Below are 230686 nucleotides of genomic sequence, written 5' to 3'. Positions count from 1 at the left end.
CGGGCCCGAACGGTCGAGGGCTCGCCTCGGTGCGCATCGGCTTCAGTGCGCGCCGATCCGAGCGAGCAGGACATGCCGCCGGGTCGTCACGGCGCGGGCGGGATCCGTCGTCCGGGGACCTCGACCGTGACAGATGTTGCGCGCTCGACGGTCAGCCCAGCGCGAAGCCGGTCCGGGGACCTCGACCGTGACAGATGTTGCGCGCTCGACGGCCGGCCCAGCGCGAAGCCGGTCCGGGGACCTCGACCGTGACAGATGTTGCGCGCTCGACGGCCGGCCCAGCGAGGAGCCGGCCGGGGAGCAGCCGGTCCGGGGGAGGAAGCCGGCCCGGAGAGGCGGCAGCGCCTAGGCGGCGCCGCCCTCGGCGTACGGACCGATCTTGCCCGTGCGCATGATGCGCTCGAGCAGCTGGTCGAAGTTCTTCGCCATCTCCTGCGCCGACTCGCCGGGCCACACGTGCAGGGGCTTCGCCGCGCCCTGCGCCTGCTGCAGCGACGTGCGCTCCGGCAGCTGCGGCGAGAGCACGAGCGGGCCGAACATGTCCCGGAGTTCCTTGATGCGGAACTGGTGCTCGAGCGACTGCACGCGCGCCCGGTTCACGATGATGCCGAGCGGCTGCAGGCGGGGGGAGAGCCCGCGGCGGATCTCCTCGATCGCACGGAGCGCGCGGTCCGCGGCGGCGACGGAGAACAGGCCCGGCTCGGTGACCACGGTCACGCGGTCCGAGGCAGCCCAGGCGGTGCGGGTCAGGGCGTTGAGCGACGGGGCGCAGTCGATGAGGACCAGCTCGTAGTCCTGCTCGACGTTCGCCAGCGCCTCCTCCAGCTTCCAGATGTCCCGGATGGAGGGGTGGGGGCCGTCGAAGTTGATGGCGGACGGCGACCCGACGAGCACGTCGACCTTGCCCTGCGAGCCCTTCGTCCACCCGGACGGGGCGATCGCCTGGCGGACGATCTTCTCCTTCGGGTTCTCGAGGACGTCGGCGACGTTGAGGTGGCCGGAGATGTCGATGTCGAGGCCGGTCGAGACGTCGGACTGCGGGTCGAGGTCCACCACCAGCGTGCGCAGTCCCTTGGCGAACGCGGCCGATGTCAGGCCGAGCGTCACCGTCGTCTTGCCGACACCACCCTTGAGGGAGCTCACGCTGAGTACATGCACGGTGAGCCACGTTACCGCCAGTAAGGTTGTGACACCTCAACCCGGGCTGAAAGGGACGTCGTGTTCAGCAAGATCCTCGTGGCGAACCGTGGCGAGATCGCCATCCGCGCGTTCCGTGCCGCGTACGAGCTGGGGGCCCGGACGGTGGCCGTCTACCCGTACGAGGACCGAGGATCCCTGCACCGGCTGAAGGCCGACGAGGCCTACGTGATCGGCGAGCCGGGTCACCCGGTCCGTGCCTACCTGGACGTCTCCGAGATCATCCGTGTCGCCCGCGAGTCGGGTGCCGACGCGATCTACCCGGGGTACGGCTTCCTCTCCGAGAACCCGGAGCTGGCCGCCGCTGCCTCCGCTGCGGGGATCACGTTCATCGGGCCGGGCGAGCACGTCCTCGAGATGGCCGGCAACAAGGTCACCGCGAAGGAGCACGCGATCGCCGCCGGTGTCCCGGTCCTCGCGAGCACCCCACCGAGCCGCGACGTCGACGAGTTGCTCGCGGGCGCCGACGCCGTCGGGTTCCCGGTCTTCGCGAAGGCGGTCGCCGGCGGCGGTGGGCGCGGGATGCGCCGCGTGGAGACGAAGGCCGAGCTCCGCGAGGCGCTCGAGGCCGCGATGCGCGAGGCCGACAGCGCGTTCGGCGACCCGACGATGTTCCTCGAGCAGGCCGTCCTGCGTCCGCGGCACATCGAGGTGCAGATCCTCGCGGACGCCACGGGCACGGACGCCGGCACGATCCACCTCTTCGAGCGCGACTGCTCCGTACAGCGCCGCCACCAGAAGGTGGTGGAGATCGCACCGGCGCCCGACCTCGATCCGGCGATCGCCGCCGCGCTCCACCGTGACGCCGTCGCCTTCGCCCGGTCGATCGGCTACGTCAACGCCGGCACCGTCGAGTTCCTCCTCGACACCGAGGGCGAGCGTGCCGGCCAGCACGTCTTCATCGAGATGAACCCGCGCATCCAGGTCGAGCACACCGTGACGGAGGAGGTGACGGACGTCGACCTCGTGCAGTCGCAGATGCGCATCGCCGCGGGGGAGACCCTCGCCGACCTCGGGCTCGCGCAGGACACCGTCGCCGTGCACGGTGCGGCGCTGCAGACCCGCATCACGACCGAGGACCCGACGCAGGGCTTCCGTCCGGACACCGGACGCATCACGACCTACCGCAGCCCGGGTGGCGCGGGGGTCCGGCTCGACGGCGGCACGGTCGCGACGGGTGCGCAGATCAGCCCGCACTTCGACTCGATGCTCGCGAAGATGACCTGTCGTGGGCGGGACTTCCCGGCGGCCGTCGCCCGGGCGAAGCGTGCCCTGGCCGAGTTCCGCATCCGCGGCGTGAGCACGAACATCCCGTTCCTGCAGGCCGTGCTCGACGACCCGGACTTCGCCCGTGGTGACGTCTCGACGCAGTTCATCGAGGAGCGCCCGCAGCTCTTCGGCGGCCACGTGTCGAAGGACCGCGGCACGAAGGTGCTCGGGTGGCTCGCCGACGTGACGGTGAACAAGCCGAACGGCGAGCGTCGCCCGCAGACCGTCGAACCGGTCGAGAAGCTCCCGGCCGTCGACCTGTCCGCCGCGCCGCCGTCCGGGCAGCGCGACCTGCTGCTGCAGGTCGGCCCCGCCGAGTGGGCGCGACGGCTCCGCGCCCAGACCGCGCTCGCGGTCACCGAGACGACGATGCGTGACGCCCACCAGTCGCTGCTCGCCACGCGCGTCCGGACGAAGGACCTGGTCGCCGTGGCGCCGCACGTGGCCCGGCTCACCCCGCAGCTGCTGAGCGTCGAGGCCTGGGGCGGAGCGACCTACGACGTCGCCCTGCGCTTCCTCGGCGAGGACCCGTGGGAGCGCCTGGCGGCACTCCGCGGGGCGATCCCGAACATCCCGGTGCAGATGCTGCTGCGCGGGCGCAACACGGTCGGCTACACCCCGTACCCGACCGAGGTCACCGACGCCTTCGTCGCCGAGGCCGCCGCGAGCGGCGTCGACGTCTTCCGTGTGTTCGACGCGCTGAACGACGTCAGCCAGCTGCGTCCCGCCCTGGAGGCCGTGCTCGCGACCGGCACGGCCGTCGCCGAGGCGGCGCTCTGCTACTCCGGCGACCTCCTCGACCCGGCAGAGGACCTCTACACGCTCGACTACTACCTGCGGCTCGCCGAGCAGATGGTGGAGGCCGGCGCGCACGTCATCGGCATCAAGGACATGGCCGGTCTGCTCCGTGCGGGAGCGGCCGAGCGGCTCGTGGGCGCGCTGCGCGAGCGGTTCGACCAGCCCGTGCACGTGCACACGCACGACACCGCCGGCGGGCAGCTCGCGACGCTCCTGGCGGCCAGCCGGGCCGGCGCCGACGCGGTCGACGTCGCGGCGGCGCCGATGGCCGGGACGACGAGCCAGCCGAGCATGTCCGCGCTCGTGGCGGCGCTGGCGCACACCGAGCGCGACACCGGCCTCGACCTGACCGCGGTCGGCGCGCTCGAGCCCTACTGGGAGGCGGTCCGTCGCGCGTACGCCCCGTTCGAGTCCGGCCTGCCCGGTCCGACCGGCCGCGTGTACCAGCACGAGATCCCCGGCGGGCAGTTGTCGAACCTCCGGCAGCAGGCCATCGCCCTGGGACTCGGCGACCGCTTCGAGCAGGTCGAGGACTGGTACGCCGCGGCGAACCGCATCCTCGGCCGCCCGACCAAGGTCACGCCGTCCTCGAAGGTCGTCGGCGACCTGGCGCTGCAGCTGGCCGCGGTCGGCGCCGACCCCGACGACTTCGAGCAGAACCCGCAGCAGTACGACATCCCCGACTCGGTGATCGGCTTCATGGCCGGCGAGCTCGGCGACCTGCCCGGCGGGTGGCCGGAGCCGTTCCGGTCGAAGGTGCTCGAGGGCCGCGAGGTGCACGTCGGGACGACCCCCGTGCCGGAGTCGGAGCGCGCCGCGCTCGCGACCGCCGGACCCGAGCGGCAGCAGGCCCTCAACCGACTGCTCTTCCCGCAGCCGACCCGGCAGTTCGCCGCGGTGCGGGAGCAGTACGGCGACCTCTCGGTGCTGCCGACCCTCGACTACCTCTACGGTCTGCGTCCCGGGCAGGAGCACGTCGTACCGCTCGGGCGCGGCGTGGAGCTGCTCGTCGGGCTCGAGGCGATCGGCGAGGTCGACGAGCGGGGCATGCGCACGGTCATGACGACGCTGAACGGGCAGCTCCGCCCGGTCGCCGTCCGTGACCGCTCGGTCGAGGTCGCGACGAAGGTCGCCGAGCAGGCGGACCCGTCCGACCCGAAGCACGTCGCCGCACCGTTCTCCGGTGTGGTGACGCTCAAGGTCGCCGTCGGTGACGTCGTCCGGGCTGGTCAGCCCGTGGCGAGCATCGAGGCGATGAAGATGGAAGCGGCCATCACGGCGCCCGTGTCGGGCACCGTCGGCCGTCTCGCGATCCCGGTGACCCAGCAGGTGGACGCCGGCGACCTCCTGGTGGTGCTGCAGTAACGTGACCGTCCGTCCCATCCGCCTGTTCGGCGACCCCGTCCTCCGTTCCCCCGCGGACCCGATCGCACCGGACTCCCTCGGTTCGCCGGGCGTGCGCGACCTCGTGCATGACCTCCTGGACACCGTGCGCGAGCCCGGTCGTGCCGGCGTGGCCGCTCCGCAGATCGGTGTCGGCCTGCGCGCGTTCTCGTACAACGTCGACGGCGAGGTCGGGTACGTGCTCAACCCCGAGGTCGTCGAGGTGCGCGGCGAGGTCGAGCTCATGGACGAGGGCTGCCTGTCCGTCCCCGGGCTCTCCTACCCGACCCCGCGCCACCCGTGGGCCAGGGTCCGCGGCGTCGACGTCGACGGCGCCGAGGTCGTCCTCGAGGGCACCGGGCTGATGGCGGAGGCGCTGCAGCACGAGGTCGACCACCTCGACGGCACCGTCTACGTGATGACCCTCGCCCCGGAGGTCCGTCGCGCCGCACTGCGTGACGTCCGCGCCCAGTCCTGGTTCCACTGACCGCGTCCCGAGCACGCGGGCGACGGCGCCCCGGCCGCTCCCGCGACCGGCGGCGCACGCGGACGGGCCGCTTCCGGCGACCAGGGCGTGACACCCCTTCGCGGGATTGTCCGAACGTCCCGGTCGCGAGGTACCGTGTCCGCGTCGGCTTCCCACCGACACGGCTCCCACACCCTCAGGACACCCAGCATGACCGTTCAGAACGACGAGCTCAGCTCGCACCGCACCCGCACCAACCGCCGCCCCGACCCCGCGCCGACGACGTCGTCGGTCGCCGTCCTCGACGCGCCGGAGGTGCAGGCCCCGGAGGCCTGATCCGGAAGCGCGTCCGCGGACCCGGCGACGGGTCGCGCCCCGCGCGCAGACGACACACGGGAGGCCCGGTGTCGGTCCGTCGGACCGGCACCGGGCCTCCCGTCCGTCGTCCCTACGCGCGGCCCCGTCGTCGGGACGCGACCACGGGGGTGGCCGTGGTCTGGACCTTCGACCCCGAGTAGATGTGCTCGACGTCCGCGGCGAAGTCCCGCAGCACGACGGCGCGCTTGATCGTCAGCTTCGGGGTGAGGTGGCCGGAGGCCTCCGTCAGCTCGGTGTCGACGATGGTGAAGGACCGCACGGACTCGGCCCGGGACACCCGCTGGTTCGCGGTGTCCACGGCCTCCTGTACGGCGACGTGCACGCGCTCGTCGTAGGCGGCCTCGCGCGGCGTGAGCGCGGGGGTGATGCCGCGGGCCTCGCACCAGCCGGGGAGCATCTCCCGGTCGAGCGTGACGAGCGCGGCGACGAAGGGCTTGCCCTCGCCGACGACCACCACCTGCCCGACCAGCGGGTGCTCGCGGATGCCGTCCTCGAGCGGCGCCGGCGCGACGTTCTTGCCGCTCGCGGTGACGATCAGCTCCTTCGCCCGACCGGTCACCGTGAGCACCCCGTCGGCGTCGAGCCGCCCGAGGTCGCCCGTGCGGAACCAGCCGTCGCTGAAGGCCTTCGCGGTCGCCTCGTCGTTGTGCCAGTAGCGGTCGAACACGTCGACGCCGCGGATCAGGATCTCGCCGTCGTCGGCGATCCGCACCTCGACGCCCGGGAGTGCTCGACCGACCGTGCCGATGCGGAGCTCGCGCGCCCGGTTCACGGTCGCGGGCGCGGTCGTCTCGGTCAGGCCGTAGCCCTCGAGGATGTGCACGCCGATCGAGCGGAAGAAGTGCGACAAGCGGGGGGAGAGCGGAGCGGAGCCGCTGATCGCGTACTGCACGCGTCCACCGATCGCGTCGCGCAGCTTGGCGTAGACCAGCTTGTCGAACAGCGCGAACCGCAGCTTCAGGCCGAGGGGCACCCGTCCCGCGGCCACCGCCTCGGAGTGCGCGACCGCGACGTCGGCCGCGGCACGGAAGATCCGACCCTTGCCGCCGAGGTCGGCCTTCTGCTCGGCCGAGTTGTAGATCTTCTCGAAGACGCGGGGCACCGCCAGCAGGAAGGTCGGCTTGAACGTCGACACGGCCCGCATGAGGTCGCGGGTGTCCGGCTCGTGGCCGACGAGCACCCCGGTCGAGATCGACATCACCGCGATGAAGCGGGCGAAGACGTGGGCCATCGGGATGAACAGCAGCGTGGAGGACCCGTCGGCGACGACCTCGGGCATCGCCTCGGTGGCGCCCTCGACCGTCCCGGTGAAGTTGTCGTGCCGCAGGACGCACCCCTTCGGGCGTCCGGTGGTGCCCGACGTGTAGATGATCGTCGCGTCGTCGTGCCCGTGCACGTCCGCCGTGCGGGCGTCGAGCTCGGCGTCGGTGACCGTCTCGCCGAGGCGGACCAGGTCGTCGAGACCGCCGCCGTCGATCGTCCAGTGCTGTCCGAGGTGCGGCAGGTCCGGGGCGATCGACGCCACCCGGCGTGCGTGCTCCTCCTGCTCGACCACGATCGCCACGGTCTCCGAGTCGGAGAGGATCCAGCGCACCTGGTCGGGGGAGCTCGTCTCGTAGACCGGCACGGACACGAGCCCCGCGGTCCAGACGGCGAAGTCGACGAGCGTCCACTCCATGCGGGTGCGGGACAGGATCGCGACGTGCGCACCCGGTTCGAGCCCGGCGGCGACGAAGCCCTTCGCGATCCCGCGGACGCGCGCGAGGGTGTCCGCGGCGCTGACGGTCGTCCAGGTGTCGCCGTGCCGCTGGGCGAGGATCGGCCGGTCGGGCGTCCGACGCGCCCGGTCGGAGAGCAGTCGGGCGGCGGAGCCGTGGTCGGGTGCGGAGTTGGGTGCGGGCTGCCGCTGATCGTTCACGGTTGACTCCCTTGTCGGCCGGTGCGATACGAGGACGCCTCGACGATGAGACGTCACCGCCAGCATACGGGCGGAGCGGCACCGGACGGACGGGCTCCGGTGCGGTTCGCAGCACCTCGTCAGCCGTCGGGCGTCGTCGGTCGGCGCCGTGCGGGCAAGCGGTGCCCGGCGCCCACCTCGGTCGCGTTGCCGGCGTTCGGCGTCACCACGCGGAGACGGTAGGCTCGACCCTCGTGCATGCCATCGGAATCGACATCGGGGGCACCAAGATCGCGGGAGCGGTCGTCTCGGAGCTCGGCGAGATCCTCGCCGAGGACCGCGTCGCCACCAACGCGGCGGACCCGGACGCCATGCTCGACGACGTCGTGACGATGGTCACCCGTCTGCGAGCCGCCCACGACGTGGGAGCGGTCGGTGTCGCGGCACCGGGCTTCATCGACGCGTCGCAGTCGATCGTCTACTACACGCCGAACATCCGCTGGCGGAACGAGCCCCTCCGGCAGAAGCTCCAGGAGCGCCTCGGCGACCTGCACATCACCGTCGACAACGACGCGAACGCCGCCGGCTGGGCGGAGTTCCGCTTCGGTGCCGGTCGCCTCGTGTCCGACATGACGATGCTCACGATCGGGACCGGTGTCGGTGGCGCGATCGTGACCGAGGACCGGCTCTTCCGCGGCGGCTTCGGCACCGGCGGCGAGATCGGTCACCTGCGGATCGTCCCGAACGGCCTGCCCTGCGGCTGCGGCGCCCGCGGCTGCATCGAGCAGTACGGCTCCGGCCGTGCCCTGCAGCGCATGGCGAACGACGTCGCCGACGCCGGCGGCATCGGTTCGGCACTCGCCGACGCGCGCGAGCAGAACGGCGGGCAGCTCGACGGCGCGATCGTCGGCGACCTGATCCTGGCCGACGACCCGGGCGCCCTCGCCGCGCTCCGTCGCCTCGGTCGCCACCTCGGCGAGGCCTGTGCGTCGCTGTCCGCGGTGCTCGACCCGCAGCTGTTCGTCTTCGGCGGCGGTGTCGCGAGCGCCGGCGACCGTCTGCTCGAGCCGATCAAGCAGGCCTACCTCAACAACCTGCCGGCGCGCGGGTACCACCCGGAGCCCGACTTCGTGATCGCCGAGCTCGTGAACGACGCCGGCGTCGTCGGCGCGGCCGACCTCGCCCGCATCCACGCCCGCACGGCGTAGGGTCACCCCGACGGTACGCGCGTCCCGAACTGGAGTCGACGATGACCTACTGGCTGCTCAAGAACTTCCTGCTCGGCCCGCTCATCCTGACGCTCTTCCGACCCTGGGTCGTCGGCCGTGAGCACGTGCCCGCGAAGGGCCCGGTGATCTTCGCGTCGAACCACATCTCGTTCATCGACTCGGTGATCCTGCCGGCGGTGCTCGACCGGCGGATCTCCTTCCTGGCGAAGAGCGACTACTTCACCGGTCGGGGCCTCAAGGGCTGGGCGACGAAGACCTTCTTCAACGCCATCGGGCAGCTGCCCATCGACCGCTCCGGCGGCAAGGCGTCCGAGGCGTCGCTCCACACCGGGCTCCAGGTCCTGGCACGCGGCGAGCAGCTCGGCATCTACCCCGAGGGCACCCGCAGCCCGGACGGCAAGCTCTACCGCGGCCGCACCGGCATCGCCCGGATGATCCTCGAGGGCCGGGTGACCGTCGTTCCGGTCGCGATGGTCGGCACGCGCGAGGTGCAGCAGATCGGCCAGAAGTTCCCCAAGTTCAAGCGCGTCGGCGTCGTCTTCGGCAGGCCGCTCGACTTCTCGCGCTTCGAGGGCTTCGAGACCGACCGGTTCATCCTGCGCAGCGTCACCGACGAGGTCATGCACGAACTCGCCGGACTGAGCCGCCAGGAGTACGTCGACGTGTACGCGACGAGCGTCAAGGAGCGTGCCAGCAGCGCTCGTGAGCAGGTCATGAAGGACCGCCGCACGCCGACCGCCTGACGGGCGACCGCCGTCGTCGCCCCCGCGTCACGCGGGAGCGGCGGGTCGGGCGCGGACGGTAGGATCTGAGGACTCCGGCCCCGGCCGGACCGGCCTGCGCGCAGGCCTCCCGCTCCCGCCCGACCCAGAACACCGAGGTACCGCCTTGATCGAGTCGACCGACGTCGTCGCCCTGCAGGATCCGGACGTGATCGAGGGTCTCGACCACTGGCGCACCCTGCCGATCAAGCAGCAGCCGACCTGGCCCGACCGCGCCGCGGCCGAGGCGGCGTCGGCCGAGATCGCGACGCTGCCGCCGCTCGTCTTCGCGGGCGAGGTCGACAAGCTCCGTGACCGGCTCGCCGCAGCGGCGCAGGGCAGGGCGTTCCTGCTGCAGGGCGGCGACTGCGCCGAGACCTTCGCCGGAGCCACGGCGGACTCGATCCGTGACCGTGTGAAGACCATCCTCCAGATGGCCGTCGTGCTCACCTACGGTGCCTCGACACCGGTGATCAAGATGGGACGCATGGCGGGGCAGTTCGCCAAGCCGCGGTCGAGCGACTTCGAGACGCGCGGCGACGTGACGCTGCCGGCGTACCGCGGCGACATCGTGAACGGCTACGACTTCACCCCGGAGAGCCGGCAGGCCGACCCCCGCCGTCTGGTGCAGGGCTACCACACGGCCGCGTCGACGCTGAACCTGGTCCGTGCCTTCACGCAGGGCGGGTTCGCCGACCTGCGGCAGGTGCACTCGTGGAACAAGGGCTTCGCGTCGAACCCGGCGAACGCCCGCTACGAGCACCTCGCGAAGGAGATCGACCGCGCGATCCGTTTCATGGACGCCTGCGGAGCCGACTTCGAGGCGCTGAAGCACACCGAGTTCTACGCCTCGCACGAGGGGCTCCTCATGGACTACGAGCGGCCGATGACCCGCATCGACTCGCGCTCCGGTCTCGCCTACGACACCTCCGGCCACTTCATCTGGATCGGCGAGCGGACCCGCGACCTCGACGGCGCCCACGTCGACTTCCTGTCCCGCGTGCGGAACCCGATCGGTGTGAAGCTCGGCCCGACGACGACCGTGGACGACATGAAGGCCCTGGTCGACACGCTCGACCCGGAGCGCGAGCCCGGTCGTCTGACGTTCATCACCCGGATGGGTGCGGGCAGGATCCGCGACGAGCTGCCGAAGCTGCTCGAGGCGATCAAGGGCATGGACGCGAACCCGCTCTGGGTGACCGACCCGATGCACGGCAACGGCCTGACGACCCCGACGGGCTACAAGACCCGTCGCTTCGACGACGTCGTGGACGAGGTCCTCGGCTTCTTCGAGGCGCACCGTCAGGTCGGCACCTACCCGGGCGGCATGCACGTCGAGCTCACCGGTGACGACGTCACCGAGTGCCTGGGCGGCTCCGAGCAGATCGACGAGGCGACCCTGGCGACGCGCTACGAGTCGCTGTGCGACCCGCGGCTCAACCACATGCAGTCGCTCGAGCTCGCCTTCCTGGTGGCGGAGGAGCTGAGCGCCCACCCCTACCAGCGGCCGTAGTCGCGACCGCACGCCGGACGGGAGGCGCGGTGCCAGCCCGGCACCGCGCCTCCCGTCCGTCCGCTCGTCTCCCGCCCGTCCTGCCCGGCCTGTCCTGCCCGGCTCCGGTCGCCCGTCCTGCCCGGTTCCGGTCGCACGACCTGCCGCTCACGTTCCGCGCGGACGGCACGTCGTGCGACCGCAGCGTTCGCCGACGGCACGTCGTGCGACCGGAACCGGCGAGCGGTCGAGCAGCCGAGCGGCCGCCTGGCGGCTACTGCTCGTAGGAGAGCGTGATCGTGTCGCCGCGGTACACCGTGGAACCCTGGACCGGGTCCGTCGCGGTGACCGGGAGCGCCGACTTCCAGTCGTAGAAGCGGCAGAGCACGTTCGTGCAGTCGGGCACCTTCACGTCGAGGCCGAGGTTCTCGAGCGTGGAGGTCGCCTCGTCGATGGTCTTGCCGGCGACGTCGGGCAGCGTGATCGGCGTCGGGCCCTTCGAGAGCACGAGGTCGACGGCAGAGCCCTGCACGGCGGGGGAGTCCTCGACGCTGGACGAGATGACCTGCCCCTTCGGCACGTCGTCGCTGTAGCGCTCCTGCTGGGCCCCGACGACCAGACCGACGGCGTCGAGCGCGGCGGTCGCGCCGTCGAGGGTCTTCCCCGTGACGTCCGGGACGGCGCCGAGCGAGACCGTGAGCGTGACCGGCCCGCGTTCGGCGTACTCGCCGACGGAGGACAGGTCGACCGTCTGCCCGTCGGTGCCCAGGCCCTTCGCCGCGATCACGGTGTCCTCCGGAGCGTCGGCCGAGAACTCGTACTGGTCGTCCTGCAGCTGGAAGTCGTCGTCCAGTGCGGCCGTCACGGTCGACAGCGGTTGCCCGACGATCGCGGGCAGGGCGATCATCCGCGGGCCGTCCGACACGACGATCCGCACCGGGGTGCCCTTGCGGACCTCGCGTTCGGCCGCCGGCTTGGTCGTCGACACCTGCCCCTTCGCCACGACGGCGTCGTACCGGCTGTCGGTCTCGGCGGTGGGCTGGAGCCCCTGTGCCTGGAGCAGCTGCCGGGCCTGTGCCACGGACTTCCCGGCGACCTCGGGGATGCGGACGTTGCCCCAGGGCCCCGGACCGAGGGCCCAGCCGACGACGCCGGCGATGATCGCGAGGACCACGACGACCGCGAGCAGGATCCACCCGCGCTTCCGACGCTTGACGGACTTGTCGGCGAGGCGTTGCGCCGCCGGGGAGAGCGTCCCGGGCTGGGCTCCCGTGCGTCGGGGGCCGGGCGCACCGCGGCGGGCCGGAGCAGCGGGCGCACCGCCCGTCGAGTCGGCGATCACCCGGGTGGCGTCGTCCTGCTCGGGGCCGTCCCACCGTCCGGACGCATCGGCCGAGGAGGGCGACGCGCTGCCGGCCGGCAGGATCGCGGTGGCGTTCTCCGGACGCAGCACCGCGGTGCGGTACTGGCCGGTCGCGCGCTGCTGGTTGCCCGACATGTGGTCGAGCATCTCGCGGGCGTCGCGCGGACGGTCTGCGGGGTCGCGGGCGGTGGCCCAGGCGACCAGGTCGTCGAGCTCCGGCGGGACGCCCGGCTCCGCGGCGCTCGGCACCGGGACCGTGTCGTTGGCGTGCTGGTAGGCGATCTGCATCGGCTGGTCGCCCTTGTAGGGCTGCTCGCCGGTGAGCATCTCGTAGAGCATGATGCCGAGTGCGTAGATGTCGCTGCGCGAGTCGGCGGCGCCGCGCGTCACGAGCTCGGGGGACAGGTACGCGATCGTGCCGAGCAGGGCTGCTCCGGTGGCCGTGTTCGCCGTGGTCGCCCGCGCCAGGCCGAAGTCGCCGAGCTTGATGCGCCCGTCGTCGGCGAGCAGGACGTTCTCGGGCTTGAGGTCGCGGTGCACGATGCCGGCACGGTGCGCCGACGCGAGGCCGGCGAGCACGGCGCGCAGGATGTCGGTGGCCTGCTCCGGGGTGAGTGCCCGGTGCTCCTGCAGCAGGTCGCGCAGGGTGATGCCCGGGATGTACTCCATGACGATGTACGCCGTGTCGTCCTCGGCACCCTGGTCGTACACGCCGACGAGGTTCGGGTGGGAGAGCCGGGCGGCCGAGCGGGCCTCCTGGATGAAGCGCTCACGGAAGGCCTGGTCGTCGGCCAGGTGCCCGTGCATGATCTTGATCGCGACGCGACGCTCGAGCCGGACGTCGGTGGCGAGGTACACCGTCGCCATGCCCCCGCGCGCGATGCGCGAGCGCACGCGGTACCGCTGGTCGATCATGCGACCGATCATCGGGTCCGTTGCGGCGTTCGTGGTCATCGGCGGCATTCTACGAAGGGCTGCCGGTACGGTCCGACCTGACGCACCGACCGTGACCCAATCTCGATCTCGAGGATGAGTCGGCTGTCCGGCCGACCAGACGGGCGGGACCTCAGAGCGAGGCCAGCAGGGCGCGCGCGGTCTGCTCCCACTTCGCGTACTCGTTCGGGTACGCGGAGACCTGGACCGCCTGGGCGGCGTCGGTCAGGGCCATCGACGACCACCCACGCACGCCGAGCAGGCCGCGGGTCTTGCCGGGGTTTCCCACGAAGAACAGTTCGGCGGCGGTGGCCGGGTCCTGCAGTGCTGCCGACGTGCCCCAGCCCTGGCTCGGACGCTGCTGGAACAGGCCGACGGAGTCGCGGTCGCCGTGCGACAGGTTGCGCAGGCTCGACTCCTGCAGAGCCGCTGCGAGGGCGATCACGATGCCGCGGTCGGGGACGCCGAGGGTCCGGCCGACGCTGACGATGGTGGCCGCGTTGCGCCGCTGCTCACCGGTCAGCTCGACGCCGTTGACGCTGCCGACGGCCGTGGTCACGGCACCCCCGGTCGGCGTGGTCGTCGGCTTCGAGGTCGCAGCGGGCAGCACGAGGGTCTTCCCCGCGTAGATCGTGCTCGTGTAGCTGAGGCCGTTCGCCGCGAGGAGTGCCTTCACCGACACCCCGTGCTTCGCCGCGATCGCCCCGATGGTGTCGCCGGCGACGATCTTCACGCTCGACGCCCGGGCAGGTGCGGCCGGCGCGGTGCTCACGGTAGGCGCCGGCTTCGCGGCGGGTGCCGTCCCGGCGCGGGGGATGGTCAGGGTCTGGCCCGGGTAGATCAGCGAGCGCTGCGAGAGGTTGTTCGCGGCGAGGATCGCCGAGGTCGACACGCCGACGCGGGCGGCGATGCCGGACACGGTGTCGCCCGACTTCACGTGGTAGCTGCCGCTCGTGCTCGACGTCGCGGGTGCTGCTGCGGGGGCGGCGGGTGTCGAGGACAGGTGCAGCGTCTGCCCGGGGTGGATGATCGTGTTCCAGCCGAGGCCGTTGCGGACCAGGACCTCCTGCGCCGAGAGCCCGAAGCGCGCGGCGATGCCCGAGACGGTGTCGCCCTGACGCACCGTGTAGGTGGTGGGGGCCTTCGACACCGCGGCGACCGTGGTGACGGTGGTGGTCGACGGGCGGGCGACGGCGGTGCCGAACACCGGGCGCTGGCCCACGTTCCGGTCCTCGTCCACGTGCCGCTTCTTCGCGGCGTCGTCGTGCCGGGGCTCGGCGTGCGCCACCGGGCCGGTGAGGCCGGCGGTCACGGCGATCGTGCCCGCGAGGACGATGGGCATGGTGGCGAACCGGGCGGATCGAGCGCGCCGGGCGGCGTCGTCTGCAGCGTTGTCCACGGGTTGTCTCCTGTCCTGGGTGAGCCGTGCGCGGGAGCGGGTACTCACAGGTGGCTCCACGCTGACATGGCGTGATTCCCAAGTCAACCAGAGAGCCGCGTGTTGCGCGTGTGACTCGTGTGATCAGCGTGACGGCACGACGCAGGCCGGTGCTCTGGCAACATGGGGCGGGTGAGTGATGGACCCACCGACGACACGACCCTCTCCGAGCGCTGGCTGACGGTGCCCGACCTCGTGGACCTGCTCGGGGTGAGCCCCGGGCGCATCCACCGCCTGTTCGAGCAGAAGACGCTGCTGGCTGCCCGCGTGGGCGGCGTGCTGCGGGTGCCGAGCGAGTTCCTCGACGGCTCCGAGCCGATGCCGGAGCTGCGCGGCACGCTGATCGTCCTCGGTGACAACGGGTTCTCCGACGACGAGGCGGTCCGCTGGATGCTCTCCGAGGAGCCCGCACTCCGCACCTCGCCGATCGCCGCGCTGCGCGCCGGCCGCAAGGCCGAGGTGCGCCGCGTCGCACAGTCCCTGCTCTGAGCCCGGGAGCCGACCCGGCGCCCTGGACCGGAGACCCGTCCCGGCGGGCTGGCTCGCGCAGCAGGAGCCGCCCCGGTGAGGACGATCTGGTGACGGACGGGAGGCCCGTGGCGGTGTCGCCACGGGCCTCCCGTCCGTCGTCGTGGTCGGCGTCTAGGCGACGCGGGTGCTGACCGTGTCGGCCAGCGACAGCAGCTGGTCGCGCGCCGACGGCGTCAACGGCGCGGCCTCGAGCGCTGCCTTCGCGCGCTGCACGTGCCGGTCGATCGAGCGCTCGACGGCGGCGACCGCCCCGGACTCGGTGAGCGTGGCGCGCAGCATCTGCACCTGCTCCTCGTCGAGGTCGGGGTCGCCGAGCAGCTCGTCGAGCAGTTGCCTCGGGCCGGGCGGGAGCGCCTTGCGGGCCGAGGCGATGAGGACGGTGCGCTTGCCCTCGCGGAGGTCGTCGCCGGCGGGCTTGCCGGTGACCTCGGGGTCGCCGAACACACCGAGCACGTCGTCGCGGAGCTGGTACGCGACGCCGAGCGGCAGGCCGAAGGACCGCAGGCCCTCGAGCTGCGCCTCCGAGGCGCCGGCGACCAGGGCTCCGATGACGAGCGGCGCCTCGATCGAGTACTTCGCCGACTTGAAGACGATGACCCGCTGTGCCCGCACCAGGTGCTCGGTCTCGTCGATCGTCGGCCAGGCCGTCTCCTCGTGCACGTCGAGGTACTGCCCCGCGGTCACGTCGAGCCGCATCGTGTGGAACTCCTGGCGGACGATGCGTGCGCGCGCCGGGTCGAGGAGCGCGAGCCCCTCGTCGAAGACGGAGTCGCTCAACGAGAGCAGGACGTCCCCGAGCAGCAGCGCCGAGTTCGTGCCGTACAGCGAGCGGTCGCCGACCCAGCCGGACTCCTCGTGCAGGGACTCGAAGCGCCGGTGCGCGGCGGGACGACCACGACGGGTGTCCGAGCGGTCCATGATGTCGTCGTGCACCAGGGCGGCGGCGTGGAAGATCTCGAGCGCGGCGGCCACCGTGACGACGGCCTCGGCCGTGGTCTGGCGGGAGCCCTCGGCGAGGGGGTCGAAGGACCCCGAGCGGCCCGCCACGGACTGCCATCCCCAGTAGCAGAACAGCGCTCGGAAGCGCTTGCCGCCGGACAGTAGGTCACGGGCGTACCGGTCGAACGGCGCGAGGTCCGGGCTGATCGCGAGGAGCCGATCACGCTGCTCGTCGAGTGCCCGTCCGACCCGTGCCGAAACGAGGTCCACTAATCGCGTACTCTCAGCCACGACTCCTACCCTAGTGGAGCGGTCGAGTCATAGAATCGGTCCACTTCAGCGATGCCACAACCCGGCGGCAGCGCGGCACACCAGCTGTCGTCAGACAGCATCCCCAGGAACAAGAGGGAAACGAGATGCCACTCTCGGAGCAAGAGCAGCGACTCCTCGAAGAGATGGAGCGGAGCCTCTACCAGAACGACTCCGACTTCGTGGCGCGTGTCACGCGCCGCCAGGGACGCGCGAGTTACACGTCCATCACGATCGGTGTGCTCGGTGCCCTCGTGGGGATCGCCATCGTCATCGTGGCGCTCGTCGTGAAGCAGCCGTGGCTCGGGCTGCCGGGCTTCGTGGTGATGCTCGCCGGCGTGCTCTACGCACTGCGCCCGGGGATGCGGATGTCGAAGTCCGGGGCGAAGGCGCCGCGGGCGAAGGGGCAGTCCGCGGGTCGGCCGTCGCGCCCGTCCTCCTCCGGTGGCTCCTTCATGGACCGCATGAACGAGCGCTGGGACAAGCGCAACGACCCGGGGCAGCAGTAGCCGCACCGCACGCCCGCCACACGCCTCCACGGGGCCGGTCCTTCGGGACCGGCCCCGTCGTCGTGTCCGGGGTCGCGGTCGTGCTCGTGGCCGCTGCTCCGCGCCGTCCGCCCGCCAGTGACACCCGCCCGTGGCACCCGTGCCCGCCCTCGCACCCCGTGCTCCTGCCGCTGTCCCTGGCGAATCCGGGCGTGCCTGGTCGAACCGGGCGTAGTGGGTGGAACCGGGCGTAGTGGGTGGAATCGGGCGTAGCGGGTGGAACCGGGGGTAGCGGGTGGAACCGGGCGTACCGGGTCGAACGGAACCATCAGGTACGCCCGGTTCCGCCTGCCATCGCGGGTGTGATGGGAAGGAACGGGCGCGACGGCGCGACGGGCGCGACGGCGCGACGGCGCGACGCGCGCGACGGCGCGACGGCGCGACGGCGCGAGGGGCGCGAGGGGCGCGACGTGCGCCACGGGCGCGATGGGGCGATGGGCGTGAGCACGCATCGGACGGGAGGCGCGGGGCGGTCGTGCGCCGAGCCTCCCGTCCGGCGCGCCCTCGGCTGCTCCCGAGCCTGCGAATGTCCTCCACTTCCCTCCACCCCCTCCACTCCGCTCCACGTCCGCGTGCTTCCGGGGAAGTGACTCGCAGAGAGGCGAGCTACGAGCTCCGGTTACCACTCCAGATCGGGGGATCGGGGCAGATTCGGGAGCGCCGACCGTTCCGCGGGGAGCGAAGTGGAGTAAAGTGGGGATCACGACGGTCCGGTGGAGCGGAGGGGAGGCCCCGACGTGCTGCTCGGTACCCATGCCCCGAAGCTGGACGAGAAGGGTCGCGTGATCCTCCCCGCCAAGTTCCGGGACGAACTGTCCGGCGGACTCGTGATGACCCGTGGGCAGGAGCGCTGCGTCGTCGTCTTCAGTGCGGACACGTTCGAGCAACTGCACGAACGGATCCGGACGGCTCCGATGACGTCGAAGCGCACCCGGGACTACATGCGCCTGTTCCTCTCCGGAGCGAGCGCGGAGACCCCGGACAAGCAGAACCGCGTGACGATCCCGCAGAACCTCCGTGAGTACGCGGGGCTCGAACGGGACCTCACGGTCATCGGCAGCGGTGACCGTGCCGAGATCTGGTCGACCCCCGCGTGGGAGGCCTACTACGCCGAGGTCGAAGAGGGCTTCGCCGACAACGACGAGGAGGTGATCCCGGGGATCTTCTGATCCGCGGATCGGGACTCCCAGCCGTGGTGCCCTGACACACCTTCCCCGGTGTCAGGTCGCATGGATGGGGATCCGGGTGCGTGGCCCAGACGGTCACAGGGGCTGCACATGGCCGAAGACCAGCCGAAGTTCCCGCACACGCCGGTGATGCTCCAGCGCATCGTCGACCTGTTCGTCCCGGCCCTCGACGGCCCGGGCAAGGTCGTCGTCGACGCGACCCTCGGCATGGGCGGCCACTCCGAGGCGCTGCTCGAACGGTTCCCGGAGCTCACGCTCATCGGGCTCGACCGGGACACCGACGCCCTCGGCATCGCGGGGGAGCGGCTCGCTCGCTTCGGCGACCGCGTGCGCCTCGTCCACACCGTGTACGACGGGATCGTCGACGCGGTCGAGGGCGAGGGCTTCCGTCAGGTCGACGGCGTGCTGTTCGACCTCGGCGTCAGCTCGCTGCAGCTCGACCGTGCCGAGCGCGGGTTCGCCTACAGCCAGGACGCCCCGCTCGACATGCGGATGGACCGGACCGAGGGGCAGACCGCCGCCGACGTCCTCGCGACCTACGACGAGGGCGAGCTGCGCCGGATCTTCCAGCGGTACGGCGAGGAGAAGCTCGCCGGCCGGTACGCCCGCGCGATCGTCGAGCGTCGCACCGAGCGCCCGTTCGAGATGTCGGGTGACCTCGTCCAGGTGCTGCACGACGCGACACCCGTGGCCGTGCAGCGGCAGGGGCACCCGGCCAAGCGCGTGTTCCAGGCGCTCCGCATCGAGGTCAACGCCGAGCTCGCCGTGCTCGAGCGGGCGATCCCCGCCGCGCTCGACGTGATCGCGGTCGGTGGTCGGATCGTCGTCGAGTCGTACCAGTCGCTCGAGGACCGCCTCGTGAAGCGGGCACTGGTCGAGCGCACGACCTCGAGCGCCCCGGCAGGACTACCCGTCGAGCTGCCGGAGCACGCTCCCACCTACTCCCTCGTCGTCAAGGGCGCGGAACTGGCCGACGAGGCCGAACGCGCCGCCAACCCCCGAGCCATCCCCGTGCGCCTGCGCGCGGCCGAGCGGATCCGGAAGTGACATGAGCACGAACCTCGCACTCGTCGACCCCGTCGGCGCACCGACCCGTGCCCCGCACCCACCGCGCCGGGAGCGACCCGAGCTCGTCGAGGTCGCGCCGTCCAGGGCGCAGCGCCGAGCACGGCCGAAGATCGCCTACGCGGTGGTCGGCGTCGTGTCGCTCGGTGTGCTGCTCCTCGCGCAGCTCGGCATCAGCATGGTGCTGAGCCAGGGGGCGTACACGCTGGACTCGCTCGGCGCCGAGCAGACGGGGCTCTCCCGGACGCAGCAGTCGCTCTCCGAGGAGCTCCGGGTGCTCGACTCGCCGCAGAACCTGGCGCGCAACGCGAAGGCGCTGGGGATGATCGCGAACTCCACCCCGGTGTACCTCGACCCGAAGACCGGCCACGTGTACGGCACGCCGACCCCGGCGGCCCCCGACGAGGCGACCGCGAGCGGCGACAACCAGGTGCCGAACGCGCTCCTCGACCCGGTCCCGCTCGCCGCCGGCCCGGACGCGTCCGCCGGCGGGGCGAGCACGACCGACGGTGCCGCCGGCACCGGTGCGACCCCGGCCGACGGCACCACGAGCACGACCGGCGGCAGCACGGACACCAGCGCGGGCGGGACGTCGGCGACCGGTGCCCAGCAGGCTGCTGCGACGGCCGACACTGAGAAGAGCGCAGGCACCAGCGAGTCGGGACGGACCGGCTCGACCACCGACGTAGAGTCCGACGCGAACCCGCTCCAGGCACCCACCACCCGGTGACCTGCGGGCGGGATCAGACTGCCGCACCACCCGGGAAGGACCGCACCGCGTGACGAAGACGATCCGCAACCCTCGACTGCGCTACAGCGTGGTCATCATCGCCGTGATCGCCCTCGTGGCGGTCTTCGTGATCCGACTGGTCGACATCCAGGTGGTGCAGGCAGCGGCGCTGAACGAGGCGTCGAAGGCGAAGCGGAGCATCCCGGTCACCATCTACGGCAACCGCGGTGCGATCGTCGACCGCAACGGCACCGAACTCGCGGAGAGCGTCAACCGCTACAACATCGTCACCTCGCCACGACTCGTCGCGGGCTTCGACGGCAAGCTCGGCGGCGAGCGCACGAAGAAGGTCTCGGTGGACGACGCCCTGCAGGCGTTGGCGAAGGCGTCCGGCGGTGACGTGCAGGCGATGCAGAAGGCGATCGCGGCCGACCCGAAGTCGGACTTCGCCTACCTGGTCAAGGGGCTCGACGTGAAGCACTACGAGGCGGTCGTCGCCCTCGGCATCCCGTGGGTCTACAAGGAGCAGCAGTCCGCCCGCGTCTACCCGATGGGTGCCACCGGCGGTGCGCTGACCGGGTTCATGGGCACCGACGGCGCCCAGGCCGGCCTCGAGTACTCGTACGACCAGTGCCTCGCGGGCAAGAACGGCTCGGAGACGTACGAGCGCGGCGAGGACGGCGTGCAGCTCCCCGGGAGCACCCGGACGACGGAGCAGGCCAAGGACGGCGGCACGCTCGAGACCACCATCGACAGTGACCTGCAGTACATGGCGCAGCAGACGATCGCGTCGGCGGCGCAGTCGCTGCAGGCGGAGTCCGCGACCGCGACCGTCGTCGACGTCAAGACCGGTGAGCTCCTCGCCGTCGCCGACTGGCCCACCGTGGACCCGAACGACGTCGACGCGACCACGGACAAGGGTGCGTACGGCTCGCGTGCGCTGACCTCGACCTACGAGCCCGGTTCGACCATCAAGGCGGCGATCGCGGCCGCGCTCATCGACCAGGGCAAGTCGAGCCCGACCGACCGAGCGGTGGTGCCGTACTCGCGGTCCTTCCCGTGGGGCGGCAAGATCCAGGACTCCGAGCTCCACCCGACCGAGAACCTGACGCTGACCGGCATCCTGCAGAACTCCTCGAACGTCGGCATCACCGAGCTCGGCGAGCGGCTGTCGACCCAGCAGCGGTACGACTACATGAAGAAGTTCGGCCTGTTCGAGCCCGAGTCGGCGATCCAGTACCCCGGCCAGCCGGGCATGCAGTACGGCGCGAGCCCGGACTGGGACCAGCAGACGAACATCAACTCGATGTTCGGGCAGGGCATCTCGACGACCGCCGTCCAGGTCGCGAGCGTGTTCCAGACCCTCGCCAACCAGGGTGTCCGGATCCCGCTCCACATGGTGAAGGGCTGCAAGACCTCGGACGGAAAGATGATCGACGCGCCCGACGTGGAGGGCACGCGCGTCGTGTCCGCTGCGGCAGCCGACCAGACCGTCAAGATGCTGCAGAGCGTGGTCACGGGCGGCACGCTCGTCGGGATGAAGCCGATCTCCGGCTACAACATCGCGGCGAAGACCGGTACCGCCGAGGTCGCCGAGGGCGGGAAGGGCTACGGCGGCCAGCGCATCACCTCGGTGGCCGGAATGGCACCCGCCGAGGACCCCCAGTATGTTGTCACGGTGACGTTCACGAAGCCGCAGACCAACAAGTGGTCCAGCGGAGCGGCTCCGGCGTTCCGCACTCTCATGTCCCAGGTGCTCGAGAAGTACCGAGTAGCCCCCTCCACGGCCGAGGCGCAGCTGTACCCGTCCACGTGGTGAGGAAGAAGGAGCACTTGTCCGCACGGATCCCCCCGGTCCTCCGACCGGAACACCCGACCCCGAGGAGCGTCGCCGAACTCGCGAACGCGTTCGGCATGCGCGTGGTCGGCTCCGTCGACGCCGTCGAGACGACGGGCGTCACGCTGAGCGCTGCCGAGGTGCAGCCGGGTGACCTGTTCGTCGGCGTGCACGGCGCGAACCGACACGGCGCCCAGTTCGCGACCGAGGCCGCCGAGCGCGGTGCCGTCGCGGTGCTGACCGACGCCGACGGCGTCGCACTCGCCGAGCCCTCCGGCCTGCCGGTGCTGGTGGTCGAGGACCCGCGCGCCGCGCTCGGCGACGTCTCGGCGTGGGTCTACCGCACCCACCCGGACGAGGCCACCGACCTGCCGCAGCTCTTCGCGACGACGGGCACGAACGGCAAGACCAGCACGTCGTACATCCTCGAGGGCATCCTCAAGCAGCTCGGCCTGGTCACCGGCCTCAGCTCGACCGCGGAGCGCCACATCGGCTCGCTCAGCGTGACGAGCCGCCTGACCACCCCCGAGGCGAGCGAGATGCACGCGCTCCTGGCCCGCATGCGCGAGTCCGAGGTCCGCGCCGTCGCCGTCGAGGTCAGCGCCCAGGCCCTGAGCCGCCATCGCGTCGACGGCATCGTGTTCGACGTCGCCGGGTTCACGAACCTGTCCCACGACCACCTCGACGACTACGCCGACATGGAGGAGTACTACCAGGCGAAGCTCCCGCTGTTCCAGCCCGAGCACGCCCGTCGCGGCGTCGTCTCGCTGGACACCGACTGGGGCCACCGCGTGGTGCAGGACTCCCGCATCCCCGTCACGACGATCACGGTGCACCCCGAGGTCGAGGCCGAGTGGCACGTCGACATCGTCGAGGCGCACGCCGCCTACACCGAGTTCCGCCTCACCGGGCCCGAGGGGCGTGAGCTCACGACCCGTGTGCCGCTCATCGGCTGGCACATGGCGGCCAACGCGGCGCTCGCGATCGTGATGCTCGTCGAGGGCGGGTTCGAGCTCGGCGCCATCGCGCACGCCCTCGGCTCGAACCACCGGCACTACGCGGACGAGACCGACGAGCAGCCGGTCAGCGCCATCGAGTGCTACCTGCCCGGTCGGACCGAGCGGGTGTCGGGGGACGCCGGCCCGAGCGTCTACGTCGACTTCGGTCACAGCGCCGACGCCTTCGAGAACACGCTGGCGGCCGTCCGGCAGTTCACGCCGGGCAGGGTCCTCATGCTCTTCGGCGCCGACGGCGACCGCGACACGACGAAGCGCGGCGACATGGCGCGCGTCGCCGCCGCGGGGAGCGACATCCTCGTCGTCACGGACCACCACCCTCGCTTCGAGGACGCCGCGTCCATCCGGAAGACCCTGGTCGACGCCGCGCGCGAGGCCTACCCGGACCACGAGACGTACGAGGTCAGCCCGCCGGAGGCGGCGATCCGCACGGCCGTGAGCCTGGTCGGCGACGGGGACTCGATCCTCTGGGCCGGCCCCGGCCACCAGGACTACCGCGACATCGCGGGCGTCCGGACGCCCTACTCGGCGCGTGACGAGGCCCGGCAGGCACTGCGCGAGGCCGGCTGGGAGCCGAACTCCGGCCCGGCGGAGGAGACCCGATGATCGCCCTGACCCTCGCCGAGATCGCCGCCGCGATCGGCGGCGAGCTCGTCAGCGGTGCCCCGGAGCAGGTCGTCGACGGCAGCGTCGAGACCGACTCGCGCCTCGTCGACACCGGCAGCGTGTTCTTCGCGCTGCTCGGGGAGGAGACCGACGGCCACCGCTTCGTGCCGAACGCGGTCGAGGCCGGTGCGGCCCTGGTCGTGACCGAGCGCGCCGTCGACCTGCCCGACGGCGCCGGCACCGCGCAGGTCGTCGTGTCCGACGGCTACGCCGCCCTCGCCGCCCTCGCGCACGAGGTCGTGGCGCGGGTCCGCGCCTCGAGCGCCCACCGCGTCGACGAGCAGGGACTGCCGGCGCCGCTGCGCGTCGTCGGGATCACCGGCTCGAACGGCAAGACGAGCACCAAGAACATGCTCCGCACGATCCTCGAGCAGCACGGTGCGACCGTGGCGCCGCAGGGATCGTTCAACAACCACGTCGGCGCCCCCGTCTCGATGCTCCGCATCACCCACGACACGCGGTTCCTCGTCGTGGAGATGGGTGCCAGCGGCCAGGGGCACATCGCCAAGCTCGTCGCGATCGCCGAGCCGGACGTCGGCGTCGTCCTGAAGGTCGGGCTCGCACACGCCGGCGAGTTCGGCGGGATCGAGGCGACCCAGCGCGCGAAGTCGGAGATGGTCACCGACCTGCCCGCCACCGCGACCGCACTGCTCAACGTGGACGACGACCGCGTCGCGTCCATGCGTGCCCTCACCGACGCGACCGTCGTCGGCTTCGGCACGTCCGCCGGCGCGGACTACCGCGTCTCCGGCATCGAGACGGACCGCAGCGGTACGCGCTTCACGCTCACCGCGCCTCCCGTCCCGGCCGAGGCCGCCGCGGACCGTCCTGGAGGCACGTCCCCGGTCCCGCAGACCGTCGACGTCCGCCTCGCCATCCTCGGCGAGCACCACGCGATGAACGCGTCGGCCGCCCTCACCGTCGCCCACCTGTGGGGCGTCCCGCTCGCCGCCGGCGCCGAGGCGCTCGCGTCGATGACGCGGGCCGAGCGCTGGCGCATGGAGCTGCTCCAGGGCGGACCGGAGGGCGTGACCGTCATCAACGACGCCTACAACGCGTCGCCGGACTCGACGGCCGCGGCGCTCCGCACCCTGGCGCAGGTCGTGCGTCCGGGGGAGCGCTCCGTCGCCGTGCTCGGCGAGATGGCGGAGCTCGGGGAGTTCTCGACGGAGGAGCACGACCGCATCGGTCGGCTCGTCGTCCGTCTCGGCATCGGACAGCTCGTGGTCGTCGGACCCGGCGCCGCGCCGATCCACCAGGCCGCCACCCTCGAGGGATCGTGGGACGGCGAGTCCGTGTACATCGAGGACGTCGACGCAGCCGTCCACGCCCTGCAGGAGATGGTCCGCCCCGGCGACGTCGTCCTCGTCAAGTCCTCGAAGTCCGCCGAACTGCGATTCCTCGGCGACCGCCTCGGAGGTGTCACCGAATGATCGCGCTCCTCGTCGCCGGCGCCGTGGCGCTGGTGTTCACACTGCTGCTCACACCGCTCTTCATCAAGCTGTTCCACCGCCTCGGCTGGGGACAGTTCATCCGTGACGACGGCCCGCAGTCACACCACACGAAGCGCGGTACCGCCACCATGGGCGGCATCGTCCTGATCATCGGCGCGGTGCTCGGCTACTTCGTCGGACACCTGGTGGGCCGCGACTCGGTCACGCTGTCCGGACTGCTCGTGCTCTTCCTCATGGTCGGGCTCGGGTTCGTCGGGTTCATCGACGACTTCCTCAAGGTCCGTCGGCAGCGGAGCCTCGGGCTCGGCGGCTGGGCGAAGGTCCTGGGGCAGGTCATCGTCGGCGTCGTGTTCGCGACGATCGCCCTCGTCGTGCCGACCGGCAACGGCAAGCCCCCGGCATCGACGATGATCTCCGCGATCCGCGACGTCCCGTGGTTGGACTTCATGGTCCTCGGAACCGTCATCGGGACGATCCTGTACCTCGCGTGGATCGTGCTGCTGACGGTGTCCACGTCGAACGGCGTGAACGTCGCCGACGGGCTGGACGGCCTCGCCACCGGCTCGAGCATCCTGGCGATCGGGTCGTACGTCATCATCGGCTTCTGGCAGTCGAACCAGATCTGCGGCGGCGTCCGACTCGACGAGAGCACCGCGCACGCCTGCTACAGCACGTCCGACCCGCTCGACCTCGCGGTCGTCGCGGCCGCGGTCTGCGGTGGCCTGATCGGGTTCCTCTGGTACAACACCTCGCCGGCGCAGATCTTCCTCGGCGACACCGGTTCGCTCGGCCTCGGCGGAGCGCTGGCCGGCCTGGCGATCCTCAGCCGCACCGAGCTGCTGCTGATCCTCATCGGTGGCCTGTTCTTCATCGTGACCGGCTCGGTCATCCTGCAGCGCGCCTACTTCAAGATCACCCACGGCAAGCGCATCTTCCGGATGAGCCCGCTGCACCACCACTTCGAGCTGAAGGGGTGGGCCGAGGTGACCGTCGTCGTCCGGTTCTGGATCATCGCGGGGCTCTGCGTCGCGGCCGGTGTCGGGCTCTTCTACCTGGAGTGGATCGCCCGTGTCGGCTGACGCCCGCCTCGAAGGACTCGACAGCTGGTACGCCGAGGGCTGGAAGGGGCTGCGGGTCGCCGTGCTCGGCCTCGGCTCGACCGGCTTCTCCGTCGCCGACACGCTCGTGGAGCTCGGCAGCGACGTGGTCGTCCTCGCGCCGGACGGACCCGCCGACACCGTGGAGCTGCTCGACGTGATCGGCGCCCGGTTCGAGCGCACGTCGCTCGACACCGTGCCGGCCGCCCTCGTGGCCCAGGCCCCGGACGTCGTCGTCGTGTCGCCCGGTCTGCCGCCACACAACGCCACGGTCCGCTGGGCGGTCGAGCACAGCACCGTGTGGGGGGACATCGAGCTCGCCTGGCGCGTGCGCGACAAGGTCGTCCGTGGCCCGATCGCCGCACCGTGGGTGACCATCACGGGGACGAACGGCAAGACCACGACGACGCAGCTGACGACCGCGATGTTCGCGGCCGCCGGGCTCCGCGCGGTCGCCTGCGGGAACATCGGCGTACCGGTGCTCGACGTCGTCCGTGACCCGGAGGGCTTCGACGTGCTGGTCGTCGAGCTCTCGAGCCACCAGCTGCACTACATGCCCACCTCGGGCGACGGTGCCGTCGTGCCGCTCGCGAGCACCTGCCTCAACATCGCGGACGACCACCTCGAGTGGCACGGGTCGGCGGAGGCGTACCGCGCGGCGAAGGCCAAGGTCTACGAGCGCACCGTGTCGGCCTGCGTCTACAACACCTCGGACGAGGCGACCCGTCGCATGGTCGAGGGCGCCGACGTGGTCGAGGGGTGCCGTGCCGTGGGCTTCACGCCCGGGGTCCCCGCGCCGGGCGACGTCGGGATCGTGGACGACGTGCTCTGCGACCGCGCCTTCACCGAAGACCGGCGCAACAGCGCGCTCGAGTTCGCCACCGTGGCGGACCTCGAGCAGGCCGGGCTCGCCAGTCCGCACATGACCATGAACGTCCTCGCCGCGGCCGCCCTCGCGCGTGCTGCCGCCGTCGAGCCCGCGCACATCCGCGCTGCCGTGCAGGGCTTCCGCGCCGACCACCACCGGACCGAGCACGTCGCGACGGCGGACGGCGTCGCCTGGGTCGACGACTCGAAGGCGACCAACCCGCACGCCGCCACGGCATCGCTGGCATCGTTCGAGACCGTCGTCTGGATCGTCGGCGGGCAGTTCAAGGGCGTCGACATCGACGGCCTCGTCGAGCGCTTCGGCCCCACGGCCCGAGCGGTCGTCGTCATCGGGACGGACCGCACACCGGTGCTCGAGGCATTCGCGCGACACGCGCCGACGGTCCCGGTCCTGCAGGTCGAGGCGACGGACACTGATCACGTCATGCCCGAGGCGGTCCGGCATGCCGCATCGGTCGCACGACCGGGCGACACGGTCCTCCTCGCCCCCGCGGCGGCGTCGTTCGACCAGTTCGGTTCGTACGCGGACCGGGGGCGCCGGTTCGCGGCGGCGGTCCACGAACACCTGGGAGGCACAGCCGATGGCGACCACGGATCTCCCGAGCGGCCGTAGCGGCGGCCGCACGACGGGCAGCACCGGACACACGGGAACCGCGTCCGCGGGCGGCGAGCACGCCGGTCCGCAGCGCCGTGCGCGGGGCGCCGTCGTCGCGGTCAAGAACGTCTTCGTCGCCGAGTCGAGCACCTTCTACACGATCCTGGGCGTCACGCTCTTCCTCGTCGTGTTCGGCGTCGTGATGGTGCTGTCGTCGTCGAGCGTCGAGCAGTACGCCGCCACCCACGACTTCTTCGGCGCAGCGTCCAAGCAGGGGCTGTACGCCGTGCTCGGCGTCCCGCTCATGCTCGTCGCGAGCCGCGTCCCCGCGCGTCTCTGGCGGAAGTGGGCGATGCGGATCCTCGCCGCGGCGCTGGTCCTGCAGCTGCTCGTCTACACGCCGCTCGGCATCGAGATCCAGGGCAACCGGAACTGGATCAAGCTCGGCTCGTTCAGCGCCCAGCCGTCCGAGGCCGTCAAGCTCGGCATCGCCCTGGCCGTCGGCGCGATCATCTACGTGAAGCGTGACCGGCTGCGGGAGTGGAAGGAACTGTTCGTGCCGGTCGGCATCGCGACGGTGCTGCCGCTCGGGATGGTGCTGCTCGGCGGTGACCAGGGAACCGCGATGATCATGCTGGTCCTGCTGCTCGGTGCGCTCTTCATCGGGGGCGCGCGGGCGAAGCACCTGCTCGTCATCCTCGGGGCGGTCGCCGTCGTGCTGCCGTTCGTCACGATGGCGTCGGCCTCGCGGCAGTACCGCATCAACGCGTGGCTCTCCGGCTGCACCGACTCGAACCAGTACCAGGACCTCTGCTGGCAGCCCGTGCACGGCATGTGGGCCCTGGCGTCCGGTGGCGTGTTCGGCGTCGGCCTGGGCAACTCGAAGGCGAAGTGGTCGTGGCTGCCCGAGGCGGACAACGACTACATCTTCGCGATCATCGGCGAGGAACTCGGGCTCATCGGCGCCGTGGTCGTGCTGGCGCTGTTCATCGTCCTCGCGGTCAGCATGATCAAGGTCATCCGCCAGTCGGACGACCCGTTCGTCCGGACGGTCACGGGCGCGATCCTCGCCTGGATCATCGGGCAGGCGCTCGTCAACATCGCGGTGGTGCTCGGCCTGCTGCCGGTCCTCGGCGTGCCGCTGCCGCTCATCTCGGCCGGTGGATCGGCCCTCATCATGACCCTCGTGGCGATCGGCGTCGTGCTGTCCTTCGCCCGCGAACTGCCCGGCAAGGGCCGGACCGCGGCACCGCGCGCCGGCTCCGCACCACAGAACGGAGTGCTCCGGTGAGCACCTACCTCTTCGCCGGCGGTGGCACCGCCGGACACGTCAACCCGCTGCTCGCGGTCGCCGACCGGCTGACCGAACAGGACCCGGACGCCCGCGTGCTCGTCCTCGGCACCGCCGAGGGGCTCGAGTCGCGACTCGTGCCGATGCGCGGTTACGAGCTGTTGACGATCCCGCGCCTGCCCTTCCCGCGCCGGCTCGACGCCCGGGCGCTCCGGTTCCCCGGCGGCTTCCTCGGTGCGGTCCGACGCACCGAGCGCTTCATCCGCGAGCACGACGTCGAGGTCGTCCTGGGCGTCGGCGGCTACGCGGCGGCGCCGGCGTACATCGCTGCGAAGCGGACCGGGACGCCGATCGTCGTGCACGAGCAGAACGCCAAGCCCGGGCTCGCGAACCGGCTCGCCGCCCTGCTGACCCGGCACGTGGGCCTGACGTTCTCGAACACCCACCTGCGCCACGGACGCGTGGTCGGGATGCCGCTCCGCAGGGAGGTCGAGACGCTCGACCGCCGTGCCGCGCGGGCCGAGGGCCTGGCCGAGTTCGGCCTCGACGCGGAGCGCCCGGTGCTGCTCGTCACGGGCGGCTCGTCCGGTGCGCGGAGCATCAACACGACGGTGAACCGCTCGGCGACGGCGATCGTCGACGCCGGGTGGCAGGTCCTGCACGTCGTCGGCGGCAAGTCCGACATCGGACCGAGCGACCTCGACGGCTACCACGTCCTGCCGTACTGCGACCGCATGGACCTGGCCTACGCCGCGTCCGACTTCGTCGTGTCCCGCTCGGGCGCCGGCATGGTGTGCGAGCTGACGGCCGTCGGGTTGCCGAGCGTGCTCGTGCCGTACCCGGTCGGCAACGGCGAGCAGCGGCACAACGCGGCGGACGTCGTCGGCGCCGGGGGAGCGGTGCTCGTCGACGACGCGGCGTTCACGGACGAGTGGGTGACGTTCCAGCTGCTGCCGATCCTGCGTGACCGTGCGCGGATCGCCGACATGGCCGTCCGAGCCGGCAGCGTCGGACACCGCGACGGGGCGGACCGGATGACGGCCCTCGTGCGCGAGGCCGCGCAGCGCACCAGCACCAGCACCACGGAGGAACGATGACCATCAAGCCGGACCTGACCCAGCCGATCCCGGACGACCTCGGCACGGTCCACTTCGTCGGCATCGGCGGCTCTGGGATGAGCGGCATCGCGCGGATGTTCCTGGCCGCCGGGCACCGGGTCACGGGCAGCGACTCCCGCGAGACCGCGACGACCGGCACGATGCGCGACCTCGGTGCCGAGGTGCACATCGGCCACGACGCCGCGAACCTCGCCGACGCCGACACCGTGGTGGTCACGAGCGCGCTGTGGCCGGACAACCCCGAGCTCCTCGAGGCGCAGCGTCGCGGGCTCCCGGTGCTGCACCGGTCCCAGGCCCTCGCCGCGCTGATCGCCGAGCACCGCCTCGTCGCGGTCGCGGGCGCGCACGGCAAGACCACCTCGACGGGCATGATCGTGACCGCCATGGTCGAGCTCGGTCTCGACCCGAGCTTCGTCAACGGCGGCGTCATCCAGTCGCTCGGCACGAGTTCGGCCCCCGGCGCCGGCGACCTCTTCGTCGTCGAGGCGGACGAGTCCGACGGGTCGTTCCTGCTCTACGACGTCGCGGTCGCGCTCATCACGAACGTGGACGCCGACCACCTCGACCACTACGGCAGCGAGCAGGCCTTCATCGACGCCTTCGTCGAGTTCGCCGCGAAGGCGAGCGAGCGCATCGTCGTGTCGAGCGACGACGCGGGCGCGAAGCGCGTCACCGAGGGCGTGCGGGCACGCGAGCACGCACCCGAGGTCGTCACCTTCGGCGAGGCCGCCGACGCCGACGTCCGCATCGAGCGCATCGTCGAGGCGGCGAGCGTCGAGGTCGACCTGCGCGCCGGCGGGGAACACCACCACATGACGCTCCGGGTGCCCGGCCGCCACAACGCCGTCAACGCGGTGGGCGCCTTCGCGGTGCTCACCGGGCTGGGTGTCGCGCCCGCCGACGCGATCCGGGGGATCGAGGCGTTCGGCGGCACCGAGCGTCGCTTCGAGCTGCACGGTGTCGAGCGCGGGGTCTCGGTGTACGACGACTACGCGCACCACCCCACGGAGGTCGCGGCCGCGCTCCGCGCTGCACGCAACGTCGTCGGCGACGGTCGGATCATCGCGATCCACCAGCCGCACCTGTACTCGCGCACGCGGCTCATGGCCGGCGACTTCGCCCGCGTCTACGAGGAGCTGGCTGACCACACGGTCGTGCTCGACGTCTACGGCGCCCGCGAGGACCCGGAGCCCGGCGTCACGGGTGCCCTCGTGCAGGAGCGCTTCGTGGACCAGTCCAGGGTCGAGTTCCTGCCGGACTGGGACGACGCCGCTGCCCGCGCGGCCGAGGTCGCCCGCGACGGTGACATCGTCATGACGCTCAGCTGCGGCGACGTCTACCGGATCATCCCGCAGGTGCTCGGCGCGCTGCGGCACGACGGCGACGGGGACCGCGCGCAGTGAAGCGTCCCGAGGGCTTCGACGGGCGTCCGGAGGAACCGGAGGCCCCGGCCGACGGTGCCCGCGCCCCGCGGCAGCGCCGTGGTCCCCTGACGTCGCGTCGACCGGCACGCGGCGCGGCGGCGGACGGCCGGGAGGCGCGACCCACCACCGCCCCGCCGGCCCCCGTCGACGAGCCGGTCGTCCCCACCGCCGCGCCAGGTCCCGACGAGCACCGCGCGACGCCGAGATCCTCGTCGAAGCCGCCGTCTGCGCAGGGTCAGCGCGAGCGTGCGGGCGCCCTCGCCGGCGCCGCCGGCCGCCGCCTCGGTGCCGGCTGGTCGACCGTGGCCGAGCGCCTGCGCGAGTACACCCCGGACGAGGACCACGCGGGCAGGACGTCCGCCGCTGCCCGTGACGGCGGCGCCGCGTCGCGCCCCGGTGCGGACACCGCGCCCCGCGGTGCGGGCGCGACCACGGCCGACCCGACGACGGAGGAGCCCACCCCGGACGACGCGACCGGTGCGGCCACCGTCACCGACGTGATCGACGCGCCCGGTGCTGCCCGCCCGGCGGCCGACGACGAGCACGGGTCCCCGATCGGTGCCGGCGTCCGCGCTGCCGAGACCGCGCGCGAGGCACGGGTGGCGAGACGTCGCCGTCGGCTGCTCGAGCGGGCCGAGGTCCGGCGTTTCACCCGGCGTGCACGACACCGCCGTGCTGCCTGGATCACCGCGGGCACCGTCGTGGTGGTCTTCGGCGCGTCGATCCTGGTCGCCGTCTACTCGCCGCTGATGGCCCTGCGCACGATCGAGGTCCGCGGCACCGAGCGCGTCGACGCGACCGCGCTCCGCCGGGCGCTCTCCGACCAGGTGGGCACCCCGCTGGCCCGCATCGACTTCGGCGAGGTCAAGCGCGACATCGCCGGCTTCCCGCTGATCGAGAGCTACGTCACCGAGGAGGTCCCGCCGCACACCCTCGTCGTGACCGTCACGGAGCGGACACCCGTCGTCGCCGTCCGCTCGGGGGACTCGTTCGACCTGGTCGACCCGGCGGGCATCGTGGTGCAGTCGTCGCCGGACCGTCCGGAGGGCGTGCCGGTCGCCGACGTGCAGCGCGCCGAGCTCGGCTCGCCGGTGTTCCGGACGATGACCGAGGTCGTGCTGTCGCTGCCGTCGACGGTCCGTCGGCAGGTCACGGACGTCCGGGCGACCACCGCCGACGACGTCACGCTCACGCTCGACGACGGGTCGACCGTGGTCTGGGGCAGCCCGGACGCCTCCGACGCGAAGGCGTCGCTGCTCGCGGCCCTCGTCGCGGACCACGCGTCGCGCGATCCCGACACCGAGGTCGAGTTCGACGTCTCGGCACCGGACAACGGCATCGTCCGACCGGCGCAGTGACGAGCGGCGGGTCCGACGACCACCGCCGAGCCGCTCGCGGCGGGAATCTCGGCGACGCGATCCGCGACACGCGGCGTGGCGGGGCGACAGCCCGCGGAGCGCACCCGTAGCGTCGTGGAAGCACCGCAACTACCAGCATTGCCCCTGAACTTCAAGTAGAGGTTGAGGGTTCGACCGGAGGCCCGACTGACGTGACCACGAACCACAACTACCTCGCCGTCATCAAGGTCGTCGGTGTCGGCGGCGGCGGCGTGAACGCCGTGAACCGCATGATCGAGCTGGGCCTCCGTGGGGTCGAGTTCATCGCGATCAACACCGACGCGCAGGCGCTGCTGCTCAGCGACGCCGACGTCAAGCTCGACGTCGGTCGTGAGATCACCCGGGGCCTCGGCGCCGGCGCGGACCCCGAGGTCGGCCGTCGTGCCGCCGAGGACCACGCCGAGGAGATCGAGGAGGCCCTCGCGGGCGCCGACATGGTCTTCGTCACCGCGGGTGAGGGCGGCGGTACCGGCACCGGCGGTGCGCCCGTCGTCGCACGGATCGCGAAGTCGATCGGTGCGCTCACCATCGGCGTCGTCACGAAGCCGTTCAGCTTCGAGGGCAAGCGTCGGCAGTCCCAGGCCGAGAACGGCGTCGCCGGACTCAAGGACGAGGTCGACACGCTCATCGTCGTGCCGAACGACCGCCTGCTCGAGATCAGCGACCGTGGCATCTCGATGGTCGAGGCCTTCGCGACCGCCGACCAGGTGCTGCTCGCGGGTGTCCAGGGCATCACCGACCTCATCACCACCCCTGGTCTCATCAACCTCGACTTCGCGGACGTCAAGAGCGTCATGCAGGGTGCCGGTTCGGCCCTCATGGGCATCGGCTCGTCCCGCGGGGCGGACCGTGCGATCAAGGCGGCCGAGCTCGCCGTCGCGTCGCCGCTGCTCGAGGCCTCGATCGACGGCGCGCACGGTGTGCTCCTGTCGATCCAGGGTGGGTCGAACCTCGGCATCTTCGAGATCAACGACGCCGCCCGCCTGGTGCAGGAGGCCGTCCACCCCGAGGCCAACATCATCTTCGGTGCCGTCATCGACGACACCCTCGGCGACGAGGTCCGCGTGACCGTCATCGCCGCGGGCTTCGACGGCGGCGAGCCGGGCGCGCAGCAGAAGGAGCGTCGCTCCAGCTGGGTCGAGGCGGACTCCGGCACGTCGTCCGCGGCGTCGTCGGCCGGCACCGGCGCGATCGAGGACACCGCGACCAGCGCGCCGTCCTGGTCGACGCAGGAGCACGAGGCGCCCGTGCGTCGTGCCGCCGACCCGGCGTTCGACGACGACGACGAGCTCGACGTCCCCGACTTCCTGAAGTAAGCCGACCCATGGCAGGTGATGCGCGCCTCCAGACCGTCGACCGTGACGGACTGGAGGCGCGTCTCGCGTCCGTCCGCGCGTCCGTCGCCGACGCCGCCCGGTCCGCCGGGCGCTCGGCCGACGACCTCACGCTCGTCGTCGTGACGAAGTACCACCCGGCGTCGCTGGTCCGCGAGCTCGCCGCACTCGGGGTCACCGACGTGGGGGAGAACCGGCACCAGGAGGCGCAGGCCAAGGCCGCCGAGCTGGCCGACCTCGACCTGACGTGGCACTTCGTCGGGCAGCTGCAGTCGAAGAAGGCGCGGCAGGTGCGCCGCTACGCCGACGTCGTGCAGTCGCTCGACCGCGACTCCGTCGTCGATGCCTTCGCGCCGACCGAGACCGAGCCGGATCCCCGGGTGGTCGACGGTTTCGTGCAGGTCAACCTGACCGACGACCCCGATCGTGGTGGCGTCCAGCGGGACGCGGTCGAGGCGATGGTCGAACGGGTCCTGCGCACCGGCACGATCCGACTCCGCGGCGTGATGGCGGTCGCGCCCCTCGACGAGGAGCCCCGACGGGCCTTCGCGCGGCTCCGCGACGTCTCCGACCGGGTCGCGGCGATCGCCCCCGACGCGACCGACATCTCGGCCGGCATGAGCGGGGACCACGCCGAGGCGATCGCGGAGGGCGCGACACACCTGCGGATCGGGACCGCAATCACGGGAAACCGGCCGGCCGCGCCCTAGCCTCGTTGCAGGGCACCCACGAGCACCGACCTCCGGAGGAACCATGGCGAACCCGCTCAAGAAGACGATGGTCTACCTCGGCCTCGCCGACGAGGAACTGTACGAGGACGAGCAGCAGCAGCAGCAGGCCGCGCCGACGCGCCAGGCCGCCGCCCCTGCCGCGGCTCCCGCTGCAGCTCCGGCCGCGCAGGCTCCGGCCGCCGCTGCGCCCGCAGCCGCTGCCCCGGCGGCAGCAGCTCCCGCAGCGGTCCCCGCCGAGCCCAAGACGCACACCCACCAGCGCGGCGCCCAGGTCACCCCGCTCCGCCGCTCGCACACGACCGCACAGAAGGCGACCCCGGTCCAGGAAATGAACGAGATCCTCACCGTCCACCCGCGCGAGTACAAGGACGCCCAGTCCATCGCCGAGAGCTTCCGCGACGGTATCCCCGTCATCATCAACCTCTCGCAGATGACCGAGTCGGACGCCCGCCGCATGATCGACTTCGCGTCGGGCCTGTCGCTCGGCCTGTACGGCAAGATCGAGCGCGTGACGAACAAGGTCTTCCTGCTGTCGCCGGCCCACGTCGCGGTGAGCGGTGAGCCCGCTGAGGTAGAGTCCGACATCGAGGCGTCCTTCTTCGCCCAGTCCTGAGCCGTACCCCGGTTCACCCCGCCCCGTGCGGTCGCCCTGACGGCGGACGCACCCGAGCCGAGCGAGCCCCATCGTGTCCGTGGTCTTCGGGATCCTCTCCTTCGCCCTCCTGCTCTACTTCTTCGTGATGTGGGGTCGGTTCGCGTTCGACATCGTTCAGGCGTACAACCGGTCCTGGCGTCCTCGTGGCGCCCTGCTCGTGGTCGCCGACGTGGTGTACACGCTGACCGATCCGCCCATCAGGTTCGTCCGACGCCTGCTCCCGCCGCTCCGGCTGGGGCCGGTGGCGCTCGACTTCGGGTGGACGATCGTCATGCTCGTCGTGATCATCCTCCGGGTGATCGTCGGCGGTCTCGCACGCGGGTTCTGAGCCCGCGCCCACCGCGACACGCGCCACGCCGCGGCGAACGTCGCGGTTCCCCTCCGGCCGCGGTGTACGGTGGTCGGGATCGATGTCCGCTCCGGCGGGCATCCGCACCGCTCGTGGTGGCTGGTAGATTCGGTCGCGACGCAAGTGGTTCCACACGTTCAGCAGTTCTATTGAGGTGACGGCAATGGCTTTGACGCCGGAAGACGTAGTCAACAAGCGGTTCCAGCCGACGAAGTTCCGCGAGGGCTACGACCAGGACGAGGTCGACGACTTCCTGGACGAGGTCGTCGTCGAGCTCCGCCGCCTGACGGCCGAGAACGACGAGCTCCGCCAGCGCCTGCAGGCCGCCGAGTCGGCGCCGAAGCCGGCCGCCGCCGAGCAGTCCGTCGAGCAGCAGCCCGAGTCGACCCCCGAGCCCGAGCCGGCCCCCGTCGCCGCTGCTCCGGAGCCCGCGCCGGTCGCCGCCGCTGCTCCGGCGCCGTCGACCGTCCCGGCCGACGAGGACACCGAGGGCACCACGAACCTCCTCACGCTCGCTCGTCGTCTGCACGAGGAGCACGTCCGCGAGGGCATCGAGAAGCGCGACGCGCTCATCGCCGAGGGCACCGCGCAGGCAGCTCGCCTGGTCTCCGAGGCCGAGGCCAAGCAGCGCCAGATCATCGCCGACACCGAGAACACCAACCGCCAGCGCGTCGCCGTGCTCGAGGGCGAGCAGCGTCAGCTCGAGGGCAAGATCGACGAGCTCCGCACGTTCGAGCGCGACTACCGTGCGCAGCTCAAGAGCTACATCCAGGGTCAGCTCGCCGAGCTCGACGGGTCCGGCTCGCAGGAGTCCGGCCTCACCCCCGCGCCGGCGTCGGCGCAGGGCTTCGGCAACTGACGTTGGTCCGACCAGCACCAACGGCGAAGGTCAGTGTCCGCGCGATCGCGGCACTGGCCTTCGCCGCTGTGGTCGTGGTGGCGCTCGACCAGGGCGTGAAGGCACTCGTCGTCGCGCACCTGCCGTACGGACAGGTGGTCCCCGTCCTCGGTGACGCGCTCCAGCTGCTCTACGTCCGGAACCCCGGTGCCGCGTTCTCCTTCGCGGTGAACATGACCTGGGTGTTCTCGATCGTGTCGACCGCGGTCGTCGTCGGCATCATCGTGTTCGCCCGTCGCATCCGGTCCATGTGGTGGGCGATCGTGCTCGGCATGCTCCTCGGCGGGGCGCTCGGCAACCTGCTCGACCGGCTCTTCCGCGAACCGGGCTTCGGCCGCGGTCACGTGGTGGACTTCATCTCGACGCCGTGGATGATGCCGGCGATCTACAACATCGCCGACTCGTTCATCTGCGTGAGCATGGTCGTCTTCGTCCTGCTCGTCATCGTCGGCGTGAACCTCGACGGCACCCGTGCCCTCTCAGCGAAGCAGCAGCGCGCTGCGGAGGCGGCGGCCCGCTCCTCGGTCGCCGACGGGACGGAGCCGTCCCGCGCCTCCCGTCCGGTGGTGGCGGAGCCCGACCCGCGCGCGCCGCGCGACGGTCGTGACGTCCTCGGGCACGACGCGACGTGAGCGAGCAGCGTTCCCTGCCCGTGCCCGACGGCCTCGCCGGTGAGCGGGTCGACGCGGCCATCGCGAAGCTCCTCGGGTTCTCGCGCTCCTTCGCGGCCGAGGTCGTCGCGGCCGGCGGCGTCCGCGTGGACGGCGTCGAGGTCGGCAAGTCCGACCGGCTGCACGCCGACTCCTGGCTCGAGGTCGAGTGGTCCCCGAAGGAGCCCCCGCGCATCGTGCCGGTCGAGGTCCCGGGCATGCGGGTCGTGCACGACGACGAGGACATCGTCGTCGTCGACAAGCCGATCGGCGTCGCCGCGCACCCGTCGCCCGGGTGGGACGGGCCGACGGTGCCCGGTGGGCTCGCCGCGGCCGGCTTCACCATCGCGACCTCCGGCGCCGCCGAGCGGGCGGGGATCGTGCACCGGCTCGACGTCGGGACCTCGGGCCTGATGGTCGTCGCGAAGACGGAGCTCGCGTACACGCACCTCAAGCGGGCGTTCAAGGAGCGCACCGTCGAGAAGGTCTACCACGCGCTGGCGCAGGGGCACCCGGATCCGACGTCGGGGACCATCGACGCACCCATCGGACGGCACCCGTCGAGCGACTGGAAGTTCGCGGTCACGGCCGACGGCAAGCCGAGCGTGACGCACTACGAGACGCTCGAGGCGTTCCGGTCGGCGAGCCTGCTCGAGGTGCACCTGGAGACCGGGCGGACGCACCAGATCCGCGTGCACATGGCGGCGACGAAGCACCCGCTCGTCGGCGACACGATGTACGGCGCCGACCCGGTGCTGGCGTCCGAGCTCGGACTGACGCGGCAGTGGCTCGACGCGGTTCGACTCGGGTTCGAGCACCCGCGGACGGGCGCGTGGGTGGAGTTCCGGGCCGAGTACCCGGACGACCTGCAGCAGGCGCTCGACCGCATCCGCGCCGCCTCGGCGTAGGCCGGCGGCGGCGCGGGCGGCGCGCCGAGCGGGCCAGATCTGTCGCGCTCGGTGCCCTCGCCCGACGTGTTCCGCCCGCTCGGCGGAACACGCGCGGCGTGTCCTGCCCGCTCGGGCGGGGCCAGCGCGGCGCGCGTCGGGACGGGAGGCGCGTGGCGGGCCCGCCGCGTGCCTCCCGTCCGCCTTCGGGTGGCGTGCCGCGTCAGGTTCCGAGCGGGCCAGATCTGTCGCGCTCGGTGCCCTCGCCCGACGTGTTCGGCCCGCTCGGCGGAACACGCGCGGCGTGTCCCGCCCGCTCGTCCGGGGCCAGCGCGGAGCACGTCGGGACGGGAGGCGCGTGGCGGGGCCCGCCACGTTCCTCCCGTCCGCCGTCGGGTGGCATCCCGCGTCGGGTTCCGAGCGGGCCAGATCTGTCGCGCTCGGTGCCCTCGCCCGACGTGTTCCGCCCGCTCGGCGGAACACGCGCGGCGTGTCCCGCCCGCTCGCGGTGCGGCACCGCCGGAGGCCGGCCGGAGGGCACGCCGGACACGCGGGGGACGTCGGTGCCGGCGGTTAGAGTTGTCCCGCCCCGCAGCAGTCCCCGTCGTAACCGGAGGTCCCGTGTCGGATTCCGACTCCTTCGTCCACCTGCACGTGCACAGCGAGTACTCGATGCTCGACGGTGCCGCCCGGCTGAGCGACCTGGTCGCCGAGACCGCCGCGCAGGGCATGCCGGCCGTCGCGGTCACCGACCACGGCAACATGTTCGGCGCGTTCGAGTTCTGGAAGGCCGCGAAGGCCGGTGGCGTCAAGCCGATCATCGGCACCGAGGCGTACATCACGCCGCGGACCCACCGGTCGGACAAGACCCGCATCCGCTGGGGTGACGGCGGCGGTGACGACGTGTCCGGCTCGGGTGCGTACACCCACATGACGATGTTCGCCGAGAACACGACGGGCATGCACAACCTGTTCCGCCTGTCGAGCCGGGCATCGATCGAGGGGTACTACTTCAAGCCCCGCATGGACATCGAGCTCCTCGACCAGTACCACGAGGGGATCATCGCGACGACGGGCTGCCCCTCGGGCGAGATCCAGACGCGCCTGCGCCTCGGGCAGTACGACGAGGCGCTCAAGGCGGCGGCGGACTACCGCGACATCTTCGGCAAGGACAACTACTTCGCCGAGATCATGGACCACGGCCTCGAGATCGAACGCCGGGTCATCGAGGACGTCGTCCGCATCTCGAAGGACCTCGGCATCCCGCTGGTAGGCACGAACGACCTGCACTACACGCACTCCCACGACGCGAAGTCGCACGCGGCGTTGCTCTGCGTGCAGTCCGGGTCGACGCTCAACGACCCGAACCGCTTCAAGTTCGACGCCGACGAGTTCTACCTCAAGACGCCGCAGCAGATGCGTCACGTCTTCCGCGACCACCCCGAGGCCTGCGACAACACCCTCCTCATCGCCGAGCGGTGCAACGTCGAGTTCGACACCGCCGCGAACTACATGCCGAAGTTCCCGGTGCCCGAGGGCGAGACCGAGCACTCCTGGTTCGAGAAGGAGGTCGCGAAGGGGCTGCAGTACCGGTACCCGGGCGGCATCTCGAAGGAGGTCCAGGACCGTGCCGACTACGAGGTCGGGATCATCAACCAGATGGGCTTCCCGGGCTACTTCCTGGTGGTCGCGGACTTCATCAACTGGTCGAAGAACAACGGCATCCGCGTCGGTCCGGGCCGAGGGTCCGGTGCCGGCTCGATGGTGGCGTACGCGATGCGCATCACCGACCTCGACCCGATCCGGCACGGCCTGATCTTCGAGCGCTTCCTCAACCCGGACCGCGTCTCCATGCCCGACTTCGACGTCGACTTCGACGACCGGCGCCGCGGTGAGGCGATCAAGTACGTCACCGAGAAGTACGGGTCCGAGCGCGTCGCGCAGATCGTCACCTACGGCACGATCAAGGCGAAGCAGGCGCTCAAGGACTCCTCGCGGGTCCTCGGCTTCCCGTTCGGCATGGGCGAGAAGCTCACCAAGGCGATGCCGCCGCCCGTGATGGGCAAGGACATCCCGCTCACCGGGATCTTCGACAAGGACCACCCGCGGTACAAGGAAGCGGTCGACGTCCGGACGGTCGTCGAGACCGACCCCGAGGCGAAGACCGTCTTCGACACGGCGCTCGGGCTCGAGGGCCTGAAGCGGCAGTGGGGCGTGCACGCCGCCGGTGTGATCATGTCGAGCGAACCGCTCATCGACATCATCCCGGTGATGAAGCGCGAGCAGGACGGCCAGATCGTCACGCAGTTCGACTACCCGGCAGCGGAGTCGCTCGGCCTGATCAAGATGGACTTCCTGGGTCTCCGGAACCTGACGATCATCAGCGACGCCCTCGACAACATCAAGACGAACCGAGGGATCGAGCTCGACCTCGAGACCATGGGCCTCGAGGACGACGCCGCCTACCAGCTCCTGCAGCGCGGCGACACCCTCGGCGTCTTCCAACTCGACGGCGGCCCGATGCGCGGTCTGCTCCGGCTCATGAAGCCGGACAACTTCGAGGACATCTCCGCGCTCATCGCCCTGTACCGCCCGGGCCCCATGGGTGCGAACTCGCACACGAACTACGCGCTCCGCAAGAACGGCGAGCAACCGATCACGCCGATCCACCCGGAGCTCGAGGAGCCCCTGCAGGACATCATCGGCACGACCTACGGCTTGATCATCTACCAGGAGCAGGTCATGGCCATCGCGCAGAAGGTCGCAGGCTTCTCGCTCGGACAGGCGGACATCCTCCGCCGCGCGATGGGCAAGAAGAAGAAGTCCGAGCTGGACAAGCAGTACGCCGGCTTCGAGAAGGGCATGCAGGACAACGGCTACTCGGCCGCGGCGATCAAGACGCTGTGGGACATCCTGCTGCCGTTCTCCGACTACGCCTTCAACAAGGCGCACTCGGCGGCGTACGGCGTGGTGTCGTTCTGGACCGCCTACCTCAAGGCCCACTACCCGGCGGAGTACATGGCGGCGCTGCTGACCAGTGTCGGCGACGCCCGCGACAAGCTCGCGCTGTACCTGAACGAGTGCCGCCGCATGGGCATCCGGGTGATGCCGCCGGACGTCAACGAGTCGATCGGCTTCTTCGCCGCCGTCGGTGACGACATCCGCTTCGGCATGGGCGCCATCCGCAACGTCGGCTTCAACGTGGTCGACGACATCGTGAAGGCGCGCACCGAGAAGGGCGCGTTCGAGTCGTTCCACGACTTCCTCCGGAAGATCCCGATCTCGTCGGCCAACAAGCGGACGGTCGAGTCGCTCATCAAGGCGGGTGCCTTCGACGAGTTCGGTGACACCCGGCGTGCGCTCGTCGAGATCCACGAGGGCGCGGTCGAGGGCGCGGTGAAGGTCAAGCGCGACGAGGCCAACGGCAACATCGGCTTCGACTTCGACTCGCTCTTCGCCGAGGTGGCCGAGGAGACCCCCGCCGCGGCGCCGGTGTCCCAGGTGCCGGACCGCCCGGAGTGGGCGAAGCGCGACAAGCTCGCCTTCGAGCGGGACATGCTCGGGCTGTACGTGTCGGACCACCCGCTCGCCGGTCTCGAGATCGAGCTCGCGAAGCACCAGTCGATCACCATCGCCGACCTCATCGCCGCCGACGACGGCATCGAGGGCGAGACGGTCACGGTCGCCGGGCTCCTGACGAGCGTGCAGCACCGGGTCGCGAAGTCGAGCGGCAACCCGTACGGCATCGTCCAGATCGAGGACTTCGGCGGCGAGATCGGCGTCATGTTCCTCGGCAAGACGTACCAGGAGTTCGGTCCGTCCCTGGTGGCGGACTCGATCGTCGTCCTGCGCGGCCGGGTCAACGTGCGTGACGACGGCAAGGCGCTGCACGCCGTGAGCATGTTCCAGCCGAACGTCGGCGACGCGATGGGGTCCGGCCCGTTGACCCTGTCCCTGCCGGAACGCCGGGCGACGACCTCGACGGTGACCGAGCTGGCCGCGGTGCTCGGCCGGCACCAGGGGGAGACCGAGGTCCGCCTCAAGCTGCTCAAGGACGACGTCGCGCGGACCTTCGAGCTGCCGTTCCCGGTCAGCCTGACGCCCGACCTGTTCGGCGAGCTGAAGAGCCTGCTCGGACCGCGCTGCCTGGTCTGAGGCGGTCGACGTGATCGTTCCCGGAGCACCGCGGCCGTCGGCCGTGGTGCTCCGGGCGTTCGGAGCGGGGGAGCGGCGCCCGCTGCTGCTGCCCGGCGGGCAGGGCACGACGTGGCGCGCGGGCGGGATCGTCCTGCGGCCGCACGGGGACGCCCGGGAGGCCCGGTGGCGGTCCGCCACGCTGGCCCGCCTCGCGCACTCCGACCGCTTCCGCGCGCCGCGTCCCGTGGCGTCGGCCGACGGGTCCTGGCTCGTCGACGGGTGGGAGGCATGGGAGTGGCTGCCGGGCGCGACCGACCCGAGCCGCGTCGACGAGGTCCTCGCCGCCGGCGATGCCTTCCACCGAGCGGTCGCCCACCTGCCCCGCCCGGCGTTCCTCGACCTCGTCGACGACCCGTGGAGTCGGGCGGACCGGATGGTCTGGGCCGGGACGCTGCGGCCGTCGGGGCCGCTGCTCGACCGGCTCGCTGCGGCGTTCCGGCCGGTGCGAGCGCCGTCGCAGGTCGTGCACCGTGACCTGCTCGGCAACGTGCTCTTCGCCGCGGGGGAGCCACCGACCGTCTTCGACTGGGCACCCTCGTGGCGCCCGGTCGGGTACGCCTCTGCGATCGCCGTCGTCGACGCGGTCTGCTGGCACGGGGTCCCCGTCGAGCGGCTGCCGGCGCTCGGGCAGCTCGCCGCGGTGTCCGACTGGCCACAGCTGCTCGTCCGGGCGCTGGCGTTCCGCGTCCTCGTCCTGCACGTGCTCGGGGTGTGGGACGACGACCACGCCGAGCGGCACCGCCCCCTCGCGACGGCGCTCCTGTCGGGTGCCGCCGGTACGCTTGACGCCTGATGATGCAGCGAATCGACCTCCGCGGCGGACTGCCCGCCCGTGCCGACCTCCTCCGCCTGATGCCCCGCGCCGTCGGTGACGTCTCGCACGCCGTCGACGCCGCCCGCGACCTCGTGGACGCGGTCCGGCAGGACGGGGCAGCCGCGCTCCGCGAGCAGGCGGAGCGGTTCGACGGAGGAGCCCCCGAGCACGTCCGGGTCCCCGCCGCCGAGATCGCCGCGGCCGTCGCCGGCCTGACGCCGGAGCTGCGCGAGGCCCTGGACGAGGCCATCCGCCGCGTCCGTGCTGCGAGCGCTGCCCAGGTCCCGGCTGCGTCGGTCACGTGCCTGGCCGACGGCGCCGAGGTCCACCAGCGATGGCAGCCGATGCGTCGCGTCGGGCTCTACGTGCCGGGCGGCAAGGCCGTCTACCCCTCGAGCGTCGTGATGAACGTGGTCCCCGCGCAGGTCGCGGGCGTCGGGTCGATCGCCCTCGTCTCGCCGCCGCAGCGCGACCACGGCGGGCGCGTGCACCCGACGATCCTCGCCGCGGCCGGACTGCTCGGCATCGACGAGGTCTACGCGATGGGCGGGGCCGGTGCGGTCGGTGCGCTGGCGTACGGCGTCGCCGAGATCGGCCTCGAGCCGGTCGACCTGGTCACCGGTCCGGGCAACAACTTCGTCGCAGCGGCCAAGCGCCTGGTGCGCGGGGTCGTGGGCATCGACTCCGAGGCCGGCGCGACCGAGATCCTCGTCATCGCCGACGACACCGCGGACCCCGGCTACGTCGCCGCCGACCTGGTGAGCCAGGCCGAGCACGACGAGCAGGCCGGCAGCGTCCTGGTGACCACCTCGGCCGCGTTCGCCGACGCGGTCGAGGCCGCGATCCCGGAACGGGTGGCGGCGCTGGGGACGGCTGCGCGCCTCCAGACCGCACTCGACGGCCCGCAGTCCGCGATCGTGCTCGTCGACTCCCTGGCCGACGCGGCGACCGTCAGCAATGCGTACGGGCCCGAGCACCTGGAGATCCAGACGGCGGACGACGACGCCGTGCTGGCGGACATCGACGCTGCCGGAGCCGTCTTCGTCGGGCCGAGCACCCCGGTGAGCCTCGGCGACTACCTCGCCGGGTCGAACCACGTGCTGCCGACCGGCGGACAGGCACGGTTCGGGTCCGGACTGTCGGCCTCGACGTTCCTCCGACCGCAGCAGGTCATCCGCTACACGCCCGCCGCGCTGGCCGAGGTCGCGCCGCACATCGTGGCGCTCGCGACCGAGGAACAGCTGCCCGGTCACGGTGCCGCGGTGACGGAACGCACCGGGCGGTCCTGAGCGCCGCCGATCGTCCACAGGGTCGTCACCGCGCCCTGTGGGCGTCGTCGAGCCGATAGCCTGGGACACGACATGTTCTGCCCCTTCTGCCGCCACCCGGACTCCCGCGTCGTCGACTCCCGCACGAGCGACGACGGCACCTCGATCCGCCGCCGACGCCAGTGCCCGAACTGCGGGCGCCGGTTCTCGACGACGGAGACCGCGTCGTTGAACGTCGTGAAGCGCAACGGCGTGACCGAGCCGTTCAGCCGCGACAAGATCGTCTCCGGTGTGCGCAAGGCGTGCCAGGGACGCCCGGTGACCGACGGTGACCTGGCCGTGCTCGCACAGCGCGTCGAGGAGACCGTGCGCTCGTCGGGGTCCAGCCAGATCGACGCGAACGACATCGGTCTCGCCATCCTGCCGCCGCTGCGCGAGCTCGACGAGGTGGCGTTCCTGCGGTTCGCGAGCGTCTACCAGGCCTTCGACACGCTCGAGGACTTCGAGGACGCGATCGCACAGCTGCGCCGCGACCACCACGCAGCCGGGGTCGCAGCGTCCGGCGGTGCCGGCTCGGGCAGCAGCGCGTGAGCGGGGTCGCGGAACGCCTCGTCCGGAACGGGTACGCGGTCGTCTTCCGGACGGTGTTCGCCAACATGGACCCGGAGCGCGCACACCACGTCGCGTTCGCCGTGATCCGCGCGCTGCCGAGGGTGCCGTTCCTGAACGGCACGGTGGAGCGCTACGCCAGGCCAGCAGCTGCCGACGGGATCACGACGATGGGGATCCACTTCCCCTCGCGCTTCGGTCTCGCGGCCGGGTTCGACAAGGACGCCAAGGGCATCGCCGGACTCGGGCTGCTCGGGTTCGGGCACGTCGAGGTCGGCACGATCACCGCGAAGGCGCAGCCCGGCAACGACAAGCCCCGGCTCTTCCGGCTCATCCGCGACAGGGCGCTCGTCAACCGGATGGGGTTCAACAACCACGGTGCCGCCAGGGCTGCACGGCGGCTCGAACGGGCACGACGGCACCCGGGTCGCCCGGTCATCGGAGTCAACATCGGCAAGAGCCGGGTCGTCGCGGTCGAGGACGCGGTCGACGACTACCTCGAGTCGACGCGCCTGCTCGCCCCGTTCGCGGACTACCTCGCGGTCAACGTCAGCTCGCCGAACACGCCCGGTCTCCGCGGGCTGCAGGAGGCCGACCAGCTCCGACCCCTGCTGACGGCCGTCCGCGACGCTGCGGGGCGGACCCCGGTGCTCGTGAAGATCGCCCCGGACCTGACCGACGAGCAGATCGATGCGATCGCCGGGCTCGCGGTGGACCTCGGACTCGCCGGCATCATCGCCAACAACACGACGATCGCCCGCACCGGGCTGACCACGCCGGACGCCGAGGTCGAGGCCATGGGTGCCGGCGGCCTGTCGGGTGCCCCGATCGCCGCCCGGTCGCTCGAGGTGCTGCGTCGGGTCCGCGCCGCGGTGCCGCAGGACTTCTGCGTCGTCGCCGTCGGGGGAGTCACGAGCGAGCAGGACGTGCAGGACCGCATCGACGCGGGCGCCACGCTCGTGCAGGGGTACACGGCGTTCCTCTACGAGGGGCCGACCTGGGCGATGCGCATCAACCGGCTGCGGCGTCGGCGGCTGCGGCGCGCAGCGCGGTAGCGGCAGGCGGCACTCGCTCTGCGCCGACCGTGGTGTCGTGCTCCGCACACGGCCCACTGCCGTCGGGCTGTTCGCCGGTTCGCCGGTTCGCCGGTTCGCCCACTTCCGTCGCAGGATCCGCCGCTCGCTGCCGCTCTCGTTGCGCGACCTGCCGCTCGTGTTCGCTCGGCGCGGCATGTCCTGCGACTGGAAGACCGCAGGACCGGGACCAGGACCGGGACCGCCGAGCGTCGGAGCGACCGGAGCACCGCGGGACCACGACCCCGGGACCGGGACCCCGGAGCACCGGAAGGCCAGCCGTCCGGAGGGCACCGAGCCGATCGAGCAGGACACGCCGCTCGCGTTCGGCGTTCGGGCGTGATCCGTCGGCGCGCGACGCCGACCGAGACGGATCTGGCCCGGTTGACGAACACCGTCAGGCACCGCGCGACCCCGGAACACCCCGGAACGCCTCGGAACGACGAAGCGCCGCCCGGCTCGGCCGGACGGCGCTCGTGGCACTGCGCCTACAGCGAGGGGTACTCCCCGCGGCGCACCTGCGGCTTCGGCAGGCGCAGGAAGCGGAGCTGCCACGCCCGCGTCAGGATGTAGAAGAACGTCCCGCGCTGCATGTCGCCGAACTTCGCGGTGATCTTCTTGCGCAGCGAGAGCCACAGCACGATGCAGTCGAGGACGAACAGCGCGACGAACGCCCACACCAGCAGGAGCGAGTACGACGCCAGGACGGTCTGCGCTGCGGCGAACCCGACGATGAGGAACAGCACGAGCACGGGCATCATGACCTCGCCCACGTTCCAGCGAGCGTCGATCCAGTCGCGGACGAACTTGCGCTGCTCGCCCTTGTCCTTCACCGGGAGGTAGCGTTCCTCGCCGTTCGCCATGCCGACACGGGCCTTCTCGCGCTCCGTGTTGAGCCGCGCGCGAGCGGCCTTCTTGTCCTGCGGGCTGTTGCCGACGAGCGGGCGTCGGTTGGCTGCCTCGCGCTCACGACGCGACGGCGTCGGACGACCCTTGCCGGACTCGAGGAGTTCTTCCTCCGACGGGTTGACGGTCGTGTTGGTCTTGGGGGCTGCCTTCGCCACGGTGCGTTCCTGACTGCGGTTGCGTGCTGGATCTCCTCTAGATTACGGGACATGACCGACACCGACCAGCACAGCCCCGCGACCGACCCCGCGCTCCTCGACGCCCTCCGCGACCACGTGCAGGGAGGCCTGCCGACGACGATCGCCGACCTGTCCGCGCTGGTCCGGTTGCCGTCGGTGTCCTGGTCGGCGTTCGACCCGGCGCACGTGCAGGCGAGTGCCGAGGCGGTCGCGGATCTGGCCCGGTCGACGGGGGTCTTCGCCGACGACGCCGTCCGCATCGTCCGTTCCGCGGTCGAGGGGGAGACCGCGGGCGCGGAGGAGGCCGGCCGCGAGCTCGGGCAGCCCGCCGTCCTGGCGGTGCGTCCTGCGCGGAACGGGAAGCCGACCGTCATGCTCTACGCGCACCACGACGTCCAGCCACAGGGCGACGACGCCCTGTGGGAGACCCCGCCCTTCGAGCCGACCCTCCGCGGCGACCGCCTGTACGGTCGCGGCGCCTCGGACGACAAGGCCGGCGTGATGACCCACGTCGCCTCGCTCCGCGCGCTGCACGCGCAGTTCGGCGACGACCTCGAGCTCGGTGTCGTGCTCTTCGTCGAGGGCGAGGAGGAGTTCGGCTCCCGCTCGTTCCGCACCTTCCTCCGCGAGCAGAAGGAGCACCTGGCGGCCGACGTCATCGTCGTGGCCGACAGCGACAACTGGTCGGTCGACGTCCCGTCGATCACCGTCTCGCTCCGCGGCAACGTGACGTTCCGCGCGACGCTGACGACCCTCGAGCACGCGAGCCACAGCGGCATGTTCGGCGGTGCGGCCCCGGACGCGATGATCCCCATGGTCCGGCTGCTCGCCTCGCTGCACGACGACGACGGCTCGGTCGCCGTCGAGGGGCTCACGGCGTACGACGCCGACGTGCCCGAGCGCTCCGAGGCCGAGCTCGCCACCGACGCGGCCCTGCTCGAGGGCGTCCGACCGGTGGGGACGGGTCCGGTGCTGTCCCGGATGTGGTTCCAGCCGTCGATCACCGTGACGGGCATGGACGTGCCGAGCGTGGCGAACGCGTCGAACACCCTGCTGCCGACCGTTGCCGCCCGCGTCTCGGTCCGCGTGGCCCCCGGACAGTCGGCGACCGACGCGTACGCGGCCGTCGAACGCCACCTCCGCGCCCACGTGCCGTTCGGCGCGAAGCTCGACGTCACCGAGGTGGACACCGGCGACGGCTTCCTCGTGGACACCGCCGGCTGGGCGGTGCAGGAGGCCCGCACTGCCATGCACGAGGGCTGGGGCGCGCCCGCCGTCGAGCAGGGCATCGGCGGATCCATCCCGTTCGTCTCGGACCTGGCCGCCGAGTTCCCGGAGGCGCAGATCCTGGTGACGGGTGTCGAGGACCCCGACACCCGGGCGCACAGCCCGAACGAGTCGCAGCACCTCGGGGTCCTGCACCGCGCGATCGCGTCGGAGACGATCCTGCTGGCGCGCCTGGCGACGCGCGCCTGACGCGTCCCCACCGCTGGTGGGGACCGGGGGAGCGCCGGACGGGAGGCCCGTGGCGACGCCGCCACGGGCCTCCCGTCCGTCGTCCGGTCCCGCCCTGTGCACGGACGGCCCGTCCTGTCGGCTCGCGTGCTTACAATCGACCTCAGGCGCGGTGACCGACACCGCCCGGAGGGAGACGCGCGGATGAGCGACACCATCACCGACAACGCACCGGCGACGGACGCACGTGCCCACGGGGTCGCGCTCAGCGACGCTGCGGCGGCGAAGGTGGCGAGCCTGCTGGAGCAGGAGGGGCGCGACGACCTCCGCCTGCGCCTCGCGGTCCAGCCCGGTGGCTGCTCGGGCCTGATCTACCAGCTGTACTTCGACGAGCGCCTGCTCGACGGGGACGCCACGACCGAGTTCGGCAGCGGTGTCGAGGTCGTCGTCGACAAGATGAGCGTCCCGTACCTCGACGGCGCCACCATCGACTTCGAGGACACCATCCAGAAGCAGGGCTTCACCATCGACAACCCCAACGCGCAGGGCAGCTGCGCGTGCGGCGACAGCTTCCACTGACGCCACGGCGGGCGGTTGTCCGCCGACCGAACCGACACGCGAGCGGGGAGTGACCGATCTGGTCGCTCCCCGTTCGTCGTCCCCGGCGCTGCCCGAGCCCGCACGACCGGGGGAAAGCGGTGCGCCGGGGTCGACGATGCCGCGCCGGACCGCGCCCGGTGTGCGCGAGACGTCACCGGCTGCGAGTAAGCTAGGAGTGTTCCAACCAAGCTGGGAACCAGCAATGAGCGGCCTCCGTGCTCGGCACGGCCGCACCGCCGGTCCCTCAGCAACGTCTTCCGAGAGGTAACAGTGCGTTCGAATCGCCGTATACGTTGGGCGGCCGTCCCGGTGGCCGTCGGTCTGGTCATCGCACTGGCTGGCTGCACGCAGCAGCAGATGAACGGATGGCTCCCCGGCACGGAGGAGACGAAGGACGTCACGAATCACACGAGCCGCATCGTCGGCCTGTGGACCACCAGCTGGATCGTCCTGCTCGCGGTGGGTCTCATCGTGTGGGGCCTGATCATCTGGGCGGCGATCGTCTACCGTCGTCGCAAGGGCCAGACCGGCCTGCCGGTGCAGATGCGGTACAACATGCCGCTCGAGATCTTCTACACGATCGTGCCGCTCATCCTCGTGCTCGGCTTCTTCGCGTTCACCGCGAAGGACCAGTCCGCGATCGAGAAGCCCTTCGACGACCCGGACGCCACGATCCACGTGTACGGCAAGCGCTGGGCCTGGGACTTCAACTACATCGACAAGGACAACCCGAAGGACAGCGTCTACTACCAGGGCATCCAGGCCCAGGAAGAGGAGAACGGCGACGGCGCGATCGACGAGTCGCAGCTCCCGACGCTGTACCTGCCGGTCGGCAAGAAGGTCGAGATCGAGCTCTCCTCGCGCGACGTCGACCACTCCTTCTGGGTCATCGACTTCCTGTACAAGAAGGACATGCTCCCGGGCAAGACCAACTACGAGTACTTCATCCCGCAGAAGGAAGGCACGTACCAGGGCAAGTGCGCCGAGCTCTGCGGTGAGTACCACTCCCTGATGCTCTTCCAGGTGAAGGTCGTCTCCGACTCCGAGTACCAGCAGTACCTCGACACGCTGCGCGAGCAGGGCAAGGTCGGTCTGCTCGGCAACGAGTACGACACCAACACGAACGAACCGAACAACCAGGCGCCGGTCGAGGCGTCGAGCGAGAACAAGTAGGGGTCCGTCAGATGACAACGTCACTCGTCGGCCAGCCGACAGCGCCGACGACGCCGGACTTCCAGGCGTCCAAGGTCGGTCGGAAGGGCAACATCATCGTCCGGTGGATCACCTCCACCGACCACAAGACCATCGGGTACATGTACCTGATCGCCTCGTTCGTCTTCTTCCTGCTCGCGGGCGTCATGGCGCTCGTGATCCGTGCGCAGCTCTTCGAGCCCGGCCTGCACGTGGTCGAGACGAAGGAGCAGTACAACCAGCTCTTCACGATGCACGGCACGATCATGCTGCTGATGTTCGCGACGCCGCTCTTCTCGGGCTTCGCGAACGCGATCATGCCGCTGCAGATCGGTGCGCCGGACGTCGCGTTCCCGCGTCTGAACGGGTTCGCCTTCTGGCTCTACCTCTTCGGCTCGCTCATCGCGGTCGGCGGCTTCCTCACCCCGCAGGGCGCCGCGTCCTTCGGCTGGTTCGCCTACGCGCCACTGAGTGACACGACGTTCACACCGGGTCTCGGTGGGACGCTCTGGGTCTTCGGCCTCGGCATGACCGGCTTCTCGACGATCCTCGGCGCGGTGAACTTCATCACGACGATCATCACGATGCGCGCCCCGGGCATGACGATGTTCCGCATGTCGATCTTCACGTGGAACACCCTCGTGACCTCGCTGCTCGTGCTGATGGCCTTCCCGGTGCTCGCCGCCGCGCTGTTCGGCCTCGGGCTCGACCGCGTGTTCGACGCGCAGATCTACAACCCGGCCAACGGCGGTGCCCTGCTCTGGCAGCACCTCTTCTGGTTCTTCGGCCACCCCGAGGTGTACATCATCGCGCTGCCGTTCTTCGGCATCGTCTCCGAGGTCTTCCCGGTCTTCAGCCGCAAGCCGATCTTCGGCTACAAGACCCTCGTGTACGCGACCATCTCCATCGCGGCCCTCTCGGTCACGGTGTGGGCGCACCACATGTACGTCACCGGTGGCGTCCTGCTCCCGTGGTTCTCGCTCATGACGATGCTCATCGCGGTCCCGACCGGCGTGAAGATCTTCAACTGGGTCGGCACGATGTGGCGCGGTTCGGTCACGTTCGAGACCCCCCTGCTGTGGGCCGTCGGCTTCCTCATCACCTTCACGTTCGGTGGTCTCACCGGTGTGATCCTGGCGTCGCCGCCGCTCGACTTCCACGTGTCCGACTCGTACTTCGTCGTCGCGCACTTCCACTACGTGGTCTTCGGCACCGTCGTGTTCGCGATGTTCTCCGGCTTCTACTTCTGGTGGCCGAAGTGGACGGGTCGCATGCTCAACGAGCGCCTCGGCAAGATCCACTTCTGGCTGCTGTTCATCGGCTTCCACACGACGTTCCTCATCCAGCACTGGCTGGGCGTCATCGGCATGCCGCGTCGTTACGCGACCTACCTGCCGAACGACGGGTTCACCTGGATGAACCAGCTGTCGACGATCGGCTCGATGATCCTCGCGATCTCGTTCCTGCCGTTCATCTTCAACGTCTACGTGACCGCACGGAACGCCCCGAAGGTGGCCGTGAACGACCCGTGGGGCTACGGCCGCTCGCTCGAGTGGGCGACCAGCTGCCCGCCGCCGCGCCACAACTTCACGTCGATCCCGCGGATCCGTTCCGAGTCCCCGGCGTTCGACCTGAACCACCCGGAGGCCGGTGTGCCGATCGGTGTGGGTCCGGCGAAGGACGCTCCGGACGCCCCGACCTACGACGCCGCGAAGGGCGAGGTGAAGTAACGCCATGCGCGCCAACACCAACCTGTTCTGGATCCTGTTCGTCTTCTTCGTCCTCGCGGACGCGGCGTACACCATCTGGGCGCTCATCTACTACGGGCGGCCCGAGTGGGTCGGCACCGTGGCGATCGGCCTCACCGGGATCATGTCCGCGTTCATCGCGTTCTACCTCGGCAAGGTCATGTCCTCGCAGGGCGGTGTCCTCCCCGAGGACCGCCCCGACGCGAACATCGAGGACGGCGACGCCGAACTCGGGCACTTCAGCCCGTGGTCGTGGTGGCCGATCCTGCTCGCCGGTTCGACCGCGATCTGCTTCCTCGGTCTCGCGGCCGGCCTCTGGATCGTGCCGATCGGGCTCGCGCTCGTGACGGTCACGCTCGTCGGCTGGGTCTACGAGTACTACCGCGGCAACTTCGGACACTGATCCGATCCACCTGACACCTCGGGCGGCACCACATCCGGTGCCGCCCGTGGTGCGTCCGGGGCCCGTACCCCACCCGGCCCGAGCTCTCGGCCCGGAGCGGGTATCCCGGAAGTCACAGGGAATCAACCGGCCCGCGCGCGGCTTGACCCGTGCGGACCCCGCAACCACAGCGAAAGGACTCACCTCCGGTGACCGACAAGCGCACCCTCATCATCTTCGGCGCGACGGGCGACCTCGCCTCCCGCCTGCTGCTCCCGGGACTCGGCACGTTCCTGCAGAGCGGTCGAGCGGTCCCCGTCCAGCTGATCGGCACGGGCCGCAGCGCCCGCAGCGCGGAGCAGTGGAAGGACGTCGTCACGAAGTCCTTCGCGTCGCAGGACGTCAAGGGTCCCGAGGTCGACGCGACCCTCGAGTCCACGACCTTCATCCAGGGCGACCCGACCGACCCCGAGCACCTCAAGGCGCTGCTCGACGCGGCCGAGGCCGAGCCCATCCTCTACTTCGCGCTCCCGCCGCAGATCGCCTCGGACATCTGCGAGGCGCTGCAGGGCGTCGAGCTCCCCGAGGGCACGACCCTCGCGTTCGAGAAGCCCTTCGGCACCGACGTCGCCAGCGCCGAGGCCCTCAACAAGACCGTGCTCGAGCTCGTCCCCGAGGAGCGCGTGCACCGCACGGACCACTTCCTCGGTCGCACCACGGTCCTCAACATCATCGGTCTGCGCTTCGCGAACCGCCTGTTCGAGCCGATCTGGAACGCGGACAACATCGAGAAGGTCGACGTCTTCTACGACGAGACCCTCGGGCTCGAGAACCGGGCGCAGTACTACGACGAGGCCGGCGCCCTGGTCGACATGATCCAGTCGCACCTGCTGCAGATCCTCGGCCTGGTGACGATGGACGCTCCGTCCGCGATCGACGCGGTCGAGTTCCGGTCATCGCTCGCGCGTGTCCTCCGGTCGACCCGCCTCAAGGGCGACGACGCGAAGATCGCCTCGCGCCGCGCCGTCTACACGGCCGGCACCATCGACGGCAAGGAGCTGCCGTCGTACCAGGACGAGGACGGCGTGGACAAGTCGCGCGGTACCGAGACCCTCGCCGAGATCCAGGTCGAGGTCGACACCGCGCGCTGGAAGGGCGTCCCCTTCACCCTCCGCTCCGGCAAGGCGCTCGGCGCCAGCCGCAAGGAGGTCCTCATCACCTTCAAGCCCGTGACGCGCCTGCCCTCCGGCCTGTCCGGTCGGCCGAAGGCGGACACGCTGCGCATCGTCCTCAACCCGGACGAGATCGAGCTGAGCGTGTCGGCGAACGGCGGCGGCAACCCGTTCGAGATGGGGCAGGTCACCCTGTCCTCGTCGTTCGACGACGGCGAGCTCACCCCCTACGGCGAGGTGCTCAACGGCATCTTCCACGACGACCCGCTGCTCTCGATCCGCGGCGACGTCGCGGAGCGGTGCTGGGAGATCGTCGAGCCGGTCGTGGACGCCTGGAAGTCGGGCGACGTGCCGCTCGAGGAGTACCGTGCGGGCTCGCGCGGTCCCGCGGACTGGGAGTCGTCGTCCTGACCGACGCCGTCTCCTGACGGAGCCACCTGACGGACGGGAGGCGCGGTGCCGGCTGGCACCGTGCCTCCCGTCCGTTCGTCTGCCCGTTCCTTCCCGGAACGCGTGACGTGCCGTGCGGAACCGGGCGTACCTGCCGGATCAGGAGGACCAGGTACGCCTGGATGGACCAGGTACGCCCGGATGGACCAGGTGCGCCCGGAACGACCAGGTGCGCCCAGCACGACGCGGCGCGACGCGCCGCCGGCCGGTCAGGACGGGGCGCCGGCCCGCCGCCCACCGCCGGTCGACGACCGCGTCCCGCCGTCGTGCACGGCGAGCCGCGTCCGGTGGCCCGACGTGGTTCCGCGTGCACGGGCGATCGCGTCGGCCGCGGACACGAGCGTCAGGTGCGACAGCACCTGCGGCGTGTTGCCGATGTGGTGACCGGTCGCCACGTCGATCTCCTCGGAGAGCATGCCGACGTCGTTCGCGTAACCGACCAGGACGTCCATCAGCCGCTCGGCGTCGGCGATGCGCCCGGAGGCGGCGTACTGCTCGACGAGCCAGAACGAGCACGCCAGGAACGGGTGCTCGGAGCCGGACAGCCCGTCGAAGCCCGCGGTGGTCCGGTACCGCAGGACCAGGCCGTGCTCGCCGACGCGGAGGTCCTGCTCGATCGCCGCGACCGTCCCCGTCATGCGCGGGTCGTCGGCGTGCAGGTACCCGATCTGCGGCAGGACGAGCAGACTCGCGTCGACCTCGTCGGTGTCGTAGTGCTGCCGGTAGCTGCCGCGTTCGGCGTTCCAGCCGTGCTCCTCGATCTCCGCGCGGACCTCGTCGCGCAGGCTGCGCCACCGGTCGACGGGGCCCTCGAGGCCGAACTCCTCGACGGCCGCCACCCCGCGGTCGAAGGCGGCCCAGATCATCGCCCGGGAGTGCGTGAAGTGCCGCCGCGGTCCGCGCATCTCCCAGATGCCGTTGTCCGGGTGCTGCCAGTGCTCCTCGACGTAGCCGAGCAGGGCACGCTGCAGGGCCCACGAGTCCGCGTTCTCCTCGACACCGAGCTCGCGCGCGTCGTGCAGGGCGGCCAGCACCTCGCCGAAGACGTCCCCCTGGTACTGGGTCGACGCGCCGTTGCCGAGCCGGACCGGCGTCGAGTCGAGGTAGCCGGGGAGCTCGTCGAGCGTGCGCTCGGGCAGTTCGCGTTCGCCGGCGATGCCGTACATGATCTGCACGTCGGCAGGGTCACCTGCGATCGCACGGAGCAGCCACCCGCGCCAGTGCATCGCCTCGTCCCGGTAACCGTGGGCGATGAGCGACGCGAGCGCCAGGGACGCGTCGCGGAGCCAGACGTACCGGTAGTCCCAGTTGCGTTCGCCACCCGGGTCCTCCGGGAGGCTCGTGGTCGCGGCCGCCACGACGCCGCCGGTCTGGCCGTGGGTCATCGCACGGAGCAGCAGCAGGGACCGTCGGCTCGCCTCGGCGTAGGGGCCCTCGGTGTGCGCGGTCGCCATCCAGTCGCGCCACCAGCGCTCCGTCGCCTGCAGTGCGGCGTCGACGTCGAGCGGCTCCGGTGGCTCGCGGTGCGACGGGTACCAGGTGAGCACGGTGTCGACGACGTCGCCGTCGTGCACCGTGACGGTGTGCGTGTGCCGGTGGTCGTCGGCCCGGAAGCGCACGCCACGGACCACCACCGAGCCCGGGCCGGCGGTCGCGAGGAGCGCCGGGTCCTCGTCACCGCCGATCTGCCGGACCCAGGGGAGCGCTCGGGCGTAGTCGAACCGGATGCGGAGCGTCTGCTCGACCTCGACCGAGCCCTGCAGGCCGCGGACCCGTCGGATGATCGCCGCGCGGTGGGCGCCGATCGGCATGAGGTCGGTGACCTCGACGACGCCGGTCGACGTCGTCCACACGGTGGAGAGCACGAGCGTGTCCGGGTGGTGGTGCCGGGTGCTCGTGGCGTCCGGGTCCGTCGGGCGGAGCGACCAGTGCCCGTGGTCCTCGGTCCCGAGCAGTGAGGCGAAGGTCGACGGGCTGTCGAAGCGCGGCAGGCACGCCCAGTCGATCGTCCCGTCGCGGCCGACGAGTGCGGCCGTGTGGGTGTCCCCGATGAGGGCGTGGTCCTCGATGCGGTTCGGCGGGGTGACGGTGCTCATGGCTCGATCCTGGCACCGGCCGCCGCCGTGCGGCCCGGCAGCGCTGAAGGTGTGCACAGCGGAGCCGTCGGAGCTGCCGGTGCAGGGATCAGAGCGGGGCTGACGGGTCGGCGTCGACGAGGCCCACGCGAGCGAGCTCCGACCACATGCCGGCACCGTCCGGGGCGTACACCCACGGTGCGGACCCGGCGCGCGTCCGTTCCTGCGCGCGCGACCGACCACCGGCCAGGACCGCCTCGCTCGTGGACAGCTGCCGGACGGCGACACCGGCGACGTTCTCGGGGTGCTCCCGGGCGAACTCGCCGTAGAGCGTCTCGTCGTGCTGCCCGTCGTCGCCGACCAGGAGCCACTGCACGTCCGGGAAGTCGCTCGCGAGTCGCCGGAGGTTCTGCTGCTTGTGCAGCTGGCCGCTCCGGAAGAAGCGGTCGTGGGTCGGCCCCCAGTCCGTCAGCAGGAGCGTGCCGGTCGGGTACATGTTCCGGGTCAGGAAGCGTTGCAGCGTCGGCGCCACGTTCCACGCCCCGGTCGAGAGGTACACGGTCGGAGCGCCGGGGTGCTGCGCGAGCACGCGTTCGTACAGCACGGACATGCCCGGGACCGGGCGACGGGCGTGCTCGGTCAGGACGAAGGAGTTCCACGCCGCGAGCATCGGGCGGGGGAGCGACGTCACCATCACCGTGTCGTCGATGTCGGACAGCAGACCGAAGCGCGTGTCCGGGTCCACGATGAAGACGTCGGCCTCGACGTCGCGCATCCCACCGGCCGAAAGGCGCACCGTCTGCCATCCGGGTTCGAGGTCGATCGGGACCTTCACGTCGACCACGCCGCCACGGTCGGACTGCACCACGTGGGTCGTGCCGCCGGCCGTCACGGTGACCTCGGCGTCGTCGACGGCGACACTCGTGAAGCTCCGCCAGCCACGCACGCCGTAGTAGGAGGCGTCGGACGCCAGGCCGCGTCGCGTCAGCAGGACACGGCAGAGCACGCGGATCCAGCCCGGTGCGCCGTAGCCCGTGTAGGGGATCACGGTCGGCACGAGCCCGCGACGCCGGGCCCGGTGCTCGCGGAACTCCTGGACGGCGTCCTCGATCCGAGCGGCCCGGTGGAGGATCGGTTCGGCCAACGACGGCTCGTGGGGCGTCGGGTCGGGCATGGCCCCATCCTCCCACGCGCGGGACCCCGGCGGCGGGCGGTGGACGACCACGACGGGGTGAGTCGCAGCGATGATCCAGCCGGTCTGTGCGAGAGTCCTTCCCGTCACATCCCACATGACCGCGCTCCGCCGGGAGCGCAAGAGGAGAACACGTGCTCGTCACCGAGGTATCGAACGCACTGCCGGGGGGATCATCACTGCTCAGGAACGAGCCGGTCCAAGCCCGCAGTTCGGCGCGCCTCGCGGGACTCCTCGACGCCGCGGCTGCCGTGATCGACGAGATCGGGTTCGAGCGACTGACCACCGCGATGGTGGCCGAGCGCGCGGGGGCGTCGATCGGCACGGTCTACCGGTACTTCCCGGACCGCATCGCCGTGGTCGAGGCGCTGGCGATCCGGAGCACCCAGCGGCTCGCCGAGCGCTTCCTCACCGCCCTCGACGAGAGCGACGCCACGACCTGGCAGGACGCGCACGACGCGCTCATCGACGCGACCGTCGAGATGTACCGCGCGGAGCCGGGCTTCCGCGCGATCCGCTTCGGTGACCCCGCGGACACCGGCACCGGTGACGCGGAGGACCGCATGGCTGCGCTGGGGGCAGCCGTCGCGCAGGTCCTGCACGACCGCTTCGGCTACCCGCTGGGCGAGCGTGCGGAGCGCGCCTGGGTCGTCCTGGCCGAGTCCGCGCACGCCGTGATCGCCCGGGCGCTCCGCGACCGGACCGCTCCCGACACCGCGCTCATCGAGGAGTACCGCACGATGAGCCGGGCGCACCTCGAGGCGGTCGCCGCAGCCGCCTGAACCGCGATCGGCCGGACGCGCGACGCGCCCGACCGACGCAGCGGACCATCCACCGACGCCCGTGCTCCCGAACAGGGAGTGCGGGCGTCGTTGTCCGCGAGCCGTCATGACCGGTCACGGTGGAACGCTGTCCTCGATGCGCGGGTACGCTCGTGCGGAGTCGGGCTACCTCCGAACAGAAGGGCACCCACATGATCGAGTTCCGCTCGGTGCGCAAGACGTACCCGGACGGCACCAACGCGGTCGACGACTTCAGCCTCGTCATCCCGTCGCGGACCACCACGGTCTTCGTCGGCTCCAGCGGCTGCGGCAAGACCACCCTGCTCCGCATGATCAACCGGATGGTCGACCCGACGTCGGGGACCGTCGAGATCGACGGTGAGGACGTGGCCGGGGTCGACCCCGTGCAGCTCCGTCGCCGCATCGGCTACGTCATGCAGAACGCCGGCCTGCTGCCGCACCGCAAGGTCGCCGACAACATCGCGACCGTGCCGCTCCTGACGGGTGTCCCGAAGGGCGAGGCCCGTGCCCGGGCGCTCGAACTGATGGACACCGTCGGTCTCGACCGGGCGTTCGCGGACCGGTACCCCTCGCAGCTCTCCGGCGGACAGCAGCAGCGCGTCGGCGTGGCCCGCGGCCTCGCCGTCGACCCGAACGTCCTGCTCATGGACGAGCCGTTCGGCGCCGTCGACCCGCTCGTCCGCAACGACCTGCAGGACGAGCTCATCCGGTTGCAGCGCGAGCTCGGCAAGACCGTCGTCTTCGTGACCCACGACATCGACGAGGCGTTCAAGCTCGGCGACCAGGTCGTCATCCTCAAGAAGGGCGGCGAGATCGCGCAGCTCGGGACCCCCGCCGAGATCCTCGCCGAACCGGCGGACGACTTCGTCGCGAACTTCATCGGTGCCGGCCGCGGTCGGCGTGCCCTGCGCGTCGAGCAGACGCCGACCGGCCCGATCGTCGTCGACGGCGACGGCCGGGCAGCCGGAGTGCTCACCGGTCCGGTCCAGGTGGTCGACGCCGCAGCCGCGGTGCCACAGGCAGCAGAGGCCGGGGCGCGTGACACCGCCCCGGGTGCTCCGGCGCAGGGTGGGGGACCGCGGTGAACTGGATCCTGTCGAACCTCGACACGATCAGTGACGCCACGATCGCGCACCTCGCGATCGCGATCCCACCGATCATCATCAGCTTCCTGCTCTCCATCCCGATCGGCTGGGTGGTGGTCCGACTGCAGCGCACGGGCGGATCCCGCTTCGCCGCCGGTCTGGGCAGCGGCATCGTGACCTTCGCGGGTCTCCTCTACGCGATCCCGTCGCTGGCGCTGTTCGTCGCCCTGCCCGGCATCATCGGGACGAGCCTGCAGAGCCCGGTCAACGTGATCATCAGCCTGACGATCTACGGTCTCGCGCTCATGGTCCGGTCGACGGTGGACGGCCTCTCCTCGGTCGACGCCGGCACGAAGGCAGCCTCGACCGCCATGGGGTACTCGGGCGTACAGCGCTTCTTCCGCGTCGAGCTCCCGCTCGCCGGTCCCGTGCTGCTCGCCGGCCTGCGGGTGATCGCGGTGTCGACGATCTCGCTGACGACCGTCGGTGCGGTGCTCGGCATCCAGAGCCTCGGTTCGCTGTTCACCGACGGACTCGCGCGCGGCATCTACGAGGAGATCCTCTCGGGCATCGTCATGGTGCTCGTGCTCGCCTTCGCCCTCGACGGCCTGCTCGTGCTGCTCGGACGGCTCGTCATGCCGTGGACACGGCGGGCGCCGCGGAGCCGTCGCGCCGCGCGTCGGGTCCTGCAGCGAGCGGAGGTCGCCTCGTGATCATCGGACAGGCGTTCGGCTGGGTGTTCGACCCGGCCAACTACACCGGCGTCAACGCGATCCCCGAGCGGCTGTGGGAGCACGTCTGGATCACCCTGCTCGCCGTGGTGATCGCGGCCGTGATCGCGGTCCCGATCGGGTACGCGATCGGGCACACGGGCCGGGCACGCGGGTTCTCCATCGCGCTGTCCGGCGGCATCAGGGCCCTGCCGACGCTCGGCGTGCTGTCGCTCTTCGGCCTGCTGCTCGGCATCGGGCTCGAGGCACCGCTGCTGGCGCTCGTGGTCCTGGCCGTCCCGTCGGTGCTCGCCGGTGCCTACGCGGGGATCGAGTCCGTCGACCCGGTCACGATCGACGCGGCGAAGGCCCAGGGCATGACCGGGTGGCAGGTGCTCTGGAAGGTCGAGATCCCGCTCGGGCTGCCGCTGCTGATCGGCGGCGTCCGTTCGGCCGTGCTCCAGGTCGTCGCCACCGCCACCCTGGCCGCCTACGTCGGCGCCGGGGGACTGGGCGGCTACTTCTTCCTCGGCCTCAAGACCCAGGACTACGCCGAGATGCTCGGCGCGTCCGTCCTCGTGATCGCGCTCGCGATCGCGTTCGAGATCGTGTTCGCCGCGCTGCAGCGGGCGTCGGTGCCGAAGGGCACCCTCGACCCGTCCGCGCGGCAGCGCCAGGGATCGCGCGAGCGAGCCCGCAATCCCATCCCGGAAGGAAACCCATCGTGATCACAGCACGGATCCGCGTCGCCCTCGCCGCCGCAACGGCACTCGGCGTCGCCGCAGCCCTGACCGGCTGCTCCTCTGGTGACCCGCTCAGCAGCGGCTCCAGCGCCTCGTCCGACTCGAAGACGATCGTCATCGGCTCGCAGCAGTACTACTCGAACGAGATCATCGCCGAGCTCTACGCGCAGGTGCTCGAGAAGGACGGCTTCACCGTCGAGCGCAACTTCAACATCGGGCAGCGCGAGGTCTACATCCCGCAGCTCGAGAAGGGCGCGATCGACGTCATGCCCGAGTACAGCGGCAACCTGCTGCAGTACTTCGACAAGGAGTCGACGGCCAAGAGCGCGGACCAGATCGACGAGGCGCTCGAGAAGGCCCTGCCGAAGGGCCTGCGGGTCCTCGACGAGGCCGACGCCACCGACCAGGACAGCTACACCGTGACGAAGCAGTTCTCCGAGGAGAACGACGTCACGAGCCTGGCCGACCTGAAGGACGTCAAGGAGAAGCTGACCGTCGGCGCGAACTCCGAGTTCCAGACCCGCCCGTACGGCCCCGAGGGCCTGAAGTCGGTCTACGGCGTGGACGTCGACTTCAAGGCGGTCGAGGACTCCGGCGGCGCCCTGACGGTGAAGGCGCTCAAGGACGGCACCGTCCAGCTCGCCGACATCTACAGCGCGGACCCGAGCATCAAGGCGAACGACTTCGTCTCGCTCAAGGACCCGGAGAACCTGATCCTGCCGCAGAACGTCATCCCGGTGGTCTCCGACAAGGTCGACGAGAAGGCTGCGGACGCCATCGACGAGGTGAACGAGAAGCTCACCACCGACAAGCTCATCGAGCTCAACGAGAAGAGCGTCACGGACAAGGAGAAGGCCTCGCAGATCGCGAAGCAGTTCCTCCAGGACGAGGGTCTGCTCTAGTCGGTCGGCGCTCGGCGCCGATCAGCACTGAACGACAGGTGTCGGGCTTCGGCCCGGCACCTGTCGTCGTTCACGCGGAGGGCACTCGGGCACCGTCGTTCCGCACGGTTGTGCCGACCACTGCTCGTGCACGTTCGTGCAGACTGCCCCTCTACAACTTGTCGAAGCAGGTGTCCCGGCGGTAGCGTGGAGGTGTCCCGACGGGGTGACAAGTACCAGTTCCTCCTCCCGGAAGAGGCATCTCTCGTGCACGAACAGCGCGCGGCGGACCGGCTCGGACACGCCGCATGAACGACATCCTCGATCCCCTGATCCTGTCGCGGTGGCAGTTCGGTCTGACGACGATCTACCACTTCCTCTTCGTCCCGCTGACGATCGGCATGGCGCTCGTCGTCGCCGTCTTCCAGTCGGCGTGGGTGCGGACCGGGCGCGCTCACTACCTCCAGCTGACCCGTTTCTTCGGGCGCATCTTCCTCATCAACTTCGCGATGGGCGTCGTCACCGGAATCGTCCAGGAGTTCCAGTTCGGCATGAACTGGTCGAACTACTCGCGGTTCGTGGGCGACGTCTTCGGTGCCCCGCTCGCGCTCGAGGGCATCCTCGCGTTCTTCTTCGAGGCGGCGTTCATCGGCATCTGGATCTTCGGGTGGGACCGCCTGCCGCGGGCGCTGCACCTGGCGAGCATCTGGTGCGTCAGCGTCGGCACGATGATGTCGGCGTACTTCATCCTGGCGGCGAACGCCTTCATGCAGCACCCCGTCGGCTTCGCGATCAACGAGGCGAAGGGCCGCGCCGAGCTCACCGACATCTGGGCCGTCCTGACCAACAAGGTCGCGCTGGCCGCCTTCCCGCACACGCTCTTCGGGGCCTTCATGGTCGCCGCCTCGGTGATCATCGCGGTCGCGGCGTGGCACCTCGCACGCAACCAGAACCTCGAGACGATGATGCCGGCGCTCAAGTTCGGCATGTGGACGATGCTGGCGTCCGGCGCGCTGACCGTGCTGTCCGGCGACCAACTCGGGCTCACGATGGTCGACACCCAGCCCATGAAGATGGCCGCGGCCGAGGCGCTCTACAACACCTCGACGGGCAAGGACGCCTCGTTCTCGATCTTCACGCTCGGTACTCCGGACGGTGTGCACGAACTGTTCTCGATCCGCATCCCGTACCTGCTCTCGTTCCTGTCGACGCACACCTTCACCGGCACGGTCGAGGGCATCAACGACCTGCAGGCGCAGTACACTCAGGTGTACGGCCCCGGCGACTACAAGCCGATCATCTGGGTGACCTACTGGTCGTTCCGCTGGATGATCGCCCTCGGTGTCGGGGCGGTGCTCGTGTCGGTCGTCGGCCTGTGGCTGACCCGCAAGGGCCGGTTCCCGACGCAGCGCTGGGTGTGGCGCATCGCCACCTGGTCGGTCCCGCTGCCGATGGCCGCGATGATCATGGGCTGGGTCTTCACCGAGATGGGCCGCCAGCCGTGGCTCGTGTTCGGGCTGCTCCGCACGGCGGACGGCGTCTCGCCGAACGTCACCGGGGTCGAGGTCCTCATCTCCCTGGTCGTGTTCACGCTGATCTACGGCGCGCTCGCGGTCGTCGAGTTCCGGCTCATCAAGAAGGTCGCGCAGGAGGGCCCCGCCGCCCCTGCGAAGGTCGACGAGGTCACCGGCGAGGTCGAGCACGAAGTGACGGTGTACTGAGATGGATCTGCCAGTCCTGTGGTTCGCGATCGTCGGACTGTTCTTCGTCGGGTACTTCGTCCTCGACGGGTTCGACTTCGGTGTCGGGATGTCCCTGCCGTTCCTCGGCAAGGACGACACCGACCGCCGTGTGCTCATCAACACGATCGGCCCGGTGTGGGACCTCAACGAGACCTGGGTCATCGTCGCCGGGGCCTGCCTGTTCGCGGCGTTCCCGGAGTGGTACGCGACGATGTTCTCCGGCTTCTACCTCGCCCTGCTGCTCATCCTCGTGGCGCTCATCGCCCGCGGGGTCTCGTTCGAGTACCGGCACCAGCGGAAGCACCCGGAGTGGAAGCGCCGGTTCGACCTGATGATCATCGTCGGCAGCGCCGTGCCGTCGTTCCTGTGGGGCGTCGCGTTCGGCAACGTCGTCCGCGGGATCCCGATGGACGCCGGGCACAACTTCACGGGCACGTTCCTCGACCTGCTCAACCCGTTCGCGCTGCTGACCGGCCTCGCGACCCTGATGGTGTTCTTCACGCACGGCGTCGTGTTCGTCGCACTGAAGACCGAGGGTGAGATCCGCGTGCGGGCGAAGCGCCTGGCGACCCGGGCGGGCGTGCTGACGATCGTCGTCGGTGCCGCGTTCCTGGTGGCGATGGCGTTCGTGCGGGCGACGCCGGCGAGCCTGGTGCTCTCGGTCGTCGCGGCACTCGCGCTCGTCCTCGCCGTGCTCTGCACCGCGTGGGGCAAGGAGGGGCGGGCGTTCACGCTGATGGCGGTCACGATCGCCGCCGTGGTCCTGGCGATGTTCACCGCAATCTTCCCCGACGTCATGCCGGCGTCGAACGACCCGGCCAACAGCCTGACCGTGGTCAACGCGTCGAGCGGGCAGTACACGCTGACGGTGATGAGCTGGGTCGCGCTGATCTTCGTCCCGCTCGTGCTGGCCTACCAGGCCTGGACCTACTGGGTGTTCCGCAAGCGCGTCTCGCGGGCCCACATCGACCAGGCCGCGCACTAGGGGCTCCCGGTGAAGCCGCTCGATCCTCGTCTGCTGCGCCTGTCGCGTGCCGCGCGCTGGTCCGTCGTCGCGTCCGCGGGGACGGGCCTGGTCCGCACACTCGCGACGATCGGTGTCGCGTGGGGGATCGCGGCGGCCGTCACGCTCGGCGTCGACGCGGTGCGCGACGGCCGGCTCCCGGAGACGTTCGTCCCGACGCTGGCGCTGCTGGCCGGTGCGTTCGTCGTCCGTGCCGTCGCCGCGTGGGCGACGGACGACCTGGCGGCGCGGGCCGGGGCGACGGTGAAGAGCGAGCTCCGTGCGACCGTCCTCTCCCGGGCGGCCGAGCGCGGACCGTCCTGGCTCGCCGCCCGGTCGAGCGCCGGCTTCGCCACGGCGCTCGGCCCCGGGCTCGACGCCCTCGACGCGTACTTCGGGCGGTACGTCCCACAGCTCGCGCTCACCGCCGTCGCGACCCCGGTGCTCCTCGTCGCGATCGGGCTCGGTGACCTGACGAGCGCGGTCGTCATCGTGCTCGCGATGCCGGTGATCCCCGTGTTCATGGTGCTCATCGGTCTGGCGACCCAGGCGCTGCAGCGGCGGCAGGCCGACGCGCTCACCCGCCTCGGCGGCGCCTTCACCGAGGCGGTGGAGGGCCTCGCCACCCTCAAGGTCTTCGGACGTGCCCGCCGCCAGGTCGACCGCATCGGCACCGTCACCGACGAGTACCGGCGCGGCACCATCGGCGTCCTGCGTCTGTCCTTCGTCAGCGGCTTCGCCCTCGAACTCGCCGCGAGCCTGTCCGTCGCCCTCGTCGCGGTGTCGATCGGCGTCCGACTCGTCGACGGCTCGCTCGGCCTCGGCGCCGCGATGTTCGTCCTGGTGCTCGCCCCGGAGGCGTTCGCACCCCTCCGCCAGGTCGGCGCCGACTTCCACGCCGCCCAGGACGGCGTCGAGGCGTCCGGCGCCGTGCTCGACGTCCTCGACGACCGGGGACGCGACACGTCGACCAGCGCACCCGCGCCCGGCGCCCCGGCCGCCGCGGCCACCGACCTGGTGCTCGAGGGCGTGGTGGTCCGTCGCCCCGACGTCGTCGTCGGACCGCTCGACCTGCGCGTCGCGCCCGGCACCGTCGTCGCCCTCGCCGGGCCCAGCGGGTCCGGCAAGTCCAGTCTCATCGCGGCGATCCGGGGTGTCCTCGCCCACGACGGCACGGTGACGGTGCCCGGTCCGGCCGACGCCACCCGCGCCGACCGCACGACCTGGGGTGACCAGCGTCCGCGCCTGGTGCGCGGCACGGTCGCCGAGAACGTCGCCCTGCACACGCGACCCGACGACCACGACGTGCGCCGCGCCCTGGGCGAGGCGGGGCTGGGTGTCGAGCCGAGCCTCCCGGTCGGACCCGGGGGAGCCGGTCTCTCGGGCGGTCAGGCGCAGCGCGTCGCGGTCGCCCGGGCCCTGTACCGGGCGCGTCGCGCCCGCACCCCGCTCGTCCTGCTCGACGAGCCGACGTCGGCCCTCGACGCCGACGCGGAGCAGATCGTCGTCGACGCCGTCCGGTCGCTCGCCGCCGACGGCGCGGTCGTCGTCGTGGCGAGCCACCGCCCCGCCGTGCTGGCCGCCGCCGACGTCCGCGTCGACCTCCGCCCCGGCGGAGCGGTGACCCTGACGCACCGACAGGAGGCACGCTCGTGAGCCGGGAGGCCCGTCCCACCCCCGTCCTGCGGCTGGCGCTCCCGCACGGGGCCGGCTGGGCGAAGGCGGTCGCCGCCGGCACGCTCAGTGCGGTCTGTGCGGTGGCGCTCCTGGCGGCGAGCGGCTACCTCATCACCCGCGCGGCCGAGCAGCCGCCGATCCTCTACCTGACGCTCGTCATGGTCGGGGTGCGTGCGTTCGCCCTCGGCCGGGCCGCACTGCGCTACGTCGACCGGCTCGCCGGGCACGACGCGTCGTTCCGGCAGCTCGCCGTCGTCCGGACCGAGATGTACCGACGGCTCGCCTCGGTCGCGCCGGCCGGGCTCGGGGCGACCGGGCGCGGCGACCTGCTCACCCGGCTCGTCACGGACACCGACCGGCTGCAGGACCTGCCGATCCGCGTCGTCGGCCCGCTCGTGTCGGCCGGGGTCGTCGCCCTGCTCTCCGTCGTCGCGGTCGCGGTGGTCTGGTGGCCCGCGGCGGTGGTGCTCGTCGTCGCCCTCGCCGTCGCCGCGCTGCTCGGGACGGTCACGACCCTGTCCGTCGCGCGGAGATCGGACCGCGAGACGGCGGCCGAGCGCGGACGGGTCGCGGACCTGGTGCTCGACACCGTCCGGACCCTCGACGTGTTCGCCGCGTACGGCACGCTGCCCGACCGCCTGGCCGGCATCGCCGCGCTCGACGCCCGTGTGACCCGCGCCGTCCGGCGTCGTGCGACCGTCGAGTCGCTCGTCGGGGCCCTCGTCGGCCTGGTCGGTGGCGGCGCCGTCGTCGGGGTGCTCGCGGTCGGTGCTCCCGCGGTCGTCTCGGGCGCGCTGGACGGACCGCTCTGGGCGCTCGCCGTCTTCGTGCCGCTCGCACTCTTCGAGGTCGTCGGCGGGGTCCCGCTCGCCGTCCTGACGCTGCGTCGGGTCCGCGCCGCCGCGGAACGGGTCGAGGAGGTCGTCCCCGCGGAGCTCCCGGCCGGCATCGTGCGGGAGCCCGACGTGCCGGCCGACCCGTCGGACCTCGTCGTCGGCGGGCCGGTGCGGGTGGCGCTGCGGGACCTGACCGTGCGGTGGCCCGGCGCGTCAGCGCCCGCGGTGGACCGGGTGTCGTTCGACCTCCACCCGGGTGAGGTCGTCGTGCTCGAGGGGCCGAGCGGTGCCGGGAAGTCCACCCTCGTGGACGCCCTGGTGCGGTTCGTCGACCACGAGGGGTCGTACACGCTCGACGGGGTCGAGACGCGGTCGATGCACCCGGACGCGGTGCGCGCACGGGTCGGGCTCGTGGAGCAGGACCCGTTCGTGTTCGACCAGTCGGTGCGGCAGAACCTGCTCTTCGCGCGGGACACCGCGACGGACGCCGAGCTCAGCGACGTGCTCGACCGGGTCGGGCTCGGCCCGTGGGTCGCGGGGCGCGGTGGGCTCGGCGCCCCGGTGGGGGAGCGCGGCGGACTGCTCTCCGGCGGGCAGGCGCACCGCCTCGCGCTCGCCCGGGCGCTGCTGCACGCGTTCCCGGTGCTGGTGCTCGACGAGCCGACCGCGGACGTCGACCCCGACCTCGGCGACGCGGTGCTCCGCGACCTCGTCGGTGCGGCGCGGCGGGCCGGACGCACCGTGCTGGTCGTGTCCCACGTGCCGGTCCCGGCCGACCTGGTGGACCGGACCCTGCGGATGCGTGACGGGCGCCTCGTCGAGGGGTGACCACCTGCCGGACGGAGGATGCGTCGGCGGGACCGGGGCGGGCCTCCAGGCCTTGTACCCTTGGTGATCGTGACCACCGAGCACTCCACTGCGAACGCAACCGAGCACCCCGCCGGACCCGCAGCCGTCGATCCCGACGCCTACGACTTCCGCCGCATCCAGGAGAAGTGGCAGCCCCGCTGGGAGGAGCTCGGCCTCTTCACGACCGACCTCGACGACTCGCGCCCGCGCAAGTACATCCTCGAGATGTTCCCGTACCCGTCCGGCGACCTGCACATGGGGCACGCCGAGAACTGGGCACTCGGCGACTTCGTGGCCCGCTACTGGCGGCAGCAGGGCTTCAACGTCCTGCACCCCATCGGCTGGGACTCCTTCGGCCTGCCCGCCGAGAACGCGGCGATCAAGCGCGGGGTCGACCCGGCGCAGTGGACCTACGCGAACATCGAGCAGCAGAAGGCCTCGTTCAAGCGCTACGCGCCGTCGTTCGACTGGACGACGGAGATCCACACGTCGGACCCCGAGTACTACAAGTGGAACCAGTGGCTGTTCCTCAAGATGTACGAGAAGGGCCTGGCCTACCGGAAGGACAGCTGGGTCAACTGGGACCCGGTGGACCAGACCGTGCTCGCGAACGAGCAGGTGCTGCCCGACGGCACCTCGGACCGTTCCGGCGCCGTCGTCGTCAAGAAGAAGCTGACGCAGTGGTACTTCGCGATCACGAAGTACGCGGACCGGCTGCTCGACGACCTCAACCAGCTCGAGGGTCACTGGCCGGCGAAGGTGATCGCGCAGCAGCGCAACTGGATCGGCCGTTCCGTCGGCGCCGACGTCGACTTCGTCATCGAGGGGCACGACGAGCCCGTCACCGTGTTCACCACGCGCCCGGACACCATCCACGGGGTGACGTTCCTCGTGGTGGCGCCGGACTCCGACCTGGCGGCGTCGCTGGTCTCCGCCGCCCCTGACGACGTGCGTGCCGACTTCGACGCGTACCTGACCGCGACGCAGAAGACCTCGGAGATCGACCGGCAGAACGCCGACCGGCCGAAGACCGGCGTGCCGCTCGGCCGCTCCGCGATCCACCCGCTCACGGGGGAGCGCCTGCCGATCTGGGCCGCCGACTACGTGCTCGCCGACTACGGCCACGGCGCCGTGATGGCGGTCCCGGCGCACGACCAGCGCGACCTCGACTTCGCCCGGGCCTTCGACCTGCCCGTCAAGGTCGTCGTCGACACGAACCAGCCCGTCACCGGTGCCATCCCGGTCATCCCCGAGGGGGCGACGCTCGAGGACCTGCCCGCGCTCGACCCCGTCTCGACCGGCGAGGCGCTCACCGGCCAGGGCCGGATGATCAACTCCGGGCCGCTCGACGGCATGTCGAAGCAGCACGCCATCACCGCGGCGATCTCCCTGCTCGAGGAGCGTGGGACCGGCCGGGCCGCGAAGACCTACCGCCTGCGCGACTGGCTCATCTCCCGTCAGCGCTTCTGGGGCACCCCGATCCCGATCATCCACGGCGCCGACGGCACCGAGCACCCGGTCCCGATGGACCAGCTGCCGGTGCGCCTGCCGTCGACCGAGGGCCTCGACCTCAAGCCGAAGGGCACCTCGCCGCTCGGTGGAGCGACCGACTGGGTGAACGTGCCGAACCCGGTGGACGGCACCCCGGCGCTCCGCGACACGGACACGATGGACACCTTCGTCGACTCGTCGTGGTACTTCCTGCGCTTCCTGTCGGCCCAGGACGACACGCAGGCGTTCGACCCCGAGGCCGCTCGGAAGTGGGCGCCGGTCGACCAGTACATCGGTGGCATCGAGCACGCGATCCTGCACCTGCTCTACGCGCGCTTCGTCACGAAGGTCCTGTTCGACCTCGGCTACCTCGACTTCACCGAGCCGTTCTCGGCGCTGCTCAACCAGGGCATGGTGCTCTCCGGCGGCTCGAAGATGTCGAAGTCGAAGGGCGGCGTCTCGCTCGGCGACGAGCTCGACGCGAACGGCGTCGACGCGATCCGCCTCGTGATGGGCTTCGCCGGGCCGCCGGAGGACGACATCAACTGGGAGGACGTGTCGCCGTCGGCGTCGGCACGCTTCCTCGCCCGCGCCTACCGCCTGGCGCTCGACGTCACCTCGGCACCGGACGCCGTCTGGGCCGACGGCGACCGTGCCCTGCGCCAGGTGACGCACCGCTTCCTGGCCGACGCGCCGGGGATGATGGAGGCCTTCAAGTTCAACGTCGTGATCGCGCGACTGATGGACCTGGTGAACGTCACCCGCAAGGCGATCGACAGCGGCCCCGGCGCCGGTGACCCCGCCGTGCGCGAGGCCGTCGAGACGATCGCCCTCGCCCTCGCCGTCTTCGCCCCGTACACCGGTGAGGAGATGTGGGAGAAGCTGGGCTACGAGGCCACGGTCGCCACGTACGGCTGGCGGAAGGCGGACCCGACGCTGCTCGTGCAGGAGACGCTCACCGCGGTCGTGCAGGTCAACGGCAAGGTGCGCGACTCGTTCGAGGTGTCGAAGTCGATCGAGGCGGACGAGCTCGAGCAGCTCGCGCGGGCCTCGGCGAACGTGCAGCGGTACATCGGTGACCGCGAGATCGTCAAGGTCATCGTGCGGGCGCCGAAGCTCGTGAACATCGCGATCAAGGGCTGACGGCTCCCGGAGTCCTCCCCACCTGACCGGCCCGGCCGGTCCCTCCACAGGAGGGGCCGCCGGGCCGTCGTCGTCCCCGTGGTGGGACCTACCGTGCCGGGCATGACTGCTTCGTCTCCTGGAGGACCCGGTGCCGACGGGTCGTGGGCGTCCCGGTTCGCGCTCTCGCCCCGGGCGGCCGTGGTGCTGGCCGCCGTGGTGGTCGGGCTCGCGCTCGTGGTGGTCGCGATCGGGACCCTCGGGACGCGATCGACGGCCGGGGTGACGGTGACGAGCGCGCCCTCGACGGCGCCCGGCCGACCGGATCCGGGTCCGAGCACGGACGCCACGGGCGGCGCTCCCGGGTCCGGATCGCGCTCGGGATCGGCGAGTGCCGCGGCGGTCACCGTGTACGTGCTCGGCGCGGTGGTCCGGGCCGGGGTCGTCGAGGTCCCCGCCGGGACCCGCGTGGACGGCGCGCTGCAGCGAGCGGGGGGAGCCACGGCCGACGCCGACCTCGCCCGGCTCAACCTCGCCCGTCCGGTGGTGGACGGAGAACGCCTGTACGTGCCGCGGGTCGGGGAGACCGAGGTGCCCGAGGCGCTCCGGCCGGACGCGCCGGGTGCCGGGGGCGGGAGTGCCGCCGTCGGGGGTGGTGCCGGCGGCGCGGACGACACGGGCGCGGCCGTCGTCGACCTCAACACCGCCGACCAGCCGACACTCGAGACCCTGCCCGGCATCGGCCCGGCACTGGCGGCCCGCATCCTGGCGTGGCGCGAGGAGCACGGCGGGTTCACGTCGGTGGACGACCTGCTCGAGGTCAGCGGCATCGGCGACACCCGCCTCGCCGAGCTGCGGGACCGGGTCCGGGTCTGAGCCGTGGACGTGCAGCCGAGCCTCGTCGACCTGCGCTTGGCGGGACCGGTGGCCGTCGCGTGGGTCGAGGCGGCGCTGCTCGTCGGGGCGCCGGGGCTCGCGTGGTGGTGCGCGACGGCCGCGGCGACCGCCGGCACCGTGGTCGTCCTGGCGCTCGTGGTGCGGGGCCGGCGCGGGCGTGCAGCGCTGTCCGGCGGTCGCGGTGGTCTGCTGGGCGGCGTGCCGGGTGGCGTGCCGGGTGGCGTGCTCGTCGCGGCAGCGTGCTGCCTGCTCGTCGCGGTGGCGGTCGGGGTGGGCGCGGCGGCGCGGTCGCCGCAGGCGCTCGCCGACCGTGCCGGACGGACCGTGGCCGTCGAGGTCGTGCTGACCCGGGACCTCGCCGCCTCCGACCGGTCGACCACGGGCACGCTGCGGTCGATCGGTGACGTGGGCGGGCTCGAGGTCCCCGTGCGCGTGGTCCCGGCCGGGCGTCTCCGTGCGTCGGCCGGAGCGGTGCTGCACGCCCGGGCGACGGTGCAGACCGACGACGGCGGCGCACCGACCGCGGCGGTGGTGTTCCTGCGCGGACGTCCGACGAGCCTGCCGCCGACCGGTCTGCTGGCAGCGTCGGAGCGCGTGCGGCAGGCCTTCGTGGCGGTGACGCGCGACCTGCCCGAACCCGGCGGCGCGCTGCTGCGCGGGCTGGCGATCGGGGATCGCAGCGGACTCGACCCGGCGACGGAGTCCGCGATGGAGGCGACCGCGCTGACCCACCTCACGGCGGTCTCCGGCTCGAACTGCGCCGTCGTCGTCGCGCTCGTCGTGGCCGGGTGCCGGGCGCTCGGGCTCCCTCGGGTCCTCCGGGCGGCCGCGGCCGTCGGGTTCCTGGTGGCCTTCGTGGTGCTCGTGCGACCGGACCCGTCGATCGTGCGTGCCGCGGTGATGGCGGTGGTGGTCCTGGCGGTCCGGCTGTCGGGCCGCCCGCTCCGCGGGGTGCCGCTCCTGGCGCTCACCGTCCTCGGCATGCTCGTGGTGGACCCCTGGTACGCCCGGGCGCCCGCGTTCGCGCTGTCGGTCCTGGCCACCGGTGGCATCATCGTGCTGGCACCGCGCCTGACCGCCCTGCTCGCGCGGCGGTGGTGGCAGCCCGTCGCCGCGGCGGTCGCGATCCCCGTCGCCGCACAGCTCGCCTGCTGGCCCGTGACGGTCGTGCTCGCCCCGACCCTCCCGACCTACGCGGTCCCGGCGAACCTGCTGACGGAGCCCCTCGCGCCCGTCGTCACCGTCGGCGGGCTCGCCGCGTGCGTGCTCGCTCCCGTCTGGCCCTGGGGCGCCGCGGTCGTCGCGCACGTGGCCTGGGCTCCCGCGGCGGTCATCGGTGCCGTCGCGCACGGGGCGGCCGCACTGCCGGCGGCGACGCTCGACTGGCCCGCCGGACCGGTCGGAGCCGCGACGGCGGGGCTGGTCAGCCTGGCGGTCGCCGGTGCCGTCCTCGTGGATCCTCCGCGACGGACGTGGGCGCTGGTCGCGGCGGGGACCGTCGTCGCGATCGGGCTCGGACTCGTGGCCGTCCCGCGGCTCGTGGTGCGCTCGACCGTGCCGGGGGACTGGTCGGTGGTGGCGTGCGACGTCGGGCAGGGTGACGCCGTCCTGGTGCGCGACGGCGCCGGTCCGGTCGCCCTCGTCGACACCGGGGACGACGAGGAACTGCTGCTGCGGTGCCTCGACCTGGTCGGTGTCGACCGGGTCGACCTGCTCGTGCTGACCCACTTCGACCGTGACCACGTCGGCGCGGTCGGGGCGGTGGCGGACCGGGTGGCGAGGGCGCTCGTCGGTCCCGTCGGACGGCCCGAGGACGAGCGGATCGTCGGGACGCTCGAGCGGGCCGGGGCCGAGGTCCGGACCGCGGACGACGGCACGTCGGGCACCCTCGGCGCGTTGCGCTGGCGGGTGGTGTGGCCGCGCGCGGGATCGTCAGCATCGGGCAACGACGCGAGTGTCGTCCTCGAGACCACCGCCGACGGACCCTGCCCGACCTGTGCGTCCGGGGTGTTCCTCGGCGACCTCGGGGAACAGGCCCAGCGCCGGCTCCGACCGTTGGTCGAGGCGCACCCGGACGTCGTCAAGGTCGCCCACCACGGATCGGCCGACCAGGACCCGGCGTTGTACCGACAGCTCGCGGCGCCGATCGGACTCATCGGCGTCGGCGCCGACAACACCTACGGGCACCCGACGGCGTCGGCGCTCGACGCCCTCCGCGCCGCGGGGACGACCGCGTTCCGCACCGACGAGCAGGGCACCGTCGTGGTCTCGCGATCGGCCGACGGGTCGTTGCAGGTCTGGACCGAGCGGACGGCGCCGACGCCGGAGGCACCCTCGACGGCTCCACGGGCGTCGGTCCTGACGGCGCCGGCCACGACGACGGGGGTCCGTCCGGCGGGAGGTCCGTCTGTGGCGGCCCGTAGGATCGGAACAGGCCCCGACCAGCTCGCTCCGGAGCCGACGGAAGGAACGCATGCCCGCCAAGAAGCCCACGCGCGCCGCCGCGAAGATCGACCAGGTGCCGTGGTCCGGCGTCCGGCCGGCGCCCGTCGTGCTCGTCACCGGTCCCGAGCAGTTCCTGGCGGAGCGGGCGAGCAGCGTCCTCCGTGACCTGCTCGTCGGCGAGGATCCGGCGCTCGAGGTGCACGACCTCGAGGCAGACCAGTACGCCCCCGGCCTCCTGGCGACGCTCGCGAGCCCGTCGCTCTTCGGCGAACCGCGGCTCGTGCGGGTGACGAACGTCGAGAAGTGCACCGACGCCTTCATCACCGAGACGATCTCCTACCTGCAGGCGCCCGCTGACGACGTCACGCTGGTCCTGCGACACGGTGGGGGCATGCGCGGCAAGAAGCTGCTCGACACCATCCGCAGCGGGGTCGGCGGCGGCGTCGAGGTCCAGTGCGACGAGCTCAAGCGCGACACCGACAAGATCGACTTCGTCAACGCCGAGTTCCGGGCCGCCCGGCGGAAGATCGCGCCCTCGGCGGTCCGCACGCTCGTCGCGGCGTTCTCCGACGACCTCGCGGAGCTCGCGGCGGCGTGTCGGCAGCTGCTGGCCGACGAGGCCGAGGAGATCACGGACCGCACCGTCGACAAGTACTACGGCGGTCGCGTCGAGACCAACGCGTTCAAGGTCGCGGACATCGCGCTCGCGGGACGCTCGGCCCCGGCGATCGTTGAACTGCGGCACGCCCTCGCGACCGGGGAGGCCCCGGTGCCGATCGTCGCGGCGTTCGCGAGCAAGATCCGCACGATGGCCAAGGTCAGCGCCTTCCGCGGGCCGAGCGGCCAGGCGGCATCCGCACTCGGCATGGCGCCGTGGCAGGTGCAGCGCGCGCAGCGCGACGTCGCCGGGTGGAGCGAAGCCGGGTTGGCGAACGCGATCACGAGCATCGCGGCGGCGGACACGGCGGTGAAGGGCGGCTCGCGCGACGCGCACTACGCGCTCGAGGTCATGGTCCGCACCATCGCCCGTCGCGGCGAGGAGCGCTGAGGCGGGACGCGCCTGCAGGCCGCACGTGGACGCCGAGCCGCGGCCGCCAAGCCCGTGCCCGCCCGTGCCCGTGCGGTGCCCGTGCCCGCTCGTGCCGGTGCGGTGCCCGCGCACGTGCCCGCTCGTTCTCGCACGGGACGAACCACGGATCCGACATCGAACCAGCACCATCGGCTGGTTCGATGTCGGATCCGTGGTTCGATCCGCACGGGATACCGCGCGCGGCGACGAGGCTGCGGCACAACGAGAAGCACCTCGCGCCACGGATCTCTGTGGCGCGAGGTGCTTCCGGTTGTTCTCGAGCGAGTCGCGCCGCGGCCGACCACGCGCTGCCGCAGCGGCGCCGCCGCCGCCACGAGCGCGCCGTCGCAGCGGCCGACCAGGCGCTGCCGCAGCGGTGCCGCCGCCGCCACGAGCGCGGCGCCGCAGCCGCCGCGCCGCCACGAGCGCGCCGCGCCGCCACGCCCCGCCCGGACACGCCCCGCAACGACGAGAGCCCCGCACCATCGGTGCGGGGCTCTCGTGCAGGTGTCAGACGCTCAGAGCGCGGAGACCTTCTTGGCGATGGCCGACTTGCGGTTCGCCGCCTGGTTCTTGTGGATGACGCCCTTGCTCACGGCCTTGTCGAGCTTCTTCGCCGCGAGGGCCAGGGCCGCGACGGCCTTGTCCTTGTCGCCGGCGACGACGGCCTCGTTCGTGTGGCGGATGACCGTCTTGAGCTCCGAGCGGTAGGCCTTGTTGCGCTCCTGGGCCTTGAGGTTGGTCTTGATGCGCTTCATCTGCGACTTGATGTTCGCCATGCGTGTTGCTCCTTGTTCGTCTGCTACGGGTGGTCGCGACGTCGGGTAGAGGGGCCCTCTGTCGCATCGCGTTCCACCCGTGGGCGGGGAACGCGGAAGCCAGCCACCAACCCTACCAGCAGACCCGCGGACCGCCAAAGCCCCGACGCGCCGTGCTCCGTGCCAGGGCCGCACGGCGGAAACGCCCCCGCAACACGGACGGGCTACCGTGACGAGGTGCCATCCCTCGCTCCACGCATCGACTCCGTCCCCGCCTCCGGCATCCGTCGCGTCTACGAGCAGGCGGCCCTGCTGCGAGCCGACGACACCGACGTCGCGATGCTCGTGATCGGTGAGCCCGACGTCCCGGTCGCGCCGCACATCGGCGAGGCCGCGCGCCGCGCGTGGACCGAGGACCGCACGGACTACACGCCGAACGGCGGCATCGCACCGCTCCGTGCGGCGATCCGCGACAAGCTCCGTCGCGAGAACCGCATCGAGGTCGACGTCGAGCAGGTCTGGACGACGATCGGCGCGACCCAGGCGCTGTTCCAGGCGATGACCCTCGTGCTGAGCCCCGGGGACGAGGTCCTGGTGCCCGACCCCGGCTACACGACCTTCACGATGAACGCGCACATCATCGGTGCCACCCCCGTGCCGTACCGGCTCGAGCCGCAGCACGACTTCGAACCCGACCTCGCGGCACTCGAGGCGAGCGTCACCGAGCACACCCGTGCGATCGTGGTGAACTCGCCGTCGAACCCGCTCGGCTCGGTGTTCGGCGAGGACACCCTGCGCGCGCTCCTGGCCCTGGCGAAGCGGCACGACCTGTGGGTGATCAGCGACGAGGTCTACGAGTACTTCACCCACGGCACGCGTCACGTGAGCATCGCGGCCCTCGACGACGACGACCGGGTCTTCACCGCCTTCTCGCTGAGCAAGACGTACGCGATGACCGGTGTCCGGGTCGGCTACCTGGTGACGCCGAAGGGCATGGGGCCCACGATGCGCACGACGCAGGAGGCGATGATCAGCTGCGTCGCGGAGCCGGACCAGTGGGCGGCGCTGGCGGCGATCGTGGGCGACCACCAGGCGGTGCAGGACGCACGCGAGCACTACCGAGCGAACCTCGCCGTCGCGAAGGAGGTCCTCGACACAGCGGGCATCCGCTACCTCGACCCGCGCGGCGCCTTCTACCTGTGGATCGACGTCTCGCACGCGTCGCAGGGCGACGTCGCTGAGTGGGCGCTGGCGTTCCTGCACCGCGAGCACGTCGCGGTCGCCCCGGGCAGCGCCTTCGGTCGGTCCGGTGAGGGGTGGATCCGGGTCTGCCTGGCCGCGACCGTCGACGACCTCCGTCGCGGCCTGGGAGCGCTGCCGGCGCCCGCCAGCGTGACCGTCTGACGGACGGGAGGCCCGTGACGGGCACGACCACGCGCCTCCGGTCCGTCCTGCACACCGTCCAGGGCCCCGGCGCGCCTCCACAGGTCGGCCTGCGGTGCGCGCTGCCCGTGTGCAACCGTGGGACAATCGTTCGACCGCACCGACCCCCTGAGGAACCGTGAGCCCACAAGCATCCGCGCCGCTCGAGCCCGCCGCGACCCCGGCCGAGGCGATCCGCAACTTCTGCATCATCGCGCACATCGACCACGGCAAGTCCACGCTGGCCGACCGCATGCTGCAGATCACCGGCATCGTCGAGGAGCGGGCGATGCGTGCGCAGTACCTCGACCGCATGGACATCGAGCGCGAGCGCGGCATCACGATCAAGTCGCAGGCCGTCCGCATGCCGTGGGAGCTCGACGGACAGACCTTCGCCCTGAACATGATCGACACCCCCGGGCACGTCGACTTCTCGTACGAGGTCTCGCGCTCGCTCGCGGCGTGCGAGGGCGCGATCCTGCTCGTCGATGCGGCGCAGGGCATCGAGGCCCAGACGCTCGCCAACCTGTACCTGGCGCTCGAGAACGACCTCGAGATCATCCCGGTCCTCAACAAGATCGACCTGCCGGCGGCCGACCCCGACAAGTACGCCGCCGAGCTCGCGCAGCTCATCGGTGGCAAGCCGGAGGACGTCCTCCGCGTCTCGGGCAAGACCGGTGTCGGTGTCGCCGAGCTCCTCGACCGCGTGGTCCGGACCGTGCCGGCGCCGGTCGGCGACGTCGAGGCGGCCCCCCGCGCGATGATCTTCGACTCGGTCTACGACAGCTACCGCGGCGTGGTGACGTACGTCCGGATGATCGACGGCACGATCCACCCGCGCGAGAAGGTCCAGATGATGTCGACCCGGTCGACGCACGAGATCCTCGAGATCGGTGTGTCGTCGCCCGAGCCGAAGCCGACGAAGGGACTGTCGGTCGGCGAGGTCGGCTACCTGATCACCGGTGTGAAGGACGTCCGGCAGTCGAAGGTCGGTGACACGGTCACGACGGCGCAGAAGCCGGCGACCGAGGCACTGCCCGGGTACACGGACCCGAAGCCGATGGTGTTCTCGGGGCTGTACCCGATCGACGGTTCCGACTACCCGGACCTGCGCGAGGCGCTCGACAAGCTCAAGCTGTCGGACGCGGCCCTCGTGTACGAGCCCGAGACCTCGGTGGCGCTCGGCTTCGGCTTCCGCTGCGGCTTCCTCGGCCTGCTGCACCTCGAGATCATCACCGAGCGCCTGTCGCGGGAGTTCGGCCTCGACCTCATCACGACGGCCCCGAGCGTGATCTACGAGGTCACGAACGAGGACACGACCGTGACCGAGGTCACGAACCCCTCCGAGTTCCCGGGCGGTCGCATCGTCGAGGTCCGCGAGCCGATGGTCCGCGCGGCGATCCTCGCGCCGAAGGACTACGTCGGCGCGATCATGGAGCTCTGCCAGTCGCGACGCGGGTCCCTGCTCGGTATGGAGTACCTGGGCGAGGACCGCGTCGAGATCCGGTACGAGATGCCCCTCGGCGAGATCGTGTTCGACTTCTTCGACCAGCTGAAGAGCAAGACGCAGGGCTACGCCTCGCTCGACTACGAGCCGACCGGCGACCAGGCCGCTGACCTCGTCAAGGTCGACATCCTGCTGCAGGGCGAGCAGGTCGACGCGTTCAGCGCGATCGTCCACCGCGACAAGGCGTACGCGTACGGCACGCTGATGACCGAGCGTCTCCGCAAGCTCATCCCGCGGCAGCAGTTCGAAGTGCCGATCCAGGCCGCGATCGGTGCGCGGATCATCGCCCGCGAGAGCATCCGTGCGATGCGCAAGGACGTTCTGGCGAAGTGCTACGGCGGTGACATCACCCGCAAGCGCAAGCTCCTCGAGAAGCAGAAGGAGGGCAAGAAGCGCATGAAGATGGTGGGTCGCGTCGAGGTCCCGCAGGAAGCCTTCATCGCAGCGCTCTCGGGCGACGTCGAAGAGAAGAAGAAGTAGCCGCAGCGAGCACGAGCAGCACGACGGAGCCCCGCCACGAGCGGGGCTCCGTCGTTCCCGGATCCGCTCGTCCCGGTTCGCGAAGCGGACGAGATCGGGGCGCAGTCCGCCGGGGGTTCGGGGGCGGCCGGCCTGGTCCTCCGCGGATGCGGTGGGTGGACCGGGCAGTCTGCCCGCACTCTGGGGGACCGGGCAGGTCACCCGATCTGTACGGTCGCATCTGTACCGAGGGCGACTGAAGACCCCTCAGTTCAGGGTGGACCCGGCCGCCCGGACCGTGCGTGCTCCTGCGCCACGGCGCTCGAGGACCCGGGGTGCACACGGAGGTGCGAACCACGATGTCCCGTCACGCAACGACCGTCCCCCGCGCACGGCGCCGACGGTCCGAACTCGTCCTGGTCGCCGCCGGCGTCGCTGCTGCGGTGGTGCTCGCCATGAGCTTCAGCGGCACGCTGTCGGTCTTCACGCAGGCCTTCCTGCACGGCACCAACACGGTCGCGACCTCGACCATCCAGATCGTGGAGACGACGGCGGACGGTTCGCCGGGTGCGTGCACGACCGCGGCCGACGGCACGGCGAGCTGCACCGACCCGGACCTCTACGGCGGCCAGTCCCTGCGACCAGGGGGCCGGTCGGAACCCCAGACGATCTTCTTCGAGAACACCGGGACGGCGACGCCCACCGGCTTCCGGCTGACCGGCGGACCGTGCGCGACCACGCCCGAGAGCGGGTCGGACCTGTGCCGCCAGCTCGTCGTGAAGATGACCTGGCGCGGCGCCGACGTGCTGCCCGCGTCCACGACGCCCGCGTACCTCGCGGCGAACGCGATCACGCTGCCCTACCCACCCGCCGCAGGCGAGCGCTACCCGCTGGCCGTGCAGGTCTCGCTCCCGGACGGGGCGACCGCGCCGACGTCGGGTGTGACCCTCTCACAGGCCCTCACGTTCACGTTCTCGGCCTGACGGTGCCGTCGTGGGAAGGCACTCGACGATCGTCCCGCGGGCTTCGGTGCGCACGGGCTGGCTCCTCACGGCGGCGGGACTCGTCGCCTCGGTCGCCCTCGCACTGACGGCGACCGGCACGACGTCGGCGTACACGGCGTCGATCTCGAACACCACGAACACCGCCAACACCGTCTCGATCGAGATGACGCAGGGCCCTGACGCCTCGACCGTGGCGTGCAGGAGCACCGCCACGGCCACCACGACCTGCTCGACCGACCTCTACGCGGGCAAGGACCTCCGGCCGGGGGACACGACGCGCGGCACCTCCACGGTGATCAGGAACACCGGAGGGGTCGCCGCGTCCGCCTTCTCGCTCACCCCCGGCACCTGCATCGGCACCGTCTCGACGTCGAACAGCATCTGCTCCTGGTTGCGCGTCACCGTGACGTGGACGACGCCGACGGGGACCACGACCGTGGTCTCGGGGGAGAGCGCCGCGGCGGTCGGCGGGCGGACCTTCCCCGTCAGCCCGGCGCCTGCGGCCGGTCAGGGCGGTACCGCCGTCGTGTCGGTCGCCCTCGACCCGGCGGCTCCGAACGACTCGCAGGCGCAGAGCATGAGCCAGTCGCTCGTGTGGACGTTCACCGCATGACGGTGGCGGAGACCGGGGACGCGATCGGCGTCCCCGCGACTGGTCGCCGGCGTGCTCCCGGCCGCGCGGTGCGGGTGCGGCTCGTCGCCACCGCCGCCGTCGTCCTGCTCGTGCTGCTCGGTGTCGGGGCCGCGACGGCCGCGGGCGTCCGGACGTTCGACGTCCGGACGCCGTCGATGGGCCGCACGGCACCCGTCGGCTCGCTCGTCGTCACCCTGCCGCCCGGACCGGACCGGCTGGCCGTCGGCGACGTCATCACCTTCGTCCCACCGGTCGCCGAGGGCGGGGGGACGGCGCCTCGACTGCCCTACACGCACCGCATCAGCGCGGTGGAGGACGGCGCGTTCACCACCAAGGGCGACGCGAACGGTGCTGCCGACGGCTGGACCGTCAGCCGCGCTGACGTGGTCGGCAGGGTCGTCGCAGTCCTGCCCGGTGCGGGGTGGGCGCTCCGCATGCTGCCGTGGTCCGTCGGCGGGGTCGGTCTCGTCTGGCTCCTGACCGGGCTCCTCGGCGCGGGCGCTCCGCGGACCGCCGCTCGCCTGCTCGGCTCGGCCGCGGTGCTGGCCGGCGTGGTGACGGTCTTCCGACCGTTCGCCGCCCTCGTCGTGACCGGCGTCGACCCGGGGACGCGGCCGGTGGCACACGTGGTCTCGACCGGTCTGCTGCCGATCCGGGTGGTCGGACCGTCCGGTGCGTCCGACCGGCTCGTCAGCGGTGCCGTCGGTCAGGTGCCCCTGCCTCCGGGGTCGGACGGCGCGGTCGCGCTCGCCGCTCGACTCGACCTCTCCCCGCTCGGTTGGGCGGTGCTCGCCCTGCTCTGCGCCGCACCCCTCGTCGTCGGGGCCCTCCTGGCCCGGTCGCAGAGCCTCCGTGTCCCCGATCCCGGGCAGACGGAGGACCCTGCGACGGACCTCCCGGCGGTGTCGTCGTGAGTGCCAGGACGGCGGGCGTGCTCACCGGGGCGCTCGTCGTGGCGCTCACCGTGGCGACCGGTGTCACCACGACGGCCGATCCCACCCTCGCCGCGTACACGGCGGCGTCGTCGAACCGGAGCACCGCGAGCACGGTCGGTGACTACGCCCTGACGGGCCTGCCGTTCCGTGACTCCTTCGCCGGAGGGCAGGGGGCGTGGAGGACCTACGGCGGCTCCTGGACGACCCGGACGCAGTTCGGCTACGGCACGTTCACCGAGACGGCAGGCTCCTCCGACGGGCCCAAGGCCGTCACGGGTGACCCGTCGTGGACGGACTACACGATGCAGGCGGACGTCCAGGTGAACAGCGGGACGAACGCCGGGCTCCTGGTCCGCGTCACGGATCCCGCTCCGGGTGCCGATGCGTTCACGGGGTACTCGATCGGTCTGGACCGGACGGACAACACGCTGTCGATCAGCCGGACGAAGCACGGTGCGACGAACCGACTGGCGTCCGCGACGATCCCCGGCAGGCTCGCGAACGGACAGTTCTACCACGTGGTCGTGCAGGCCGCCGGGTGCGGCATCACCGCCTGGTCGACCACCGTCGGCGCGAACGACTGGACGCGGGCGAGCGTCTCGGAGTCGTCGGCCGACTGCCTGACGTCGGGCGCGATCGGGCTGCGCGGCAACGGCAGCGCAGCCGGCTACCGCTTCGTGACGGCCACAGCGGGTGCCCTCGCACCCTCGCTCGCGGCGGACCCCTACAACTCGACCCTCGCCACGGGCCGGTTCGAGGACGGAGCGCCCGCGCGGGTGTTCGGGGGCACGTGGGCGATCGACCAGCAGGAGGAACGGATCCGCAGCACGGCCTACGCGAACACCGGGGACAAGCAGGTCCTGAACCGGGTCTGGGGCGACATGACCCTGACGGGCGACGTGCGCCTGATGCGCACCCCGAGGTCGGGCAGCGACGCGGGTCTCGTCGTCCGGGTGAACGACCCGTCCACGGGGATCGACTCGATGCGCGCCTACTCCGTCGGCATCACCGCGACCGGGATGACCATCGGCGAGCACCGGTCGCCCGGGTTCGTCGGGTCGTTCGTGTCCTTCGGTCGGACGGTGCAGGCCGAGGAGTGGTGGCACCTCACCGTCGAGGCGGTCGGCTGCACGATCACGGCCACCGCGTCACCGGCCGACGGCGGGACACCCGTCCAGGGTCGCGTGTCCTTCGGTGCCTGCTCGTCGACGAGCGGCGCGGTCGGGATCCGCGAGCAGGGCACCGAGGCCGAGTGGCGGAACCTCGCCGTCACGCCACGCTGACACAGGTCGGGCCGAGCGGCCCCGGTACGATGGCTCCATGAGTTCCCGCGGCAGCTACCGGACCGCCCTGACCTACGGTGCCGTCGGTGCCACGCAGGCGGCGGACCTCATGACCTACCCGCCGGAGGGCTTCACCCCGGCGGAGTCGCGGGCGCGCATCGGCCACGGCGACGCCCGGTTCGAGACCGCGGTGACGCAGGCGTTGACCTGGCAGATCCAGGAGCGCAGCGGCATCCGGGTGCAGGTCGAGGACCATCCCGACGACGACGAGGTCCGCTACAACCCGGTGACGTTCGACGAGCACGGTGTCCCGATCGCACCGGCCTCGATCGGCACGCCCCGGGTGGAGAAGTTCGCCGCCGACGGCACCCCGCTGCTGACGGCGGGCACCACGGCGACGCTCGAGATGCACGCGTTCGGGCAGACCGTGCACGCGCCGGTCCGCGTCGTGTCGATCATCGACGAGACCGACCGCAAGGGCTTCGCCTACGGCACGCTCGAGGGGCACCCGCTGTCCGGCGAGGAGTCCTTCGTGGTCGAGCGCACGAGCGACGGTTCGGTGTGGCTGCAGGTCCGCCAGTTCTCGCAGCCGTCGAGCCGGAAGTGGGCGTTCGTGGCGCCGCTGCTCCGTCGACAGCAGCGGGTCATGGCAGCGAAGTACCTCAGCGCACTGCGCGGCGACTGACCGGTCGACACGAGGCGTCCGACCGCGTGCTCGGTACGGCGCACCGACCGACCGCCACCGCCGCCGCCGCCGCTCAGCGCAGCGGCGGCAGCGCGGCGATCGCCTCCTCGAGCAGTCGGGCGTCCTGCACGCAGTCCCGCGCGACGCACACCGCGCTCGTCCCACGCAGGGCGTCGACCTCGTAGACCCCGGTCGCGACCGCGACGAACGGGATCCCCACCGCGTCGGCCGCCTCGCCGTCCCGCGGGGTGTCGCCGACGATGACGGCTCGCTCCCCGGACAGGGCGGCGGCGGCGCGTGCGGTGACGCCGGTGCGCTCGACTTCCGCGTCCCCGAAGTACGAGTGCTCCCAGTCGAAGGCGCCGAGGTCGAAGCCCGCCCCGCCGAGCTTCACGCGGGCCCGGTGCTCGGAGTTGCCGGTCAGCAGGCCGTTCCGCCAGCCGAGTCCGGCGAACCGGCGGACGAGCGCGGCGGCTCCGGGGGCGGGGGAGCGGCGTTCGCCCCGGCCGTAGCGCTCGTCGGTCAGGTCGCGCAGGTGCCGGCTGACCGTGGGGATGAGCGCGTCGTCGAGGTCGTGTGCCCGGACGTGGTCCGCGATGAGCCCGGCGTCGGTCCGGCCGTGCTGGTGTCCGACCTTCAGCACGAGGTCGCGGCCGACCGCGCGCTCGACGGCCAGGTGGTACAGGTTGCCGGGCGACGCCGCGTTCAGCACGAGGGTGCCGTCGATGTCCCACAGCACCGTGGTGGGGACGGTGTGGTGCTCCATGGCTCCATCATGGCCGAGAATGGAGTCCATGCCGAGTGCGCTCCCGATCGCCGATCCCGCTCCCGCGGACGGCCTGCTCACCCCTGGCCCCGGCGCCGGCGACGTCCCCTTCGGCGTCTACGTCCACGTGCCGTTCTGCCGGGTGCGGTGCGGCTACTGCGACTTCAACACCTACACTGCGTCCGAGCTGCGCGGGGTGCGCCGTGACGACTACGCCGGCCACGCGGTGCAGGAGATCCGGTGGGCGGCCGAGGTCCTCGACCGCTCCGGGGTGCCGCGACGCCCGGTCTCGACGGTGTTCTTCGGCGGTGGCACGCCGACGATGCTGCCGGCGGACGACCTGGTGATGATCCTCCGGGCGATCGACGACACGTGGGGCATCCTGCCGGGTGCGGAGGTCACCACCGAGGCGAATCCGGACTCCGTGGACGCGGACGCGATCGCGACCCTGCAGCGCGGCGGGTTCACCCGGATGAGCTACGGCATGCAGTCGGCCGTCCCGCACGTCCTCGCGACGCTCGACCGGACCCACGACCCCGAGCGGGTTCCGGTCGTGGTGGACCTCGCGAAGCAGCAGGGCCTCGACGTCAGCCTCGACCTCATCTACTCGACCCCGGGGGAGTCGCTCGACGACTGGCGCACCTCGCTCGAGGCCGCGCTGGCCTGCGCGCCCGACCACGTGTCGGCGTACTCGCTCATCGTCGAGGACGGCACGGCGATGGGGCGCATGGTGGCCCGCGGCGACCTGCCGGCCCCGGACGACGACCTCGCCGCCGACATGTACGAGCTCGCCGACCGGACCCTGGCCGACGCCGGGTACTCCTGGTACGAGGTCTCGAACTGGGCGCGCACCGACGAGGCCGGTGGTCCGGAGCGCCACGCGAGCCGGCACAACCTGTCCTACTGGAAGGGCCACGACTGGTGGGGCGTCGGCCCGGGTGCGCACTCCGCGGTCGCCGGCACCCGCTGGTGGAACGTGAAGCACCCGGCCGCGTACGCGAACCGGGTGCTGGCCGGCGAGTCGCCCGCGGCGGGGCGCGAGACGCTCGACGCGGACACCCGGTACGTCGAACGGGTGCTGCTCGCCGCGCGCGTCCGCGGCGAGCTCACCACCGCGGAGCTCGGCCGGGAGGCACGTGGCCGGGTCGCCGGTCTCATCGCGCGTGGCCTCGTGGACGGCACGGCCGCGGTGCGGGGACGCATCGAGCTCACCCTGCAGGGCCGGCTGCTCGCGGACGCGGTCGTCCGCGAGCTGCTCGACTGACGCGCCGGCGGTCGCTCGCGCGCTACTGCTTGATGAACTCGATGGTGAGCGGGTAGCGGTAGAAGTCACCGCGGTTCGCCGCGAGGGCGGCCATGATCGCGAAGACGATCACGATCACGTACAGGATCGGCAGCAGCACGAGTCCGATGACGACGAACGCCAACAGGCTGCACACGAACCCGGCGATCGCCATCGTGATGTGGAAGTTCAGTGCCTGACGGGTGTGCTCCTTCACGAACTGCCCGCGGTCGCGCAGCACCAGGTAGGCGATGATCGGCACGACCAGGCTGAAGAAGATGCCGCCGACGTGCGTCAGCGTCGCCCAGAGTCGCTGGTCCTCCGGCGACATCGGCTGGGGCGGCGTGAAGCCGGCCGGGTACTGCGGTCCCTGCGGGTTCTGGGGTCCGCCCTGCTGCTGGCCGTAGCGGCCGTCCTGCGGGCCGCCCGGTTGCTGTCCGTAGCTCATGCCGTGAGCGTACCGGCGTGGGCCCCGGCGGTCCCGGTCGGTCGGCGGTCGGGCGTAGGATCAGCAGTCGACACGTCCGAGTGCCAGCATCGAACGGAAGGGGTCCGGATGGTCAGCGAACGCTCCCTCGAGGTCCTCAAGGCGATCGTGCGGGACTACGTCGCCTCGCGCGAGCCCGTCGGCTCGAAGACGATCGTCGAGCGTCACGCCTTCGGGGTCAGCGCCGCGACGATCCGCAACGACATGGCGCAGCTCGAGGACGAACAGCTGATCGTGGCGCCGCACACCTCGTCGGGGCGGGTGCCGACCGACAAGGGGTACCGACTCTTCGTCGACCACCTGGCCGCAGCCCGGCCGCTGTCGAGCGCGCAGCGCCACGCCATCGAGACCTTCCTCGGCACGCCGAACGACCTCGACGAGGTCCTCGGTCGCACGGTCCGCCTGCTCAGCCAGCTCACCAACCAGGTCGCGCTGGTGCAGTACCCGTCGATGGTGCGCGCACGCGTGCAGCACGTCGAGCTCGTCCGGCTCGGTGACACCCGCCTGATGGTCGTGCTCATCACCGACACCGCCCGGGTCGAGCAGCGCGTGGTCGAGACGGACGTCCCCCTCGACGAGGGGTCGCTCACCGAGCTCCGCACCGTCGTGAACGGGGCGAGCGTCGGGCTCCTGCTGCAGGACGTCCCGCGTGCCCTGCGCGAGGTGCCGCAGCAGCTCCGTCCGGACGCGCAGACCCTCGGCGGCGTCGTCGTCGCGACGCTCATCGAGCAGGTCGCGGCGAACCGGCAGGACCGCCTGGTCATGGCCGGCGCGGCGAACCTGGCGAAGAGCGAACGCGACTTCTCCGGCGGACTGTTCTCCGTGCTCGAGGCGATCGAGGAGCAGGTGACCCTGCTCCGCCTGTTCGGCGAGATGCAGGTGGACGACGTGGCCGTCGCCGCGAGCATCGGCGTCGAGAACGCCGAGTACGGCCTCGACGCGACGAGCATCGTCGCCGGTGGCTACCTCGCCGGCGGCGGAGCGGTCGCCCGACTCGGGGTCCTCGGCCCCACCCGCATGGACTACGGCACGAACATGGCCGCCGTCCGTGCGGTCGCACGGTACCTGTCCAAGCTGCTGGGCGAACATTGACCGGACCCTGCGCCCGACGCGCGGTGTCCAGCGGACCGGCTCCGCGCCTCCAGACCGGACCGCGGCGACCGCCGCGACCCACCGACCGAACCGAAACCGACTGAGGGAACCGTGGCAGACCACTACGACGTCCTCGGCGTCCAGCCGGACGCCTCCGATGCCGACATCAAGAAGGCCTACCGACGGCTGGCGCGCGAGCTCCACCCGGACGTCAACCCGAGCCCGGACGCGGCCGAGCGCTTCAAGGACGTGACGCACGCGTACGACGTGCTGAGCGACCCGGAGCAGCGCCGACGCTACGACGCCGGCCCGCAGGAGAGCCCCTTCGGCGGCGGTGCCGCCGGTGGCTTCAGCGACATCTTCGACGCCTTCTTCGGCGGGGGTGGCGGCGGCGGACGCGGCAACGGTCCGCGCAGCCGTGCCGAGCGCGGGCAGGACGCCCTGCTGCGCATCGAGGTCGACCTCGACGAGGTCGTCTTCGGCACCCACAAGGACGTCGAGGTCGACACGGCCGTCGTCTGCGACACGTGCCACGGCTCGTGCTGCGCGCCGGGGACCAGCCCCCGCACCTGCGACATCTGCGGTGGCTCCGGGCACATCCAGCGCCAGGTCCGCTCGCTCCTCGGCAACGTCGTGACCAGCGCGCCCTGCGGGACGTGCCGCGGCTACGGCACCGTCATCCCGAGTCCCTGCCCGACGTGCCAGGGCCAGGGGCGCGTCCGTGCCCGCCGGACCATCCCCGTCGACGTCCCCGCCGGCGTCGAGACCGGGCTGCGCCTGCAGATGCCGGGCCAGGGCGAGGTCGGACCCGCGGGCGGCCCGTCCGGCGACCTGTACCTCGAGGTCAAGGTGCGCCACCACGACGTCTACAGCCGCGACGGCGACGACCTGCTCGCGACGCTCGAGGTCCAGATGACCGATGCGATCCTCGGCGCGCACACGACGATCGACGGGCTCGACGGGCCGGTCGAGCTCGAGATCCGTCCGGGCGTGCAGAGCGCCGACGTCCTGGTCATCAAGGACCGCGGCGTGACGAAGCTGCGCGGCACCGGCCGGGGCGACCTCCGCGTCGGCGTGCAGGTCGTGACCCCGACCAAGCTCTCGCACAAGGAGCGTGGGCTCGTCGAGCAGCTCGCGAAGACGCACAAGGCACCGGGACCGCAGCTCGCACGCTTCCAGCAGGGCATGTTCGGCAAGCTCCGCGACCGCTTCTTCAACTTCTGATGGCATCGCTCTACCTCGTCGGTCCGGGGACCCTCGACGGCCTCGGCGCCGGTGACGCGGTGTCGCTCGACGGCGCGGAGGGCCGACACGCCGTCTCGGTCGCGCGGGTCCGCGTCGGCGAGACGCTGCGCCTCTCCGACGGCCGGGGCACGGTCGTCACGGGCGCGGTCGCGTCGACCGGCAAGGACACGCTGACCCTGACGGTCGCCGACGTCGACGTCGAGGCGGAACCGCGTCCGGCGCTGGTGCTCGTGCAGGCGCTCGCGAAGGGCGGGCGTGACGAGATGGCGGTGCAGGCAGCCACCGAGATCGGCGTCGACCGCATCGTCCCCTGGGCGGCAGCGCGCAGCGTGTCGCGGTGGGACGGCGCGAAGGTCGAGAAGGGACGCGCCCGGTGGGCGGCGATCGCGCAGGAGGCCGCGAAGCAGGCGGTCCGGTCGCGCGTCCCGACGGTGGACGCACCGGTGACGACGGCGCAGCTGGCCGCGGTCGGCCGGGAGGCGCGGCGTGCGCTGGTCGTGCTGGACCCGGTCGGCGCGGTGCGGCTCTCGGCGTGGGAGCCGCCGGCCGACGTCGACGAGATCGTCCTGGTCGTCGGACCCGAGGGCGGGATCGACGGTCCCGAGTTCGACCGGCTCGAGGCCGCCGGCGCCGTCCGCGTGCGGCTCGGGGACACCGTGCTCCGCACCTCGACCGCCGGACCGTCCGCCCTGGCCGTCCTGCAGACCATGCTCGGGCGCTGGTAGCGGCGTCGGAGGCGGGTCCTACGATGGTCTCCATGAGCAGCAGCGAGCCGAGCATCTTCTCGAGGATCGTCGCGCGCGAGGTCCCCGCGACCATCGTGGCCGAGGACGACCGGGTGATCGCGTTCGAGGACATCGCCCCGAAGGCACCCGTCCACGTGCTCGTGGTGCCCAAGACCGAGGAGTACCGCGACGTCACCGAGCTCGCCGCCGGTGACCCCGAGCTGCTGGCGCACGTCGTCGCGACCGCCCGCCGCATCGCGGACGAGCGGGACGGCGGCCAGTTCCGTCTCGTCTTCAACACCGGCGAAGCCGCCGGTCAGACCGTGTTCCACGTGCACGCGCACGTCCTCGCAGGTGATCTGCACGAAGGGAATCTCCTTGCCGGTTGACGACTCCGTCCACCCCGCGTCCGACGCGCCCGCACCGGACCGACCCACGACCCGACCCGTGTCCGACCCGTCCGACGTCGTCGTCGACATCCGGGTCGACGGCATCGCGATGGTCCAGCTCCTCGGCCCGCAGGACCGCCTGCTCAAGACGGTCGAGCGGCAGTACCCGGGCGTCCGGGTGCTCGTCCGCGGCAACGAGGTCTCGCTCACCGGACCCGAGCGCGACGTCGCCCGTGCCCACGCGCTCGTCGACGAGCTCGTCGGCATGGTGAAGCGCGGGCAGGACATCGGTCCGGCCGACATCCCGACGTCGGCGCGGATCCTCGACGAGGACCGCAAGCCCTCGGACACGTTCGGCACCCCGATCGTGGCGAGCCGCGGCAAGTCGGTGCGGCCGAAGACCGACGGGCAGCGCGCCTACGTCGACGCCATCGACCAGCACACCATCACCTTCGGCATCGGCCCCGCGGGCACCGGCAAGACCTACCTGGCGATGGCGAAGGCCGTCCAGGCACTGCAGCGGCGCGAGGTCACCCGCATCATCCTGACCCGTCCCGCGGTCGAGGCGGGCGAGCGGCTCGGGTTCCTGCCGGGCACGCTGACCGACAAGATCGACCCCTACCTGCGCCCGCTGTACGACGCCCTCAACGAGATGATGGACCCCGAGCTGGTCCCGAAGCTGCTGGCGGCCGGCACCGTCGAGGTCGCACCGCTGGCGTACATGCGCGGGCGGACGCTGAACGACTCGTTCGTGATCCTCGACGAGGCGCAGAACACCACGCCCGAGCAGATGAAGATGTTCCTGACGCGCCTCGGCTTCGGCTCGAAGATGGTCGTCACCGGTGACATCACGCAGGTCGACCTGCCCGGCAACCTGTCGGGTCTCCGGCTCGTCACGCGGATCCTGGGCGACGTCGACGACATCCACTTCGCCCGGCTCGGCAGCGAGGACGTCGTCCGCCACACCCTGGTCGGACGGATCGTCGACGCCTACACCGTGTACGACGAGGAACGTCTGGCGGAGCAGGCCGGGCACCGCCCCGCCGGCCGGGGGACCGCGCCGACGGGCAACCCCGCCGGAGCGAACCGAGCCGAGCGTCGCGGGCGCCCGCCGCAGGACCGCCAGCAGTCCACATACCCCCAGAACGACGCCCGAGGAGGCAACCGGTGAGCATCGAGCTCAACAACGAGTCGGGTGTCGAGGTCGACGAACAGGCCGTCCAGCGCCTCGCCGCCTTCGCGCTCGACGCGCTGCACGTCCACGCGGATGCGGAGCTCGCGATCGTCCTGGTCGACGAGGGCGCGATGGAGCAGCTGCACGTCCGGTGGATGGACGAGCCGGGTCCGACGGACGTCCTGAGCTTCCCGATGGACGAGCTCCGCCCGGGGACCGAGGACGAGCCGACACCGGCCGGGCTGCTCGGCGACATCGTCGTGTGCCCGCAGGTCGCCGCCGAGCAGGCGAAGACCGCGGGGCACACCACCACCGACGAGATGCTGCTGCTCACGTGCCACGGCATCCTCCACCTGCTCGGCTTCGACCACGCCGAGCCGGAGGAGAAGGCCGAGATGTTCGGGCTGCAGGGCGAGATCCTCTCCGCCTTCGCGGCCCAGCGACGCGGGCGGTGACCTGATGGTGCTCGTCGCCGTCCTGCTCGCGGCGGCGTTCGTCCTGGTCGTCGTCGGCGGTCTGCTCGCCGCGTCCGACGCCGCGCTCACCGTGCTGTCCCGCGCCGACCTCGACGAGATCGCCCGCGGCAGCCGCAACCGTCGTGCGATCGAGGCCGTGGCCGACGACGTCGGCGCGCACGTCAACGCCCTGAACTTCGTCCGCGTGCTCGCCGAGACTGCCGCCGCGGTGCTCGTCACGATCGCCCTCGTCACGGTGTTCGACACCTGGTGGGTGGCCCTGGTCGTGTCCGCTGCGATCATGACGGCCGTGTCGTTCGTGCTCGTCGGGTCGAGCCCGCGCAGCGTCGGACGCGCACACGCCGAGCGCCTCATCGGCGCCACCGGAGGACTCGTGCGCGCCGTCCGGATCGTGCTCGGTCCGCTCGCCGGGCTCCTCGTCGCGATCGGGGACCGGGTGACCCCCGGCCGTGGCCGCAGCGCATCGACGGTGTCGAGCGAGGAGCAGCTGCTCTCGCTCGTCGACGAGGCGACCGAGAGCAACGTGCTCGCACAGGACGACCGCGAGCTCATCCACTCGGTCTTCGAGTTCAGCGACACCCTGGTGCGCGAGGTCATGGTGCCCCGGACCGACATGCTCACGGTCGACGGGGAGGCCACCCTGGCCGCGGGGATGGAACGGTTCCTGGTCGCCGGCGTCTCGCGCATGCCGGTCACCGGCAAGGACAGCGACGACGTGCTCGGCGTGCTATACCTGCGCGACGTCTCCCGCGCCCTGTACGAGCAGCCCGGCAGCGAGCGGGAACCGGTGACGGCGCTGCTGCGACCGGCCGAGTTCGTCCCCGAGTCGAAGCCCGCGGACGACACCCTCCGGCACATGCAGGTCGCCAAGAACCACCTGGTGCTCGTGGTCGACGAGTACGGCGGGGTCGCCGGGCTCGTGACGATGGAGGACCTCATCGAGGAACTCGTCGGCGACATCTCCGACGAGTACGACCGCACCGTGGTCGACCGGACCGAGGTCGGCCCGGGCGTCTGGCGCATCTCCGCCCGCATGCCGATCGACGAGCTCGGCGACCTCTTCGGCGTCGAGCTCGAGGACGACGACGTCGACACCGCCGGTGGCCTGCTGACGAAGGAGCTCGGCCGGCTGCCGGTCCGCGGCGAGCAGGTCACCGTCTCCGGGGTCGCGCTGACCGCCGACCGTGTCGAGGGCAAGCGCCGCCACCTGATCACCGTCCTCGCCGAGCGGAGCGCCGCCCTGCAGGACGCCGAGGACGCCCTCGACGAGACCACTCCGAGCACGACGGGAACCCCGAACGCATGACCGACCACGAACCCGACCACGGCACCGAGACGGACACCGACACCGACGCGGCCACGGGCACCGACACACCGGGCCGGCCGTACCGCGCCGGCTTCGTCTCCTTCGTCGGGCGTCCGAACGTCGGCAAGTCGACGCTGACGAACGCCCTGGTCGGCGAGAAGGTCGCGATCACCTCGTCGAAGCCCCAGACCACGCGACGCGCCATCCGGGGCATCGTGCACCGGCCCGACGGCCAGGTCATCATCGTCGACACCCCGGGTGTGCACCGCCCCCGCACCCTGCTCGGCGAACGGCTCAACGACCTCGTGCAGTCGACGCTCGGTGACGTCGACGTGATCGGCTTCTGCGTGCCGGCCGACGAGCCGATCGGGCCGGGCGACAGGTTCATCAACGAGTCGCTCGACCAGTACCCGCGGGCGCGCAAGATCGCGATCGTCACGAAGATCGACGGCACCCCGAAGGACCGCGTCGGCGAGCAGCTCCTCGCGGTGTCCCAGCTGCGGGAGTGGGACACGATCATCCCGACGTCGGGGACGAAGGGCCTGCAGCTCGAGGTGCTGCTCGCCGAGATCACGAAGCTGCTGCCCGAGTCGCCGCAGCTGTACGACGCTTCCACCGTCACCGAGGAGACCGACGAGGACCGCATCGCCGAGCTCGTCCGCGAGGCCGCGCTCGAGGGCGTCCGCGACGAGCTGCCGCACTCGCTCGCGGTCGTCATCGAGGACGTCGTCGAGCCCGACGACGAGGACGACCCCGACGGACCGCTGCGGATCTTCGCGAACCTGTTCGTCGAGCGCGACAGCCAGAAGGCGATCGTCATCGGCCGCGGCGGGGAACGGCTGAAGGACGTCGGTTCCCGGGCGCGCGCGGAGATCGAGTCGCTGCTCGGCGGTCGCCACGTCTACCTGAACATCCGGGTCAAGGTCGCCAAGGAGTGGCAGCGCGACCCGAAGCAGCTCGGCCGTCTGGGCTTCTGATCCGGGTCATCCCCTGGTCGGACGCGCGTCCTCCGGCCGCGTCGTACCGTGGGGTGGTGTTCCGCCCCCTGCTGCGCGCGCAGCTCGTCACCGACGTCACCACAGCGGTGCTGCTCGGCGGGCTGCTGACGCTCCTGCGTGCGTCCGCCGACCTGCCGTCCCTCTGGCTGGTGACGGTGGTCGGACTGAGCATCGCCCTCGCGATCCGTCGCCTGTCGCCGGGGCTGTCGCTCGCACTCTCGTGGGTGATCGCCGTCTTCGAGATGGTGACCATGCAGGTGCCGGACTACTCGAACGCGCTGCTCGCCGGCGTGCTCTTCACCACGAGCGCCTACGGCAGCAAGCGCGTCCGCATCGCCGGCCTGGTCTCGGCCATCGGCGGATCCGCGGTCGCGGCGGCGTACGTCGGGCTGTACGACCACCAGCGCCGCTCCGGCATCGAGACCGCCTCGTCGCCCACGCTCGAGACCCTGCAGGTCGTGCTCGCGACGTTCGCCGGCGTCCTGCTGCTGCTCCTGCTGCCGTGGCTCGCCGGACTCGTCCGCCGCGCCCGCCGGTCCGCGAGCATGAGCCGGGAGGCCCAGCTGGTCGCCGAACGGGATGCCGCACGCGCCGACCGTGCGGTCGCGGTCGAACAGGAGCGGGTGCGGATCGCCCGCGACATGCACGACATCGTCGCGCACTCGCTGGCCGTCGTCATCGCCCAGGCGGACGGGGCACGCTACGCCGCCAAGACCGACCCCGCGATCGCGGACCAGGCGCTCGAGACCATCTCGAGCACCGCTCGCAGTGCCCTCGGTGACGTCCGCGAGCTGCTCGGCGCCCTGCGGCACGAGCAGGGGACCGCCCCGACGCCCGAGGCAGCCGACCTCGAGGTGCTCGTGGCCGAGATGCGCGAGGTCGGCCTCGACGTCCGTGTGGACCGGGAAGGCGACCCGACCGGTCTGCCCACGACGACCCAGCTCGCCGTGTACCGGATCGTCCAGGAGAGCCTGACGAACGCGTGGAAGCACGGGGAGAGCGGGACACCGGTCCACACCGCGCTGACCTACCGTCCCGACACCGTCGAGATCACCGTCGTGAACCGGCGCGCCGACGACGGCTCCAGCGGCCCCGGCACCGGGCACGGACTGGTCGGCATGCGCGAGCGTGTCACGATGACCGGGGGGTCGATGACGGCCGGGCACCGCGGTGACGACTTCGTGGTGGCCGTGCGCATGCCCGCGGTCCCCGCGAGCGGCCAGTTCCCCCGCGGCCGCATCACCCAGATGGAGCAGGAGCGCACCAGATGACCACGTCCCAGCCGACCGGTGGCCCGATCCGGGTCGCCCTCGTCGACGACCAGGCGCTCTTCCGCACCGGGATCCGGATGCTCATCGACTCACAGCCCGACCTGCAGTTCGTCGGTGAGGCCGGCGACGGGGCCGAGGGCGCCGAGCTCGTGCGGCGCACCGGGGCGGACGTGGTGCTCATGGACGTCCGGATGCCCGTGATGGACGGGATCACCGCGACCGCACGGATCGTCGAGCAGGGCGGGGCAGACGCCGCGAAGGTGCTCGTGCTCACCACCTTCGACTTCGACGAGGCTGCCGCGAAGGCGATCCGGGCGGGCGCGAGCGGCTTCGTGCTCAAGGACGCCGACCCGGAGTTCCTGCTCGCCGCGGTCCGGACCGTGCACGCCGGCACCGCCGTGTTCGCCGCCTCAGCCACCCGCGAGCTCCTCCGCCGCTACGACGACGGCGCGGCCCAGGCCGCCGCGGTGCCCGCCGCCTTCGCCGAGCTGACGCCCCGTGAGCGGGAGATCTTCGACCTCGCGGCACGCGGGTACAGCAACAGCGAGATCGCCCAGCACGAGTACGTCAGCGAGGCGACGGTGAAGACGCACATCTCGCGCGTCCTCAGCAAGCTCGACCTGCGGGACCGAGTCCGGCTCGTCGTCTTCGCACACGAGCACGGGCTGGTGCCCAGGGCCGACTGACCCCGGCGTCGACCGGCGGAGCGACCCGCTGTCATCCGACAGGATGACCCCTCCACAGCACGTCGAGCCGAGCGGACCATCCACAGGAGCCGCGCGACGGACGCGGGACGCGCCTCCCGGCCGCCAGGCTCGGAGCATGACCACCAACCACACCCCGATCATCCGGCTCGACCACGTGTCCAAGCACTACGGCGACGCCGCCCGCCGCGTCACCGCGCTCGACGACGTCAGCGTCGACATCGGGGCGGGGGAGTTCACCGCCGTGATGGGGCCGTCGGGCTCCGGCAAGTCGACGCTCATGCACGTCGCCGCGGGGCTCGACGCGGTGAGCACCGGGCGGATCACGATCGACGGGGTCGACATCACCGGCCTCCGGGACCGCGAGCTCACCGAACTGCGCCGTCGCCGGCTCGGGTTCGTGTTCCAGTCCTTCAACCTCGTCCCGACGCTCGACGTGCGGGAGAACATCCGGCTGCCGTTCCTGCTCGGTGGGCACCAGCCGAGCCGGGACGAGTCGGCGTGGATCGACCGGCTCGTCGACCTGCTCGGCCTGGGTGACCGTCTGACCCACCGGCCGCACCAACTCTCCGGCGGACAGCAGCAGCGCGTCGCGATCGCGCGTGCGCTCGCGTCGCGTCCCGCCGTGGTGGTCGCGGACGAGCCGACGGGCGCCCTCGACTCGCGCACCGGGCGTGACGTCCTCGCGATCCTCCGCGGCGCCGTGCAGGAGTGGGGGCAGAGCGTCGTCATGGTCACGCACGACCCGACGGCCGCCGCGAACGCGGACCGCATCCTCTTCCTCGCCGACGGGCGGATCGTGGACGACCGCCCGTCGATGACCGCCGCCGAGATCTCGGCGACGATGCTCGGGATGGAGGCAGCCGCGTGACCGGCCTGCGCACGTTCGCCCCGACGGTCCTCGTCGCAGCCCTCGGCACGACGTTCGGGTCCGCCCTCGTCATCGCTCCCGGCATCGTGACCCAGGCGATGGCTGCCGCGGGTCTCGACGACCTCGCACCCGTCCGGGCGATCCTGTCCGTCGTCGGGTGGCTCTTCCTCGGCATCGCCCTCTACGTCGGTGCGATCGTGACGGCGAACACCTGCGCCACGATCATCGCGGGGCAGACCCGCACGATCGCACTCCAGCGGTTGATCGGGGCGACGGGTGCCACCCTGCGTGCCCGGACGACCCGCACCGGCCTCGTCGTCGGTGCCGTCGGCGGCACGGTGGGCACCGTCGTCGGCACCGGGCTCTCCGCGTGCTTCGTCGCGGTCCTGCGGAGCACCGGCTTCCTCCCGGAGACCACCTACACGCTCGTCCCGTGGGAACTCGTGCTGCCGCTCGTCGCCGTGGTCCTGGCGACCTGGGGCGCGTTCGCGGCCGGGTCCCGCCGGGTGCTGACGGTCACGCCGCTGCAGGCGCTGTCATCGACCGTCGAGCCGAGCCACGCCGACGTCCGGTCGGGCCGGGCGCGGACGGTCTGGGCGGTCCTGCTCATGACGGTCGGTGCGCTGCTGATGGTGCTCGGTCTCGTCCTCAGCCCCGCCACGCCCGCGGCCGTCCTGCCGGCGGCCCTCGGCGGGTTCGTCTCCTTCGCCGGGGTCGCGGTCGGCGCGACGATCGTGATGCCCCCGGTCCTGCAGCTCATCGGCCGGATCGGGTCGCGTGACCCGGTCGTCCTGCTCGCCGGTCGCAACGCGATGCGGGCACCGGGACGGTCGTCACGGGCCACCATCGGGCTCGTCATCGGCGTGACGCTGCTGGTCACCTTCGCGGTCGCGCTCGGGATCATGCAGCACGTGGTCGAGACCCAGATGGCGGCGATGGGCGACGGTTCCCTGCCGGCGGACGCGGTCCAGGCGCAGCGGGACTTCTTCGTGCAGCTGAACGCCGTCGTGAGCGTGATCGTCGGGTTCTCCGCGGTGATCGCCGCGGTCGGCGTCGTGAACGCCCTCGCGCTCGGCGTGCTCCAGCGTCGTCGTGAGCTCGGCCTGCTGCGCGTCCTCGGGCTGACCGGGGCGCAGGTCCGACGCATGATCGTGACCGAGGCCGTGCAGATGGTCGTCGCCGCGGTCGTCACCGGACTCGTCCTCGGCACCCTGTACGGCTGGGTCGGCGGGCAGACGATGCTCGGCTCGCTCGGGACGGTCGTCACGCCCGTGCTGCCGCCGCTGACCGTCGCGGTCGTCGTGGTGGGGGCCCTCGTGCTCGCGGTCGTCGCCACGGTCGCACCGGTCCGGCGGGCCATGCGGGTGTCACCGACCGAGGCGCTCGCCGTCGACTGACCGCACGGGTCGGGAGGAGCGTCCGGGACGTCATCCACTTGCACCGCGCTGGTGTACCAGTGCTACGGTGGCAGCGATGTACTCGGCGCTCCTCCTCCTTCGCTGCCGCGACGAGGCCTGACACACGGCCCACCTCGTCGCGGAGTCCGTCGTGGCCCCCCACAGCGCCGATGCCGGCGAGACGACGAAAGCGACGACCATGCAGAACACCCAGCGCCCCTCCGGGATGCCGATCCACAAGTACGTTCCCTTCCACGAGCAGATCCGCGTCGACCTGCCCGACCGCACCTGGCCGACGAAGCGCATCGACCGGGCGCCTCGGTGGTGCGCGGTGGACCTCCGCGACGGCAACCAGGCCCTGATCGACCCGATGGACTCCGAGCGCAAGCGGGCCATGTTCGACCTGCTCGTCCGGATGGGCTACAAGGAGATCGAGGTCGGCTTCCCGAGCGCATCGCAGACCGACTTCGACTTCGTCCGGTCGCTCATCGAGGACGGCGCGATCCCGGACGACGTCACGATCCAGGTGCTGACCCAGGCGCGTGAGCACCTCATCGACCGCACGTACGAGGCGATCGACGGGGCGAAGCAGGCCATCGTGCACCTCTACAACTCGACGTCCATCGTCCAGCGCGAGGTCGTCTTCCGCACCGACGTGCAGGGCGTCGTCGACATCGCCGTCGCGGGCGCCCGGATGTGCAAGGCGGCCGAGGCCCGGTTGCAGCACGGCACGCAGGTGTTCTACGAGTACTCGCCGGAGTCCTACACGGGCACCGAGCTCGAGGTCGCGGCGCAGATCTGCAACGCCGTGCTGGAGGTCTTCGAGCCGACCTCCGACCGCAAGGTGATCATCAACCTCCCGGCGACGGTCGAGATGGCCACGCCCAACGTCTACGCCGACTCGATCGAGTGGATGTCGCGCAACCTCGACCACCGCGAGGACGTCATCCTGTCGCTGCACCCGCACAACGACCGCGGCACCGCCGTCGCCGCCGCCGAGCTCGGCTACATGGCCGGGGCGGACCGCATCGAGGGGTGCTTGTTCGGCAACGGCGAGCGCACCGGCAACGTGGACCTCGTCGCCCTCGGCATGAACCTGTTCACGCAGGGCATCGACCCCGAGGTCGACTTCTCGGACATCGACCAGGTCAAGCGCACCGTCGAGTACTGCAACCAGCTGCCGGTGCCCGAGCGGCAGCCCTGGGCCGGCGACCTGGTCTACACGGCGTTCAGCGGTTCGCACCAGGACGCCATCAACAAGGGCTTCGAGGCGATGCAGGCCAAGGCCTCCGCCGCGGGGAAGTCCGTCGACGACATCGCCTGGGCGGTGCCGTACCTGCCCGTCGACCCGAAGGACATCGGCCGCTCGTACGAGGCCGTCATCCGCGTCAACTCGCAGTCCGGCAAGGGCGGCGTCGCGTACCTGCTCAAGACCGACCACGCGATCGACCTGCCCCGCAAGCTGCAGATCGAGTTCTCCGGCGTGGTGCAGCAGCGCACCGACACCGAGGGCGGCGAGTTCTCGTCCGACCGGATCTGGGACCTGTTCCGCGACGAGTACCTGCCCGCCGACGACGAGTCGGACAAGTGGGGCCGGTACGAGATCACGAAGACGGCGACGTCGAGCGACTTCGACGGCACCACGGAGCTCCACGTCGCGATGCGTGTCGACGAGGGGTCCGTCGCCGCCGATGCAGTCGGCACCGGTCCGGTCGACGCGTTCCTCACCGTCATGCGGGAGCAGGGCGTCGCGGTCACGCTGTACGACTACTCCGAGCACACGATGAGCGCCTCGGGTGACGCGAAGGCCGCCGCCTACGTCGAGCTCGACGTGGACGGCACCCGGCTGTGGGGCGTCGGGATCGACGCCGACATCGCGACCGCCTCGCTCAAGGCGATCGTCTCCGCGGTGAACCGGGCCGTACGCGCCGGAGCCGCGACCGGGACGCCGGAGCTGGTCACGGCGTAGGACGCCAGCGCTCTCGGGAGGCGCGGTGCGGGTCCGTCCCACACCGCGCCTCCCGTCTGTGGACGCGTCGTCGACCGGGCGGATCCCGTCACGCTCGGCGTCGTCCGTCGACGGGATCTGCCCGCCGGACGGAACTCACGCGGTGTGTCGTGCCCGCTCGGCGCCGACCGGACAGGACGCCGACGACCGGTCGTCGCGCGGCATCGGCGGTGCCGCGAGCCGGTGGATCCCGTCACGCTCGGCGTCGTCCGTCGACGGCGGTGCCTCGAGCGGGCGGATTCGGTCACGCTCGGCGTCGTCCGGCGACGGCGGTGCGTCGAGCGGGCGGATTCGGTCACGCTCGGCGTCGTCCGGCGACGGGATCTGCCCTCTCGGGAGAACGCGCGCGGCGCGTCCCGCTCGCTCGGCGCTCGCCGCTCCGCGCTCGCCGCTCTTGAGACCGCGCTCCGCGCCGGCCGCGCCGCCGGCACCCGCTGTCGGCGCCGCGGGGGATACTGGGGCAATGCCGCTGTACCGGGACGAGTGCGTCGTGCTGCGCACCCACAAGCTCGGCGAGGCCGACCGCATCGTCACCATGCTGAGCCGGCAGCACGGCAAGATCCGGGCGGTGGCCAAGGGGGTACGGCGCACGGCGTCGAAGTTCGGGTCGCGACTCGAGCCGTTCATGGTCGTCGACGCGCAGTTCTACGAGGGTCGGTCGCTCGACATCGTCACCCAGGCCGAGAGCCTCGGCTCGTACGGTGCCCAGATCGTCACCGACTACGGCGCCTACACGGCGGCCAGCGCCATGGTCGAGACGGCGGACCGGTTGAGCGAGGCGGACGCCGGGCTCCAGCAGTACCTGCTGCTCGTCGGTGCCCTGCGCTCACTGTCCAGGCACGAGCACGTCGTCAGCGCCACGCTCGACTCGTACCTGCTCCGGGCGATGAGCATCGCGGGGTGGGCGCCGTCGTTCGGTGACTGTGCGGTGACGGGGGAGCCCGGGCCGCACACCGCCTTCGTCGTGCAGCTCGGCGGGGTGGTGGCGGACCGTGCAGCGCCGCCCGGGACGCCCCGGCTCGACACCGACACGCTCGGCCTGCTCGGGGCACTGCTCGCCGGGGACTGGTCGACCGTCGACGCCTCCGACGAGCGGACGCGGTCGCGGGCCTCCGGCGTGGTGGCGGCCTACGCCCAGTGGCACCTGGAACGATCGCTCCGGTCACTGCCCCACGTGGACCGCAGTGAACACCCCGCTCCGGTCGCACCGACCCCCGGTGGGGTTCCGGCAGCCGTGGCCGCCACCCCGGCGCCCGCCGTGCCCGTCACGTCCGATCACGAAGGAACACCTGCATGAGCCCACGCCGGTCCGCGTCCGAAGCCGTGTCCGAGGGACTGCGACCCGTCGACTGGACGGGGGAGCAGCCGCCGGCGATCCCGGCGCAGTTCGTCCCGGAGCACGTGGCGATCGTCATGGACGGCAACGGCCGCTGGGCGAACCAGCGCGGCCTGACGCGGGTCGAGGGGCACAAGGCCGGCGAGGCCTCGCTGCTCGACGTCGTCGCCGGCGCGATCCAGATCGGCGTCAAGCACGTGTCGGCGTACGCGTTCTCGACCGAGAACTGGAAGCGGTCGCCGGACGAGGTCCGCTTCCTGATGGGCTTCAACCGCGAGGTCATCCACCGCCGTCGCGACCAGCTGCACGCGTGGGGTGTCCGGGTGCGGTGGGCGGGCCGGCGACCCCGGCTCTGGCGGAGCGTCGTCGACGAGCTGCAGACCGCGGAGCGGATGACCGCCGACAACGACGTCTGCACCCTCACGATGTGCGTCAACTACGGCGGGCGGAACGAGATCGTCGACGCGGTCCGGGGCATGGCCGAGGACGTCGCCGCCGGTCGGATGAAGCCGAGCCAGGTGACGGAGAAGGCCCTGGCGAAGCGGCTCTACGTGCCCGAGCTGCCCGACGTGGACCTGTTCCTGCGGAGCTCGGGCGAGCAGCGGACGTCGAACTTCATGCTGTGGCAGTCCGCGTACGCGGAGATGGTGTTCCTCGACCAGCTCTGGCCGGACTTCCGCCGCACCGACCTGTGGGGAGCGATCGAGGAGTACGCGCGCCGCGACCGACGCTACGGCGGCGCGGTGGACGCACCGACCGCCTGACGGGAGGCCCGTGGGGGCGCCGCCACGGGCCTCCCGTCCGACCCGTGGCCGGCCGGGCGGCCGTCGGTGCCGACGCGAGACCCGTGCCACGGACAGCGCGCCGCGCCTCACGTGAGCAGGTGCGCCACCCCACGGACCGCCTCCAGCGCCGCCCGCACGCTCGGCACGCGGTCCGCGCCGCGGGCGACCACGACCTCGACCCGTCGTGCCAGCGCGTCGTCGGCCGGCGTGACCGCCACACCGGACGGCACGACGGTGGTCGACAGCGCCAGCCGGGGCAGCAGCGCGACGCCGAGTCCGGCCGCGACCAGCCCGACGACCGCCGCGGCGTTGTCGGTCTCGAGCACGATCTCCGGCGTGAACCCGGACGCCGCGCACGACGCGAGCAGGTGCCCGCGGCACCGCGGACAACCGCCGATCCACCGGGCTTCCCGGAACGCGGCGAGGTCGGCTGCCCGGTCCCCGGTCGGCACCGCATCCGCGGCGGTGACGAGCGCGAGCGGATCGCGCCCGAGCACGCGCGTGGTCAGGGTCGGATCGTTCGCGGCGTCGTCCTGCAGTGCGTGCGAGAAGGTCAGGGCGACGTCGACCTCGCCGCGCCGGAGCAGTTCGACGGCCTCGGGCGGCTCGGCCTCGACGTACGACGTCACCACCCCGGGGCTGTCCGTCGCCAGCGCCGCGAGCACCGGGGGCACGAGGGTCGACGACGCGCTCGGGAAGCCGGCGAGCCGCACCCGCCCGCGGGCGAGACCGCCGACCGCGTCGAGGTCCTCGCGTGCTGCGGCCAGGGCCGCCTCGACGTGCAGGGCGTGGTCGGCGAGGACGCGCCCGGACTCCGTCAGGGTCGCGCCGCGGCCGCCGCGGAGCACGAGGTCGTGCCCGAGCCGCTGTTCGGCGCGTGTGAGCAACTGGCTGACGGCGGGCTGGCTGTAGCCGAGCGCCGCGGCCGCACGGCTGATCGACCCGCCGTCACGCACGGCGAGCAGGACCCGGAGCAGCTGCGGTTCGATGGACTCCACAACACGATGTTATGGGTCCCCGAAGAAGCCTGCCCTGGCGTGATGGCGCCGGCCGTCGGAGCCTGGGGGTATGGACTCCTTCGTCGACGGATCGGGCTACCTCGCCGCCTGCACCGCCGGGCTCCCCACGCTCGGCACCCTGGCCGCACAGCGGGCGGACCTCGACGCGTGGTCGCGCGCCGCGACCTCGCCCGCGACGTACGGCGCCCTGGTCGGGGAGGGCCGTGCGCTCTTCGCGGGCATCGTCGGCGTGGACGCCGCACGGGTGGCGACGGGGTCGCAGACCTCGGCGATGGTGGCACTCGTCGCTGCGTCACTGCCGGACGGTGCCGAGGTCGTCGTCCCCGACGGCGACTTCTCGTCGATCGTCTTCCCGTTCCTCGTGCAGGCGCACCGCGGCGTCACGGTCCGCAGTGTCCCGCTCGAGCGACTCGCCGACGCCGTCCGCCCGGGCACCGCGCTCGTCGCCTGGTCCGCCGTGCAGTCCGCCACCGGCGTGGTGACCGACCCCGCCCCGGTCCTCGACGTGGCGCGCGCCGCCGGTGCCCTCACCCTCTGCGACCTCACCCAGGCCGCGGGCGTCCTGCCGGTGTCCGCCGCGCCGTTCGACGTCACGGTCACGCACGCCTACAAGTGGTTGTGCGCACCGCGCGGCGTCGCCTTCGCGACGTTCTCCGATGCGGCGCTGGAGCGCGTCCGCCCCGTGCAGGCCGGCTGGTACGCGGGAGCGGACGTCTGGTCCTCGTGCTACGGCCCGACCATGCAGCTCGCCGACGACGCCCGCCGTTTCGACGTGTCCCCGGCATGGCAGGCGTGGCCGGGGGCGGTCGCCGCCCTGCGACACCTCGCGTCCGTCGACGCCGGTTCGGCCTGGAGGCACGCGACCGGTCGCACGGACCGGCTCGCCGACGCGCTCGGGACGCCCCGGTCCGGTCAGGCGATCACGACCTTCCCCGACCCGGACGGGTCGGCCCTCCGCGCCCTGACCGCGGCGGGGGTCACGGCGAGCGGACGGGCGGGCCGGCTGCGCCTGGCCTTCCACCTGTGGAACGACGACGCCGACGTCGACCGGGTCGTCGCGGTGCTGGGCGCGGTGGAGGGGTTCCGTCCCGCGGGGTGAGCCGGGCCGTCCACGGGTGCGCGACCGGCGTCCGTCGGTCGCCGCGGGGCCGGTACGCTTGCCCGGTACCGTTCCCGCACCGGGCACCCAGTCCGGCGAACTCAGGAGTCCTCTTGGCACCGTCCTCCCGTCTCGACAGCGTCATCGCCCTGGCCAAGGGCCGTGGCTTCGTCTTCCAGTCGGGGGAGATCTACGGCGGATCCCGCTCCGCGTGGGACTACGGGCCTCTCGGCGTCGAGCTGAAGGAGAACATCAAGCGCCAGTGGTGGCAGCGGTTCGTCCGCGGCCGCGGCGACATGGTCGGCCTCGACTCCGCCGTGATCCTGCCCCGCAAGGTGTGGGAGGCCTCGGGTCACGTCGCCACCTTCACCGACCCGCTCGTCGAGTGCCTGCACTGCCACCACCGGTTCCGCGAAGACCACCTGCTCGAGGCGTTCGAGGCGAAGAAGGGTCGAGCGCCCGAGGGCGGCATGGCCGAGGTGCCGTGCCCGAACTGCGGCACCCGCGGTGAGTGGACCGAGCCGCGCGAGTTCTCCGGCATGCTCAAGACCTACCTCGGCCCGGTCGAGTCCGAGGAAGGGCTGAACTTCCTCCGCCCGGAGACGGCGCAGGGCATCTTCGTCGACTTCGCGCAGGTCGTCACGACGAGCCGCATGAAGCCCCCGTTCGGCATCGGCCAGGTCGGCAAGGCGTTCCGCAACGAGATCACGCCCGGCAACTTCATCTTCCGCACGCGCGAGTTCGAGCAGATGGAGATCGAGTACTTCGTGCCGCCGGCCGACGTCGACACCCACTACGAGCAGTGGATCGCCGACGCGGTGGCGTTCTTCACCGACCTCGGCATCGACCCCGAGAACCTGCGACGCTTCGACGTGCCCGACGGCGAGCGCGCGCACTACTCGGACGCCACCGCGGACATCGAGTACCGCTTCGGGTTCGCCGGCTCCGAGTGGGGCGAGCTCATGGGCGTCGCGAACCGCACCGACTTCGACCTGAACAACCACATCGAGTCGTCGGGCAAGGACCTGCGCTTCTTCGACCAGGCCGCGAACGAGAAGTACGTGCCGTACGTCATCGAGCCGTCGTTCGGGCTCACCCGTGCGCTCATGGCGTTCCTGCTCGACGCGTACCACGAGGACGAGGCCCCGAACGCGAAGGGCGGCGTCGACAAGCGCACCGTCCTGCGCCTCGACCCGCGGCTGGCGCCGGTCAAGGCCGCGGTGCTCCCGCTGTCCCGCAACGAGCAGCTGTCGCCGGTGGCGCGCGGGCTCGCCGACGACCTGCGGAAGCACTGGAACGTCGACTTCGACGACGCCGGCGCGATCGGTCGTCGCTACCGTCGCCACGACGAGATCGGCACGCCGTTCTGCATCACGGTCGACTTCGACACGCTCGACGACAAGGCGGTCACGGTGCGTGAGCGCGACACCATGTCGCAGGAGCGCGTCTCGCTCGACCAGCTGCAGGGCTACCTGGCGCAGCGCCTCCTCGGCGCGTAGCGCGCGCGGCTGCTGCGGCAGCCGCTGCCGGCTGCGGTCAGCGATCGCCGGTGCGAGCTGCCGCTGCACAACCGAAAGCACCCCGAACCACGGAATTGCGTTGTTCGGGGTGCCTCTCGTTGTGCACGGCGCACGAGACACGGCGCGCGAGGAGCGGGTCGTGACCGCGGGAATGCGCGGGCAGGGGCCGGGCTTGCACCTCGTGTGAACGAGTCTGTGAAGGTCGATGTCTGGTCGGACATCGCATGCCCCTGGTGCTACATCGGCAAGCGGAAGTTCGAGGCCGGCGTCGCCGCGTTCGCCTCCTCGCCCGAGGCCCAGCCGGTCGAGGTCGAGTACCACTCCTTCGAGCTGAGCCCGGACACCCCGGTCGACTTCGAGGGCACCGAGGCCGAGTTCCTCTCGCAGCACAAGGGCCTGCCGGTGCAGCAGGCACAGCAGATGATCGACCAGGTCGCCGGCATCGCCTCGTCCGTCGGGCTGCACTACGACTACGACGCACTGCGCCACACGAACACCGTCAAGGCGCACCAGGTCATCCACCTGGCGAAGCAGCACGGCAAGCAGCTCGAGATGGTCGAGCGCCTCTTCACCGCGTACTTCGAGCGCGGCGAGCACGTCGGACAGGACGAGTCCCTGGCCGACCTCGGCGCCTCGATCGGTCTGGACCGCGACGAGGTCCTGGCGACCCTGCGCGACGACGCCCAGCTCGCCGCCGTCCGGGCCGACCAGGCCCAGGCGCAGGCGTTCGGGATCAACGGCGTCCCGTTCTTCGTCATCGACGGCAAGTACGGCGTCTCCGGCGCACAGGACCCGGCGGCGTTCGAGCAGGTGCTCCGCCAGGTCGTCGCGCTCCGCGACGTGACGCCCGAGGAGCTCGCGGCGCAGCAGCAGCGTGCCGCGGACGACGCGACCGCGGACGCGGAGGCGACCCGGTGACCGGCGTGACGACGACCGGCCCGGTCGAGCCGGGCCTCCAGGCCGACGACCGGGAGGCGCGACCCGCCCTGCTCACGCTCGTCACGCCCGGCGGTGCGCCGGTCTGCGAGGGTGACAGTTGCTTCGTCCCCGGTGCCGAGGGCGACTGGACCGAGGTCCCCGACTGAGCCGTCCGCTAGCGGACGGGCTCCTCGTCGGTGATGTCGGCGACGGTCGCGTCGTAGGCGGCGACGAGCGCGTCGCCGTCGACGAAGGCACTCGCGCCGTGGCGACCGGCACCGAGCGCGATGCGGCGGCCGAGGACGCGTTCGTCGGCGTACACCGGCAGGTCGCCGCTCGCGCCGATCGGCGTGATCGTGCCGCGCTCGTAGCCCGAGGCCTCGAGCGCGGTGGCTGCGTCGGGCATCGACAGCTTGTTGACGCCGACGACGGTGCGGAGCTTCTTCCAGGCGATGCTGCGGCCGCCCGGCACCAGCGCGAGCAGGAAGCCACCGTCGTGACGCTTGACGACGAGCGTCTTCACGATGTCGCCCGGGTCGATGCCGAGCAGGGCGGCGGCACCCTCGAGGGAGTCGGCGGCGGGGCGCTGGACGACGTCCACCGCGAGCCCTCGGGCGGCGGCGTCGGCGTCGAACCGGGCGATCGCGGAGTCGGTCATGTGGAGAACGCTACCGGCGCGGACACGCGTGGGAGAATGGAGCACGTATGACGATCACCGACGCGCCCACCACGGCGCCCCGCACGGCGAAGCCCCTGCGCATCGGCCCCATCGAGGTCGAGGCGCCGGTCGTGCTCGCGCCGATGGCGGGCATCACGAACATGGCCTACCGCCGGCTCTGCCGCGAGTACGGCGCCGGACTGTACGTCTGCGAGATGATCACCTCGCGGGCGCTGGTCGAACGGACTCCGGTGTCGATGCAGCTCATCCAGCACCACGAGTCGGAGACGCCGCGGTCCATCCAGCTGTACGGCGTCGAGCCGAACACCGTGGCCGAGGCGGCGACGATCCTGGTGGGCGAGGACCGCGCCGACCACATCGACCTCAACTTCGGGTGTCCGGTGCCGAAGGTCACGCGGAAGGGCGGGGGAGCGGCCCTGCCGTGGAAGACCGACCTCTTCAAGGACCTCGTCGAGAAGACGGTCAAGGCCGCCGGCGACGTCCCGGTCACGGTGAAGATGCGCAAGGGCATCGACGCCGACCACCTGACCTACCTCGACGCGGCACGCATCGCCCGCGACGCCGGTGTCGCCGCGATCTCGCTGCACGCCCGCACCGCGAACGAGCACTACTCGGGGCAGGCGGACTGGTCCGCGATCGCCACGTTGAAGGAGACGATCACCGACATCCCGGTGCTCGGCAACGGCGACATCTGGTCCGCCGCCGACGCCCTGCGCATGGTCGACGAGACCGGCTGCGACGGTGTCGTGGTCGGCCGCGGATGCCTGGGTCGGCCGTGGCTGTTCGGCGACCTGGCGGCGGCGTTCCGCGGTGAGGACGTGCGCGCGATGCCCTCGCTCGGCGACGTCGCGACCGCCTTCCGTCGACACACCGAGCTGCTCGTCGAGTTCTTCGGGTCCGAGGACCACGGGTGCCGCGACGCCCGGAAGCACGTCTCCTGGTACTTCAAGGGGTACCCGATCGGCGGCGACGTCCGCTCGGCGCTCTCCATGGCCTCGAGCCTGCAGGAGATCGACGACCTGCTCGGGCAGCTCGACTGGTCGGCGCCGTACCCCGGTGCGGACGTCGAGGGCCCGCGAGGCCGCGCCGGGCACCCGAAGCGCACGGCGCTGCCGGACCGCTGGCTCGAGTCGCGCGACGTGGACGCCGAGTTCCGCAAGGTCCTCGCCGCCGCCGAGCTGCACCACAGCGGCGGATGAGCGCCACCGCCTCGTACGGGCCGGCCGACGCGGAACGCTGGCTGCCCGAGACCCACGGCAACCGTCGCTCCGACTTCGCCCGGGACCGCGCCCGCCTGCTGCACTCGAGCGCGCTCCGACGCCTCGCCGCGAAGACCCAGGTGCTCAGCCCGACCACCGGACTCGACTTCGCCCGCAACCGCCTGACGCACTCGCTCGAGGTCGCGCAGGTCGGGCGCGAGCTCGCCGACTCCCTCGGGCTCGACCCCGACGTCGTCGACACCGCGTGCCTGGCGCACGACATCGGGCACCCGCCGTTCGGGCACAACGGCGAGACCGCCGTGAACGCCTGGGCGGCGGACATCGGCGGCTTCGAGGGCAACGCCCAGACGCTGCGGCTGCTGACCCGCCTCGAGCCGAAGGTCTACGGCGACGGACCCGACGACGAGCGCCCGTACGGGCTCAACCTGACCCGGGCCTCGCTCGACGCGAGCTGCAAGTACCCGTGGCCGGCGGCGCAGGGCGTCGCCGAGGCATCGTCGGGGCGCACCAAGTTCGGGTTCTACGACGACGACCACGACGCCTTCGCGTGGCTCCGGCGCGGTGCTCCGCGTCGGCAGCGGTGCATCGAGGCGCAGGTCATGGACCTGTCCGACGACATCGCCTACTCGGTGCACGACTTCGAGGACGCCGTCGTCGCGGGCTTCATCGACGTCGCGGCCCTGGGCGACCGGGTCGGCGAGAACGACATCGTCACCGCGATGCACGCCTGGGTCGGGTCGGACCTCAGTCGTGACGAACTGCTCGAGGCCTTCGACCGACTCCGGTCGCTGCCGCTGTGGATGACGTCGTACGACGGGTCGCGGCGGGACATGGCGCGGCTCAAGAACCTCACCTCGCAGCTCATCGGACGGTTCGCGCGGACGGCGACGGCGGCGACTCGCGAGTCCTACGCGTCCGGGTCCCTCGTGCGGTTCGCGGCCTCGGTCGTCACCCCGCCGGAGATCATCGGCGAGATCGCGGTGCTCAAGGGCATCGTCGCGGCGTTCGTCATGACCCACGGCGACCGGCAGCCCGTGTACGAGGACCAGCGTCGCGTGCTCACCGAGCTGCTCGACGCCCTGGCGGCGACGGGCAGTGCGGACCTCGAGCCGGGCTTCGCGGCGGACTGGCGTTCGGCGTCCGACGACGCCGGGCGGCTGCGGGCCGTGGTCGACCAGGTCGCGAGCCTGACGGACCAGGGGGCGCTGGCGTGGCACAAGCGACTCGTGGTGGGGGACCGGGAGACGACGCACATCGCGGTCTGACGCCGGCGTGCGAGACGCCGGCGTGTGGGACGCCGGCGTGTGGGACGCCGCCGTGTGGGACGCCGGCGTTCGGAACGCCGCCTTGTGGGACGCCGCCGTGAGGGCGAGACGCCGTCGGATCTGGGTCCGGTTCGTCGACCCAACACCGTCCCGGGCGGACGGCGCCGTCTCGGTGGGACCGGAGTGGCTCCTGCCCGGCCGCCGCGCGTGTCGACGTGCGCGCCGACCGAGGTGGGGCGCGTGCTGATCGTGCACCGCGCCTCCCGGCCGTCGTGCTCTCCACAGGCGGACACGGACCGTCCTCCGGCACCGGCCGCACGAACTAGGATCGAGGGGTGGCTGGCAGGATCGCGCGGAACGACATCGACGAGGTCCGCTCGCGTGTCAACATCGCCGACGTCGTCGGCGACCACGTCACGCTGAAGTCGGCGGGCGTCGGCTCGCTGAAGGGGCTCTGCCCGTTCCACGACGAGCGCTCCCCGTCGTTCCACGTGCGGCCGCAGGTCGGCCGGTACCACTGCTTCGGGTGCGGCGAGGACGGCGACGTCTTCGAGTTCATCATCAAGATGGACCACACGACGTTCCAGGAAGCGGTCGAGCGCATGGCCGCGAAGATCGGCTTCACGCTCCACTACGAAGAGGGCGACGGCCCGCGCACCGACTACAACCAGCGCGCGCGGCTGATCGCCGCGAACGAGGCAGCGCTCGAGTTCTACCAGTCGCAGCTCACCTCGGCGGCTGCCGAGCCCGCGCGACGCTTCCTCGGGGAGCGCGGCTTCGACCCCGCGGCAGCGCAGCACTTCGGCGTGGGCTTCGCGCCGCAGTCGTACGACGCCACGCGTGAGCACCTGCGGGGCCGTGGGTTCTCGATGGACGAGATCCTCGCGGCGGGACTCGCCGGACAGGGTGACCGCTCGCCGTACGACCGGTTCCGCGGACGCCTCGTGTGGCCGATCCGTGACGTGACCGGTGCGACGATCGGCTTCGGCGCGCGTCGGCTGCTCGACGACGACAAGGGCCCGAAGTACCTCAACACCCCCGAGACGCCGATCTACCACAAGAGCCAGGTCCTCTACGGGCTCGACCTCGCCCGGAAGGACATCTCCAAGGGCAAGCAGGTCGTGATCGTCGAGGGCTACACCGACGTCATGGCGTGCCACCTCGCCGGTGTGACGACCGCTGTCGCGACGTGCGGCACCTCGTTCGGTGTCGACCACATCAAGGTCCTCCGGCCGATGCTCGGCGACGTCAGCGGTGCCGACCCGAACGCCAACGGCGAGGTGGTCTTCACGTTCGACCCCGACGAGGCCGGGCAGCGTGCCGCCTCGCGGGCGTTCGCCGAGGAGCAGCGCTTCGCCGCGCAGACCTACGTCGCGGTGGCTCCCGGCGGGCTCGACCCGTGCGACCTCCGACTCGCGCGAGGCGACGACGCGATCCGCCGGCTCGTCAGCGCGAAGCGCCCGATGTTCGAGTTCATGATCCGTCGGACGCTCGACGGCCACGACCTCGAGACCGTCGAGGGGCGGGTCAGCGCACTGCGGGCCGCCGCGCCGGTCCTCGCCGGGATCCGCGACCGCTCCCTCACGCAGGGGTACGTCCGCGAACTCGCCGGGTGGCTCGGCATGGACATCCCGGACGTCCGGCGGGCGGTCGACTCGGCGCGTCAGCGCGCGTCCGCAGCGCGCACCGACCGGACGGGAGGCCCGGTGCCGGTCGGTCAGGCCGGTCCCGGTGGCGAGCTGGTCGCCCCGCCCGAGGAGCCCGTGGCCGGTCTGCGGCTGCTGCCGAACGACCCGATCACCCGGATGGAGCGCGACGCCGTGATGGCGATGGTGCAGCAGCCCGGGTACGTGGGCGCACCGCTCATCTGGCTCGCGGCCGGCGCGACGTTCTCGGCGCCGATGCTGTCGGTCGTGCGGGACGCCGTGGTCGCCAACGTCGACTCGATCGGTGCGGGGGACTGGCTCGACCGGTTGCTGCAGGACGTGCCGGCGCCGTTCCGCGGTCTCGTGCAGGAGCTCGCACTCGCGCCGATCCCGGCTCGCACCGACGAGGACCTGGCGCTCTACGCCCGGAGCATCGTCGTGGCCCTGGTCGAGCGGGACCTGCTCGCCCGCAAGGCCTCGCTGCTCGGGCAGTTGCAGCGGGCCGACCCGCACGAGCAGTCCGACCGGCGCGCCGAGATCCAGCGCCAGCTCGTCGACATCGACGCGCAGCGGATGCGCCTCCGCGCCGACGCCGAGGCGGCAGCGCAGGGCTGAGCCGTCCCGCGAGGGGCGGCAGCGCGTCGTCGCCCGGCCACTCGTGCTGGCCCGCTCGGTCGCGCGACCACTCGTGCTGGCCCGCACGGTCGCGCGGCGACTCGTGCTGGACCCCAGGGTCGCGCGACCACTCGTGCTGGACCCCAGGGTCACGCGGCCACTCGTGCTGGACCCCAGGGTCGCGCGACCTGCCGCGTGCGGTCGATCTGGTCGCAGGACTCGCCGCCGCGACCCGAACTGAGCGGCAGGTCACGCGACCAGGGCGCGAGCACCATCCGCCGTCGCCGTCGCCGCCGCCGCCGTCGCCGCCGCCGCAGCGGGCAGGTATCGCCGCGTGGATGACGTCGAGCGGGTGGGGATCGGTGCCCGGAGACGCCGAGGGTGACGTACTCCGCCCGCTCGGTGTCCCGCCGTGGCCCGGCCACTCGCACTGGCCGTTCCGGTCGCACGACGTGCCGTGTGCGGTCGTCCTGGTCGCACGACCCGCCGCCGCGGCCCGAACTGAGCGGCAAGTCGTGCCACCAGGAGGCGAGCACCACCGACCGGCGCAGAGCGGGCAGGACGTGCCGCGCGCGTGACGTCGGGTGGGCGGTATTTGTCGGCCGGGGAGGGCGAGCGTGACGGATCTCGCCCGCTCGGCAGCGGGCAGCGGGCAGCGGGCAGCCGGCAGCGGGCAGCGGACAGCCGGCCGCAGGCAGCCGCCCGCCCGCCCGGTGGCAGGCAGCGGCCCGACCTCCGGCCCCCCCGTTGCACCACGCAACTTTCGTGCGCGACACGCCGCTCCGTGACGCGTGCATCATGCGCCACGCGACGCGGTCGTGCATTACAAGGGTGTAAACAAATGTCCCTCGAATCGTGGACTTCCGTGTCAGGGTGGTACCAATGAGCGTTCCCGGCGGGCCTCACAGTCGATCCACCGCCCTCCGCGGGACCCCTTGCGAACCATCACCGAGAGAGAGAGCGGACATGGCATCCGTATCCAAGTGGGGCAGGCGCGGCATCGCGCTCGGCGCCGGGGCAGCAGCGACGGCGCTGGTGCTGACGGGCTGCGCGAGCAGCAGCGTCTCCGACACCGACCTCAACGGCCTGAGCATCGGCACGACGGACAAGGTCACGTCCCTCGATCCGGCCGGGTCCTACGACAACGGCTCCTTCGCCGTGCAGAACCAGGTGTTCCCGTTCCTGATGAACACCCCCGTCGGCAGCCCCGACGTCAAGCCGGACATCGCCGAGAGCGGCGAGTTCACGAACGACACGACCTACACGGTGAAGCTCAAGAGCGGGCTGAAGTTCGCGAACGGCAACGACCTCACCTCGAGTGACGTCAAGTTCTCGTTCGAGCGCGAGCTGAAGATCAACAACGAGAACGGTCCGCAGTCGCTGCTCGCCAACCTCAAGAGCATCGAGACCCCGGACGACACCACGGTCGTCTTCAACCTCGACCACGCCGACCAGACCTGGCCGCAGGTGCTCTCGAGCCCCGCAGGCCCGATCGTCGACGAGCAGGTCTTCTCGGCGGACGAGCTCACCCCGGCGGCGGACATCGTCAAGGGCAAGGCGTTCGCCGGGCAGTACGAGATCACCTCGTACAAGGAGAACGACACCATCCAGTACTCGGCGAACCCCGAGTACGACGGGCTCCTCGGCAAGGCGAAGACCAAGGAGGTCACCGCCAGCTACTACACCAAGGAGACCGACCTGAAGCTCGCCGTGCAGAAGGGCGACGTCGACGTGGCGTACCGCTCGCTGACGCCGACCGACATCGCCGACCTGCGCAAGGACGACTCCGTCAAGGTCACCGACGGCCCCGGTGGCGAGATCCGCTACCTGGTCTTCAACTTCAACACGCAGCCGTTCGGCGCGAGCCAGTCCGACGCGGACGAGGCGAAGGCCCTCGCCGTGCGCCAGGCCGTGGCCGACGTCGTCGACCGCGAGAAGATCGCGAAGGACGTCTACAACAACACGTACTCGCCGGTCTACTCGATGGTGCCGGACGGCCTGACCGGTGCCGCGAAGCCGTTCGAGGAGCTCTACGGCAACGGCAAGGGCGGCCCCGACGTCGACAAGGCGAAGGAGACGCTGTCGAAGGCCGGTGTCACCGGCAAGGTGCAGCTCGACATCCAGTACGCGCCCGACCACTACGGTTCGACGTCGGACGACGAGTACGCCGAGCTCAAGACGCAGCTCGAGAACTCGGGCCTGTTCTCCGTGAAGATCCAGTCGACGGTCTACACGACCTACGCGCAGGAGCGGACGAAGGACTCCTACCCGGTGTACCAGCTCGGGTGGTTCCCGGACTTCTCGGACGCCGACAACTACCTGTCGCCGTTCTTCACGAAGGACAACTTCGTGCAGAACCACTACGACGACCCGGAGATCCAGAAGCTGATCTCCGAGGAGCAGCAGGAGTCCGACAAGGACAAGCGCGCGCAGCTCATCGAGCAGGCGCAGGAGCGCGAGGCCACGCAGATCTCGACGCTGCCGCTCCTGCAGGGCAAGTCCGTGGCGGTCGCGGGCAAGGACGTCAAGGGCCTGACCCTCGACTCCTCGTACAAGTTCCGCTACGCCACCCTCTCCAAGTAAGACCGGCGTCGGCCCACGGGGGCGTTCCCACGAGGAGCGCCCCCGTGGCCACGTCCCGAACGGCACCGAAAGGCACCCGTCCCCGTGACCCTCAGCACCCCCGAGGCGACACCGGAGCTGGCCACCGACCCCACCAAGCCCCAGGCACAGCGACGTGCCCGTGGGCAGGGCGGCGGGCTCGGTCGGTACATCCTGGTCCGCTTCCTCCTCATCTTCCCGACGGTGTTCATCCTGGTGACGCTCGTCTTCTTCCTGATGCGCGTCATCGGGAACCCGATCACCGCCTCGGTCGGTGGCCGTCTGACGCCCTCGCAGCTCCAGGAACGTCTGCACGCCGCCGGCTACGACCGGCCGGTCATCGTCCAGTACCTCGAGTACCTCGGCGGCATCGTGCGCGGGGACTTCGGCACGACGTCGACCGACAACCGTCCGATCACCGAGGTCATCGTCACGTACGGCGGCGCGACCGCGGAGCTGGTCTTCTACGCGCTCATCGTCGCCCTCGTCCTCGGCATCCCGCTCGGCATGCTCGCGGCGTACGTCCGCGACAAGTGGCCGGACGTGCTGTTCCGAGCGCTCGCGATCCTGACGTACGCGACGCCGGTGTTCTTCGGCGGTCTGCTCCTCAAGCTCGTCTTCTCCGTCTGGCTCGGCTGGCTGCCGCTCGGTGACCGCGCCTCCACCCGGGTGTCGCTCATCCTCGACAACATCCCGGGTGCCACCGGCATCTACCTCATCGACGCACTCCGCACCGGCAACGCGCAGGTGATCGGCGACGTACTGTCGCACGCCGTCCTGCCCGCGCTGACGCTCGGCCTGCTCACCGCCGGCATCTTCCTGCGTCTGGTCCGTGCCAACATGATCGGCTCGCTCGGATCCGAGTACGTCGACGCGGCCCGCTCGCGCGGCGTCCGGGAGGCCCGGCTCGTCCGGACGCACGCCTTCCGTCCGGCGCTGGTCCCGATCATCACCGTGATGGGTCTGCAGATCGCCATGCTGCTCGGTGGGTCGGTGCTCACCGAGACCACGTTCGGCTGGCGCGGGCTCGGTTTCCAGCTCAACCAGTACCTGTCGGCCCGCGACTTCGTCGCGGTCCAGGGCATCGTCGCGATGCTCGCCGTGATCGTCGCCGTGACGAACTTCGTCGTCGACGTCGTCGCGGCGCTGATCGACCCGAGAGTGAGGTTCTAGCGATGGCCGACACCTCGCTCGTCGACCGCCACGAGCCGCTCTGGAAGCGGCTGCCCGTGGTGGTCCAGCTCCGCAGGAGCACCGGCTGGCAGCGCGCCATGCTCATCACCGGCGTGGTCATCTGCGCCCTGTACCTGATCGTCGCCCTCGCCGCGCCGCTCATCGCCCCGTACGGCTTCGGTCAGCTGCAGGGCGCCGACGGCCAGGGCTTCCCGCGCACCGCCCCGCCGAGCGCCGAGCACGTCTGGGGCACCACGGTCGGTGGCTTCGACGTGTTCAGCCGCGTCGTCTTCGGCGCGCGCACCGCGGTGCTCGTCGTCATCGTCGCGGTCGTCGTGTCGATCACGATCGGGGTCATCCTCGGCATGGTGTCGGGGTACGTCGGCGGCTGGCTCGACCGGGTCCTCGTCGTCGTCGCCGACGCGATCTACGCGTTCCCCTCGCTGCTGCTCGCCATCGTCGTGTCGATCGTCATCTCCGGCGGCAACTCGAGCTACACGGGCGGCATCGTCGCGGCGGCGATCTCGATCACCGTCGTCTACGTCCCGCAGTACTTCCGGGTCGTGCGTGCCGAGGCGGTGCGCCTGAAGAACGAGGCGTTCGTCGAGTCCGCGCGGGTCATCGGCACGAACCCGTGGCGCATCATGACCCGCCACGTGCTGCGCAACAGCACCAGGAGCCTGCCGCTCATCCTGACGCTGAACGCCTCCGACGCGATCCTCACCCTGGCCGGCCTCGGCTTCCTCGGGTTCGGCATCGGCCCGACCAGCGGCGCGGAGTGGGGCTACGACCTCAGCCGCGCGCTGTCGGACGTCGCGTCGGGCGTCTGGTGGACCGGTGTGTTCCCCGGCGTCGCGATCGTCGTGCTCGTGCTCGGCGTGACCTTCATCGGCGAGAGCCTCAACGACATCTCGGACCCGCGCCTGCGCGCCCGGAGGAGGCTGAAGCAGCTGGTCTCGCGGAAGCAGGCCGCCAGCACGGAAGGGGCGACGGCATGACCGACGCAGCGAACGACCAGCAGGACCGACCGGTCGCGGTCGTCGACGACCTGACCGTCACCTTCGCGACCGACGGCGGTGCCGTCGACGCGGTCAAGGGCGTCAGTCTCGACGTCCGTCCGGGCGAGGTCCTCGCGCTGGTCGGCGAGTCCGGCTCCGGCAAGTCGGTCACGGCCCGCAGCATGCTGCGGCTGATGCCCGAGACGGCGACGCTCGGTGGTGCGGTGTACCTCGACGGCACCGACGTGGTCAGCGTCGGGTCGGCCAAGCTCCGCGAACTCCGCGGCACGGCCGGTGCGATGGTCTTCCAGGAGCCGTCGACCGCGCTCAACCCGGTCTTCACGGTGGGGTGGCAGATCGCCGAGGGCCTCCGGGCGCACGGCGGCGTCTCGAAGAAGGACGCCCGCGCGAAGGCGATCGACTACCTGCGACGCGTCGGCATCCCCGACCCGGAGACGCGGGTCGACCACTACCCGCACCAGTTCTCCGGCGGGCAGAAGCAGCGCGTTGTCATCGCGAGTGCACTGGCCCTCGAGCCGAGCGTGATCATCGCCGACGAGCCGACCACCGCGCTCGACGTCACCGTGCAGGCCGAGATCCTCGACCTGCTCCGGCGCTGCCGCGACGAGTTCGGCGCCGCCATCGTCATCATCACGCACAACATGGGCGTGGTCGCCGACCTGGCCGACCGGGTCGCCGTCATGTACCAGGGCGAGGTCGTGGAGGAGGCACCGGTCGCGCAGCTCTTCGCGGACCCGCAGGCCGACTACACGAAGCGCCTGCTCGCCGCCGTGCCCCGGCTGGAGGCCTCGACCGGGACGGCCCGCCGAGCGGTGATCGCGACCGACGTCGAGCCCCTCGTCAGCGCGAAGGGGCTCGAGATCGAGTACCCGGGCCGCCTCGGTTCGCCCGCCTTCAGGGCCGTGAAGGGCGTCGACCTCGACGTCCGTCCCGGCGAGGTGCTCGGGCTGGTGGGGGAGTCGGGCTCCGGCAAGACGACGATCGGTCGGGCCATCGCGGGGCTCACCCGCGTCACCGGCGGGTCGCTCGAGGTCCTCGGCACCGAGATGCTCGGGTACCGCGAGCGGGACTTCAAGCGGCACCGCAAGGACATCGGGTTCGTGTTCCAGGACCCGGCGACCTCGTTCAACCCGCTGCTCACGATCGCCGAGTGCGTCGCCGAGCCGCTCGTCGTGCACGGCGAGGTGCGGAACCCTCGAGCCGCCCGCAAGCGCGTCGGCGAGTTGCTCGAGATGGTGCAGCTCCCGGCGTCCTACGGCGACCGGTACCCGCACGAGCTGTCCGGTGGCCAGCGGCAGCGCGCCTCGCTCGCGCGTTCGATCGCACTCCGGCCGAAGCTGCTCATCGCGGACGAACCGACGAGCGCGCTCGACGTGTCGGTGCAGGCCCGCGTGCTGGAGCTCTTCCTCGAGCTGCAGCAGGACCTCGGGTTCGCGTCGCTGTTCATCAGCCACGACCTCGCGGTCGTCGGCGCACTGTCGGACCGCATCGCGGTGCTGTACCGCGGCGACCTGGTGGAGACGGGCACCACCGCCGAGGTCCTCGGTGCGCCGCGGCACCCCTACACGCAGCGGCTGCTCGCGTCGCTGCCCGTGCCGGACCCGGCGGAACAGGCGGAGCGACGGCGTACGCTGGTGGCACTGGAGAACGCCGGGTCCTGACCCGACGCGACCGGCCGGGAGGCACGGCGTTGCGTCGTCGACGCACGCCGCGCCTCCCGGCCGGTCACCTCCGGCGAACCACCGACGACGCGACACCGGTCCGTCGCGCAACCGCCGCCAGGGGGCGGCGCGGAAGGGGACCCATGATCGCGGTGAACGGCCCGGCGGTCGTCGCAGACGACGTCTCGATCGAGTACCGGGGCGTCCGCGGATCGGAGCCGATCCGCGCGGTCGACGGGGTCAGCCTGACCGTCCGCCAGGGCGAGATCCTCGCGCTCATCGGTGAGTCCGGTTCCGGCAAGAGCACCTTCGCCGCCGCGATCGCCGGGCAGCTCGGCGCGACCGGCGAGGGCGAGGGTGCGCACCGGCGACAGATCGTCGGCGGCGAGCTCACCGTGCTCGGTCAGCACGTGCGCGGGCTCCGCCCGTCCTCGCGGAAGGCGCAGCGGCTGACCGGCCGCATCGGGTACCTGCCGCAGGACGGCGCCGACCGGCTGAGCCCCGACCTGACCGTGGGCGAGGCGATCGCCGAACCGATCTACCTGCGCGACCGGCGGTTCGACCGCAAGGAGGCCGGGCTCATGGTCGCGCGGCTGGTCGACGCCGTGCACCTGCCCCTCGGCGTCATGCGCCTGAACACGTGGGAGCTGTCGAGCGGGCAGCGGCAGCGTGTCGCCCTCGCACGCGCACTCATCCTCGAGCCGCAGCTCCTCGTCGCCGACGAACCCGCACGCGGCGTCGACGTCCTGGTCCGTCAGTCGGTGCTCGAGGCCCTGACCAACCTGCAGCGCGGCCGGCAGTTCTCGGCCGTCGTGGTGTCGAGCGACCTCCGCGAGGCCCGGGCGCTCGCGGACCGCGTCGGTGTGCTCGCCGAGAGCCGCCTGGTCGGGCTCGGCACCTTCGACGAGGTCCTCGACAACCCCGTCGACCCCTACGTGCAGACGCTCGCCGCGACCGCGTCGCGCCCGGTGAAGCGTCGTCCGACCGCGACCACCGCCCCGCGGCGCTCGTCCGCCCCCCGTCGTCCGGTCGGTGCCGGGGCGGGCACCGCTCCCCGGGCCGAGCGTCAGGAGAACGCATGAGCACCACGACCGCACACGACACGGCGAGCAGCCGCGGACACCGCGCGGTCGTCACCGACGCGGGCGCCCCGCTCCCCGTCGACGCACCCACGGCCGGACCGGTCGCGATCCTGCCGACCGCGGCCGACCTGCACGCGGACGCCGTGCGGGCCGCCGGCGGCACGGTCGGCGACCTCGGCGCGGACACGCGGGGGATCGTCTGGCTCGACGCCCGTGACCCCGACGGGCTCGCGGCGGCGTTGGACCAGGGGGCCTCGGTCGGCTGGGTCCAGCTGCCCTTCGCGGGCGTCGACGCCTTCGCCCACCTGATCCAGGAGCACGGGGACCGGGTGCTCTTCACGTCGGCCAAGGGCGCCTACGCGGAACCCGTCGCCGAGCACGCCCTCGCGCTGACGCTCGCGACGCTCCGGGTGCTGCAGAAGCGCGCCCGCGCGACGTCCTGGGCGACCGAGCCGGAGGGCGTGTCGCTCTACGGGCGGAACGTCGTGGTGATCGGCGCGGGCGGGATCGCCCTGGAGTACATCCGGCTCGTCGCCCCGTTCGAGGTCTCCGTGACGGTCGTGCGCCGCTCGGACGACCCGGTGCCGGGAGCCGACCGCACGGTCACGACCGACGCCCTGGACGAGGTGCTGCCCGACGCCGACGTGGTCGTGGTCGCGGCAGCCATGACCTCGGGGACGGCGAAGCTGTTCGACGCGCGCCGGTTCGGACTCATGAAGCCCTCGGCGCGTCTCGTGAACATCGCACGCGGGGGACTGGTCGACACCGACGCGCTCGTCGCGGCGCTGCGCGAGGGCACGATCGCCGCCGCCGGCCTCGACGTGACGGACCCGGAGCCCTTGCCCGACGGCCACCCGCTCTGGGACGAGCCGGGTGTGGTCGTCACGCCGCACCAGGCCGACACCCCGGACATGGTCGCGCCGCTGCTGGCCGAGCGCGTCCGGGCGAACACCGCCGCGTTCCTGTCCGGCTCGGGCGACGGGTTCGTCGGCGTCGTGGACCCCGTCGCGGGCTACTGAGCACCGACGGCGCCGGGCCCGGCCGGGGAGCTCGACGACGCGGCGCGCCCGGGATGCGTGGCCGATGCGCGGAGCGGGCTCGGGGTGCTGCTATGCTGTTACCCGTTGTTCGCACCACATTCGCCAGCGGACAGTGATCCTCGATAGCTCAATTGGCAGAGCAGCCGGCTGTTAACCGGCAGGTTGTTGGTTCGAGTCCAACTCGGGGAGCGACAGGCCCTCACCCTCCGGGGTGGGGGCCTCTTGCGTTCCCGGGGTTCGGCGCCCTTGCCGCTACCGCGAGACTCGGCTCCGCGGACGGTTTCGCGGGCACCGGACCACGAACGTGTCCGCACGGCCGGATCTCGTGCGGAGCCGGCGCTGGGCACCGGCCGGTGTTCGGCTTCCGGCTGGCTCGCAGGCGCTGCCCGGTCGCAAGCTGTTAGCGTTCACAGGTGATCACCGTGCGCCGGACCCTCGCCGCGGCGTTCGTCGTCCTCGGAGCGGTGGCGCTCACCGCGTGCACCGCCGGGCAACCGGAGCCGGAGGACTCGCTCGACTCCGCAGCACGGTCCGAGGTCTCCGCGACGGGCAGCGCGCCGATCGTCTTCGCGTTCGTGTGCAGCGGCGCCGCGGACGACAGCAGCGGCGCGGGCAGCGACACGACCGGTGACGACGCCGACGGCACGGGGGAGACGTACACGACGTACGCCGCCGTGTGGGAGGCCGAGCGCACCGGATGCCGGGCCGAGCGCATCACGGGCACCGAGATGTCGGCGCAGCAGCGGGCCGCGGTCCGGGCGGCCGACGGTACCGCCACGCTCGAGGAGCTCGCGGCGACCTGCGCGGAGCGCGGAGCGTCGCCGTGGCGTGACGGCGTCTCGACGCCGGAACAGGCCGAGCTGGCGGCCGGACTCGTCGCGTACTGCCCCGGTCACCCCGACCGGGACCGCCTGCAGGAGTCGCTGACGGCCTACCGGGGCTGAGCCGGGCCTCCCGGCCGACCGCCGGTGCCGCGCTGGGACGTGCGCCGGAGCCGACCGCGCGGTCAGCCCTCGGGGTGGTCGCGACCGGGGAGCCAGGACTTGCCCGGGCCGCCCCAGCTGCTCTTGCGGATCGCCTTCGCGACCTGCTTGCCGTACGGGTGCACGAGCCGGTCGGCGTAGAGGTAGCCGTCCAGGTGGTCGTACTCGTGCTGGAAGACGCGGGCGAGCCACCCGTGGGCCTCGACCTCGAAGGGCTCCCCGTGCTCGTCGACCGCACGGAGCAGGGCGCCCTCGGCCCGACGCAGCGGGAAGCGCTCACCCGGGATCGAGAGGCAGCCCTCGGACTCCTCGTCCTCGTCGAGCTCCTCGACCGTCTCCGGCACGGGCGGGGTGGTCCAGAGCACCGGGTTGATCGCGACCCCGCGGTGCAGGACTTCGTCGTCGTCGGTCCACGAGTACACGAACAGGCGCTTGCCGACCCCGACCTGCGGACCCGCGAGACCGACCCCGGGGGCGAGGTCCATCGTCTCGTACATGTCCTGCACCAGTGCGCGGAGGTCGTCGTCGAACGCGGTGACCTCGGCAGCGCGCTCGTGGAGGACGGGTTCGCCGGTGATGCGGATGGGGAGGACGGGCATTCACCCAGGTTATCCGGCGAGGACCGGTAGCCTCGTCGCGTGACGACGGACCTCCCGATCCCGGACGCGGTCAACCTGACCCCGTTCCAGGCCCTGATGATCCCCGTCGCGCTCGTCGGCGCGGTCTTCCTCTCGCTGGGAGCGCAGTTCCAGAGCCGCGGGGTGCAGCGCGTCGAGGCCCGGCTCGGTCGGCAGTCGAAGGGGCTGTCGGTGCGGCACGTCCTCGGGCTGCTCGGTAGCGGCTGGTGGGTGCTCGGCACGCTCATGCTCGGTCTGGCCGTCGTGCTCCAGCTCATCAGCATCACGAACGCCCCGCTCATCGTCGTGCAGCCGCTCGGCGCCGTCGCGCTCGTCATCACCACGTGGTTCTCGTCACGGTCCTCCGGGGTGCCGCTCGGACAGCAGGCGCGACGGGCGGTCTGGACCTGCATCATCGGTGTCGGGATCTTCGTCGGCATCGCCGCCGTCGTCGGCCGCGAGAGCGCGATCACCCACGAGCAGCTCGTGACGATCCTGGTGGTGCTGGCGATCGTCCTGGTGGCCGTGTTCCTGTCGTTCCGCTTCGCGGCGAAGCGGGCGAGCGCCATGTACTACATCGTCGTGGCCGGGGTGCTCTACGGCTTCGTCGCGACACTGGCCAAGGTCGTGCTGAACCGGTTCCTGCACGGCACGTTCGACTGGCTGACCGCGATCGCCGTCGTCGGGGTGATCGTCGCCGCGGTGCTCGGCGGGTACTTCGTGCAGAACGCGTACTCGAGCGGGTCCGCCGACCTGGTGATCGCCGGCCTCACCGTCATCGACCCGATCGTCGCCGTGGGCATCGGCGTGATCGTGCTCGGCGAGGCTGCCGGGGCGCCGTGGATCGCGGTGGTCGGCTTCCTGGTCGCTGCGGTGATCGCCATCACGGGCGTGTTCCTGCTCGCGAAGCACCACCCCGAGACGCGGCGCTGACCGCGGTCGGCGTCGTCGGTCGCGTCCGCGGTCGCTGACGGCGTCGGTGGTCGCTGTCGGCCGTCGGCGTCGTCCGCGCGGCTGACGCGGGCGCTCGGGCCCGTGCGGTACCGTCGAGGCCCGACCAGCAACCGCCCACGAGAGGACGACGCCAGCCGTGTCAGAGGACGCCACCACCGCCACCGCCGAGTCGACGGGTGCGACGGGCGGGTCCCGACCGCTGCGCGTCATGATCGCGGCCGACACCTTCCCGCCGGACGTCAACGGCGCCGCGACCTTCGCCGAGCAGCTCGCCGTCGGGCTCGCGGAGCGCGGCCACGAGGTCCACGTCGTGGCCCCGGCGTCGAGCGCCCACCACGGCACGTTCGACGAGGAGCACCGCGGCGTCGTCCTCACCGTCCACCGGCTGAAGTCGTACAAGTGGCCGTGGCACGCGTGGCTCCGCTTCGTGTGGCCGTGGAGCGTCCGCAAGTGGACGGGTCCGATCCTCGACGCCGTCCAGCCGGACGTGCTGCACATCCAGTCGCACATCGTCATCGGGCGCGGCATCGTGCAGGAGGCCCACGAGCGCGGCATCCGCATCGTCGGCACCAACCACTTCATGCCCGAGAACCTGCTCGAGTACGTCCCGTTCGGCCGTCGCACGCTGCCGATCGCGCTGAAGATCGCGTGGAACGACGCCGCCAAGACCTACCGGCTCGCCGACGCCATCACGACGCCGACGGTGCTGGCCGCGGACTACCTCCGCGAGGCCATCGCCGGGCAGCAGGTCCTCGCGATCTCGTGCGGCATCGACGCGTCGCGCTACAGCGCCCGCAGCGGTCGCCCCGCGGGGAACGACATCGTGTTCGTCGGCCGGGTCGCGCCGGAGAAGAACCTCGACGTGCTCGTCCGGGCGCTCCCACTGCTGCCGAGTGAGCTGCACGCGACGCTCACCATCGTCGGTGGCGGCGAGATGATCCCGAAGTTGAAGACGCTCGTGCAGGAGCTCGGGCTCGAGGACCGGGTGCGCTTCGCCGGCTTCGTGTCGGACGAGGCGAAGCGCCAGGCGCTGACGAACGGCACTGTCTTCGCGATGCCGTCCACCGCCGAGCTGCAGAGCATCTCGTCCCTCGAGGCGATGGCGTCCGGGCTGCCGGTGGTGGCCGCGGACTCGATGGCACTCCCGCACCTCATCGACGGCAACGGGTACCTCTTCACGCCCGGCGACGTGCAGGACCTCGCTGCGAAGCTCGCACAGGTGCTGCAGGCGTCCGACGACGACTACCAGGCGATGCGGGAGCGCAGCCTGGCCATGATCGAGGCACACGACATCAACCGCACGCTCGCGACGTTCGAGTCGCTGTATCGTGGGGAGTCGGTGGCCTGACGGTCCCCGACGAGGGGCGGTAGCCAAGCTGGTCAAGGCACTCGGCTCATAACCGAACGATCGCGGGTTCAAGTCCCGCCCGCCCTACGTGCACCTGCCGCGACGACGTGAGACCCCCGACGACCACGCGCCGACCCCGAACGTGACGTTCGAGGCGACCCGGGTCGGCACCGGCGTGCGCGTGAACGCGTTCCGCATCGGCTTCATGGGAGCCCTGGGCGTGCTCATCGCCCTGCTGGCCGGCGTGATCGTCCAGCAGCTCAGCACGGTCCTGGTCTACATCGGCGTCGCGCTCTTCCTGTCGCTCGGCATCGACCCGCTGGTGTCCTTCCTCGAACGGTTCATCCCGCGCTGGTCGGCGATCACGATCGTCGTCGTGGGTGTCCTGTCCGCCTTCGCCGGCGTCGTGTTCGCGGTCGTCCCGATCCTCATCCAGCAGGCGACGAACCTCGTCCAGAACTTCCCGGAGATCGTCCAGGACATCTCGCAGCAGGAGTGGGTCCAGGACCTGTCACAGCAGTTCGCCGGCGCCGTCGACGTCAACCACGCGCTGGAGTCGCTGCAGTCCTTCGTGGAGGACCCGGGCAACCTCCTCAGCCTCGGTGGCGGGATCCTGGCGGTCGGCAGCGGCATCCTGTCCGGCATGACCGGCGCGATCATCGTCATCATCCTGATGCTGTACTTCCTGGCGTCGATGCGGGGCCTGAAGTCGATGGCCTACCGCTTCGTGCCGGCGACACGTCGGCAGAACTTCGTCGACGTCAGCGAGCAGATCACCCAGGCCGTCGGCCGCTACGTCGTCGGACAGATCAGCCAGGCGCTGATCAACGGCATCCTCAGCCTCGTGTTCCTGCTCATCATCGGTGCACCGCTGCCCGTGCTGCTGGCGACCTTCGCGTTCCTGGGCTCGCTCATCCCGCTCGTCGGCACCCTCGCCGCGGCGGTCGTCATCTCCCTGCTCTGCCTGTTCGCCTCGCCGGCCACGGCGCTCGCGGCCGCGATCTACTACCTCGTCTACATGCAGGTCGAGGCGTACCTCATCTCCCCGCGCATCATGTCGCGCGCGGTGCAGGTGCCGGGCGCCCTGGTGGTCATCGCCGCGGTCGCCGGTGGCACGATCGGCGGGGTCCTCGGGGCGCTCGTCGCCGTGCCGGTCGCCGCGTCGGTGATCATCATCGTGCAGAAGGTCATCTACCCCCGCCAGGAGCAGTCGTGAGCACGGTCGACCCGGACCTGGCCGAGCACGTCGCGGCCCGCGATGCCTGGGCCCGCAGCGCGCGCGGCCCGCTCGCCCTGGTGAACGCGCAGCACGTCGACCGCCCGCAGCCCGTGTGGCCGGTCGCCGGGCAGTGGGCGCCGGTCCCCGGCGGTCTCACCGTCACCGCCGCGGCGGCGGACGGCGTCGTGGTCGACGGCGTCCCGGTGGACGGTACGGTGCTGGTCGCCGGTGACACCGCCGTCGTGCCGTCGAGCGTCGCCTTCGCCGACGGGCTCGCCGGCACGGTGCACGGCTCCACGCTGCGCGTCTGGGACCCGGCCTCCGACGCGGTCTCCCGCTTCGCACGCATCGCCCGGTTCGCCCCGCGGCCGGGCGGGTGGGTCACGGCCGGCAGGTACGAACCCTGGTCCGGTCAGGAGGCACCCGGTCACCTCACCGACGCCGCCGGCGACCCCCTGCCCGTCGCCGGGACGATCGAGACCACGGTGGACGACGTTCCCGTGCGGCTCACCGCGGTGCGGTCCGCGCCGTACCACGGCCGGCCGCGGTTGCAGCTCATCGTGCAGGACACCACCAGCGCCCTGCCCGAGAGCGACCCGGGCAGCTCGTACTCGATGGGACGCTTCCTGTACCTGCCCGAGCCCGACGGCGCGGCCGAGGTCGCGCTCGACTGGGACCGGCTCGTCCTGCCGCCCTGCGCGTTCTCGTACCAGTACGCCTGCCCGGTGCCCCCGGAGGAGAACCGCCTCCCGGTCGCACTCACCGCGGGGGAGCGGCACCCCGTCGACGAGCAGGGCGCCGTCCTGCACTGAGGCCCGCCCGGTCCGCCCGCGCGGTCTGCTGGCCGGGTGTGGCGTTCCCAGCGCGGACGCTGCATAATGGGCGTGTCCGCAGGGACATCACAATCTGATACCGATGGTTCCGCTACCGGGACTCCGCACCACAGGTCGATGGGGAAGTCGCACCTGACGAAGCGGAGGAATCGTGAACGGAACGACGACAGGGGTGCTGTACGTGCACTCCTCACCACGCGCGCTCTGCCCGCACGTCGAATGGGCGGCCGGTCGCGCGATGAGCCGCGCCGTGAACTTCTCGTGGCTCGACCAGCCCGCACTCGACGGCTCCCGCCGGACGGAGTTCACGTGGACGGGCCAGGTCGGCACCGGTGCGGCGATCGCCTCTGCCCTGCGCGGGTGGGAACACCTGCGCTACGAGGTCACCGAGGAACCGACCGCGCAGTCCGACGGCGGGCGGTGGATGCACACGCCCGACCTCGGCGTCTTCTTCGCGCAGACCGACGTGTCCGGCAACATGGTCGTCCCCGAGGACCGTGTGCGCTACGCCATGGAGGTCGCCGGTAGCAACGCCCTCGAACTCCACCGCGAACTCCGTCTCGCCCTCGGGCAGGCCTGGGACGACGAGCTCGAGCCCTTCCGGCACGCGGCCGAGGGCAACCCCGTCGTCTGGCTGCACCGCGTCGGCTGACCCCTCCCGCGCCCTCCGCACCACTCGGACGCCGCCCGCTCCCTCCGGAGTCGGCGGCGTCCGTCGTCCCCGCGTGCGGCACGCCTGTCGTCGAGGAGCTGTGCCCTTGGCCTCGTTCAGGTCGCACGACGTGCCGCCTGCGGACGTCCCGGTCGCAGGACACGCCGTCGTCGCGGAACATGAGCGGCAGGTCCTGGGACCGGAACGGCCCGGGCACCGGCGGCCGATGGACGGGCGGCTCCCCGTGACGGACGGAGGCCCGCCCTGCGGACGCAGGACGGGCCTCCAGGCCGACGACGGGTCGGCGACGACGGATCAGGCCGTGCGGAACGCCACCACGGCGTTGTGCCCGCCGAACCCGAACGAGTTGCTCACCGCGAGCAGGTCGCCTGCGGGCAGCTCGCGCGGCGCGGTCGCGACGTCCATCACGATCTCCGGGTCCTGCTCGGTCAGGTTGATCGTCGGCGGCGCGACGCGCTGGTGCAGCGCCATGACCGTGAACGCGGCCTCGATCGCACCGGCACCGCCGAGCAGGTGCCCCGTCGACGCCTTGGTGGCCGAGACGACCACGTTGTCGAGGTGGTCGCCGAAGACGCGGCGCATCGCGTGGTACTCGGCCACGTCGCCGACCGGGGTCGAGGTGGCGTGGGCGTTGACGTGGACGACGTCCTCGCGGGCGGCGTCGGCGTGCTCGAGCGCCGTGATGACCGCGCGGGCGGCGGCGCTGCCCTCGGGGTCCGGCGCGGTGATGTGGAAGGCGTCCGAGGTGATCCCGGCACCGGCGACCTCGGCGTAGATCGTCGCGCCGCGGGCCTCCGCGTGCTCCTTCGACTCGAGGATGAGCGCTGCGGCGCCGTCGCCGAGCACGAAGCCGTCGCGCGTGACGTCGTACGGACGCGAGGCCGTCTCGGGGGAGTCGTTCCGTCGCGAGAGTGCCTGCATCGCGGCGAACGCGGCGAGGGGCAGCGGGTGCAGTGCGGCCTCGGCGCCACCGGTGATGACGATGTCGGCGTCGCCGTCGGCGATGTGGCGGTAGGCCTCGGCCAGCGACTCGGTGGACGAGGCGCAGGCGGAGAGGTACGTGCGGGCACCGCCGCGCGCGCCGAACTCCATCTCGATGGCGGCGGCGGGGCCGTTCGCCATGAGCATCGGGACCGTCATCGGCATGACGCGACGCGGACCCTTCTCGCGCAGGGTGTCCCAGGCGTCGAGGAGCGTGTTGACGCCGCCGATGCCGGTCGCCCAGTCGACGACGAGGCGCTCGGGGACGACGGTCTCGGGGTCGATGCCGGCGTCGGCCCAGGCCTCACGAGCGGCGACGAGCGACAGCTGCGACGAGGGGTCGAGGCGCTTGGTCTCCGGGCGCGTGAGCTGGTCCGTGAGGAAGCGGCGTGCCTGGCCGGCGAACTCGACGGGGATCTCGAGCGACGAGTAGCGCTCGTCCTCGATGCGGGTGATGCCGGACCCGCCGGCGAGCAGCGCGTCCCAGGTCTCCGGGGCGGTCGCGGCGAGGGGTGTGATCGCACCGATCCCGGTGACGACGACGGTCTTCTTGGTCATGGAACGACGTGTCTTTCGTGTGGACTGGTCGAGCGCCGGTGGACGCCCGTCCGTGTGGTCGAGCGCCGGTGGGCGCCCGTCCGGTGTGGTCGAGCGCCGGTGGGAGCTCCACCGCTGGTGGACGAGGTGAGCGCCGCGGCCCGCGGGATGTGCGCGGTCCGCGGCGCTCAGGAAGCTCGCGTCAGGCCTGGGCCTTCGTGATGTAGTCGACGGCGTCGCCCACGGTCTTGAGGTTCTTGACCTCTTCGTCCGGGATCTTCACGTCGAACTTCTCCTCGGCGTTCACGACGATGGTCATCATCGAGATCGAGTCGATGTCGAGGTCGTCGGTGAACGACTTGTCGGCGGCGACGGTGTCGGTCGCGATGCCGGTCTCGTCGTTGATCAGCTCGGCCAGGCCGGCGAGGACTTCTTCGTTGGACAGGGCCATGGGTGTTCTCCTTGAGGGGGGTGTCGTTTGACCGTGGACCAGCCTAGGGCACGAGTGGTACGGGTGCCCGGAGCCGAGCCGGGATGGGGGACTAGGGGAGGACGACGACCTGCGCGCCGAACACGAGACCGGCACCGAAGCCGATCTGCAGCGCGAGACCGCCGGAGAGCTCGGGGTGCTCCTCGAGCAGGCGGTGCGTGGCGAGCGGGATGCTCGCGGCGGAGGTGTTGCCGGTGGTGGTGATGTCGCGGGCGATCGTCACCGTCTCGGGCAGGCCGAGCTGCTTGGCGAACTCGTCGATGATGCGGATGTTCGCCTGGTGCGGCACGAACGCGGCGAGGTCCTCCGGACGGACGCCAGCGGTCTCGAGCGCCTGCCGCGCGACCTTGACCATCTCCCAGACGGCCCAGCGGAACACCGTCTGACCGGCCTGGCGCATCGTGGGACGCGGGGCTCCGGCGGCCCACTCGTTGTACGTCGCCGTCATGCCGATGGCGTCCCACTTCGAGCCGTCCGAGCCCCAGATCGTCGGGGCGATGCCGGGGAAGTCGCTCGGGCCGACGATCGCGGCACCCGCACCGTCACCGAGCAGGAACGAGATCGAGCGGTCGGTCGGGTCGACGACGTCGCTGAGCTTCTCGGCCCCGACGACCAGCACGTGGTCGGCGAGCCCGGACTTGATGAACGAGTCGGCCTGGGCGATGCCGTACGCGTAGCCGGCGCAGGCCGCGCTGACGTCGTAGGCCGCCGCGGGCGTCGCGCCGATGCGCTCCGCGAGCAACGACGCCATCGACGGCGTCGCCACGGTGTGGGTGACGGTGCTGACGAGCACGACGCCGACCTGCTCGGGCGTGATGCCGGCCTTCTCGATGGCCTCGCGCGCCGCGGCCTCGGCCAGGTCGACCGCCTCGACGTCGGCGCCGGCACGCTTGCGCGTCACGATGCCGGTGCGCTGGCGGATCCACTCGTCGGAGGAGTCGATCGGACCGACGAGGTCCTCGTTCGGCACGACGTGCTCACCGCGGGCGGCACCGAACGCCATGATGCGGGTGTACTCGTGGCCGCGACGCTGCTGCAGCACCGGACGGGAGGCGCGGGGCGCGTCGGTCCCGTCGGCTGCGGGGGACGGCGTGGTGGCGTCGGTCATGCGGTTGCGTCTGCTTCCTCGCCTGCGGGCTGCTCGCCCACCGGCTGATCGTCCGGGACGGCTGCTGCGCGCGCGTCCTGCTCGAGGAGCTCGACGGCGGCGGGCAGGTCGTCGGGGGTCTTGACGGCGACGGTGGGCGTGCCGCGCAGGCCACGCTTGGCCAGCCCGACGAGCGCGCCCGCCGGCGCGAGTTCGATGATGCCGGTGACACCGGCGGCGGAGAAGGACGCCATGACGGCGTCCCAGTGCACGGGGTTCGCGATCTGGCGGACCATCAGGTCGACGAACCGTCGGCCGTCGTCCACGCGCGATCCGTCGGCGTTCGTCCAGATCGGCAGCGTCGGGTCCTGCACCGACGCCCCGGCCGCGACCGGTCCGACCCGGTCGACCGCGGGGGCCATGTACCGCGTGTGGAAGGCGCCGGCGACGGCGAGCGGCACGACCCGGGCGCGAGCCGGCGGATCGGCGGCCAGTGCTGCGACGGCGTCGGCGGGACCGGCGACGACGGTCTGGCCGCCGCCGTTGTGGTTGGCCGGCACGAGCCCGTGCTGCTCGAGGGCTGCGGCGACCGCGTCGGCGTCGCCGCCGAGCACGGCGGCCATCGACGTCGGCTCCAGCGCTGCGGCGTCCGCCATCGCCCGGCCGCGCTCGGCGACCAGCGCGACGGCGTCGGTCGGCTCGAGGATCCCGGCGACACCGGCGGCGGTGAACTCGCCGACCGAGTGTCCGGCGACGCCGCCGACCAGGGCACGACGGCCGTCGGCGAGCAGAGCGTCGGCGGTGACGAGCCCGGCAGCCACGATGAGCGGCTGCGCGAGGGCGGTGTCCTTGATGGTGTCCGCGTCGGAGTTCGTGCCGTGCTCGACGAGGTCGACGCCGATCGCCTCGGACCACGCTCCGACGCGGTCACGGACGGCGGAGTCCTCGAGCCAGGGGGCGAGGAAGCCGGGGGTCTGGGAGCCCTGTCCGGGCGCGACGACGACGATCACCGGTCAATCCTCGTCGCCGCGCCGCCGTCGGCCCGTGTGGACATCCGACAGCGATCCGGCGGGGACGTTGTGCGATCCCTACCGTCGGGTCAGCGACGCGGCGGCAGGCGCCGTCGACCGGCGTTCGACTCGGACATCGCGCCGAGGATGAGCGCCGACTGCACGATCAGGGCGTCACGCGCGTGGGTGGCGTCCCACCCGATGACGTCGGCGACGCGGCGGAGCCGGTAGCGCACGGTGTTCGGGTGCACGAACAGCTCGCGCGCCGTCGCCTCGAGCGACCGGCCGGTGTCGAGGTAGCACCAGAGCGTCTGCAGGAGCTCGGTCGACTGGTCCTTGAGGGGGACGTAGATGCGCTGCACCAGTGCCGACCGAGCGAGCGGGTCACCCGCCAGGGCCCGCTCCGGCAGCAGGTCGTCGGCGAGTGCCGGACGGGGAGCACCGCGCCACGCCCGTGCGACGGCGAACCCGGCGAGGGCGCCCTTCGCGCTGGTCGAGGCGTCGACGACCCCGGGGACCTCGTTGCCGAGCACCAGGTGCCCCTCGCCGAACGACGGTTCGAGGGCCTGGGCGATGGCGGTGAAGGACACCGGCTCCTCGCCCTCGGGGACGTCGTCACGCGGGGTGGCCCGCCCGATGACGACCACGAGCCGAGAGCCCTGCACGCCGATGAGCACGTCGGCGTCCATGTGGCGCGCGGTGCGGCGGATCTGGTCGACCTCGAGCTGCTTCGGTGCGTTCCCGACGAGCACCGCGACCTCGCCGTGGCCGTGCCAGCCGAGCGCTGCGATGCGGGAGGGCAGCTCGTCGTCGTACTCGCCCGACAGGATCGAGTCGACGACCAGTGCCTCGAGCCGGGCGTCCCACAGGCCGCGGGCCTCGGCGGCGCGGGCGTAGACGTCGGCCGCTGCGAAGGCGATGTCCCGCGAGTACTTCAGGATCGCTTCCTGGAGCATCTCGTCGTCCTTCGCGCGCTCCTCGACCACGGTCACCACGACGCGGATGAGCTGCAGCGTCTGCTGCAGGCTCACCGAACGCAGGAGCTCGCGCGGGGCGGACCCGAAGACGTCGGCGGCGGCGATCCAGGGGGTCGACGCGGTGCCCTCGAGCCAGGAGATGAACGAGGTGATCCCCGCCTGGGCGACGAGGCCCACGGCGGACCGCCGCCCCGGGGGCATCTCGCTGTACCAGGGCAGGGTGTCCTCGAGCCGCTTGATCGTGGCGGTCGAGAGTTCGCCCGACACCTGCCGGAGCCAGGAGAGCGCGCGTTCGCGGTCCCTCTCCTGGCCCACGGCAGCGTCGGTGCGGGGTGTGCTCACCAGCGGATCAGGCCTCTCCGCCCGCGCTGCCGGTCGTGCCGGCGTTGACGTCGTGCAGGCGGTACTTGTCGATCGCCTGCTGGACGACGGCGTGGTCGACCTTGCCCTGCTTCGCGAGCTGCTGCAGCGTGCGCACCACGACGGACGGACCGTCGATGTGGAAGAAGCGGCGTGCCGCCGGACGGGTGTCCGAGAAGCCGAAGCCGTCGGCACCGAGCGTCGCGAAGTCGGTCGGGACGAACGGACGGATCTGCTCCTGCACGGCGTGCATGAAGTCGCTCACCGCCACGACCGGCCCCTCGGTGCCGAGCAGGCGCTCGGTCACGTACGGGGTGCGCGGCTGCTCGTTCGGGTTGAGGAACGCCTGCTGCTCGGCGTCGAGACCGTCACGGGTGAGCTCGCCCCAGCTCGTGACGCTCCAGACGTCGGCGGACACGCCCCAGTCCTCGGCGAGGAGCTGCTGCGCCTCGAGGATCCACGGCACCGCGACCCCGGACGCGAGCAGCTGGGCCTTCGGGCCGTCGTGTTCGCTCGGCTTGAGCAGGTACATGCCCTTGACGATGCCCTCGACGTCGACGCCCTCGGGCTCGGCGGGCTGCACGAGCGGCTCGTTGTAGACCGTCAGGTAGTACATGACGTTCGGGTCGTCGTGGGACGGCGAACCGTCCTCGTTCGTCCCGTACATGCGCTCGAGGCCGGACCGGACGATGTGCCCGATCTCGTAGCCGTAGGCCGGGTCGTAGGACACGACCGCCGGGTTCGTCGCCGCGAGGAGCGGCGAGTGACCGTCGGCGTGCTGCAGGCCCTCGCCGGTCAGCGTGGTGCGCCCTGCGGTGGCACCGATCATGAAGCCGCGGACCATCTGGTCACCGGCGGCCCAGATCGCGTCGCCGGTGCGCTGGAACCCGAACTGCGAGTAGAAGACGTAGACCGGGATGAGCGGTTCGCCCTGCGTCGAGTACGAGGACCCGACGGCGGTGAAGGCCGCGAGGGCGCCCGCCTCGTTGATGCCGACGTGGATGATCTGGCCCTGCGGGCTCTCCTTGTAGGCCAGGAGCAGCTCGCGGTCCACCGACGTGTAGTGCTGGCCGTTCGGGTTGTAGATCTTCGCGGTCGGGAAGTACGCGTCCATGCCGAACGTGCGCGCCTCGTCCGGGATGATCGGCACCACGCGGTTGCCGAAGTCCGGGGAGCGGAGCAGGTCCTTCAGCAGGCGGGCGAACGCCATGGTCGTGGCGACCTCCTGCTTGCCGGAGCCCTTCTTCACGACCTGGTACTTCGACTCCTCCGGCAGCGTGAACTGCGTGTACTTCGTCCGACGCTCCGGCACGTACCCGCCGAGCTCCCGGCGACGCTCGTGCATGTACTGGATCGCCTCGTCGTCGTGACCGGGGTGGTAGTACGGCGGGGTGTAGGGGTCCTCGTCGAGCTGTGCGTCGGAGATCGGGATGCGCATCTCGTCGCGGAACTGCTTGAGGTTGTCGAGCGTGAGCTTCTTCATCTGGTGGGTCGCGTTGCGCCCCTCGAAGCTCGGGCCGAGGCCGTAGCCCTTGACCGTCTTCGCCAGGATGACCGTCGGCTGGCCCTTGTGCTCGGTCGCGGCCTTGAACGCGGCGTAGACCTTGCGGTAGTCGTGCCCGCCGCGCTTGAGGTTCCAGATCTGGTCGTCCGTGTAGCCCTCGACGAGCTCGAGCGCCTTCGGGTCGCGCCCGAAGAAGTTCTCGCGGACGTAGGCGCCGTTCTCGGCCTTGTAGGTCTGGTAGTCGCCGTCCGGCGTCGCGTTCATCAGGTTGAGGAGCGCGCCCTCGGTGTCGCGGGCGAGCAGGTCGTCCCACTCGCGGCCCCACACGACCTTGATGACGTTCCAGCCCGCGCCGCGGAAGAACGCCTCGAGCTCCTGGATGATCTTGCCGTTGCCGCGGACGGGTCCGTCGAGGCGCTGGAGGTTGCAGTTGATGACGAAGTTCAGGTTGTCGAGCCCGTCGTTCGCCGCGACCTGCAGCTGCCCGCGCGACTCGACCTCGTCCATCTCGCCGTCGCCGAGGAACGCCCAGACCTGCTGGTCGGAGGCGTCCTTGATGCCGCGGTTGGACAGGTACTTGGCCTGCTGGGCCTGGTAGATCGCGTTGATCGGGCCGATGCCCATCGACACGGTCGGGAACTGCCAGAAGTGCGGCATGAGGCGCGGGTGCGGGTAGGACGACAGTCCACCGCCCGCGTGCGACTTCTCCTGGCGGAAGCCGTCGAGCTGGTCCTCGCTGAGGCGGCCCTCCATGTAGGCGCGGGCGTACATGCCGGGGGAGGCGTGGCCCTGGAAGAAGACCTGGTCACCGCCGGACGGGTGGTCCTGCGCGCGGAAGAAGTGGTTGTAGCCGACCTCGTACATCGCGGCGCTCGACGCGTACGTCGAGATGTGCCCACCGACCGCGACGCCGGGGCGCTGGGCGCGGTGCACCGTGATCGCGGCGTTCCACCGGATCCACCGGCGGTAGCGGCGCTCGAGTTCCTCGTCACCGGGGAACTCCGGCTCGTCCTCGGGCGCGATCGTGTTGACGTAGTCGGTCGTCGGGACCATCGGCACGCCGAGGTGCAGCTCGTTCGAGCGCTTCAGCAGGCTCTGCATGATCTCGCGGGCCCGCTGGTGGCCGTGCGTCGCGACGAGTCCGTCGAGCGACTCACGCCACTCTGCGGTCTCCTCCGGGTCCTGGTCGGTCCCTGCGGTGCTGCGCGGGTCCTGGTCGTTCACCGTCACCCTTGACCTCGTTCGTTCTCGTGGTGGTGGACATGGGGGCCACCGATGGTCGGGTCACGACCGGTCGGAGCCCACACCACCTTAGGCCCCACGACCGACGCCTTCGCTGATGGTGTCGTGCAGGTGGTACTTGCGTCCTGGTGCGGTCGGCGTACGATTGCCGATCGTGCACGGACGACCCGCACGTGCGCACGCGACACGGGCACACCCCACGCCCGAGGAAGAAGCAGCGCACCGATGGCCCTGGAGATCGGCTCCCTCGCGCCGGACTTCGAGCTCCCGAACCAGTTCGGCGAGCACGTCCGCCTCAGCGACTTCCGTGGCGTCCGCCCGGTCGCCCTCGTCTTCTTCCCGCTGGCGTTCTCGTCCGGCTGCACGAACGAGCTCTGCACCCTGCAGGACAACATCGCGATGTTCGAGGACCAGCGGGTCGAGCTGATCGGCATCTCCGTCGACTCGAAGGCGACGCTCCGCTCGTTCGCCGAGACGCACGGCTACGACTTCGAGCTGCTCGCCGACTTCTGGCCGCACGGCGCGGTGTCGAAGGAGTACGGCGTGTTCCTCGACAAGAAGGGCTTCGCGACCCGCGCGACGTTCGTCATCGACGTGCACGGTCGCATCAAGGCGTCGATCATCACCGAGCCCGGGCTGCAGCGCGACGTCGCCGAGTACCGCGAGGCGCTCGACCGTCTCGCCGCGTGCACCGCGCCGGTCCCGGTCGCCTGACCGTCCCCGCGAGCCCCTACGCACCCTGGCCGGTGACCGACGCGGCCGCCGCGTGGTCGCTCCGACGCACCACGGTGCCCACCGGCAGCGGGCCCGTGGTGGTGCACCACCGTCCCGGTGCCGACCCGGTGCTGCTGCTCCACGGCGTGGCGGGGTCGTGGACGACCTGGACGCCGTTGCTGGCCGCCGCCGGTGGTGTCGGCGCGCGGGGTCTCGTGCTCGTCGACCTGCCCGGGTGGGGGTCCTCGCCGGCGCCCGCGGGGCCGTTCACCGTGGACGACGGCGTCCGCGTGCTGCTGGAGGTCCTCGACGCCCTCGCCGTGGGGTCGGTCGACGTCGTCGGGCACTCGATGGGCGCGTTCGTCGCGCTCCACCTCGCCGTGGTCGCTCCCGAGCGCGTCGGGTCGCTCGGGCTCGTGTCGGGCACGACGATCGCGACCGTGCGGGCCTCCGGCCGACCCTGGCGTGCGCTCGCGTCCCTCCCCGCGTTCACGCTGCTGCGGGCCGGGCTCCTCGTGACGGGTCGTCGGGCGAGGGCGATCCTCCGTGGCACCGCCCGCGTCGGACTCCTGCCGCTCGTCGCCGCACCCGTGTTCGCGCACGTCCGTCGACTGGACCCGAGTGTCCTCGACGCCTTCGTCGACGAGTTCCGGCCCGAGCGCTTCACGGCTGCCGCCCGGGACGCCGCCGGCTACGACGTCGACCGCTGGCGCTCGGTCGGCTGCGCGGTGACTGCGGTGCTCGGCCGCGGGGACGTCTTCGCCCGGGTGTCCGACCTCGACGACCTGCGCGGCCTGGTGCCGGGAGCCCGGACGGCCGTGCTCGACGACTGCGGGCACTTCGCACACGTCGAGCACCCCGGTGCCGTGGCGGCGTTCCTCGGACTCACCTCCGCACCGGCCTGACGGGTCGGGCCGTTCCGCAGCGGTCGTCCGACGGCGCCGCGCCCCCAGCGCGGCCGTGCGAGCGCGGCCCTGCTCAGCCCGCCACTGCCCCGGCGGGGAACGTCTCCGCGATGCGGGACCGCACCTCGGTCACCACCGCGCGTCGCATCGCCGGCGAGAACAGCGCGTGGTCGCCGTCCGGGACCTCCACGACCGAGACCTTCGCACCCCAGCGGCGGACGGCGCGACGGCCGCCGTACCGCTCGAAGCGTTCGATGTCCTCCGGCGCCGCGACCACGACGACGTCAGTGCCGTGCTCGACGATCGGGCCGAGGTGCCCGACGACGCCGCCGAGCGCCCCGCGGCGGGCGATCGCGTCGCGGACCCGCGCCGGGACGAGGCGGTTGTAGGGAGCGCGGAGCGCGCGACGGAGCCGGGATGCGTCGGCCACCGCCTGCGCGGACCCGGCGTACGAGCCCGGAGCCGCGGGCGTGCGGCGGTAGTCGTTCGGACTGATCTCCACCACGAGCCGCGGGTGCTCGTCGACCGCGCGGCCGGCGAGCCACGCACCGGCGCACATGCCGACGATGGCGAGCCGCTCGGAGGGGACCCGCAACGCCGCGACCACCTCGTGCTGGTCGTCGACCCACTCCTGCGCGAACAGGAAGGCGTCCTCGTCGGCGCGCACGTCCGAGCTCTCCCCGGTACCCCGCCGGTCGACGCGCACGACGCGGGCGCCGTCACGGGCCAGCGTCCGCGCGAGGGCGACCTGGTAGTCGACGGCGCCGGTCCGGTGCTCGGCGCCGCCGTTGTGGAGCAGCACCACCGGGGCGTCCTCGTCCTGGGCGGAGGACACGGTCTCGACGGCGAAGAGCCCGTCCGGGCCGATGTTGAGCACCCGCTCGGACACGCGGTCGTCGACGTCCAGCACCTCGTCGAGCGCGGGCGGGGTCGTCGGAGCAGCGGTGGCGGGTGCCCAGGCGTCCAGCCGACCGACCACGGCGTCGACGGCGTCCGCCGGGATCCGGGCGTCGATGCTCGTGCCGTCGAGGAGCTCGGCGGTGCCGTCCACCTCGAGGACCTCGACCGGGCCGAGTCCGCGCGGCGGGACGGCACCAGGGCGGACGACGGCGACCGTCGTCGCGGAGCGTGGCGCGTACGCCAGGGCGCCGACGACGGCGGTCTCGGCGGGTCCGAGGTCGATGCCCACGAGCGACTCGACCCCGTCCACGATCCGGTCGGGGCCGATCGTGATCGTCGCGAGCGCCCGCTGCCGTCGCAGCCAGGCACGTCCGGACGCCGGGGCGTCCCAGACGACCAGGGCGTCGTCGTCACCGACGGCGGCGGCCGCGACCAGGGCTGCCGAGGCGAGACCCACGAACGCGATGCGCTCGACCCCCGACCGGCGCAGCACCGCCGCGGCGGCGCGAGCGGACCGCACCTGCGCGTCGGGGTCGCCGTCGTCCGCGGAGTCCCCACGTCCGGACGGGTCGTAGCGCACCGAGGCCACGCCACGGGCCTCCAGGCCGTCCGCCAGCAGCCGCAGCGTGCGGTAGGCGATGACGCCCTCCTGCCCGAGCGGCGGGCAGAGGACCACGCCGGCGCGTGCGGTCGGCGGGAGCTGCACGGCGAGGCGCAGCGCGGGCGACCCCGACCAGCCGTGGTGGGTGGTCACAGCGCCAGGGCGGCGCGGACGTCGGTCGTCCAGCGGTCCGGGTCGGTGCCGTGCGCGGCGAACAGGGCGATCGTGATGCGCTCGAGGCCGAACGCGGTGCAGGCGCTGTGGGCCACCTCGCCGTCGGCGGTGCGGAGACCGAACGACGTGCCGAAGTGGTCCTCGTGCAGGTTCGCCGACGAGATCGCCGTCGCCTCGTGCTCGGGCCCGTACACGGGGGTGACGAACTCGTACTTCAGCGACTGCTCGACCTGGTTCCGGGCGAGCATCTGGCCGACACGACCGAAGAACGGGTCGTTCGCCGGGACGACGTCGATCGCCAGGCCGAAGGACTCGAGCAGGGCGCGCATGCCCGGGGTGCGGCCGTCGCGGTGCGCCTTCGCCGACTCGGGGGTGCCGACGTGCACGAACTCGTGCATGTGGAAGGCCTGCAGTCGCATCGGGTCGAGCGAGGGCTCGCGGCGGAACGAGTCGCCGACGATGTCGAACGTCCGACCACCGGCCGGCACCGTGTCACCGATCAGCCCGTACAGCGGGTGGCAGACGGCCGGGGTCAGCATGAGGTCGGCGGGCTCGAGGAACGACTCCCAGCGCTCGCCGCGACCCCGGGCGGCCAGCAGTGCGCGGTGCGTCCGGTCGTCGCCGGTGAAGCCGGAGATCGACGCGGCGAGGTCCGGGAACGACGCGATGTAGTCCGTCCGCTCGAACGCGGCGAGCGGCTCGACCGGCGGGAAGCGCAGGACCTCGGCGTCGAGGTCGGCCTGGCTCCGCACGACGGCGGCGTCGACCGCGCCGTACACGCGCTCGAAGACGCCGGTGCGGCCGTAGAGCCCGGGGGAGCCGAGGTCGACGAGGACCCGGTCGGTGAGCAGACGTCCGCGCAGGTCGGCGCGCGCGGCGTCGAGGTCGGACGTGGTGGTGTGGTCGGTGATGGTCACAGGAGTGCTCCGCTCATGAGTGCCAGTGCGGCGTCGTTCTGCAGGAGCCGGTCGTTGCTCACCATGACGGCGGCTCCGTGGGCGTCCCGGAGGTGTCGGGCGATGCTCAGCGGCCCGGTCGCGGCGAACCCGGCGATGCCGACGATGCGCATCGCGGTCGTCACGATGTCGACGACCCGCTCCGATGCGGCGATCTTCAGGGCGTTGGCGGCGAGTGCGTACGCGGGGGAGCCGAGCACCGTCGCGTCGTCGGCGGACCGGTCGAAGCGCTCCGCGGCGTGGCGGACCGCGTCCGCGAGGGTCTGCAGCTCCACCAGGAGCTCGGCGAGCCGGAGGGCTCCCGGCGGGGTCGTCCCGACCGCGGCCCGCGCCTGCTTCCGCACGGCCTGCCGGGCGCGTTCGGCGGCGCCGGCGGCGATGCCGGTCCAGACCGACGCCCACAGCACGTGCGAGACCGGCAGGACCGTCTGCGCCGAGATCGTCGCGTAGTCGTCGCGGAGCACCCGGTCCTCGTGGGTGTCGGCGTCGAGCACCCAGCCGTTGCTGCAGGTGCCGCGGAGACCGAGGGTGTCCCAGGTCGAGGTCTGCGTGAGGGTCGTGTCCTCGGGCAGACAGACGACGAGACGCTGGTCCGAGGGCGCGGCGTCGGGGTCGCGACGGGCGGTGACGAACACCGCGTCGGCCTCGGTCGCGTAGGAGATGACGGGCGCCTCCTTGTGCAGGTGGATGCGACCAGCGGTGGAGACCTCGATGGCGCAGGTGCTCCGGCGCGCGTCGCCACCGATGCCCTTCTCGGTCGTCGAGGACGCCACGAGCGCTCCGGCCAGGACGGCCTCGGTCATCGCGGTGACACCGAGGCCGACGCCGCCGTGCCGCCAGAGCGCCATCGCCTGTCCGTGGTGCATCGCGAAGACCATCCCGGTCGCGGCGCACGCCCGCCCGAGGGCCGTGGCGATCGTCGAGAGCTCGGCGAGGGTGGCTCCCTCGCCGCCGAGTGCGGTCGGGACGGCGGCCGCCAGGAGGCCGTGCTCCTTCATCGCCGCGATCGCCTCGCGGGGCGGTCGGGCGTCGCGGTCGACCTCGTCGGCGTGCCGGGCGGCGACCTCGGCGACGAGTGCGGCGCGGAGGGCGAAGCGGTCGACGGGCGTGGTCGCTCCGGTCGTGTCCGGGCCGACGGGGACCGACGGGTCGTCCAGGACGGGGGTGCTCACGCTGCTGCCTCCGCGGCGGCCGCGATCGACTCGATCGTGGCGAAGGTCGAGCGGTGCAGCACGGCGTCGGGGAACTCCACGTCGAGCTCGTTCTCCACCGCGAGCATCACGTTCACGGTGGCGTGCGAGGTCAGGCCGAGCGCGTACAGGTCGGCGATCGAGGCGATGTCGGACGCGTCGACGGTGAGGTGTCCGTGGTCGGCGAGGGCCCGTCGGACGGCCTGCTCGGCGCCGGGCGCGGCGAGGGCGACGGGGGCGGGTGCGGAGGTCGGGTCCTGGTGCATGCGAGCAACGATAGGGAGCATGCGGGCCCGGAAAACCGCCGTGCACGTGCGTGATCCCGCACGTGCGCCGCAAGGAACGCGGGACCGGGTCGGTCAGCGTCGGGACAGCGCCACGGCGGTCGCCAGCGCCAGCCCCCGTTCGTGTGACAACGACACCGCGACCGGTCCGCAGCCGACCGCCGCGGCGAGCTCGGCGGCGCGGCCGGAGAGCTCGACGACCGGGGCGCCGGCGGCGTCCAGCACCACCGCGACGTCCGTCGGGGGGACCGCGTCGCCCGGCGCGGGTCGCAGCAGCTTCAGCACGGCCTCCTTGCCGGCGAAGCGGGCGGCCAGACGCTCGGGGTCGTCACCGCAGTCGGCGCGCTCGCGGTCGGTGAACACCCGCGACAGGTAGCGCTCGCCGTGTGTGGCGATGCCCGCGACGACGTCCTCGACCGCCGCGAGGTCGGTACCGGTCCGGATCGTCGTCACGGGTGCAGCGTACGGCTCGCAGCCACGCGGTGGCACCACGGCGTCGCCGCGTGGCCGCGAGCCGCCCCCGACCCCGGTGACGACCCCCGTCAGCGGTACTGCGGCGGCCAGTCGAACGGCGCCGGCAGGTGCGGCACCTCGCCGATCGTGGTGACGACGAGCACGACCTCGCGACGGTTCGTCAACGCGATCGACCGCGGGTTGCCGAGGTACCGGTGTCCGTCGACCCAGGTCGTCAGCTCCCCGTGCAGCCCGCCGACGTGCCCCGCGCCGAGCGAGACGTCCCACTCGTCGAAGAACTGCCCGAGTGTGAACGTCTGCCGGGTCGGCGACTCGACGTGCAGGATGCCGGAGGTGTCGTGGGTGTGGAGCTCGGCGGCGAACCGCTCCCGCGACGAGTGCCCGACGTCGCCCGGGACCGTCACCGGTGTCGAGCCGTCCAGGATCGTCAGGTGCGTGTGCACGTGCTCGGCGAGCGGTTCGCCCCAGACGTTCCGCAGGCCCGCCGCTTCGGCGCGCGTCTGCAGGTCGGTCGGTGCCGGCCAGGGAGGCGCGGTGCGGGTCGTCCCCGCCGCCGGTCCCGTGCAGAGGGTGAGCAGGAGGACGGCCACCGCCGCGACGAGCGTGACGACGACGCTCCGGGGCGCCGTCCGCGCACCGCCCGTCCGCGGGGCCCGGCCGGTTCGCGTGCCGGGCCGGCGGCTCACCACCGGTCGTGCACGGTGGCGCGGAACCACCGGTCGTAGAGCTCGTGCACCGTGCTGTCGAGGGCGCCGAGGTCGAGTGCGCCGCCGTCGACCAGGTCCGGTGCTCCGGCGTTCGAGCGGGCCTGCTCGGGGTTCCTGGCGCCCGGGATGGCGGCGGTGACGCCGTCCTGCGCGACGATCCACGCGAGCGCCGCCTGCGGGACCGAGATGCCCTCGGGCAGCGCCGCCGCGAACGCCCGGGCGGCCTGCACGCCGTCCGCGAAGTCGACGCCGCTGAACGTCTCGCCCTGGTCGAAGGCCTCGCCGTGACGGTTGTAGTTGCGGTGGTCGCCCTCGCTGAACGTGGTCTCGGTCGTGTACTTCCCGGAGAGCAGTCCCGATGCCAACGGCACGCGCGCGAGGATCCCGACCCCTGCCTCTCGTGCGGCCGGCAGCACGCGGTCCAGCGGCTTGAGCCGGAACGCGTTGAGGATGACCTGCACGCTCGCGACGTGCGGGCGGGCGATCGCGGTGAGCGCCTGGTCCGCGGTCTCGACGGAGACGCCGTACGCGGCGACCGACCCGTCGGCGACGAGGGCGTCGAGGGCGTCGTACACGGCGTCGTCCTCGAAGACCGCGGTCGGCGGGCAGTGCAGCTGCACGAGGTCGAGGGTGTCCTGCCGGAGGTTGCGCCGGGAGCGGTCGACCCACTCGCGGAAGTTGGCCGCGACGTAGTTCGCGGGGACCTGGTCGGCGCGTCGACCCATCTTGGTCGTCACGGTGAGCGGCACGTCGGGGTTGGCCTGTCGCCATGCCCCGATGAGCTGCTCGCTGCGACCGTCGCCGTACACGTCGGCGGTGTCGAAGAGGGTGACGCCGGACTCGACCGAGGCGTCCATCACGGCGGCGGCGTCCTGCTCGCTGACGGGACCCCAGTCACCGCCGAACTGCCAGGTGCCGAGGCCGACGACGGACACGGAGCGGCCGGTGCGGCCGAGGGTGCGACTCTGCATGCGGACGAGCGTAGTCACGGCAGCCGCGGACGTCCCGTGACGATCCCCGGGGCGCAGGGCCGGCTCAGGACTCGGTCGGTCGGGACTCCGTCGGGTACGGCTCGGTCCCGACCCCGCGACGGAGCAGTGCCCGTGCTGCGCGGGCGCAGGGGACGACCCAGAGCGCGGACCACGCGCCGATCCCGACCCAGAGCGCGACGAGCAACCCCGTCAGGAGCGGGCCGTGCTGGTCCGCCATCGAGAGCGTCATCGCGGTCCAGAGCACGCAGAGGACGATCTTGCCCCAACCGGCGCCCTCGCGGTCGGCCTGCGCCTGCAGCGCCGGGACCCACTCGTCGGCCGTGACCCCCGGCGGCACACGCTGTTCCGCGACCCATCGCTGCACGGCCGCCGATCGCTCGTAGCCGCCGGCGGCTCGCCAGGCCCGCAGCTGCGTCCAGACGCCGATGGCCGCACCGGCGATCCCCGCGGGCACACCGACCCCGACGAGCAGCGCCGTCGTGGTCGTCAGCCAGGACGACGCGACGAGCACCGCGAGCACCACGCCGAAGGCCGCGCCGGCCACGGCGCTGCCGAGGAGCCGCAGCCGCCCGGACTCGTCCACCACACCGACACCGTCCACGAGGACGACGCTACCCGCGACGGACGACCGTCCGCTGCGAGCGCGCGGGGTGCCCGGTGGGGCATGATCGACCGGTGTCCTCCCTGAACCCGACCGCCGTGTACCGCGCCGCCCGTGACGAACTGCTCGCGGTCCTCGACGAGCACGACACCGAGCGTGCCGAGGCCGCCCGACGTGCGTTCCGCTGGCCCGACCTCGGCCGGACATTCAACTGGGCGACCGACTGGTTCGACGTGGTCGCCCGTGGGAACGACCGCGTGGCGCTGTGGATCGTCGACGAGGACGGCGGCTCGCGCACGACGTACGCCGAGATGGCCGCCCGCTCCGACCGGCTCGCGGTCCGCCTGGACCGGCTCGGGGTCCGGAAGGGCGACCACGTGCTCCTGATGCTCGGCAACCAGCTCGAGCTGTGGGAGACGATGCTGGCGGTGATGAAGCTCGGCGCGGTCATCCTGCCGACCTCGACCATGCTCGACACCGTCGACCTGCAGGACCGCATCGACCGCGGCGGCGTCGCGCACGTCGTCACGAACCACGGGGAGACGCCGAAGTTCGACGGGGTGACGGGTGCTCCGTCGCGCATCGTGGTCGGGGGAGCGGTCGACGGCTGGACGTCCTACCCGGACGACCTCGGTACCCCGGCGCCGACGGACGAGGTGCGGCCCGTGGTCACCACGAGCACCGACGACCCCTGCCTGGTGTACTTCACGTCGGGCACCACCTCGCGGCCGAAGATGGTCGTGCACACGCAGGCGTCGTACCCGGTCGGCCACCTCAGCACGATGCACTGGCTGGGACTCCGGCCCGGCGACGTGCACCTGGCGATCAGCTCACCGGGGTGGGGCAAGCACGCCTGGAGCTGCTTCTTCGCGCCGTGGATCGCCGAGGCGACCGTCTTCGTGTACGACACGCCGCGCTTCGACCCGGCCGGGCTCCTCGCGCAGCTCGACGAGGCCGGCGTCGACACGTTCTGCGCGCCGCCGACCGCCTGGCGGATGCTCCTGCAGTCCGACCTCGGACCGAGGCCGCGCGCGCTGCGCGAGGTGGTGTCCGCGGGCGAGCCGCTCAACCCCGAGGTGATCGCCCGTGTCCAGGCGGCCTGGGGCCTGACGATCCGCGACGGCTACGGCCAGACCGAGACGACGGCGATCATCGGCAACGTGCCCGGTGGGGCGGTGACGCCCGGTGCGATGGGTCGTCCGCTGCCCGGGGTGGCCGTGACGCTGCTCGACCCGCTGACCGGGCGCGTCGGGGACGAGGGCGAGGTCTGCCTCGACCTGACCGAGCGGCCGACGAACCTGATGGCCGGGTACCTCGGCGACCCGGAGCGCACCGCCGACGCGATGCGGGACGGCTTCTTCCACACCGGCGACATCGCGGTCCGCGACGCGGACGGGCAGCTGACCTTCATCGGCCGGACCGACGACGTCTTCAAGTCCTCCGACTACAAGGTGTCGCCGTTCGAGGTCGAGAGCGCCCTGCTGCAGCACGACGCCGTGGCTGAGAGCGCCGTCGTCCCCGCACCGGACGACGCACGGCTGAACGTCGTGAAGGCCTACGTCACGCTCGCGGCCGGGTGGGAGCCGACGGCCGAGACCGCTCGTGCGGTGCTCGAGCACGCACGGGTCGCGCTCCCGGCGTACGCCCGGGTCCGCCGGGTCGAGTTCGGGCAGCTGCCGAAGACGATCTCGGGCAAGATCCGACGGGTCGAGCTCCGCGAGCGCGAGGAGTCCGCGGCGTCGGGCGGTGTGTCGGTCGAGGGGGAGTGGCGGGACGACCAGTTCCCGGAGCTCCGTTCGGTGGGACGGGCTCAGGCAACGCGGAAGAAGTCGCCGTAGGTCGGCTCGGGCGGGACGTCGCCGTGCGTGCGGTGGTGCACGAGGGCGTCGATCTCGTCGGGGTGCCGCAGGCCGCGGCGGTGCCACTCGTGGGGGTGGCGCTGGAGTTCGCGGAGGTCGTTCGCGGTGCGCACCGTGCTCACGCCCCGAGGGTGACGACGGTGACGGCAGCGGTGGCGACGGTCACGGCGACGATGCCGAGGCTGGTCGCCAGGGTGGCGAGGACCCGTCCGCGGGCTGCCTCCCGGACCTCGGAGAACTGCGAGTGCGTCGCGTCGATGGTGCTCATGGCCGGCCCTTCCCGTGCTGTGGGTCGCCGCCGATCGGCGACTGGGGCCAGCTTGCTCCGATTTCTCTAGTTTGTCTAACTACCGAAGTGGATGCGTACGCATATCGGCCATCGCACCCGGGCGGGCGGCGCCGTCGGCCTCGTCCGCGGGTGAGTCGGCGCCCATCGCGTCGATCACCTCGGCGAAGAACGCCTGCATCTCGACCACCGTCTGCGGCGACAGCCGGTCGGCCGCGGCGATCATCCGGGCGTGCACGTCGGTGAGTTCGGACCGGACCTCGTCGTCGCTGTGCACGGTCGCGACCAGCAGGGCGCCGCGGCCGTCCGCCGGGTCCGGCCGGCGTTCGGCGTGCCCGCTGGAGACGAGCCGCTTGACGACGGCCGTGGTCGACGCCGACGTGATCCCCAGGTGCGCGGTCAGGTCGCCCGGCCGCACCGCGCGGCCCTGCTCCGCGGCGCGCAGCAGGAAGCGGACCGCCTCCATGTCGGTCGCGTTCATCCCCATCGACCGGCGCTTGCGCTCGCGCATCGCGACCTCGGCGGCGCGGTAGCGCCGCATCGCGGTGAGCAGTTCGACACCGGTCCTCGCCGGCCGGTCCGGGTACCAGTACCCGGACGTCCCGTGCGTGCCGTCCTCGGTCATCGCAGCCTCCTCACCTCGTTCGCCCGACAGTACCGAGCCGGTCCGGGCGCGCGGGGCGCACCGGGGTACGTGACGAGGGTCGGCGACCCGCGACACCGGTCCCGACCGCTCACGACCGGACCACGCGGCGGACGGGAGGCGCGAGGCGGGTCGGCCACGGGCCTCCCGTCCGGCACGCACCGGCTCACTGCCGCGGAGCGGCTCGTCCCGCAGCGGTCTCGTCCCGACGCGCGGACGAGGACCGGGTGCGGCGGCCGATCCGTGACCCGAACACAGACCGGCCGCCCGTGCCGTGGTGCCTGACCCGCACCACGACGTCTCGATTGAACACGATCCTGCTGTGAGCGCAAGCCCACAGTCGCTGCGCGCACTGCGTGCAGCCGACGTCCAGACACGCGGTCGCCGGGCGCGCCGGAGATCGCGCGTCCGGACCGAGGAGGCCCGAGCGCCGTAGGCTCCGTGAGGAGAACTCGTCACGGGAGACGGAAGGCCGGCATGACCAGCACCACCACCAGCAGCCACCCCGCACCCGGCGCCGCACACGGCGCCCGGACGACCCAGGCCACCGCCTCCGTCGCCGCGATCCTCGCCGAGTCCGCGGCGCGGTTCCCGGACGACGTCGCGGTCGTCGTGGGGGACCAGCGGACCACGTACGCCGAGCTGTGGCAGCAGACCCTCGCCTACGCCGGCGGCCTCCGCGTGCGCGGTGTGCGCGAGGGCGACCGCGTCGCGATGCTCGTGCCGAACGTCGCCGACTTCCCGCGCGTCTACTACGCCGTCCTCGCGCTCGGCGCCGTGGTCGTGCCGGTGCACGCGCTGCTCAAGCGCGGGGAGATCGAGTTCGTGCTCCGCGACAGCGACGCCCGACTGCTCGTCTGCGCAGCCCCCCTGCTCGGCGAGGGTGGCGCCGGGGCAGCAGCCGCCGGCGTCGACGTGCTCAGCGTGCTCTCCCCGGCGGACGCCGAGGGCGCTCCGGACCGACTCGAGACCGTCGCCACGGCGAGCGAACCGCTCGACACCTACGTCCCGCGCCACCCGTTCGACACCGCCACGATCCTGTACACGAGCGGGACGACCGGGCAGCCGAAGGGCGCCGAGGGCTCCCACTTCGCCCTGCTCGAACAGGTCAACACGTGCCTGCTCACGACCTTCGACATGCGTCGGGGCGACGTCCTGCTCGGTGCGCTGCCGCTCTTCCACACCTTCGGGCAGACCTGCACCATGAACACCGGGTTCCGCGCCGGCGCGACGATCGTCATGCTGCCGAGGTTCGACGGCGACGCCGCACTCGCGGCCATGGTCGAGCACGACACGGCGATCTTCATGGGCGTTCCGACGATGTACATCGCGCTGCTCGACGCCGCGACCCGGTCCGAGGCCCGACCGCACCTGCGGTACGCGATCTCCGGCGGGGCATCGCTGCCGCTCGCCGTGCTCGAACGGTTCCAGCAGGTGTTCGACGCGCCGGTCCACGAGGGGTACGGGCTCACCGAGACCTCGCCGGTGGCGTCGTTCAACCACGTCGGGGCCACCCCGCGCCCGGGCACCATCGGGACGCCGATCTGGGGTGTCGACATCGAGATCGCCGACCCCGAGGTCACCGACCGCACCGTCCTGCTGCCCCGCGGTGAGATCGGCGAGCTGGTGATCCGCGGCCACAACCTGATGAACGGCTACCTGAACCGACCCGAGGCCACGGCCGAGGCGATCGTCGACGGGTGGTTCCGCACGGGCGACCTCGGGCGGAAGGACGACGACGGGTACCTCAGCATCGTCGACCGCACGAAGGACATGATCATCCGCAACGGCTACAACGTGTACCCCCGGCAGGTGGAGGAGGTCCTCGCCGCCCACCCGGACGTCACGATGGCCGCCGTGTTCGGGATCCCGCACGAGGTGCACGGGCAGGAGGTCGCCGCGGCGGTCGTGCTCCGTCAGGGCGCCGAGGTGACCTCGGAGGAGCTGATCCGCTTCGTCGCCGACGAGATCGCCGTGTACAAGTACCCGCGGGTCGTGCACGTGGTGGATGCGCTGCCGCTCGGTCCGAGCGGGAAGGTGCTCAAGCGGGAGCTCGTCGAGCGGTTCGGCTGAGCGCCCCGCGGCGGGGTCGTCGGTCCGGAGCGCGGCTCGCGCTCCGGACCGGTCGCGATCGTGCTCGCGGCCGACCGTCGCCGACGTCAGCGGGCGCGTGGACCGGGCGCCGCCCGGCGGCGGCGTTGCTCGTCAGCCGTGGCCACGACGAGGAACACCGCCCCGATCACCGCAGGACCGTGGACAGGGTGTTCCCACCGAGCGTCTAGGATCGACTCCGGGGGCCTTTAGCTCAGCTGGTAGAGCGCCACGTTTACACCGTGGATGTCGTCGGTTCGATCCCGGCAGGGCCCACGCAGAAACCCCAGTTGAGGCGTCTTTCGGTGGTGCCGGAGGGCAGCTTCTCGAAGGCTGATCACAGCAACTGCCGGTGAGCTGCCGGTGGCAAATCTGAGAGCGCGGGGATCGCGGTGTCCGCGACGCGATCGACGGTGTGCGGAGCCGCCTCGTACCGCCGTGCCCATCGCTCGGCACGCTACAGGACATGCGCGTTACTCGGTGGCGCGGTCGCCCGCTCTAACCACGGTATGGCGAGCGCCTCCACGTAGCGATGTTGACAGCACGGTGACTGAGGCGGACGGTCGGCCACGCCGCTACTACTCGCTGACTGCCTCGGGCCATTCCCGCCTTGAAGCGTTCAGCACTAACTCCACGTCGCTCCGCTCATCCCGGTTCTACTCGCCCCCTTGCTCGTGCGGTGGAAGCGGTGGTGGCTCGTCTCGGTCCTGGCGCTGACCGCCTACGTTCTGTACCTCGTGGCGCTCGTTGTCGTCGTCGCCGCCGCGCCGACAAACCTTCTCACCGACAAGGGCCCCGTGACCCTCCACGGTCGCGGCATCCACCCGCCGGAGCTCGAGCACAAGGGTCGCACCTACCGCGCGACTGGCGGTGCCCACGAGGCCAACGGGCCGACGAAGTACTCCTACTTCCCGGTCGACTTGCTTGTCCGTCAGCCGGCGCACGAGCCGGCGGAGGTCGTCGAGGTTGCGGGCGAGTCGATCCATCGAGTGCACCAGCACCGTGTCCCCGTCCCGGACGAACCCAATCATCGCTTCAAGTTGCGGACGGTCGACGTCCTTCCCCGACGCCTTGTCCTCGAACACGCGATCCAGCGCGATCCCGTCGAGCTGCCGCACCGTGCTCTGATCCAGTGTGCTCACCCGCACGTACCCGACCCGCTGACCCGACACCACGCCTCCGACCCTCATCTGTCAGGTTGGAGTCTGCGACCCGCAGATGGTGATGTCAGAGAACGTCGAACTGGACCCTATTCGGACGCGAAACGCATGCAGGGCCTGACGTCCAGTTGAGGTGTACTTCAAATACACACCCTGCCCCTACTCCTGTAGAAAAAATGCGGCACCTCGGTAGAGGTTCGCATCACCCACCGACTCGCGGCCTGGTGCAGACAGCGTCCTAACACGACATGTCGAACGGCCGGTCGCCTACACGGGGGACCGGCCGTTCGATGAGAAGTGCTGACTGCCGGTCATCGCGGCGACCGGCACCTCCCACGTCCTAGAACATGTGCTGAACGATATCCGGTGCCACGAGTAGGAACGGCAGCACGTACAGGGCCGTCACTATCCCACCGATTACGATCGCTGCCGTAGCAATTCCTGCCCCTCGTTCGCTGCTACGACGAATCTGTGATCGCGCGACAAGACCAAGCACCAAACCGGCAGGTGCGACCACAAAAGTAAAAATCAAGGCGGTGATCGCGACTAAATTGACTTGAGGCGGCACAGAATCAGTACCAGGTTCCGTCATCGGATGCACTTGTTCACCTAATATTCTTCACAAGAACACCATTGCGAATCGGCGGTGATTCGCATTTCCTTCATAGAGGTAACACCAGCGCCCTTGGCCGATACGCGGACATCACAAATCTCCATTGCAATCATTGGCCGTTCCTCGAGATCCGCCCGTGGAGGTGTAGCATTGGCCCGGCGCGACAGTCGCCCCGATGACGCTTTTTACACATAGGAGCTATTGCTCCCCTTGCCCTAGTAGCATGACTCACCATCATTGCGAATAAGGCTATAGCATATTTTGGACCGTCCACGACGGCGGCGAGACGAAGCATGCGGCTTCAAAACGAGGGCGGGCATCGAAGAAGAGCCTCTAGGTCCACCGAACACCCCTCAATGCAAGCACCCTCAGCCCAGTGGCTGAGGGTGCTTGTGTTGAGGGGACTTACGAAAAGATCGGGCATGCTCGAGGATCTACGCGTACCTGTCGTTAGTCCCCGTCCGGATCGGCGCCTACGACCTCACCTACGACGTGCAGTAACAGCAGCGGCAACTCCAAAACCGAGGCCGGCTAGACCGACCAGCATTCCTCCGTTGTAAATCAATCCTGCAGCGAAGTTGACGCCCCCACCGGGAGGACTCAGTATGGTCCATACAGAGCCGATTGCAGTTGCAACGAAACCGACCGCAAGAAGAACGATTGCAGCAACGACTACCCCTGGCATTCTCATCAGTTATTACGTCCGTTTCCCTTATAGAAGGCCCAGCCAGCGCCACGAACAGCGGTGTAGTAGCCGCCAGCGACACCAGCACAAGAGTTTCGCGTAGCACCCTTGGGGTAAGCCTTGTTGCAAGCATACGTGAGGTTACCGAGGAACGCGACGTCGCAGGTCAGGCGGTCAATCTTTTTCTTATTGCCATAGCAGATGTCGTGGGCGTCGCAAGCGGGCCTGAACTTCGCCTTACCCCACGTGTCGGGCGAATAGCTACAACCGTTGGGTGCAGCGAAAGTGGTCATCTCCCCACGCGCGGTCGGCTCGGGGTCGGTGGCGTCAGGAACGTCCTCCCCCTCGTTCGCGACTCGGAACGACCAATCTACGGTCTGGATATCGCCTCGTTCGTTCCATGCGGTGGCAGCCCGAAACTTTCGCCTTCCATGAGTAGGAGTGCCCTCGGGGAAGGTCGTAAAGGCCGAGCGGGACGTTACCAGTAGTGGTCGCCTGCGTGACGCCGGTTGTCAGGTCGCGGAGCTCATAAGCGATCGCAGCATCGCCAGGTAGGAGCCCTGACTGGGGAAGCGGGTAGAGGGAAACCACTTCCGGGTTCACCACTGCCCCGTTCGCAAGACTTGGCTGTAATGCCTCGTTCTGCCACTGACCAACCCCAAATTCGTAGGCCACGGAGGGCGCCAACCCCGTGCTGCTGGACAGTTCTGCACGCAGCTTCACTAGCCCAGACAAGGGTGGAGTCGTGAAGGTGAACGAGGACGTCGTAGTGTCATTCAGTGAATGAGACTCGAGCGGAAGGTCGTTCAGGTACACGTCGACCGTTTGCCCAGCCTCGACTGCAGCAGGCGCGCTGACAGTGCAAGACGCCGCAATATCATCGCTTCCCGTGGTAGCGGTCCATGTTCCAGCCCCGAACGGAGCGGCGCAAGTCAGACGAGGGGCTTGAGGATTGCTGTACCAGCCCTGGACGTCGAAGACGTAGTCGGTCGGGTCAGCGACACTGTTGATTGCGACCTTGCCGTTCGCGCCGAGCGGTACCGTGATGGTGTTCGTGCGGATCGTAGTCTCGTCGAAATTGATCGACGTCGTGTTCGGGCGGGTTGTGCCGTCTGCCCACACCGTCGCATTGCCGGCACCAGCGGTCGACTTCAGCGAGGTGAGCGAGAGGACAACGGCCTTGATACCAGAGCCCATGACGGGGACACCTGCTTTGCCGGCGATCTGGATGGAACGGGTTTCGTTCTTTCCCATGACTGTGTTGCTGGTGGAGCGGGTGTCGTACGCACGGCCAGCACCGGGAGTGAAGACGGCGCCTCCCTTCCCAGCGGCGGTGAAGTAACCCTGGGTGTCGACGACGAGGTCGGTGGTGCTGTTGTTGTTGTAGATGGTGATCTTGCCGTCAGCGGAGAGCTTGACCTGCGCCTGCATCGAGGTCGGCACGTTGCCGGCGTAGTTGAAGGAGTTCGACGGACGGGTGTCGCCCGTGGCGTACGGGGTGAGGTACCCGACGGAGGCGGTGCGGTTGACGGCGATCATGTTGATGATCGCGCCGGAAGCACCCTTCGGGATTCCGCCGCGTCCGGAGACCTGCAGGTCGACACGCTCGCCGGCGCCGATGGTCTGCTGTGGGAAGCCGAGCCCGGAGCGGGTGTCAGCGATGCGCGAGCCGTTCAGCGGGACGAAGCCGCCGGCGGCAGTACCGTCGTCGCTGGCGGTGTAGTAGCCCTGCACGTCGAGGATGAGCCGGATGCTGGTCTCGGCCTGCACCTGAATCGTGCCGTCGGGATTCACCGCGAGGACAGCGGAGAACGAGGTGTTCTGCTCGCTCTCACCACCGTAGATACCCATGAGCGTCGTCTTCGCGGCTGCGTTCGGGCGCCCGTAGAGGATGCCCTGATGCGAGATGCTCGCCGCGGTCGCAACGACGGATACAGCTCCAACGGAACCGTCGTCCGGGACGCCGTTCTTGCCGGTCACCTGGACGGTGCGCCAGCCCTTGGCAGGCATCGGGGTGTCGAAGCCGCCGATGTTTCTCCCCGTGTCGAGGAAGCGTCCGGTTGCCGGGACGAATACGCCGCCGGTTCCGGTGTCGTTGAGGGCTTGCGCTGGCGTTGCGACCAGCAGCGAGCCAAGGATTGCGAGCGCGCTCAGGGTTGCGGCAGCGATGCTGCGCTTCCTCTGGCGCGGCCTGTGCAGCAGCGTGCGCACGAGACCCCCTAGGTCAACTGACAGCACGGGTTGCCGTCAGTTCGCGAAGGCTAGAAGAAGTCTGAATACCGGCACAGGTCCCCCGAAGAGGGGCTCGCCAGAAAATCCCGGTTCAGAGGTGGTAGTTCCGGAATTGGCTGAGCGTGCTCTCAGCCGATGTCAACCTGCGAGCTGATGATCCCAGCCAGTCGGCTAGCGCCAAAAGGCTAGCGCCGAACAGCTGTCCAGTTGGAGCTCTGGGCTGATCGAACGCAAGAGAGGGTGGGCATTCTCACGCAAGTCAGCGTGAACAGCCACATCGCCGCGACGCGCCTGGGGGCCGCAGGGTCCGTTTTGGGTCCTAAAACGATGCGCAGGAAGGGCACATCAAGGGCGTAGCGACGCGCACGCTACGATGCTCCACACCAGCCAGAACCGCGGAACGACGCGGATCAAGGGCACAAGGACGCGCACCATCGCAAGGCCTGACCCGGTACCAGTGGGTTCCAAATTCAAGACCCACGAGCCGGCAAGGAGTGACGACCCATCGTGTCCGGGTCACAGCCGGCGGGTTCGACAACATTGATGTTGAAGTAAGCGCCGAAGCCGATGCCGGCGATCGAGCCTCTCTTCCACGCGAGACCCAGGCTCTTCTCATGATCAACGCCGCATACGCGCTGTACGACATCTTCCTTGAGTGGCGCGAGGCGGCCGCATCCGGCGTGGTCGCAAATGACGCCCGAGGCTGGAACGCTGACCCGATGGTTGCGACTACAAAGATGCTCGAGACCAGCGCTCTGCTCACGGCTATCGATCGTGCGCTCAGCGAGATGGAGGCGGACGGTCTCAACGTGTACGTCTCGAGGGAGTCGTTCCCGCAATGGGGCCGCATGGCGGCCAATGCGGGGACCACTTGGGGTCAGCAGTCCGACCCTGGCGCGGCATTCCCTTCAGCAGCGATGGGGCAGCTGCAGATGCTGGGCACCCTCATTGAAGCGACCAAGGGGAGGATCGCGCCGGGCGGACTCGATCGGCTAAGTGCCGTCGTCGACGAAGCGATTGGCCTTCTTGAGGAAGACCAGACCATCAGCGCGGAGCTTCGCTACTACTTGGTGAAGCTGGTGCGCGAGATTCGCGATGCGACGGAGGATGAGACGCTCGCTGGGGGCTTCGACTATGCGAGCGCTGCTGAGCGGCTCTGGGTTGCCATGCAGGCTGCAGCCGGACAGGCGGACGAGGAGCGTAGTCCCCGATGGCGGGACGCCGCGGCCAAGCTGATTGTTCCTGCGGTCACGGGTGTCATCACACACGCGGCCACTCTCGGCTATGACGGTGTCGCAGCGGCGCTCGGACAGCTCGGCCAGTAGTTCCGAGGTGGGCGCCTGTCGTCTCGGCCGGAAGCATCAGCAGCTGCTCGGCGGCGGACCTTTGCGTGCACGGCGCGACACACGTTAGCGGTTTGCCCCGGGGGGGGGGGGAGTACCCCGTGCTCGCGCCGCCTGCCGAGCGTCGCCAGGCAGCCGCCGTTTCATCGGGCGGCGATGTCGGCGGCCGAGGCGGTAGCGGTGCGTGTCGTCGGCGTAGGGGAGGCCGGCGCCACGGCGGGGAACTCGAGGACGACCGGCACAAGCTGCCGGTGTGCTGCCGGTGACCACGCGCAGCCGGGTGCTTTTGTTCGCAGTTGTCCGCAAGCTACTTCCGCGCCATCACTGGGAAGCGCTGCGTATCGCTGCGGACGTTTGCGCGGTCCGCCACGTTCACACCGTGGATGTCGTCGGTTCGATCCCGGTAGGGCCCACGCAGTCGCTCAGCGACGCGCGCGCAGGGTCTCGCTCGGCAGCTCCCCGAACCGCTTCGCGTAGGCGGAGGAGAACCGCCCGGCGTGTGCGAACCCCCACCGTCGTGCGGTGTCCGCCACGGTCGTCTCGCCCACCGAGTGGTACCGGAGCTCCGTCCGGATCCGGTCGAAGCGGATCCCGCGGAGCATCGAGTTCGGTGACATCCCGACCTGCCGCTGGAAGCCCTGCTGGAGCCCGCGGACACTGAGCCCGACGTGTTCGGCGACGTCGGTCGTGGTGATCGGGACGTCGGCGTTGGCGTGCATGTACTCGATCGCCTGCTGCACCCGGCCCCGTGCGCCGACGGGCACCGGCGCGGCCGGCGCGAGGGTCGTGTGCGGGAAGGTCCGGAGCATCGCCAGCGCGGTGCGCCGGGTGGCCTCGGCCATCGCGAGCGGGGACAGCGGCGTGGCACCGAGGACGACCTGCGCGGAGGCCCGCAGCTCGGCGTTCCACGTCCGGACGTCCTCCCGTCGGGGCAGCGCGGCGTGGTCGAACACGAGCGGCGCCGGCTCCGTGCCGTGCAGCTCGGCGGCGGTGCGCTCGAGCGTGCGGCGGTCGAACTGCACCACGTTCTGCCGGACGTCGGCGAGGTCGAAGCGGTACGGGCGCTCGCTCGGGAACACGATCGGGCGTCCGGGCGCGAGCGCCACCTCGTCGCGGTCGATGTCCAGCAGTCCGCCGCCGTCGCTGACCCACGTCACGAAGTAGTGGCTCGTCGCGTCGACCTCGCCGGCCATCCGACCGTCGAAGCGCTTCGAGTCCAGCGACATCCCCTCGCCACCGACCGACCGGAACCGGTAGCCGAAGTCCCGCTCGGTCCGCTCGGGCAGGAACCCGGCGGCACCGTACGCCGACTCGAACACCGCTCGGGCCGCGTCGAGGTCGTCGCCGGACGCCTCGACGACGTGACGGACGTCGGGTTCGGCGGTGGTCATGATCCGATGCTGACACGTCCGGCTGGGCCTCGCGCGCGCGTCGTGGTCAGGACAGTGCCTCGAGCGGGTTCTGCGCGAGCTTCCGGACGACACCGCCGTCGACCAGGCGCCGCGCTGCGGTGTCGGGCTTCCGTGCGGCCTGGTCGACGACGCACGCGCCGAACTCAGCAGCCAGCGCGCCGCGGGGGTGCCGTGCGAGCACCTCGCGCAGGTACGACTCCGGCAGCAGCTCGACCCCCGCGCCGGAGACGTCGAGCCCGGTCGCGCGTTCGAGCAGGTGCCCCTCGAGGTCGAGGTGGACGTCGACGGCCGGCCAGTTGTGCCGCACGATCACGTCGAGCACGCGCTGCTGCCGCTCGACCGCCCAACCCGCCCCGGTCGTCAGGGCGACGGCGACGTGCCCACCGGCGTGCTCGTAGGACACCGTGTGGTTGTCGAACTCGGTCACGGTGCCGATGTCGTGCAGGACGGCCGCGACCCACAGCAGTTCGTGGTCGACGCCGTCGAGCCCGTCGAGCGCCGCGAAGCCCGCTGCCCAGTACCAGGACCGGACGGCGTGCGCCGTGATCGCCGTCGACTGGTAGCGCGTGGCGAGCGACGCAGCCGCTCGGGCGGCCGGGGTCTCCGGGGCGGGGAAGTCGTCGATGCGCACCCGGGATCATGGCATGCTCACCGCTCGGACCGGTGACGCGGCGGACGGGAGGCACGGTGCCGGCCGGCCACGTGCCTCCGGACCGGCGCGGCGTCGGACGCGCGACGTGGCGCTGATCCGCCACGCGCCTCCCGTCCGGTGCGCTGCCGGCCCTGCCGGTGGGGCCGAGGTCCCAGGACGACAGCTGGTGCTCGCCGACCACGAGCGTGTACGGTCCCGGCGCGTCGGTACGACCGTACGGGTGGGGGAGTTCCGAGCGGAAGCGCTCACACATTGCTCGTCGGCAGCCCGATCGGGTCCGCGGGTCCGCCCTCGGGACGGGCCACGCCCGCGTCGACAGGGTCTTCGACCAGCCGGACGGTCACGCTGATGAGGTCCGCCGTCGCGGCCGTGTCGGCGTCGAGCAGGTCGCGGACCCGTTCACCCACCGCGCGGAGGGTGTCCGCGGCGGGACGGCCGCCGTCGACGCTGATGCCGGTGACGACGTGCACGCGACCGCCGCGTCGGTCCACGTCGACCAGGACGTCGGGGTCGTGCAGACGGAGCGGTACGGGCACCACCGCATCGACCACGGTCTCAGCCGCGGCGGCGACGGGTCGGGGCGGGTAGACCCCGGTGACACCGGGGACGTGTCGGATGCCGGCCGTCACCGTGCGTGAGATCGCTTCGTCGTCCATGGTCGCGCTCCTCGCTGCTGGTGGGTCGTCTCGCCGCCGGTCGGGCAGGTTGTGGTCAGGCAGGTGGTCGTCAGGGCAGGTAGACGTCGTCGAAGTGGACGTCGACGGCCTCGACGCGCAGCTCGGTGTGCCGTTCGACGGCCTCGGCGACGGTGACCCGCAGGCGCTCGGCGGTCTCCAGGGCCGACCCGCCGTACACGAGCCCGGCAGTCACGTCGATGCTGACCGCGGCTCCGGGCTCCTCCACGTCGCCCCGCAGCACGCAGCGGCCCATCACGACGCCGCCCATCGTGTCGCCGGCACGGCGCACGAGTCCGCGCACGGCCGCCTCGGTGACCGCCAGGCGCAGGCGCGGATCGGGGTGGGCGACCGGGACGTCGCGACCGGGCCGCACCTCGGCGCGGATCGCTCCCAGCAAGCGGTCGACCCAGGCGGTCTCCCGGTCGGGCTCGGCACCGGCGCGCTGCTCGAGCGCGCCGAGCGAGAGCTCGCGCAGGCGCTGCATGTTCGTCATCGCGAGTCGGCAGACCGCCGAGCCCTCGATGGACGGGTCGATCGGGTCCCGACCGCGGTCGAGGTAGTCCGCGATCTCCTCGATCGTGTGGCCGTCGAGGTCGTCGTCGGGCAGGGGGAGGTCGTCGGTCGTCATCGCCATCCCTCCATCTCCGCGGCGAGGAACCGTCGCGCCCGTGCGAGCAGGCCCCGCACGGTCGACGTCGGGAGCTCGAGTTCCTCGGCGATCTGCTGGTAGCTGTACCCGGCGGTCTCCCGGAGCAGCCAGCACCGACGCTGGTCGATCGGCATCCGGTCCAGTGCAGCCCACATCGCGTCGAGCTGCATGCGCGTCTCGACGGTACGCTCCGGGGCCTGCGACGGGTCGGCCGCCTCGTCGTGGTCGTCCAGGTCGTCGTGGTGACGTCGACGCCGGAGACGGTCGAGGGCCCGGCGGGTGACGATCTGCATGATCCAGGGGCGGAACCGCTCGGCGTCCTCGAGGTCCGCGAGCTTCCGCCACCCCGTCAGGAAGGCCTCCTGCACGACGTCGTCGGACTCGACGTTGGAGCCGAGCACCTGCTCCGCGTAGACGCGCATCAGCGGTCCGTGCCGGCGGGCGAGCACCTCGAAGGCCAGCACGTCGCCGTCGGCCGCGCGGGCGACGAGCGTCGCGTCGGACGCGTGCTGCAGCGCGGTGCCGTCGCTCATCCCCGCCTTCCGTCCGACTCGGGCTGCCGGTCGGTGGACCGGTCTCCACCGAGCATGCACCGGCAGCGCGGAGAGTGCCCGCGTGGTGTCGGGTGCGTCAGTTCGTGACGGATCCGCTGCTCGTGACGTCCCACTGGTGAGATGCACGACGACACCACCACGACCCCCCTGCCCGCTGTCGAACCGGAGCCGACCGACGACGCGACCACGGACCCGCTCGGCGACAGGACGCCGCAGCGTCCGCTCCGCCACGCAGCGCCGCAGCGGCCCGTCGCCGGCGCGGTGCGCACGGCACGGACGCTCTGCATGAGCGTGTTCGACCGGTGGCGGTGCGGGCTGGAGGACGGGCACGGGGGACTGCACACCGCGACCGAGGTCGGGGCCACCACGTCCTGGAACGACGCCGTCGCCGGCCGCATGCTCCGGGAGCTCTGAGCGGAGGAACGCACGACGCTCACTCGGCGGAGAAGAAGTCGCGGTACGCGGGGTCGGCCGGGACGTTCTCCAGCAGCCGGGTGTGCACGAGGGACGCGATCTCGTCCGGGTGACGCAGCCCACGCCGGTGCCACTCGCCCGGTTCCTCGTGCAGGTCGGAGAGTCTCGATCGCACCCGTTGCACCTCCCGCGTCGTCCCGCCGGCCGTCCTCGCCGGCGGGTCTGCGCGAGCGGGGTGCCGCCCGGTCGGACGGCTCCGTCCACACTGCACGCGCTCCGGGGCACCCGGCGGGTCCGGTCGTGTTCCGGACGCGGACGGGCGGACCATCCGGTTCGCGCGCTCGTGCTGCGTCCCGTGGCGCGCGCTCAGCTCCGCGGTACCGGGCGCAACCGCGGCACCCAGCACCGGACGGCTGCGGCGTAGCGGCGGAAGTCGTCACCGAACCGCTGCTCCAGGTCGCGCTCCTCGAGCGGGCGCACGACGCAGTTCCACACGACGGAGCCCGCGACCGCGTAGACGAGCACCGTCCAGGACGCCGCGACGAGCCCCACCGCAGCGCCCTGGGTCAGCCCGGCGAGGGCCATCGGGTTCCGCACCACCCGGTAGGGGCCGGCGACCACGAGCCGGTTGGGCATCGCCGACGGCAACGGGGTTCCGCCGCCACGCGTCGACATCGACACCGCCGAGGCGAGGCCGAGCAGGCTCGCCAGCACGAAGACGACGAGACCGGTCCCGCTGACCACCTGCACGACGGCGTCGGGCAGCGGGGGACTGAGCCGCCACCGGGTCTCGGCGGCGGCGATCAGCAGCGGGAGGACGCCGAGGAAGAGCCCCCAGAACACGACGATCTGCACCGCGGTCCCGAGGAGGTGTCGGACGGGTCCCGCGTCCGGGTCGGCGGTCCGGAAGCGCAGCGGACCCGACGTGACGAGTTCGGTCGGCACCCGCCCGAGCAGCACGTGGCACAGCGCGAGGACGGAGCCGACGGTCGCTGCGGTCATCGCGACGACACCCCAGCCCGCCTCACGGGTGACCGTCGCCCAGGCGGCCGTCCCGAGCAGCACGAGCACCGTCCACCCCGTGGCGACGACGGCGGACCAGCGGAGGCCCGCGGCGGCCAGTGCCGAGGCGACGACGAACAGCGGGACGTCGAGCGCGGCGACCGGCACGGGGTCGAGCGAGCCGAGCGTCGCGGTCCGGACGATCGGCACGGTGGGGACCAGCAGCCACCAGACGGCGCCGCCCGACGCCTGCAGCGCGAACCACCACCGACCCCACGACACAGCTGCAACCTAGCAGCGCCGCGCCGACGTGACGGCGTCTCGCCGTGACCGGCGGCGTCCGGCGTGACCACGAACGGACGGGAGGCGCGGTGCCAGCCGGCACCGCGCCTCCCGTCCGTCAGCGCGCAGCGAACGCGCTCAGCGCTGTCCGTTGATCTGGCCGAGCCAGCGTCCGAACGTCTGCTCCTGCTGGTCGTCGTGCAGGGCGTGCAGGGTGCTGGTCGGCAGGCAGTGACGCTCGGTGTCGACGCTGTTCCCCTTGTGGAGGTCGAGGGTCATGGTGTGCTCCTTCGCGTGGTGTGTGGATGGTTCGACGTCGGCGGCTGCGCGGGCATTCCCGCTCGGGGAGCAGCGTGTCCGCTCCACGAGCCGAGGCGGTCCGGGGTCAGGGCGTGACCATGCCCCCGTTGACGTTGAGGGTCTCGCCGGCCACGAAGCTCGACTCCTGCGACGCGAGGAACACGTACGCCGGGGCGAGCTCGGCGGGCTGGGCGGCGCGGCCCATCGGCGACTCGCTGCTGCCGAACTCGGGCAGCGACTCCGGGTCGACGCCGCCGCTCGGCTGCAGGACGGTCCAGGTCGGACCCGGGGCGACGATGTTGACCCGGATGCCGCGCTCGACGAGCAGCTGCGACAACCCCTTGGAGAAGTTGTTGATCGCGCCCTTCGACGCCGCGTAGTCGAGGCGGTCCGGCGCGGGCTGGTAGGCCTCCATGGACGCGGTCGTCGTGACCGTCGACCCCGGCTGCAGATGCGGCAGGGCTGCCTTCACCAGGCGGAAGAGCCCGAACACGTTGACGTCGAACGTCGCCTCGAACTGGTCGTCGGTGATGTCGAGCAGGTCGGGCTGCCACCGCTGCTTGCCGGCGACGCTGACCAGCGCGTCGATGCCCCCGAGCTCGGCGACGGCGCGCTCGACGAGCTGCCCCGCGTAGGCCTTGTCGCGCAGGTCACCGGGGACCGCGACCGCCTTCCGCCCGGCCGCCTCGATCTGCTCGATCACGTGGTCGGCGTCGGACTGCTCCTCGGGCAGGTAGGCCAGGACGACGTCGGCCCCCTCGCGGGCGAAGGCGATCGCCACGGCGGCGCCGATGCCCGAGTCGGCTCCGGTGATGAGGGCCTTCCGGCCCTCGAGGCGCCCCGTGCCCCGGTAGCTGGACTCGCCGAGGTCGGGGACGGGGGTCATCTGCGACTGCAGGCCTGGCTCGTCCTGGGTCTGCGGCTCCGGAGAGACGTCGGGGTAGCGGCTGCGCGGGTCGCCGAAGGCGTACTGGTCGCTCGGTGCGGTGGTCATCGTGTCGCCTCCAGTTCGACCTTGACCCAGCCGGGCTCGCGGCGGTCGAAGGCCTCGTACGCGGCGATCGCGTCGCCGATGGGTTCGTGCTCGGTGATCAGCGCGGTCGGGTCGAACTGCCCCGATGCCACCAGGTCGATGAGCGGCGGGGTGACCGAGTGGTGGTCGCAGTTGCCCATCCGGATCGTCAGGTTCTTGTTCATCGCCTCGCCGATCGGGTACGACTGTGCGGTCGGACCGTAGACGCCGATGATGCCGATGCGGCCGTACTTCGCGACCGACGCGACCGCCCACTGTGCGACCTGCGACGGGCCGTCACCGGGCTTCCACTGCTGCTGCTCGCCGAAGCCGTCCGGCGAGGCGTCGGGCGCGACCTGCTGCACCTCGGCGTCGAACTGCTGGGCCTGTTCGTCGGACACCGCTGCGGGGCCCTGCTTCGGGCGCTCCGCGTCGACCCCGACGGCGTCGATCACGGCGTCCGCGCCGATGCCGTTCGTCAGGTCCATGATCGCCTGCACCGGGTCCTCGCGGTTGTAGTCGACGACCTCGCAGTGCTGCGCGAGCGCCGCGGCGAGCCGGGTCTCCTCGCCGTCGACGACGATCACGCGGGCTGCGCCGAGCTTGTAGGCGGAGGCGGCGGCGAACTGGCCGACGATGCCGGCGCCGAACACGACCACGACGTCGCCGCGGGTGACCCCGGCGAGCTCGGCGCCGAACCAGCCGGTCGGGAAGATGTCGGAGAGCAGGATCGCCTGCTCGTCACTCACGTTCTCGGGCAGCGGGTGCATCGTGTTGCGGGCGTACGGCACGCGCACGTACTCCGCCTGCAGACCGTTCACCGGCCCGGTCGACTGCGGGCCGCCGAAGAAGCTCGTGCCGGCCTGCGGGCCGTTCGGGTTCGCGACGTCGCACTGCGCGGTCTTGCCCATCCGGCAGTACCGGCACGCGCCGCACGAGATCGTCGAGTTGATGACGACGCGGTCCCCGGCGCTGAACCCGCGGACGGCGTCACCGACCTGGGTGACGACGCCGACGGCCTCGTGCCCGAGGATGGTGCCCTCCTCCATCGGTGCCATGGTGCCGCGGACGAAGTGCAGGTCCGTGCCGCAGATCGCACTGCGGGTGATCCGGACGATCGCATCCTCCGGGTGCTGGATGGTGGGCTCCGGGACCTCGTCGAGACGGATGTCCCCGATGCCGTGCCAGACCACTGCGCGCATGTTGCTCTCGCTTCCTGTCGTGGGGGTGTTCGGGGGACACACAACCCGACCAGTGCTGGACGGACGCGGAGCGGCGTCCGATCAGCGCACCGGAACGGGGGACACGCAGCGCTGCGTGGACACCCAGGCCCGGCGCGTTCGCTGGCCGCCATGAGCGACGACCAGCACGACGAGAAGCAGACGCGCGACGACTTCGCCGACGCGGTGAACATGACCGCGTCCGAACTGCGGAAGTGGCTCGACACGGACGAGTCGAAGGAGGTCGGACAGAAGTCCGACGGCGGCGGCGAGTCCACCGGACACGAGAGCGGGCGGCACATCGTCCGCATCCTCGAGAAGAAGCAGGGCGACTACACCGACGACGACTACGCCCACATGCGGAAGGTCGTCGGCTACGTGGCGCGGCACTCGAAGCAGGAACCGAAGGGCGACTCCCACGACTCGAAGTGGCGGTACTCGCTCATGAACTGGGGCCACGACCCGGAGAAGTAGGCCGCGGCGACCCGGGTCCGTCGCGCCGGTCGGGCAGAATGGGGCCGTGGACGACTCCGGCATGCCCCGCTTCCGCCGCATCTGGTCGACGATCCAGGTCGGCGTGCTCGCCGCGGCCGTGGTGTTCTGCGTCGTGATGCTCGTCATCGGCCAGGGCGAGCTCGACCGCGTCTACGCGGTCGCCGCGGTGTTCTTCGGCCTGGCGCTGGTCGGCCACGCGACGTACCTCTGGTTGCTGGCACGCGCGAGGCGCTGAGCACTGGACGGAGGGGAGGAGCGTGGCGGGCTCGCCCCGCGGGTCCCGTTCGCCGTCAGGACTGCTGCCAGACCCGCACCCAGTCGACGAGCATCTGCTGCGGGAACCGCGTGGTCGCATCCGGCGACCCGGGCCAGGTGCCGCCCACGGCGACGTTGAGCAGCACGAAGAACGGCTTGTCGAAGACCCACGGCGACGTCCCCACGTCGGCCCGGGTGACCGTGCGCTGCGCGACGCCGTCGACGAGCCACGTGACCGATCCCGGGCGCCAATCGACCCCGAAGACGTGGTGGGCGTCCGCCCAGGCCGCACCGTTCGGCAGGGTCGCAGCGGCCGACAGCCCCTGCGCTCCCGAGTAGCCGGGTCCGTGCACGGTGCCGTGCACGACACCGGGCTCGTACCCGACGTTCTCCATCACGTCGATCTCGCCGCAGGCCGGCCATCCGACCTGCCCGATGTCCGCGCCGAGCATCCAGAACGCGGGCCAGATCCCCTGCCCGCGCGGGATCCGGATGCGTGCCTCGATCCGGCCGTACTGCGCGGTGAAGGTGCCCTCGGTCTTCAGCCGCGCGGAGGTGTACGTGCCGTCGGCCTCGCGTCGCGCGGTGATGACGAGGTTGCCCGCGCCGTCCAGCGCGCTGTTCCGTCGCGAGTCGGTGTAGGTCTGCAGCTCGGCGTTCCCCCACCCGCCGGTGCCCGTGTCGAACCGCCAGATCCCCGGGTTCGGGGCGCTGCCGGCGGCGCCGTCGAACTCGTCAGCGGCGAGGAGCACCCCTCCGGACGACGTCGTGGTGGCCGCCGCGGCGTGGTCGTCCGGCGTCAGTGCCGCTCCGACGGCGGCCGTCGTGGCTGCGGCGCTGCCCAGCCCGAGCGCCAGGAAGCGGCGTCGGTCGACGGTGTGGGCGGCGTCGGTCGGCGTGTGGTCGTGCAGCATCCGGGGGATCCCTGTCCTCGTGCCCGTCGCTGGACGGGACGCACGATCATCCCCCGTGATCGGTCCGGTGACCAGTCCACACTTCGAGGGACACGCGCGCCGGACCGCGGTCGCGACGAGGGGTCGGTCCGCTCAGGGGACGTAGCCGACGCACAGCACGGTGACGTCGTCGGGGTGCTCGTCGGCGTGCGCGAGCTCGGCGATGCCGTCGACGACCTGCTGCGGGTGGTCCCGCTCCGCCACCCACGCCTCGAAGCGGTCGAGCGAGTCGAGGTCGCCGCCGAACAGGTCGAGCACGCCGTCGCTCACGGCCACGATGACGTCGCCGGGCTCGAGGGAGGTGTCCTCGGCGGTCCAGCTCGTGCCGACACCGATCGGCAGGTGCGCCGACCGCAGCGGGCGGACGGTGCCGTCGGCGCTCCGAAGCACCGTCAGCCCGTGCCCGGCGTCCACCCACCGGGCGTGCCCGTCACGGTCGACCCGCACGTGGAAGCACGTCGTGAACTGTCCGCTGGTCAGGTCGGACGTCCCGGTCGCGAGCCCGGTCGCGGCGCGGCGGACGGCGACCGCGGGGTCGGACTCATCGACGGTGCTGCGGATGAGCGAGCGCACGGCGGCGGCGATCATGCCCGCGCCGACGCCCTTGCCCATCACGTCGCCGAGGGTGAAGGCGGCGCCGCCGGGGGTGGGGAACCAGTCGTAGAAGTCGCCGCCGACCGTCCGCGCGGGGATGCACACGCCCACCGCGCGGAGCTCCCCGGGCAGCCCCGCGGCGGTCGTCGGCAGGAGCGACTGCTGCACGAGGGCCGCGCGGTCGATCTCGCCCTCGGCCACCCGACGCCGGCGCTGCACCGCGGCGAGCTGGAGGCCGGCCTGCCGCGCGAGCTCGTTCGTCACGGCAGCCGTCGCCCCGAACACGAACACGACGATGAACAGCCGCACGAGCTCGCTCGGCCGCGGTTCGGTCGGGGAGATCGCGTAGGACAGCAGCAGCGTGCCGGTCGTGCCGAGCACCGGCCACACCACGTGCCGTCGCCCGGGGTTCGCGGCGACCCACACCACGGGCAGCACCACGATCGCGGTGAAGACCGAGGCGGCGTCGCCGGTGCCGAAGCGCAGGAAGCCGACCGCGAAGAAGTCGATCGCGGGGACGAGCAGCTCGACCCGCATCGCCGCGGACGAGCGCACGGCCACGGCGGCGAAGACCAGGCCGAGGAGGGCGATCGCGACCCCGCTCCACATCAGCGGGGCGTCGGTGACCTCGAGCCACGGGGAGAAGGTGCTCCCCACGGCAGCCCCGACGATCAGCGCGGCGATGATGGTCTGCTTCGCCAGCGGAGCCCACGACGTCCGGAGGCCGCCGAGCACGATCGGACCGGTGTCGTCGCGCACGCTGATCGTCCACGTCGGCGTCGACGAGGGGCGGTCCGCGGTGCTCGTCACGCGGTCGAGTCAACCCGGACGGGGTGTTCCGGGCAACCCCACTCCGAGGGCCGGGCGTGTTGAGCCGCGCTCACGCGACGCGGCTCACACGACGATCGGTCGTCGCGCCTGCGCTCGCGCGACGGTCGACCGCAGGTCTCAGAGGCCGAGACGGAAGGCGAGGGGGACGAGCAGCCCGGCGACCCAGACGAGCACCATCACCAGCGCGCCCGCGGCGAGCCACCGCCGACGACGGCGGAGCCTCGGGCTGCGGTCCTCGCCCCACATCTGCGCGCGGACCAGCGTCCGGTTCGCCTGCTCGACGACGCGGCGGACCTCGGGGTCCTCGAGCGGGAGCGCCCCGGACCGGGCGTGCTCGGCGATCGCCGTCGCCTCCTCGACCGTCAGCTCGTCCTTCGGCATGCGCCCATCGTCGCACCCCCGGGCACGTCCGGGAAGCCGTGGGGCGACCGCACCCGGCCTGGGCGTCGTCGCAGCCGGTCGCGGGTAGCAACGAGGTCATGACCAAACGGTTCCGCGGGAAGATCGTCGTCGTCACCGGAGCATCGAGCGGCATCGGGAGGGCCGCGGCGCACGAGTTCGCCCGACAAGGGGCCACCCTCGTGCTCGCCGCTCGCAGCCACGACAGCCTCGAGGCCGCCGCAGCCGAGTGCCGGTCACTCGGCGCCGAGGCGGTCGCGATCCCCACCGACGTCGCCGACGAGCACGCCGTGCGCGACCTCGTCGCCACCACCACCGCACGGTTCGGCCGGATCGACGTCTTCGTCGGCAACGCGGCGCTCTTCGTCTACGGGCTCTTCGAGCAGACCCCGACGAAGGCGTTCAAGCGCGTCGTCGACACGAACCTGTACGGGCACCTCCACGCGATCTCCGCGCTGCTGCCGCACTGGAAGCAGCGCGGCACGGGGACGTACGTGCTCGTCGGGTCGATCCAGTCGCTGCTCTCCGCGCCGTACCAGTCGGCGTACGTGACGAGCAAGCACGCCGCACTCGGTCTGGTCGACGTCCTCGGCGACGAGTACGCGGGCACCGGGATCCGGTTCACCGCCCTGCTCCCCTCGACGATCGACACCCCGATCTACCAGAACGGGGCGAACTACACCGGCAAGACCTCGCACCCCCTGCCGCCCACCGTGTCGGTCGAGCGCGCCGGTCGGGCCGTCGTCCGCGCCGCGCTGCACCCGAAGCGCTACCGCTTCGTCGGGCGGATCCAGGCGTCGCTCGTGCCGCTGCAGTACGTGTTCCCGGGACTGTTCCACAAGATCACCAAGCCGATGGTGGAGACGTTCGCGCTCCGGGGCAAGGGCGTGCCGAGCGACGGCAACCTGTACGAGCCCGCCGACGCCCACAACGCGACCGACGGCGGCTGGGTGGCGAAGCGCCGCCGCGTGACGCGTCCGCTCGTCTGGGCGGGCATCGCCGCGGTGGTCGGCACGGTCCTGCTCGGCCGCCCACGTCGCTAGCGGGACCGGAGCCGGACGGGAGGCGCGTGGCGGTCCGGCCGCGCGCCTCCCGTCCGTCGGTCGCACACCGTAGGGTGACCGCGTAGAGTTCCCGGGGGAGGCGGCCGACGCGCGCGACGCGTCGACCTCTCCGGGGTCACCCCGGGGCACGCAGGACCAGCAGGACGACACGCCCCGAGCGGGACGGCGCGCTCCGCGCGCGACGCCGCACGGAGGCACCGACGGGTCCTCCGGGAACCCCACGCCCCTCGAGGTCGTGGCGACGGCGCTCGCCGACGCCTTCCTCACCGCCGACTCGTGGGCCGTCGACGACCTGACCGCCGCCGGCTACGCCGTGGTCGGCGTCGACCGCGCCTACGTGGGACGAGCCGTCGGGGCGGCGCTCGACACCTACCCGCGACCGCCCGTCGACGCACCCCGCCAGCTCGCCCGGGTGCTCGCCGCGGCGCCCCGGCTCGCCGCCCTGCACCGCTCCCGCGAGGCCCGGCGTCCGGTCCGCGTGCTCGCCCGTCCGGTCACCGCCGTCCGCGCACGCCCCGCAACCGAGAGCCCGCTGCTCGTCGACACGCTCCCGGAGCTCGCCCGGGCGCTCGACGTCACCGTCGGTCGGCTGCTCTGGCTCGCCGACACCCGGGCGTGGAACCGGCACGCCCCGGCGGGCAGTCCGCTCCACCACGTCCGGCACGAGTGGGTGGTCCGGCCCGGACGGGTACCGCGCCTGCTCGAGAAGCCGATGGACCTGCTCCGCCGGACGCAGCGCACCGTCCTGGACGGCCTGCTGGTCCGGCTCCCGGTGCACGACGCCGCCCACGGGTTCGTGGCGGGACGGAGCGTCGTCACCGGCGCCGCGGTGCACACCGGGCAGCACGTCGTGCTCAGCGCCGACCTGACCACGTTCTTCGCCAGCGTCACCGCCCCGACGGTCTACGGCGTGTTCCGGTCCGCCGGCTACGCGGAACCGCTCGCGCACGTCCTGACCGGGCTCTGCACCCACCGGGTCCCGCCCCACGTCCTCACCGCGATGCCCGCCGGCGGGAGTCCCGAGGAACGAGCCGCGCTGCGCGAGGCCCTCGCCGTCGCCCACCTGCCACAGGGCGCGCCCTCGTCGCCGGCCCTCGCCAACACGGCGCTGCGGCACCTCGACGCCCGCCTCGCCGGCTGGGCGGGAGCGACCGGTGCCCGGTACACCCGTTACGCCGACGACCTGACCTTCAGCGGCGACCACCGGTTGGCCGCCCGACCCGACGCCTTCCTGCGCGGCGTCGAGCGGATCGTGACCGAGCAGGGGTACCGGCTCAACCCCCGCAAGAGCCGGGTCCGGAGGCGGGGGAGCCGGCAGTCGGTCACGGGGGTCGTCGTCAACGAGCGGCCGTCGCCCGGTCGCCGTGAGGTCGACCGGCTGCACGCCGTCCTGCACAACTGCGTCGTCCACGGCCCGGCATCGCAGGACCGCGCCGGGCACCCCGACCTCCGCGCGCACCTGCTCGGCCGGATCGGCTGGGTCGAGCAGGTGCACCCCGGTCGCGCGCGGCGACTGCGCGAGGAGTTCGCCCGCATCCGGTGGTGACCCGTCCGCACGCTCCGCCGTCCGCCGTCCGCCCTCGGCCGTCCGGAGGTGCACGGACGGCGACTCCGACACCGGGACACGCTGTCCGGGAAGCGCACACCGGCCGCCGGTCCTGAGACCATGCGATCGTGACTGGGCAGGCACGAGGGACGGAGCACCCCACGTTCCGACGCTTCCGCGTGGAGGCGGTCAGCGAGCACCGGGGTGACGAACTCGACGAGATCTACGGGACCGCCGGCGGGATCGACAGCGCGCTCGACACCTTCCGCTACCTCGGCGCGGGCGACGCCGAGGTCTCGGTCCGCCGGGCCGAGGTCCAGGGCACGCGGGCCGGCGTCATGCAGCCGCGCGACGAGCACATCGTCTTCTGGATCGGGGACGGCAGTGCGACCATCGAGGACCTCGACGGCGGCGACCCGCTCGCCGTGCAGCCGGGTGCACCGGTCCTGCTCACCGCCTCGCGTCGCTACGCCTTCACGGCGGACGTCCGCACGATCACGATGGTCCACCTGTCGGACCGCGTGCTCCGTCGCGCGCTCGTGCGCAGGGGACACCTGCCGACCGGGCCGGTGGTCCTCGCGCCGGAGTCCCCGGACGAGTCCGCGCGGCGGGCCCTGCGTGCCGTGATCCGTGCGCACGGTGGACCGGTCATGGACGCCGCGCTCGCCGACGCCGTCCGACAGACGATCAACGCGGAGATCGCCGACGCCGTCGTGGCGGCCTTCCCGGTCCTGCCGGCCGTCGCGCCGACCGGCCGTGGCTCCGCCGCGCGCGCAGCGGAGTGGATCCGCGCGCACGCCGACCAGCCGGTCACGCTCCGGGACATCGCGGACGCCGTCGGGATCAGCGAGCGGGGACTGCAGAACGCGATGCACCGTCGGTTCGGGGAGTCGCCGATGGCCAGGCTCCGGGCGGAGCGGCTCGACGGTGCCCGACGGGAGCTCGAGACGTCCGGCGGGGACCTCCTGGTGGCCGACGTCGCGCGCCGGTGGCAGTGGGCGCACCTCGGTCGGTTCGCCGCCGCGTACGCCGACCGCTTCGGCGAGCACCCGAGCGACACCCTGCACCGCAGCCGGCGGGACGACGGGTTCCGCTGAGGCCACGGCGGCGGCGCCGGCGTCCGCACGTCCTGCGACCACGGCTACCCTGGCGGCCATGACGACACGCCGCGTGACCGCTCCGGAGCCGCCGGAGGACGGGTCGAAGCCGAAGGGCCCCGCCTCGTACTTCCCGAGCATCGAGCGGACCTACGGGCGCCCCGTGCAGGACTGGCTCGACCTGGTCGCCGAGCAGCTGGACGGGCACCGGCACGCGGAGGTGGTGGCCTGGCTGAAGGACGAGCACGGGTTCGGCCACGGGCACGCGAACGCGGTCGTCGGGTACGTCCGGAACGCGCTCGACGGCTGACCCGGCCCGGGCGCCCGACGGCTCGGCAGTCGCGGTGTCGGAGGTGCTCCCTACGGTGACGGCGTGGTCGAACCGGTGGACGCGTGGTGGCGACGGCGACAGTGGTCGCGGGGCACCGCCGTACCGTACGCCGTCGGCGAGTTCCGCTCGGCGTGGGCGTCGTACCCGGTGCTCGTGCGGCAGTACCACCCGGAGTGGAACCACGGCGTGGTGCTCACGCAGGTGCCGCCCGCGGCCGAGGTGCTGCTGACGTGGGAGTGCGACGTCGGTCACGTCTTCGTCGCAACGCCTGCCGAGCAGCGGTCGCGACCCGGGCGGGAGCGCCGACGGTCCGTCTGGTGCCCCGAGTGCCACCTGCAGGCGGCACCGCAGCGGTGGCCGGTGCTCCCCGAGGACTGGCCGGCAGCGATCCCGCCGCCGCAGCGGGCGGAGCGGGTCAGCGGCCGCCGGACGCTCCCGTCGGCTCCGGGGCGAGGCCCGGTCCCCGGCGTGGGCCGGGTGCCGACCGGTGCGGTGGCGTCGTCCCGATCGGGGGCTCGTGCTGCGGGACGGTCGGGCGCACGCTCGACACGGGCGAGCGGTGCACGGTCGTCGCAGCCGGTCCCGCGGTCGATCTGCCCGAAGACCCCGAGGGTCCCGTCGGGTGACTCCTTCACGAGCGTGTGCGCCCCCGCGCCGGCGTCGGCGGTCGAGGCCGACCTGCGGCAGGCGCTGCGCGACCGGTTCGCCTTCACGTTCGACCACACGGCCATCCGGCTCGACCGCCCGTTCTTCGACCACGTCGAGGCCTGGCCGGACATCGTGCTCCCGGAGCTGCGCGTCGCGATCGAGTACGACAGCACGGGCCGACACGGGCTCGAGCACGTCGGACCCCGGCAGGAGACCGACCGGCGGAAGGACCGTGCCGTCCGCGCCGTCGGGTGGGAGGTCGTACGGATCCGCACCGGCCGCCTGCCGGCGCTCGGTCCGTACGACCTCGAGGTGTCCGGCATCTCCGGGCGCACGATCGAGCGGCTCGTCGACACCCTGCGGGACCTCCGCGGAGCGCTCTTCGTCGACGCCTACGCGCGCTGACGGCCGGATCGGCGCAGGGTCTGACGCGGGTACTCGCCGTGGCGCTGCTGGTAGGTCGCGGAGAAGCGGCCCGCGTGGGCGAACCCCCACTCGCGCGCGACCTCGGCGATGTTCGTCGTCGCCGGGTCGCCGGCGAGCAGCGCCTCGCGCACGCGGTCGAGCCGGACCTGTCGGATGTACGCGTTCGGCGAGAGCTCGAAGGTCCGCTGGAACGCCGTCTGGAGGGCGCGGAGACTGAGTGACGCGACCCGCGCCAGGTCGGTGCTCGTGATCGGCAGGTGCGCGTGCTCGTGGACGTACTCGACGGCTCGTCGGACGTGCGCGTTGCGGGGGAGCAGCAGCTCGTCCGGCAGCGAGGCGCTGACGATCGGGTACAGCTCCAGCAGTGCCAGCGCCCCGAGCCGACCCATCTCGGCCTGCAGCAGCGGGGAGGCACGGCGGTCGAGGACGGTGTGCGAGATGAGCTGGACGCTGCTCCGCCAGACGCGCATCCCCCGCTCGTCCGGTCGGACGGTGTGGTCGAGCACGAGCTGCCCGGGCGCGGTCCCGCGTTCACCGGCGACCTCCTCGAGGGCGCTCCGGTTGACCTGGACGATGCGCTGGTCGTAGTCGTCGTACGAGAACGCGGCGCCCTGCTGCGGCCAGAGCTGCGGTCGACCGGGCTCCATCACGATCCGGGCGTCTCCCGACCCGATCGCAGCGGTGCCGCGGGTCGTCCACTGCACCACGAAGTCGTCGGACGGCGTCATGACGCCCTCGAGGTGGCCGTCGAAGCGGATCGACCGCAGCGACATCGCGGCGTCCCCCACCGCCGAGTAGCGGAACGCGAACGGCTGTCCGGTCGCGTCGGCGCTCCACTCGTTCCCCGCGTAGGCGGTCGCGAGGAAGTCGCGGGCTTCGTCGAGGTCGGAGCTCTGGGTCTCGACGTCGATGCGTGGCGGCGTGATCGGGTTCATGGGTCCCGTGCATTCTGTCCGCCGGACGCGGCGCTGTCCGGACACCGGTGTCCCCGGTCCGGGGGTGGACGACGTGGTCCGCACAGCAGGGATGTCCGGAGATCGTCGGACGAGGACTGCCGGACGTCCGTCTTTCGTCGTCGTCGCCCGGTCGGCGTCCGCCCGGCGCCGCGGTCTCCTAGCGTCCTCGGTGGACGGGTGCCGGATCGGCCGGCCCCCCGGAGACCCGAGGACGACGACCGTGACCATCATCGCCACCGACCTGGACACCGGACCCACCACCGCCCGCGCCGCCGGGATCGGTCGCACGACCCCGCGGTTCGCCGAGGTGGTGGAGGCCCGCCGACAGCGTGGCCTCCAGATCGCCGCGGTGTCGACCGGTCTGCTCTCGGTGACCGTCGCCGCGTCCGCAGCGATCCTGCTGGGACTGTCCGCATGAGCATCCCGCGCAACGAACTCGGCATCCGCGGGTCGCGGCTCTCCCGCGGGACCCGCGCGCTGCCCGGGGCGGACCACTCGGTCGCCGACACCGTGCTGCCGGTCCGACGGTCGGCCGCCGCCGACGCACCGACGCAGCCGATCGACATGCGAGCCCTGCTCGCCGAGGCCCTCGACGCCGCTCGCGTGTCGGGCCAGTAGGCTCGCGCCACCCGCGGTCCCGACCCTGCAGAAGGCACATGACCCTCCTCACCCTGACCCCCACCGTCCGTGAGTCCCCGACACAACGCCGGGCGTCGACCGCGGCGGACACCCTGTTCACACGGCACGGCGTCACCCCGGTGACGCTCGACGACGTCGCGGACGAGGCCGGACTCACGCGCGACGAGCTCACTGCCGCGTACCCGTCGAAGCGGGAGCTCGTCATCGCCGTGCTCCAGCGCTGGCACGGCGCGTGGCGACGGGCACTCGACGGCATCGCTCGGGACGCCGACGATCCGCGGGACGAGGTCCTCGGGGTGTTCGGGTACCTGGAGCAGTGCTTCGCCGACGAGGGCTGGCGCGGCTGCGCGTTCATCAACGGGCACGCGGAACTCGGGCGCACCGACCCGGCGATCGCCGAGCTCGCGCGAGCGCACTTCGCCGACGTCGAGGCACACCTGACGCAGCTCTGCGCGCGTGCCGGCGTGCCGTCGCACGTGGCGCAGGCACTCTCGTTGCTCGTCGAGGGTGCCCGGGTGGAGTCCGCCGTGCAGCGGTCGGCGCAGCCCGCACGGGTGGCTCGCCTGGGTGCCGCGATGCTCCTCTCGGTCTACGAACCGCGCACGTCCTCCTGACACCGCCCGTCGGGGTACGTCGCAGGGGTACAGGAGCCTGGGTCCCGCGCGATCCGGACGGTAGGAACGAAGGATGACAGCGACCGCCTTCTGCCTGCACGCGCTGGGCTCGAGCTCGGAGGAGTTCGCCCTCCTCCGCTCCGAGCTCGCCGGCACCCTCGACCTCGTCGGCATCGACCTGCCGGGCTTCGGGCGGAGCCCCGCCTCCGGTGGCACGACCGTCGAGGAGATGGCCGTGCTCGTCGAGCGGGCGATCGGGGCGAGCGGCGCCACCGAGTGGGCGATCGTGGGTCACTCGATGGGTGGCAAGGTCGCGACGGTCGTCGCCGACCGCACGGTCTCGGGCGCGAACGGCCTGTTCGGACTCCGCGCCGTCGTCCTCCTCGCCGCCTCGCCCCTCGCTCCCGAGCCGATGGACGAGGACCGCCGCGACGCGATGCTCTCGTGGGCCGCGGACGGGCCGATCGAGCCGGACCACGCGGCGGAGTTCGTCGACGCGAACACCGCCGACGTGCTGCCCCCGGACCGGCACGAGCAGGCCGTGCAGGACGTGCGCCGCACCGACCCGCGCGCCTGGCGCGACTGGCTGCTCCGCGGTAGTCGGGAGGACTGGTCGACGACGGCCGAGCCGAACCCCGTCCCGGCGCTCGTGCTCGCCGGCGCCGAGGACGGCGACCTGGCGGCCGGAGCGCAGCGTCGCCTCACGATGCCGCACTGGCCCGCCGCCGAGCTGCACGAGGTACCTGGCGCCGCGCACCTGCTGCCGTGGGAGCGCCCGCAGGAGGTCGCCGCGCTCGTGCGCAGCTTCTGGGAGCGGCGTGTCGCCCACGGACCGGTCGTCCCCGCCGACCAGGCCCGGGTGATCGCCTCGCCGCGGGTGAGTGCTCGGACCCGGGGCGTGCTCGCGGTGCGTGCGCTGCCCGACGACCCCGCCGCGACGCCGGAGGCCCTGTCCCCGCAGCAGCTCGACGTGCTCCGGGCGGTGGCTCGGATCGTCGTCCCGCAGGCAGGGCCGGGAGAGGTGGACGTCGCGCTCCGTGTCGACCGTCAGCTCGCCGCCGGGCAGGGCGACGGATGGCGCCCCGAGGGGATGCCGGAGGACGCCGACGCCTACCGTGGTGCGCTGGACGTGCTCGCGACGGTCGGTTCCGGCGACCTGCCCGCGGTGCTCGAGGACGTCGCCGCCGGCCGGTACCGGTCGGACGGCCCGCTCGGGGCGGAACAGCTGCGCGTCTGGTTCGAGGACGCCAGCGTGGACCTCGTGAAGCAGTGGCTCGCCCACCCCGCCACGATGTCCGAGATCGACTACGACGGCTTCGCCAACGGTGGCGACGGCGTCCGGAAGCAGGGCTTCCAGCTGCTCGGAGCCGGGCAGCGGGAAGCGTGGGAACCCGAGGGAGCAGGACGATGAGACTCGACGCACAGCGCCACCACCAGGACGACGAGGTCGTCGACGTCGTCGTCGTCGGGACGGGTGCCGGCGGCGCCCCGCTGACCGCTCGCCTCGCCCGCGAGGGCCTGAGCGTCGTCGCGTTCGAGGCCGGTCGGAACACCGAGCCCGGCGACCACACGCCCGACGAGGTCGAGGCACCGGTGGACATCAACTGGATGGACGAACGCATCAGCGGTGGTGCCGCTCCGACCGCCTTCGGTCCGAACAACAGCGGGACCGGCGTCGGCGGCTCCACCCTGCACTGGGGCGCCTTCACCCCGCGCCCGAGCACGCACGACCTCCGTCTGCGCACCGAGAGCGGGCAGGGCGAGGACTGGCCGATCGACCACGCCGAGCTCACCGCGTACATCGAGCGCGTCGAGCACGAGGTCGGCGTCGCCGGCCCCGCGCACTACCCGTGGGACCCGGACCGCCGGTACCGGATGGGTCCGCCCGCGCGGAACGCCTCGTCGGACATGATGATGCGCGGCACCGCGGCGCTCGGCATCACCGCGACGGACGCACCGGTCGCCCTGACCACCGAGGACCGGGTGCAGGAGCACCACGGGCTGCGTCAGGCGTGCGTGTCCTGCGGGTCGTGCCACCAGGGCTGCCGCAACGGGGCGAAGGTGTCGATGGACACGACCTACCTGCCCGCCGCCGTCGCCTTCGGCGCGGAGATCCGTCCGGAGTCGTTCGTGCACGGCATCGAGCTCGACGCCGACGGCAGGGTGTGCGCCGTGCTCTACACGCGCGACGGCCGTGAGCGCCGCCAGCGGTGCCGGTCCCTCGTGCTGGCCGCGGGCGGGGTGGAGACGCCGCGTCTGCTCCTGCACACCGGGCTGGCCAACAGCAGCGGCCAGGTCGGTCGGAACTTCACGGCGCACGGGGCGACCCAGGTGTGGGCGACCTTCGACGAGTCGATGCGGTCGTACCGCGGCTACCCGTCGTCGATCATCACCGAGGACTTCGTCCGGCCCGCGGACGCCGACTTCGCCGGTGGGTACCTGATCCAGAGCCTCGGCGTCCAGCCGCTGACCTTCGCGACCACCCTGGTCCGCGGCGGGGGGCTGCGCGGTGCCGAGCTCGTCAAGGCCATGCGCGACTACCCGCGGACGGCCGGCGTCGGCATCAACGCCGAGTGCCTGCCGTACGACGACAACCGGCTCGTGCTCTCCGACGACCTCGACGAGCACGGCGTGCCGCGGGCCCGTGTGACGTTCTCACCGGGTTCGAACGAGGACGCGATCCGCGCCCACGCCGTCCGCACGATGACCGCCATCGTCGAGGCCGCCGGCGGGACCGACGTCCGGGTGCTCGAACGCACCGCCCACACGATCGGCACGGCACGCATGGGTTCCGACGCCGGGTCGTCCGTCGTCGACCCGGCGGGTCGGTCGTGGGACGTGCCGAACCTGTGGGTCTGCGACAACTCGGTGTTCCCGAGTGCCGTCATCGCGAACCCCGCGCTCACGATCATGGCGCTGTCCCTGCGCACCGCCGACCGGTTCCTGCGGGACGACCCGGCAGCCGACCGGCAGCGCGCGACGGCCGCAGCGGCCTGACCCGAGGTGCTGCGCGGCACCTCCGCGCGGCACCTCCACGACCCGCGTCGCGCACGGCACACGTCCGCGCAGGGAACGGGAGCCGGTCCCTGCCGTGCAGGGACCGGGAGCCGGCCTCAGCCGCGCAGCGCCAGTGCCTCGCTCGTCCACCGGGCGTGCAGCGCCCACGGGTCGTCCACGCCCGCGGCGACCCGCGCGACGTGCTCGAGCAGTGCCGGCGTGGTCCGGAACCACTCCGTCCCCGGGAACCGGTCGTCCGCGAAGGCCGTGTGCCGTCGTCGCTCGACGGACCGGTCGCCGCGTTCGAACGCCAGGAGCTCCTGGTGCGGCACCGCTGCGAGCCGTCGCCGCGGGTTCGCGGTCGTGCCGATCTTCACCCGGTCGCCGAAGTCGTCGCGCTGCCGCAGGTAGTAGACGACGTCGACGCGCGGCGGTGGCAGTTCGCCGTCCGGCACGTCGCCCCACCGCCACTCGCACGTCCCGCACAGCACGGCGCTCGGCCAGCGCACGCCCACGCGCGACCCGCAGACCGGGCACGGGCCCGGCAGCGCGTCCTCCGTTCCGACGTGCTCCGCCGCGACCTCGGCGACCAGGGTCACGTGTCCGCCGCAGAGCGGCAGGACGGCGGCGAAGCCGTCCGCGGACGGCGCGTCGCAACCGGGGACGCAGCAGGCGAGGACGGCAGGAGGGGTGACCACCCGGCGGACGCTAGCGTGCGCCACCGACGCGCACCGGGCCTCCCGGCCGACGCACGGAGCGGGGTCGCTCAGTCCGCGAAGATCACGCCGACCGGCTCGCGCTTCTCCTCCTGGAACCGGTCCTCGGCCCGTCCGAGCGCCCAGTACGCGGACAGGGACATCTCCGCCTTCTCGAGGCACCACTCGTCCTGCAGCACGCGGCGGAGCGCCTTCACCGCGGTCCGCTCGCCGTGCGCGAAGACCTGCACCGGTCGGGAGGCACGGGGCAGCGCCCGAGCGGCGGCCACCAGCAGCGCGCCCGGCTCGGCGCCGGTGGCGTCGCGGTGCAGCCACCGCAGGTCGACCCCGTCCGGGTGCTCGAGCGGCTGCTCGTCGGCTGCGCCGCCGACCTCGACGAGCGCGACGCCGCGGGCGTCGTCGGGCATCGCGGCGAGGGCCGCGCCGATCGCGGGCAGCGCGCTGTCGTCGCCGAGGAGTACGTGGGTGACGGTCGGGTCCGTCGACGGCGCGTACCCGCCGCCGGGCCCGGACAGGGCGAGCAGGTCGCCGGGCTGTGCGGCGGCGGCCCACGGGCCGGCGAGGCCCCGGTCGCCGGGCCCGTCCTCGGGCCGGTGGTCGTCTCGCCCGTGGTCGTCGTGCCCGTGGTCGTCGTGCAGCACGAAGTCGATCGCGATGGTCTCTGCGGTGTGGTCGACGGACCGGACCGTGTAGGTGCGGCGCGCCGGCCGCTGGTGCTTCGGCAGGGTCTCGCGCAGCGCCTCGAGGTCGTACGGCGGGGTCAGGCCGCTCGACGGCGGCGCGAGCAGGAGCTTGACGTACTTGTCCGTGGCGGCGAGGCGGTCCGGGTCGGCCCCGTCGACGAAGTCCCGGAAGGCCGGACCACCGAGGTGGACGCGCACCATGTGCGGGGACAGGTGCTCCGTGCGGTCGACGACGAAGACGTGCTGGGTGCGCTTGGGACTCATCCTGGGATTCCTCTTCCGGTGCTCGACCTTGCCAGCTACTGAGGTTAGCCTCACCTCATGAGTCCGACCGTGACGCCGTTCTCCGAGCTCCTGCGCCGGCGCTCCCGCACCGCTGCGGACCCGGCCGTGTGGACCGGCGGTGCCCACGACCTGCTCGCGGGGGAGTGCGACGTCGCCGACTACGCCGACCTGCTCGGCCAGTACGCCGTCGTGTACGACGCCCTCGAGCGTGCCGCCGAGCGGATGGCGGACCACCCGGTCGCCGCACCGTTCGTCACGACGCAGCTCACCCGGATGCCCGCGATCCGCGCCGACCTCGAGTACCTCGTCGGTCCGGACTGGTCCGAGCTCTGCTGTCCGACCGCGGCGACCACCGCGTACGTCCGTCGCCTGTGCGCCGTCGCGGCGACCTCGCCCGGGGCGTTCGTCGCGCACCACTACACGCGGTACCTCGGGGACCTGACGGGCGGCCCCACCCTGGCCCGGATGCTCGAGGACCGGTTCGGGTTCGACACGAACGGCGTGCTCTTCACGATCTTCGACCAGGTGGCCGACCCCGCCGCCTTCGAGGACACCTACCGGGCCCAGCTCGACGCGGCCCCGTGGTCGGACGCCGAGCGCGAGGCCGTGCTCGCCGAGGTGGAGCTGGCCGCAGGCCTCGACCGGGCGCTCGTGGCCTCGGTGCGTCGCCCGACGGCGGGCGATGGTCGGACCGTGCCGCTGCTCCCCGCCTGACCGTGCCGGTGCTCCCCGCCTGATCGGGCTCCGGGCACGACGGGGCAGATCGACCGCCGGCGCGTCCACCGCCGCGTCCGTCGGCGCGCTGGCGGGCCGTGCCCTGGGCGGTCCGCGGTCCGTCCGGACGGTCGTCGTCACGTGCCCGCGTCCGCCGGTACAGTGCTGGGGACCCGGGACGCGGTCCCGGCGCAACGTGAGAGGAACCCATGACGGCGATCGACGGATCGACGCGCCACGGGCGCGCACGGGACGACGTCAGCGGCGCGGTCGACAGCGACCTGCGCGCGGACGTCCGGTACCTCGGCAACCTGCTCGGGCGGGTGCTGCGGGAGACCGGGGGTGACGAGCTGCTGCACGACGTCGAGAGCCTGCGCGCCGCCGTCATCGACGCCTACGAGGGCTCCGACGCCGAGGGCGCCGCCCGTGCCGAGGCGATCGTGGCCGGCATGTCCGCCGAGCGGGCCGAGGCCGTCGCCCAGGCGTTCACGACGTACTTCCACCTGACGAACCTGGCCGAGGAGCACCACCGCGTGCGCGTCCTCCGTGCCCGGGGCGACGACGGCGGCCTGCCCGGCGACTCGTTCCCCGCGACGTACGCCTCGCTCGTCGAGCAGGTCGGCGCCGACGAGGCCGCCGCGCGCCTGGCCGACCTGCGGTTCCACCCGGTGCTCACCGCCCACCCGACCGAGGCCCGCCGTCGCGCGGTCACCACGGCCGTCCGGCGCATCACCGACCTCATCGACGAGCGCGACCGCTCCCGCAACGCCACCGCCCGCGCCGAGAACGAGCGGCGGCTGCTCGAGGAGATCACCACGCTCCTGCGCACCTCACCGCTGCGCACGACCCGGCCGACCCCGCTCGACGAGGTCCGCACGGCGATGAGCGTGTTCGACCAGACCCTGTTCGAGATCGTGCCGCAGGTCTACCGCCTGCTCGACGACCGGCTGCTCGGCGACGACGCCGGTCGGGTCCCGGTGACCGCACCGGCCTTCGTGCGCTTCGGCACCTGGATCGGCGGCGACCGCGACGGCAACCCGCACGTCACCGCCGGCGTCACCAAGCAGGCCGCCGACATCGCCGCCGAGCACATCCTGCTCGGCCTCTCCCGCGCAGCCACCCGCATCGGCTCGGCACTGACGCTCGACGCCGCCGAGACCCCCGCGGACGCCGGACTGCAGGCCCTCGTCGCAGCGCAGGAGCAGCTCGACCCGGGCATCGCCGAGCGGATCGGCGTCCGTGCCCCGAACGAGACGCACCGTCGCGCACTGCTCTTCGTCGCCGCCCGCATCCGCGCGACGCGCCGCGGCCAGGAGGGCCTGGCGTACGGCGACCCCGAGGAACTGCTCGCCGACCTCCGGGTGATCCAGGCGTCGCTCGTCGCCGCCGGTGCCGTCCGGACCGCGAACGGCGACCTGCAGAACCTCGTCTGGCAGGTCGAGACCTTCGGGTTCCACCTCGCCGAGCTCGAGGTCCGTCAGCACTCGCAGGTGCACCGGAACGCCCTGGCGGAGATCCGGGCCGGCGGCGAGCTGAGCGAGACCACGGAGGAGGTCCTCGCGGTGTTCCGCACCGTCGCGGACCTGCAGCAGCGCTACGGCGTCCGTGCCGCGCACCGCTACATCGTCTCCTTCACGCAGTCGGCCGCCGACCTGGCGAACGTGCACGAGCTCGCCCGTGCCGCCTGCGGTGACGCGGCCCCGGTGCTCGACGTCATCCCGTTGTTCGAGACCTTCGCCGACCTGCACGCGAGCGTCGACATCCTCGACGAGGCCGTGCGCACCGAGCCCTTCCAGCGGCGGCTCGCGGCGACCGGGCGTCGGCTCGAGGTCATGCTCGGCTACTCCGACTCGTCGAAGGACGTCGGCCCGGTCTCGGCGAACCTGGCGCTCTACGACGCTCAAGCACGGATCGCCGACTGGGCGCGCGAGCAGGACGTCGAGCTGACGCTGTTCCACGGCCGCGGCGGATCGCTCGGCCGCGGTGGTGGCCCGGCGAACGAGGCGGTCCTCGCACAGCCGCCGGGGTCGATCGACGGGCGGCTCAAGCTCACCGAGCAGGGCGAGGTCATCTTCGCCCAGTACGGCGACCAGGACATCGCGGCACGGCACCTCGAGCAGATGGCCTCGGCGACGCTGTTCGCGTCGTCGCCGTCGAACGAGGAGCGCACGGCCGTCGCGGCGACCCGCTTCGCCGACCTCGCGCAGCAGCTCGACGACGTCTCGCGCCGCGCGTTCTACGACCTGGTCAAGGCGGACGGCTTCGCGCCGTGGTTCGCCCGCGTCACCCCGATGGAGGAGATCGGACTCCTGCCGCTCGGCTCCCGCCCGGCCCGACGCGGCCTGAGCGTGGAGTCGCTCGAGGACCTCCGAGCGATCCCGTGGGTGTTCTCGTGGACGCAGGCACGCATCAACCTCGCCGGGTGGTACGGCCTCGGCTCCGCGCTCGAGGCCGTCGGCGACGTCGATGCCCTGCGCGCCGCGTACGCGGAGTGGCCGCTGTTCGGCGCGATGATCAAGAACGTCGAGATGTCGCTCGCGAAGACCGACGAGCAGATCGCCCGCCGCTACCTCGAGCTCGCCGACCGCGACGACCTGGCCGCCAAGGTGCTCGACGAGATGCTCCGCACCCGCGACTGGGTGCTGCGGGTCTCCGGCGGGAGCGACGTGCTCGAGGACCGTCCGGTGCTCGCGCGTGCCGTGCGGCTGCGCAGCCCGTACGTCGACGCGCTGTCGCACCTGCAGCTGCGCGCCCTGCGGGCGATCCGGACCTCCGGCAGCACCGACCCGACGGACGGCGACCACCGCCTGCTCCTGCTCACCGTCAACGGGGTCGCGGCCGGTCTGCAGAACACGGGCTGATCCGCCCACGACCGCGTCACGGACGGGAGGCGCGGTGCCGGCGGGCACCGCGCCTCCCGTCCGTCACGGGTCAGCGTGGTGCCCGACGGCCGTCGCGGATCGGTCCGCGCAGGCGTAGCGTGGCGTCGGTGACGACGGAGCGCGCGGGGACCGGACCGACGACCGCGACGACCCGGCTGCCGCCGATCGTCCCACTGGCACTGATCGTCGGCGTCTCGCCCTTCGCCACCGACATGTACATCCCGGCGCTCCCGACGATCGCCCGCGACCTCGACACCACGCCCGGGGTCGTGCAGCTGTCGCTCACGGCCTTCCTCGTCGCGTTCGCGGTCGGCCAGCTCCTCGCCGGGCCCGTGAGCGACGGCACCGGACGGCGACCGCTGCTCCTCGTCGGGACCGTCGGCTTCGCGCTGGCGTCCGTCGGCTGTGCGCTCGCACCGGACGCGGGCACCCTGGTGGCCGCCCGCGTGCTGCAGGGACTCGCCGGTGCGGCCGGAGCCGTCGCCGGTCGTGCGATGGTCTCCGACACGGCCTCGGGGCCACGGGCGGCGACGGTGTTCGGCACCCTGGCCGCGATCAACGCCGTCGGGCCGGTCGTCGCACCGCTGGCCGGCGGCGCCGTGCTCACCGTCGGGTCCTGGCGCCTGATGTTCGTCGTCCTCGCCGTGCTCGGGGTGGCGTTCGCCGTCACGGTCGTCCTGCGCTTCGGTGAGACCCTCCCGCCGGCCGCCCGGGGCGGGACCGGCTTCCGGGCGAACGGGCGTCGCATCCGGGACCTGCTCGCGATCGGGCGCTTCCGGGCCTACGTCCTGACCGGGGTGCTCTCGACTATCGGCTTCTTCGCCTACATCGCGACGAGCTCGTTCGTGTTCCAGCAGCAGTACGGCTTCTCGGAGCAGCGTTACACGCTCGTGTTCGCGACGAACGCCTCGGTGATGGTCGTCACGACGCTCGTGTTCCGCCGCGTCGTCGGCCGGTTCTCCGAGGACTCCCTGCTGACCGCGGGGCTCGCCACGGGGACCCTCGGCAGCGCGGTCGTCCTGGTCGCCGCCCTCGCCGGAGCGGGACCCGTGCCGGTCTGGTGCGGGCTCGCGGTGGTCACCGGGGCCTGGGGGTTCGTGCTGCCCGCGGCCATGACCCGGACGCAGCACGTCGGCGCTGCCCACCCGGGGACCGCGGCCGCACTGCAGGGCGGTCTCACCTTCGGACTCGGCGGGCTCGGGACGCCGCTCGCGGGTGCGCTCGGCGGGACCGCGACCGCGATGGGCGCCGTGATGGCGACGCTCATGGCGGCCGCCGTCGTCGTCCAGGTCCTCGCGACGCGGCGAGGCCGTACCGCCTGACGGCTCACACCCGGTAGGTTGCAGGGTGCACCCGCACCGAACCGAGGAGGCCCCTGCATGGACATCGTCGTACACGAGGCGACAGACGACACCGCCGTGCTGGAGTGCAGCGGACGACTCAACATGGTGAGCGCGGGAGCCTTCCGCGAGACCGTGGCGAAGGTCGTCGAGGGCGGACGCTCGCGTCTCGTCGTCGAGCTCTCCGGCGTCGAGTTCATGGACTCGTCCGGACTGGGCGCCCTGGTCGGCTGCCTGAAGACCGCGCGCCAGGCCGGGGGAGACCTGCGGCTCGCCGCCCCCTCCGAGCAGGTGCAGATGGTGCTCAAGCTCTCCAACATCGACAAGATCCTGCGGACGTACCCGGACGGGGACGCCGCGGTGACGAACTGGGCATGACCGTGGCCACCGGCGAGCACGTCCTCGACCTCGCCTGCCCGCCCGACGACGTCACGGCGGTGCACACGTTCCTGTCCTCGGTGTGGGCACACGAGCCCGAGCTGTCCCTCGAGGACCGCATGGCGCTCGAACTCGCCCTCGTCGAGCTCGCCTCGAACGTCATCGAGCACGGAGCCGGCGGTCGTCCGGTGTCCTGCTCGCTCCGGATGGACGTCGGCCCGGACGAGGTCACGGTGTCGCTGTCCGACGACGGTGTGCCGGTCCTGGTCGACCCGTCGGCGGCGCACCTGCCGGACGCGCTGGCCGAGGGCGGCCGCGGGCTCGCGCTCGTGCAGATGGTCGTCGACGACCTGCGCTACGAGCGGGTCGACGACCGGAACCGATGGGTCGTCCGGCGCGGCCGCCGCTGACCGGCCGCCGCTGACCGGTCGCCGCTGACCGGTCTCCGCGTCCGGCCCGCGCATCATCCGTTTCCCGCACGGGAGGAGCCGGTCCGCGCACCCCGGGACGGTGCGCATGCGGGACCGGCGATGTCGTGTCACGCTCGGTCCGGTGACGACCGAGACGCGCGCTGACACCCGGATGCGCTACGAAGCCGTGGGGACCGACCTCGGCGCGGCGCTCCAGCTCTTCTCGGACGCGTACGACGGCGCGCACTTCGCTGCGCGCCACACCGCGCGGTCGTTCGGGTACCGCTTCAAGGCGGTCGGTGACGCGTCGATGTCGTTCCGGTCGACCCACTTCGACGCGCACGCGACGGGTGAGGCGTCCTCCGGCGACGACTACGCCGTCATGTGGGCGACCGACGGCGGAGGCACGGTCGACGTCGGTCGGGACGAGGCGTCCTTCGCTCCCGGGCACGCGCTCGTGTTCCCGGCAGGTCGGCCCTTCGTCTTCGAGGTCGAGGACGTCCGGCAGAACCTCGTGCACTTCGACCGGAGGTTCCTCGAGGGCATCGCGGCGGAGGAGCACGGCGGGCAGGCGGGCGCGATCGTCTTCGACCACACCGCGAGACCGCACGCCGAGGACCTGCGGGTGTGGAACGCACAGGTCCGACGGGCCGCGCAGGTCGTCCTCGGCCCCGCGGCTCCCTCACCGCTCGTCATGGCCGAGACCGCACGCGAGACCGCACTCGCGATGCTGCGGACCTTCCCGCACGAGCAGATCGCGCCCGAGGTCCCGATGCCGCAGGGTGCGACGAGCCGGGTCCGCGAAGCGGTCGAGTACATGCACGCCTACGCGCACACCCCGATCACGACCACCGACGTGGCCGAACACGTCGGACTCAGCGTCCGCGGGCTGCAGCAGGCGTTCCAGCGGCAGGTCGGGACCGCCCCGAACGCCATGCTCCGTGGCATCCGGATGGACCGCGTGCGCGAGGAGCTCCACCGGGGTACCCCGGGGGAGCTCACGGTCGCCGCGGTCGCGGTCCGGTGGGGCTTCGCGCACCTCGGTCGGTTCTCGGCTGCCTACTCGGCGCGGTTCGGCGAGTACCCGCGCGACACCCTGCACAGCTGACGACCGTCGCCGCCAGGGCTGCCCGCTCCGATGCCCGGACGCCCGCTCCGCTGCCCGGATGCCCGCTACGCTGCCCCGATGGAGGAGCAGCTGCGCCCGGCGGACCGGCACCCCTGGGTCGTCGTCCCGGGCATCTGGGGGTCTGACCCCGAGCACTGGCAGTCCCGCTGGCAGGACGAGCGCGTCGACGGTGCGGTGCGCATCGCACCGAGGTCCTGGTCGGACCCGGAGCCCGGCGACTGGAGCCGGGCGATCACCGAGGCCGTCGACGCCTGCTCCCGGCCGCCGGTGCTCGTCGCGCACAGCCTGGGCGTCCTGGCGGTGGCCGACTGGTTGGCAGAGCACGGCGTCGACGGCGCTCACGAGCGGGTCGTCGGCGCGTTCCTGGTGGCACCCCCGGACCCCGAGGCGCCGGTGTTCCCCGCCGAGGCTGCCGGCTTCCGCGCTCCGCGCCGACCCGTCGCGGTACCGACCGTGCTCGTGGTCAGCGACGACGACCCGTACTGCTCCGTCGACCGAGCCGTCGCGTTCGCCGGCACGCTCGGGTCCCGGGTGGTCCGGGTGGGGGACCGGCAGCACGTGAACGTCGCGAGCGGTGTCGGTGCCTGGGACGAGGGTCGGCGCCTGCTCGACGACTTCGCGGAGTCGCTCCCGAGGCCCTGACACGCCGCTCATCTCCGACCCGGTACGTCACGTCCGAGAGTGCGGGATGCGCGACACACCGCGGATCTCCCCGCATCCGGCGCGCGTGATATCTATCCTGCGTCACATGGAGACCCAGCCCGGTGCGCGCACCCCCCTCGTCGACCCGTTCGGTCGCGAGCTCGAGGAGTGGCTCCGAGACGTCCCGGCCACCCGTACGCCGTACCTGGCGGACCTCGTGGTGCCGCCGGTCACGGGTCCGGTGCAGCGCCCGGTGACCACGGACGCCGTCGCCGAGCCCGCCGTGCCCGTCGGCCCTGGTGCGGCTGCTGCCGAGCCCGAGCCCGAGCCCGGGTCGGCGTCGGACGCACCCGCATCCGCGCTCGTACCCGCCGCTGCCGCGCCCGCCGCCGAGCACTCGGAGCCCACCGCCTTCCGTCGTCGTGATCGTGCACGACACGTGGCGGCCTGCGCCCCGTCGTTCCCCGAGCCGCCCGCCCGGATCGCCCTGCGCATCGAGGACCTGGCGGTCGAGGTCTCCGCCACGAGCGGCCGCACCACGATCGACCGCATCGTGCTGCTCGAGGACGAGGTCCGCCGCCGCGACGAGGACCTCGCGCGCCTCGCCGCCTGGGAGGCCACCGTCGCCCACCTCGACGACGCCGAGGTCGACGCCGCGCGCGCGTTCGCCCGCGCCGTCTTCGCGGACCTGCTCGCCGACGCAGCGGACGAGGTCGCGCGCCGTGATCGTGCCGCCGCCCGACGCGCCGCCACAGCACCGGTGCCGACGCCCGTGCGTGCAGCAGCCGCCCCGCGCGCCGCCGCACCCCGGACCGACGTCGCGACCCCGACGCGTCCCGTCCAGCGGGCCACGACCGCACCGACCACGACCGGGGTCCTCGCGACCACGGGCTCGGGTGCCGTCGACGCTGCGGCGACCACCCCGGGCCGCGAGCTGCCGGTCCGGCCGGTGCTGGGCCTCCCGGTCGGCTCGCCCCTGTCGGCCGCGACCCGTCCCGCTCCGCTCGTCCAGCCGGCCACCGGGCCCACCGTCATCGACCGGGCTGCCTTCGCGGCCGCGCTGACCGCGCACACCGGTGCGACGGCGAGCACGCCGGTCGTGCTGCCCGAGGCGGTGGCCCTGCCCGCGAGCGAGACCACGGCGAGCCACGACGACGAGCACGCGCCGACGACGGACAGCACCGGACCCGGCTGGTGGGCGCGCCTCGTGGCACGTCTGCGGTCCCTGTTCGGCCGCCGCTGAGCGACCCGGACCCCGCCTGCGGCTCGGTAGACTGACGGGATGCCGACGCTCCGCGAACTCCAGGCCGTGATCGAGGACCTGTGGCCCTCCGCCGGCGCCGAGTCCTGGGATGCCGTGGGGCTCGTCTCCGGGCACCCGGACCAGCCGGTCGAGCACGTCCACCTCGCCGTCGACGCCGTGCCGGCCACGGCAGACGAGGCGGTCGCCGTGGGTGCCGACCTGCTCCTCACCCACCACCCGCTCCTGCTCCGCGGCGTCACCACGATCGACGAGACGACCGCCAAGGGACGGGTCCTCGCGACGCTCGTGCGGGGCGGGACCGCCCTGCTGGCCGCGCACACGAACGCCGACGTCGTGACGACCGGTACCTCGGTCGTGCTCGCGGACCGGCTGGGCCTCTCCGAGCAGCGGCCGCTCGAGCCGGGGGCCGAGCCCGGCACCGGCATCGGTCGTGTCGGGGTCCTGCCGCACGGGACCACCCTGGGCGCGCTCGCCCGGCAGCTCGTCGACCTCCTGCCGCCGACGGCCACCGGGGTCCGGGTCTCGGGCGACTTCGACCGGCCCGTCCGCACGGTCGCGCTGTGCGCCGGGGCCGGCGACGCCTACCTCGGCAACGCCGCGGTCCGCACCGCCGACGTCTACGTCACGAGCGACCTCCGGCACCACCCCGCCTCGGAGTTCCGCGAGCAGGCCCTGCTCGTCGACGGCCCGGCGCTGGTGGACACCTCGCACTGGGCGACCGAGTGGCTCTGGCTCGACGTCGCCGCCGAGCAGCTCCGACGACTCGCCGGCGTCCGCGTGACCGTCAGCGACCTGCGCACCGACCCCTGGGACTTCGCCGTCCTGCCCGCGGCCGAGCCGACACCCGGACCGACCGCTGCGGACGGCTCCGGCTCGACCGGCACCGCCGCTCCCACCCCCGCCCCCGAAGGAGACCGACCGTGAAGGCAGCACCCGAGGACCAGGTCGTCCTCCTCGACCTCCAGCGCCTCGACAACGACGTGACCCGTCTGTCGCACCGCATCACCGCCCTGCAGAAGGGCGACCGTCTCACGGAGCTCGGCACGACCGCCGCCTCGTTGCGCGCCGAACTCGCCGCCGCGACCGGCCAGGTCGAGGACGCCGAACGGGAACGCACACGCCTCGAGTCGGACACCGCGACGGCGCAGGCCCGCATCGAGCGCGACACGACGATGCTGCAGAACGTCTCCAGCGCGAAGGACGCCGCCGGGCTCGAGAGCGAGATGGAGTCCCTCCGTCGCCGCATCGGCGACCTGGAGACCGCCGAGCTCGAGGTGATGGAGCAGCTCGACGTGCACCGCGCTCGCGTCGGGGACATCGAGGCGAAGCTCGCCGGGGTCGAGGCGGACCGTGCCACCCTGGTCGCGGAACGTGACTCCGAGATCGCCCGTGCCGAGGCCGACCGCGAGTCGGCGGTCCAGAGCCGTGCGGCCGTCGCCACGAAGGTGCCCGCGGACCTGCTGGCGCTGTACGACCGGCAGCGTGCCCGCTACGGCTTCGGTGCGTCGCTGCTGCAGGGCGGGGTCTCGACCGCCTCGGGCGTGACCCTCACGAACTCGGACCTGCAGGACATCCGTCGGGCCGCGCCCGACGACGTCGTGCTCTGCCCCGACAGCGACGCGATCCTGGTGCGCACGGCCGAGTCCGGCCTGTAGACGCGGGACCACCGGACGGGAGGCTCGTGGCGACACCGCCACGAGCCTCCCGTCCGTCGTCGGTGGGGACGCGCGGGGCGCGCTCGTGGTGTCGTGTGTGCGAACGGGCCGGCCGTACGCCGGGTTCTGTCCCGCTCTCGCGGTGACGGCCATCTCTCTCGGACCGACGTTGCCGCCGGCCTCCAGCGGTCCACCCGAGGACTCAGCGAGCAGCCTCGTCGTCCTCTGTCTGACCTTGCTCCGGGCGAGGTTTACCGAGCGGATCCGGTCACCCGGACCCCTGGTGGTCTCTTACACCACCGTTTCACCCTTACCGACGTCGCCGCCGGCGGTCTGCTTTCTGTGGCACTGTCTCGCGGATTGCTCCGGGTGGGTGTTACCCACCGCCCTGCTCTGTGGAGCCCGGACGTTCCTCGGCACTCCCGGGGGAGTGACGCGACCGTCTCACCGACCCGTTCGCACCCCCGAGTCTACCGCTGCCGACCCCCGTCCCGCGCCCGCCTGCTGCCGACGGTTCCGCCGTCCGGCCCCTCTCTTGCCCGCCGTCGTTCGCCGAGCGGGCCAGATCTGTCACGCTCGACGCTGACACCCGACCGATCGCACCCGTTCGTCGGAGCACGCGCGGCATGTCCTGCCCGCTCGCCGGACAGCCGGAGCCGGCCGCCGGCGGACGGGCAGGAGCAGCGCTGTCGGCAGCGCCGCCTACTTGCTGCGCGCCGCCAGGGTCGCTGCCCCGATGATGCCGGCGTTGTTCCGGAGGGTCGCGGGGATGATGTCCGCCTGCAGGTCGAGCAGCGGCAGGAACTCCTCGTGGTGCTTCGACACACCGCCGCCGACCACGAAGAGCTCGGGGGAGAGCAGGGCCTCGAGCGTCGAGTAGTACTTCTGCAGGCGCTTCGCCCAGTGCTTCCAGGAGAGCTCGTCCCGCTCCTTGGCCGCGAACGAGGCCTTCGTCTCGGCGTCGTGCCCGTCGATCTCCAGGTGGCCGAGCTCGGAGTTGACGATGAGCACGCCGTCGTTGATCAGCGCCGTGCCGATCCCGGTCCCCAGGGTCGTGACGACCACGAGCCCGTCCTTGCCCTTCGCCGCGCCGAACTGCTGCTCGGCGAACCCGGCGGCGTCGGCGTCGTTGACGAAGTGGATGGAACGACCGAGCTCCTTCTCGAAGAGCGCCTCGGCCTCGAAGCCGATCCACTTCTTCGACACGTTCGCAGCCGACATGGTCTTGCCGTCACGGACGATCGCGGGGAAGCAGACCCCGACGGGCACGTCCGCCGCCGGAGCGAGCTCGTCGAGGATCGACTTCGCGACCGCGACGATGTCGTGCGGCTTGCCGCCCTCGGGTGTGGCCTTCTTGATCCGGTCGGTCGTGAGCTCGCCGGTGGCGACGTCGACGATCGCGCCCTTGATGCCCGTACCGCCGATGTCGACGCCGACTGCGAGGGAGGTCATGAGAAGCGGTGCCTTTCGAGAGTGGCCGTCAGGAGACGGTGAGGAGTTCCGCGCCGCGCTCGGTGACGACGAGGGTGTGTTCGAACTGTGCGGTCCAGGACTTGTCGCGGGTGCTGACGGTCCAGTCGTCCGACCAGATGTCGGCCTCGATGCCGCCGAGCGTGAGCATGGGCTCGATGGTGAACACCATGCCCGGCTCCATGACGTCGTCGAAGCGCGGCGCGTCGTAGTGGGGGATGATCAGCCCGGAGTGGAAGGCACGACCGACGCCGTGACCGGTGTAGTCGCGGACGACGCCGTAGCCGAAGCGCTTCGCGTAGGCCTCGATCGCTCGTCCGATGACGTTGACCTGCCGTCCGGGGGCCACGGCCTTGATCCCGCGCTCGAGCGCGGTGCGGGTGCGGTCGACCAGGTCCTGCACCTCCTGCGACGCCTGCCCGACGACGAACGTGCGGTTCGTGTCGCCGTGCATGCCGTCCTTGTAGGCGGTGATGTCGATGTTGACCAGGTCACCCTCCTGCAGCACGGTGTCGTCCGGGATGCCGTGGCAGATGACCTCGTTCAGGCTCGAGCAGAGCGACTTGGGGTACCCGCGGTAGCCGAGCGTGGAGGGGTAGGCCCCGTGGGACACGACGAACTCGTGGCCGATCCGGTCGAGCTCGTCGGTGGTGACCCCGGGGCGGATGGCGTCCCCGACGGCGTCGATGGCCTGCGAGGCGATGCGTCCCGCGGCCCGGATCAGCTCGACCTCGTCCGGCGTGTACGTGTCACCGAGTCCGTGCTCGTGGGGCTCGACGCGCCCGACGTACTCGGGACGCTCGATGTCCTTCGGCACGGGGCGCTGGGGGGAGATCCGGCCGGCGGTCAGGTGTCCGTGTTCGTCCCGGGGCATGCCGACCACTCTAACCGGGTGCGGCAGGCCGCCGTCCCGCCGGCGTCGGCGCCGAGCCGCCGGCGGCCGCGCGAGACGCCCCGCACGTGCGCGAGACGCGGCACGTGCGCGAGACGCCGGCGTCGGTGCGAGACGCCTCGCCGGTGCCGGGACGCCGCGCCGACCGACACGTGCGCGAGCCGCCCTCGCCGGTGCCGAGACGCCGCGCCCACCGGCACGTGCGGGAGACACCGGCGTCGGTGCGAGACGCCCCGTCCGTGCCGAGACGCCGCGAGATCCGGCGGCGTCTCGCGGCGCCGAGGGCGTCCGGCGGTGACGGCGGCGTCTCGCGGCGCCGCGCGGGGCACCGGCAACGTCCCGGCTCGAACCCTCCCCTCAGGACCGCCCGCCCAGCGCCCCGCGCCCCACGCGACGGCCTGGAGGAGCGGTGCCGGCCCGCCGGACCGGCACCGAGCCTCCAGGCCGGTCGCCGCCACCGCCCGGCCGGGCCCGCGCCCGTCCTCCGGTCCGCCGGTCCGCCGGTCCGCGACCCCGCGAGTCTCGAGCTGAGCGACCGATCGCGCGCCCCGGTGCCCGAGGACCGTCGCCAAGCCCGAGACTCGGCTGCGGACCCCGCACCCGTCGCGCGCGGGCACCGCCCGACCGCCGTGGGTACGGTGGCGCCATGAGCGACGAACGCATCGAGTCCCAGTGGTGGTTCAACGAGAAGACGCACGAGGTGGAGCAGGGCCCGCAGTCGCCGCAGCGCGACCGCATCGGCCCGTTCGACACCCGCGAGGACGCGCAACACGCCCTGGACCGCATCAAGGCGAACAACGAGCGCTGGGACGACGCGGACCAATAGGCTGGGAGCCCCAGCAGCACCACGGAAAGGGCGTCCATGGACAAGCAGACGGACTTCGTGCTCCGCACCATCGAGGAGCGGGGCATCAAGTTCATCCGACTCTGGTTCACCGACGTCATCGGCACGCTGAAGTCCGTCGCGATCGCCCCGGCCGAGGTCGAGGGGGCCTTCGCGGAGGGCATCGGGTTCGACGGCTCCGCGATCGAGGGCCTCACGCGCTCCTACGAGGCCGACGTCCTGGCGCACCCGGACCCCTCGACGTTCCAGATCCTGCCCTGGCGGGGCGAGGTCGACCCGACGGCGCGGATGTTCTGCGACATCACGACGCCCGACGGCCAGCCCGCCGTCGCCGACCCTCGCAACGTGCTGAAGCGGACGCTGGCGAAGGCGAGTGACCGTGGGTTCACCTTCTACACGCACCCCGAGATCGAGTTCTACCTGCTGAAGAGCCGCGACTGGGCGGACGGCGGCCCGCAGCCCGTCGACCAGGCCGGCTACTTCGACAACGTCCCCGGCGGCAGCGCCCACGACTTCCGCCGCCGCTCGGTGCGCATGCTCGAGGACCTCGGCATCTCGGTGGAGTTCTCCCACCACGAGGCCGGCCCCGGGCAGAACGAGATCGACCTCCGCTACGCCGACGCGCTGACGATGGCGGACAACATCATGACCTTCCGCACGGTGGTGAAGGAGGTCGCGATCGAGCAGGGCGTCTACGCGACCTTCATGCCGAAGCCGCTGTCGGGGCAGCCCGGCTCCGGCATGCACACGCACGTCTCGCTCTTCGAGGGCGACCAGAACGCCTTCTACGAGGCCGGCGGCGAGTACCAGCTGTCGCAGACCGCGAAGCACTTCATCGCCGGTGTGCTGCGGCACGCGCCGGAGATCACCGCCGTGACGAACCAGTTCGTCAACTCGTACAAGCGCCTGTGGGGCGGTGACGAGGCCCCGTCCTTCGTGACCTGGGGCCACAACAACCGTTCGGCCCTGGTCCGCGTGCCGCTGTACAAGCCGAACAAGGGCCAGTCCGCCCGCGTCGAGTACCGCGGCATCGACTCCGCCGCGAACCCGTACCTGGCGTACTCGCTGCTCCTCGCGGCGGGCCTCAAGGGCATCGACGAGGGCTACGAGCTCCCGCCGGAGGCCGAGGACAACGTCTGGAGCCTGTCCGACGCCGAGCGCAAGGCCCTCGGCTACAAGCAGCTCCCGGCCAGCCTCGACCACGCGCTCGGTCTGATGGAGGACTCGGAGCTCGTCGCCGAGACCCTGGGCGAGCAGGTCTTCAACTTCGTGCTGCTCAACAAGCGGCAGGAGTGGAAGGCCTACCGCGACCAGGTCACGCCGTTCGAGCTCCGCACGAACCTCGGCGCGCTCTAGCAGCCGCCCGGTGCGCCACCCATGACCGGTCGGACGAAGACGTCCCGTTCCGAGATGGCCCGCCTGGGCTTCGCGGAGCTGTCGGAGAGCCTGGAGCGGATCGCCGGCCTGGAGGCCCGGTTCGGCCCCGACCTACGGGTGCCGGTCGCCGACGCCCCGGCCCTGTGGGAGTCCACGGCCGATCCCGACGGTGTGCTCCGGCTGCTCGAGCGGCTCCTCGAGCGTGCGCCGGACGAGCTGCGGCCGGTCCTGGCGGACCGGGCGGCCACCGAGCGGCTCGTCCGGTTGCTCGGTGCGTCGACGGGGCTCGGGGAGTTCCTGCACCGTCGTCCGGCGGAGATCGCGCTGCTGCTCGAGCCGGTCACCCCGCCGTGGTCGCAGGAGGCGTACACGGAGTCGCTGGCCGAGGCGGTCGCGGACGCCACCGGTGAGGACGCCCGCCTCCGGCTGCGGGTGCGCTACCGGCGACACCTGGCGCAGATCGCCCTGTTCGACGTGCTGCACCCCGCCCCGACCGAGGCGTTCCCGGCGGTCGCCGCGGGACTCGCCGACCTGGCCGGCGCGGCGCTCGAGGCGGCGGTCGCCGTCGCCCGGCGCGAGGTCCCGTTCCCCGCCGCCGACGTCGAGGCCACCCCGCTCGCCGTGATCGGCATGGGGAAGGCCGGCGCACGCGAGCTCAACTACGTCAGCGACGTCGACGTCATCTTCGTCACCGAGTCGACCCGTGACGACGAGACCGGCTCCGGCGTCGGCACCGACCGCGCCGTCCTCATCGCGACGCGGCTGGCGATCGCGGCGACGCACGCCATCACCGACCTCGCGGCCGAACCGGCACTGTGGGAGGTCGACGCCAACCTTCGGCCGGAGGGCAAGGACGGCGCGCTCGTCCGGACGCTCGACTCGCACGTGGCGTACTACGAGCGCTGGGCGAAGGGGTGGGAGTTCCAGGCGCTGCTCAAGGCGCGGCCGATCGCCGGCAGTCGGGACCTGGGGGAGCGCTACGCCGCAGCGGTCGCCCCGTTCGTCTGGAGTTCCGCCGGCCGGCCCGGGTTCGTCGAGTCGGTGCAGCGGATGCGGGAACGCGTCACCGAGCACATCCCGGACGACGAGGTCGACCGGCAGATCAAGCTCGGGCCGGGCGGGCTGCGCGACGTCGAGTTCACCGTGCAGCTCCTGCAGCTCGTGCACGGCCGCGACGACGACACCGTGCGGGTCCGCTCGACGCTCGAGGCGATGGACGCCCTGGCCGCCGCCGGGTACGTGGGCCGACCCGAGGCCGCACGCTTCGGCCCCGACTACGCCCTGCTGCGCCTCCTCGAGCACCGCATCCAGCTCCGACGACTGCAGCGCACGCACCTCATGCCCTCCGACGAGGACGAGCTCCGGGTGCTCGCACGCTCGACCGGGCTCGCGACCTCGGCGTCGGCGCTCGAGCAGCGGTGGCGCGGCGTGAAGCTCGAGGTCCGCGGGCTCCACGAGCGGCTCTTCTACCGACCGCTGCTCTCGGCGGTGGCCGCGACCGACGGTGACATCGTCCTGACGAACGACCAGGCGGCCGACCGCCTCGGCGCGATCGGCTTCGCGGACCCCTCGGGCGCGCTCGGCCACATCCGCGCGCTCACGCAGGGCACGAGCCGGCGGGCCGCGATCCAGCGCAACCTGCTCCCCGTGCTCCTGCGGTGGATGGCCGAGGGGCCGGCTCCGGACCGGGCGCTCCTGGCGTTCCGGCGCCTCAGCGACACGCTGGGGGAGTCGAGCTGGTTCCTCCGCATGCTCCGCGACTCGTCGGGCGCCGCGCACTCCCTGACGACCGTGCTGTCCGAGTCGGCGTTCCTCGCCGGGTTGCTCGAGCGCTTCCCCGAAGCGGTCGCGTGGCTCGACGAACCGGAGACGCTCCTCCGGCCCCGACCGCTGGCGTCCCTGCTCGCCGAACACGCCGCGACGACCGCCCGACACGGTGACGACGTCGACGGTGCCGCCGCCCTCGTCCGGTCCGCACGACGTCGCGAGACGCTCCGGCTCGGCATGGCCGCAGTGCTGGGCCACCTCGACGTGGACGCACTCGGTCCGGCGCTGTCCGACGTCTCCGAGGCGACCCTGACCGGAGCGCTCACCCTCGCGCGGCGGGACGCTCCCGAGGGCCTCGCGTTCGGCATCGTCGCGATGGGACGCTTCGGTGGCCGGGAGCTCGGCTTCGGGTCCGACGCCGACGTGCTCTACGTGTACCGGGCGCCGGAGGGCCTCGAGTCGGAGCAGGCCTCGCGGGCGGCGCAGCGCATCGTCCGTGAGCTGTCGCGGCTGACCGACGACGCCATCCACCCGTTCGAGCTCGACATCGACCTGCGTCCGGAGGGGAAGAACGGACCGGTGGTGCGGACGCTCGAATCGTACGGCGCGTACTACGCCCGGTGGTCGTTGACGTGGGAGGCGCAGGCGCTCCTCCGGGCCCGTGGTGCCGTCGGCGACGACGGACTCCTGCGGGACTTCGAGCACCTGGCGGACCGGACCCGGTACCCGGAGCACATCGACGAGCAGGCGGTCCGCGAGGTCCGGCGCATCAAGGCCCGCGTCGAGTCCGAGCGGCTGCCACGCGGAGCCGACCCAGCGCGGCACCTGAAGCTCGGCCGCGGGTCCCTCAGCGACGTGGAGTGGTTCGTGCAGCTGCTGCAGCTGCAGCACGCGACGACGGTGCCCGGGCTCCGGACCACCTCGACGCTCGAGGCGCTCGACGCCGCCACCGCCGCCGGACTCGTCGCGGCGGAGGACGCCGACCGCCTCGGCGCCGCCTGGCGCTTCGCGTCCCGCACCCGGAGCGCCCTCGTGCTCTGGTCCGGGAAGACGACCGACGTGCTGCCCGTCGACCGGGTGCAGCTCGAGGGCATCGCGCGCCTGATGGAGTACCCGCCCGGATCGGCGTCCCGGCTCGAGGACGACTACCTCGGCGTCACACGGCGCGCTCGCCAGGTCTTCGAGCGGGAGTTCTACGGCGCCTGAGGGTGGGGCGACACGCCCGGACCGACGTCCGCGGGGGAACGTGACACGTCGTCGTCGATGAATTCCTGATGTCGTCCGCCGTCCCCCGACGGCTGCCGCGCTGTACCCCGACCGGCACGGGCCCACCCGTCGTGACCGGACCGTGATCGGGGGCTGCGGACCGGGGCAGCAGCGGCCCCGACCAGGCACCCCCCGGGCGGGGGTACGTGCCCTTCGACCTGGGGTTTCCTACACTGAGTAGCCCCGCCTCCCGGGCCGTCATCGGCTGCTGTTGCGCACCGGACGGCGGTGGACCGGTCCACATTCCTGCTGTCAGCAGCAGTGCGGACAGCCGCGATCTGCCGCGAGGGGGACTGCGTTGTACCCCGTGACCTCCTGGAAACACCCCCGGACAGGGGTCGCGTTGCGGTGGCACCCAGCTTCTGCCTCAATGGGCTCACCCGAACCGCCCACGGTTCCTCGATGAAGCGGAATCCCCACCTCGAACGTTGAAGCAGGGATCGATGTTCACCTTCATTCTGCAGATCCGGCAGATGGTCGAAGGGCACCCCGAGTTCTACCTGTTCGCCGTGTACTCCGCGGTGATCTGGTTGCTCTGGCTGCTCAAGGTCGTCCTGTCCGCCCGCTACCGCCCCTACACCGGCACCTTCGTCGGGACGACCAGCGTGGTCGTCCCCGTCGTCGACGAGCCGATCGACCTCTTCCGTGACGTGATCGGCCGCATGGTCGAGCAGGGGCCGGGCGAGATCATCGTCGTCATCAACGGCGCGAGGAACGAGGCGCTGGAGCAGGTCTGCGACGAGTTCGCCCCGCTCGTCCGCTGGACCCACACGCCGATCCCGGGCAAGCGCAACGCCGTCAAGGTCGGCACCGAGATGTCGACGGGCGACATCACCGTGCTCGTCGACTCGGACACGGTGTGGACCCCGGGGACGCTCTCCGAGCTGCTCAAGCCCTTCGCCGACGAGTCCGTCGGCGGGGTCACCACCCGCCAGCGCATCCTCGAGCCGACGCGCTCGTGGATCACCCGGTGGGCCGACTGGCTCGAGAACTCGCGGGCGCTCTACTCGATGCCGGCGCAGAGCGTGCTCGGCCAGATCGGGTGCCTGCCCGGGCGCACCATCGCCTTCCGCCGGAACATCCTCGCCCGTGTCATGGACCGGTTCATGCACGAGGAGTTCATGGGCGTCTTCCTCGAGGTGTCCGACGATCGCACCCTGACGAACCTGACCCTCAAGGAGGGCTACCGGACCGTCTACCAGTACACGTCGCTGGTCTACACGGACGCTCCGCTGCAGGTGAAGAAGCTGTTCAAGCAGCAACTGCGCTGGGCCCGCGGCTCGCAGTACAACACGCTGCGCATGCTCCCGTGGATGCTCGGTCACGCGCCGATCCTGGCGGTGTTCTTCCTCACCGACATCATCCTGCCGTTCATGCTCTTCGGCGTGATCGCCGGCTGGATCTACCGCGCGGTGACCGGGCAGGGCGAGAACCTGTACCAGGGCATCCTGCAGCAGTACGGCTTCTCGACGGGCTTCGTCTACGTCGCCGGGCTCATGGTCGTCTCCAGCGTGCTGAGCATGGCGGTCCGCCAGATGCGCCACCTCGCCGAGAAGCCGAGCGACTTCTTCCGGCTGCCGATGTTCATCATCGTGTCGACGTTCTTCCTCATGCCGATCCGGCTCATCGGCTTCTTCCGACTGGCGCACGCGTCCGGGTGGGGGACCCGCGCCGGGGCGTACGCCGGTGGTCCGATGGAGGAGGACCCTGCGGCCGCCGTCCAGCCGACCGCCACCGGCACGCCGGTCAGCCCGGTCGACGCCGGGCTGCCACCGGCGGACCGCACCGACGTCGCCCGGTCCCGGGTCGACGTCGGCGACCAGGCCGCGGCCGACCGCGCGTTCGACGAGCTCTTCGGCGCCGACGCCACGACCAACTCGACCGCGACGGTCCTCGCCACCCGGCGATCGGCGGCGGCGGCCGCTGCGGCCCCCGCCGCGCCTGTCCGTCCGGCGTCGGCGAAGGCCCGCCGTCGCAACCCGTACGCCGCGATCCCGTACCTCATCGGGTTCGCGATCCTCGCACTGGAGGCGTTCCTCATTGTCTGACCTCATCCGTTCCACCAGCACGTGGTGGGCCCAGTCGAGCAAGCACGCCCGTCGCACCGCGATCGGTACGGTCGCGATCGTCCTGGTGCTCGGCCTGATCACCTGGACCGTGTGGGTGTCGCCGGCCGGCCCGGTGTCGAGCGCGGTGCAGACCGCCCTCGGCGTCACCCCGCCGAAGGCGAAGCAGCCCACCGCCGCCGAACTCAGCGCGAAGCTCGACGCGGCGCAGCAGACCATCTGGAAGCTCGAGGGCAAGCTCGACTCCTCGGGAGCGCAGGCCGGGTCGCGGGCCGAGGAGATCACCCGCCTGAAGGCGCAGATCGCCTCGCTGCAGTCCGACCTCGGCGCTGCGACGAGCGGCGGCAAGGCGTCCGCCGGGGGGTCGGGCCCGGCGGGTTCCTCCGGCGGGTCCGGTCCGAGCGGGAGCGCTGCGGGGACCGCCGCCGGCGCCTCCGACTCCGGCGCCGGCTCGGGCGGGGGCTCCGGCTCCGGTTCGGGCGCGGGCTCGGGCTCGGGCTCGGGCGCCTCCGACGGGCAGGGCGGGACCGCGGGCCCGTCGAAGGACCCGGTCGCGTCCGAACCGATCACGACCCCGACCAAGGCGCAGATCCTCGGTCAGCAGTCCCGCTGGTACGGGCTCTACACGACGCAGTCGCCCTTCAACTGGGCCGAGTACGACCGCGTCTCGCAGGAGGTCGGCCGGGCCACGAACATGGTGGGCTACTTCCAGGGGTTCGACCAGGACTTCAATGCCAGCGCCGTCCAGCGGTCGTGGGCGAACGGCCGCCTGCCGATGATGACGTGGGAGACCGTGCCCGCGAAGACCGGGAACGACCAGCCGTACGTCGAGGGCTACACGAACCAGGACATCGTCTCCGGGAAGTTCGACGACTACCTCGCGTCCTACGCGAGGGCGCTGAAGGCGAACGGGATGCCCGTCGTCATCCGCCTCGACCACGAGATGAACGGCCAGTGGTACAACTGGTCCGAGGGGTCGAAGCAGCAGAACGCGCCGGGGTCGTACGTCGCCATGTGGCAGCACGTGCACGACGTCTTCCAGGCCAACGGAGCGAACGACTACGTCATCTGGAACTGGTCGCCGTCGCGCATCGACAAGCTCGGCAACCCGAAGTACCAGACGCTCGACTACATGCGGCAGTACTACCCGGGCGCCGACTACGTCGACTGGGTCGGCATGAGCGGCTACTACCGCACGGCCACCGAGCAGCCCACGTTCCAGAACACCTTCGGAGCGACCCTCGCGCAGCTCCGGCAGGTCGCGCCGGGCAAGCACGTCCTGCTCAACGAGATCGGCGCCACCGAGACCGGCGGCAGCGTCTCGGACAGCCAGAAGTCGCAGTGGATCGACTCGCTCTTCGACGCCCTCGCCGACCCCGCCAACCGCGACGTCATCGGCTTCGCGTACTTCAGCCAGGTGGCCACCACCATCGTCGACGGCGCCCGCACCACGAACGACTGGCGCCTCGACTCCCGCGCCGACAGCCTGGCGACCTTCGCCGAGGGCATCGCCCGCACCGACACCGACTACGACCTGCAGGAGGTCAAGCAGTGACCGCTCAGAAGAAGACCGACGCCGCCGACGTGCGGCCGGCTCCCGTCATCAGTGTCATCGGCACCGGATACCTCGGCGCCACCCACGCGGCCGCCATGGCCGAGATGGGCTTCGAGACCATCGGCGTGGACGTCGACCCCGCGAAGCTCGCCGCCCTGTCCGCCGGCGAGGTGCCGTTCTACGAGCCCGGCCTGCCCGAGCTCATCACGAAGCACGTCGCCACCGGGAAGCTCCGGTTCACCGCCGACCTGGCCGAGGCCGTCGCCGCCGCGGACGTCCACTTCGTCTGCGTCGGGACGCCGCAGAAGGCCGGGTCGCACGCTGCGAACCTGACCTACGTCGAGGCCGCCACCCGCGGTGTCGCGGAGCACCTCACCCACCCGGGGCTCATCGTCGGCAAGTCCACGGTGCCCGTCGGGACGGCGGAGCGACTGCGCGGGATCGTCCGCGAGTTCAGCCCGTCCGGCATCCAGGCGGAGCTCGTCTGGAACCCGGAGTTCCTCCGCGAGGGCAAGGCCGTCGACGACACCTTGCACCCCGACCGTCTGGTCTGGGGCGGCGCGTCGGCGGCGGCGGACGCGGTGATCCGCGAGGTCTACGCGGCACCGATCGCCGAGGGCACGCCGGTCATCACGACGGACCTCGCGACCGCCGAGCTCGTGAAGGTCAGCGCGAACGCGTTCCTCGCGACGAAGATCTCCTTCATCAACGCGATCTCCGAGATGTGCGCCATCACCGGTGCCGACGTCACCACGCTCGCCGACGCTCTCGGGCACGACGTCCGCATCGGGCGCAAGTTCCTGAACGCCGGGCTCGGCTTCGGCGGCGGCTGCCTGCCGAAGGACATCCGTGCGCTCATGCACCGTGCGAACGAGATCGGCGCCGGTCGGGTCGTCGGACTGATGCAGCAGGTCGACGAGATCAACATGGGGCAGCGCGAACGGGTCATCGACATGACGATCGAGGCGCTCGGGGGTTCCGTGCTGAACCGCCGCGTGGCCGTGGTCGGAGCCGCGTTCAAGCCCCTCACCGACGACGTCCGGGACTCGCCGGCGCTCAACGTCGCTGCGGCGCTGCACCTCCGCGGCGCGCAGGTCACGCTGTGGGACCCGGAGGCGAACGAGACCGCTCGTCGCTCCTTCCCGACGCTGTCCTACGCGGCGACGAAGGAGGACGCGGTCGAGGGTGCGGACGTGGTGCTCGTCCTGACGGAGTGGGACGAGATCGTGCAGGCGTCGCCGGTGTCGCTCGGCGGCATCGTCGGCCGTCGCACCGTCATCGACGCCCGCAACTGCCTCCCGGTCGCCGACTGGGTCGAGGCCGGGTGGTCCGTCCGCTCCCTGGGGCGGCCCACACCGGTCGCGAGCTCGGCCGTGAGCGTGGCGGCGGGGTCGAACGACGTGCTGGCCGCAGCGCGCTAGTCGTCACCGCGCAGGAGCGGGGTCCGTGCCGGGGGCGGCAGGGACCCCGCTCCTGTGTGTCCGGGCGTACCTCGTCCTTCCGGGCGTACCTGGTCCTTCCGGGCGTGGCTGGTCTTTCCGGGCGTACCTGCTCCTTCCGGGCGTACCAGGTGGTTCGTTCCGACCAGGTACGCCCGTTCCCGCCCGCCATCGCGCGCGTCACGGGAAGGAACGGGCGCACAGCAGGCGACTGGCTGGAGGCCCGGTGTCGGTCCGCCGGACCGGCACCGGGCCTCCAGGCGGTCACCACGACGGCACGACGCGCCCCGCACGCAGAAGGCCCCGCACCGGAACCGGTGCGGGGCCTTCGTGGTGTCAGCGCAGATCAGACGCCGAAGTAGAGCTCGTACTCGAACGGGTGCGGACGCTGCGCGAGCGGGAGGATCTCGTTCTCACGCTTGTAGTCGATCCACGTCTGGATGAGGTCCTCGGTGAAGACGTTGCCCTTCGTGAGGAACTCGTGGTCCGCTTCGAGCGCCTCGAGCGCCTCGTCGAGGGAGCCCGGCACCTGCGGGATGCCCTTGGCCTCCTCCGGGGGGAGCTCGTAGAGGTCCTTGTCGACCGGCTCGTGCGGCTCGATGCGGTTCTGGATGCCGTCGAGGCCGGCCATCAGCTGCGCAGCGAAGGCGAGGTACGGGTTGCCCGAGGCGTCCGGCGCGCGGAACTCGATGCGCTTCGCCTTCGGGTTCGTGCCCGTGATCGGGATGCGGATCGCGGCGGAGCGGTTGCCGGCCGAGTAGACCAGGTTGACCGGAGCCTCGAACCCCTTGACCAGACGGTGGTAGGAGTTGATCGACGGGTTCGTGAAGGCGAGCAGCGCCGGGGCGTGCTTCAGGATGCCACCGATGTACCAGCGCGCGACGTCCGAGAGGCCGCCGTAGCCGTTCTCGTCGTAGAACAGCGGCTTGCCGTCGCTCCAGAGCGACTGGTGGGTGTGCATGCCCGAGCCGTTGTCGCCGAACAGCGGCTTCGGCATGAACGTGGCGACCTTGCCCCACTGGTCGGCCGTGTTCTTGACGATGTACTTGAACTTCAGGATGTCGTCCGCGGCGTGGACCATCGTGTCGAACTTGTAGTTGATCTCCTGCTGGCCGCCGGTGCCCACCTCGTGGTGCGAGCGCTCGAGCTCGAAGCCCGCCTCGATCAGCTTGAGCGTGATGTCGTCGCGCAGGTCGGCCGTCTTGTCGACGGGGGAGACCGGGAAGTACCCGCCCTTGTAGGGGGTCTTGTTGGCGAGGTTGCCGCCCTCTTCCTCGCGACCGGTGTTCCAGGCGCCCTCTTCCGAGTCGACCGAGTAGAACGACTTGTTCTGGGTCACCGAGTAGCGGACGTCGTCGAAGATGTAGAACTCGGCCTCGGGCGCGAAGAACGCGGTGTCCGCGATGCCCGTCGACGCGAGGTACTTCTCGGCCTTCTTCGCCACCTGGCGCGGGTCGCGGCCGTAGATCTCGCCGTTCCGCGGGTTGTAGATGTCGAAGATCATGATCAGCGTGCGCTCGGCGCGGAACTGGTCGATGTACGCCGTCGTCACGTCCGGGATGAGCTGCATGTCCGACTCGTGGATCGACGCGAAGCCGCGGATCGAGGAGCCGTCGAAGAGCTGTCCGACCGAGAAGAAGTCCTCGTCGACCGTCGACGCCGGGATGTTGAAGTGCTGCTGGACACCGGGCAGGTCCGTGAAGCGGATGTCGAGGAACTTGACGTCCGTGTCCTTGATGAAGGCGAGCACCTCGGAGGAATCGGTGAACATGTGTGTCGATCTCCTGGGGGGTAGGTGATGTCGGAGGTGCCGCGGGTGCACCCTCCGACGAGGCTATTGACACCGGGTTTCCCGGACATGACTGCATTGTTTCGTGCGTGTTACGGGCACGGAGTCGCCTACCCTTGGAGCATGGCCCGCAGCACCACCCCGCCCTCGGCGTCGTCCGCACACCCCGGTGGGGAGCACCCGGACGGGTGGCCGGGCAAGGACCTCGGGCTCCCCGAGGACGGGCCGCGCAGCGTCGGCCGCATCGGTCGCCGGGTCGTCGGGCTGCTCATCGACGGCATCCTGGCCGACCTCGTGGCGTACGTCACCGGCGTGTGGTCGCCGCTCGAGGGATCCGGCGACATCGCGCACACGTGGATCCAGCTCGCGATCTTCGCGGTGCTGCAGGTCCTGTTCATCTGCACGCTCTCGGGCTCCTTCGGTCACGTGTGCGTCGGCCTGCGGGTCGTCCCGATCCGCGGCGGCTACGTCGGGGTGTGGCGACCGGTCGTCCGTACCGTGCTGCTCTGCCTGGTCGTCCCGGCGCTCATCATCGACCGTGACAGCCGTGGTGCGCACGACCGCATCGCGGGGACGGTGCTCGTCCGGCGCTGACCGGCGCGGCCGGACGCGCGCGGAGCCGGTGGCGTGCGAACGACGCGCAACGACATCGTCGACGTCGTACGACAGCGGCGGTGTCGTTCTGCCCGCGGGTCCGGCGGGTTCGGGCGGAGCGACGAGATCGTTGTCGCACGACAGCGGCGGTGTCGTTCAGCCCGCGGTCGCCCGGCGGCGGGGGGAGAACGACGAGATCGCTGTCGTACGACAGCGGCGGTGTCGTTCTGCCTGTCAGCACCACCGGCAAGCTCGGCGCTCCGACGAGACCACAGTCACGAGGAGCACGCGCCTCGCACGCAGCGACGCCCCCGACCTGGCACGGTCGGGGGCGTCGTCGCTCGGAGCGCGGGGGAGACGATCAGCGCGGACGCCCGGCGCGCGCACGCATCGGGTCCATGCCCTTGGGGATCGCGGCCGCCGGGCTGTGCGTGAGGGAGTCCAGACGGTTCGCGACCGCCAGGACCTCGTTGCGGTTGAGCGCCTTCTTGTACTTGTTCATCGCCCGCGGGAGCTTGTGCAGCGTCACGCCGTCCTCGTCGTCGTCGACGTGGACCACGTGCACGGGGACGTTCGGGACGATCCGCTGGACCTTGCGGCGCTCCTCGTCCACCTGGCGCTTGAGGTTGCCCCGCTGCCCCTCGGTGATGAGGACCACGCCCGGGGTGCCGACCGCGCGGTAGACGGCGGCCTGGGACCGGCCGTGCACGGCGACGGGCATCTCGCTCGATCGCCACTGGCGGCGGAGTGAGTTCGAGAGCACGGCGCCGACGGCGCCCGGCTGCCCGGCGATCTGCGAGTAGGCGGCACGCTCCGCCAGCCGACCGAGGACGATGAGGAAGAGCAGCACACCGAGCAGCACGCCGGCCACGATCCACAGCGTGATCGCGAGCCAGTTCTGGCCCGGCAGGAGCAGCGCGAGCAGGACACCCGCGACGACGGGGCCGACGAACGCCAGCAGGAACCACCAGACGGACTTCGGGTCGGCCCGACGGGTCATGGTGAAGACCTGGTACATCTGCTTGAGACGACCCGGCTCCTTCGCCGTCGTTGCTTGGGGAGTGCTGCGTGCCATGCGACCAGGATACGGCCTCGACCATCGCTCGCAGACCGCTGGTGCCCAGGCTGTGGGCGAACGTCGCCGTCCACAGGTACCGCACTCCGGCCGGGAGGCCCGTCCGGCCTCCGCGAAGCTCGTCACCATGACGACGACAGCGGGCAGCAGACGGTGGTGCGGTGCACAGGACCCCGCCGACTTCTCGGGGTGGGTCGCCGACCGCGCCGCCGGCGCCGGCCCGCACCTCGTTCCGGTGACCCGGGTCGGCAGGTGCCCGCAGGGCCACCTCGCCGCCGAGGTCCTCGACCCGTCGACCCGCGCGCTCGAGGACGCACTGGAGACACTCGGCACGCCGACCGAGGGTGTGGCGGTCACCCTGACGGTGCCCCTGCTCGAACTCGCTGCGCGGGCACGATCGGGTGCGGTCGTGCTCGGAGCCGTCCCCTTCGACGCCGTGCGCGTCGACGAAGCGGGAGCGATCGTCGTCGCCGACCGTCCTCCCGGTGCGTCGGACGCCTGCACGGGACGCACGTCGGCCGATCCCGCTGCGGACCCCCGGGCGACGGCCTGTGCCGCCGGGGTCCTCTCCCGGGTGACGGCGGCCGCTCGGGCCGAGGCAGCGGCAGCGGCAGCCTCCTCGCGGGTCGCGTGCACGCCACCGCCGGCGCACCCGCTCCCGTCTCCCCGTGACCTCGACGGCGCCCGCCAGCTCGTGACCGCCGCCCGTTCCGTGTGGGACCGTGTCGACGCGCGGTCAGCCGTCCGCAGCACGCTCGACCCGGTCCTCGACGCCGCGCGGGACGGGGACGCTCGGACGATCTCGGACGCGCTCGACCTCGTCGTCGGAGCCGCGCCACCCCGACCCGTGCGCTGGAGCAGACCGGGCCCGGCCTTCCCCGACGAGGAGCACGTCGGCGTCGGGCGTCTGCCGGACGACACCACGGACGCGATCGGCTCGGTCGCCCGGGTGGTGCGGGACCTGGTCGAGCAGGGGATCCCCCTGGGACGGGAGCGCCGAGTGCCGGTCCGGCACGTCCTCGTCGGCACGGTGGTCGCGGGCGGTCTCGTGACCGCAGCGACCGGTCTGCGCTGACCGTGACCGTGCCCGTGCCCGTGCCCGTGCCCGTGCCCGCGGCCGCAGGATCGCCGGACCGCCCCGGCCCGCGACGCACCGGGCCGGCTCTGCCGCTCCCGGTGGAACGCCGGACGGCCCCGGTCCCACCAGGGGACCGGGGCCGTCCGGTGCGGATCGGAGCGACGACTCAGTAGCCGAGGTTCGGGCCGAAGTTGCCCTCCTCGAGGCGGTTCTTCACCGCGACGAGGTACCGCGACGCGTCGGCGCCGTCGATGATCCGGTGGTCGTACGACAGCGCGAGGTAGACGAACGAACGGACGGCGATCGCCTCCTGCCCGTCGACCTTCACGACCGCCGGACGCTTGGTGACGATGCCCGTGCCGAGGATCGCGGACTGCGGCAGGAACACCACGGGGGTGTCGAACAGCGCGCCGCGCGAACCGGTGTTGGTCAGCGTGAAGGTGCCACCTGCGAGCTCGTCCGGCTTGAGCTGGTTGTTGCGCGTGCGCTCGGCCAGGTCCGCGATCGCCTTCGAGAAGTCGGCGAGCGAGAGCCCCGACGCGTCCTTGATCACCGGGGTGAGCAGGCCGCGCTCGGTGTCCACCGCGATCGACACGTTCTCGTGGTCCGGGTAGACGATCTCGTCGCCCTCGACCGTGGAGTTGATCTTCGGGTGGGCCTTGAGCGCCTCGGACGCCGCGAGGGCGAAGAACGGCATGAAGCTGAGCTTCGAACCGGTCTTCTCGAGGAACTCGGCCTTGTTCGCGTCGCGGAACTGCGCGACCTTCGTGACGTCGACCTCGACGACGCTGGTGAGCTGTGCGGTCGAGGTCATCGACTGCACGGCGCGCTCGGCGACCACCTTGCGGAGGCGCGTCATCTTCTCGCGCGTGCCGCGGAGCGGCGAGGTCTCGGCCACGAACGGGCCGGACGCCGCGGCGGCCGGAGCCGACGAACCGGCGGACGACGCCTTCGCGGCGGCGGCGAGCACGTCCTCCTTGCGGATGCGGCCACCGACCCCGGAGCCGGAGACCGTCGACAGGTCGACGCCCTGCTCGTTGGCGAGCTTGCGCACCAGCGGGGTGACGTAGCCGGAGGCCGACGCGTCCTGGTTCGGGTTCGGCACCGATGCCGACGCGGTCGAGCCGGATGCGGCCGGCGCCGGAGCAGCGGCCGGAGCCGGAGCTGCGGCGGGCGCGGGGACCGCTGCCGGCACGGCGGCGGGCGGCGGGACCGGAGCGGCCTGCGGGACGGGCGGAGCCGACGGTGCCTGCGGGGCGGCGGGCTGCGTCTGGCCACCGGGCGCCGGCTCGGCCTGCTGCGGCTCCGGAGCCTTCTGCTCCTCGCCCTGCTCGGTGCTCGGAGCCGTCTCGGGCTCGCTCTCCTCGGCGGCTGCGGCGTCCTGGTCCGCACCCTGGTCGTCCGACGAACCGGAGTCCGATCCGGACCCGTCGCCGATCTTCACCAGCGCGGTGCCGACCTCGACGGTCTCGTCCTCCTGGACGAGGATCTCCTCGACGACGCCGGCGATCGGCGACGGGATCTCGGTGTCGACCTTGTCGGTCGAGACCTCGAGCAGCGGCTCGTCGACCTCGACGCGGTCACCGACGTTCTTCAGCCATCGGGTGACCGTGCCCTCGGTGACGCTCTCGCCGAGCGCCGGGAGGTTGACGGATTCGCTCATCGGGTGGGCTCCTGTTCGCGGGTTGCTGTGGTGGTGGTTGTCATTGTCTCGGTGTGCACGGTGGACGTGGTCGTCACAGCGCGTGCAGCGGCTTGCCCGCGAGGTGGAGGAAGGCCTCGCCCAGGGCCTCGTTCTGCGTCGGGTGGGCGTGGACGAGCGGTGCGACGTCCTCCGGGTGCGCCTCCCAGTTCACCGCGAGCTGGGCCTCACCGATGAGCTCGCCGACGCGCGCGCCGATCATCGAGACACCGACGACCGGTCCGTCGACGACCCGGACGACCTTGACGGCGCCGGAGGTCCCGATGATGTGGCTGCGGCCGTTGCCCGCGAGGTTGTACTCGTAGAAGTCGACCTTGTCCTTGCCGTACTCCTCCTCGGCCTTGGCCTGGGAGAGTCCGACCGAGGCGACCTCGGGGTCGGAGTAGGTCACCTTCGGGATGTTCGTGTCGGAGATGACGACGGGCTTCAGGCCCGCGATCTCCTCGGCCACGAAGATCCCCTGCTGGAAGCCGCGGTGCGCGAGCTGCAGGCCGGGGACGATGTCGCCGACGGCGTAGACGTTCGGCAGGTTGGTGGCGAGGCGCTCGTCGGTCGTGACGAACCCGCGGTCCATCGCGACACCGACCTCGTCGAAGCCCATGTTCTGCGTGAGCGGGCCACGGCCGACCGCGACGAGGAGCACGTCGCCCTCGTAGGTCTTGCCGTCCTCGAGCGTCACGACGACGCCGTTCTCGTGCTGGTCGACGTGGTCGAAGCGCACGCCGAGCGAGAACTCGATGCCGCGCTTGCGGAAGGCGCGCTCGAGCTGCTTGGACATCGACTCGTCCTCGGCGGGGATGAGGTGGGGCAGGCCCTCGACGATCGTGACGTCGGCGCCGAACGACTTCCACACGCTGGCGAACTCGACGCCGATGACGCCACCACCGAGGATGACGACCTTGTTCGGGACGTAGTCCATCTTCAGCGCGGTCTCGGACGTGATCACGCGTCCGCCGATCTCGAGGCCCGGCAGGGACTTCGAGTACGAACCCGTGGCGAGCACGACGTTCTTGCCGGTGACGGTCTGGTCGCCGACCTGCACGGTGTTCTGCGAGGTCAGACGGCCCCAGCCCTCGACGACGGTGATGCCGCGCGCCTTGACCAGGCCCTGCAGGCCCTTGTACTTCGAGTTGATGACGCCCTGCTGGTAGTCGATGACCTTCGGCACCTCGACACCGGCGAACTCGGCGATGACGCCGTACTTCTCCGCGTCGCGGGTGGCGTCGGCGACCTCGGCGGCGTGCAGCAGCGCCTTGGTCGGGATGCAGCCGCGGTGCAGGCAGGTCCCCCCGAGCTTGTCTCCCTCGATGAGCGCGACGCTCATACCGAGCTCGGCGGCCCGGAGCGCAGCGGCGTAGCCACCACTGCCGCCACCGAGGACCACGACGTCGTAAGTCTGTTCCGTCACCTGGTGCAACTCCCTCGTGCGTGTCGGGATCCCGGTCGGACCCCACTGGACACCGCGGCGGCGGCGTCCGACGGTCGGACCGCATGGTTCCGGTCCCGTCCCGCTGGTTCCGGCGGACGCGCGTCGGTGCGCAGCCCGCCGGACACCAACCTACTACCTGGACTGGAGCTCTTCTGCGAGCCCGATGAGCGTCCGGACCATGACGCCGGTCGCGCCCTTGCCGAGCCAGCCGTACCCGCCGCCCTTGTGCTCCGAGGGGCCCGCGATGTCGAGGTGCGCCCACGGCACGCCGTCGCCCACGAACCGCTCGAGGAACTTGCCGGCGAGGAGCATCCCACCGGCGGGGTTGCCCACGGTCGCGTTGACCATGTCGGCGACGTCGCTGGCGAGTCGCGCGTCGAGCTCCTCGGGCAGGGGCATCGGCCAGATCGGCTCGGCGACGGCGTCGGCGACCGCGCGGACCCGTGCGACCAGGTCGTCGCTGCCCATCAGGCCGGTGGTCCGGTCGCCGAGGGCGACGACCTGTGCGCCGGTGAGCGTCGCGACGTCGACGAGGGCGTCGGGCTGCTCGAGCGAGGCGGCGACCATGCCGTCGCCGAGGACGAGTCGGCCCTCGGCGTCGGTGTTCGTGACCTCGACGGTCTTCCCGTTCTTCAGGGTGAGCACGTCGCCGGGGCGCGTCGCGGAGCCGGACGGCATGTTCTCGGCGAGGCACAGCCAGGCGGTGACCTTCGTGTCGAGGCCGAGGCGCGCGGCGGCGATCGTCGCGGCGAGCACGGTGGCGGCGCCGGTCATGTCGGTCTTCATGCCGAGCATCGACGCGGCGGGCTTCAGCGAGAGGCCGCCGGAGTCGAAGGTGATGCCCTTGCCGACCAGCGCGATGTGCTTGGACGCCGACGACGGCTCGTAGCGGACGACGACCAGGCGCGGGGGACGCTCGGAGCCGCGGCCGACCCCGAGGATGCCCCCGAAGCCCTGCTCCTCGAGCTGCTGCTCGTCGAGGACCTCGACGGTGAGGGGGAGGCCCTCGGCCTGCGCGACGGCGACGTCGGCGACGTCCGCCGGGCCGAGGTCGCCGGCGGCGGTGTTCACGAGGTCACGGACGAGCGCAGCCGCGTCGGCGACGATCGCGGGCCGGACGGTGGCGTCGGCGGCGGTGTCGGCCGGCGCGACGACCGCGATGCGCTGATCGCCCCGGGCCGGAGCGGTCGTGCCGGTGCCCTTGTGCCGGGTGAAGGCGTAGGAGCCGAGCGCCGCACCCTCGAGCGCGGCGTCGACGAGCTCGGCCGAGTCGGCCGGCAGCGCCAGGGCGATCGACGCCGCCTGGGGGAGCTGGCGGACCGCGCTGCCGGCGGCCGCGCGGACGGACGCCGCGTCGACCGTGGCACCGAGGCCGACGAGTGCGATCCCGGCCGCGGCGACGCCGGTACCGGGGAGGCGGACCAGCTGGTCCTTCGCACCCGTCACACCGACGGAGCCGAGGTCGAGGTCGGCGAGCGCGTCCAGGGCGCCGGCAGCGCTCGGAGCGATCGTGGGGGCACCGCCGTCGGTGCCCGAGCGGACGCCGAGCACGAGGACGTCGGCGTCGACGTCGGAGGGGGTCGAGGTGGTGGTGGAGAGCGTCGGTCGGACCATGCGCCCAGCCTAGCCAGCACGTGTTCGCCGAGAGCGTCGGGCCGGCGCAGGGGTCGGGTCGGGGGTGCCGCCTAGCATGGGGACGGTGAACCACCCCGAGGACCTGTACTCCGCTCCCGACGGCGCGCCGACCGTCCCGGCCGGGCTGCACCTGGTCGCGGGCCTGACCGGCTTCGTCGACGCGGGGTCCGCCGTCGCGCAGGTGGCCACGTCGATCCTCGACGGCCTCGACCACGAGCTCGTCGCGGAGTTCGACCCGGACGTCCTGCTCGACTGGCGCGCCCGCCGGCCGGTCATCACCTTCGAGCACGACCACATCACGGCCGTCGAACCGCCGCGCCTGGCGCTGCACCTGGTGCGCGACGAGCTCGGGCAGCCGTTCCTGTTCCTCACCGGGTACGAGCCGGACTTCCAGTGGAACCGGTTCGTCGACGCCGTCACCGGCCTCGCCGACCGCCTGCAGGTCGCGGACACGACGTGGGTCCAGTCCATCCCCATGCCCGTCCCCCACACCCGTCCGATCAGTCTGACGGTGTCGGGGACCCGCGCGGACCTGGTCGAGCAGCTGAGCGTGTGGAAGCCGGAGACGCAGGCGCCCGCGAACGTCCTGCACCTGGTCGAGCACCGGCTGACGCAGCTGGGTGCATCGGTCACCGGGCTCGTCCTGCTGGTCCCGCACTACCTCGGCGACACCGAGTTCCCCGACGCCGCGGTCACCGCACTGTCGAGCATCGCGGCGGCCACCGGTCTGATCTTCCCGACCGACGCGCTGCGTGCGTCCGACCGCGAGTTCCGCACACGCGTCGACGAGCAGGTCGCGGGGAACCCCGAGCTCCAGCGCCTGGTCGGGGTGCTCGAGGAACGGCACGACACCTACATGGAGGGCAACCCGGTCGCGTCGCCCCTGACGAACGAGGACGGCGAGGTCCCGACCGCCGATGCGATCGCGGCCGAGCTCGAGCGCTTCCTGGCCGACCGGCGGTCCGACGGCGACGCGTCGACCGACTGACGGGGAGTGTGCCGCGCCGCTCGCGGCCTGGAGGCTCCTCCACAGCCCGCACCGCGCCTCCCGTCCTCCACAGCACGTGTCGGGCGCGGGCCGCGCGTCGGTAGCCTTGTCGGGTGAACTCCCGCCGTGCCTTCCTCGTCTGGGGCGTCGCGGTGCTCGCCTACGTCCTCGCCGTGGTGCAGCGGTCATCGCTCGGGGTCTCCGGCGTCGACGCGCAGGACCGCTTCGCGGTCTCGGCCGCGGTCCTGTCCACGCTCGCCGTCGTGCAGATCGCCGTCTACGCCGGGCTGCAGATCCCGGTGGGGATCGCGCTCGACCGGGTGGGGCCGCGCAGGCTGGTGCTGCTGGGCGCCGCGCTGCTCGTGGTCGGCCAGGTCGTCGTCGCGTTCTCGCCGACGATCGGCCCGGCCATCGCGGGCCGGGTGCTCGTCGGGGCCGGCGACGCGATGACGTTCATCTCGGTGATCCGTCTGGTCCCGATGTGGTTCACGGGCCGCATCCTGCCGCAGATCTCGCAGTGGACGGGCAACCTCGGCCAGGTCGGACAGGTCCTGTCGGCCTTCCCGTTCGCCGTGCTCCTGCACACCGCCGGGTGGACCCCGGCGTTCGGGGTCGCCGCGGCCGCGAGCCTGGGCGGTCTCGTGCTGGCGGTCGTCTTCGTCCGCAACGGCCCCGTCGCGGTGCGGACCGACACCATCCCACTGCCCCTGCCGCACTCGTGGCGCGGCGCCTTCCACACCTTCGGGCACGCGCTGCGGCGGCCGGGCACGCAGCTCGGCTTCTGGTCCCACTACGTCACGCAGTCGTCCGGCACGGTCTTCTCGTTGCTGTGGGGCGTCCCGATGCTGCGCGGCCTCGGGTACAGCCCGTCCGAGGCGGCTGGCTTCCTCACCGTCGTCGTCGTCACCGGCTTCGTCGTGGGTCCGGTGCTCGGCGTGCTCTGCGCCCGGTTCCCGCTCCGGCGGTCGAACCTGGTGCTCGGCATCGTCCTGGCGCTCGGGGTGGTGTGGACGGCGGTGCTGCTCTGGCCGGGGCACCCGCCGACGTGGCTGCTCGTCCTGCTCGTGGTCGCGATGGGGGTCGGCGGCCCGGGATCCCTCATCGGTTTCGACTTCGCGCGCAGCTTCAACCCGGTCGGGTCGCTCGGTTCGGCGAACGGCGTCGTGAACGTCGGTGGGTTCCTGGCGGCCTTCGTCATGATGTTCCTCATCGGGACGCTGCTCGACGTCGTGTCGGGCGCGACGGGGCGCACGGTGTTCGCCTGGGACAACTTCCGCATCGCGCTCACCGTGCAGTACGTGGTGGTCGGGTTCGGCGTCGTGATGCTGCTGCTCGCGCGCCGACGGACCCGGCGACAGATGCACGCGCAGGACGGAATACGGGTGGGGCCGCTCTGGGTTGCACTGGTTGCGCGCCTGCGGAAGCAGGCCGTGCAATAATGGAGGACGGACCCGTTCGGGCCCCTCACGACCGCGTCGCCTCGCTGCGCCGCGGGGGTCGGGGGACTTGACATGGGTCCTCATGCTGCCCGGAACGGTAGGACCTGACGACGCGGGGGACTGCGGCCCAGGCCCTGGGCGGCGAGGGAAGCCACGACCCCACGAACGTGGCACGACGAGAGAGGTGATCGCATGGCTGCCCGGAGCACGACGATCGATCCCACGAAGGACACCGAGCCCGAGGCCGTCGCGGCGGACGACGCCGACGCGGCCGAGGGGAAGGCTGCGCCGAAGAAGCGCGCCACCAAGACCACCGCCGCGAAGAAGCCCGCTGCGAAGGCAGCGCCGAAGAAGGCGGCCACGCGCGCGAAGAAGAAGGCCGACGACGAGGACGAGGACGACGAGGCCGTCGAGCCCGCGGACGACGCCGTCGACGCGACGGACGACGCCGAGGACACCGAGACCGAGGAGAAGGACGCCAAGCCGGACGCCGCAGCAGCGGTCGCCGCGGGCGCGCTCGTCATCTCGCAGTCCGACGACGACGAGGCACCGGTCTACTCGACCACGATCACCGGCGCCACCGCCGACCCGGTCAAGGACTACCTGAAGCAGATCGGCAAGGTCGCGCTCCTCAACGCCGAGCAGGAGGTCGAGCTCGCGATGCGGATCGAGGCCGGCCTGTTCGCCGAGGACAGGCTGCAGCACTCGACCGGTCTCTCCAAGCCGGAGGAGCGCGAGCTCCGCTGGGTCGCCCGTGACGGGCAGCGCGCGAAGTCCCACCTGCTCGGCGCGAACCTGCGCCTCGTCGTCTCGCTGGCCAAGCGCTACACGGGCCGCGGCATGCAGTTCCTGGACCTCATCCAGGAGGGCAACCTCGGTCTGATCCGTGCGGTCGAGAAGTTTGACTACACCAAGGGCTTCAAGTTCTCGACGTACGCCACCTGGTGGATCCGTCAGGCGATCACCCGCGCGATGGCCGACCAGGCCCGCACCATCCGCATCCCGGTGCACATGGTCGAGGTCATCAACAAGCTGGCCCGTGTGCAGCGCCAGATGCTGCAGGACCTCGGTCGCGAGCCCACTCCGGAAGAGCTCGCCCGCGAGCTCGACATGACCCCGGAGAAGGTCGTCGAGGTGCAGAAGTACGGTCGCGAGCCGATCTCGCTCCACACCCCGCTGGGTGAGGACGGCGACTCGGAGTTCGGCGACCTGATCGAGGACACCGAGGCGGTCGTGCCGGCCGACGCCGTGGGCTTCACGATGCTGCAGAAGCAGCTCGAGAGCCTGCTCGACTCCCTGTCCGAGCGCGAGGCGGGCGTGATCCGCATGCGCTTCGGCCTCGGTGACGGTCAGCCGAAGACCCTCGACCAGATCGGGGACACGTTCGGCGTGACGCGCGAGCGGATCCGACAGATCGAGTCCAAGACGATGGCGAAGCTCCGCCACCCGTCCCGGTCGCAGTCGCTCCGCGACTACCTCGAGTAGGCCGATGCGCTTCCTCATCCCGATCCTGGTCGGGCGGGTCCTCCGCGCCCTCGCACGTGCGCGGGGCGGCGGGTCCGCCTACCCGGGCTACATCGTCCTCAAGCTGGTGCCGGACTTCCTCCAGCACGTGACGAAGCAGTTCCCGAACGGCGTCGTCTTCGTGCTCGGCTCCAACGGCAAGTCGACGACGACGCACATGATCTCGGACATCGTCCGGGCACACGGCCTCCGCGTCTTCACGAACCCGTCCGGTGCGAACCTGCCGCAGGGCATCGCCTCGGCGCTGTTGTCCGAGGTGTCGCTGACCGGCAGGCTCAAGGCGGACATCGGCATCCTCGAGGTGGACGAGGCCTTCGCGGTCGAGCTCGCCGGCATCCTGTCCCCGTCGACGGTGACGATGCTCAACGTGCAGGTCGACCAGCTCTACCGGTTCTTCGAGACCGAGCGCGTCGCGACGATGATGCTCGACACGGCGGCGCTGTCCACGGCGAACGTCATCACGAACCGGGACGACCAGTTCCTCGACGCGTACGCGGGCCGCTCGGGCCAGCGCGTGCTCCGCTTCGGCGCGAGCGCCGAGGTCGTCGCTGCGGCCCCGAACGGGCTGCAGAACGCCGACGACTTCGACCGGACCGCCGGCGAGCCGAACCCTGCCGAGTCCGAGGTCGTCGCCAACACCGGCGACGGAGCGACGATCCGGTTCGACGGCACCGACATCCCCGTCCGGCTGCCGGCACGGGGCCTGCACTACGCGGTGGACGCGGCGGCTGCGACCGCGACCGCGAGCGCCGCGCTGGGTGCGCAGTTCCGGGCCGACGCCGTCACGAGGGCGTTCGGCACGATGAAGCCCGCGTACGGGCGAGGCGAGCGCCTGCCGATCGCTGGCGAGTCCGCCGAGTTCACGATGTTCAAGAACGCGGCGAGCCTGCAGCTCAACCTCGACGCCCTGCCGGACCGCCCGGAGCAGGTCCTCATGGCGATCGACGAGGGCACCCCGGACATCTCCTGGATCTACGACATCGACTTCTCGAAGCTCGACCACGTGGACGTCGTGTCCGGGGACAAGGCGTGGCAGATCGCCATCGCGCTCGAGCACGCCGGTGTCCGCATCGGTCGTGTCGAGCCCGACGTCGAGGCCGCCATCCGGCACATGGAGCAGCTCGGCTCGACGACGTCGGGGACGAAGAACTTCATCGTCAACTACGAGATCATGATGATCGCCCGCAAGGCCCTCGGCCACGGCGACATGGAGAAGACCGCATGACGGCCGACCGGCTGACCATCCTGCACGTCTACCCGCGTCAGATGGGGGTCTCGGGCGACCGTGGCAACGTCGTGGCCCTCACCCGCCGTGCCGAGGCCGCCGGCATCGCCACGGAGGTCGTCACGTACGCGCCGGGCGACCAGCTCCCTGCCGCGGCCGACGTCGTCGTCGTGGGCAACGGGCCGCTCAGCGCCATGCGCTCGCTCGGGGCCGACGTCACGCGTGTCGGGGCGTCCCTCCGCGAGTTCGCCGCTGCCGGCGTGCCCGTCGTGGCCGTCGGCGGGGGCTTCGACCTCGCGACCAACGAGGTCGTCCCCACCGAGGGATCACCCGTCGCGGGCTTCGGCGTGTTCGACGCGCGGGCCGTCCGCGGTGCCGAGCGTCGGGTGAACTACTTCGTGCTCGACACGCGGTACCCCCTGCTGCCCGGCGCACCGAAGCGTCTCGCCGGCTTCGAGGACCACGCGACCCGGATCGAACTGGCTCCGGGCGTCGAGCCCTTCGCCGACGTCGTGTCCGGTGGCGGCAACCAGGCCGGGTCCGCCGTCGAGGGGGCGATCACGGGTTCGTCCTTCGGCACGCACACCCAGGGGCCGATCCTGCCGCTCAACCCGCAGCTGACCGATGCGGTGCTCGCTGCGGCGACCACGCGCCTCGGGCGCGAGTACGCGCCGGACCCGGAGCGGACGGCGACCGTCGACCGGTACGCGCGCGAAGCGCGCGCGACCGTCGACCGCTACGTCGACAAGGCCTTCAAGCGGATCGCCTAGTCGACCTGGCGGTCGTCACGACGACGAACGGGAGGCGCGGTGCCAGCTGGCACCGCGCCTCCCGTTCGTCCGTCTGGTGACGACTACTTCGACTCGTGGAGTCGGCTGCTCTCGTCGTGCCACTCGAGCGCGGTGGCTGCGAGCTTCTCCTTGAACTCGGCGCCGTGGTGGGCGCAGAAGTAGAGCTCGCCGCTGGCCATGGTGGCGCGGATGTACGCCTGCGCTCCGCAGCTGTCGCAGCGGTCAGCGGCGGTGAGCTGGTGGCTGCTGGCTTCGTCGATGGAGAGGTCCTGCACGGTCTGGGTCATTGCTGTGCTCCTCACGGATCGCAGGTGGTGCGGGTGGACCACCATTTGAACACGTGGTGGCTGGGAGCCGTGCATCCCGGACCGCCTGTTTCGCTGAGCGCGGAGCGGTTGTCCCCAGTCCGAGCCGCGCCGCTGTCCGGCGGTCTGGCTGTCGGTGCCCCTCGGTACCATCAGGAGGTGAGCTCCGACTACTCTGCACGACACCTCTCCGTCCTCGAAGGGCTCGAGGCGGTTCGGAAGCGTCCGGGCATGTACATCGGCTCGACGGACTCGCGCGGGCTCATGCACTGCCTGTGGGAGATCATCGACAACTCCGTCGACGAAGCGCTCGCGGGTCACGGCGACGAGATCGGGGTCGTGCTGCACGCCGACGGCTCCGTCGAGGTCCGCGACACCGCCCGCGGCATCCCTGTGGACGTGGAACCGAAGACCGGCCTGACCGGGGTCGAGGTCGTGTTCACGAAGCTGCACGCCGGCGGCAAGTTCGGGTCCGGATCGTACGCGGCCTCCGGTGGCCTGCACGGCGTGGGTGCCTCGGTCGTGAACGCGCTGTCGGAGCGCCTCGACGTCGAGGTCGACCGCGGTGGCAAGACCTACGCGATGTCCTTCCACCGGGGTGAGCCCGGCACCTTCGCCGGTGACGGGCCGGATGCGCCCTTCACCCCGTTCACCTCGGGCAGTGAGCTCCGTGTCGTCGGCAAGGTGAAGAAGGGGGTCACCGGGTCCCGCATCCGGTACTGGGCGGACCGACAGATCTTCACCACGGACGCCCGTTTCAGCACGGGCGACCTGGTCAACCGCGCCCGTCAGACCGCCTTCCTGGTGCCCGGGCTCGGCATCACGATCACCGACGAACGGGCCGCGTCCATCGAGGCTGCCGCCCAGCGTGCCGAGGCGACCGGGACGACGGTCGCGCCCGGTCCGGTCATCGAGCGCTTCCGGTACGAGGGCGGCATCAGCGAGTTCGTCGAGCACCTGGCGGTCGACTCCGCGGTCACCGACGTCTGGCGCATCCAGGGCACCGGGACCTTCACGGAGACCGTTCCGATGCTCGACGACAAGGGCCACATGGTGTCCACCTCGGTCGAGCGGACCTGCGAGGTCGACATCGCGATGCGGTGGGGCAGCGGGTACGAGACCGTCGAGCGGAGCTTCGTCAACATCATCGCGACGCCGAAGGGCGGCACGCACCTGACCGGCTTCGAGTCGGGCGTCGTCAAGGCCGTGCGCACGCAGGTCGAGGCGAACGCCCGCAAGCTCAAGGTCGGGCAGGACAAGCTCGAGAAGGACGACGTGCTCGCCGGCCTCACCGCCGTGCTGACCGTCCGCCTGCCCGAGCCGCAGTTCGAGGGGCAGACGAAGGAGGTCCTCGGCACCCCCGCGGTCCGGAAGATCGTCGACCAGGTCGTGGCGAAGCAGCTCACCGACGTCCTCACCTCGACACAGCGCACCGAGAAGGCGCAGGCCGCGACCCTGCTCGAGAAGGTCGTCGCCGAGATGAAGACCCGCATCTCGGCGCGGGCGCACAAGGAGACGCAGCGGCGCAAGAACGCGCTGGAGAACTCCTCGTTGCCGACCAAGCTCGCCGACTGCCGCAAGCAGGACGCCGAGGGTACGGAGCTCTTCATCGTCGAGGGCGACTCCGCGCTCGGCACCGCCAAGCTCGCCCGCAACAGCGAGTACCAGGCGCTGCTGCCCATCCGCGGCAAGATCCTCAACGTGCAGAAGGCCTCGGTGTCGGACATGCTGTCCAACACCGAGTGCGCCTCGATCATCCAGGTCATCGGCGCCGGCTCCGGCCGCTCGTTCGAGATCGACCAGGCCCGCTACGGCAAGATCATCATCATGTCGGACGCCGACGTCGACGGTGCCCACATCCGCACGCTCCTGCTGACGCTGTTCTTCCGGTACATGCGGCCGATGATCGAGCAGGGCCGGGTGTTCGCCGCCGTGCCGCCGCTGCACCGGGTCGTCGTGGTGAACCGCGGCAAGCCGAACGACACGCTCTACACCTACTCCGAGGCCGAGCTGCAGGCGGTGCTGAAGAAGCTCGCGAAGCAGGGCAAGAAGTACCAGGAGCCGATCCAGCGGTACAAGGGCCTGGGGGAGATGGACGCCGACCAGCTCGCCGAGACCACGATGGACCGGGCGCACCGCACGCTTCGTCGGGTGAACGTGACCGATGCCGAGAGCGCCGCGAAGGTGTTCGAGCTGCTGATGGGCAACGACGTCGCGCCGCGCAAGGAGTTCATCCTGGCCGGCGAGGGCCTCGACCGCGACCGCATCGACGCGTAGCGGCGGCGGCGCGGCGCCCGGCGGCGACGCGGAGCGCGGCGCCCAGCGGCAGCGCGAAGCGGCGCTCAGCGGCGGCGCACCGCCGCAGCGCGAAGTGGCGCTCAGCGGCGGCGCACGGCCGCAGCGCGAAGCGGCGCCTGGCGGCGGCGCACGGCCCGAGACTCGCGCTGGCCGACGGTTCTCGCCCTCTGCTGTCTGGCCGAGACACCGCCGGCCGGACGAGACGCCGTCGTCGTGCCGAGACGCCGCCGGATCCGGCGGCGTCTCGCGAACTCGGCCCCGTCTCGTGGATCCCACGGCGTCTCGCGGCATCCCGGGCGTCTCGAGGGACCAGCTGGCGGGCGGGAGGCGACGCGCTGACTGCCACCGCGCCTCCCGGCCGACGGGTCGACCCTGCGGGCGCGTGACACGCCGCGTGCTGACGTTCCGGTCGCACGACACGCCGTCACCAGCGGCACGGGACGGCAAGTCGTGCGACCAGGGCGGGAACACGGCGGCCGCACACTCGCGCGCAGCGGCGGGCGGGACCCCGCCTACGCCTCGCCCGCGGTACCGTCCAGGGCTGCTGCGCTGCCGCCGATCGAGCCGATCACGGCCTCGAGCGGCGCTCCCGACCCGTCGCGCTTCGACAGCCAGTCGGGCAGGGTCCGCGCGGCTCCGTCCGACCCGACGGCGTGCGGCGGCGCGATGCCGGCCCACGCCACGGTCAGCCCGTCCTCGCCCTTGAGGAACGCGTGCGCCCGCACTCCCTGCGTCGCACGGCCCTTCGCGGGGAACTCCGAGAACGCCGAGACCTTCGCCCGTCCGGGGTCCGTGCCGGGCAGCGCCCCCGACGCCGTCGACACGGTGGCGACCACTGCGTCCTCGGACAGCGCCACGGACCCGAACCAGATCACCGATGCGCCGGAAGCCAGGGAGACCCCGGCGACGCCGCCCGCGGGCAGCCCCTGTGGTCGGACGCCCGAGGCCGGGAACCGCAGCAGCTGCGCGTTCGACGTGATGAACACGAGGTCGTCCGACTCCGGCGCCTGCGCGGCCCCGACGACGGTGTCCTTCGGCTTCAGCCCGATGGCGACGAACTCGTCCTTGTCCGGCCATGCGCCGGTCGCGACGCGTTTCACGACGCCCTGCGCGGTGCCGATGGCGAGCGAGTCGCCCGCCTCTGCGGACAGGTCGACGAGTGCGACGACGGACTCGGTGCGAGCGATCCCGAGGTAGTCGGACACCCGCACGCCGGCGTCGAGCCGGACGGACGCCGGCGGCACCGCGGGGACGTCGACGGGGGAGAACCGCAGCACGCGGCCGGTCGAGGTCAGCGCACCGACCTGCCCACGGACGGTCGAGACGACGGTCGAGCGGACCGCGTCGTGCTTCGACCGCTTCGGCACCCGCACGATACCGAGGTCCGAGGAGGGGATGTCCACCCGCACGAGTCGACCGGTGGTCGAGAGCAGCACACGGCACGGCGCGTCGGCGATCTGCAGCGACTCGGGGTCGACCGCGGCCTTGCGGCCACCGCGCACCGGGGCATCGGCCTCGGTGAGCAGGGTGCGGCGCGGCGTGGCGAACCGGTCGGAGACCTCGGTCAGCTCGACCGCCACTTGGGCACGGAGGCGAGCGTCGGACGCCAGCAGTTCCTCGAGCGCGGCGATGTCGGCGAGGAGCTGGTCGCGCTCGCCCTCGAGCTCGAGGCGCGAGAACTTCGTCAGGCGCCGCAGACGCAGCTCGAGGATGTACTCGGCCTGCACCTCGGACAGGTCGAAGACGTCCTGCAGCTTCGTCCGTGCAGCCTCGGAGTCGTCGGACGAGCGGATGACCTCGATGACCTCGTCGATGTCGAGGATCGCGATGAGCAGACCCTCGACGAGGTGCAGCCGTTCCTTCCGACGGGCGAGCCGGTACCGGGAGCGCCGGGTGACCACGTCGAGCCGGTGCTGCACGTAGACGTCGAGCAGTTCGCGCAGGCCGAGCGTGCGCGGTGACCCCTGCACGAGCGCGACGTTGTTGATGCCGAAGCCGTCCTCGAGCGGGGTGTGCTTGTAGAGCTGCTCGAGCACGGCCGTCGGGTTGAAGCCGGACTTGATGCCGATGACCAGCCGCAGCCCGTGGTTCCGGTCCGTCAGGTCGTTGACGTCGGAGATGCCGACGAGCTTCTTCGCCTGGACGCCGTCCTTGATCTTCTCGATCACGCGTTCGGGGCCGACCAGGTACGGCAGCTCCGTGACGACGAGGCCGACCTTGCGCGGCGTGAGGTTCTCGACGGACACCTTCGCCCGGGTGCGGAACGAGCCGCGGCCCGTCGCGTAGGCGTCGCGCACCCCGGAGAGCCCGACGATCGTGCCACCGGACGGCAGGTCCGGGCCCGGCACGAACTCCATCAGTTCCTCGAGGGTCGCCGTCGGGTTCAGGAGCAGGTGCTTCGCGGCCTCGACGACCTCGCCCAGGTTGTGCGGCGCCATGTTCGTCGCCATGCCGACCGCGATGCCCGATGCGCCGTTGACGAGCAGGTTCGGGAACGCCGCCGGCAGCACGCCCGGCTGCATGATCTGGTTGTCGTAGTTCGGGACGAAGTCGACGACGTCCTCGCCCAGGCCCTCCGTCATCGCCATCGACGGCTCGGCCAGACGGGCCTCGGTGTACCGGGCGGCCGCGGGGCCGTCGTCGAGCGACCCGAAGTTGCCGTGCCCGTCGACCAGCGGCACACGCATCGTGAACGGCTGCGCCAGGCGCACGAGGGCGTCGTAGATCGCGCCGTCGCCGTGCGGGTGCAGCTTGCCCATCACCTCGCCGGTGACGCGGGCGCTCTTCACGTGCCCACGGTCCGGTCGGAGCCCCATCTCCGCCATCTGGTAGAGGATGCGTCGCTGCACCGGCTTGAGGCCGTCGCGCGCGTCCGGCAGGGCCCGCGAGTAGATGACGGAGTACGCGTACTCGAGGAACGAACCCTGCATCTCCTCGGAGACGTCGACGTCCTCGATGCGCTCACCGTCGGGCAGGCCGACTGCTTCCGTGCGTGCCATGGGACCTTTCTGGGAGGATCGTGGGGTGCCCCCCAGCGTACCGAGCGCCCCAGACACCACCGCGAACCTCGCCGACGTGCTGCCGAGTTGCCTCGTCGCGCTCGGCGCCGCCGACGACACGTGGTTGCGCACCACCGGCCGGGAGGCACGGATCACCCTCCGTCCCGCCCGCTCGGTCGTCGTCGTGCTGGTCGACGGCCTCGGGTCGTCCGCCCTGTCGGCCCGTGCCGGGCACGCCCGCTGGCTCACCGCCGCCACCGGCGGCGGCACCCTCAAGCGCCTGCGCAGCGGGTTCCCGACGACGACCGCCGCGGCGCTCAGCACCCTGACGACCGGCCGCTCGCCCGGCACGCACGGCGTGGTCGGCTACAGCGGGTGGGAGCCCGAGGGGGAGCGGGTGGTCAACCTGCTGTCCGGCTGGGACTCCGAGGTGCCGACGGGCTGGCTGCTCGCCGACACCGTCTTCACCGAGGCCAGCGCGCTCGGCATCGAGCCCGTGGTGGTCGGTCCGGCCCGCTACGAGTCCTCGGGGATGACCGCGAACGTGCTCGGCGGTGCCCGGTACACCGCAGCCGACACCATCGCGCAGCGGGTCGACGCCGCACTGGCGGCGACGGCGTCCGGCCGATCGCTCGTCTACCTCTACGTGCCGGAGCTCGACTCGATCGGGCACAAGCACGGGTGGGAGTCCGACCGCTGGACCGCGGCGCTCGAGTCACTCGACGGCGAGCTCGCCCGGCTCGCGACCCGCGGCGCCGCCGACGTGGGCATCCTCGTGACGGCCGACCACGGCGTGCTCGACGTGCCGGCCGAGGCGAACATCGCGATGGACCCCGCGCTCCTCGTGGACGTCGTGGGGATCGCCGGGGACCCCCGCTGCCGACAGCTGGCCGTGCGCCCCGGCACCGACGTCCCGGCGCTGGTCGAGGCCTGGCGCACCCGCTACGGCAAGAAGGCGTACGTCGCCAGCCGCGACGAGGCCGTGGCCGCCGGGTGGTTCGGTGCCGTGGACGACCGCGTGCTCCCGCGCATCGGGGACGTCGTCGTGGTCGCGAGGGGTTCGTGGGCCTTCAACGACGACCGCGACCTCGACCCGCGCAAGGAGCCGAAGCGGATGATCGGGCAGCACGGTGCCATGACGGACGACGAGGTCTTCGTGCCCCTGCGGCTGGCGGGCGCCTTCGCGGGCTGACCCGGGCGGGAACGCGAGCAGCCCCGCGACGCGACGAGCGTGGCGGGGCTGCAGCGGGCCTCCAGGCCGGACGGACCGGACCGAGGAGGCTGGATCAGGCGGGGTCCTCCGGGCGGGTGCCGAAGACGATCTCGTCCCAGCTCGGCATCGACCGTCGGTTGCGCTTCTTGCGCTCGGAGCGGCCGTCGGTCTCGGGAGCCGATGCCGGACGGTCGTCACGCTCGGGGGCGGAGGCCGGCGAGTCCCAGCCCTGGAGGGGGACGTCCACGACGCTGATGGAGGTCCCGCGGGGCTCGTCCTGCTGTTCGGTGAAGGATGCCGCCTCGCGCTCACCGCGCCGACGGCGGAGTGCCTCGAGCAGGTCGGCGGTCTCGTTGCCGGGCGAGCGTTCCTCGACGGGCGCGGCACCGATGCGGGGGAGCGGCGCACGGAGCGGACGCTCCTGGGCCTCGGGGGCCGGCGCGTCCTCGGTCTGCTCGACGCGGAAGGCACCGGAGTCGAAGCGCGTGCCGTCGGCGTCGTGGTGGTCGTTCTCCACCGCACGCAGGCGCGGAGCGATGCCCTCGTCGTCGGTGTCGGAGAGGCGGTGGGCGTCGCCGTTGTCGGGCGTGAGCGTCGACGTCTTGGGGTCGAAGGACCACTGCGCGTCGTGCTCGACCTCGGACGCGGTGTAGCGGACCCGGACCTGCCACCCCTGCTCGGCGTTCTTCCACGACGCCCACGCGATGTCGGTCGCGTCGCCGGCCTCGAGCTTGGCCTCGATGGCCTCGCCGAAGGTGTCGGGCGCCTCGGCGTCGGTCGGGGTGACCGGGACACGTCGTGCGGCGTCGAGGACGAAGGAACGCTCGGCGAGCACCGGACCCTCGAACCGCCGGACGTACTCGACGTCGACGTCGAGCGCCGCTGCGACGTCGGCCGCGTCGGCGCCACCACGGATGCGGGCCTGCACGTCCTTCGGCGACACGCGCTTCTGGGGGCCGGCGTCGGGGTTGGCCTGGCGGACCTGGCTCGTCAGCGACGCGGTGACCGGCAACCGGTACTCGGTGCCGCCGTCGGTCGCGAGCAGGAGTGCCCCGGACTCGACTCCGATGACTCTCACGTCTTGCATGGTTGCGCCTCCCGAGCGTTGCGTACGGTCGTGCTCGTACCCCAGGAGTATGCAGCGGTGCATCCCCGTTGCCGCGGAGGCGCACGGGCGTGCCGCGGACTCCCGCACGCCCGGGGACGGTCCTCGTCCGCTGCCGGCCCCGCGCACCGTCCTCGTCCGCTCCCGGCCGCCGGGAATGTCCGACCACCACGGTGGGTTGCACGGCCTGACGATCCCGCACGGCGTTCGGTTTGCGCTCTCGCGGGTCGTGGTGCAAACTGTCGCCGCCGATCACCGGCGACGACCTCTCGACACGAGAAACGGATGGGCATGGCCACCGATTACGACGCCCCCAGGAAGACCGACGAATCCTCTGACTCGGAGTCGATCGAGGCCCTCAAGGAGCGCGTTCCCGACAAGATGTCGGGGGTCGTCGACGATGATTCGGACAACCCCGGCAGCTTCGAGCTCGCTGGACAGGACCTCAGCGACGTCGACCTCGACGTCGTCGTGCTGCCGCCGCAGGTGGACGAGTTCACCTGCGTCGAGTGCTTCCTCGTGAAGCACCGTTCGCAGCTCGACCACGAGTCGAAGCTCGGCCCCGTGTGCGCGGAGTGCGCGGCGCTCTGAGTCGCAGCTCCACCGGGACGGCCCGTCACCCTTCGTGGGTGGCGGGCCGTTCCGCGTTGCGGCGCAGGGCGGGCGCGGGCGTGCCTGGCGGGGGCGGGCGCACCTGGCGGAAGCGGGCGTACCTGGTCGGATCGGGCGTACCTGGGGGGGATCGGGCGTACCTGGTCTTCCGGAACGACCAGGTGTGCCCGGAACCGCTTCCTCCTGCACCCGTTGTGGGAAGGAACGGGCGGGGCGGGGCGGCGCGAGCCTCCCGGCCCGCGCGCCCGGGGCGTCAGGAACGCAGGGCGTCCACCACGGCCTGCGGGTTGCGCGCGCTGACCAGCCAGTAGGGCGTCGGGTCCGCCGGGTCCGTCACCTCGACGCGCACGACCCCGCGCACGTACCCGCGGAAGAGCGTCCACGCGCGGGCGTCGAGCGCCGGACCGCGCTGGGTCGTGGCCTCGGCGCCGGTGTGCGCGGTGGCCTCGCCGACGAGCGTCCGCGGCAGGTGTGCACGGCCGGCGCGGAACTCGGTGCCGGTGACCTCGATCGTCGGGGCGAGCGCCCAGAGCAGCACGACCACGCCGAGGTACATGCCGATCGCCACGAGGACGCCGGCCAGGACGCTGATCGGCAGGAACACGAGCAGGCTCGCGGGGATGACGAGCGCCGTCGCCAGGTAGAGGGCGGGCGGGGCCCAGAGTCGTTCGCGGTACACGGTCACCCCTCCATCCCACCACGAGTCGGGGCAGGTCACGGAACGGTCACGGAACGACCACGCTCGTGCACTACCCTCGTCTCGTGACCGAACCAGTCGACGTGCTCTGGACCGGGGAGAACGCCCCCGTCCACGCCCACCCCGGTGATGCCGGAGCCGACCTCGTCTCGACCGAGGCCTTCGTGCTGCAGCCCGGGGAGCGCCGTCTCGTCGGCACCGGGCTCCGGATCGCACTGCCGGACGGCCACGTCGCCTTCGTGGTGCCCCGGAGCGGCCTCGCGGCGAAGCACGGCATCACGATCGTGAACGCCCCCGGCACCGTCGACTCCGGCTACCGGGGCGAGGTCAAGGTCGCCCTGCTCAACACCGATGCGTCCGAGCCGTACGAGGTGCACGTGGGGGACCGCATCGCGCAGGTGGTCGTCATGCCGGTGCCGCGGGTCACCTACACCCGCGTCGAGGAGCTGCCGGACAGTGTCCGCGGCGAGGGCGGCTTCGGCTCCTCGGGCTACGGTGACCACCGCAGCGGCGCACTGTACGGTGCCGCCGACGACTTCCAGGAAGGAACGGGCGCATGAAGTTCGGTCGACGCAAGCGTGACGAGGTCGAGGTGGCGGACGCCGTCGCCGACGACGCCGTGATCGCAGGGACGACGCCGGAGGTCGACATCGCGACCGATGCCGACGCCGACCTCGACGAGGTGGACGCGGTCGCACCGACCGACAAGTCGGCTCCGGCCGACCGTGCCGACAACGGCCCGCACGACGAGACCGAGGCGAACCTGGTCCGCCCGTACGTCGACCTGGGCGGCGTGAAGGTCCTCCCGCGTGAGGGCCTGCACCTGCGCCTCGAGGTCGAGGAGGGTTCGCAGCGCGTCGTCGCGGTCGGGCTCGACTACGACGAGTCCACGCTCCAGGTCCAGCCCTTCGCCGCGCCCCGGTCCACCGGACTGTGGCACGAGATCCGCGCGCAGATCGCCGACCAGATCGAGCGGCAGGGCGGCCGCGTGGACGAGGTCGACGGCCCCTTCGGTCCCGAGCTCCGCGCTCTCGTGCCGGTCGTCGTCGACGGCTCCGGCGCGACCGACGGTGCACGCGCCGCACGCTTCGTCGGTGTCGACGGCCCTCGTTGGTTCCTGCGCGGCGTGATCGCCGGCAAGGCCGCGGAACAGCCGGACGACGCCGCAGAGATCGAGGAGCTCTTCCGCAGCGTGGTCGTCGTGCGTGGCACGACGCCGATGCCGCCGCGCGACCTCATCCCGCTGCACATGCCCAAGTCGACGCAGACCGCCGTCTGACGACCGTCCGCGACGAACGACCCACGACACGGCCTGGAGGCACGGTGCCGGACCACGACGAGACCCCCCGTCCCGCGGACGCGAGCGACCAGGGCGCGGCTCCGGTCGACGGGACCGCCGCGGGTGCGGTGCCGGCCGGCCCGGTCGCGGGTCCGCCGACGCCCGGTGCGGGCGCGGGTCCGACCGCGTCCGGACCGGCCGTCCCGGCTGGACGGACGGCCCCGGCCCGGCCGGCTGGTGACGACTCCGTCGACGAGGACGTCGTGCCGTCCTTCTCGGCGCAGTTCCGCGCGGCCGTGCAGAACGCCGGCATCGCCCGGGTCGCGCCGGGTGAGGCACCCTCCGGCCGTGCGCTGCTCGGTGCGGTCGGCGGCGTGCGCGGGCTCGCCGAGTCGGTGCTGCCCGGCTTCGCGTTCCTCGTCGTCTACGCGATCACGAAGGAGCTCGTGCCGAGCGTCGTGATCCCGGTGCTCGTCGGGCTCGTGTTCGTGGTGGTCCGTCTGGCGCAGCGGCAGTCGCTCGTGATGTCCTTCGCGGGCATCGCCGGCGTGGTCGTCTCGGCGGTCCTGGCGCTGGTCACCGGCCGGGCCGAGACGAACTTCATCCCCGGCATCGTCATCAACTCGGTGTGGCTCGTCGGACTGCTCGTCACCCTGGCGATCCGGTGGCCGCTGATCGGCGTCGTGGTCGGCTTCCTGCTCCCGCCGGACGAGGACGGCTCCCACGTCGACTGGCGTGCCGACCCCACCAAGCGCCGGGTGCTCACGGTGGCGACGTGGATCTGGGTCGGGCTCTTCGCGCTCCGGCTGGCCGTCGAGGTACCGCTGTACCTGACCGCGCAGGTCGAGCTCCTCGCCGCGGTGAAGCTCGTGCTCGGCGTCCCGCTCTACGCGGCCGTGCTGTGGGTCACGTGGTTGCTCGTCCGCACGGTGTTCGTGCGTCGGGAGGACACGGCCGCGGTGTAGAGTTGTCTCGACATCGAGACAGTTTCCCGGGGGCGCGCCAGCACCGTCGGGATTAGGTTTGCCTTGCTGGTGGGACGTTCCGACGCCCGCGATGATGAGGGCACACCGATCAGTAGGGAGGCGGCACAGTGGCTGCAGTCAACAGCTTCGGCTCGAAGGACACGCTCTCGGTTGGGGGTGTCGACTACGCGTTCCACCGGATCGACACGGTGCCGGGGCACGAGAAGCTCCCGTACAGCCTGAAGGTGCTGCTCGAGAACCTGCTCCGCACCGAGGACGGCGCGAACGTCACCGAGGAGCAGATCCGCGCGCTCGGCTCCTGGAAGCCCGAGGCCGAGCCGGACACCGAGATCCAGTTCTCGCCGGCCCGCGTGGTCATGCAGGACTTCACGGGCGTCCCGTGCATCGTCGACCTCGCAACCATGCGCGAGGCGATGGCACAGATCGGCGGCGACCCGAACAAGATCAACCCGCTCTCGCCGGCCGAGATGGTCATCGACCACTCCGTCGTCGCCGACCTGTTCGGCCGCGAGGACGCCCTCCAGCGCAACACCGACCTCGAGTACGAGCGCAACGGGGAGCGCTACCAGTTCCTCCGCTGGGGCCAGACCGCGTTCGAGGACTTCAAGGTCGTCCCGCCGGGCACCGGCATCGTGCACCAGGTCAACATCGAGTACCTGGCGAAGGTCACGTACACCCGCGAGTTCGACGGTGAGCTCTACGCGTACCCGGACACCCTCGTCGGCACCGACTCGCACACCACCATGGTGAACGGCCTCGGCGTGCTCGGGTGGGGCGTCGGCGGCATCGAGGCCGAGGCCGCGATGCTCGGCCAGCCCGTGTCGATGCTCATCCCGAAGGTCGTCGGCTTCAAGCTGTCCGGTTCGATCCCCGCCGGCGTCACCGCGACCGACGTGGTGCTGACCATCACCCAGGAGCTCCGCAAGCACGGCGTCGTGGGCAAGTTCGTCGAGTTCTACGGCGAGGGTGTCTCCGAGGTCCCGCTCGCGAACCGCGCGACCATCGGCAACATGTCGCCGGAGTTCGGTTCCACCGCCGCGATCTTCCCCGTCGACTCCGTCACGCTCGACTACCTGCGCCTGACCGGCCGGTCCGAGGACCAGATCGCCCTGGTCGAGGCGTACTCCAAGGCCCAGGGCCTGTGGCACGACCCGTCGGTGGAGCCCGCGTACTCCGAGTACATGGAGCTCGACCTCTCGACGGTCGTCCCGTCGATCTCCGGCCCGAAGCGCCCGCAGGACCGCATCGAGCTGTCGAAGGCCAAGGACCAGTTCGAGGTCGACCTCGCCAACTACGCGAGCATCGACCACACGCACGAGGACAAGGCCGTGGCGGACACCTTCCCGGCGTCCGACCCGGTCGCCGCCGCGCCCGGTGACGAGCACGCCGTCGACGACCTGCAGGACGCCCCCGCGTCCGAGGTCCCCGTGCACGCCTCGAGCGCGCCCGGCACGGTGTCGAAGCCGACGTCGGTCTCCGTGGCCGACGGCGACACGTTCACGATCGACCACGGTGCCGTCGCGATCGCCGCGATCACCTCCTGCACGAACACGTCGAACCCGTCGGTGATGATGGCCGCCGGCATCCTCGCGCGGAACGCCGCGAAGAAGGGCCTCAAGGCCAAGCCGTGGGTGAAGACCACCCTCGCGCCGGGCTCGAAGGTCGTCACCGACTACTACGAGAAGGCCGGGCTCACCAGCTACCTCGAGGACCTCGGCTTCTACACGGTCGGCTACGGCTGCACCACCTGCATCGGCAACTCGGGCCCGCTGCCCGAGGAGATCTCGCAGGCCGTGCAGGACAACGACCTCGCCGTCACCGCGGTGCTCTCGGGCAACCGCAACTTCGAGGGCCGGATCAACCCCGACGTGAAGATGAACTACCTGGCCTCGCCGCCGCTGGTCATCGCGTACGCCCTGGCCGGGTCGATGCACTTCGACTTCGACAAGGACGCCCTCGGCACCGACCAGGACGGCAACGACGTCTACCTGCAGGACATCTGGCCCGACGCGGCCGAGGTGCAGGACGTGATCGACACGTCCATCGACACCGAGATGTTCACCCACGAGTACGGTTCCGTGTTCGAGGGCGACGACCGCTGGAAGAACCTGCCGACCCCGACGGGCGACACGTTCGAGTGGGACACCGAGTCGACCTACGTCCGGAAGCCCCCGTACTTCGAGGGCATGACGATGCAGCCCGACGCGGTCTCCGACATCTCCGGTGCCCGCGTGCTCGCGAAGCTCGGTGACTCGGTCACGACCGACCACATCTCCCCGGCCGGTTCGATCAAGGCCGACAGCCCGGCCGGTCGGTACCTCGACGAGCACGGCGTCGACCGCAAGGACTTCAACTCCTACGGCTCGCGCCGCGGCAACCACGAGGTGATGATCCGCGGCACGTTCGCGAACATCCGCCTGCGGAACCAGCTGCTGGACGGCGTCGAGGGCGGCTACACCCGCGACTTCACGACGCCCGACGGCGA

The 230686-nt window shown here is 71.9% G+C and carries 204 protein-coding genes, 4 tRNA genes and 1 other RNA gene (1 of these 209 cut by a window edge); 146 read left to right on the top strand and 63 right to left on the bottom strand.

All coding sequences use genetic code 11. From position 1 onward, the window contains the following. Window positions 1–345 precede the first annotated feature (345 nt). A complete protein-coding gene (locus tag JOD95_RS03690) occupies window positions 346–1158 on the bottom strand; it encodes a ParA family protein (RefSeq protein WP_058729211.1) in 813 nt (270 codons plus the stop codon). A gap of 60 nt (window positions 1159–1218) precedes the next feature. On the opposite strand from JOD95_RS03690, the gene JOD95_RS03685 reads away from it, so the two are divergent. The 3 genes from JOD95_RS03685 (at window position 1219) to JOD95_RS16610 (ending at window position 5449) form a co-directional block, all read left to right on the top strand. Beyond that, a complete protein-coding gene (locus tag JOD95_RS03685) occupies window positions 1219–4629 on the top strand; it encodes a pyruvate carboxylase (RefSeq protein ID WP_209683103.1) in 3411 nt (1136 codons plus the stop codon). A 1-nt stretch (window position 4630) separates the two neighbouring features. Further along, window positions 4631–5134 carry a peptide deformylase gene (locus JOD95_RS03680; protein ID WP_209683100.1) on the top strand — a complete coding sequence of 168 codons (504 nt, stop codon included), beginning with the start codon at window positions 4631–4633 and terminating at the stop codon, window positions 5132–5134. A 189-nt stretch (window positions 5135–5323) separates the two neighbouring features. Continuing rightward, window positions 5324–5449: a hypothetical protein gene (locus JOD95_RS16610; protein WP_268746771.1), complete on the top strand. Its 126-nt coding sequence runs from the start codon at window positions 5324–5326 to the stop codon at window positions 5447–5449. A 112-nt stretch (window positions 5450–5561) separates the two neighbouring features. Here JOD95_RS16610 and JOD95_RS03675 read toward each other — a convergent pair whose 3' ends face one another. After that, entirely contained in the window at window positions 5562–7409 is a 1848-nt protein-coding gene (locus JOD95_RS03675) for a long-chain fatty acid--CoA ligase (RefSeq protein WP_307810358.1), read from the bottom strand. 233 nt (window positions 7410–7642) lie between these two features. Between JOD95_RS03675 and JOD95_RS03670 the strand changes: the two genes are divergently transcribed. The 3 genes from JOD95_RS03670 (at window position 7643) to JOD95_RS03660 (ending at window position 10891) form a co-directional block, all read left to right on the top strand. Further along, the gene (locus tag JOD95_RS03670) at window positions 7643–8596 is read left to right on the top strand and encodes an ROK family glucokinase (protein ID WP_066653706.1); all 954 of its coding nucleotides are present in this window, start codon (window positions 7643–7645) and stop codon (window positions 8594–8596) included. Between the two features lie 41 nt (window positions 8597–8637). Then, window positions 8638–9360 carry a 1-acyl-sn-glycerol-3-phosphate acyltransferase gene (locus JOD95_RS03665; protein ID WP_066653708.1) on the top strand — a complete coding sequence of 241 codons (723 nt, stop codon included), beginning with the start codon at window positions 8638–8640 and terminating at the stop codon, window positions 9358–9360. Between the two features lie 187 nt (window positions 9361–9547). Continuing rightward, a complete protein-coding gene (locus tag JOD95_RS03660; protein WP_144411431.1) occupies window positions 9548–10891 on the top strand; it encodes a class II 3-deoxy-7-phosphoheptulonate synthase in 1344 nt (447 codons plus the stop codon). Between the two features lie 253 nt (window positions 10892–11144). Here the strand turns inward: JOD95_RS03660 and pknB are convergent, their stop codons facing one another. Together pknB and JOD95_RS03650 are read right to left on the bottom strand one after the other, a co-directional pair. Next, the gene (pknB, locus tag JOD95_RS03655; protein ID WP_209683095.1) at window positions 11145–13187 is read right to left on the bottom strand and encodes a Stk1 family PASTA domain-containing Ser/Thr kinase; all 2043 of its coding nucleotides are present in this window, start codon (window positions 13185–13187) and stop codon (window positions 11145–11147) included. 112 nt (window positions 13188–13299) lie between these two features. Then, on the bottom strand, window positions 13300–14565 hold the full coding sequence (locus JOD95_RS03650) for a LysM peptidoglycan-binding domain-containing protein (RefSeq protein ID WP_307810357.1): 1266 nt from the start codon (window positions 14563–14565) through the stop codon (window positions 13300–13302). Window positions 14566–14736: 171 nt separating this feature from the next. Here JOD95_RS03650 and JOD95_RS03645 point away from each other — a divergent pair, with 171 nt between their 5' ends. Further along, window positions 14737–15093, top strand: coding sequence for an Rv2175c family DNA-binding protein (locus JOD95_RS03645; RefSeq protein WP_251160128.1), 357 nt, complete (start codon window positions 14737–14739; stop codon window positions 15091–15093). 153 nt (window positions 15094–15246) lie between these two features. On the opposite strand, the gene JOD95_RS03640 is transcribed toward JOD95_RS03645, so the two are convergent. Then, complete coding sequence (locus JOD95_RS03640; RefSeq protein WP_209683089.1) at window positions 15247–16365, bottom strand: polyprenyl synthetase family protein; 1119 nt, start codon at window positions 16363–16365, stop codon at window positions 15247–15249. Between the two features lie 125 nt (window positions 16366–16490). Here JOD95_RS03640 and JOD95_RS03635 point away from each other — a divergent pair, with 125 nt between their 5' ends. The 26 genes from JOD95_RS03635 (at window position 16491) to JOD95_RS03510 (ending at window position 46504) form a co-directional block, all read left to right on the top strand. After that, on the top strand, window positions 16491–16892 hold the full coding sequence (locus JOD95_RS03635) for a DUF3040 domain-containing protein (protein ID WP_066653735.1): 402 nt from the start codon (window positions 16491–16493) through the stop codon (window positions 16890–16892). 776 nt (window positions 16893–17668) lie between these two features. Continuing rightward, window positions 17669–18100 carry a division/cell wall cluster transcriptional repressor MraZ gene (gene mraZ, locus JOD95_RS03630; protein ID WP_058729729.1) on the top strand — a complete coding sequence of 144 codons (432 nt, stop codon included), beginning with the start codon at window positions 17669–17671 and terminating at the stop codon, window positions 18098–18100. A gap of 108 nt (window positions 18101–18208) precedes the next feature. Beyond that, on the top strand, window positions 18209–19165 hold the full coding sequence (gene rsmH / locus JOD95_RS03625) for a 16S rRNA (cytosine(1402)-N(4))-methyltransferase RsmH (RefSeq protein ID WP_066653737.1): 957 nt from the start codon (window positions 18209–18211) through the stop codon (window positions 19163–19165). A gap of 1 nt (window position 19166) precedes the next feature. After that, window positions 19167–19913, top strand: coding sequence for a hypothetical protein (locus JOD95_RS03620; RefSeq protein ID WP_209683087.1), 747 nt, complete (start codon window positions 19167–19169; stop codon window positions 19911–19913). A 49-nt stretch (window positions 19914–19962) separates the two neighbouring features. Beyond that, window positions 19963–21732 (top strand): penicillin-binding protein 2, encoded by a 1770-nt coding sequence (locus JOD95_RS03615; RefSeq protein WP_066653741.1) that lies wholly within the window; start codon window positions 19963–19965, stop codon window positions 21730–21732. 14 nt (window positions 21733–21746) lie between these two features. Next, window positions 21747–23372 carry a Mur ligase family protein gene (locus tag JOD95_RS03610; protein ID WP_066658047.1) on the top strand — a complete coding sequence of 542 codons (1626 nt, stop codon included), beginning with the start codon at window positions 21747–21749 and terminating at the stop codon, window positions 23370–23372. Then, a complete protein-coding gene (murF, locus tag JOD95_RS03605) occupies window positions 23369–24865 on the top strand; it encodes a UDP-N-acetylmuramoyl-tripeptide--D-alanyl-D-alanine ligase (RefSeq protein ID WP_066653743.1) in 1497 nt (498 codons plus the stop codon). Before JOD95_RS03610 ends, murF begins: the two co-directional genes overlap by 4 nt. After that, on the top strand, window positions 24862–25965 hold the full coding sequence (gene mraY / locus JOD95_RS03600) for a phospho-N-acetylmuramoyl-pentapeptide-transferase (protein WP_066653744.1): 1104 nt from the start codon (window positions 24862–24864) through the stop codon (window positions 25963–25965). The genes murF and mraY overlap by 4 nt, the downstream gene beginning before the upstream one ends. Further along, the gene (murD, locus tag JOD95_RS03595) at window positions 25955–27484 is read left to right on the top strand and encodes a UDP-N-acetylmuramoyl-L-alanine--D-glutamate ligase (RefSeq protein ID WP_209683085.1); all 1530 of its coding nucleotides are present in this window, start codon (window positions 25955–25957) and stop codon (window positions 27482–27484) included. Before mraY ends, murD begins: the two co-directional genes overlap by 11 nt. After that, on the top strand, window positions 27453–28757 hold the full coding sequence (gene ftsW, locus JOD95_RS03590) for a putative lipid II flippase FtsW (protein WP_209683083.1): 1305 nt from the start codon (window positions 27453–27455) through the stop codon (window positions 28755–28757). The genes murD and ftsW overlap by 32 nt, the downstream gene beginning before the upstream one ends. After that, window positions 28754–29854 carry a UDP-N-acetylglucosamine--N-acetylmuramyl-(pentapeptide) pyrophosphoryl-undecaprenol N-acetylglucosamine transferase gene (locus JOD95_RS03585; RefSeq protein WP_209683081.1) on the top strand — a complete coding sequence of 367 codons (1101 nt, stop codon included), beginning with the start codon at window positions 28754–28756 and terminating at the stop codon, window positions 29852–29854. The genes ftsW and JOD95_RS03585 overlap by 4 nt, the downstream gene beginning before the upstream one ends. Then, complete coding sequence (murC, locus tag JOD95_RS03580; protein WP_209683079.1) at window positions 29851–31278, top strand: UDP-N-acetylmuramate--L-alanine ligase; 1428 nt, start codon at window positions 29851–29853, stop codon at window positions 31276–31278. The genes JOD95_RS03585 and murC overlap by 4 nt, the downstream gene beginning before the upstream one ends. Further along, complete coding sequence (locus JOD95_RS16845; RefSeq protein WP_209683076.1) at window positions 31275–32657, top strand: FtsQ-type POTRA domain-containing protein; 1383 nt, start codon at window positions 31275–31277, stop codon at window positions 32655–32657. Before murC ends, JOD95_RS16845 begins: the two co-directional genes overlap by 4 nt. A 191-nt stretch (window positions 32658–32848) precedes the next feature. Continuing rightward, entirely contained in the window at window positions 32849–34012 is a 1164-nt protein-coding gene (ftsZ, locus tag JOD95_RS03570) for a cell division protein FtsZ (protein ID WP_066653758.1), read from the top strand. A gap of 8 nt (window positions 34013–34020) precedes the next feature. Next, a complete protein-coding gene (locus tag JOD95_RS03565) occupies window positions 34021–34740 on the top strand; it encodes a YggS family pyridoxal phosphate-dependent enzyme (RefSeq protein WP_209683073.1) in 720 nt (239 codons plus the stop codon). Window positions 34741–34783: 43 nt separating this feature from the next. Then, window positions 34784–35374, top strand: coding sequence for a cell division protein SepF (locus JOD95_RS03560; protein WP_209683071.1), 591 nt, complete (start codon window positions 34784–34786; stop codon window positions 35372–35374). Between the two features lie 73 nt (window positions 35375–35447). Next, the gene (locus JOD95_RS03555; protein WP_235426555.1) at window positions 35448–35744 is read left to right on the top strand and encodes a YggT family protein; all 297 of its coding nucleotides are present in this window, start codon (window positions 35448–35450) and stop codon (window positions 35742–35744) included. 184 nt (window positions 35745–35928) lie between these two features. Then, window positions 35929–36624, top strand: coding sequence for a DivIVA domain-containing protein (locus tag JOD95_RS03550; RefSeq protein WP_066653770.1), 696 nt, complete (start codon window positions 35929–35931; stop codon window positions 36622–36624). A 2-nt stretch (window positions 36625–36626) separates the two neighbouring features. Next, window positions 36627–37295, top strand: coding sequence for a signal peptidase II (gene lspA / locus JOD95_RS03545; protein WP_245171096.1), 669 nt, complete (start codon window positions 36627–36629; stop codon window positions 37293–37295). Continuing rightward, window positions 37292–38221, top strand: a complete 930-nt coding sequence (locus JOD95_RS03540; protein WP_066653773.1) for an RluA family pseudouridine synthase — start codon at window positions 37292–37294, stop codon at window positions 38219–38221. Before lspA ends, JOD95_RS03540 begins: the two co-directional genes overlap by 4 nt. Window positions 38222–38872: 651 nt before the next feature. After that, window positions 38873–42355: a DNA polymerase III subunit alpha gene (gene dnaE / locus JOD95_RS03535; protein WP_066658059.1), complete on the top strand. Its 3483-nt coding sequence runs from the start codon at window positions 38873–38875 to the stop codon at window positions 42353–42355. Between the two features lie 10 nt (window positions 42356–42365). Beyond that, window positions 42366–43190: a hypothetical protein gene (locus JOD95_RS03530; RefSeq protein WP_245171094.1), complete on the top strand. Its 825-nt coding sequence runs from the start codon at window positions 42366–42368 to the stop codon at window positions 43188–43190. After that, window positions 43190–44500: a histidinol dehydrogenase gene (hisD, locus tag JOD95_RS03525; protein ID WP_209683068.1), complete on the top strand. Its 1311-nt coding sequence runs from the start codon at window positions 43190–43192 to the stop codon at window positions 44498–44500. The genes JOD95_RS03530 and hisD overlap by 1 nt, the downstream gene beginning before the upstream one ends. Before the next feature lie 72 nt (window positions 44501–44572). Further along, a complete protein-coding gene (nrdR, locus tag JOD95_RS03520) occupies window positions 44573–45070 on the top strand; it encodes a transcriptional regulator NrdR (RefSeq protein WP_209683065.1) in 498 nt (165 codons plus the stop codon). Between the two features lie 65 nt (window positions 45071–45135). Continuing rightward, window positions 45136–46143 (top strand): quinone-dependent dihydroorotate dehydrogenase, encoded by a 1008-nt coding sequence (locus JOD95_RS03515; protein WP_245171478.1) that lies wholly within the window; start codon window positions 45136–45138, stop codon window positions 46141–46143. A gap of 37 nt (window positions 46144–46180) precedes the next feature. Then, window positions 46181–46504 carry a hypothetical protein gene (locus JOD95_RS03510; RefSeq protein WP_209683059.1) on the top strand — a complete coding sequence of 108 codons (324 nt, stop codon included), beginning with the start codon at window positions 46181–46183 and terminating at the stop codon, window positions 46502–46504. Window positions 46505–46649: 145 nt separating this feature from the next. On the opposite strand, the gene JOD95_RS03505 is transcribed toward JOD95_RS03510, so the two are convergent. Then, window positions 46650–47225: a DUF3043 domain-containing protein gene (locus tag JOD95_RS03505; RefSeq protein WP_066653782.1), complete on the bottom strand. Its 576-nt coding sequence runs from the start codon at window positions 47223–47225 to the stop codon at window positions 46650–46652. Window positions 47226–47276: 51 nt separating this feature from the next. On the opposite strand from JOD95_RS03505, the gene JOD95_RS03500 reads away from it, so the two are divergent. From JOD95_RS03500 to JOD95_RS03475, 6 genes are all read left to right on the top strand, one after another. Beyond that, window positions 47277–48722, top strand: a complete 1446-nt coding sequence (locus tag JOD95_RS03500) for a dipeptidase (protein WP_209683057.1) — start codon at window positions 47277–47279, stop codon at window positions 48720–48722. Between the two features lie 183 nt (window positions 48723–48905). Next, window positions 48906–49280 (top strand): iron-sulfur cluster assembly accessory protein, encoded by a 375-nt coding sequence (locus tag JOD95_RS03495; protein WP_066653793.1) that lies wholly within the window; start codon window positions 48906–48908, stop codon window positions 49278–49280. Window positions 49281–49571: 291 nt separating this feature from the next. Next, window positions 49572–50474: a cytochrome c oxidase subunit II gene (coxB, locus tag JOD95_RS03490; protein ID WP_066653795.1), complete on the top strand. Its 903-nt coding sequence runs from the start codon at window positions 49572–49574 to the stop codon at window positions 50472–50474. Window positions 50475–50485: 11 nt separating this feature from the next. Continuing rightward, window positions 50486–52222, top strand: a complete 1737-nt coding sequence (ctaD, locus tag JOD95_RS03485) for a cytochrome c oxidase subunit I (RefSeq protein ID WP_066653797.1) — start codon at window positions 50486–50488, stop codon at window positions 52220–52222. Between the two features lie 4 nt (window positions 52223–52226). After that, the gene (locus tag JOD95_RS03480) at window positions 52227–52643 is read left to right on the top strand and encodes a cytochrome c oxidase subunit 4 (RefSeq protein WP_066653799.1); all 417 of its coding nucleotides are present in this window, start codon (window positions 52227–52229) and stop codon (window positions 52641–52643) included. 188 nt (window positions 52644–52831) lie between these two features. Further along, complete coding sequence (locus tag JOD95_RS03475) at window positions 52832–54205, top strand: glucose-6-phosphate dehydrogenase (protein ID WP_066653802.1); 1374 nt, start codon at window positions 52832–52834, stop codon at window positions 54203–54205. A 248-nt stretch (window positions 54206–54453) separates the two neighbouring features. Here the strand turns inward: JOD95_RS03475 and JOD95_RS03470 are convergent, their stop codons facing one another. Both JOD95_RS03470 and JOD95_RS03465 read right to left on the bottom strand, forming a co-directional pair. Then, window positions 54454–56340: a glycoside hydrolase family 15 protein gene (locus JOD95_RS03470; RefSeq protein WP_209683055.1), complete on the bottom strand. Its 1887-nt coding sequence runs from the start codon at window positions 56338–56340 to the stop codon at window positions 54454–54456. A gap of 88 nt (window positions 56341–56428) precedes the next feature. Continuing rightward, window positions 56429–57493, bottom strand: coding sequence for an App1 family protein (locus tag JOD95_RS03465; RefSeq protein ID WP_066653808.1), 1065 nt, complete (start codon window positions 57491–57493; stop codon window positions 56429–56431). A gap of 152 nt (window positions 57494–57645) precedes the next feature. Here JOD95_RS03465 and JOD95_RS03460 point away from each other — a divergent pair, with 152 nt between their 5' ends. The 13 genes from JOD95_RS03460 (at window position 57646) to holA (ending at window position 74843) form a co-directional block, all read left to right on the top strand. After that, the gene (locus tag JOD95_RS03460) at window positions 57646–58293 is read left to right on the top strand and encodes a TetR/AcrR family transcriptional regulator (RefSeq protein WP_066653809.1); all 648 of its coding nucleotides are present in this window, start codon (window positions 57646–57648) and stop codon (window positions 58291–58293) included. 191 nt (window positions 58294–58484) lie between these two features. Further along, entirely contained in the window at window positions 58485–59399 is a 915-nt protein-coding gene (locus JOD95_RS03455; protein ID WP_209683054.1) for an ABC transporter ATP-binding protein, read from the top strand. Next, window positions 59396–60112, top strand: a complete 717-nt coding sequence (locus tag JOD95_RS03450) for an ABC transporter permease (protein WP_066653814.1) — start codon at window positions 59396–59398, stop codon at window positions 60110–60112. The genes JOD95_RS03455 and JOD95_RS03450 overlap by 4 nt, the downstream gene beginning before the upstream one ends. Next, the gene (locus JOD95_RS03445) at window positions 60109–60837 is read left to right on the top strand and encodes an ABC transporter permease (protein WP_209683052.1); all 729 of its coding nucleotides are present in this window, start codon (window positions 60109–60111) and stop codon (window positions 60835–60837) included. The genes JOD95_RS03450 and JOD95_RS03445 overlap by 4 nt, the downstream gene beginning before the upstream one ends. Then, window positions 60834–61754: an ABC transporter substrate-binding protein gene (locus JOD95_RS03440; protein WP_209683050.1), complete on the top strand. Its 921-nt coding sequence runs from the start codon at window positions 60834–60836 to the stop codon at window positions 61752–61754. Before JOD95_RS03445 ends, JOD95_RS03440 begins: the two co-directional genes overlap by 4 nt. Window positions 61755–62041: 287 nt before the next feature. Continuing rightward, entirely contained in the window at window positions 62042–63454 is a 1413-nt protein-coding gene (locus JOD95_RS03435; protein ID WP_209683048.1) for a cytochrome ubiquinol oxidase subunit I, read from the top strand. A gap of 1 nt (window position 63455) precedes the next feature. Beyond that, entirely contained in the window at window positions 63456–64460 is a 1005-nt protein-coding gene (cydB, locus tag JOD95_RS03430; RefSeq protein WP_066653819.1) for a cytochrome d ubiquinol oxidase subunit II, read from the top strand. Window positions 64461–64469: 9 nt separating this feature from the next. After that, window positions 64470–66134, top strand: coding sequence for a thiol reductant ABC exporter subunit CydD (cydD, locus tag JOD95_RS03425; protein ID WP_209683045.1), 1665 nt, complete (start codon window positions 64470–64472; stop codon window positions 66132–66134). Continuing rightward, the gene (cydC, locus tag JOD95_RS03420) at window positions 66131–67819 is read left to right on the top strand and encodes a thiol reductant ABC exporter subunit CydC (RefSeq protein WP_209683042.1); all 1689 of its coding nucleotides are present in this window, start codon (window positions 66131–66133) and stop codon (window positions 67817–67819) included. Before cydD ends, cydC begins: the two co-directional genes overlap by 4 nt. A 63-nt stretch (window positions 67820–67882) precedes the next feature. Then, on the top strand, window positions 67883–70474 hold the full coding sequence (leuS, locus tag JOD95_RS03415; RefSeq protein ID WP_374191717.1) for a leucine--tRNA ligase: 2592 nt from the start codon (window positions 67883–67885) through the stop codon (window positions 70472–70474). A 102-nt stretch (window positions 70475–70576) separates the two neighbouring features. Then, entirely contained in the window at window positions 70577–71329 is a 753-nt protein-coding gene (locus tag JOD95_RS03410; protein ID WP_209683039.1) for a ComEA family DNA-binding protein, read from the top strand. A gap of 3 nt (window positions 71330–71332) precedes the next feature. Then, a complete protein-coding gene (locus JOD95_RS16605) occupies window positions 71333–73960 on the top strand; it encodes a ComEC/Rec2 family competence protein (RefSeq protein WP_209683036.1) in 2628 nt (875 codons plus the stop codon). Continuing rightward, entirely contained in the window at window positions 73869–74843 is a 975-nt protein-coding gene (gene holA, locus JOD95_RS16170) for a DNA polymerase III subunit delta (RefSeq protein WP_235426614.1), read from the top strand. The genes JOD95_RS16605 and holA overlap by 92 nt, the downstream gene beginning before the upstream one ends. A gap of 539 nt (window positions 74844–75382) precedes the next feature. On the opposite strand, the gene rpsT is transcribed toward holA, so the two are convergent. After that, a complete protein-coding gene (gene rpsT / locus JOD95_RS03400) occupies window positions 75383–75643 on the bottom strand; it encodes a 30S ribosomal protein S20 (RefSeq protein ID WP_066653830.1) in 261 nt (86 codons plus the stop codon). A 216-nt stretch (window positions 75644–75859) separates the two neighbouring features. Here rpsT and JOD95_RS03395 point away from each other — a divergent pair, with 216 nt between their 5' ends. From JOD95_RS03395 to JOD95_RS03365, 7 genes are all read left to right on the top strand, one after another. Beyond that, window positions 75860–77026, top strand: a complete 1167-nt coding sequence (locus JOD95_RS03395) for an aminotransferase class I/II-fold pyridoxal phosphate-dependent enzyme (RefSeq protein ID WP_209683034.1) — start codon at window positions 75860–75862, stop codon at window positions 77024–77026. Between the two features lie 157 nt (window positions 77027–77183). Then, window positions 77184–79031 carry a translation elongation factor 4 gene (lepA, locus tag JOD95_RS03390; protein ID WP_066653837.1) on the top strand — a complete coding sequence of 616 codons (1848 nt, stop codon included), beginning with the start codon at window positions 77184–77186 and terminating at the stop codon, window positions 79029–79031. A gap of 338 nt (window positions 79032–79369) precedes the next feature. After that, the gene (locus tag JOD95_RS03385) at window positions 79370–79993 is read left to right on the top strand and encodes a hypothetical protein (RefSeq protein WP_144411281.1); all 624 of its coding nucleotides are present in this window, start codon (window positions 79370–79372) and stop codon (window positions 79991–79993) included. A gap of 10 nt (window positions 79994–80003) precedes the next feature. Then, on the top strand, window positions 80004–80627 hold the full coding sequence (locus JOD95_RS03380; RefSeq protein WP_209683031.1) for a hypothetical protein: 624 nt from the start codon (window positions 80004–80006) through the stop codon (window positions 80625–80627). After that, on the top strand, window positions 80624–81562 hold the full coding sequence (locus JOD95_RS03375; RefSeq protein WP_209683028.1) for a S26 family signal peptidase: 939 nt from the start codon (window positions 80624–80626) through the stop codon (window positions 81560–81562). The genes JOD95_RS03380 and JOD95_RS03375 overlap by 4 nt, the downstream gene beginning before the upstream one ends. After that, a complete protein-coding gene (locus JOD95_RS03370) occupies window positions 81559–82866 on the top strand; it encodes a family 16 glycoside hydrolase (protein WP_209683026.1) in 1308 nt (435 codons plus the stop codon). The genes JOD95_RS03375 and JOD95_RS03370 overlap by 4 nt, the downstream gene beginning before the upstream one ends. 37 nt (window positions 82867–82903) lie before the next feature. Further along, the gene (locus JOD95_RS03365) at window positions 82904–83551 is read left to right on the top strand and encodes a DUF1990 family protein (protein ID WP_066653852.1); all 648 of its coding nucleotides are present in this window, start codon (window positions 82904–82906) and stop codon (window positions 83549–83551) included. A 73-nt stretch (window positions 83552–83624) separates the two neighbouring features. Here JOD95_RS03365 and JOD95_RS03360 read toward each other — a convergent pair whose 3' ends face one another. Beyond that, the gene (locus JOD95_RS03360; protein ID WP_066653854.1) at window positions 83625–84317 is read right to left on the bottom strand and encodes an HAD family hydrolase; all 693 of its coding nucleotides are present in this window, start codon (window positions 84315–84317) and stop codon (window positions 83625–83627) included. Window positions 84318–84345: 28 nt separating this feature from the next. Between JOD95_RS03360 and hemW the strand changes: the two genes are divergently transcribed. Further along, the gene (gene hemW, locus JOD95_RS03355) at window positions 84346–85581 is read left to right on the top strand and encodes a radical SAM family heme chaperone HemW (protein WP_066658103.1); all 1236 of its coding nucleotides are present in this window, start codon (window positions 84346–84348) and stop codon (window positions 85579–85581) included. A 22-nt stretch (window positions 85582–85603) separates the two neighbouring features. Here the strand turns inward: hemW and JOD95_RS03350 are convergent, their stop codons facing one another. Next, window positions 85604–86047, bottom strand: coding sequence for a DUF4870 domain-containing protein (locus JOD95_RS03350; RefSeq protein WP_235426567.1), 444 nt, complete (start codon window positions 86045–86047; stop codon window positions 85604–85606). A gap of 108 nt (window positions 86048–86155) precedes the next feature. On the opposite strand from JOD95_RS03350, the gene hrcA reads away from it, so the two are divergent. The 15 genes from hrcA to JOD95_RS03275 all read left to right on the top strand — a co-directional run bounded on the left by hrcA (window position 86156) and on the right by JOD95_RS03275 (window position 101842). Then, a complete protein-coding gene (hrcA, locus tag JOD95_RS03345) occupies window positions 86156–87178 on the top strand; it encodes a heat-inducible transcriptional repressor HrcA (RefSeq protein WP_209683023.1) in 1023 nt (340 codons plus the stop codon). 111 nt (window positions 87179–87289) lie between these two features. Then, a complete protein-coding gene (gene dnaJ / locus JOD95_RS03340; protein WP_066653858.1) occupies window positions 87290–88402 on the top strand; it encodes a molecular chaperone DnaJ in 1113 nt (370 codons plus the stop codon). Continuing rightward, the gene (locus tag JOD95_RS03335; RefSeq protein WP_066653860.1) at window positions 88402–89148 is read left to right on the top strand and encodes a 16S rRNA (uracil(1498)-N(3))-methyltransferase; all 747 of its coding nucleotides are present in this window, start codon (window positions 88402–88404) and stop codon (window positions 89146–89148) included. Before dnaJ ends, JOD95_RS03335 begins: the two co-directional genes overlap by 1 nt. Window positions 89149–89180: 32 nt before the next feature. After that, on the top strand, window positions 89181–89537 hold the full coding sequence (locus JOD95_RS03330; protein WP_209683020.1) for a histidine triad nucleotide-binding protein: 357 nt from the start codon (window positions 89181–89183) through the stop codon (window positions 89535–89537). Between the two features lie 109 nt (window positions 89538–89646). Beyond that, window positions 89647–90708: a PhoH family protein gene (locus JOD95_RS03325; protein WP_245171450.1), complete on the top strand. Its 1062-nt coding sequence runs from the start codon at window positions 89647–89649 to the stop codon at window positions 90706–90708. Then, window positions 90705–91166, top strand: coding sequence for an rRNA maturation RNase YbeY (gene ybeY, locus JOD95_RS03320; RefSeq protein ID WP_066653869.1), 462 nt, complete (start codon window positions 90705–90707; stop codon window positions 91164–91166). The genes JOD95_RS03325 and ybeY overlap by 4 nt, the downstream gene beginning before the upstream one ends. 4 nt (window positions 91167–91170) lie before the next feature. After that, entirely contained in the window at window positions 91171–92493 is a 1323-nt protein-coding gene (locus JOD95_RS03315) for a hemolysin family protein (RefSeq protein ID WP_066653872.1), read from the top strand. Beyond that, window positions 92490–93470 (top strand): GTPase Era, encoded by a 981-nt coding sequence (era, locus tag JOD95_RS03310; RefSeq protein ID WP_209683014.1) that lies wholly within the window; start codon window positions 92490–92492, stop codon window positions 93468–93470. Before JOD95_RS03315 ends, era begins: the two co-directional genes overlap by 4 nt. 56 nt (window positions 93471–93526) lie before the next feature. After that, window positions 93527–94762, top strand: a complete 1236-nt coding sequence (locus JOD95_RS16840; RefSeq protein ID WP_144411283.1) for a sensor histidine kinase — start codon at window positions 93527–93529, stop codon at window positions 94760–94762. Further along, the gene (locus tag JOD95_RS03300; RefSeq protein ID WP_066653881.1) at window positions 94759–95448 is read left to right on the top strand and encodes a response regulator; all 690 of its coding nucleotides are present in this window, start codon (window positions 94759–94761) and stop codon (window positions 95446–95448) included. Before JOD95_RS16840 ends, JOD95_RS03300 begins: the two co-directional genes overlap by 4 nt. Before the next feature lie 136 nt (window positions 95449–95584). Next, the gene (locus JOD95_RS03295; protein WP_209683011.1) at window positions 95585–96337 is read left to right on the top strand and encodes an ABC transporter ATP-binding protein; all 753 of its coding nucleotides are present in this window, start codon (window positions 95585–95587) and stop codon (window positions 96335–96337) included. After that, on the top strand, window positions 96334–97734 hold the full coding sequence (locus JOD95_RS03290; protein WP_307810354.1) for an ABC transporter permease: 1401 nt from the start codon (window positions 96334–96336) through the stop codon (window positions 97732–97734). Before JOD95_RS03295 ends, JOD95_RS03290 begins: the two co-directional genes overlap by 4 nt. A 199-nt stretch (window positions 97735–97933) precedes the next feature. Continuing rightward, window positions 97934–99703 carry a 2-isopropylmalate synthase gene (gene leuA, locus JOD95_RS03285; protein ID WP_209683009.1) on the top strand — a complete coding sequence of 590 codons (1770 nt, stop codon included), beginning with the start codon at window positions 97934–97936 and terminating at the stop codon, window positions 99701–99703. Window positions 99704–100205: 502 nt separating this feature from the next. Then, entirely contained in the window at window positions 100206–101039 is an 834-nt protein-coding gene (recO, locus tag JOD95_RS03280) for a DNA repair protein RecO (RefSeq protein WP_066653894.1), read from the top strand. Next, the gene (locus tag JOD95_RS03275) at window positions 101036–101842 is read left to right on the top strand and encodes an isoprenyl transferase (RefSeq protein WP_066653897.1); all 807 of its coding nucleotides are present in this window, start codon (window positions 101036–101038) and stop codon (window positions 101840–101842) included. Before recO ends, JOD95_RS03275 begins: the two co-directional genes overlap by 4 nt. A 107-nt stretch (window positions 101843–101949) precedes the next feature. Here the strand turns inward: JOD95_RS03275 and JOD95_RS03270 are convergent, their stop codons facing one another. Continuing rightward, on the bottom strand, window positions 101950–102861 hold the full coding sequence (locus tag JOD95_RS03270; protein ID WP_209683006.1) for a LysR family transcriptional regulator: 912 nt from the start codon (window positions 102859–102861) through the stop codon (window positions 101950–101952). A 70-nt stretch (window positions 102862–102931) separates the two neighbouring features. On the opposite strand from JOD95_RS03270, the gene JOD95_RS03265 reads away from it, so the two are divergent. From JOD95_RS03265 to JOD95_RS03250, 4 genes are all read left to right on the top strand, one after another. Continuing rightward, a complete protein-coding gene (locus JOD95_RS03265; protein ID WP_209683004.1) occupies window positions 102932–103981 on the top strand; it encodes an aminotransferase class V-fold PLP-dependent enzyme in 1050 nt (349 codons plus the stop codon). A gap of 113 nt (window positions 103982–104094) precedes the next feature. Further along, a complete protein-coding gene (locus JOD95_RS03260; RefSeq protein WP_066653905.1) occupies window positions 104095–105480 on the top strand; it encodes a glycine--tRNA ligase in 1386 nt (461 codons plus the stop codon). 204 nt (window positions 105481–105684) lie between these two features. Next, window positions 105685–106419 carry a DsbA family protein gene (locus tag JOD95_RS03255; RefSeq protein WP_066653907.1) on the top strand — a complete coding sequence of 245 codons (735 nt, stop codon included), beginning with the start codon at window positions 105685–105687 and terminating at the stop codon, window positions 106417–106419. Continuing rightward, window positions 106416–106586, top strand: coding sequence for a hypothetical protein (locus tag JOD95_RS03250; RefSeq protein WP_158407743.1), 171 nt, complete (start codon window positions 106416–106418; stop codon window positions 106584–106586). The genes JOD95_RS03255 and JOD95_RS03250 overlap by 4 nt, the downstream gene beginning before the upstream one ends. Window positions 106587–106594: 8 nt before the next feature. Here the strand turns inward: JOD95_RS03250 and JOD95_RS03245 are convergent, their stop codons facing one another. Further along, window positions 106595–107077 carry an aminoacyl-tRNA deacylase gene (locus JOD95_RS03245; protein WP_209683002.1) on the bottom strand — a complete coding sequence of 161 codons (483 nt, stop codon included), beginning with the start codon at window positions 107075–107077 and terminating at the stop codon, window positions 106595–106597. A gap of 47 nt (window positions 107078–107124) precedes the next feature. Between JOD95_RS03245 and dusB the strand changes: the two genes are divergently transcribed. From dusB to JOD95_RS03190, 11 genes are all read left to right on the top strand, one after another. Then, entirely contained in the window at window positions 107125–108297 is a 1173-nt protein-coding gene (dusB, locus tag JOD95_RS03240; RefSeq protein ID WP_066653911.1) for a tRNA dihydrouridine synthase DusB, read from the top strand. After that, window positions 108294–109583: a deoxyguanosinetriphosphate triphosphohydrolase gene (locus JOD95_RS03235; protein WP_066653914.1), complete on the top strand. Its 1290-nt coding sequence runs from the start codon at window positions 108294–108296 to the stop codon at window positions 109581–109583. The genes dusB and JOD95_RS03235 overlap by 4 nt, the downstream gene beginning before the upstream one ends. A gap of 335 nt (window positions 109584–109918) precedes the next feature. Further along, window positions 109919–111844, top strand: coding sequence for a DNA primase (dnaG, locus tag JOD95_RS03230; protein ID WP_209683000.1), 1926 nt, complete (start codon window positions 109919–109921; stop codon window positions 111842–111844). Between the two features lie 966 nt (window positions 111845–112810). Further along, on the top strand, window positions 112811–114427 hold the full coding sequence (locus JOD95_RS03225; protein ID WP_066653919.1) for an ABC transporter substrate-binding protein: 1617 nt from the start codon (window positions 112811–112813) through the stop codon (window positions 114425–114427). A gap of 84 nt (window positions 114428–114511) precedes the next feature. Then, window positions 114512–115618: an ABC transporter permease gene (locus tag JOD95_RS03220; RefSeq protein ID WP_209682997.1), complete on the top strand. Its 1107-nt coding sequence runs from the start codon at window positions 114512–114514 to the stop codon at window positions 115616–115618. A 2-nt stretch (window positions 115619–115620) separates the two neighbouring features. Continuing rightward, window positions 115621–116616: an ABC transporter permease gene (locus JOD95_RS03215; protein ID WP_066653922.1), complete on the top strand. Its 996-nt coding sequence runs from the start codon at window positions 115621–115623 to the stop codon at window positions 116614–116616. Beyond that, on the top strand, window positions 116613–118298 hold the full coding sequence (locus JOD95_RS03210) for an ABC transporter ATP-binding protein (RefSeq protein WP_209682994.1): 1686 nt from the start codon (window positions 116613–116615) through the stop codon (window positions 118296–118298). The genes JOD95_RS03215 and JOD95_RS03210 overlap by 4 nt, the downstream gene beginning before the upstream one ends. 143 nt (window positions 118299–118441) lie before the next feature. After that, window positions 118442–119380: an ATP-binding cassette domain-containing protein gene (locus tag JOD95_RS03205; protein WP_081984807.1), complete on the top strand. Its 939-nt coding sequence runs from the start codon at window positions 118442–118444 to the stop codon at window positions 119378–119380. Continuing rightward, on the top strand, window positions 119377–120399 hold the full coding sequence (locus tag JOD95_RS03200) for a D-isomer specific 2-hydroxyacid dehydrogenase family protein (protein WP_209682991.1): 1023 nt from the start codon (window positions 119377–119379) through the stop codon (window positions 120397–120399). The genes JOD95_RS03205 and JOD95_RS03200 overlap by 4 nt, the downstream gene beginning before the upstream one ends. 137 nt (window positions 120400–120536) lie before the next feature. Continuing rightward, window positions 120537–120609 (top strand) — tRNA-Asn (locus JOD95_RS03195). Window positions 120610–120833: 224 nt separating this feature from the next. After that, on the top strand, window positions 120834–121364 hold the full coding sequence (locus JOD95_RS03190; RefSeq protein ID WP_209682988.1) for a hypothetical protein: 531 nt from the start codon (window positions 120834–120836) through the stop codon (window positions 121362–121364). Between the two features lie 62 nt (window positions 121365–121426). On the opposite strand, the gene def is transcribed toward JOD95_RS03190, so the two are convergent. Then, window positions 121427–122002: a peptide deformylase gene (gene def, locus JOD95_RS03185; RefSeq protein ID WP_066653925.1), complete on the bottom strand. Its 576-nt coding sequence runs from the start codon at window positions 122000–122002 to the stop codon at window positions 121427–121429. A gap of 39 nt (window positions 122003–122041) precedes the next feature. Here def and JOD95_RS03180 point away from each other — a divergent pair, with 39 nt between their 5' ends. The 6 genes from JOD95_RS03180 to JOD95_RS03155 all read left to right on the top strand — a co-directional run bounded on the left by JOD95_RS03180 (window position 122042) and on the right by JOD95_RS03155 (window position 127026). Beyond that, window positions 122042–122953 (top strand): DMT family transporter, encoded by a 912-nt coding sequence (locus JOD95_RS03180; protein WP_174234721.1) that lies wholly within the window; start codon window positions 122042–122044, stop codon window positions 122951–122953. A gap of 157 nt (window positions 122954–123110) precedes the next feature. Beyond that, window positions 123111–124322, top strand: a complete 1212-nt coding sequence (locus JOD95_RS03175; RefSeq protein WP_209682986.1) for a glycosyltransferase — start codon at window positions 123111–123113, stop codon at window positions 124320–124322. 13 nt (window positions 124323–124335) lie between these two features. Next, window positions 124336–124409: transfer RNA gene (locus JOD95_RS03170), tRNA-Ile, on the top strand. A 7-nt stretch (window positions 124410–124416) separates the two neighbouring features. After that, window positions 124417–125538, top strand: a complete 1122-nt coding sequence (locus tag JOD95_RS03165) for an AI-2E family transporter (RefSeq protein WP_209683390.1) — start codon at window positions 124417–124419, stop codon at window positions 125536–125538. Further along, window positions 125535–126353: a DUF1684 domain-containing protein gene (locus JOD95_RS16835; protein WP_209682983.1), complete on the top strand. Its 819-nt coding sequence runs from the start codon at window positions 125535–125537 to the stop codon at window positions 126351–126353. The genes JOD95_RS03165 and JOD95_RS16835 overlap by 4 nt, the downstream gene beginning before the upstream one ends. Window positions 126354–126546: 193 nt before the next feature. After that, the gene (locus tag JOD95_RS03155; RefSeq protein WP_081984811.1) at window positions 126547–127026 is read left to right on the top strand and encodes a DUF3145 domain-containing protein; all 480 of its coding nucleotides are present in this window, start codon (window positions 126547–126549) and stop codon (window positions 127024–127026) included. Between the two features lie 315 nt (window positions 127027–127341). Here JOD95_RS03155 and JOD95_RS03150 read toward each other — a convergent pair whose 3' ends face one another. From JOD95_RS03150 to aceE, 6 genes are all read right to left on the bottom strand, one after another. After that, entirely contained in the window at window positions 127342–128586 is a 1245-nt protein-coding gene (locus JOD95_RS03150) for a beta-ketoacyl synthase (RefSeq protein ID WP_066653928.1), read from the bottom strand. A gap of 181 nt (window positions 128587–128767) precedes the next feature. After that, window positions 128768–129016 (bottom strand): acyl carrier protein, encoded by a 249-nt coding sequence (locus JOD95_RS03145; protein WP_058729431.1) that lies wholly within the window; start codon window positions 129014–129016, stop codon window positions 128768–128770. A 91-nt stretch (window positions 129017–129107) separates the two neighbouring features. Continuing rightward, window positions 129108–130163 (bottom strand): beta-ketoacyl-ACP synthase III, encoded by a 1056-nt coding sequence (locus tag JOD95_RS03140; protein ID WP_200884140.1) that lies wholly within the window; start codon window positions 130161–130163, stop codon window positions 129108–129110. Further along, window positions 130160–131152: an ACP S-malonyltransferase gene (locus JOD95_RS03135; RefSeq protein WP_251154965.1), complete on the bottom strand. Its 993-nt coding sequence runs from the start codon at window positions 131150–131152 to the stop codon at window positions 130160–130162. The genes JOD95_RS03140 and JOD95_RS03135 overlap by 4 nt, the downstream gene beginning before the upstream one ends. Window positions 131153–131241: 89 nt before the next feature. Next, the gene (locus JOD95_RS03130; RefSeq protein ID WP_200884165.1) at window positions 131242–132444 is read right to left on the bottom strand and encodes a CdaR family transcriptional regulator; all 1203 of its coding nucleotides are present in this window, start codon (window positions 132442–132444) and stop codon (window positions 131242–131244) included. Window positions 132445–132478: 34 nt separating this feature from the next. Then, window positions 132479–135223 carry a pyruvate dehydrogenase (acetyl-transferring), homodimeric type gene (gene aceE / locus JOD95_RS03125; protein ID WP_209682980.1) on the bottom strand — a complete coding sequence of 915 codons (2745 nt, stop codon included), beginning with the start codon at window positions 135221–135223 and terminating at the stop codon, window positions 132479–132481. A 237-nt stretch (window positions 135224–135460) separates the two neighbouring features. Here aceE and JOD95_RS03120 point away from each other — a divergent pair, with 237 nt between their 5' ends. Beyond that, the gene (locus JOD95_RS03120) at window positions 135461–135949 is read left to right on the top strand and encodes a peroxiredoxin (protein ID WP_066653934.1); all 489 of its coding nucleotides are present in this window, start codon (window positions 135461–135463) and stop codon (window positions 135947–135949) included. A 32-nt stretch (window positions 135950–135981) separates the two neighbouring features. Then, window positions 135982–136854, top strand: a complete 873-nt coding sequence (locus JOD95_RS03115) for an alpha/beta fold hydrolase (RefSeq protein ID WP_209682977.1) — start codon at window positions 135982–135984, stop codon at window positions 136852–136854. 73 nt (window positions 136855–136927) lie between these two features. Here the strand turns inward: JOD95_RS03115 and JOD95_RS16830 are convergent, their stop codons facing one another. The 8 genes from JOD95_RS16830 to JOD95_RS03075 form a co-directional block, all read right to left on the bottom strand. Continuing rightward, entirely contained in the window at window positions 136928–138508 is a 1581-nt protein-coding gene (locus JOD95_RS16830; RefSeq protein WP_209682974.1) for an alpha/beta hydrolase, read from the bottom strand. Further along, window positions 138505–139446, bottom strand: coding sequence for an amino acid--[acyl-carrier-protein] ligase (locus JOD95_RS03105; protein WP_209682971.1), 942 nt, complete (start codon window positions 139444–139446; stop codon window positions 138505–138507). The genes JOD95_RS16830 and JOD95_RS03105 overlap by 4 nt, the downstream gene beginning before the upstream one ends. Beyond that, window positions 139443–140657 carry an acyl-CoA dehydrogenase family protein gene (locus JOD95_RS03100; protein ID WP_209682968.1) on the bottom strand — a complete coding sequence of 405 codons (1215 nt, stop codon included), beginning with the start codon at window positions 140655–140657 and terminating at the stop codon, window positions 139443–139445. The genes JOD95_RS03105 and JOD95_RS03100 overlap by 4 nt, the downstream gene beginning before the upstream one ends. Continuing rightward, window positions 140654–140941, bottom strand: a complete 288-nt coding sequence (locus tag JOD95_RS03095) for an acyl carrier protein (protein ID WP_209682965.1) — start codon at window positions 140939–140941, stop codon at window positions 140654–140656. Before JOD95_RS03095 ends, JOD95_RS03100 begins: the two co-directional genes overlap by 4 nt. Before the next feature lie 93 nt (window positions 140942–141034). Next, entirely contained in the window at window positions 141035–141412 is a 378-nt protein-coding gene (locus JOD95_RS03090) for a holo-ACP synthase (protein ID WP_209682962.1), read from the bottom strand. A gap of 89 nt (window positions 141413–141501) precedes the next feature. Next, window positions 141502–142023 carry a hypothetical protein gene (locus JOD95_RS03085; protein ID WP_209682960.1) on the bottom strand — a complete coding sequence of 174 codons (522 nt, stop codon included), beginning with the start codon at window positions 142021–142023 and terminating at the stop codon, window positions 141502–141504. Window positions 142024–142115: 92 nt separating this feature from the next. Further along, window positions 142116–143111 (bottom strand): aldo/keto reductase, encoded by a 996-nt coding sequence (locus JOD95_RS03080; protein ID WP_209682957.1) that lies wholly within the window; start codon window positions 143109–143111, stop codon window positions 142116–142118. A gap of 64 nt (window positions 143112–143175) precedes the next feature. After that, the gene (locus JOD95_RS03075; protein WP_209682954.1) at window positions 143176–143733 is read right to left on the bottom strand and encodes a hypothetical protein; all 558 of its coding nucleotides are present in this window, start codon (window positions 143731–143733) and stop codon (window positions 143176–143178) included. 83 nt (window positions 143734–143816) lie between these two features. On the opposite strand from JOD95_RS03075, the gene JOD95_RS03070 reads away from it, so the two are divergent. Then, entirely contained in the window at window positions 143817–145571 is a 1755-nt protein-coding gene (locus tag JOD95_RS03070; RefSeq protein ID WP_245171412.1) for an AMP-binding protein, read from the top strand. Here JOD95_RS03070 and JOD95_RS03065 read toward each other — a convergent pair. The 3 genes from JOD95_RS03065 to JOD95_RS03055 all read right to left on the bottom strand — a co-directional run bounded on the left by JOD95_RS03065 (window position 145544) and on the right by JOD95_RS03055 (window position 146503). Next, window positions 145544–145714: a hypothetical protein gene (locus JOD95_RS03065; RefSeq protein ID WP_158407745.1), complete on the bottom strand. Its 171-nt coding sequence runs from the start codon at window positions 145712–145714 to the stop codon at window positions 145544–145546. The genes JOD95_RS03070 and JOD95_RS03065 overlap by 28 nt on opposite strands. Further along, a complete protein-coding gene (locus tag JOD95_RS03060; RefSeq protein WP_158407746.1) occupies window positions 145711–145860 on the bottom strand; it encodes a hypothetical protein in 150 nt (49 codons plus the stop codon). Before JOD95_RS03060 ends, JOD95_RS03065 begins: the two co-directional genes overlap by 4 nt. 79 nt (window positions 145861–145939) lie before the next feature. Further along, the gene (locus JOD95_RS03055) at window positions 145940–146503 is read right to left on the bottom strand and encodes a MarR family winged helix-turn-helix transcriptional regulator (RefSeq protein ID WP_209682951.1); all 564 of its coding nucleotides are present in this window, start codon (window positions 146501–146503) and stop codon (window positions 145940–145942) included. 495 nt (window positions 146504–146998) lie between these two features. On the opposite strand from JOD95_RS03055, the gene JOD95_RS03050 reads away from it, so the two are divergent. Further along, window positions 146999–148594 carry a long-chain fatty acid--CoA ligase gene (locus JOD95_RS03050; RefSeq protein ID WP_209682949.1) on the top strand — a complete coding sequence of 532 codons (1596 nt, stop codon included), beginning with the start codon at window positions 146999–147001 and terminating at the stop codon, window positions 148592–148594. Window positions 148595–148815: 221 nt separating this feature from the next. Next, window positions 148816–148888 (top strand) — tRNA-Val (locus tag JOD95_RS03045). Between the two features lie 380 nt (window positions 148889–149268). Here the strand turns inward: JOD95_RS03045 and JOD95_RS16825 are convergent. The 4 genes from JOD95_RS16825 to JOD95_RS03025 all read right to left on the bottom strand — a co-directional run bounded on the left by JOD95_RS16825 (window position 149269) and on the right by JOD95_RS03025 (window position 153281). Next, window positions 149269–149784: a recombinase family protein gene (locus JOD95_RS16825; RefSeq protein ID WP_209683384.1), complete on the bottom strand. Its 516-nt coding sequence runs from the start codon at window positions 149782–149784 to the stop codon at window positions 149269–149271. A gap of 328 nt (window positions 149785–150112) precedes the next feature. Further along, complete coding sequence (locus JOD95_RS17050; protein ID WP_209682946.1) at window positions 150113–150364, bottom strand: DUF4190 domain-containing protein; 252 nt, start codon at window positions 150362–150364, stop codon at window positions 150113–150115. Window positions 150365–151075: 711 nt separating this feature from the next. Further along, window positions 151076–151363, bottom strand: a complete 288-nt coding sequence (locus tag JOD95_RS17045; protein WP_209682943.1) for a phospholipase A2 — start codon at window positions 151361–151363, stop codon at window positions 151076–151078. A gap of 34 nt (window positions 151364–151397) precedes the next feature. Beyond that, window positions 151398–153281: a hypothetical protein gene (locus JOD95_RS03025; RefSeq protein WP_209682941.1), complete on the bottom strand. Its 1884-nt coding sequence runs from the start codon at window positions 153279–153281 to the stop codon at window positions 151398–151400. 635 nt (window positions 153282–153916) lie between these two features. Here JOD95_RS03025 and JOD95_RS03020 point away from each other — a divergent pair. Continuing rightward, entirely contained in the window at window positions 153917–154627 is a 711-nt protein-coding gene (locus JOD95_RS03020) for a hypothetical protein (protein ID WP_209682938.1), read from the top strand. Between the two features lie 344 nt (window positions 154628–154971). After that, window positions 154972–155058 (top strand) — tRNA-Val (locus JOD95_RS03015). A 9-nt stretch (window positions 155059–155067) separates the two neighbouring features. On the opposite strand, the gene JOD95_RS03010 is transcribed toward JOD95_RS03015, so the two are convergent. From JOD95_RS03010 to JOD95_RS02990, 5 genes are all read right to left on the bottom strand, one after another. Further along, on the bottom strand, window positions 155068–156036 hold the full coding sequence (locus tag JOD95_RS03010) for an AraC family transcriptional regulator (protein WP_066653953.1): 969 nt from the start codon (window positions 156034–156036) through the stop codon (window positions 155068–155070). Between the two features lie 46 nt (window positions 156037–156082). Then, window positions 156083–156688: an HD domain-containing protein gene (locus JOD95_RS03005; protein ID WP_209682935.1), complete on the bottom strand. Its 606-nt coding sequence runs from the start codon at window positions 156686–156688 to the stop codon at window positions 156083–156085. Window positions 156689–156954: 266 nt separating this feature from the next. Continuing rightward, on the bottom strand, window positions 156955–157365 hold the full coding sequence (locus JOD95_RS03000; RefSeq protein WP_209682932.1) for a hypothetical protein: 411 nt from the start codon (window positions 157363–157365) through the stop codon (window positions 156955–156957). Between the two features lie 70 nt (window positions 157366–157435). Next, window positions 157436–158014, bottom strand: coding sequence for an Asp23/Gls24 family envelope stress response protein (locus JOD95_RS02995; RefSeq protein WP_209682929.1), 579 nt, complete (start codon window positions 158012–158014; stop codon window positions 157436–157438). Then, complete coding sequence (locus tag JOD95_RS02990; RefSeq protein WP_066653961.1) at window positions 158011–158568, bottom strand: RNA polymerase sigma factor; 558 nt, start codon at window positions 158566–158568, stop codon at window positions 158011–158013. The genes JOD95_RS02995 and JOD95_RS02990 overlap by 4 nt, the downstream gene beginning before the upstream one ends. 141 nt (window positions 158569–158709) lie before the next feature. On the opposite strand from JOD95_RS02990, the gene JOD95_RS02985 reads away from it, so the two are divergent. Continuing rightward, window positions 158710–159003: a hypothetical protein gene (locus JOD95_RS02985; protein WP_209682927.1), complete on the top strand. Its 294-nt coding sequence runs from the start codon at window positions 158710–158712 to the stop codon at window positions 159001–159003. 19 nt (window positions 159004–159022) lie between these two features. Here the strand turns inward: JOD95_RS02985 and JOD95_RS02980 are convergent, their stop codons facing one another. The 5 genes from JOD95_RS02980 to JOD95_RS02960 all read right to left on the bottom strand — a co-directional run bounded on the left by JOD95_RS02980 (window position 159023) and on the right by JOD95_RS02960 (window position 162801). After that, window positions 159023–159178, bottom strand: a complete 156-nt coding sequence (locus JOD95_RS02980; protein ID WP_158407747.1) for a hypothetical protein — start codon at window positions 159176–159178, stop codon at window positions 159023–159025. Window positions 159179–159369: 191 nt separating this feature from the next. Beyond that, entirely contained in the window at window positions 159370–160287 is a 918-nt protein-coding gene (locus tag JOD95_RS02975) for an isoprenylcysteine carboxylmethyltransferase family protein (RefSeq protein ID WP_209682925.1), read from the bottom strand. Window positions 160288–160425: 138 nt separating this feature from the next. Further along, the gene (locus tag JOD95_RS02970) at window positions 160426–160566 is read right to left on the bottom strand and encodes a hypothetical protein (RefSeq protein ID WP_158407748.1); all 141 of its coding nucleotides are present in this window, start codon (window positions 160564–160566) and stop codon (window positions 160426–160428) included. 106 nt (window positions 160567–160672) lie between these two features. Beyond that, window positions 160673–161581, bottom strand: a complete 909-nt coding sequence (locus JOD95_RS02965) for an SDR family oxidoreductase (RefSeq protein ID WP_066653970.1) — start codon at window positions 161579–161581, stop codon at window positions 160673–160675. Beyond that, window positions 161578–162801 carry a zinc-dependent alcohol dehydrogenase gene (locus JOD95_RS02960; RefSeq protein ID WP_209682923.1) on the bottom strand — a complete coding sequence of 408 codons (1224 nt, stop codon included), beginning with the start codon at window positions 162799–162801 and terminating at the stop codon, window positions 161578–161580. Before JOD95_RS02960 ends, JOD95_RS02965 begins: the two co-directional genes overlap by 4 nt. A gap of 150 nt (window positions 162802–162951) precedes the next feature. Here JOD95_RS02960 and JOD95_RS02955 point away from each other — a divergent pair, with 150 nt between their 5' ends. Then, window positions 162952–163293 carry a DUF3140 domain-containing protein gene (locus JOD95_RS02955; protein ID WP_066653974.1) on the top strand — a complete coding sequence of 114 codons (342 nt, stop codon included), beginning with the start codon at window positions 162952–162954 and terminating at the stop codon, window positions 163291–163293. A gap of 46 nt (window positions 163294–163339) precedes the next feature. Further along, window positions 163340–163549 (top strand): hypothetical protein, encoded by a 210-nt coding sequence (locus JOD95_RS02950; RefSeq protein ID WP_126892263.1) that lies wholly within the window; start codon window positions 163340–163342, stop codon window positions 163547–163549. 55 nt (window positions 163550–163604) lie between these two features. On the opposite strand, the gene JOD95_RS02945 is transcribed toward JOD95_RS02950, so the two are convergent. The 3 genes from JOD95_RS02945 to JOD95_RS02935 form a co-directional block, all read right to left on the bottom strand. Continuing rightward, entirely contained in the window at window positions 163605–164483 is an 879-nt protein-coding gene (locus JOD95_RS02945) for a family 16 glycosylhydrolase (RefSeq protein WP_209682920.1), read from the bottom strand. A gap of 132 nt (window positions 164484–164615) precedes the next feature. Beyond that, window positions 164616–165926, bottom strand: a complete 1311-nt coding sequence (locus tag JOD95_RS16595; protein ID WP_209682918.1) for a PP2C family protein-serine/threonine phosphatase — start codon at window positions 165924–165926, stop codon at window positions 164616–164618. A gap of 138 nt (window positions 165927–166064) precedes the next feature. Then, entirely contained in the window at window positions 166065–166328 is a 264-nt protein-coding gene (locus tag JOD95_RS02935; RefSeq protein ID WP_066653980.1) for a hypothetical protein, read from the bottom strand. Window positions 166329–166426: 98 nt separating this feature from the next. Between JOD95_RS02935 and JOD95_RS02930 the strand changes: the two genes are divergently transcribed. From JOD95_RS02930 to JOD95_RS02910, 5 genes are all read left to right on the top strand, one after another. Next, entirely contained in the window at window positions 166427–167389 is a 963-nt protein-coding gene (locus tag JOD95_RS02930) for an SDR family oxidoreductase (protein ID WP_066658122.1), read from the top strand. A gap of 256 nt (window positions 167390–167645) precedes the next feature. Beyond that, window positions 167646–168956, top strand: a complete 1311-nt coding sequence (locus JOD95_RS16820; RefSeq protein ID WP_209682915.1) for a reverse transcriptase family protein — start codon at window positions 167646–167648, stop codon at window positions 168954–168956. Between the two features lie 128 nt (window positions 168957–169084). Further along, window positions 169085–170053 carry a helix-turn-helix transcriptional regulator gene (locus JOD95_RS16815; RefSeq protein WP_144411287.1) on the top strand — a complete coding sequence of 323 codons (969 nt, stop codon included), beginning with the start codon at window positions 169085–169087 and terminating at the stop codon, window positions 170051–170053. A 58-nt stretch (window positions 170054–170111) separates the two neighbouring features. Further along, window positions 170112–170363, top strand: coding sequence for a DUF4287 domain-containing protein (locus tag JOD95_RS02915; RefSeq protein WP_066653985.1), 252 nt, complete (start codon window positions 170112–170114; stop codon window positions 170361–170363). A 63-nt stretch (window positions 170364–170426) separates the two neighbouring features. Beyond that, the gene (locus JOD95_RS02910; RefSeq protein WP_209682911.1) at window positions 170427–171437 is read left to right on the top strand and encodes a hypothetical protein; all 1011 of its coding nucleotides are present in this window, start codon (window positions 170427–170429) and stop codon (window positions 171435–171437) included. Here JOD95_RS02910 and JOD95_RS02905 read toward each other — a convergent pair. Continuing rightward, window positions 171425–172393: an AraC family transcriptional regulator gene (locus tag JOD95_RS02905; protein WP_209682909.1), complete on the bottom strand. Its 969-nt coding sequence runs from the start codon at window positions 172391–172393 to the stop codon at window positions 171425–171427. The genes JOD95_RS02910 and JOD95_RS02905 overlap by 13 nt on opposite strands. A 241-nt stretch (window positions 172394–172634) precedes the next feature. On the opposite strand from JOD95_RS02905, the gene JOD95_RS02900 reads away from it, so the two are divergent. The 5 genes from JOD95_RS02900 (at window position 172635) to JOD95_RS02880 (ending at window position 176664) form a co-directional block, all read left to right on the top strand. After that, the gene (locus JOD95_RS02900; protein WP_066653991.1) at window positions 172635–172832 is read left to right on the top strand and encodes a hypothetical protein; all 198 of its coding nucleotides are present in this window, start codon (window positions 172635–172637) and stop codon (window positions 172830–172832) included. Then, the gene (locus tag JOD95_RS02895; RefSeq protein ID WP_066653993.1) at window positions 172829–173032 is read left to right on the top strand and encodes a hypothetical protein; all 204 of its coding nucleotides are present in this window, start codon (window positions 172829–172831) and stop codon (window positions 173030–173032) included. Before JOD95_RS02900 ends, JOD95_RS02895 begins: the two co-directional genes overlap by 4 nt. A gap of 38 nt (window positions 173033–173070) precedes the next feature. Next, window positions 173071–173667 carry a TetR/AcrR family transcriptional regulator gene (locus tag JOD95_RS02890; protein ID WP_209682906.1) on the top strand — a complete coding sequence of 199 codons (597 nt, stop codon included), beginning with the start codon at window positions 173071–173073 and terminating at the stop codon, window positions 173665–173667. Window positions 173668–173740: 73 nt separating this feature from the next. Further along, complete coding sequence (locus JOD95_RS02885) at window positions 173741–175078, top strand: alpha/beta fold hydrolase (RefSeq protein ID WP_209682903.1); 1338 nt, start codon at window positions 173741–173743, stop codon at window positions 175076–175078. Next, window positions 175075–176664, top strand: a complete 1590-nt coding sequence (locus JOD95_RS02880; RefSeq protein WP_209682901.1) for a GMC family oxidoreductase — start codon at window positions 175075–175077, stop codon at window positions 176662–176664. Before JOD95_RS02885 ends, JOD95_RS02880 begins: the two co-directional genes overlap by 4 nt. Before the next feature lie 116 nt (window positions 176665–176780). Here the strand turns inward: JOD95_RS02880 and JOD95_RS02875 are convergent, their stop codons facing one another. Together JOD95_RS02875 and JOD95_RS02870 are read right to left on the bottom strand one after the other, a co-directional pair. Further along, on the bottom strand, window positions 176781–177362 hold the full coding sequence (locus JOD95_RS02875) for a GIY-YIG nuclease family protein (protein WP_374191715.1): 582 nt from the start codon (window positions 177360–177362) through the stop codon (window positions 176781–176783). 68 nt (window positions 177363–177430) lie between these two features. After that, a complete protein-coding gene (locus JOD95_RS02870) occupies window positions 177431–178327 on the bottom strand; it encodes a siderophore-interacting protein (RefSeq protein WP_209682899.1) in 897 nt (298 codons plus the stop codon). Window positions 178328–178384: 57 nt separating this feature from the next. Here JOD95_RS02870 and JOD95_RS02865 point away from each other — a divergent pair, with 57 nt between their 5' ends. From JOD95_RS02865 to JOD95_RS02820, 10 genes are all read left to right on the top strand, one after another. Continuing rightward, a complete protein-coding gene (locus tag JOD95_RS02865; protein ID WP_066654006.1) occupies window positions 178385–179062 on the top strand; it encodes a heme oxygenase (biliverdin-producing) in 678 nt (225 codons plus the stop codon). A gap of 209 nt (window positions 179063–179271) precedes the next feature. Then, on the top strand, window positions 179272–181923 hold the full coding sequence (locus tag JOD95_RS02860; protein ID WP_209682897.1) for a phosphoenolpyruvate carboxylase: 2652 nt from the start codon (window positions 179272–179274) through the stop codon (window positions 181921–181923). A gap of 128 nt (window positions 181924–182051) precedes the next feature. Next, on the top strand, window positions 182052–183266 hold the full coding sequence (locus JOD95_RS02855; RefSeq protein ID WP_251154982.1) for a multidrug effflux MFS transporter: 1215 nt from the start codon (window positions 182052–182054) through the stop codon (window positions 183264–183266). A gap of 57 nt (window positions 183267–183323) precedes the next feature. After that, the gene (locus JOD95_RS02850) at window positions 183324–183662 is read left to right on the top strand and encodes an STAS domain-containing protein (protein WP_066654011.1); all 339 of its coding nucleotides are present in this window, start codon (window positions 183324–183326) and stop codon (window positions 183660–183662) included. Then, window positions 183659–184072, top strand: a complete 414-nt coding sequence (locus JOD95_RS02845) for an ATP-binding protein (protein WP_066654013.1) — start codon at window positions 183659–183661, stop codon at window positions 184070–184072. The genes JOD95_RS02850 and JOD95_RS02845 overlap by 4 nt, the downstream gene beginning before the upstream one ends. A 142-nt stretch (window positions 184073–184214) precedes the next feature. Continuing rightward, window positions 184215–185180: an AraC family transcriptional regulator gene (locus JOD95_RS02840; protein WP_209682893.1), complete on the top strand. Its 966-nt coding sequence runs from the start codon at window positions 184215–184217 to the stop codon at window positions 185178–185180. Between the two features lie 78 nt (window positions 185181–185258). After that, window positions 185259–185843 carry an alpha/beta hydrolase gene (locus JOD95_RS02835; protein WP_209682891.1) on the top strand — a complete coding sequence of 195 codons (585 nt, stop codon included), beginning with the start codon at window positions 185259–185261 and terminating at the stop codon, window positions 185841–185843. A gap of 106 nt (window positions 185844–185949) precedes the next feature. Beyond that, window positions 185950–187086, top strand: coding sequence for a hypothetical protein (locus tag JOD95_RS02830; protein ID WP_209682888.1), 1137 nt, complete (start codon window positions 185950–185952; stop codon window positions 187084–187086). 39 nt (window positions 187087–187125) lie between these two features. Next, window positions 187126–188031 carry a Nif3-like dinuclear metal center hexameric protein gene (locus JOD95_RS02825; RefSeq protein WP_209682885.1) on the top strand — a complete coding sequence of 302 codons (906 nt, stop codon included), beginning with the start codon at window positions 187126–187128 and terminating at the stop codon, window positions 188029–188031. Continuing rightward, window positions 188028–188762: a zinc ribbon domain-containing protein gene (locus JOD95_RS02820; RefSeq protein ID WP_066654022.1), complete on the top strand. Its 735-nt coding sequence runs from the start codon at window positions 188028–188030 to the stop codon at window positions 188760–188762. Before JOD95_RS02825 ends, JOD95_RS02820 begins: the two co-directional genes overlap by 4 nt. A 99-nt stretch (window positions 188763–188861) precedes the next feature. Here JOD95_RS02820 and rnpB read toward each other — a convergent pair. The 3 genes from rnpB to map all read right to left on the bottom strand — a co-directional run bounded on the left by rnpB (window position 188862) and on the right by map (window position 191106). Further along, window positions 188862–189218: RNase P RNA component class A (gene rnpB / locus JOD95_RS02815), an RNA gene on the bottom strand. A gap of 246 nt (window positions 189219–189464) precedes the next feature. Then, window positions 189465–190214, bottom strand: a complete 750-nt coding sequence (gene ppgK, locus JOD95_RS02810; protein ID WP_066654024.1) for a polyphosphate--glucose phosphotransferase — start codon at window positions 190212–190214, stop codon at window positions 189465–189467. Between the two features lie 28 nt (window positions 190215–190242). After that, window positions 190243–191106: a type I methionyl aminopeptidase gene (gene map / locus JOD95_RS02805; protein WP_066658125.1), complete on the bottom strand. Its 864-nt coding sequence runs from the start codon at window positions 191104–191106 to the stop codon at window positions 190243–190245. A 664-nt stretch (window positions 191107–191770) separates the two neighbouring features. Here map and JOD95_RS02800 point away from each other — a divergent pair. From JOD95_RS02800 to JOD95_RS02775, 6 genes are all read left to right on the top strand, one after another. Then, window positions 191771–191950, top strand: coding sequence for an SPOR domain-containing protein (locus JOD95_RS02800; protein ID WP_066654026.1), 180 nt, complete (start codon window positions 191771–191773; stop codon window positions 191948–191950). Window positions 191951–191986: 36 nt separating this feature from the next. Continuing rightward, complete coding sequence (gene glnA, locus JOD95_RS02795) at window positions 191987–193324, top strand: type I glutamate--ammonia ligase (RefSeq protein WP_066654028.1); 1338 nt, start codon at window positions 191987–191989, stop codon at window positions 193322–193324. 21 nt (window positions 193325–193345) lie between these two features. Then, the gene (locus JOD95_RS02790; RefSeq protein ID WP_209682882.1) at window positions 193346–196318 is read left to right on the top strand and encodes a bifunctional [glutamine synthetase] adenylyltransferase/[glutamine synthetase]-adenylyl-L-tyrosine phosphorylase; all 2973 of its coding nucleotides are present in this window, start codon (window positions 193346–193348) and stop codon (window positions 196316–196318) included. A 503-nt stretch (window positions 196319–196821) separates the two neighbouring features. Next, entirely contained in the window at window positions 196822–198426 is a 1605-nt protein-coding gene (locus tag JOD95_RS02785; protein WP_209682879.1) for a glycosyltransferase family 2 protein, read from the top strand. Further along, window positions 198419–199999 (top strand): glycoside hydrolase family 26 protein, encoded by a 1581-nt coding sequence (locus tag JOD95_RS02780; RefSeq protein ID WP_209682876.1) that lies wholly within the window; start codon window positions 198419–198421, stop codon window positions 199997–199999. Before JOD95_RS02785 ends, JOD95_RS02780 begins: the two co-directional genes overlap by 8 nt. Further along, window positions 199996–201420, top strand: coding sequence for a UDP-glucose/GDP-mannose dehydrogenase family protein (locus JOD95_RS02775; protein WP_209682874.1), 1425 nt, complete (start codon window positions 199996–199998; stop codon window positions 201418–201420). The genes JOD95_RS02780 and JOD95_RS02775 overlap by 4 nt, the downstream gene beginning before the upstream one ends. Window positions 201421–201784: 364 nt before the next feature. Here the strand turns inward: JOD95_RS02775 and glnA (JOD95_RS02770) are convergent, their stop codons facing one another. Next, entirely contained in the window at window positions 201785–203209 is a 1425-nt protein-coding gene (gene glnA / locus JOD95_RS02770) for a type I glutamate--ammonia ligase (protein WP_066654038.1), read from the bottom strand. A 141-nt stretch (window positions 203210–203350) separates the two neighbouring features. Here glnA (JOD95_RS02770) and JOD95_RS02765 point away from each other — a divergent pair, with 141 nt between their 5' ends. Next, the gene (locus tag JOD95_RS02765) at window positions 203351–203821 is read left to right on the top strand and encodes an RDD family protein (RefSeq protein ID WP_066654040.1); all 471 of its coding nucleotides are present in this window, start codon (window positions 203351–203353) and stop codon (window positions 203819–203821) included. 361 nt (window positions 203822–204182) lie between these two features. Here the strand turns inward: JOD95_RS02765 and JOD95_RS02760 are convergent, their stop codons facing one another. Further along, window positions 204183–204896, bottom strand: coding sequence for a DUF4191 family protein (locus JOD95_RS02760; protein ID WP_058728606.1), 714 nt, complete (start codon window positions 204894–204896; stop codon window positions 204183–204185). Window positions 204897–205023: 127 nt separating this feature from the next. On the opposite strand from JOD95_RS02760, the gene JOD95_RS02755 reads away from it, so the two are divergent. Further along, a complete protein-coding gene (locus JOD95_RS02755) occupies window positions 205024–205971 on the top strand; it encodes a hypothetical protein (protein WP_209682871.1) in 948 nt (315 codons plus the stop codon). Window positions 205972–206140: 169 nt separating this feature from the next. On the opposite strand, the gene sucB is transcribed toward JOD95_RS02755, so the two are convergent. The 3 genes from sucB to JOD95_RS02740 all read right to left on the bottom strand — a co-directional run bounded on the left by sucB (window position 206141) and on the right by JOD95_RS02740 (window position 210719). Then, window positions 206141–207637: a 2-oxoglutarate dehydrogenase, E2 component, dihydrolipoamide succinyltransferase gene (sucB, locus tag JOD95_RS02750; protein WP_066654044.1), complete on the bottom strand. Its 1497-nt coding sequence runs from the start codon at window positions 207635–207637 to the stop codon at window positions 206141–206143. Window positions 207638–207710: 73 nt separating this feature from the next. Beyond that, window positions 207711–209084, bottom strand: coding sequence for a dihydrolipoyl dehydrogenase (gene lpdA, locus JOD95_RS02745; RefSeq protein WP_066654046.1), 1374 nt, complete (start codon window positions 209082–209084; stop codon window positions 207711–207713). A gap of 153 nt (window positions 209085–209237) precedes the next feature. Continuing rightward, entirely contained in the window at window positions 209238–210719 is a 1482-nt protein-coding gene (locus tag JOD95_RS02740; protein ID WP_209682868.1) for a leucyl aminopeptidase, read from the bottom strand. Window positions 210720–210795: 76 nt separating this feature from the next. Here JOD95_RS02740 and JOD95_RS02735 point away from each other — a divergent pair, with 76 nt between their 5' ends. The 5 genes from JOD95_RS02735 (at window position 210796) to JOD95_RS02715 (ending at window position 216686) form a co-directional block, all read left to right on the top strand. Then, on the top strand, window positions 210796–211728 hold the full coding sequence (locus tag JOD95_RS02735; protein WP_209682865.1) for a proteasome assembly chaperone family protein: 933 nt from the start codon (window positions 210796–210798) through the stop codon (window positions 211726–211728). A gap of 113 nt (window positions 211729–211841) precedes the next feature. Continuing rightward, window positions 211842–213167, top strand: coding sequence for a nitrate/nitrite transporter (locus tag JOD95_RS02730; RefSeq protein ID WP_209682862.1), 1326 nt, complete (start codon window positions 211842–211844; stop codon window positions 213165–213167). A 192-nt stretch (window positions 213168–213359) separates the two neighbouring features. Continuing rightward, window positions 213360–214652, top strand: coding sequence for an RNA polymerase sigma factor (locus JOD95_RS02725; RefSeq protein ID WP_209682859.1), 1293 nt, complete (start codon window positions 213360–213362; stop codon window positions 214650–214652). 4 nt (window positions 214653–214656) lie between these two features. Next, entirely contained in the window at window positions 214657–215916 is a 1260-nt protein-coding gene (locus tag JOD95_RS02720; protein ID WP_209682856.1) for a MurT ligase domain-containing protein, read from the top strand. Then, window positions 215913–216686: a type 1 glutamine amidotransferase gene (locus tag JOD95_RS02715; protein WP_209682853.1), complete on the top strand. Its 774-nt coding sequence runs from the start codon at window positions 215913–215915 to the stop codon at window positions 216684–216686. Before JOD95_RS02720 ends, JOD95_RS02715 begins: the two co-directional genes overlap by 4 nt. Window positions 216687–216769: 83 nt before the next feature. Here JOD95_RS02715 and JOD95_RS02710 read toward each other — a convergent pair whose 3' ends face one another. Further along, on the bottom strand, window positions 216770–216994 hold the full coding sequence (locus JOD95_RS02710; protein ID WP_066654059.1) for a hypothetical protein: 225 nt from the start codon (window positions 216992–216994) through the stop codon (window positions 216770–216772). 177 nt (window positions 216995–217171) lie between these two features. Here JOD95_RS02710 and JOD95_RS02705 point away from each other — a divergent pair, with 177 nt between their 5' ends. Continuing rightward, on the top strand, window positions 217172–219289 hold the full coding sequence (locus tag JOD95_RS02705; protein WP_066654061.1) for a type IIA DNA topoisomerase subunit B: 2118 nt from the start codon (window positions 217172–217174) through the stop codon (window positions 219287–219289). A gap of 533 nt (window positions 219290–219822) precedes the next feature. Here the strand turns inward: JOD95_RS02705 and JOD95_RS02700 are convergent. Beyond that, window positions 219823–222309, bottom strand: a complete 2487-nt coding sequence (locus tag JOD95_RS02700; protein WP_066654062.1) for a DNA topoisomerase (ATP-hydrolyzing) subunit A — start codon at window positions 222307–222309, stop codon at window positions 219823–219825. A 25-nt stretch (window positions 222310–222334) separates the two neighbouring features. Between JOD95_RS02700 and JOD95_RS02695 the strand changes: the two genes are divergently transcribed. Further along, window positions 222335–223501 (top strand): alkaline phosphatase family protein, encoded by a 1167-nt coding sequence (locus JOD95_RS02695; RefSeq protein ID WP_209682850.1) that lies wholly within the window; start codon window positions 222335–222337, stop codon window positions 223499–223501. A gap of 94 nt (window positions 223502–223595) precedes the next feature. On the opposite strand, the gene sepH is transcribed toward JOD95_RS02695, so the two are convergent. Further along, a complete protein-coding gene (sepH, locus tag JOD95_RS02690) occupies window positions 223596–224600 on the bottom strand; it encodes a septation protein SepH (protein ID WP_209682847.1) in 1005 nt (334 codons plus the stop codon). 318 nt (window positions 224601–224918) lie between these two features. Here sepH and JOD95_RS02685 point away from each other — a divergent pair, with 318 nt between their 5' ends. After that, window positions 224919–225218, top strand: coding sequence for a DUF4193 domain-containing protein (locus JOD95_RS02685; protein ID WP_066658128.1), 300 nt, complete (start codon window positions 224919–224921; stop codon window positions 225216–225218). A 274-nt stretch (window positions 225219–225492) separates the two neighbouring features. Here the strand turns inward: JOD95_RS02685 and JOD95_RS02680 are convergent, their stop codons facing one another. Further along, the gene (locus JOD95_RS02680) at window positions 225493–225924 is read right to left on the bottom strand and encodes a DUF3093 domain-containing protein (protein ID WP_209682844.1); all 432 of its coding nucleotides are present in this window, start codon (window positions 225922–225924) and stop codon (window positions 225493–225495) included. 77 nt (window positions 225925–226001) lie between these two features. Between JOD95_RS02680 and dut the strand changes: the two genes are divergently transcribed. The 4 genes from dut to JOD95_RS02660 form a co-directional block, all read left to right on the top strand. Beyond that, window positions 226002–226496, top strand: a complete 495-nt coding sequence (dut, locus tag JOD95_RS02675) for a dUTP diphosphatase (protein WP_209682839.1) — start codon at window positions 226002–226004, stop codon at window positions 226494–226496. Next, the gene (locus JOD95_RS02670; protein WP_235426579.1) at window positions 226493–227215 is read left to right on the top strand and encodes a DUF3710 domain-containing protein; all 723 of its coding nucleotides are present in this window, start codon (window positions 226493–226495) and stop codon (window positions 227213–227215) included. Before dut ends, JOD95_RS02670 begins: the two co-directional genes overlap by 4 nt. A gap of 263 nt (window positions 227216–227478) precedes the next feature. Continuing rightward, complete coding sequence (locus JOD95_RS02665; protein ID WP_209682836.1) at window positions 227479–228180, top strand: DUF3159 domain-containing protein; 702 nt, start codon at window positions 227479–227481, stop codon at window positions 228178–228180. A 128-nt stretch (window positions 228181–228308) separates the two neighbouring features. Next, window positions 228309–230686: the 5' portion of an aconitate hydratase gene (locus JOD95_RS02660; protein WP_066654071.1), read on the top strand. The gene runs 460 nt beyond the window's last position; 2378 of the gene's 2838 nt are visible here — the first part of the coding sequence; it begins with the start codon at window positions 228309–228311; its stop codon lies beyond the right edge, outside the window.

The organism is Curtobacterium sp. 1310 (assembly GCF_017834105.1).
In the GTDB taxonomy this organism is placed as follows: Bacteria; Actinomycetota; Actinomycetes; order Actinomycetales; family Microbacteriaceae; genus Curtobacterium.
This window is presented reverse-complemented; position numbering and strand designations above follow the sequence as displayed.

What these genes read in the sequence shown, in the direction of transcription:
- JOD95_RS03000 (WP_209682932.1), bottom strand. Translation starts at nt 157,365, where the DNA reads ATGGACGACGAAGCGATCTCACGCACGGTGACGGCCGGCATCCGACAC.
- JOD95_RS03435 (WP_209683048.1), top strand. Translation starts at nt 62,042, where the DNA reads ATGAACGACATCCTCGATCCCCTGATCCTGTCGCGGTGGCAGTTCGGT.
- era (WP_209683014.1), top strand. Translation starts at nt 92,490, where the DNA reads ATGACCGACCACGAACCCGACCACGGCACCGAGACGGACACCGACACC.
- nrdR (WP_209683065.1), top strand. Translation starts at nt 44,573, where the DNA reads ATGTTCTGCCCCTTCTGCCGCCACCCGGACTCCCGCGTCGTCGACTCC.
- JOD95_RS03200 (WP_209682991.1), top strand. Translation starts at nt 119,377, where the DNA reads ATGAGCACCACGACCGCACACGACACGGCGAGCAGCCGCGGACACCGC.
- JOD95_RS03010 (WP_066653953.1), bottom strand. Translation starts at nt 156,036, where the DNA reads ATGACCACCGCCGAACCCGACGTCCGTCACGTCGTCGAGGCGTCCGGC.
- JOD95_RS03480 (WP_066653799.1), top strand. Translation starts at nt 52,227, where the DNA reads ATGCGCGCCAACACCAACCTGTTCTGGATCCTGTTCGTCTTCTTCGTC.
- JOD95_RS02860 (WP_209682897.1), top strand. Translation starts at nt 179,272, where the DNA reads ATGACGGCGATCGACGGATCGACGCGCCACGGGCGCGCACGGGACGAC.
- JOD95_RS03020 (WP_209682938.1), top strand. Translation starts at nt 153,917, where the DNA reads ATGATCAACGCCGCATACGCGCTGTACGACATCTTCCTTGAGTGGCGC.
- JOD95_RS03465 (WP_066653808.1), bottom strand. Translation starts at nt 57,493, where the DNA reads ATGCCCGACCCGACGCCCCACGAGCCGTCGTTGGCCGAACCGATCCTC.
- leuA (WP_209683009.1), top strand. Translation starts at nt 97,934, where the DNA reads ATGCAGAACACCCAGCGCCCCTCCGGGATGCCGATCCACAAGTACGTT.
- JOD95_RS02740 (WP_209682868.1), bottom strand. Translation starts at nt 210,719, where the DNA reads ATGGTCCGACCGACGCTCTCCACCACCACCTCGACCCCCTCCGACGTC.
- JOD95_RS02715 (WP_209682853.1), top strand. Translation starts at nt 215,913, where the DNA reads ATGACGGCCGACCGGCTGACCATCCTGCACGTCTACCCGCGTCAGATG.
- JOD95_RS02995 (WP_209682929.1), bottom strand. Translation starts at nt 158,014, where the DNA reads ATGACGACCGACGACCTCCCCCTGCCCGACGACGACCTCGACGGCCAC.
- ctaD (WP_066653797.1), top strand. Translation starts at nt 50,486, where the DNA reads ATGACAACGTCACTCGTCGGCCAGCCGACAGCGCCGACGACGCCGGAC.
- murC (WP_209683079.1), top strand. Translation starts at nt 29,851, where the DNA reads ATGACCATCAAGCCGGACCTGACCCAGCCGATCCCGGACGACCTCGGC.
- JOD95_RS03275 (WP_066653897.1), top strand. Translation starts at nt 101,036, where the DNA reads ATGAGCCCACGCCGGTCCGCGTCCGAAGCCGTGTCCGAGGGACTGCGA.
- JOD95_RS02915 (WP_066653985.1), top strand. Translation starts at nt 170,112, where the DNA reads ATGACGACACGCCGCGTGACCGCTCCGGAGCCGCCGGAGGACGGGTCG.
- JOD95_RS03245 (WP_209683002.1), bottom strand. Translation starts at nt 107,077, where the DNA reads ATGACCGACTCCGCGATCGCCCGGTTCGACGCCGACGCCGCCGCCCGA.
- JOD95_RS02850 (WP_066654011.1), top strand. Translation starts at nt 183,324, where the DNA reads ATGGACATCGTCGTACACGAGGCGACAGACGACACCGCCGTGCTGGAG.
- JOD95_RS03515 (WP_245171478.1), top strand. Translation starts at nt 45,136, where the DNA reads ATGGACCCGGAGCGCGCACACCACGTCGCGTTCGCCGTGATCCGCGCG.
- JOD95_RS02865 (WP_066654006.1), top strand. Translation starts at nt 178,385, where the DNA reads ATGAGTCCGACCGTGACGCCGTTCTCCGAGCTCCTGCGCCGGCGCTCC.
- JOD95_RS02985 (WP_209682927.1), top strand. Translation starts at nt 158,710, where the DNA reads ATGCACGACGACACCACCACGACCCCCCTGCCCGCTGTCGAACCGGAG.
- JOD95_RS03455 (WP_209683054.1), top strand. Translation starts at nt 58,485, where the DNA reads ATGATCGAGTTCCGCTCGGTGCGCAAGACGTACCCGGACGGCACCAAC.
- JOD95_RS02905 (WP_209682909.1), bottom strand. Translation starts at nt 172,393, where the DNA reads ATGAACCCGATCACGCCGCCACGCATCGACGTCGAGACCCAGAGCTCC.
- mraY (WP_066653744.1), top strand. Translation starts at nt 24,862, where the DNA reads ATGATCGCGCTCCTCGTCGCCGGCGCCGTGGCGCTGGTGTTCACACTG.
- map (WP_066658125.1), bottom strand. Translation starts at nt 191,106, where the DNA reads ATGCCCCGGGACGAACACGGACACCTGACCGCCGGCCGGATCTCCCCC.
- JOD95_RS03500 (WP_209683057.1), top strand. Translation starts at nt 47,277, where the DNA reads ATGACCGACACCGACCAGCACAGCCCCGCGACCGACCCCGCGCTCCTC.
- JOD95_RS03225 (WP_066653919.1), top strand. Translation starts at nt 112,811, where the DNA reads ATGGCATCCGTATCCAAGTGGGGCAGGCGCGGCATCGCGCTCGGCGCC.
- JOD95_RS03350 (WP_235426567.1), bottom strand. Translation starts at nt 86,047, where the DNA reads ATGAGCTACGGACAGCAACCGGGCGGCCCGCAGGACGGCCGCTACGGC.
- JOD95_RS02825 (WP_209682885.1), top strand. Translation starts at nt 187,126, where the DNA reads ATGCCGACGCTCCGCGAACTCCAGGCCGTGATCGAGGACCTGTGGCCC.
- JOD95_RS03095 (WP_209682965.1), bottom strand. Translation starts at nt 140,941, where the DNA reads ATGCACCAGGACCCGACCTCCGCACCCGCCCCCGTCGCCCTCGCCGCG.
- JOD95_RS03560 (WP_209683071.1), top strand. Translation starts at nt 34,784, where the DNA reads ATGGCGAACCCGCTCAAGAAGACGATGGTCTACCTCGGCCTCGCCGAC.
- JOD95_RS03265 (WP_209683004.1), top strand. Translation starts at nt 102,932, where the DNA reads ATGGACTCCTTCGTCGACGGATCGGGCTACCTCGCCGCCTGCACCGCC.
- JOD95_RS02785 (WP_209682879.1), top strand. Translation starts at nt 196,822, where the DNA reads ATGTTCACCTTCATTCTGCAGATCCGGCAGATGGTCGAAGGGCACCCC.
- JOD95_RS02710 (WP_066654059.1), bottom strand. Translation starts at nt 216,994, where the DNA reads ATGACCCAGACCGTGCAGGACCTCTCCATCGACGAAGCCAGCAGCCAC.
- ftsW (WP_209683083.1), top strand. Translation starts at nt 27,453, where the DNA reads ATGGCGACCACGGATCTCCCGAGCGGCCGTAGCGGCGGCCGCACGACG.
- JOD95_RS03055 (WP_209682951.1), bottom strand. Translation starts at nt 146,503, where the DNA reads ATGACCGAGGACGGCACGCACGGGACGTCCGGGTACTGGTACCCGGAC.
- JOD95_RS03210 (WP_209682994.1), top strand. Translation starts at nt 116,613, where the DNA reads ATGACCGACGCAGCGAACGACCAGCAGGACCGACCGGTCGCGGTCGTC.
- JOD95_RS02800 (WP_066654026.1), top strand. Translation starts at nt 191,771, where the DNA reads ATGAGCGACGAACGCATCGAGTCCCAGTGGTGGTTCAACGAGAAGACG.
- JOD95_RS02835 (WP_209682891.1), top strand. Translation starts at nt 185,259, where the DNA reads ATGGAGGAGCAGCTGCGCCCGGCGGACCGGCACCCCTGGGTCGTCGTC.
- JOD95_RS03145 (WP_058729431.1), bottom strand. Translation starts at nt 129,016, where the DNA reads ATGGCCCTGTCCAACGAAGAAGTCCTCGCCGGCCTGGCCGAGCTGATC.
- JOD95_RS03205 (WP_081984807.1), top strand. Translation starts at nt 118,442, where the DNA reads ATGATCGCGGTGAACGGCCCGGCGGTCGTCGCAGACGACGTCTCGATC.
- glnA (WP_066654038.1), bottom strand. Translation starts at nt 203,209, where the DNA reads ATGTTCACCGATTCCTCCGAGGTGCTCGCCTTCATCAAGGACACGGAC.
- JOD95_RS16610 (WP_268746771.1), top strand. Translation starts at nt 5,324, where the DNA reads ATGACCGTTCAGAACGACGAGCTCAGCTCGCACCGCACCCGCACCAAC.
- def (WP_066653925.1), bottom strand. Translation starts at nt 122,002, where the DNA reads ATGCCCGTCCTCCCCATCCGCATCACCGGCGAACCCGTCCTCCACGAG.
- JOD95_RS17050 (WP_209682946.1), bottom strand. Translation starts at nt 150,364, where the DNA reads ATGACGGAACCTGGTACTGATTCTGTGCCGCCTCAAGTCAATTTAGTC.
- JOD95_RS02670 (WP_235426579.1), top strand. Translation starts at nt 226,493, where the DNA reads ATGAAGTTCGGTCGACGCAAGCGTGACGAGGTCGAGGTGGCGGACGCC.
- JOD95_RS17045 (WP_209682943.1), bottom strand. Translation starts at nt 151,363, where the DNA reads ATGACCACTTTCGCTGCACCCAACGGTTGTAGCTATTCGCCCGACACG.
- JOD95_RS03330 (WP_209683020.1), top strand. Translation starts at nt 89,181, where the DNA reads ATGAGCAGCAGCGAGCCGAGCATCTTCTCGAGGATCGTCGCGCGCGAG.
- cydB (WP_066653819.1), top strand. Translation starts at nt 63,456, where the DNA reads ATGGATCTGCCAGTCCTGTGGTTCGCGATCGTCGGACTGTTCTTCGTC.
- JOD95_RS02880 (WP_209682901.1), top strand. Translation starts at nt 175,075, where the DNA reads ATGAGACTCGACGCACAGCGCCACCACCAGGACGACGAGGTCGTCGAC.
- JOD95_RS03140 (WP_200884140.1), bottom strand. Translation starts at nt 130,163, where the DNA reads ATGACCGACGCCACCACGCCGTCCCCCGCAGCCGACGGGACCGACGCG.
- JOD95_RS03620 (WP_209683087.1), top strand. Translation starts at nt 19,167, where the DNA reads ATGAGCACGAACCTCGCACTCGTCGACCCCGTCGGCGCACCGACCCGT.
- JOD95_RS02845 (WP_066654013.1), top strand. Translation starts at nt 183,659, where the DNA reads ATGACCGTGGCCACCGGCGAGCACGTCCTCGACCTCGCCTGCCCGCCC.
- JOD95_RS03470 (WP_209683055.1), bottom strand. Translation starts at nt 56,340, where the DNA reads ATGAGCACCGTCACCCCGCCGAACCGCATCGAGGACCACGCCCTCATC.
- JOD95_RS02765 (WP_066654040.1), top strand. Translation starts at nt 203,351, where the DNA reads ATGGCCCGCAGCACCACCCCGCCCTCGGCGTCGTCCGCACACCCCGGT.
- sucB (WP_066654044.1), bottom strand. Translation starts at nt 207,637, where the DNA reads ATGAGCGAATCCGTCAACCTCCCGGCGCTCGGCGAGAGCGTCACCGAG.
- JOD95_RS03080 (WP_209682957.1), bottom strand. Translation starts at nt 143,111, where the DNA reads ATGCAGAGTCGCACCCTCGGCCGCACCGGCCGCTCCGTGTCCGTCGTC.
- JOD95_RS03315 (WP_066653872.1), top strand. Translation starts at nt 91,171, where the DNA reads ATGGTGCTCGTCGCCGTCCTGCTCGCGGCGGCGTTCGTCCTGGTCGTC.
- JOD95_RS02970 (WP_158407748.1), bottom strand. Translation starts at nt 160,566, where the DNA reads ATGACCCTCGACCTCCACAAGGGGAACAGCGTCGACACCGAGCGTCAC.
- JOD95_RS02955 (WP_066653974.1), top strand. Translation starts at nt 162,952, where the DNA reads ATGAGCGACGACCAGCACGACGAGAAGCAGACGCGCGACGACTTCGCC.
- JOD95_RS02965 (WP_066653970.1), bottom strand. Translation starts at nt 161,581, where the DNA reads ATGACCACCGCACCGAGCGACCAGTACGCCTTCGGCGACCCGCGCAGC.
- JOD95_RS03635 (WP_066653735.1), top strand. Translation starts at nt 16,491, where the DNA reads ATGCCACTCTCGGAGCAAGAGCAGCGACTCCTCGAAGAGATGGAGCGG.
- dusB (WP_066653911.1), top strand. Translation starts at nt 107,125, where the DNA reads ATGACGATCACCGACGCGCCCACCACGGCGCCCCGCACGGCGAAGCCC.
- JOD95_RS02720 (WP_209682856.1), top strand. Translation starts at nt 214,657, where the DNA reads ATGCGCTTCCTCATCCCGATCCTGGTCGGGCGGGTCCTCCGCGCCCTC.
- ppgK (WP_066654024.1), bottom strand. Translation starts at nt 190,214, where the DNA reads ATGACCTCCCTCGCAGTCGGCGTCGACATCGGCGGTACGGGCATCAAG.
- JOD95_RS03550 (WP_066653770.1), top strand. Translation starts at nt 35,929, where the DNA reads ATGGCTTTGACGCCGGAAGACGTAGTCAACAAGCGGTTCCAGCCGACG.
- JOD95_RS03495 (WP_066653793.1), top strand. Translation starts at nt 48,906, where the DNA reads ATGAGCGACACCATCACCGACAACGCACCGGCGACGGACGCACGTGCC.
- JOD95_RS02735 (WP_209682865.1), top strand. Translation starts at nt 210,796, where the DNA reads ATGGGGACGGTGAACCACCCCGAGGACCTGTACTCCGCTCCCGACGGC.
- JOD95_RS03335 (WP_066653860.1), top strand. Translation starts at nt 88,402, where the DNA reads ATGGCATCGCTCTACCTCGTCGGTCCGGGGACCCTCGACGGCCTCGGC.
- recO (WP_066653894.1), top strand. Translation starts at nt 100,206, where the DNA reads ATGCCGCTGTACCGGGACGAGTGCGTCGTGCTGCGCACCCACAAGCTC.
- JOD95_RS03385 (WP_144411281.1), top strand. Translation starts at nt 79,370, where the DNA reads ATGTCCCGTCACGCAACGACCGTCCCCCGCGCACGGCGCCGACGGTCC.
- JOD95_RS02945 (WP_209682920.1), bottom strand. Translation starts at nt 164,483, where the DNA reads ATGCTGCACGACCACACGCCGACCGACGCCGCCCACACCGTCGACCGA.
- JOD95_RS03060 (WP_158407746.1), bottom strand. Translation starts at nt 145,860, where the DNA reads ATGAGCACCATCGACGCGACGCACTCGCAGTTCTCCGAGGTCCGGGAG.
- JOD95_RS02990 (WP_066653961.1), bottom strand. Translation starts at nt 158,568, where the DNA reads ATGAGCGACGGCACCGCGCTGCAGCACGCGTCCGACGCGACGCTCGTC.
- JOD95_RS03365 (WP_066653852.1), top strand. Translation starts at nt 82,904, where the DNA reads ATGAGTTCCCGCGGCAGCTACCGGACCGCCCTGACCTACGGTGCCGTC.
- JOD95_RS03360 (WP_066653854.1), bottom strand. Translation starts at nt 84,317, where the DNA reads ATGGAGCACCACACCGTCCCCACCACGGTGCTGTGGGACATCGACGGC.
- JOD95_RS02830 (WP_209682888.1), top strand. Translation starts at nt 185,950, where the DNA reads ATGGAGACCCAGCCCGGTGCGCGCACCCCCCTCGTCGACCCGTTCGGT.
- JOD95_RS02960 (WP_209682923.1), bottom strand. Translation starts at nt 162,801, where the DNA reads ATGCGCGCAGTGGTCTGGCACGGCATCGGGGACATCCGTCTCGACGAG.
- JOD95_RS03410 (WP_209683039.1), top strand. Translation starts at nt 70,577, where the DNA reads ATGACTGCTTCGTCTCCTGGAGGACCCGGTGCCGACGGGTCGTGGGCG.
- JOD95_RS03235 (WP_066653914.1), top strand. Translation starts at nt 108,294, where the DNA reads ATGAGCGCCACCGCCTCGTACGGGCCGGCCGACGCGGAACGCTGGCTG.
- JOD95_RS02885 (WP_209682903.1), top strand. Translation starts at nt 173,741, where the DNA reads ATGACAGCGACCGCCTTCTGCCTGCACGCGCTGGGCTCGAGCTCGGAG.
- JOD95_RS03375 (WP_209683028.1), top strand. Translation starts at nt 80,624, where the DNA reads ATGACGGTGGCGGAGACCGGGGACGCGATCGGCGTCCCCGCGACTGGT.
- JOD95_RS02790 (WP_209682882.1), top strand. Translation starts at nt 193,346, where the DNA reads ATGACCGGTCGGACGAAGACGTCCCGTTCCGAGATGGCCCGCCTGGGC.
- JOD95_RS02890 (WP_209682906.1), top strand. Translation starts at nt 173,071, where the DNA reads ATGACCCTCCTCACCCTGACCCCCACCGTCCGTGAGTCCCCGACACAA.
- murF (WP_066653743.1), top strand. Translation starts at nt 23,369, where the DNA reads ATGATCGCCCTGACCCTCGCCGAGATCGCCGCCGCGATCGGCGGCGAG.
- JOD95_RS03050 (WP_209682949.1), top strand. Translation starts at nt 146,999, where the DNA reads ATGACCAGCACCACCACCAGCAGCCACCCCGCACCCGGCGCCGCACAC.
- JOD95_RS02935 (WP_066653980.1), bottom strand. Translation starts at nt 166,328, where the DNA reads ATGCCGAAGGACGAGCTGACGGTCGAGGAGGCGACGGCGATCGCCGAG.
- JOD95_RS02760 (WP_058728606.1), bottom strand. Translation starts at nt 204,896, where the DNA reads ATGGCACGCAGCACTCCCCAAGCAACGACGGCGAAGGAGCCGGGTCGT.
- JOD95_RS03295 (WP_209683011.1), top strand. Translation starts at nt 95,585, where the DNA reads ATGACCACCAACCACACCCCGATCATCCGGCTCGACCACGTGTCCAAG.
- glnA (WP_066654028.1), top strand. Translation starts at nt 191,987, where the DNA reads ATGGACAAGCAGACGGACTTCGTGCTCCGCACCATCGAGGAGCGGGGC.
- JOD95_RS02700 (WP_066654062.1), bottom strand. Translation starts at nt 222,309, where the DNA reads ATGGCACGCACGGAAGCAGTCGGCCTGCCCGACGGTGAGCGCATCGAG.
- dnaE (WP_066658059.1), top strand. Translation starts at nt 38,873, where the DNA reads ATGCTCGACGGTGCCGCCCGGCTGAGCGACCTGGTCGCCGAGACCGCC.
- rpsT (WP_066653830.1), bottom strand. Translation starts at nt 75,643, where the DNA reads ATGGCGAACATCAAGTCGCAGATGAAGCGCATCAAGACCAACCTCAAG.
- hemW (WP_066658103.1), top strand. Translation starts at nt 84,346, where the DNA reads ATGCCGAGTGCGCTCCCGATCGCCGATCCCGCTCCCGCGGACGGCCTG.
- JOD95_RS03665 (WP_066653708.1), top strand. Translation starts at nt 8,638, where the DNA reads ATGACCTACTGGCTGCTCAAGAACTTCCTGCTCGGCCCGCTCATCCTG.
- pknB (WP_209683095.1), bottom strand. Translation starts at nt 13,187, where the DNA reads ATGACCACGAACGCCGCAACGGACCCGATGATCGGTCGCATGATCGAC.
- JOD95_RS03565 (WP_209683073.1), top strand. Translation starts at nt 34,021, where the DNA reads ATGGCAGGTGATGCGCGCCTCCAGACCGTCGACCGTGACGGACTGGAG.
- JOD95_RS03215 (WP_066653922.1), top strand. Translation starts at nt 115,621, where the DNA reads ATGGCCGACACCTCGCTCGTCGACCGCCACGAGCCGCTCTGGAAGCGG.
- rsmH (WP_066653737.1), top strand. Translation starts at nt 18,209, where the DNA reads ATGGCCGAAGACCAGCCGAAGTTCCCGCACACGCCGGTGATGCTCCAG.
- hisD (WP_209683068.1), top strand. Translation starts at nt 43,190, where the DNA reads ATGATGCAGCGAATCGACCTCCGCGGCGGACTGCCCGCCCGTGCCGAC.
- hrcA (WP_209683023.1), top strand. Translation starts at nt 86,156, where the DNA reads ATGGTCAGCGAACGCTCCCTCGAGGTCCTCAAGGCGATCGTGCGGGAC.
- JOD95_RS03120 (WP_066653934.1), top strand. Translation starts at nt 135,461, where the DNA reads ATGGCCCTGGAGATCGGCTCCCTCGCGCCGGACTTCGAGCTCCCGAAC.
- JOD95_RS03300 (WP_066653881.1), top strand. Translation starts at nt 94,759, where the DNA reads ATGACCACGTCCCAGCCGACCGGTGGCCCGATCCGGGTCGCCCTCGTC.
- JOD95_RS03150 (WP_066653928.1), bottom strand. Translation starts at nt 128,586, where the DNA reads ATGACCAAGAAGACCGTCGTCGTCACCGGGATCGGTGCGATCACACCC.
- JOD95_RS02870 (WP_209682899.1), bottom strand. Translation starts at nt 178,327, where the DNA reads ATGAGTCCCAAGCGCACCCAGCACGTCTTCGTCGTCGACCGCACGGAG.
- JOD95_RS02895 (WP_066653993.1), top strand. Translation starts at nt 172,829, where the DNA reads ATGAGCATCCCGCGCAACGAACTCGGCATCCGCGGGTCGCGGCTCTCC.
- JOD95_RS02755 (WP_209682871.1), top strand. Translation starts at nt 205,024, where the DNA reads ATGACGACGACAGCGGGCAGCAGACGGTGGTGCGGTGCACAGGACCCC.
- JOD95_RS02930 (WP_066658122.1), top strand. Translation starts at nt 166,427, where the DNA reads ATGACCAAACGGTTCCGCGGGAAGATCGTCGTCGTCACCGGAGCATCG.
- JOD95_RS02725 (WP_209682859.1), top strand. Translation starts at nt 213,360, where the DNA reads ATGGCTGCCCGGAGCACGACGATCGATCCCACGAAGGACACCGAGCCC.
- JOD95_RS03325 (WP_245171450.1), top strand. Translation starts at nt 89,647, where the DNA reads ATGGTCCAGCTCCTCGGCCCGCAGGACCGCCTGCTCAAGACGGTCGAG.
- JOD95_RS02685 (WP_066658128.1), top strand. Translation starts at nt 224,919, where the DNA reads ATGGCCACCGATTACGACGCCCCCAGGAAGACCGACGAATCCTCTGAC.